Here is a 225,206-nt window from a genome sequence, read left to right as displayed (position 1 = left end):
GCGCAAGGTCCCGGGCCTGAAGAAAAAGCCCTCGACCTCGGAACTGGTGGACTGGCTGAAACTGCTGATGGCAGACAATATCGGCGAAGCGGTGCTGCGCGAGCGTGATCCGACCAAGGCCATTCCGCCCCTGGCCGGTGCCCTGGTGAAGAACGAACAGGACGTGCAACTGCTTGAACGCCTGGCGTTCATGAGCCGTCGCGGCAGCCGCTGAGTTCGCTTTTTTCAACAAAAGCGGGGGCGATTGCCATGCTGCTCAACCTGTTCAATGAAATGCGCGCCGCCAAGGTTCCGGTGTCGGTGCGCGAACTGCTCGATCTGATCAACGCACTGAAACAGCGCGTGACCTTCGCCGACATGGACGAGTTCTACTACCTCGCCCGGGCGATCCTGGTGAAGGACGAGCGGCATTTCGACAAATTCGACCGGGCTTTCGGCGCCTACTTCAATGGCCTGGAAAAACTCGACGATCACCTTCAGGCCTTGATTCCCGAAGAATGGTTGCGCAAGGAATTCGAACGCTCGCTGAGCGCCGAGGAACGCGCGCAGATCCAGTCCCTCGGCGGCCTGGACAAGCTGATCGAGGAATTCAAGAAGCGCCTGGAAGAACAGAAGGAACGCCACGCCGGCGGCAACAAATGGATCGGCACCGGCGGTACCAGCCCGTTCGGCTCGGGCGGTTTCAACCCCGAAGGCATTCGCGTCGGCGACGCCGGCCAGCGCCAGGGCAAGGCGGTCAAGGTCTGGGACCAGCGCGAGTACAAGAACCTCGACGACCAGGTCGAACTGGGCACGCGCAATATCAAGATCGCCTTGCGTCGCCTGCGCAAGTTCGCGCGCCAGGGCGCGGCGGAAGAACTGGATATCGATGGCACCATCGACCACACCGCTCGCGATGCCGGATTGCTGAATATCCAGATGCGCCCGGAGCGACGCAACACCATCAAGTTGCTGCTGTTGTTCGATATCGGCGGCTCGATGGACGCCCATGTGAAGATCTGCGAGGAGTTGTTCTCGGCCTGCAAGACCGAGTTCAAGCACCTGGAGTACTTCTACTTCCACAACTTCATCTATGAGTCAGTGTGGAAGAACAACCTGCGGCGGGGTTCGGAAAGCACGTCGACCCAGGACCTGCTGCACAAGTACGGGGCCGACTACAAAGTGATTTTCGTCGGCGATGCGGCCATGGCCCCCTATGAAATCACCCAGGCCGGTGGCAGCGTCGAGCACTGGAACGAAGAAGCCGGTTATGTGTGGATGCAACGCTTCATGGCCAAGTACAAGAAACTGGTCTGGATCAACCCGTATCCGAAGGACACCTGGAATTACACCGCGTCGACCGGGATCGTTCGGGATCTGGTGGAGGACCAGATGTATCCGCTGACCTTGCGCGGGTTGGAGGAAGGAATGCGGTTTCTGTCCAAGTAGAACCGCATCGACCGGTCCGACGCACGATCCCTGTAGGAGCGAGCTTGCTCGCGATGGTCGTTAACGATGACGCGGGGCACCTGATCCCCCACGGTGCCTGGGCTACCATCGCGAGCAAGCTCGCTCCTACAGGGGGGCGGTGTCAGGCGAACCGGCGCATGAATTCGACCTGCTGCCGATGCGCCGTCTCCTGCACCACCGGCGCCAGCCTGATCTGGGTCCCTGGCAGACATTGCGCCAATCGCGCCAGCGACAATGGCGTCAACGCCCCCAAACGTGGATAACCGCCAATGGTCTGCCGGTCGTTGAGCAATACGATCGGCTGCCCATCCGGCGGCACCTGGATCGCTCCCAGGGGAATGCCCTCGGAAATCATCGGCTCGCCCTGATACTTCAACTCCGGCCCCAACAGCCGAATCCCCATGCGATCGGCGCGACTGTCCAGGGTCCAGACACTGTTGAATGCATCGAACAGACTTTGTCCGCTGAACTCACCGATCTGCGCGCCGAGCACCACCTGCAACGGCGCGCTGGAGCTGAAATCCGGCACCTGCGCCCCTGACAATCCTCTCGGCGTCGACGCCTCCCCGCGATACTCCAAACGCCCGCCCTTGGCCAAGGGCCGCCCCATACCATCCAGCCCACCGAGTTCCTCACGAACCACACAAGCGGCACTGCCAAGGACCTGCGGCGCGATAAAACCACCCGGCGCCGCCAGATACGCCCGCGCCCCCGACAACGGCTGCGTCAATTGCAGACGCTGGCCTTTCCTCAAGACAAAACTGCACCAGGGTGCCAACGCCTGACCATCCACCCGCGCGCCGAGATCGGCACCGGCCAGGGCCAGGCAGCAATCCTCCTCAGCCACCAGCGTCAGCCCGCCCAAGGTCACTTCCACCACCGCGGCGTCCGGCGCATTGCCCAGCAGATGGTTGGCCCAGAACATCGAGACCCAATCCAGCGCACCGCCCTGGGTCACGCCCAGATGACGCACGCCAAACCGCCCCGCATCCTGCAACAGGCACAGAGGCGTACTCGCCTCGATCGACAGATGGCTCATGCCAAGCCCTCCAGCGGCGTGTCATCGCCGCCCAACGTAATGAATTCAGCGTGATCGATCGCGGCAAAACGCACCGTATCGCCCGGCTGCATCAGGCTGTAACCGTCACGTTCACGGTCGAACAGCTTGCTCGGGGTACGCCCGATCAGGTTCCAGCCCCCCGGGGAAACCACCGGATAAGCCGCGGTCTGGCGTTCGGCAATGCCCACGCTCCCCGCCGCCACCCGCTTGCGCGGCGTGCTGATACGCGGCGCGGCCAGTCGTTCGTCGACCAATCCCATAAAGGCGAACCCCGGGGCAAAACCCAAGGCGAACACCTGATACTCACGCTCGCTGTGACGGCGAATCACCTCGCTGACCGACCAGCCGCTACGTTCGGCCAACAAGCCCAGCTCCGGACCGACACTCGGGTCGTACCACACCGGCAACACATGGCATTGACCACCAGCCCCGGTGTTCGGGGTCAGGTCGGTCAAGGCCTCGGCAATCAGTTCCCGGGCCTGGGACGGGCTCAACGCCAGCAGGTCGTAATGCACCATCAAGGTGGTATAGGACGGCACCAGGTCGATCAGGTGCCCGGCAAATCCAGCCCGCAAATGCTCACCGGCGGCAAGCATCCACGGCATGTTTTCCTCGGCGATCACCTCGAACAGCCGCACCATCAGACAGTCGATCCCGACCACTTCGATCCGTGGCTTCATACGGCAGGCTGCCGATCCAGGGCCTCGCGGATACGCTGCACCGCAGCCACCGAACTGGCGTTGTCGCCGTGCACGCACAGGGTATTGGCCTGCAGGCGCAGCGCACTGCCATCGCTGGCGATAAGGTTGTCACCACGGGCAATGGTCAGAGCCTGCTCGACGATCCGTTCAGGCTCGTGATGCACGGCACCGGGCAACTGCCGTGAAACCAGGCGCCCGGCGCTGTCGTAGGCACGGTCGGCAAAAGCCTCGAACCACAGCTCGACACCGTATTCATCGCCCAGGGCCTGGGCCGCGCTGTTGTCGCGCATCGCCAGCAGCATCAACGGCAGGTCCCCGCCGTAGGCGGCAATCGCCTGGATCACCGCCCGCAGTTGCTCGGGATTGGCCATCATGTCGTTGTACATCGCGCCGTGGGGCTTGACGTAACTGACCCGGGCGCCCTGCGCCCGGCAGATACCGTCCAGCGCGCCGATCTGGTAATGCAGCAGATCCTGGATTTCCTGGGGCGTACAGGCCATGGAGCGGCGGCCGAACCCCACCAGATCGGGATAGGCCGGGTGGGCCCCGATACGCACATCGTTGGCCAGGGCCAGCGTCACCGTCTTGCGCATGATGCTCGGATCGCCCGCGTGATAACCGCAGGCCACATTGGCGCAATCGATAAACGGCATGACCTGCGCATCCAGACCCATGGTCCAGTTGCCATAGCTTTCGCCGATATCGCAATTTAATAACAAGCGGCTCACGGTGGTTGCTCCTGTGGGCTTTTAACTTTTCTTAATGTGGGACTTTTCGCAAATACCCACAGATTACTGCGCTTCGAGTTCCTTGCCACGGGTTTCCGGCAGGCTCAGGGCCGCGAGAATTACCACGCCGTAGGACACGGCGGCAAAAGCGCCGATCCCCAGGCTCAAGGACACTTTCTGGCTGAGCAGGCCGATCAGCAGCGGAAAAAACGCCGCCAATGCCCGCCCGATGTTGTAGCAAAAACCTTGGCCCGAACCGCGAATCCGCGTAGGGAAGAGTTCGGTGAGAAACGCGCCCATGCCGCTGAAAATCCCCGAGGCGAAAAAGCCCAGGGGCAAGCCCAGCCAGAGCATGACTTCGTTGCTGACCTGCAGCTGGGTGTACAACAGCACGATAATGAAGGAGCCGACGGCGAACAGGATGAAGTTCTTCTTGCGCCCCAGCAGATCGGTCAGGTACGCGCTGATCACATAACCGATGTAGGAACCGGCGATCACCATGGCCAGGTAACCGCCCGTGCCGAGTACGCTCAGGCCGCGCTCGGTCTTCAGATAGGTCGGCAACCAAGCAGTGATGGCGTAATAACCACCCAGCGCGCCGGTGGTCAACAGGGAAGCCCGCAGGGTCGTACTGAGCATGCCCGGGGCAAAGATCTCGTAGAAGTGCGTCGGGTTGCTCGGGGCTTCCTGGTTCTTGGCCTGGCGATAGACCTCCGGGTCCTTGACCAGGCGCCGAACGAAAATCACAAAGATCGCCGGCACGATGCCCAATACGAACAGGGCACGCCAGGCGTCCTCGGGCGGCAGCAGGGAAAACAACAATGCATAGAGGATCGCGGTCAAACCCCAGCCCAGGGCCCAGCCCGATTGCACCATGCCGACCGCCTTGCCGCGATCCTTGGCGCGGATCACCTCGCCCATCAGCACCGCACCGGCGGTCCATTCCCCGCCGAAACCGAAGCCCATCAAGGTCCGGGCCACCAGCAACTGGTGGTAGTTCTGGGCAAAGCCGCAGAGAAAGGTGAACACGGCGAACCAGAGCACCGTCAGTTGCAGGGTGCGTACCCGGCCGATGCGGTCGGAGAGAATCCCGGCGATCCAGCCACCAAGGGCCGAGGCAATCAGGGTACTGGTGGAAATCAGCCCGGCCTGGCCGGTGGTGAGGCCCCAGAGGGCGATCAGCGTCGGGATGACGAAACTGAGCATCTGGGTGTCCATGCCATCCAGGCCGTAACCGATCTTGCAACTCCAGAACGTACGACGCTCCTGCTGATCGAGGTTGCGATACCAGGTGAAAGGACCGGGTGGGCCCTCGGCTTGGGTGACATCCAGCGAGCCTGGCGTAGTCATGGGGGGAAGTTCTCCGCATAAAACTTATTGGTATTGTTCTGGCGACCAGCGGGGCATAGGCTTATCGTGCTTGACCGGTCGAAGGTCATTTTTCGTTGGCCGTGCCCTCTGCGTCCAACTAATTAAAGTCCTGCCCTGGCATAAGAAAAAGTTGATTGCATGAACCTCAAATTTCTCGAGACCTTCGTCTGGGTAGCACGACTGAAGAGCTTTCGCCTGACGGCGGACAAGCTCTTCACCACCCAGGCGTCCATTTCCAGCCGTATCGCGGTGCTCGAAGGTGAGCTCGGGGTGAAGCTGTTCCTGCGCGATTCACGCGGCGTCAGCCTGACTCCCGAAGGGCTCAAGGTGCTCGACTATGCCGAGCAGATGATGGACACCATGCAGGCCCTCAAGCATGCCATCGAGATCAGTTCGACCAAGGTCGGGCGCCTGCGCATCGGGGTGATGGACACGGTCATCCATACCTGGCTCAGCCCGTTGGTGGCGCAGATGTCGGATCGTTTTCCACTGGTGGAAATCGAGCTGGTGGCCGATACCGCGCTGAACCTCTGCGATCAGCTGCAAAAAGGCTTTCTCGACCTGGTGCTGCAAACCGACCTGTTGCGCCAGGAATCGATTCGCAGCCTGAAGCTGATCAGCCACCCGATGGGCTGGGTGGTGGCCAGCAACTCGATCTATAACCGCGAATACGCAAGCCTGGCCGAGATCGCCCGGGAGCGCATCGTGACCTTCTCGAAAAACTCGCGGCCGCATCAGGAAATCCTCGGCCTGATGCAGGTCCATGGCGTGCCGACGCCGCGGCTGAACTGCGTCAACTCGGTGTCGGCGATTACCCGGCTATTGCGTGATGGTTTCGGTATCGGCGCCCTGCCGTCGGTGCTGGTGCGCGAAGAGCTGATGCGCGGCGAGTTGACCTTGCTGGCCTTGGACGTCCGCCCGCCGAACCTGGAAGTGGTGGTGTCCTGGCGGGTCGGCGTGGAGTTGGTGGAGGAGATTGTCGCGCTGTGCCAGGAGGTCTTGCACAGCTATGCGGACAAGATGGGCGAGCAGTATGTGGTCCTGAGCAAGCCCGCCCTCCCCGGTCAATAACCTCGTTCGCGCCGCGCCAGGCGTTCACGCTGGCGCTTGCCGCCCAGCACCACCCAATCCACCAGGCGGAAGAAGCCTTCGATCACGAACGAGAACAACAGCGCCGCACCCATCGCCCAGCCGATCGCCTCGGGCGACAGCAGGACCTGGTAGGTGTAGCCCTGCAAGGTTTCCTGGCGGATATCCGGATCGGCCGCATACGCCACCTGCAACGCGCGTTTGTACCAGGGCCCCTGCATCGCCTGGAACTGGTCGTCCAGCAGGCGCTGACGAGTGAGCAAGTTGCCGAGGCTGTCGGCATCGCTGCGGAACACCGGATCGTCACTGGCACGATAATGCGCCACCAGGGCCTGCAGATCACCGTTGAAGAACTGCTCGGCGGTCTTCTGGAAACCCTGGAGGTTGGTCTGCGCTTCAATCAGGTGTGCTTCGACCCGCTTGGCGTAGTCATTGATAAAACCCGGTACCTGGACACCGATCAACAGCCCCAGGGTAAACAGAATCAGCCGCAGGTAACTCAACCACATAACGGACTTCCTTATTCGGTTTGGCCCTGGCTGACGCATTCACCGCGTCGCCACAGACTCCATTGGCCCGGTTCGTAGCGGGTCCAGGTTTCGTTTTCGGTCAAAGGTTCGGTGGCGATCACCGTCACCACGTCATTGGGCGTGGTTTCGGCCTGGAAGTCGACGATCACATCGACATCCTTCAACCGTGCCGGCCCGAACGGCGCGCGCCGGGTGATTTGCGCCAACTTGGTCGAGCAATAGCAGAACAGCCAGTCACCGTCGCTGAGCAGGCAGTTGAACACGCCCTTAGCGCGATATTCGGCACAAGCCTGGACCAGGGACGGCAGCAGTACTTCGATGTCCACCGGCTCCGGAAAGGCCTGGCGCACGCGGTTGAGCAGGTCGCAGAAGGCCGCTTCGCTGTCGGTATCGCCTACCGGACGATAAAAGCTGGTCGGCGGCTGGAAGTCCGCCAACTGGCCATTATGGGCGAAACACCAGTTGCGGCCCCACAGTTCACGGACAAAGGGATGGGTATTGGACAGGCAGACCTTGCCGACATTGGCCTGGCGGATATGCCCGATCACCACTTCGCTCTTGATCGGGTAACGCTGCACCAGGTTCGCGACCTCGGACTCGCAGCTCGCCGCCGGGTCCTGGAACAGCCGCAAGCCACGGCCTTCGTAGAAGGCGATGCCCCAGCCGTCACGATGGGGGCCGGTACGCCCCCCACGCTGCATCAGGCCGGTAAAGCTGAAAACGATATCGGTCGGTACATTGGCGCTCATGCCCAACAATTCACACATGCTCGGACTCTCGCTTCAATGCAGTGACGCGCTTACAGACGCGGTTCGACCCGCGGGCGACCATTGCCACCGGTCGGCGGCTGACGGCCAAAACGCTCGTTGCGCTCGGCCGCGGTGAACGGTTGATCGTCTTCCTCGGGCTCGGTCGTCGGGACAGTGCCAGCCGCAACGGGCTGCGGACGACGGGCCTTGATGGAGCGCTCGATGGGCCAGCGGATCAGCGCGAAGAGCAGATAGACGCCCACGGCGATCATCAGGTACATGAACAGATCGGAAACCGCGCGCCAGGCGTTGTTGCCGACCTTGAACATCAGGTCCAGGGCTGTAATGGCCACCGCCGGGGCGAACTTTTCCTTCACCGGGTCGATAATGGTCGGACTGAACAGCAGCACCGCCATCACCACGCGCAGCGGCTCGCGCAGCCAGCGCCAGATCCAGCGGGTCAGGCGAAACCACACCAACAAGCAGCCCAAGGCGGCGAAGGCGTAGCAGCCCCAGGCGATCAAATAGTCGTTCTCGGTCATGGTGTCCATGGCAAGGCTGGCAAGTAGACGCTTATGATAACGGCTTTTCGCCGGTCCGGCTGCCCCGCCGTCAGCGATCAGCCAACAGAGAGTTGCCCATGTCCTTCGATAGCAACGTCAACAGCGCCCCGATTGCCCGCCGCGACGCGGGCGCGGACCCTTACGCCTGGTTGCAGGAACGCGACAGCGATGCCGTGCTCGACTACCTCAAGGCCGAAAACAGCTACCAGGAAGCGCAACTGGCCGATCAAGGCAAACTGCGCGAAAGCCTGTTCGAGGAGATCAAGGCGCGGATTCTCGAAACCGACCTGTCCCTGCCCTCGCCCTGGGGACCGTTCCTGTACTACACCCGCACCACCGCCGGCGACGAATACCCGCGGCATTACCGCTGCCCGCGTCCGGCCGATGACAGCCTGACGGTGGATGAAAGCGCCGAAACCCTGCTGCTCGACCCCAACGTACTGGCCAAGGGCGGCTTCTTCTCCCTCGGTGCCTTCAGCGTCAGCCCGGATCACCAACGCCTGGCCTACAGCCTCGACACCAGCGGCGAAGAAGTCTATCGCCTGTACGTCAAGGAGCTCGACAGCGGCGCGGTCAGCGAACTGCCGTTCGAGGACTGCGATGGCAGCATGACTTGGGCCAACGACAGCCAGACGCTGTTTTTTGCCGAACTGGACGACACCCATCGGCCCCACAAGCTGTACCGCCACCGCCTCGGCGACAGCACGGCCGAGGAAGTCCTGCACGAAGCCGACGGGCGCTTCTTCCTGCACTGCTACCGCAGCAGTTCCGAACGCCAACTGGTAGTGCTGCTCAACAGCAAGACCACCAGCGAAGCCTGGGCCCTGGACGCCGATACCCCGACCCAGGCCTTTACCTGCCTGGCGCCACGGGTCGAAGGCCACGAATACTTCGTCGACCACGGCCAGCACCAGGAACAGTGGAGCTGGTTTATCCGCAGCAACCAGGACGGCATCAACTTCGCCCTGTTTCATGCCCCGGACCACGGTGTGCCGGGCCGCGACGACTGGCAATTACTGGTGCCCCACGACGACCAGGTGATGCTCGAAGGCCTGACCCTGAACGCCTCGGCCCTGTGCCTGAGCCTGCGTGAAGGTGGCTTGCCGATCATCGAGGTGCGCCCACAGGGCCTGCCGAGCTATCGCGTGCAACTGCCGGATGCCGCCTACAGCCTCTACGTACAGGACAGCCTGGAATTCACCAGCCAGACCATCCGCCTGCGTTACGAGGCCCTCAATCGGCCGGCCCAGATCCGCCAACTGACCCTGGCCAGCGGCGAACAGAGCGTCCTCAAGCAGACCCCGGTGCTGGGCGATTTCGACCCCGATGCCTACGTCAGCCAACGCCTCTGGGCCACGGCCGCGGACGGCACCCAGGTGCCCATCAGCCTGGTGGTCAAGCGCGAACTGCAAGGCCAGGCCACCCCGCTCTATCTCTACGGCTACGGCGCCTACGGCGAAAGCCTCGATCCGTGGTTTTCCCACGCCCGCCTGAGCCTGCTGGAGCGCGGCATGGCCTTCGCCATCGCCCATGTGCGCGGCGGCGGCGAACTGGGCGAAGCCTGGTACCGCGCCGGCAAGCAGGCGCACAAACAGAACACTTTCGACGACTTTATCGCCTGCGCCGAGCACCTGATCGCCGAAGGCCTGACCACCTCGAAACAACTGGCCATCAGCGGCGGCAGTGCCGGCGGCCTGTTGATCGGTGCCGTGCTCAACCAGCGCCCGGAGCTGTTCCAGGCCGCCATCGCCGAAGTGCCGTTCGTCGATGTGCTGAACACCATGCTCGACCCGGACCTGCCACTGACCGTCACCGAATATGACGAGTGGGGCAACCCCGAGGAGCCCGAGGTGTACGCGCGGATCAAGGCCTACGCACCGTATGAAAACGTCCGCGCCCAGGCCTACCCGGCCGCCCTGGTGATCGCCGGCTACAACGACAGTCGCGTGCAATACTGGGAAGCGGCCAAGTGGGTGGCGAAACTGCGCGCCACGAAAACCGACGAGCATCTACTCTTGCTCAAGACCGAACTGGACGCTGGCCATGGTGGCATGAGCGGTCGTTACCAGGGATTACGTGACGTAGCCCTCGAATACGCCTTCGTGTTCAAGGTTCTCGGCCTGGTCTGAGGAACTCTGCCCGGCACCCTTGTCTTAACCCTGGGCCGCCGGGCTTTAATGCCCGCACAGAACAACAGGCAACAAGAAAAGACCGTGAGCCATGTCAGAACCGACCTTACTGAATAACGAAATCCGCGACATGCTGATGGACAGCGGTTTGTTCGCCAGCCTGCTGCCGGCGGATTGCCTCGCCGCTGCCGGCTATTTCAGCATCAGCAGCGTCGCCAAGGGCGAAGCCATCTTCAATGAGGGGGATGCCGGGACCTTCATGTGCATCATTCACTACGGCAGCGTGAATGTGCAGAAGAGCAACACCGAGGGTCAACCGGTGGTGATCGCCACCCTGCGCGCCGGTAGAGCCTTTGGTGAGATGGCGGTGCTCGATGGCGAGCGGCGCTCGGCCAGTTGCGTGGCCGCCAGTGATTGCCAGTTGCTCAACCTGGGCAAGGATTCCCTGGAAAAGATGCTCAACGATGCGCCGAAGATCGCCGCCAAGATCATCCGTGCCATCGCCATTGCGCTGTCCAGGCGACTGCGCATGGCGGACGGCCAACTGCTCTCGCAACAGATCTAGCTGGAGGTCTCCTTCGCCTTATCCGTCTTGTCGCTTTTATCGTTCTTGTCCGTCTTGTCGTTCTGTTCCGGGCCCGGCTGGGTCTGGTCCTTGGGCGGCTGCGGCAACTCGATGCTGGGCAGCGGCTCGCCGGGTTTTGGCGGTGTGCGCGGGGTGATCTGCGGGGACGGCGTCGGGGTCGCCGTGCTCGGCGCTCCCGGTTTCGGCGTGACCGGTACCGGCGAGAGATCCTCGGCCCGTACCGTGGTAATGGTGAGCGCGGTCAATGCAATGACCGCTACAATAGCGCGTTTCATCAATGGCTCCGTTGCCAGACTTCTCTGTCTGCCATCAGGCTACTCGCAACGCGGCTATTTTGCCCCTCCCAATGAGATTTCCATGAAACGTTTCGTTCTGCTGGACACCGCTCCGATTCCTGAAAACGGCGGTGCCCTGTGCCTGTTCGAGTATGGCGAAGACTTCGTGATCAAGATCCAGGGCGGTGACGGCGGGCAATTGATGAACACCCGCATGCACGGCTCCGAAGATGCCCTGGCGGAAATTCCCTGCCGCAAGGTCGCCGGCCGGCCGCAATCGCGGGTGCTGATCGGCGGCCTCGGCATGGGCTTCACCCTGGCCGCGGCCCTCAAGCACCTGGGCAAGACCGCCGAAGTCGTGGTCGCGGAACTGGTGCCCGGCGTCGTCGAATGGAACCGCGGTCCGCTGGGGGAAAAAGCCGGCCGGCCGCTGGATGACCCGCGCACGGTGATCCGCCTGGAAGACGTGGCCAAGGTCCTGCAGGCCGAGCCCAACGGCTTTGATGCGATCATGCTCGATGTCGACAACGGCCCCGAAGGCCTGACCCAGAGGGCCAACAGCTGGCTCTACTCCACCGGTGGCCTGAGTGCCTGTGCCAAGGCCCTGCGGCCCAAGGGCGTGCTGGCGGTGTGGTCGGCCAGCGCCGACAGCCACTTCAGCGACAAGCTGCGCAAGGCCGGCTTCAAGGCCGAGGAGGTCCAGGTCTATGCCCACGGCAACAAGGGCACGCGCCACACCATCTGGATCGCCGAGAAGCTCAAGAACTGAGCTAAACTTTGCCGCATAACCGTCATTAACCTATTCGACAAGGTGAACCCATGAGTTCGGCCAACCCTCCCTCCCATACCGCCAAGCTGGACCGCATCCTGGCCGATGCGAAACGCGATAAAGAGATGGGCTATCGCGACAAGGCGCTGAAGATGTATCCGCACGTGTGTGGTCGCTGCGCCCGTGAATTTTCCGGCAAGCGCCTGAGCGAGCTTACCGTGCACCACCGCGACCACAACCATGACAACAACCCGCAGGACGGTTCCAACTGGGAACTGCTGTGCCTGTTCTGCCATGACAACGAGCACTCGCGCTACACCGACCAGCAATACTTCGGCGACGGCTCCCTGAGCAGCCCGAAGATCGCCAAGGCCACCCACAACCCGTTCGCGGCGCTGGCCGGGTTGATGAAGAAAGACGAGTAAAAGCTACACCGTGAATCGCTGAACCAGCACGTTCAGGTCACCCCCCAGGCGCGACAGTTCGAGGCTCGCCGTCGCCGTGCGGGCACTTGACTGCGCCGATTCGTCGGCGATATCGCGGACACGCGCCAGATTGCCGCTGATCTGTTCGCAGGCGCGGGTTTGCTGATCGGCAGCCGTGGCAATCTGTGAGTTCATCGACTGGATCAACGACGCCGACTGGCGAATTTCACTGAGCACGCCACCGGCCTCACGGGCCAGGACCACACTGGAAAGGCTCATGTCCTGGCTCTGGCGCATGATCGCAGTAGCCTGTTCGGTACCGCCATGCAGGGCCGCGATCAACCCCTCGATTTCCTCGGTGGAACGCTGGGTACGCTGGGCCAGCGCCCGCACCTCATCGGCCACCACTGCAAAGCCCCGCCCGGCGTCACCTGCGCGAGCCGCTTCGATGGCGGCGTTGAGGGCCAGTAGATTGGTCTGCTCCGCCACCTCGCGGATCACCCCGAACACCCCGCCGATACGTTCACCGTCTTCACGCAGACGCTCCATCGCCAGGGCGGAACGATCGACGTTGAGTACCAGGGCTTCAAAGTGCTCGATCGCCTGGGTCACCACGCGGTTGCCCTCGACGCTGCGCCGCTCTGCCGCCTGCGCCGCCTCCGAGGCCTGCTGGGCGTTACGGGCGATATGCTGGGCACTGTCGACCATTTCACCCATGGCGCCGGCAACCTCTTCGGTCTGCTGGCGCTGCTGCGAGACTCCCGCGCTGCTATGGGCGGTGATCGTCGACAAGCCTTCGGCGGCCTGGGTCAGTTGACGCGTGCCTGCGCCGATGCTGCCGATCAGTTGGCGCAGGTGCCCGGCCATTTCCCGCATGGCCGTCATCATCTGCCCCAGTTCGTCACGCCGATGGCTTTCCAGGTTACCGGTCAGGTCGCCCGAGGCGATCTGCCGGGCCAGGGTCAGGGTCCGCTTGAGCGGCGGAACGATCTGCCGGGTCATGGCCCAGGCCGACAGCAAGCCCAGCAACAGCGCCAACCCGCCCGCCAGCAACAGCTCGCTACGGGCCATCCGTACATCGTGAGCGCGTCCCTGTAGTTGCAGTTGATAGACCGCCGCGCTCAGTTGCTGCAAGTCCCCCGCCTGCGCCAGCATCGCCTGCTTGGCCTGCTGGCTCTTGAGCACGCTGGCGCTGAAGTCCACGACCCGATCCTGGTAGATCACCGCCGCCTGCAACGCGCCCAGCAAGGGTGTCTGTAAAGCATCACCGGGCAGTTGCCCGTACAAGTCGTTGCCCTGCACGCGAATGCGGTCGGCCATCTGCGAAACGCGCAACTGCGCCTCGGGTTGTGGATCGGCGATATACAAACGCACCTGATCGCGCAATTGCGCCATCAGCCATTGCAGCTCGGCCACCGCCTGCGCCTGATCGATGGTGACCGCCGGATCGCTGCGCATCTGCTGGAAGAGTTGGGTACGCAAACGCGTCAACTGCTCGGCGATAGTCTCCATCACCGGCACCATGGCCTTCTCCGCCTCCCGGGCCTGGCGCCGGGCCGCGACGAACTCGGCAAAACTCTGTTGATAGGCCCGGGCCACCTCGCGGATACGTGTGAGAGTCGTCTGTGCGTCGGTTTCCAGGCTCATCTGCAACTTGTCGACACCGGCATACAACGCCTGCATCTGCCCGGCATAGGCGTCGACCGCCGCGCTTTGCCCGGTGCGGTCGAATTCGTTTTCCTGCAGGCGCACGGCGGCGATCTGGGTGTCCAGCGAGACACTGTCCACCAACGCCTCGCTGCGCATTGTCAGTTGCCCGATGCTGTACCAGGCAATCGCACTCAGCAGCGCCGTGAGCAGCAACACGATGCCAAACCCCAGGGTCAACTTGCGACGTACCGAAGCGCCCATCAACCAGTCAGCGACCATAACGAACTCTCCTGTGAAGCCGTCAACCGGCGAGGCAATGCGCCAAATGCCTTGAGGCACGTCGAGATGCCAGGCATTCTAAATCGAACGATCTAAAACACAAGGCCAAGATTTTTTCAAACGTTTGTAATTTAAAGCCCTATACCTTCTCAACAGGGCAAAGTACCAGTGTATGCGACTTCCTCCTTTATTCCTGTACCGAGAGCGTCTTCGATGAAACTGAACCAACTGATTCAAAATCTGCTGGGCGCCCGCCAACCGGCGCAGGTTTCGCGTCCGGAACAGGAGTTGTTGTCGAGCCTGTTGGTGATGGCCTGGGTGGTGGAGGCGCGTGATCCCTATACCGGCGGACATCTGTGGCGAGTGGCGCAGTTTTGCGAGTTGCTGGCGAAAAAAGCCGGCTTCGCGGTGGAGGAAGTGGCGCGGATCGCCTTGGGCGGCTTTGTCCATGACCTGGGCAAGGTTGGTATTCCCGACGCTGTGCTGCGCAAGCCCGGCCCCTTGAGCGACGAGGAGTACGCCGTGATCAAGACCCACCCCGAAATCGGCTTCAGGCTGCTGCATGCCCACCCCCTGGCCACGCTGGTGGAAGACGCCGTGCGCCTGCACCACGAGATGCCGGATGGCCGGGGTTATCCCCTGGGGCTCAAGGCCGGCGAGATTCCGCACCTGGCGAGCATCGTCGGCATCTGCGACGCCTTTGATGCCATGACCAGCACCCGCCCCTATCGTGCGGGCATGCCGCAGGCACAGGCATTGCAGATCATCGGCAAGAACCTGGGGAGCCAGTTCGATGCGCACTTCGGCGCCTTGTTTATCGAGTTGGGGGAGTCGGGTGTCTTGAGCCCGATCATCGGCCATACCGACCAGGGCATTCCCCTGCGGCACTGCGGCATGTGCGGGCCGACGGTAGTACTCAAACGCGCGCACCGCGCAGGCGACCATGTGTTCTGCGGCAATTGCGGCGCCGACTATTTGCTGCTGCAGAAGACGCCGGACAGCGTGCTGGAGCTGGAGGCCACCGGCACCTCTGGCAGTGCGAAAGACCTCAGCCCCGAGGCCGATGTCGAATTGATCGAGCGCCTGGTGCAACACCAATTCGTCCCGGTGCTGCGCGAGCAAGCGAGCTCTCGCCCGCACTAACCGGGTTGAGCCTCAGGCGGCCGGGCCCTTGGCGGTCTGGCCGAAGAGGATTTTCTTGCCGTCTTCCGTCTCCGTGGCACGCCGCGAATACGGCTCCCCCCGGGCATAGGCGCGCAATGTCGCCGGACGTTGTTCGATAGCGTGGAGCCAGCGACTCAGATCCGGGAAATCCTCGATATTCTGTTGCTGACGCTGCCACGGCGCTACCCAGGGATAGCAGGCCATGTCGGCGATCGAATAATGCTCGCCAGCAATGAACTCACGCCCTTGCAACCGACGGTCGAGCACACCGTAGAGACGGTTGGTCTCATTGACATAACGGTTGATGGCGTAGGGTATTTTTTCCGGCGCATACAGCCCGAAATGGTGATTCTGCCCGGCCATCGGCCCCAGGCCGCCCATCTGCCAGAACAGCCACTCGGTCACGGTCTTGCGCCCACGCACATCGGCGGGCAGGAACTGCCCGGTCTTTTCCGCCAGGTACAGCAGGATCGCCCCCGACTCGAACACCGTGATCGGCTCGCCGTCATCGGCGGGCGCGGTGTCGATGATCGCCGGCATGCGGTTGTTCGGCGAAAACGCCAGGAACTCCGGCTTGAACTGGTCGCCGGCGCCGATATCCACGGGATGGATACGGTACTCAAGACCCGCCTCCTCCAGGAACATTGTGATCTTGTGGCCGTTTGGCGTAGCCCAGTAGTAGAGCTCAATCATGCGATTCCCCTCGTAGACGCACTATTTCAATAACCCAAAGACCGGTCGCACCAGCCCTTCCAGCAATTCCCGTTCCGGCCTTGAGCGGGCCAGCACCCGCAGTCCCATCAGCACCGCCAGGCACATACGCGCCAGATCCTCCGCCGGCTGTGACGCATTGATGCTGCCCTGGGCCTGGCCGGCACTGATACAGCGCCGGAAAAAGCTCTCCATCCCCTCCTGGACCTTGGCCAGTACCGCCTTGAACTCCGGATCGTGGGGCGCCACCTCAAGGGCCGCGTTGACAATAAAACAGCCCTTGTGCTCGGGATCGCTCAGGGACAGTTCGATGATCTCGTTGAAAAACGTCTGGATGGCTTCGCGGGGCGGCAGTTGCTGCTCCAGGCGTACGGAACGCTCGCAGAAGCCGCGCGTGATGTAATGATCGAGGGCCAGGCCGAAGAGCGCGCGCTTGTCACCGAAGGCGTTGTACAGGCTGGCCCCGGTAATCCCCATGGCCAGCGCCAGATCCCGTACGGAGGTGGCCTCGTAGCCACGGGCCCAGAAGCAGCGGATCGCCGCCTCCATTGCCCTGGCCTCGTCAAATTCTCTTGGTCGCGCCATAACTCACACATGGATTCAAATTGAAGTAGCGCAGATATTCGTTGAAACAAACGACGATTGCCACGCGCCAGCGTTTCGTCCTATTTTATAACACTCGATCCAAAACATCTGCCAGGACCTTTCGACATGATCCGTTTCTTTTTCCACCCGACGCCCAATCCGGCCAAAGTCGCCCTGTTTCTTGAAGAAACGGTGCTGCCCTACGAGCTGGTTCCGGTCGATACCAGCAAGGGCGAGCAGCACAGCCCGGAGTTCCTGGCAATCAATCCCAACGGCAAGGTTCCGGCAATCCTCGATACCGAAGGCCCGAACGGCCGCGAAGTCCGGGTGTTCGACTCGAACGCGATCCTGCTGTACCTGAGTGAAAAGACCGGACTGCTCGGCGGTGAACCCGGCGATCGGGGCGAACTGCTGTCGTGGATGATGTTTATCGGCACGGGCCTGGGACCATTTTCCGGCCAGGCGGTGCACTTCCAGCACTCGGCCCCGGAAAGCATCCCTTACGCCATCAATCGTTATCGCCGTGAAGCCGAGCGGCACTACCGGGTACTTGACCGGCATCTGGCCGGGCGCAGCTATATCGTCGGTGACAGCTATACGATTGCCGATATCTCGGCCTGGGGCTGGATCGATAGGGCTGCCCGCGTGCTCAAAGGCGAAGAATCGCCATTGGCGGCCTACCCCCATCTGTCGGCCTGGTTCCAGCGCATCGACGCGCGGCCAGCCGTGGCCCGCGCCCGCCAAGTGGGCAAGAGCCACGCCTTCAAGCAAGTCAACGACGAGCAAACCCGACGGGCGCTGTTCCCTTCGAACTATCCCGACACCACGAGCTGACGGAGATGCCGGTATAATCGCGTCTTTTTCCTGGAAGGCACCCGGCTCGTGGCAAACAAAAGGTACAGCTGCATTGGTTTGTATAACCCCAAGTCACCGGAGAACGTCGGCTCGGTGATGCGTGCGGCTGGCTGCTACGGCGTGGCTTCGGTGTTCTACACCGGCAAACGCTACGAGCGGGCGCGGGACTTTGTCACCGACACCAAGAAAGTCCATCAGGACATTCCGCTGATCGGCATCGACGACCTGAAGAAAATCCTGCCCCTGGGCTGCGTGCCGGTGGCCGTCGAACTGGTAGAAGGTGCGCGCTCGTTGCCCGAATACACCCATCCGGATCGGGCGCTGTATATCTTCGGCCCGGAAGACGGCTCGCTGGACAAGGACATCCGCGACTGGTGCGAAGACGTGGTGTATATCCCGACCACCGGTTGCATGAACCTGGCGGCGACGGTCAATGTGGTGCTGTACGACCGCCTGGCCAAGGGTAACAACACCCGTTCCGGTCCGAAGTTCTAGGTTTTACTTCAACAGCCCGCTCGCCAGCACCTTTGACGGCTCACCCATCACGCTTTCGCACAGCTGGATAAATTCCTCGGTGCTGACGGTATCCAGGCGCATCGCCGCCCGGCTGACATCATCGAGGGAACGCTTGCCATCGGTCTGCTGGCGAATCTCGCGGTCCAGCGCCTGCAACAGCAACACCGCCCGTGCCACCGTCGCCCTGTCCACCTGCTCACCCCGCAATGTGCCGACCTTGCGACTGAGCCGGGTCAAACGCACCTGCAACGCCTGGTAACGCTCCTCGCTCATCCCACCGGCACGGCGCAACAACTCGATCGCGTAATACTGAGCCAGGCCTTCGCCGACCCAGTCACTGTGTTGGCTGTCATTGATCCGCCCGAACACGTGAACCAGCTCGCGCACCAAGGCACTGTCCCCGGACTCGCTGATCAGCGGGGCGGTGCTGTGCAGGTAGATCGAATCGCGGCCCGCCTGGCTGCCATGGGCCATCGACTCCCCGGCCCCGACCACCAGCAACTTTCCGGGATTGCGCGGAAACACTTCCTGCAGCTTGGGCCAGACGAAGGTCAACAGCGTCAGCACATCCATGCGCCGCATGCCTTCGCCCCGAGGCGCCGCGACCGTGACATCGGTTTCACCCAGGCGGCTCCGCCGGCTGCCCAGGTCGCCGGCCAGTATCCAGCCGACCGGCCGGTCGAACAGGCGTGAAACGTTGTCGATACGAAAGCGCTGCTTGCCGATACGCGGCCAGGTGGTCTCGACGCTTTTCCAACCGCCGGGCAATTCGAATTCCAGGCGCGAGACCAGTTCGATGCCGTCGTGCTGATCCAGATGGGCCGGCGGTACCAGGTCCTCGCCTCGCAACAGTGCCCAGGTCGGCGTCATCCGCGTCTCGAACGTGCCGTTGCTACGTGGATGGTTGAGACTGACCCGATAGCTCAGGCTGGCCTTGCCCGATGCCGGATGCCAGACACCACGGCGGCTGTCCGGCGTAGACCCGGAGCTCAGTTGCCACTGCCCGTCGGCCATGAAGTCACTGTAGTAACCCTGGTTGCCGAGATCGAAATCCAGGCTGCGCACCGCCGAACCCTGCGCCAGGGTCAGGCGCACCTCAGCCTGGTCGCTCTGGGGCAACAGGCGCACCCGATAGTCCAGGTCGACTTTTTTCCCGGCCCAACCCAGCCCGCTGAACACCATCAGCAGCAGGAACGCCGGCAGCCTGCAAGGTAACGACATGGAGTTCCTCGGGGTTGGCGGACATCAGCCGGCGCGGAAAATCAGATGATCTTCCCAGTCCTCTTCCGGCACGCTGCCTTCGGCAAGCATGCGCCCGGACTGGGAAATCCGCTCGTGGTGCACCGCGTCGCGGTCACCGCAGACCAGATGGTGCCAGAGCGGCAGGTCCTTGCCTTCGCTGACCAGGCGATAACCACAGGTCGGCGGCAACCACTTGAACTGGTCGGCCTGGCCCGGGGTGAGCTGGATACAGTCCGGCACCGAGTCGCGACGCTTGGCGTAGTCGGTGCACTGGCAGGTTTTCAGGTCCAGGAGCTTGCAGGCAATGCGCGTGTAATAGACGCTGTTGTCGTCTTCGTCCTCGAGCTTTTGCAGACAGCACAGACCGCAACCGTCGCACAGCGACTCCCATTCCTCCTGATCGAGGTGCTCGAGGGTCTTGCGTTTCCAGAAGGGTTCGACTTTCGCGGCCATGGTTCAGACATCTGCATCGGGGAGTGAAAAGGCCGCCAGTCTAGTGCGCCAAGCCTTTGCGGCCAAGCGTCGGCGACTATCGGTTGAACAAGGCTTGTCAGGCCGCCTGCGGCGCAGTAGCTTTCTCGCTAATTTTCCCCAGTCAGGACTGTGCCATGAGCATCAACCCACGCATCGCCGATCACCCGATCGATCCCCAGTTCACCCAGCGCTGGTCGCCGCGCGCCTTTACCGGCGAGAGCATCCCGGAACAAACCCTGCTGAGCTTTTTCGAAGCGGCCCGCTGGGCGCCTTCGGCCTATAACTCGCAACCTTGGCGCTTTCTCTACGCCCGCCGCGACACGCCGAACTGGGAACGTTTCCTTGGCCTGCTGAACGAATTCAACCGTGGTTGGGCGCAACACGCCTCGGCCCTGGTGATCGTGATTTCGAAAACCACCTTCACCGCTCCCGGCGCCAGCGAAGAAACCCCGGCGCTGTGGCACACCTTCGACACCGGCTCGGCCTGGGGCCATCTGGCGTTGCAAGCCAGCAACAGCGGCTGGCACAGCCACGGCATGGCCGGCTTCGATCAGGAACTGACCCGCCGCGAGCTGAAGATTCCAGAAGGTTATGCACTGCATGCGGCAGTGGCCATCGGCAAGCTGGGCGACAAGGCGAGCCTGCCGGATTACCTGCAGGCCCGCGAAACCCCAAGCCCACGCCAGCCGCTGAGCACGCTGGTGGCTGAAGGCGATTTCAGCCTGTAACCCTCGCAGTTCCGCTCCACCGCGGACTGTAGGAGCAGGGCTTGCCCGCGAAGCTTTTAGCGATCTTGAAGGCCCCTTCGCTGGCCGGCCATGCTCCTACAAGGTGCCTGGCCAGCCCTGCAAACCGGGACCATCAATACCCGCGCTCGAAATCCACTTCCCCGCGCAACGCTTCCCCGGCCTGATAGGCCCGCAGGTTTTCGACAAACAACTGCACCATCATCCCCGGCGAAGTCGGTGCCGAACTGTGCCCGGTCAACAACAACCCCCAGGCCGTCCAGAACGGATGACGCTGCGGTAAAGGCTCCTGCCGGCAGACATCGATCACCGCCCCCGCCAGATGCCCTTCCTTCAAAGCCTCCACCAGGTCCGCATCGACCACCGCCACGCCGCGCCCGACGTTGATAAACAGGCCGGTAGGCTTGAAGCGCTTGAACAACGCCGCATCGTACAGATCATGGGTATTGGGCGTGTTCGGCAACAGGTTGATCACATAGTCCACCTTGCCAACCCACTCACCCAGGGCTTCGAGCGCCGCCACCTCGATAAACGGTGCCTGCTCCCGCGCGGTACTGGCAATACCATACAACTCGACCCCAAAGGGTTGCAGGAACTGCGCAACGCTCTGGCCGATATCTCCGGCGCCGACAATCAGCACCTTGCGCCCCGCCAGGCTCTGGCCCATGCGGTTGTCCCACTTGCGCTCGACCTGGCTGACCAGGCGGGCCAGGACCTCACGCTCATGCCCCAGCATATAGGTCAGCACATACTCGGCCATCACCTGGCCAAAAATCCCCACCGCACGAGTCAGTCGGTAGTTCCGTGGCAGGCCCTCGGCCAGCAACGGGGTGACACCGGCCCAGGTCGATTGCAACCACTGGGGGGAGTGCCCCTGACGCAGCAGGGTCGCCAACAGGTCCGGCTGCCCCAGCCAGACCGGGCAATCGGCCGCCATGCTCGACAGCGTGGCCGAATCGCTGCTGGTCATGACTTCAAGTTCCGGGGCCATCTGCTGCAGCAAGCTGGCATAGAGGGCGTGGTCGTGTTCGGCAATCAGAACGCGCATGGTTCAAACCTTTCAAAAACAGTGCAGGCAGCCGCCGACGGAGTTCGCTCCATCGTCATCGGCCACTGCCAGAAAATACAGTCCATTTGAGTCGAGCACTCCGGACAGAGCACTCAGAGATGTCCGTCAGATCGGATCATTGCGCCGCAACAGCTCTTCGGGCAAATGTTCGATGTATTCGTCTTCGGCCGGCGGCATCTGCAGGTGATAGCCCTGCTTCTCGAGGTTCTCCAGCACCTGGTGGATATCTTCGCGCGACAGCGTGCGCTCGGGTGTCAGGACCAGGTCGAAGGCATGATGCGGTTTACCGAAGGCCAGCAGCAGATTTTCCGGAACGCGCTCCAGAGCATCGCTCTTGAGCACGTAGAGGTACATCTCGTTGCGGCGCGGGCTTCTGTAGATGGAGCAAATACGTTTCAAGGCTGTTCTCCGGCAGTGGCCAGGCTGTCGAGCAGCGCCTGGCCCATCAACTCGCGGCGCCAGCCACGCAGCGAATCGGGCAATTGGTAAGGTCCATGGGGAAAGCCGCTCTTGATCAGCGCTTCCAGGGTTTTCTTGCGCAGCATCAATTCCGGCGCAACGCCCAGGCGTTCGGCTTCGGCCTGACCGAGGGCACGCAGACGCTTGACCAGCGCCGAGGCTTCGATCGGCAAGGGCTCGGGCACCGCCGGTGGCCATTGGTCCATCGGCGCGCTACCGGCCTGCTTGATCAGCTCCAGCAGGAACTCGCCATCCTGGCGCACGGTACGCGGGTGCATGTCCTCGATGCGGGCCAGGGCCACCAGGTTGTCCGGCTGGCTCTTGGCCAACGGCCACAAGGAGTGCTCGCGGATGATCCGGTTACGCGGCAGATCGCGGGCGCGGGCTTCGCGTTCGCGCCAGGCGCACAGCTCGCGCAGCACGACCAATTGCGCACGGGACAGCTTCCAGGCCAGCTTCGCCTCGCGATAGACCTCGTAGGGGTCGACCTCGCGACGCAGGTTGGCCACCAGTTCCGCGCCGTCTTCCAGGACCCAGGCGTACTTGTCGTCCGACAGCTTCGGGCGCAGGCGGGTGTAGACCTCGGCCAGGTGCACGGCGTCTTCGGCGGCGTAGCTGACCTGGGTTTCCGACAGCGGACGCTGCAACCAGTCCGAACGGGTCTCACCCTTGGGCAGCTCGATACCCAGGACTTCCTGCACCAGGCGCGAATAGCCCATGGAAAAACCGAGGTTCAGGTAGGCGGCGGCAAGCTGGGTGTCGAACAGCGGCACCGGCAGGCTACCGGTCAGGCGCAACAGCACTTCGAGGTCTTCACTGCAGGCGTGCACGACCTTGACCACGGCCGGGTCTTCGAGCAACGCCGCCAGGGGCTGCCACTGGTCGATGGTCAGGGGGTCGATCAGGTAGGCACGCTCGCCGTCACCGATCTGGATCAGTCCGGCAATCGGATAAAAGGTGTCGACCCGCATGAATTCGGTGTCGAGGGCTACAAAGGGTAACTGTTGCCATTGGGCGCAATGCCGACCGAGGCTATCGTTGTCGCGAATCCAGTGAATATCGATGGCCACACGGCTCTCCCTTGAAGAATGGCACGCAGTATATCTCGCCACCGGGGTTTGCGAGCACTCACTCTGCAAGTGCCGAGACGAAAGAGCTGACTGAACGAAAAGAATAGTCTTACTTAGCGATTTGAAGTGTTCACGCCAGGATCAACTGTTCTTGCGCAGCACATAGAGGCGACGCATGGCGTAACCCGGAAAGAAGTCGCGGTGACCAATGATGTCAAAGCCGGCTTCGCGGAATTCCCCTTCGACCAGCGCCTTGCCGAACAGCACGCGTTGCGAGTCCTGGCCATACGCCTGAGCCTGACGCCGCCGATGCCAGGCCATGACCTTGCCGTCCATCCATAACGAGAGGATCACAGTGTCGCGGCTGACCCGGTGGAACTCACGCAGGATCACCAGCCGGTGCTCTCTGTCGCCCAGATGCTGGAACAACGGCATACAGAAAATGCAGTCCACCGCATTCTCAGGCAAGCCGATGGCAAACACCGAGCTTTGGAAGGTCCTGACCCGTTGGAGCAGATCGACGGGATGATGGACCGCGCATTGATCCAGTATTTCCTGCGAAGGGTCGGCCGCAAGGATCACCCGGTTGCCGCGCTCGGCCAGCACCGGCCAGAAACGTCCGGTACCGCTGGGCAGATCGAGGACCAAGCCGGGCTCGCCGGCCAGCTTCAGCGCCTGGCGCACCCACTGTTTTTCCCGCGCCAACCCCAGGCGCCGGATCAGGCCGTCGGGAGACTTCTCCAGGCGAGCCCGGGCATGCTCGCGTGCATGCTGGCGGGCAAGTTCAAGCTCATCGGTTGAGGGTGGCTGCGCAGGCATGACTTGCAAACTCTCGGGGGTGGACCTGTGCCGGGCGGGTCGAACACACGGGATCGGTTTGAGGGGGTGCCGGGAGCCCAAAACACTCGCTCGACAACGCTTCGAACCTTAGTCAGGCACGCATCAATATTTCGTGAAAAATTCCCGCCCTTATTGTTCAACAGATTACCGGACCGTCATTAGCTGACGTGCATGTGCAGCCCGGTGCCGGCCAGGTCGTCGAACAGCTTGAGCATAAAGCAGGCAATCATCCCGTGCTTGTGCGCCACTGCCCCGCCAGCGTCGCGAACGCCTGGCAGGCCGCACTGCGCCAGGCCCCCCGGCGACTGAGCAGGGCCACCGTGCGTTGTGGCAGCGCTGGCGTCAGCTCAAGCGCCACCAGCCCCGGCTGTTCGAGGGCAATGGCCGCGGGCAGGATCGTCGCCAACTGACCACGGCGGACCAGTTCGACAATCGCACTGATGGAGTTGGCCTCGATGGCGATGCGCGGCACGATACCGTGCTGACGGCAATACAGGTCGATGTGCTGGCGCGTGGCGAAATCCTGGCTGAGCAGGACCAGCGACTGCCGCTCCAGCTCATCGACAGTGAGGGTCTTGCCCGTCGCCTGCGGATGAGCCGCACCCACCATCAGGCTCAAGGTTTCGCTGAACAGCGCTTCACCCTGGATATCCGCCAGGTGCATCCCGGTAAAGGCAATGCCGATATCCAGCCGGTCCTCGGCCAACGCGGCCTCCAGGCGATCCTGGGTCATTTCCTCGACACTCAGGGTGATGCCCGGGTAAAGACTGTGGAAGCGATGCAACAGCGGCGCAATGAGGTACGCCGTGAAGGTCGGCGTCATGGCCAGGCGCAGACTGCCGCGACTCAGATCCTGCACATCGTGCATCGCCCGCTTGCCCGCCTCCAGGTCCTGCAGGGCCAAACGGGCAAAACGCACATAGGCCTCGCCGGCATCGGTCAGGCGGATGCTGCGTCCCGAGCGGTCGAACAGCGCCGCCCCGAGGCTGTCCTCGAGTTGCCGGATCTGCTGGGACAAGGTCGGCTGGGAGACATGCAGGGCCTCGGCGGCCCGGGTGAAATTGCGGTGGTCGGCGACGGCCAGCAGGTAACGGATATGACGCAGCAGCATCGGGCACTCAACTATAGGCAAGACTTATAGCTTTCATAATAAGCCGGTCTTGGACGCTATGCCTGAAAACTTCCATCCTTGCCCCATCAGCCACACGCAAGGAGACACATCATGCAAGCCATCATCGACGGATTCCTGAAGTTCCAGCGCGAAGCCTTTCCAACCCGCAGCGCCCTGTTCAAGCAACTGGCAACCACCCAGAGCCCCGCTACCCTGTTCGTCACCTGCTCGGACAGCCGGGTGGTACCGGAACTGCTGACCCAGCAGGAACCCGGCGATCTGTTCGTGATCCGCAATGCCGGAAATATCGTGCCGTCCTACGGCCCGGAGCCGGGCGGCGTCTCGGCCACGGTGGAGTACGCGGTGGCGGTACTGGGAGTGCGCGATATCGTGATCTGCGGCCACTCCGATTGCGGTGCGATGACGGCGATCTCCACCTGCAAATGCCTCGATCACCTGCCGGCGGTGGCCAACTGGCTACGTCATGCCGAGTCGGCCAAGGTCATCAACGCCGCCCGCAACCATGTCTCGGCCGAGGCGCGACTGGATGCCCTGGTGCGGGAAAACGTGATCGCCCAGTTGGCTAACCTGAAGACTCACCCGTCGGTCGCCCTGGCGCTGGAACAAGGTCGGCTGAACCTGCATGGCTGGGTGTACGACATCGAGAGCGGCTCCATCGCGGCCCTCGACGGCAGTACCGGTCGTTTTGTCTCACTTGCCGAACAGCCGCAGGCCTGCGCGCTGTCGACACAACCGCCACAAGTTGCCTGATCTGAATCCTACTGACGAAAACGAGGAAATCACCATGTTGCAGTCCCAATTCGCACAAGCTCCACGCCTGGCCCTGGCCGACACCATCATCGACGCCAAGCAGCGCCTGAACCTGACCTGGCAGGACCTGACCGACGGCACCGGCCTGAGCCTGGCCTTCGTCACCGCCGCCCTGCTCGGCCAGCACCCGCTTCCTGCCAGCGCCGCCAACGTGGTCTGTGAAAAACTCGGCCTGGACCAGGACGCCAGTCGCCTGCTGCAAAGCGTGCCGTTGCGCGGCAGCATTGGCAATGGCGTCCCGACCGACCCGACGATCTATCGTTTCTACGAAATGATCCAGGTCTACGGCACCACCTTGAAGGCCCTGGTCCACGAACAGTTCGGCGACGGCATCATCAGTGCCATCAACTTCAAGCTGGATATCAAGAAGGTCGATGACCCGGACGGCGGCTCGCGCGCGGTCATCACTCTGGATGGCAAGTACCTGCCAACCAAACCGTTCTGATAAAACGACAAGGCCAGGGCTGAATGCAGCCCTGGCCTTTTCACAGGCTCACACCCGCAATGGGTTTTATCGCCTGATCAGATCGCAACCTTGGCGTAGGACTCGCGATCCAGATCCACCACTTCCACCGAAAGCTGTACTTCAATACCTTCCGGCCAATCACCAAGATCCTTCAATCCAGCCAGCAGGCTCTCGGAAAGTTGTTTCTTGATCTGTGCCGAGCGCCCGCTCAACAGCGCCAGCTTCACATGCACGAAGCCGCGCTCGCCCAGCGCTGTCCCCACGCGAAACGCCCCCAGTTCCATGGCCCGGCTCTTGATGTCGAACTCGGCGCCGAACTGCCCGGATGCCACCAACGCATGGTTGATACGCAGCAACGCCTTGTCGGCGTCGAATTCAGTCAGGTTGGGGGTGTATTCCAGGAAAACGTGAGGCATCTACAGGCTCCAAAACAGCGGAATAGGAAGGCACACAGATATAGCACGCGGCCTTCGGGAAAGATCGTGAAACGATAGCGCATTGGCGCGCCGGCTGCTCCTGGACCAAATACAGAAGGGTCAAGGTAAAAAAACGGCGTAAAGACTTTGAAAATCGTATCCGAACTACTACACTCGAAACCAACACACACCCTGGTCACTACCGAGGTGTTTGACGATTGGCTGCGGCGATTGAAAGACCCCATCGCCAAGGCACGCATCCTCTCCCGCCTGATCTCGGCGCAATTCGGCGCGCTGAGCGATACCAAGAGGGTCACCGACGGGGTCAGTGAAATGCGTATTCATACAGGTCCTGGCTATCGCGTTTATTTCGCTCGCCGGGGTGAAATTCTGATTCTGCTGTTGTGTGCGGGCGACAAGTCATCGCAAAAACGCGACATCAAACACGCCAGGCTGATCCTGAGCGAGATCGAACGAGGTGATCGAACATGACCACGCTGAAACCCTTTGAGGCCAGTGATTACCTGAGCGACGAGGCAACCATTGCCGAACTGCTCAACGTGGCCCTGAAAGACAAGAATCCCGACGTATTTCTCGCGGCACTGGCGGCTGTTGCCAAGGCTCGTGGCATGACACGGGTTGCCCGCGACTCCGGCATGGGTCGCGAGAGTCTCTACAAGGCCCTCGCTCCCGGAGCCAAACCCCGCTACGACACCCTGCTCAAGCTGGTTGACGCCCTGGGCGTGGAACTGGTGGTGCAACCCACCTGAGCCAACCCGCCAGGGCGACCGGCCCCCTCAAGGCACCAGGGGCTGGCGATCACTCATGAAATGCTCAAGCCGTGAACGCAGCCAACGCTCGGCCGGATCGGTATCGACGATCCCGAGCCAGACCATCGACAGGTCCAGGTTCGGCACTTTGAACGGTAGCGGTTCGTCAAACAGCAACCCTGACGCTGCCATGGCCTTGGCCGTGTAATCCGGGAGGCTGGCGACCAGATCGGTGCCCGCGAGCAGGGCCGGCAAGGCGCTGTATTGCGGCACCGAGAGCACCACATGACGCTTGCGGCCGATTTCCGCCAGCCACTCATCGGCCAGACTGCTGATATTGGCGGTGTGGGACACCAGGACATGCGGCCGCGCGCAGTACTCATCGAGGCTCAAGGGCGCCGTCGAGGCGTCGGCGCGCAGGATCATCGGCTGGATATGGCGCAACAGCTTGCGCTTGGCATTGGCCGGCAAACCGCGGGTCTGGCTGATGCCCACGGTAATGTCGCCGGAGGCCAACAGGTCGGGAATACGCCAGTAGTCGACGTGCTGGACCACGATCACCACATTCGGCGCTTCCTGGCGCAAGGCTCGCAGCAGCGTCGGCAACAAGCCGAACTCGACATCGTCCGACAGGCCGATGCGAAAGGTCATGGTGCTGCTGGCCGGGTCGAAGTCGTGGGTCAGGCTCAAGGCATTCGACAGCGAATCCAGCGCCGGTGACAGGTGCTGGATGATCTCCTCGGCCCGCGCGGTGGGCTCCATGCGATGGCCGACACGGATAAACAGCGGATCGTTGAACATCACCCGCAGGCGATTGAGCGCCGAACTGATGGTCGGCTGGCCGAGAAACAGCTTCTCCGCGACCCGCGTCACATTGCGTTCAAGCATCAGTGTTTCGAAGACCACCATCAGGTTGATGTCAGCCTTGCGCAATTCGTTGCGGTTCATCTGTGACCCCTGGTCCTCGATTGCGCCTCAGTGTAGGAACGCAACAAGGGACGTGTCTAGACGACGAAGGGACGGTTGCGCGGACAAATATTGAATCAACAGCACTATGACGCACACCCTATCGTTTCAAAAGTGCTTGGGTTTAGAACAGACTAAAACGGTATAGGGCACGCAGCTTCTGCCCTAAAATTGCCCTAAATTAATCGTCGGAAACGAAAAAGCCCCTGAAAACTTCAAATTTTTCAGGGGCTTAGTCGTATTTAATAATGGCGGAGAGATAGGGATTCGAACCCTAGGTACCGGTGAAGGTACAACGGATTTCGAATCCGTCCCATTCGGCCACTCTGGCATCTCTCCAACGGCGCGCATCATAACAACACTTTTGCCGGAAGCGAAGCCCCAACTGCAAAAAAATTACGTGCTATCAGATGCTTGCGTCGATTACAGCGGTACGCCCAGACGCTTGGCGACTTCTTCGTAGGCTTCAATGACATCACCGAGGCCCTGGCGGAAGCGGTCCTTGTCCATCTTCTTGCGTGTTTCCTTGTCCCACAGGCGGCAGCCGTCCGGACTGAACTCGTCGCCCAGGACGATCTGGCCGTGGAATACGCCGAATTCCAGCTTGAAGTCCACCAGCAGCAGGCCAGCGTCGTCGAACAGCTGGCTCAGTACTTCGTTGACCTTGAGCGACAGCTCTTTCATCTTCGCCAATTGCTCGGCAGTGCCCCAACCGAACGCCACGACGTGGGATTCGTTGATGAACGGGTCGCCCTTGGCGTCGTCCTTGAGGAACAGTTCGAAGGTGTAAGGGTTGAGCTTCAAACCCTCTTCCACACCCAGACGCTTGACCAGGCTGCCGGCCGCGTAGTTACGCACCACGCATTCCACCGGGATCATGTCGAGTTTCTTCACCAGGCATTCGTTGTCGCCCAGCAGTTTGTCGAACTGGGTCGGGATACCGGCCGCTTCGAGCTTCTGCATGATGAAGGCGTTGAACTTGTTGTTCACCATGCCCTTGCGGTCCAGCTGTTCGATGCGCTTGCCGTCGAACGCCGAGGTGTCGTTGCGAAACAACAGGATCAAACGGTCGGCGTCGTCGGTCTTGTAAACCGACTTGGCTTTGCCGCGGTAGAGTTCTTCACGTTTTTCCATGATGGGCTCCGCTTGTTAAGTTGTTGGGCCAGGCGATATGTCGCCAGTCGAGCCCTGAATCTTGATCGGCCAATTGCAGCCAGTCCGGGTCGCACCCAAGGGTGTCGACAAAACATTGCCGGGCCAGCTGCGGCAGGTTGTTCTTGCTGCTCAGGTGAGCCAGTACCAGGTGTTGCAGGTCTTGCCAGCCCAACTCGGCCACCAGGCTCGCGGCCTGGTGGTTGTTCAAATGTCCCAGTTCACCACCGACCCGCTGCTTGAGAAAGGCCGGGTAATGCCCACGACCCAGCAGGTCGCGGCAATGGTTGGACTCGATCATCAAGGCATCGAGACCACTGTAGCTGTCCATGACCCTGCCACAATAGGAACCCAGGTCGGTCAGCAGGCCGAAACGCCGCCGACCGTCACTGAACACATATTGCGTCGGCTCAAGGGCATCGTGGGCCACCGACACCACTTCGATGCTCAAGCCGCCAATCCGCAAGGTCTCGCCACCCACCACGAAACCCGCGGGTTCGATAGGCTTGCGCAGGCCGCGCAAGGTGCCACGGCTCAGGTACACCGGTAGATTGTAGCGCCGAGACAGCAAACCCACGCCATGCACGTGGTCGGCATGTTCGTGGGTCACCAGAATCGCGCTCAGTTGCGTCGGGCTCACCCCAAGGCGCGCCAGACGCCGCTCGGTTTCCCGTAGCGAGAAACCACAATCGACCAGGATCAGCGTGTCTTCACTGGCGATCAGCGTGCCGTTCCCTTGGCTACCACTGCCGAGAACGGCAAAGCGCACCGATCAGCCCAGGTTGTCTTGAATCACGCCCAACACCCGACGGGCCACATCGGCCGGTGCCACGGTGTTGATGTCTTTCTCGACGGTGACCTGGACGTTGTCGCCGACCTTGCTCAGGCGAACCTGATAACGCACGGCACGGGTTTCGATCTCTTCCTTGCTCGGCTTGCTGCCGAACAGACGGGCGAAGAAACCAGGCTCGTCGTTCTTCTTCTCGGCTTTTTCCGCCAGGTTGATGTAATAGAGACCCAGGCTGCGGTTGATGTCTTCGACACGCCACTCGCCCCGCTCCAGCGCACGGCCGACACTCGACCAGGCACGGTCGAGGTCTTCACCGACGTTGAGCACCGGGTTGCCGCTGCCGTCCTGGCTCAGGGCGACACGGCTCGGGGTATCGAAATCACGCGCGGCCAGCAAGGACACCGAACCGCCCTTCTCGGCGCTGCGGCTCATGCTCGAGAGCATTTCGTCGACCAGGGCCGAATCCAGGCCGAGGTTGACCGAATGCGGGGTGAAATCGACGTTGGCGGTGCTACCAGCCGGGCGCTGGGCGCTGACCACGTAGACTTCACTGGTATTGCGCTGCACGCCCGGCTCGATACGAACCCGCACGCGGGTTTCGTTGTCACCCGCCGCCAGGCGCTTGCCCATGGCCGCCGAGAGTTCGTCGGAACGCTGCCAGGCCGTGGTGAATTCACCGGTCTGTGGGCGTTGCGCGTCGATCCGGAAACCGTTGTCCTGGAAGAACTGCAAAGCCACTGGCCAGACTTCGGCCGGGGTGTGCTGGGCCATTACCCAACGCGTGTCGCCGCTTTTCTGCAGGCTGTAGTCGCTGGCGCTGGCCGCAGCCTGCAAAGGCAGCGGACGTGGCACTTCGAACGGCCCCTTGGCGGTGTCGTCGGCGACGTTGCGTGGAATCGGCAGCAGCGGGTCAAGACGCTTGCTGGTGCTGACATCCGCTGGCAATTGCATCGTCGGCGTCTGTTTCGAGTCCAGGTAGTCGCTGCCGCGGTCGCGGAAATATCCTTCCGGGCCCCACAGCCAGGCGCAGCCACTGGTGCTGGAGATAATCAAGGCAAGTGCAGAAAGTCCGGCCAATCGCTTCATGCGGGGTATTTCCTCAATTAAACCAGGACGCCGGACTGGCGCATGGCCTGCCGCAGCGGTTCGTGACAGGCAGCACTGAGCCAGGTGAGCGGCAGACGGATACCGTCCGGCATCAAGCCCATCTCATGCAGCGCCCATTTCACGGGGATAGGGTTGGATTCGATGAACAGGGTCTTGTTCAGCGGCATCAGTTTTTCGTGGATCGCCCGGGCCTCATCGGCCTTGCCAGCCATGGCGGCGGCGCACATCGCGCTCATTTCACGGGGTGCAACGTTGGCGGTCACCGAGATATTGCCCTTGCCGCCGAGCAGGATCAGCTCGACCGCGGTGGCGTCATCACCGGAATACACCAGGAAATCACTGCTCACGCCAGCCAGGATCGCCTTGGCTCGCGCCAGGTCACCGGTGGCTTCCTTGATGCCGATGATGTTCGGCACGCTCGACAGGCGAATCACGGTCTCGGCCTGCATGTCACACGCAGTACGGCCTGGAACGTTGTAGAGGATCTGCGGGATGTCGACAGCTTCGGCGATGGTGCGGAAATGCTGGTACAGGCCTTCCTGGGTCGGCTTGTTGTAATAAGGGGTCACCAGCAGGCACGCGTCGGCGCCGGCGGTTTTCGCATTGGTGGTCAGTTCGATCGCCTCACGCGTCGAGTTGGCGCCCGTACCGGCAATCACCGGGATACGACCTGCCACCTGGTCGACCACGCGACGAATCACTTCGATATGCTCGTTCACATCGAGAGTGGCCGACTCACCTGTGGTGCCGACCGCGACAATGGCGTTGGTGCCGTTTTGCAGGTGGAAGTCCACCAGTTTGCTCAGGCTGTCCCAGTCAAGACGACCCTGTGCATCCATGGGTGTGACCAGTGCCACCATACTGCCCGCAATCATGCAACCGCTCCTGCCGGAAAAAGAGAGCGGTAATGGTACTGGCGCCATCAGGCTTGTACAAGCGAAGTACTGTCTATGAGCATTCCCCTGAGCGCAGGTTTTCGCTACCCTTCAGACTTTGATCGGTACTGAGTCGCTCAAGTGCCGGGTTCCAGTCTCCATTTTCGCTGCCCGAAGCCCGCTCCGGCCTGGCCGCCGCCCGTCCCCTGCGAGACGGCAACCGGCACCAGCGCTCGATTCCAGGCCTCGCCACCCGCATCCGGATCCCCGAACCCAGCCCCTGACCGCCCCCAAGGTACTGACCGCTCATCGCTTTAGGAATGCTGCATGTCCACCCCCACAGTCCGCGAACAATTCCTTGTTATCAGTGCCCTCGGCGCCAACCCCATGGAGCTGACCAACGTCCTGTGCCGCGCCAGCCATGAAAATCGCTGCGCCGTCGTAACCTCACGCCTGACCCGCCATGGCGAGTACAGCGCGCTGGTCCTGCAGATTTCCGGCAGTTGGGACGCCCTGGCGCGCCTGGAAGCCGGCCTGCCGAACCTGGCGAAGAAGCACGCCTTCATTGTCAGCGTGGTGCGCAGCGGCGCCCTGGAAAGCCGTCCCCAGGCACTGCCGTACGTCGCTTATGTCAGCTCGGCCTACCGCTCGGACATCATCAACGAGCTGTGCCAGTTCTTCATGGACCACAACGTCGAGCTGGAAAACCTGACCTGCGACACCTACCTGGCGCCCCAGACCGGCGGCACCATGCTCAACGCCACCTTTACCGTGACCCTGCCTGCCGGCGTGCAGATCAGTTGGTTGCGCGATCAGTTCCTGGACTTCGCCGACGCGATGAACCTCGACGCCCTGATCGAACCGTGGCGCCCACAGAACCCAATGTAAGGAAACCCCCATGGCCGTCGTTCTCGATCAACCCGTCGCCGATTTCCAGGCCCAGGCCACCAGCGGGCAGACCGTCAGCCTCGCCGACCTCAAGGGCAAGCAGGTGGTGATCTATTTCTACCCCAAGGACAGCACCCCGGGTTGCACCACCGAGGGCCAGGGCTTTCGTGACCAGTACGGCGCCTTCCAGGCCGCCAACACCGAAGTCTTCGGCGTATCCCGCGACGGCCTGAAGTCCCACGAGAACTTCAAGGGCAAGCAGGAATTCCCCTTCGAACTGATCAGCGACAAGGACGAAGCCGTCTGCCAGCTGTTCGACGTGATCAAATTGAAGAAGCTCTACGGCAAGGAATACCTGGGCGTGGACCGCAGCACTTTCCTGATCGATGCAAACGGTGTGTTGCGTCAGGAATGGCGCGGCGTGAAGGTTCCGGGCCACGTCGACGCGGTACTGGCGGCAGCCCAGGCGCTGAACAAGGCCTGAGCCGACGCGCTGCGTCAGGCCTTGCGCAACCAGTAACGATAAACGCCGGACGCTTCCTCTTCATGAATCAGGATATGTCCGGCAAGCCTGGCGAAAGTCCGAAAATCGCGCTGCGATCCGGCGTCGGTGGCAATGACCTTGAGCACCGCGCCACTGGCCAGGCGATTGAGTTCCAGCTTGGCCTTGAGCAACGGCAGCGGGCAGTTCAGGCCACTGGCGTCCAGCTCGGCATCGTGCTCTACAACTTCGGTCATTGCTTCACTCCTGGCGCGCTGCCGGATGGTCGGTTCGAAGCGCCTAGGATACCCCAAGTGGAAGCAGCTCTGGTCGCAGGCCCGGTGTCCGGCTACAGTAAGGACTTTGCCGACTCAGAGCCCTGTGCATGACCTTTCTGCGCCCCACCCTGTTGACGCTCGCTTGCCTGCTCGCCTCTCCAGGCTTCGCCGACGACCTGCCGTCACTCGGCGACGCCAGTTCCGCCATTGTCTCCCCGCAACAGGAATTCCAGCTGGGCCGTGCCTGGCTGAGCCTGCTGCGCAGCGAGGTCAAGCTACTCAATGACCCGCAGCTCAAGGATTACGTCGAGACCACCGTCTATAAACTGGCGGAAAGCAGCCAGGTCCAGGACCATCGCCTGGTGTTCATCCTGATCGACAGCAACCAGCTCAACGCCTTCGCCGCGCCCGGCGGGATTGTCGGGATCAACGGCGGCCTGTTCCTCAACGCCCAGACCGAGGGCGAATACGCCGCGGTACTGGCCCACGAACTGGCGCACTTGTCACAACGCCACTTCGCCCGGGGCGTGGAAGCCCAGCAACGCATGCAATTGCCGATGATGGCGGCACTGCTGACCGGGATCGTCATCGCGGCGGCGGGCGGCGGTGATGCCGGTATTGCCACCATTGCCGGCACCCAGGCCGCGGCGTTCCAGGAAAAACAGCGTTTCTCCCGTCAGAACGAACAGGAAGCCGACCGCATCGGCATCCTCACCCTGGAAAAAGCCGGTTACGACCCACGCTCGATGCCGACCATGTTCGAGCGCCTGATGCGCATCTACCGCTTCGACGCCAAGCCACCGGAATTCCTGCTGACCCACCCGGTCACCGAGTCACGGATCGCCGACACCCGCAACCGCGCCGAGCAATCCAAGCCCGGCGGTATCGAGGACAGCCTGCGTTATCAGTTGATTCGGGCCAGGGTGATACTGTCCTACGAAGACTCGCCAGGGTTGGCGGCCAAGCGCTTCCGTGCGCAACTGGACGAGAATCCCAAGTCCGACGTGGCGCGTTATGGCCTGGCTATCGCACAGATCAAAGGTACGCAGTTGAACGAGGCCCGGGCGACCCTCAAGCCACTGCTGGACAAGTCACCCAACGACATCACCTACAACCTGGCCCAGATCGACCTGGACACGGCGGCCAGCCGGTTCCCCGAAGCCCTGCAACGGACCGACAAGATGCTGCTGCAATATCCCGCCAGCTACCCGCTGAAGCAGGAACGCATCGACCTGCTGATCAAGCAGAATCGTCCGACCGAGGCGGAAAAGGGCCTGGACGACCTGTTGAAGACTCGCCAGGACGATCCGGATGTCTGGTATCAGCTCGCCGAAACCCGTGGCCAGTCCGGCAATATCATCGGCCTGCACCAGGCGCGAGCCGAGTATTTTGCCTTGGTCGGCGACTTCAAGCAGGCGATCCAGCAGCTGGACTTCGCCAAGCGCCGCGCGCCGAACTTCCAACTGGCTTCACGCATCGATGCGCGCCAGAAGGAGTTGATTGATCAGGAGCGCATGGTCAAGGACTTGATGGGCGGCTGACAACATCCGCCCCCTGTAGGAGCGAGCTTGCTCGCGATGGTAACCCAGGCACTGCGGGGTATCAGGTGCCCTGCGTTATCGTTGACGTCCATCGCGAGCAAGCTCGCTCCTACAGGGGTGAGCCGTCGCCAAATGCCTCTCAGGCATTCCCCGCCAGTTTCATCCGCGCCGCCTGGGTGAAATCCAGCATGCGCTTGAGCGGGCGAACCGCGCGGGGAATCACCGCCGGGTCGACGAAGATCTCATTGCTGCCCTCGCGCAGGCACTGCAAGGTGCGCTCCAGGGTATTCATCGCCATCCACGGGCAATGCGCGCAACTGCGGCACGCCGCGCCATTACCGGCGGTCGGCGCCTCGATAAAGACCTTGTCCGGGCACAACTGCTGCATTTTGTAGAAAATGCCGCGGTCGGTGGCCACGATAAAGGTCTTGTTCGGCAGACGCTGCGCCGCCGCGATCAACTGGCTGGTGGAACCCACCGCATCGGCCAGTTCGATCACCGACTCCGGCGATTCGGGGTGCACCAGGATCGCCGCCTCGGGATACAGCGCCTTCATGTCCTCCAACTGCTTGGACTTGAACTCCTCGTGAACGATGCAGGCGCCGTCCCAGAGCAACATATCGGCGCCGGTTTCCTTCTGGATATAACGCCCCAGGTGCTTGTCCGGCGCCCAGATGATGGTTTCGCCGTTGTCCATCAGGCTTTCGACGATATCCAGCGCGCAACTGGAGGTCACCACCCAGTCGGCCCGTGCCTTCACCGCCGCCGAGGTGTTGGCATAGACCACCACCGTGCGCTCGGGATGCTGGTCGCAGAACGCGGAAAACTCGTCCACCGGGCATCCCAGGTCCAGCGAGCAGGTCGCTTCCAGGGTCGGCATCAGGATGCGTTTTTCCGGGGTGAGGATCTTGGCGGTTTCGCCCATGAAGCGCACACCCGCCACCAGCACGGTCTTGGCCGGATGGGCGGCGCCGAAACGGGCCATTTCCAGGGAGTCGGAGACACAGCCGCCGGTCTCCTCGGCCAGCGCCTGGATCACCGGATCGCAATAGAAGTGAGCCACCAGCACCGCATCCCGGGCCTTGAGCTCGGCGGCGATATCGGCCCGCAACTGCGCCTCTTCGGCGGCACTCAGGGGTTTGGGTTGCTTGGCATCAAGGTGGGCTTGAACCAGAAGGCGTTCGGAAATCTGCGTCATGTTCGCAAGACCTGCAAGCGCGAGAGCGCGAAAGTCGAGTATACCCCGGCCCCCGTCCCTTTCCGAGACGGGATATTAGGTGCAACGTATGGACCGGGAGAGTGAATCCATCAGGCATGGACTGCTTTGCAGCGCCGCAAGGCTACAGAATATCCAATGAATTCAAAAGATTATTCTGATCTTCGGACAAGTGGGGGCAAAGCGTTGGATAATCCGCCCATTGAAGAGGCCTGGATGGCAACCGATGAGATCCGATGAGTACCTCGTAATGACCCGCAACGAGTGGGCGGAACTGCGTGCCAGCACGCCGTTGACCCTCTCGGAAGAAGACCTGTCGGCATTACGCGGCGTGAACGAAGACGTCTCCCTGGAAGATGTCGCCGATGTCTATCTGCCCCTGTCGCGGCTGATCAACCTGCACATTGGCGCCGCCCGCCAACTGACAGGCATCCGCGATACCTTTCTCAGCCGCCCGACCCACCGTGGTCCTTACATCATTGCCATCGCCGGCAGCGTCGCGGTCGGCAAGAGCACCTTTGCCCGCGTGCTGCAGGCGGTGATGGCGCGCTGGCCGGATCACCCCAACGTCGCCCTGGTCACCACCGACGGCTTCCTCTACCCCAACAGCAAGCTGGTGGCCGATGGCATCATGCACCGCAAGGGTTTTCCAGAAAGCTACGATCGCAAGCACATGGTCAAGTTCCTGGCAGCGGTGAAAGCCGGCGAGCACAATATCGAGGCGCCGATCTACTCCCATGTCAGCTACGACATCGTGCCCGACCAGTTCCAGGTGATCGACCAGCCGGACATCCTGATCTTCGAAGGCCTCAACGTGCTGCAAACCGATGGCGTCGACGGGCTGAAACCCTCGACCATCGTCTCCGACTTCTTCGATTTCTCGGTGTACCTGGATGCCGATGAACAAGATATCGAGCACTGGTACGTGGCGCGGTTCCTGATGCTGCAGAAGACCTCGTTCCGCGCCCGCGGTGCCTATTTCCGCAAACTGGCCGACCTGACGCCCGAGGAAGCCCCCGAAGCCGCGCGCCAGATCTGGCGGGACATCAACCGCGTCAATCTGCTGGAAAATATCCTGCCGACCCGCGAACGCGCCGACCTGGTGTTGCGCAAGGCGTCTGACCACTCAGTCAGTGAGATCTGGTTACGCTGAGGGTGCTACGCTGACGCATTGACCCTTCGAAAACTGGCAGTAACCTGTCATATAATTCAGATCGCAGGGAGCAGGCCGATCCATCAGCGCTCAGACCACGAGCGCTGCGCGGCCACTACCCTGTTCATACTCCCCATCACTCATGCAGAGTTCCCATGAAGCTCCTCAGCGCATTGTTGAGCGTCACCTTGTTGAGCGTCCCGGTCTCGGCATTCGCCGAAGGCGGTAGTTCGCGGGTGACTGCACGCATGCAAGCCCAGCGCGACGAGTCGATGGCGCGCTTCCTCGAACGTGAAGATGCCAAGGCGATTGTCACCGCCCAACAAGCCGCCAAAGCTCGCCTGGCGGCTCGGATAGCAGGCTCCGCGCCTGCCGAAGAAAGGTCTGTGGACCAGCCCTGAACAGACGCCCGTGGGCACGTGACAATACGCCGTCGAAGATCCGCTCATGCTGAATCCAGCACCTGTCCGGCCGCCCATTGCCGCCGCACCTCAGCCTGCGCCAACCAGTCCAGGGTGTCGGCGAAAGCCACCGGACGGCTGAAAAGAAACCCCTGCACCTGCATGCACCCCAGGCTGCACAGGGCCTGGAGTTCCTCCTGGGTCTCGATCCCCTCGACCACGCATTCCAACTCCATGTCGAGGCTCAAGGCCAGCAGTGACTTGACGATTTTGTAGCTCGCGGGCTTGATGTGAATATCGGCAACGAAGCTGCGATCGATCTTGAGTTTCGTCAGCGCCAGGGCATGCAGCTGGCTCAGGCTTGAATACCCCGTGCCGAAATCATCCAGCGAGATACCGCAGCCCAATTGACGAAACCGTCCGATCGCCGATTGCACCTGAGGGATATCCTGCATGACGACGGTTTCGGTGATTTCCAGATCCAGATACGCCGGATTGAAGCCACTGACCGTGATCACGTCGATGATCGACTGCACATTGTCGTGGGAACCGCAGTCGTGGACCGACAGATTGAATGAAAGCCGTATGCCTTCAGGCCAGAACCGCGCCATACCCAGCGCCTGCCGCAACAACGGCAGCGTGAGGCGATTGATCAGGCCGATGCGCTCGGCAATGGGGATGAACTGCGCCGGGGATACCAGGCCCAACTCCGGGCTGTTCCAGCGGGCCAAAGCCTCGAAGGCAACCGTCTCACGGCTGCGGCAATCGAGAATCGGCTGGAACAGCACGAAAAACTCCTTGTCCAGCACCGCCCTGCGCAGCGCCTGCTCGGTGATGGCGTCACGGTGCAACTGCTCGCGATGGCTGGCCGAGAACAGGCACATCGAACCCGGGTTATGGCGCTTGCCCTGGTAGAGTGCATAGTCGGCATATTCGAAAAGCTGTATGGCACTCGCCGCGCCCTCGGGAAATGTGGCAATGCCCAGGGTAGCGCCGATCTGGATCGGCACATCGACCAGCAGAAACTCGACGTGCAACCGCTCGCACACCGTCTTGCCGAACACCTGCAAATCCTCGTCACTGAGATCGCCTTCGAGCACCAGGGCAAACTCATCCCCACCCAACCGTGCCACATGCACCGTTGCATCGGCCAATTGCCGCAAGCGCAGACCGACCATGACCAGAATCTTGTCACCGACGCTGTGGCCGTAGAGATCGTTCACCGGCTTGAATCCATCGAGATCGAGGATCCCTACCGCGAGGCGCCTTTTCTTGGTGATTGCCAGGTGCATGGCGCTCTCCAGGGTGCTGAAGAACTGCCTCCGATTGGGCAGCCCGGTCAGACTGTCCTGATTGGCCAGTCGCAGGTTCTCGTTGCTCAGCTGTTCGGTCTGCGCCTGCACATTCACCAACCGGGTGAAGTCATGGTAGTGATGCTGCAGGATGATCAGCATCGCCAGGGACACCAGCAGGACATTCACCGCCGTGGCAATAAAGGCCGGGTTGTGGGTAGAGGAGAAAAAGACCACGAAAGCGACGTTGACCACCAATGTGGCGGTCAGCGCCGCGGGTCGCAGGTGCATCATGCAGAAAATGCAGACGATCACCGTAATGCCCATGAAAAAGGCGATTTGTGACTGTGAATAGGCGTCGCCGTAGGGATACAGGGCCAGGGACCAGGATGTGAAGGCGCCCGCGATAAAGGGCACCAACTGGTTGGTTCGCCGCAGTGAGGCGAGGATCTGCACATCGGCCGGCAAGCGCCCGGCGCTACGCAACCACATGCAGGCGCGCGCCAAACAGACCACCGTCATGGCCAGCGGAATGACGAATGTCAGCCACAACGGGGCGGTGGTCAGGTGAGTGATGGCCAGCGCCCACATATTGAGCAGCAAGACCAGATACATCAGCGGCAGCTGGCGCGACAAGGCCACGTACTGAGCCCGCAGCAGCTTGGGGTTGTCATGGGGCACGGACATGAGGGTCCGCAGGGTAGCCAGGAGCTTTATTATCATAGGAATGCCTCTCTGTCTGCGCAGTGAAGGCGTGCAGCGCTCGTCCCTTTCAGGTAGCCGACCCAAAGCCAATATGGGTCAATATTATTGTCGGCGTCGCTATTACTTTCTTTAGAGCGAGCGTAGTCGCTCAGCCTCGATCTCATCCAGCAGACCGCAGAAAATATCCACCAGCTGCGGATCAAAGTGCCGGCCGGCCTGTTCACAAAGATATTCCTGCGAGCGCTCGGCGCTCCACGCCTCCCTGTAGGGACGTGGCATTCTGAGCGCTTCATAGACATCACAGATCGCCGTGATCCGGGCTGACAAAGGAATCGCCTCGCCTTGCAACCGGTTGGGATAACCGGTGCCATCCCACCGCTCGTGATGCGCCAGGGCAATCTCCGCCGCCAGGTCGGTGACCGGGGAACCGTTGTTGTCGCGCAGGACTTCATAACCGATGCGCGGATGGTCCTGCATGATTTCCCGTTCCCGCGCCGTCAGCACCCCGGGCTTGCGCAATATCGCGTCTTCTATGCCGATATTCCCGACATCATGCATCGGTGCCGCCAGACGGATCAGCTCGCACCATTGCCTGGACATACCGACCGCCTTGGCCAACAGGGCTGCGCAATCGCCGATGCGACGGACATGGTTGAGCGTATCGTTGCCCCGATAACTGGCAGCACGACCCAGACTGTTGGCGATCGCCTGGTAGCTGGCCTCCAATTGGGCCGTACGTCGTTCGACCTTGCGCTCCAGTTCGACATTGGCCTCGCGCAACAACCGGGTGGCCTGGGCCAGCTCCAGGCAACTGCGCACTCGCAACAGCACCTCGGGCAGATCGATGGGTTTGCAGACGAAGTCGTTGGCGCCCATCTCCAAGCCTTTGCGCCGGTTTTGCGGATCGTTCAGGGCCGTCACGATAATGATCGGCGATTCGGTCCGGCTGCGCTGTTTGAGGCGATCAAGAATCTCGAAACCATCGGGCGCCGGCATATACAGGTCCAGCAACAACAAGTCCCAGGGGTTGGACTGGAGCCAGGTCAGCCCTTCGGCGGAGTCGGAAAACGTTCTGATGTTGCGAAGCCCATAGGCCCGCAAACACGATTCCAACAACCGGTGGTTGAGCGAAACATCATCGATAATGACGATTTCACTTTCAGTATTGACTTTGGAAAACATAAATCCGTCACTCCCATGGCCAGTGTCCCGTCGGAACGGGTGCTGCCGATACCGACAAAAGCACACCAGGTCCACCTGCGCGGGCTGATCCTCCAAAACGGGGCGGCCTTCATCGAGATATTCGACGGCGTGGAGCCAACAACATAGCATCACATTGATATCACCCTGCTCATACCTTAGACGTTTGTCTAAGCGGCCAAACGTCCTTCCGTCGGCAAGGGGGCCATGACGCAATCGGCCTGCTTGCCGATACGGATCAACGACCTCACGCCCCAGACCGAACAGGTGTGCATACCGCTGGGCGCTTGCGCTATGCTCCAGGCAAAATAACCGGGAGAAAGGCGAATGGACTCAGCCGTTACTGCAGAGCTCGCTCCCACGCAAGGCCCTGACAAAACCGAAGGATTACCGCTGGGCCCCGCCGAGCAAGACTATCGCCTCGCCTTCGATTCCGCCGGCACCGGCCTGGCCTTGCTACGCCTGAGCGGCGAATGGATTGCCGCGAACCCGATGCTCTGCCGGATGCTCGGCTACACCGAAGAAGAGCTGCGCGGTACCTCGTTCCAGCAACTGACCCACCCGGACGACCTTCAGGCTGGCCGGGACGAAATACCCAGGCTGATCCAGGGCCAGTGTTCAAGCGTCACTTTTGAAAAACGTTACCTGCGCAAGGACGGCAGCGCGCTGTGGGCGCGCTTGACCATCGGCGTTGCCCGTAACCAGAAAGGCGAAGCCCTTTACTTCGTGTCACAACTCGAGGACATCAGCGAACACCTGGCCTTGCGCCAGGCCCTGTTGAGCAACGAACAGAAGTACCGCTCCCTGGCACAAAACTCGCCCAATATCATCCTGCGCTACAACCGGCTTGGACAACGCATCTACGTCAACCCCGAGTTCGAACGCACCCGGGGCTTTCCCGATGTTCCCGGCATCGAACGCACAGCGTCACAAGGCTCCCACACGCAACCGATCGACGAGGAGTTTCGCGCACATCTGCAACACACCCTGTCCACCGGCATCCCGGCCACACGGTTGCTGGAAAGCAAGGATCCCTACTCCGGGTACTCCGTGGCATTCCTGTGCAACCTGACGACGGAGCATGATGAAAACGCAGAGATCTCCGGGATCCTGGTCATGGCCCAGAATGTGAGCTCCTTGCGGCAACAGGAACGTGCGGAGAATGCCCGATCGGCGATTTTCCAGGTGATGATCACCGACGGTGCGTTGCGTACCGTGCTGCCACTGTTGAGTACCTACCTGGAAGTACTGGCGCCGGACTTTCGCAATGCAATCGCCTTCAAGACAGAGCCAGACGGCGACAACCTGGCCCCGCCAGCCGTGGTCCCGCAGTCGCTCCAGGCCTGCCTGGTCGCCGACCTGAACCGTTTCCCGGGATTCTTTGAGCAACGCCGGCTGATCGATGACCTGAGGGCCGACGCCACGCACCTGAGTTTCAGCGCGCCGGCCCTGCTGGCCGGATATCGGGGCTGCTGGCTGGAACCGGTAGTCAACAGCGCGGGCCAGACACTTGGGGTCATCCTGCTGTTTACCAACGGCGAACATCCCCTCCCTGAACAAGAGCGCAAGTACGCGCAGATGGCCAGCCACATAGGTTCCATTGCCTGGGAGCGTTGTTCGGCCCTGGACAACCTTGCGCAAAGCGAACGCCGTTATCGCGAAGTCTTCGATCACACCCAGGACATGCTCTGCCTGCTGTCCATCGATGCCAACCAGCGGCTCAGTTGCCTGGAGGCCAATCCGATACTCTGCCAGATGCTCGCCAGAAGCCATGGGGACCTCATAGGGCAACCCCTGGAACATTGGTTGCCGAGTGAGGCCGCGCAAGTGGTCGACGCCATTTGCCAACACTGCATCGCCGTCGGTGCCCCCATCGAGCTCGATGCCCACCTGCCCTGTGGCGAACGGTCGTTGATTATCCATTTCAACCTGGTGCCGATCGCCGATGCCAGCGGCCGTCCGCACCGCATGGTATGCATTGCGCGAAATATCACCGACCTGAAGGAAATCCAGCGCAATGAACGAGCCCGCCAACAGGAAATCGGCACCCTGGTGGAAAACTCCCCCGACGGTATCGCTCGCCTGAGTCCGTCGGGGAAAGTGCTGTTCATCAACCCGGCGCTGGAAAGATGGCTTGACCGACCAAAGGCCGGATTACTGCACAAACGCCTGCTGCAAATACTGCCACGCAACCTGCAAAGCCAACTGCTCCAGGACACGCTGATCGAAGCGGTGGAAAGCGGCCAGCCTATGGAGTATGAGTATCTGCTCAACGGTCGCCAACGCCTGCAACGGGTCTACCACATCAGTCTGGTTCCGGAACAGGACGTCCAGGGGCGCATCAGCACCGTACTGGCCGTGGTCCGTGATATCTCCAAACTACGAGTGGCCGAGCGACGCCTGGCCGCGCTGAACAATCAACTCCGGCAACTGATGTCCAGCCGCGAAAGTGCCCGGGAAGAGGAGCGCAAGCTGATTGCCCAGGAAATTCATGATGAATTGGGGCAGCACCTGACGGCAATCCGCATGGGCACTTCGCTGTTGCGCTTTCAGTACGGCGAACAAGTGCCGATGCTCAGTGAGCAAGTCACGCGCCTGCTGCAACTGATCGATCAGACGGTCCAGGTGGTGAGGAACATCTCCACCAGCCTGCGTCCGTCGATCCTCAACATGGGGCTGGTGGCCGCCCTGGAGTGGCTGACCGACACGTTCAGGCAACAATGGGGCATTGCCTGCGACCTGCAACTCCCCCGGCAACCGATGCAACTGGAGGATGCCGCTGCCACCGCGGCCTTTCGGATCGCCCAGGAATCGCTGACCAACATTGCCCGCCACGCCCAAGCGACCCGAGTCACGGTGAGCCTCGAAAAAACCACCAGTGGCTGGTCGCTGGAGATCACCGACAACGGCAAGGGTTTCGAGCAACGTGGGCTCTCCGGCAAAACCCTCGGACTGCTGGGCATGCGCGAACGCGGCCTGACCCTGGGTGGCACCACCCATATTTCCAGCAAAATCGGCGGCGGCACCACCGTACAGCTGAAGGTACCCGACTCAAGGACCCACGAATCATGATCCGATTGATGGTAGCCGACGACCACAGAATAATGCGCGAAGGCCTCAAGCAGCTGTTCGCCCTTGTCAAGGATTTTTGCGTGGTGGCCGAAGCGGAAAACGGTGCCCAGGTCCTCGACCTGCTGCGCCACACCGAGATCGACCTGTTGCTGCTCGACATGACCATGCCCGGAAGCAGCGGCGAGGATCTGATCGGACGTATCCACGCCCACTATCCCAAACTGCCGATACTGATCCTGAGCATGCACAACGAAGCCCACATCGCCCAGCGTGCACTGCGCGCCGGGGCCTCGGGCTACATGACCAAGGACCACGATCCGGAGACCCTGCTGGCCGCCATCCGCAAGGTCAGCGGCGGTGGCCGCTACCTTGACCCGGAACTGGCGGAACAGATCGCCCTGCAAAGCAGCGGCCTGTCGCCTGAAAGCCCGTCACAAACGCTTTCGACACGGGAATTCCAGATCCTGCGCATGCTGGCACAGGGCCTGAGCGTCAATCAGATTGCCGAACAGCTGGTGATCAGCAACAAGACCGTAAGCACCCACAAGACCCGGTTGATGGAGAAGATGTGTTTCACCACCAGCACCGACCTGGTGCGTTACGCCCTGAGCCAGGGGCTGGTCTGAACCGACCCCGCGGCCCTCAGCGGACGTGCCCGCAGATGCCGAGGATCGCCCCGGCGATCTGCTCCAGCGGCAACTCCCGCTCGACCGCCCCCAGCTTGAGCGCCTCCCGCGGCATCCCATAAACCACGCACGACGGTTCATCCTGCCCGAGGGTCCTGGCGCCGGCATCGCGCATTTCCTTCAAACCCCGGGCGCCATCATCGCCCATACCGGTCATGATGATTCCCAGGGCATTGCTGCCCGCGCCCCGAGCGACCGAACGGAACAGCACATCGACCGAGGGCCGGTGCCGACTGACGGGAGGACCGTCGACGATATCCACCTGATACTGCGCGCCGTTGCGCTTGACCAACATATGGCTGCCCCCTGGGGCGATCAATGCACGTCCCGGCATCACCCGGTCGCCGTGGCGGGCCTCGCGGACTTCGATCTCGCAGACCTGGTTGAGACGTTCGGCAAAGGCCGCGGTAAATTTTTCCGGCATGTGCTGGACAATGACAATGCCCGGGCAGACCCGGGGCAACACTCGGAGCACCTGCTCCAGGGCCTGGGTACCGCCAGTGGAAGTGCCCAGGGCGACAATGTTCTCGGTCGTGCGTGCCATGGCTGTGCTACCCGCCGGCAGGATCGCGTCGGCAGTGAGCCTGGGCAGAACCTCAGGAGCCAGGACCCGCTTCAGATTGGCCTTGGCCGCGGCCTTGACCGCATGTATCAGCTCATCGGTGCTGTCGTTCAGGAACTGACGCAGGTTGGACTGGGGCTTGGTGACAATACTCACTGCTCCCGCCGCCAGGGCCTGCAAGGTGGTCTTGGCGCCCTTCTCGGTCAGGGTCGAACAGATCACCACCGGTGTCGGATGTTCAGCCATCAGCTTTTTCAGGAACGTGATGCCGTCCATGCGCGGCATCTCCACATCCAGCACGATCACATCCGGCCACTGCCTGCTCATCTTCTCCATGGCGAACAGCGGATCAGCGGCAACACCGATGACTTCGATCCCGCTGGCCTGGCCCAGGGTCGCGCTCAATACCTGACGCACCACCGCCGAGTCGTCGACAATCAATACCTTGATATCCGTCATCTTGCACGACTCCTCGGGGGCCCGACCTGACCTGGGGCCGAGTCCGTATGGTTGAGTTGCAAGCGACCGTTGGCCACATCGAACACCAGGCTGCGATAGCCCTGGCCACCCACGTGATACACCTCGCAGCGCAGGCCATGAGCCTTGATCAACCGCCGGGCGGCATTCACATTCAGCTCGCCGATGCCTACACCGTCGTGGCGTCGGACACTGGGAAACATGTCGCCACCACCAAAGACGCTGATGACGAACTCTTCGGGCCGCGCCTCGGCTTGACGAATGAAGGTCAACAGCAGCGCCAGCGCATCGGTCGCGTAACGCCCGTTCAAGTCACCGGCATCCCGCCCGCGTCGCAAAGGCAACATGTAATGACACATCCCCCCCAGCAAGCGTTGCGGATGCCACAGCACCAGGGCCACGCAGGAGCCCAACAAGGTACGCAGCCGTAACTGCCGGCCACCGAACACCACTTCACCGGGCTGCAGGAAGTGCTCCACCACCTCGGGCGCATCAGGCCGCGGGCTTGCGGTAGATGGATGGTTTGACCAACTGCACATCATCGGTAATTCCATTCAGGCTCTCCGAATGGCTAATGACGAAGTAACCACCAGGCTTGAGGTGCTTGAGCAGACGCTGCACCACCTGGGACTTGGTCTGGTTGTCGAAATAGATCATCACGTTGCGCAGGAAAATCACATCGAACTGCCCCACCGCGGGCAGCGAGGTGTTCAGGTTGAGCGCGGTGAAATCGATACGCGACGCCAACGCCGGATCCACCATGAAAATGCCGGAATTACTGCCGACGCCCCTGAGGCAGTACTTGTTCAGCAGCGCTTCGGGGATGCCCTTGGTGGCATCCAGCGGATAACGCCCGGTGCGGGCCTTGTCGAGCACACGCGTGCTGATATCCGAGGCGAGAATCGCCCACGGCCGCGACCCCAGGCTGTCGGCCAGGACCATGGCCAGGGTGTAAGGCTCCTCGCCAGTGGAGCAGGCACCACTCCAGATCCGCACCGGAGCATGACCCCGCAATTCGGGGAGAATGACGTCCTTGAGGAATTCGAAGTGCCTGGGCTCACGGAAAAAATAGGTTTCGTTGGTGGTCAACAGATCCACGGCCATCTGCAGTTCGACCTTGTCTTTGGTCAGCAGGCGATAATAACTGCCATAGTTGGTCAGCTTGAAATACTGCAGGCGCTTGGCCAGGCGACCGCTGATCAACTGCTTCTTCGCGTCGGACATGCTGATGCCGGCGATCTCGCGGATCATCGTGCGAAATTGTTGGAACTCATTGTCTGAAAGAATCACATTCATGAGGCCAGTCCTTGTGTCAGGGCACTCTGGGACTGCAAAGCCGACCAGTCGTCCGCGCCAAGAATCTGCTCGATGTCCAGCAACAGGACGAAGCCGCCATTGAGCTTGCCAATACCCAGTATGAAGGCCGGGCTCAGGCGCCCATTAAGGGCTGGCGCGGGCTCGATCTGATCCCGGGCGATCTCCAGCACCTCGCTGACCGCGTCGACAATGATGCCCACCAGACCGGAACCGTCCGCCCCGCGGGTTTCCAACATGACGATGCAGGTGCGGGCACTCTGCTGCGTCAGGCTGCCGCCGAAACGCAGCCCCAGGTCCAGCACCGGAATCGCCGCGCCACGCAGGTTGGTGACTCCGCGAATGCTCGGCGGTGCCAGTGGCAGCGCAGTAATCGGGCCATATTCGACGATCTCCCGGACACTCAAGGTGCCGACGGCAAACATCTCCTGACCCAGGCTGAACGTCAGGTACTGGGTTGGCACGGCGTCCTGTGGTTGCCGCAAAGGCGAAATGGATTCAGACATGGCTCACTCCCGGGGACCGCCCTTGAACGGCCGGTCCCTTATCAAGATTGGACAGCGGCACCCGCTTGCCCGGCGCCGGATCGACAGCGTTCAGTGCAGTTGACCGGCGATCTCACTGACGCAGAGCACCTGGTCGACCTGCAGCAAGGTCAGGAACTCCCCCCGGACCCGGACCATGCCGCGGATGAAATCTCCACGGATCCGATTGCCGATCACCGGGGCCGGCTTGATGTCGGCCAGGTCGATCTCGATCACCTCGCTGACCGAGTCGACGACAATACCCAGCACCTGCGAGTCGCCGTCCTGCAACACCTCAAGGATCACGATGCAGGTACGGCTGCCCGGTCGCGTGATGCCTCTGCTGAAACGCGCCTGCAGATCAATCACCGGTACCACCGCACCCCGCAGGTTGATCACCCCGCGGATAAAGTCCGGCATCATCGGTACCTGGGTGACCTGGCCGTACTCGATGATCTCGCGCACGCACAAGGTATCGATGGCGTAGGCCTCCCTGGCCGAGGTGAACGTCAGGAACTGTGAGGGCTCGCTCTCTCCCGGGTTCTGCGCCTCAGGTTCGAGGACGCTGGCGGCTGTGTTCATGACTTAACTCCCGAAGCGAATGAAGCCGCCCTCATGGGCATGCTCGCGGTCCTGCATGCCCCGCTGGCTGGAAGGGGCCACACGCAGCGCGGGGGCGACCGCCGCCCCGCCCTGCAGGGTGAAAAAGCCCATCAGTTCCTGCAACTGCTCGGCCTGGCTGCTCATTTCCTCCGCTGTGGCGGCCAGTTCCTCGGAGGCCGAGGCATTCTGCTGGGTAATCTGGCTCATCTGCGACATCGCCCCGTTGATCTGTTCGGAGCCGATGGATTGCTCTTCGGACGCGGCGGCAATTTCCTGGACCAGGTCGGAGGTCTTGGTGATCGAAGGCACGATTTCATCCAGCAGGCTGCCTGCGCGCTCCGCCAGGGCGACGCTGTTTTTTGCCACCTGGCCGATCTCCTGGGCCGCGATCTGGCTTCGTTCCGCCAGCTTGCGGACTTCCGCTGCCACCACCGCAAAGCCCTTGCCATGCTCACCGGCACGGGCCGCTTCGATCGCCGCGTTGAGCGCCAGCAAGTTGGTCTGATAGGCAATCGAGTCGACGATACCGATCTTCTCGGCAATGGTTTTCATCGCCGAAACCGTGTCTTTCACCGCCTGCCCGCCTTCGCTGGCCTCCTTGGTGGCCTTGCCCGCCATGCCGTCGGTGACCTTGGCGTTCTCGGTGTTCTGGGCAATCGATGCCGACATCTGCTCCAGCGACGCCGAGGTTTCCTCGACCGAAGCGGCCTGCATCGACGCCGACTGGCTGATGCTTTGCGCGGTGGCGGAAATCTCTTCCGAAGCACTGGACAGCGAGTCGGCGGAACTGCGCACTTCACCGATGATCTGCGAGAGCTTGCCCACCGTTTCATTGACCGAGTTTTTCAAATCTTGCAGGCTGCCCTGGTAGTGTCCCTTGACGCTGCGGGTCAGGTCGCCGCTGGACAACGCCGCCATGACTTCCATCGCCTCGCTGAGGGGGGCGACAATAGAGTCCAGTGTGCTGTTGATCCCCTCGACGATGCGGCGGAAATCACCTTGATGACGCGTGCTGTCGGCGCGGGTGTCGAGCTTGCCGACCACGGCATCCTCGCTCAGCCGGCGGGTGTCTTCGACCAGCGCCTGGATATTGCTGCGCAGCTGTTCGATGTTGTCATTGATGAAGGATTTCTTGCCGGGGAAACGGGCCAGGGGAGCCGACAGGTCGCCTTCGCCGAACGCACGGATACAGGCCATGGCTTGTTTCTTCACGCTGATATGGCCGTTGACCATGTCGTTGATGCCCTGGGCGATCTGACGGTATGAACCCTGGAATTTCTGCGCATCGATCTGTACATCGATGTCACCTTTCTCGTGCTGGTCCGACATCCGGTTCATCTCTTCGATCAAGGTCATGATCGTGCTGCGCAGATGTTCGATGGTGACGTTGATAAAGGCTTTCTTCCCAGGGAAGGCCTGCAACGGCGCCCCCAGGTCGCCCTCGCTGATCGACTTGATGCAGGCCATGGCCTGTTTCTTCACGCTGATATGGCCATTGACCATCGCATTGATCCCTTGGGCCATCTGCCCGTAGCTTCCGGCGAAGCGGCCAGCCTCGATATGCACCTCGATATCGCCTTTATCGTGCTCGGCGGACATGTGGTTCATTTCTGTGATCAGTTGGTTCAGGGTACCGCCCAGTTGCTGCATGGAACCCAGCAGGCCGGACTTCACGGCGCCATTACCGCTGACCACGGCATCCAACTGGCCGGCCACCAGGCGCTCGCTCAGAATCCGGACTTCATCCGGCTCACCGCCCAGGGAGCGCAACAGGTTACGCGCCAGGAAAAAGCCCAACAGGATAGTGATCAACAAGGTCACGCCACCCACCAGGCAAACGATGTAGAACGCGGTCTGCTCGGTCCCGGTCGCGGCCAACGCCGCTTTGCTGCCCAGCTCCAGGTTGTACTGGCGCATATCGCTCAAGGCTGCCGTGACTTTGTCTTGTGCCGCCTGGCTGTCGAGCAGCAGACCGCGCGCGGCGGCTTGATCGCCATTTTTGAGCAAGCTATCAAAACGCTCCAGGCCACGGTTGTACTCATCAAGGCGGGCTCGAAGGCTATTGAGCAACGCTGCGTCGTGATCATCGGAGATCAACTCCTTCTGATAACGATCCAGCGCCTGGGTCACCGACACCTGGGTCTTGTCGACCCACGACAAGCGACTGTCGAGCGGCGTGGAAAGGTTCTGCCACTGATGAACATGGCTATCGGCCAGGGTCTCGGCCACCTGGTCCAACAGGACAATGCTCGGCACCGTATTGACCTGGGCATAGCTGGCCATGGTTCTGACCCCGCCCATCAGATAGAGACTGACCCCGCCCAGGATCAGGATACCCAGCAGGGCGGAGGCGACCAACAGCGAGATATTCTTTTTGACGGTCATGAGGCTGTACTCCAAGGGAAAGACTATTGAGTCAGTTCAGGGCTGAGGGTCGCGCCGTGTTTCTGCTGGCTGGCGACCTGCCCGAGCAGGTTGGGAATATCCAGGATCAGCGCCACCGCGCCGCTCCCCAGGATCGTGAAACCTCCCAATCCATGGGCCGTGCCGAACAATTTGCCCAGCGGCTTGATCACGGTCTGGAACTCTCCCAGCAACTGATCAACCACCAGCCCGACCCGAACGCCGGCGTAATGCACCACCACGATGTTTTCACGGCCCGGGTTCGGCTCGTCGATGGCAAACATGTCCCGCAGACGCAAGACCGGCAACACCGAGCCCCGGAGGTCCAGATAGTCTTGATTGTTGCAATCATCGGCGTTGAGCTCGATGCACTCCTCGACCATGTCCAGGGGCACCACATAAGAGGCCTTGCCAACCCCGATGAGAAAGCCATCGATGATCGCCAGGGTTAGCGGCAGGCGAATACGCACCGTGGTGCCGACACCCTCCTCGCTTTCCAGGTTGACGCTGCCCCGCAGCGCCGTGATATTGCGCTTCACCACGTCCATGCCCACGCCCCGCCCGGACAGGCTGCTGACCTGTTCGGCGGTGGAGAAGCCGGGCTCGAAAATCAGATTGAGAATGTCCTTGTCCGCCAGCACCTGCCCTTCGGCCAGCAGCCCCCGCTCCCGGGCCTTGTTCAGGATCCGTTGCTTGTTCAGGCCGCCGCCGTCGTCGCAGACTTCGATGACGATGCTGCTGGCCTCGTGATAGGCGTTGAGTCGAACGCTGCCCTGGGCAGGCTTGCCCCGGTCACGGCGCAGTTGCACGGCTTCGATGCCGTGATCCATGGCGTTGCGCACCAGGTGGGTCAAGGGGTCGCCAATGCGCTCGACCACGGTCTTGTCCAGTTCGGTTTCCGCACCATTGACCTCAAGGACGATGTCTTTGCCCAGCTCCTTGGAGACATCACGAACCACCCGCTGGAAGCGGTTGAAGGTGGCGCCGATCTGCACCATGCGCAGGGTCAGGGCGCTGTCGCGCACTTCCTCGACAAGGCGCGAGAGTGAACTGGCGGCCTCGATCATCTCGCCGATGCCCGTGCGCGCCGCCACCAGATTGGCACCGGCACCGGCGATGATCAGTTCGCCCACCAGGTTGATCAACTGGTCCAGCTTGCCGGCATCGACGCGAATCAGGTTGCCCTCGACCGAGCGTGCCTCCCTGGTCGGCTTGCTTCTGGACAGACCGTCGCCTTGAGGCAGAGGCTGGTCAGGCACGACCTCGGGGGCTGCCATGAACGTCGCGGACGGCACCTGAGTCGCCGCCTGCCAGTCTTCGCGGGTCAGCGAACCACAAGCGATGAACACCTCCAGCAAAGCCTGCGGATCGCTGCCCAGACGCTCGATCAGCGCCTGGAAATCCGCCGGTTGGCGCTCCGGCGGCAGCACGCAGATCTGGCTGTCTTCGCGAACGAACTCGAAAGCGCTTTCGATGGTCGCCTGATCGGCTTCACTGACAAACCCCAGCTCGAAACCCAGGTAGCAACTCTCAGGGTCCATCGCCGCCACCTCCGGCAGGCCCTCGGTCATGCAGACAACCTGGGTGATCTGCCCGAAGCTCTTGAGGTAGCGCAGAAAGGACAAGGGATCCATGCCATTGCGCAGCACATCGCTACCGAAACGCAGTGACAAGTGCCAATGACGCAAGCCTCCCGTCGAATCGCTCGCGGGTATGACCATGACCGCCCCTTGTTCCGACTCAAGAGACGGCTCCAGATAACCATTGAGCAGCGCCACCAGGGCACTGCCCTGCCGTTCGTGATCGGCGGTCATACCTTGCAGATCGCCATGGCGGGCCAGCAGCTCGATCAGTTCGCCCAGATGATCACGAACCTGCAGGAACAACGCACTGAGTGCCTCGTCCACCCGCAGTTCATTACCGCGCACCCGGTCCAGCACGCTTTCCGCCACATGGGTGAAGGCGACGATAGGGGTCAGGCCGAACAGACCGGCGGACCCCTTGATGGTGTGGGCCACGCGAAACAGCGCGTTAATCGTGTCGACGTCATCGGGGACCTGCTCGATCCGCAGCAGTGCGTCCTCCATCAGCAACAGCAGCTCCTGGCTTTCGGCAATAAAGGTCTGCAGCACATCGTCCAGGTTCATCGGCGTGCTCATGACGTCAGCCCCTCTGGGCGGCAGTTGCACCCGCCTCATCGAAATAGCGATGCAATCCGCTCAAATCGAAGGCCTGGAGTACCGCTGCGCTGTGATTGCTCAGGATCAGGGTGCGGCCCTGGCGGATCGACTCCTGCTTGGCCAGCACCAGCAATTGCAGCCCGGCGGTGTCCAGTTCGTCGACACTGCCCAGGTCCATTTCCACCTCTTCGGCAAGGGGAAACAACTCCAGCAGCAGGTCCCGGCGCTCGGTCGCGGTGTAGATGGTCAGCGGTCCCTCAAGGACCAGGATCCGACGCAGGCAAGGCACGGTGTGTGGCATGACAATCTCCTTTCCAGGGGGCCCTGGACGGCTACGACATGATCAATTTGGATACGGCACTGAGCATCTGGGCCGGCTGGAAGGGCTTGACCATCCAGGCCTTCGCGCCGATGGCCTGGCCCTGCTGTTTCATCGACTCGGCCGCTTCGGTGGTAAGCATGATCACCGGTGTGAACTTGTAGGCCGGCAGTTGCTTGGCGGCCTTGATGAAGCTGAGGCCGTCCATGTTCGGCATATTCAGGTCGCTGACGATCAGATGAATCTTGCGACCGTCGAGCTTGCTCAGGGCATCTCTGCCATCGCAGCCCTCGATCACTTCGTAACCAGCGCCTTTCAGGGTGATGCTGACCACCTGGCGAATGGAGGCAGAGTCATCGACGATCAAAATGGTTTTGCTCATGGGGGGTACTCCCTAGAAAAAGGTGATGTCGGATGAAGCACTGCCGGCCAAGGGTTTGCCGTGATGAATCGCGTGTTGCTCGGGCATGGTGTAGGTGCTGGCCAGTTGTTCGAGCCAGGCATGGGCGGCAATAGGTGGCGGTGTGGCACCGGCCTCGCTGAGTTGTTGACGTTCACTGACCTGGTCACGCAGCTTGCCGAGGTCGTTGTTGACCAGGCTCAGCATCTGGCTGACCCGATCCTGAAACTGCAGGGCGACCAGCACCCCGGCGATCTCGCTCGCGACATTTTCACTCTGCTGCTGCAGGCCGCTGCTGGTGTCGACGATGGCCTGGGCGTTGTGCCGAAAATGCTCGATCACCTGGGACACCAGTTGTTCCGAATGGGCCAGGGTCTGCGAATCCTGCTGCGCCTGATGCCGGGACAGTTCGACCGTACGAGCGATCGCCGCATTGACCGTGCTCACTGTCTCGCTGATTTTCAGACCGGTATCACCGGACAGGCTCGACAGCTTGCGCACTTCGTCCGCCACCACCGCAAAACCACGGCCGGCGTCACCGGCACGGGCCGCTTCGATCGCCGCGTTAAGCGCCAGCAGATTGGTCTGCCGGGCGATATCACCGACAAACTTGGCCATTTCCTGCAACTGTGAAGTGAACTCGGACAGCAGCAGGACCTCCTTGAGTTCCGACTCCTTGCGCAGGAGAGCGCCGCGCAACTCGACCATGATCGCGTCCAGGTCACGCTGACCGACCTCAAGGATCTCCACCAACCTGGTCCCGGAACTCTGCCCGGCGCCCTTGGAAACCGAAGCACTGATATCACCGGACAGCGTGGCGAAACGATTGCTGAGTTTGAGAATCGACTCTTCGCTGAGGCTGCGGGCCGCGTCGATCTGGCGGCACCAGATCGGCAGAACCTGGGTACAGACCTCGGCCAAGCCCTCATCCGGCGACACTGGCAAAGGCCTGTTCAAGGATTCAAACGCCTGTTCCTCGCGCCGTTGCACGGAGCTCAAGGTGCGCAGCGCCAGAGTGCCGATCAGCAAGGACCCCACCAGTACTGCGGCACTGCTGCCCAGGGCCAGACCGTTCAGACCGATGCTGAGCAGGATCGCCAGGCAACCCAGGGCGCCACTCAAGACCGCCGGCAGCAGTGTCATATTCACGGGGGAAACCAGTGTCTGTCCTTTCACCTTCGTCTCTCCAGATCAGGATCGCTCAGAAAAACCGGAAGGCCGCTCGGACACCTGCTGAAAGTGGTGTACCGAGGGTTCTGGCTGCCTGGAGAAATAATGGCCCGGTAACATCACCGCACCTATCGGAGCATCCCTATTTACAGCTAGGATTTGCAGGACGGCAGTTAGGGAAATTCCTACAAGCACCCTCAGTCCAAAGCGCCTCGATATTTTTGAAGCCCCAGTTTTTCTCCAGCTCCAGGCCGATGATCGCGTCCTGCCCGCTCGCCAGATCCACAACCTCGAGGGTCACGGGCATACCGCGCGATACCGAATAGAAAACCTTCACCTTGGGAATGAGCAACGAATCGACGTTCTGTTCCATGACCACCGCCAGACGCTCGCTACGCAGGCGCACCAACGCCCCTACCGGATAGATCCCGACACATTTGACAAAAGCATGGAGCACCATCTGGTCGAAGTGCCCGTCCCATCCGGCCATTCTGTGGATCGACTCGGCGGGGCCCCAATGGCGACGATAGGGACGGTCCGAGGTAATGGCATCGTAGACATCGCAGACCGCAGCCATGCGTGCGAACAGGCTGATCTGGGTACCCCGCAGCTTGTGGGGATAACCGCTACCGTCGACCTTCTCGTGGTGGTGCAGGCAGACATCCTGCACCCGCAAGCTGAAATGATTGCTGTCCAGCAACTGCAGCCCGGCCTCCGGGTGCGAACGGATCGTCTCGAACTCGCCGTCAGTCAACTCCGACGGTTTGTTGAGGATCGCCTCTGGTATGGTCATCTTGCCGATGTCGTGCAGCAGGCCGGCGAGCCCGGCATCCTGTACCAGCAGCGGCGGCAGACCCAGCTGGCGGGCCAGCCCGATCATCAATCCACAGACCGCCACAGAATGCATATAGGTGTATTCATCGGCGTTCTTGAGTCGGGCCAGATTGATCAGGGCATCCGGATGGCGCATCAATGAGTCGGAGATATCCCGCACCATGTCGGCCACATGATCCATCTGGATGACCCGGCCCATGCGCAGATCGCCAAACATCTCGATGACCGCGGCCTTGGACCTGGAACAGACGTTGGCGGCCCGCACCAGTTCGTCGCTCATCGCCACCCGCGCGCGCTCAGGCTTGGGCGTGCGCGGGAGGGCCGGCGCGATAGGCACAACAGTAGCGACGGCCACATCCGGGGAAAAAGGCTCATGCGGCCCCACCACTGGCGTATCGGCTCCCTTGGAAAGGTCAATCCAGACGCAGGTAATGGACGAATCCCGGACCTTCTCCAGGGTCTGCTCATCCTCAAGCAGAAAGCTTTTTTTCCAGAACGGGTGATCGAGCCAGGGACCGCAAAGCTCCTGGATATACATGCCGACGCCCAAATCGGCCACGACGATTTTTTTCAGCACGATCAAGCCCCTTTTCAGGTAGCGACAAGCCCTCCTCGAGTGCTCCGGTGCGCCCCTCGCCTAGCAAGCCGGCACGCTGTGGAACATGACGGAGAACCTGACTGGCATGAAAAAATATCGTCGATATGCGGGAGGCCCCGCCATCGGAGCATCCCTATTTCAGGGTAGGGATAACGGGGACGAGGTAGGAAAATCCCTAGTTGGCGGTGCCAAAGAGACGGCTTTGCCGACCGCATCAAAGAACGCCTGGCGTTCCGCGAAACGCTCCTTGTCCGAGGCGCTGGGCCATGCGCCGAGGACCACTACCAGCAATTCATGTCGCGGGTCGAAGTACATGGCCTGGCCAAAGATACCGAGGGCCTGATAAGTCTGGTCCACGCCGATCCACCACTGGAAGCCGTAGCCAAGATTCGCCGTGTCGCCGCGAACCGCCCAGTGGGTCGCCTCACTCACCCAGTTCGCCGGCAAAACCTGCTGCCCGCCTGCACGGCCGCCGTGCATGAAGAACAGGCCAAAGCGCCCAAAGTCCTCCAGTGTCATGCTCAGACAGCAGCCGGACAGCTCGCTGCCCCTGGCATCCAGAGCCCACACCGCATCACGGGCCATCCCGGTGCGAGACCAGATTTTCTCCGACAGGTAGTCGGCAAGCCCCTTGTGGGTGACACGGCTGACCAGTAGCCCGATCAGATCGGTCTCTCCGGTCTTGTAGACGAATCGCGTCCCCGGAGGCGCCTCACGTTGCAGCCCGGCCATGTAATCCAGGATCGAATGGCCTGGATGTTCCGACAAATGCGCGAACTGGTTTACATCGGAATGTGGGTCACGATAATCCTCGCTCCAGCGCACACCCGAGGTCATGGTCAACAGTTGCCGGATCGTCACGGTGTCGTAGGCACTGCCGGACAGTTCAGGCAAATAACGCGTGACCGGATCTTCGATACTGTGGATAAAACCATCCTGAATCGCGGCGCCCAGCAGGGTGGAGGTAATCGACTTGGCCACGGACCAGGAGGTCCAGCGCTCATTCGCCGTCAGATCCGGACCATAACGCTCGAGCAGCACGCGTCCGTGGTGAATCACCAAAAGTCCTTCGACGTTGGTGTCGCGCATAAAGGTGGCGGTATCCAGGGGGCGGCCATGGTGGACGAAGTTCACAGCCAACTCGCCCTTGGCACGCGGTAGCTCGAAGACTGCAGCGGTGCCACGGGATACAACGCGGGTCGGAAAAATACGCTCCATATTGCGGTAGCCGAACCTTTGCTCCGCGGGCGTCCAGAAGAGAAAGCGGCCAGGGGACGGCTTGGCTTCAACAGCGGCGGCGCCAGCCTGCGTAGCGGCGAGTGCGGCATGGCAGACTAGTGAAACCCCGAGCACCAGGCTGGCCAGCCCTGCAATCCGTTGAAGTCGGCGGCTCATAAGCAGACTCTTGATACGTGGAGGGTTAAAACTAGCTCAGTCCCGAATCGAAAAACACTCTGTGGGTGATTTTTCATGGCCAGCAAGACGATGGTGACGGCTCCAAGAAAGGCTCTAAACGCGACCTATCAGTACGCCCGGACCAGATCATGACTTCCATGGATTGATAAGGGCGACACCCGTCGACGCAAAATCCGCCACGTTGCGGGTAACGACCGTCATCCCGTGGACGAGGGCCGTGGCTGCAATCAACGCGTCCCGCTCGGCCCGTGGGTCTGGTACATGCAGTTGAGCGCAGCGTAGCGCCACGACAGTATCGACAGCCAGAATACGCCCGGAGAAACCGGGTATCACATGCTGATCAAGCCACGTCCGCAGAAGAACTCCCTGGGGGGCATCCCGTCGCTCTATCTGAAGCACCCCACTTTCCAGTTCCAGAAGGGTGACAGCCGACAGGAACAGCGCATTGGCTTGGACGCCTCGCGCCCACTCGATCACGCCAGCATCGGCCTTACCCGATTTTGCTTTGCGCAGCTCGGAAACCACGTTGGTGTCGAGAACAAACATCAGGAAAGATCAGCAGGTCGCTGATGGATGACGGCACGCGGCGGATCGAATGCAATATCTTCAACACCGGGCATTGCCAGAACATCGATGATGCAGGTGTTACCGCCAGCCAAGCGCTGGTATTCCTCAATGGAAAGCAGCACATGCGCAGGCCTGCCACGGTCAGTGATGAAGACCGGCCCACGGAGGGCGGCTTTCTTGGCCCCGCTTGTGTCGTGGTTGAACTCACGGCTGGATAACGTGGTATGCAAGGTAGCAACCTCCTGCCAACAATAATGTAGGCATGTTACTACATCGGTAGATTTGGTCAACGGCAGCATGAACGTGAACACCTATGCTTTGCGGATATCCCACACTACATCAAGTGGAAGCATTGTTTCCCATCTGGTAATAATCGGTTATGAAATCCACAAACGCCCTCACCTTGGGCGCCAAGTAGCGGGCTTGTGGATAAATCGCGTAGTAATGCCGCTCACCCAACGAATAGTTGGGGAGGATGGAGACCAACCGCCCCTGGGCAAGATCGCTACGCACGGTGGCCTGGGTGAAACAGGCAATGCCGGCACCGGCCAGCGTCGCGGCGTGCAAGGCACTGATGGTGTTGCTGCGGAACTGACCGTTTGGCGTGACCTTGACCGAAGTGCCGCGCGCGGAGCTCAGCTCCCAATCCGAAGAGGCCCCGATAAACGTCAACAGGCGATGCTTGTCGAGTTCCTGGGCTGTACGCGGTAACCCATGGGTACGGATGTAGGCGGGGGAAGCCACCAGCACCCGCTTGGAGACCGTCAGGGTTCGGGCGATCAAGGTGGTGTCCGCCAGCGCACCGGCGATCCGTATCGCGACATCAAAACCTTCGGCAACCAGGTCAACGAACTGATCATCGCAGCACAGCTCCAGTTCGATATCGGGATAACGCTTCTGGAAACCCGGCAGCCAGTGCGGCAGATCCAGGGTGCCAACCACCAGGGGCACACTGACCCGCAACAGTCCTTCCGGACGTTGATGCCCCTGGGCCATGGCTTGGGAAGCCGCGTCGACACGATCGAGAATATCGACGCACGCCGCGTAGTACTGCTCCCCTGCCCCGGTCAGGCTGAAGCGCCGGGTGTTGCGGTTGATCAACTGAACGCCCAGTTCAATCTCCAGTTGCTGCAACTGCCTTGAAATCGTCGAGTGGGTGGTGTCCAGGCGTTCCGCCGCGGCAGAGAAGCCCTTGGCCTCGACAATGCTGCGAAAGGCGCGCATGGCGGATAGCTGGTTCATGAAGCGGGCATCCCGAAGTCAGGGGTTGATCACTTGACCGGCAAGGCAACGATTTGCGAAGTGGTCAGCACCGAACCGAAGGTGTCTTCGATCTCGGCCAGCGCCGAGTTGTGCAACTCGTCCTTGGTCACGGAGTGGCCATTGGCACGGGTGATGGCGCGGGTTGCGGTGGCGTCGGATGCTACCACAACGCTGTAACCCAACGGCACGGCGTCACGGGCGGCACCAGCCACGCAGGCGTGAGTCATCAGGCCGCTGATGATCAAGGTCTTGACCCCAGCCTTCTTCAGTTGGGCATCCAGGTCAGTGCTGGCGAACACGCTGACGGTGGTCTTCTGAACAACCTTGTCCTGTGGACGCGGCTTCATCTGCGGATGGAAGTCGACAGTCTTGCCGTCAATGCCGAACACCGCCGCACCAGCAGGCGCAATGTGCTGCACATGGATCACCGGGATGTGTTCCTTGTCGGCGAAGGCGATCAGGCGCTTGGTGTTTTCCAGGGCCTTCATGCCATCCGGGATCGGCATACGGCCGCTGAAGTATTCGTTCTGGAAGTCGATCACCACCAGGGCGGTGGTTTTCGGGTCCAGGCGGTCGCTCGGCTCGGCACCGAACATGGCGCGGATGGTTGGGTGTTGATTGGTCGGCGCTTCAGCAGCGCTGGCGAACTGGACGGTCCCTAACATCAAGCCCAAACCGACGATTGCAGACTTGAACAAGGCGGAAAACGAACGTTTGGTCTCGGCGATTTGAAACAGGGAAGTGTTGCTCATGATGAAGTTCCTTTGCGGACATTGACTAACTGGAACTCAGCTTAAGGAGCCACCCCTGTAGCAACAACGCACCAATCAGAACAACACTTGTTTGCTATTTGCACAGAAAAAAATAAAGTAATCCGCGCATTCAACCCGCTCGACACGGCGGGGGTATTTCTCGCAGGCAAAAAAAACCGGAATCCCTCACTTTCGTGGAGTTTCCGGATCATCCTCGCTCCTTGCGTATTGATACCAGTTAACGACGTTCGACAATAGCTTTGAGAAAGGCCTCAGCAGTGGCTTCCGCCGATGCGGGATTCTGGCCCGTGACCAAATTACCATCGACGACAACGTGCGGCGCCCATGACGCGCCCTCTTCGAACTTCGCGCCACCCGCTACCAACCGATCTTCAAGCAACCAGGGTGCATTGGCCGCCAAGCCAACCTGTGTCTCCTCGCTGTTGCTGAAGGCTGTCAGCGTTCGCCCCTTGAATGGCCAGGCCTTGGCATCACCGGCCGACAGAAATGCCGCAGGACCGTGGCACAGTGCGCCGACGACCTTGTTCAGGTTCGCGAGTGCCAAGGTGAGAATCCTGCCGGCGGTTTGATTCACCGCGAGATCCTGCATGGGACCATGACCACCCGGAACGAAAACGCCGTCGTAATCGGCCAGGTCAACGTCCTCCAGACGTTTCGGTGTGCGGAGCAGGTTTGCGTGGTCGTCCAGGTAGGCGGTCAGCTCGGCAACCTTTGTTGCATTTCCCCCATTTGCATCCAGGGAGAGACTCACCTCATCGACGATAGCGGGTGCCCCGGCCGGAGTCGCAAGGGTGATGTTCACCCCTGCCGCTGTAAGAATCCTATGCGGCGTGCTGAATTCCTCTGCCCAGAAACCTGTAGGACGTTGGATGCCGTCCTTCTGGCTCCAGACAGTGGCAGCGGAGAGAATCATGAGTACGGATGACATGGGTGTTCCTTAATTTGACAGAGGGGAATGAACTCCAGGCAGTATGTAAGCGCTCCCCCGGGCCAACAATGAACGCCTCCCGAGTTCAGAATTCCGAAATATGGAACACCGTAGCGCTAAATCAAGTCTGGCTCAGCGCTCAAGACCTCAAGGAGCCGGTCATAGATCAACCTCACCCTGGCCGGCACCGGTGACTGTTGCGACCGATAGACATAAAGGCTGATAGGCGCCGGCGCGTCGTCAGCCAGGACTGCTACGAGTCGCCCCGCACGAATATGGGGTAACGCCAGATGACCCGCAATCTGTCCAAAGCCCAATCCCGAGAGTACCGCCTTGCACTCGCTCTCCGGATCGTTCGTCACAAACACGGGAGCTGCGGCCACAAACTGACGATTGCCACTGAACCGCCACGGCCAAGGTCGTCCAACGTTGGTATCAATCATTGCTGTGAGAGGGTTCTGGTGAAGATCGTCAACCGTCTTCGGCATGCCGACGCGAGACACCAGTTCAGGTGAGCCGACCACGAGCAAAGAACCCTTGGCGATCTCCCGTGCGACAAATCGACTGTCTCGCATCAGGCCTATGCGCACGCCGACATCAATCTGCTCTTCGACCACATCGGCGATCACATCGGACAACCGCAGATCCAGCACCAGGCGCGGGTGTTCGCGCAATACTGGCGCGAGTGCATTGACGATGAACTGGCGCCCCAGCGAGCCGGGAGCAGCCACTCGGACAACTCCAGCCGTATCAGCGGCGGCGTGAAGCGCCGAAGGACCATAGAGAAGGTCCACACCGTTCACTGCCATCCGTGCACGCTCGACCATCTGTTCCGCGAAGGTGCTGAGCTGAACGCCCCGGGTGCTGCGATGAAACAGCGACTCGCCCAACTCGTCTTCCAACTCGCGAATCGCTCGAGTCACCACCTGGGGAGAGACACCAAGCTTGGCCGCGGCGTCTCGAAAATTGGTCGAATCGGCGGCGACGACAAAAATCCGCAAGGCTTCCAATCTGTTTTTCAAAAAAAGCTCCACAGAAGTGCGGCATTATTTTGCAGACGAAAAAAATCCGGAACACCTCACTTTCGTGGGCATTCCGGATTTTCTTCTACAACAAATATGGTGGGTCGTGTGGGATTCGAACCTACGACCAATTGGTTAAAAGCCAACTGCTCTACCAACTGAGCTAACGACCCGCTGTGTGGTGGCGCGTATAATACTGATTTCTAACGGTAATTCAACACCTTAAATGAAAAAAATCAAAAATAACGTGTCGGATCACTGATTCCGGCCGCTGCGAAGCCTTCAGCACGCAGCCGGCAGCTGTCACATTTCCCACATGCAAAGCCGTTAGCATCCGCTTGATAGCAGGATACGGTCAGCGAATAGTCGACCCCGAGCTTGATTCCGGCCTGGACGATATCGCCCTTGCTGAGGTTCTGCAGCGGTGCCTGGATGCGGAAACCATTGCCCTCGACACCGGCTTTGGTCGCCAGGTTGGCCAGGGTTTCGAAAGCCTCGACGAACTCGGGACGGCAGTCCGGGTAACCGGAATAGTCCACCGCATTGACGCCGATAAAGATGTCACGGGCTCCGAGCACCTCGGCCCAGCCCAGGGCGAGCGACAGGAACACCGTGTTGCGCGCCGGCACGTAGGTCACCGGAATGCCTTCGCTCGGCGCCTCGGGCACGTCGATGCTGCTGTCGGTCAGGGCCGAACCGCCGATGCCGTTGAGGTTCAGGCCGATGACCTTGTGTTCGATCACGCCAAGGTCACGCGCCACCCGCTCGGCCGCCTGCAGCTCGGCACGGTGCCGCTGGCCGTAGTCGAAGCTCATGGTGTAGCAGCTATAGCCCTCGGCACGCGCCATGGCCACCACGGTGGCCGAGTCCAGACCGCCGGAGAGAAGGATTACCGCTTTCTTGTCAGTGCTTGCTTGGGTGGTCATATCAGCGCCCCGGCTCGTCATTCCATAGGTATTTGTGCAACTGCATCTGCAGGCGCACCGGCAGGTTGTCCGCGACGATCCAGTCGGCCAGCTCACGGGCCGGCAGATCGTGGTGGCTCGGAGAGAACAGCACTTCGCCGGCACGTTTTTCCAGACCGTACTGAATCAGCTTGGACACCGCCCAGTCATAGTCCTCCCGCGAGCAGATCACAAACTTGACCTGGTCGTTGGGGGTCAGCAGCTCGATGTTCTCGTAGCGATTGCGGTGCGATTCCTTCGAGCCCGGCGTCTTCAGATCGAGCACGCGACTGACCCGGGTGTCCACCGCAGAGATATCCAACGCACCACTGGTTTCCAGGGACACGCTGTAACCAGCGTCACAGAGCTGCTTGAGCAAGGGAATGGCATTGGGCTGGGCCAGCGGTTCGCCACCGGTCACGCAGACATAACGCGGACGGTAATCGGCCACCTGGGCCAGCAGGCTGTCCAGGGTCATGAGTGTGCCGCCGCTGAAGGCGTAGGCACTGTCGCAGTACTGGCAGCGCAACGGGCAACCAGTCAGGCGCACAAAAACGGTGGGCAGCCCAGCCGTCCGCGTTTCACCCTGCAACGAGTAAAAAACTTCGGTGATTCTCAATGTGTCTTGCATAGTCGCCACGGGCGTAACAGCTAAACAGGCCGTCCGCCTCAGTCAGGCACCGCCATGAACCTGCAATCGCACAGTCCAGGACAGCGTGTTTCATAAAAAAGGGCGTGAATTCTAACGAAAAAACCCGCGACAAGCGCGGGTTTCTTCAAGCAGGCCGTCGGCCGTCACATGCGCTGCAGATCGCGCTGTGCCAACTGCGCGGCGGAAGTCCCGGGATATTGGGAAACCACCTGCTGCAGAATGCCCTTGACCTTGTCGGTATGACCCAGGCGACGCTCGACATCCGCCAGCTTGTACAGCGAATCCGGCACCTTGGCGTGCTTGGGATACAGCTGGCTGACCTTGGCAAACGCCTGGCCGGCACCTTGCAGGTCGCCCTTGGCCAGATTGACTTCGCCCAACCAGTACTGCGCGTTACCGGCGTACTGGCTATTGGGGTACTTGCGCAGGAAGGCGCTGAACGCCTGGCTGGCCTTGTCGAAGTCCTTGGCCTTGATCAGGTCGAAGGCGGCATCGTAGTAGAGTTTTTCCTTGGCCGGATCACCCGGCTCGCTGCTGGCCGCGGGGGCCTGGGCAGCGGGTGCAGCACCGGCGGCGGCATTGACATTGCCACCGGTTGATGAATTATCAGGAGCCGCAGCCGCCGGAGCGCCGCCACTGCCTATGCGCCGATCAAGATCCTGGTATCGCTCCAGGTTTTCCTGCTTCATGCGCGCAATATCGTTTTGCAGAACCTCGATCACGCCTTGTTGCTGCGCGAGTTGCTCCTGCATGCGTTGCAATTGGTTGAACAGCTCGCCCTGTGCCGAGACAGGGGCCGAAACCCCTCCCCCGGCATAGGCGCCGTTCGTACCGTAACCCGCAGGCGGATAACTCCCACCGTTACCGGAGTTGTCATCGACCACAGGAACCGCAGCCCACGCCGCAAGCGGCATGAGGCTGAGAGCCAGAACAGTTACAGCACGACGGCACGTTCGCATGACGAATTACTTACGCAGTTCGACGCGACGGTTTTGAGCCCAGGACTGCTCGTCGTGGCCAGTAGCTACTGGACGCTCTTTACCGTAGGAAACCAGTTCCAGCTGACCTGGAGCAACACCTTGCAGTACCAGGTAGCGTTGAACGGCTTTCGCACGACGCTCGCCCAGTGCCATGTTGTACTCGCGAGTACCACGTTCGTCGGTGTTACCTTCCAGAACGACTTTAGCGCCGCTAGCTTTCAGGTCCTTGGCGTGAACGTCCAGGGAGCGCATGGCTTCTGGCTTCAGGTCCGAGCTGTCGTATTCGAAGTAGAAAGTGGTGATAGCGCGCAGAGCAGCTTCTTCGCTCAGGGAGCCGTCAACTGCACCAGTGTTAGCGCCGTAACCAGCGTTTGGGTCTACAGCGCCTTGACCGGCATTGTCGCCGCCTTTGGACGAGCAACCTACAGCTACAGCCATGGCCAGAGCCAGCGCAGCAAATTTACCAAACTTCAGCATTTCCATCGTAAAACTCCTAATGAACCCCAGTGTGTTAAGCAAAATCGTAAAGCGCCGCGTCAGTTCAGGTAAGGGGACCAGGAAGGTTCTCTGACTTCGCCTTGAGCGGTAGGAAGCGGGAGCCTTACGCGTCCATTAATGGACACGAGCATCAAGACTCCCCGGCCCTGCTGGGCGGTGGCGTAGATTACCATGGTGCCGTTGGGCGCGACAGTGGCTGACTCATCAAGGTTGGTGTCTGTCAGTATTTTTACTGTCCCACGTTGCAAATCCTGAGCCGCCACTCGGAAATTGGTGAAGCCGTCCTGGCGGTGAATCATCACCAGGGTCTTTTCATCCGCCGACAATTTCGGGTTGGCGTTGTAGTTGCCGATGAAGGTCACGCGCTCCGCACCACCGCCATTGACGTTGGTTTTGTAGATCTGTGGCTTGCCGCCACGATCGGAGGTGAAGTAGATGGTCGAGCCATCCTTGCCCCAGAACGGTTCGGTGTTGATGCCCGGGCCGCTGGTGACGCGACTCATCTGGCGCGTGGCCATGTTCATCACGTAGATGTCCGGGTTGCCGTCCTTGGACAGCACGAACGCCAGGCGGTTACCGTCCGGCGACCAGGCCGGCGCACCGTTGAGGCCTTCGAAGTTGGTGATCTGCTCACGGCGACCGGTATCGATGTGCTGGACGAAGATGCGCGGACGCTTCTGTTCGAACGACACATAGGCGATACGCTTGCCATCCGGTGCGAAACGCGGCGACAGGATCGGCTCGCGCGATTGCAGCAGGGTCACCGCGCGGGCACCGTCATAGTCCGAGCGTTGCAGGGTGTAACGGGTGTTGTTCACCGAGAAACGCTCAGCCGTGACATAAAGCATGCGCGTGGAGAACGCACCCTTGATACCGGTGAGCTTTTCGAACGACTGGTCGGAGATGTAGTGCGACATGTCGCGCAACTGATCGACCGTGCCCGACACGCTGCCGGTCAGCACTTGCTGCTCGGTGGCGACGTTGAACAGCGCGTATTGCACCTGCAGCCGACCGCCGGCCGGAACAATGCTGCCGACCATGATGTACTGGGCGCCCAGGGCCTTCCAGTCACGGTAGATGACTTCGCTGGCCTGGGTCGGCAGGCTGATCATGTTCTGTTTCGGAATCGGCGAGTAGTAACCGGAGTTACGCAGGTCGTCGCCGATGATCTGGGCCATGTCGTCCGGCAGGACGCTACCGCCCTGCCAGCCGAAGGGGACGACCGCGATGGGCGTGGCCCGATCGCTGCCGCTGGTGACCAGAATGTTCTTTTCATCCGCCATCGCCATCCCTGCCAGGCAGCAGATCACGACAAGCATTGTTCGAAGAAGGTTTCTCACAAGGCTAGATCCTCAGGTGTGAATGTCATCTTGAAGGAACGATAGGGCGCAAAGTCGCTCGGTTTCATTCCCTGCATTTCCGTCAAACGACCAATATTCTTGACCGCAGCTACCGCCGAGGCGTCAAACGGCCCGTCGCCGCTGGTCTTGGCCACCGTGACCGAGGTCACCGTACCATCCGGCAACATGCCGATTTGCAGCACCACCGTCATACCTTTGCGTGCCGAAGGAGGACGTGCCCAACCTTCCGCTGCCCGCGAACGAATCAGATCGTCAAAGCTGCCCGCCGTTTCATCACCCTGCTCATCAGCCAGGGCCTGTTGGCGTTGCGGCGTGTCGGAAAGCAGATCTGCCAGGGCCTGGGCCTTTTTATCTTCGGCGGATTTACGCGCCGCATCCTGCGACTTCTTCTTCGCAGCATCGGCAGCGGCTTTCTTCTTCGCGTCTTCGGCGACTTTCTTCTTCGCCTCGTCAGCTTCGGATTTCTTCTTCGCGTCTTCGGCGGCTTTCTTCTTGGCGTCTTCGACGATTTTCTTCTTCGCGTCTTCAGCGGCCTGCTTGGCCTCTTCTTCAGCGGCCTTCTTGGCTTCGTCGTCGGCTTTCTTCTTGGCTATATCGGCCAGTTCCTTTTTCGCTTCGGCAGCCTTTTTCGCGTCGTCGGCTTTCTTGGCCTCATCGGCCTTTTTCGCCTCATCCGCGGCTTTCTTGGCTTCGTCGGACTTTTTCGCGTCGTCGGCCTTTTGAGCCGCTTCCTCTTTCTTTTGTTCCGCAGCCTTTATCGCTTCCTGCTCGACCTTCTTCTGTTCCATCTGTTCGACTTCGGTCTGACGCGCGGCGGATTTCTTCGCCTCACCCGCAATCTTCTGATTGGTCTGGGTGGTCGCCTGACTTTTCGATTTCAGCTGATACAGGGTCGCCTGGACAATCGGCTTGGCTTCCGGCAGATCCGGCGTCATGGCAAAGCTGACGAACAGCATGCCAAAGATCAGGATATGCAGGCCGATCGCCCAGACCCAGGGCCAGAAGTAGCTTTCCGAAGCGGACGGCTCTCGCTGTTGGTGCATCAGGGGGCCTCGGTAATCAAGCCAACATTACCGACGCCGGCCTTCTGCAGACCGCCCATGGCACCCATGACGGAGCCATAGTCGACGGTCTTGTCACCGCGAATGAACACCTGGGTACGCTTGCCGCCTTCGGTGCCGGCACGGATGATCTTGGTCACCGCGTCGGTCATCTGCGGCAGGGTCATGGCCCTGTCCTGCTGTTTTTCGGTATCGACTTCGCTGCCAAGGTTCCAGTAGTAGGTCTTGTCAGCCTTGATCGAAATGGTCAGGACCTGGGTGTTGTTGTCCTGCGGCAAGGCTTCGCTGGAAACCTTGGGCAGATCAACCTTCACGCCCTGATTGAGCATCGGCGCGGTCACCATGAAGATAACCAGCAGCACCAACATCACGTCGATGTAGGGCACCACGTTCATCTCGGCGACCGGCTTGCGTTTGTGGCGAACTCGGGCCATGGGGATTTACCTGCTCACTCTTCGCTGGTGTGCACTTTACGGTGCAGGATCGCCTGGAACTCATCGGCGAAGGTGTAGTAACGGCTGATCAGGGTCTCGCCACGGGCCGCGAAGCGGTTGTAGGCGATAACCGCCGGAATCGCCGCGAACAGGCCGATGGCGGTAGCCACCAGGGCTTCGGAAATGCCCGGGGCCACGGTGGCCAGGGTTGCCTGCTGGGCGGTAGCCAGGCCACGGAAGGAGTTCATGATCCCCCAGACGGTACCGAACAGGCCGATGTACGGGCTGACGGAACCGACGGTGGCGAGGAACGGCAGGCTCTGCTCGAGTTTTTCTTCTTCACGGGAGATGGCCACGCGCATGGCACGGGACACCCCTTCCATGACCGCTTCCGGATCGACGCCCGGTTGCTGGCGCAAACGGGAGAACTCCTTGAAACCGGCACGGAAGATCTGCTCCACACCCGAGTCCGGATCCGGGTTGCTGCCGGCCTGACGGTAGAGCTTGGACAGGTCGATACCCGACCAGAAGCGCTCCTCGAAGCTCTCCAGGGCGCGGCGGCCGGCGCGCAGCAGGTTGCTGCGCTGAAAAATCATGACCCATGAGGTGACCGAGGCGGCCAACAGGATCAGCATGACCAATTGCACCACGATGCTGGCATTGCTGACCAAGCTCCACATGGAGGAATGGTCGACGACGTTAGCTTCCACGCTTTATCTCCTGCTCTAAGTGAGTACCCGCGCCGCTTGTGTCGGCAAAGGCCGAACGCAAGGCTTCTGGAATGGCCCGGGGTTTTAAACTATCGGCGCGCACACAGGCCACCAGGAACCGCCCTTCACAGAGCAGCGTTTCATCATCAGCCCGCCTGACCTGCTGCTTGAAGCGCAGGCTCGCACGGTTCAGCTCAATCACCTCGGCGCTGATCAGCAGTTCGTCGTCCAACCGCGCCGGCGCGTGGTAACGCGCTTCGCTGGAATGCACGACGAACAACAGGTTCTCCCCTGCCAGCGACGATTGGGCAAAGCCCAATGCCCGTAGCCGCTCGGTTCGAGCCCGCTCCATGAACTTAAGGTAATTGACGTAATACACGATGCCGCCGGCATCGGTGTCCTCGTAATAAACGCGACAGCGATGTGCGAACGACTGAACCCCGTTTTGCGCGCGCATACTCTAGTGCTTACTCCTCAGGTTGCCAATCCGGCCAGGCAACTGTTTTTCATCCTTCGACGACTTTTTGCATGAAGATTCGTGACACGTGCCCTTCGGACAACGCAAACCGCGAATAAATCAGCCCCGATTCCGCTTTTACTCGTCCAACGCATCCAGAAACTCGTCTACCACGGGCATTTCACCCAAGCGCGACGGAATATTCAATCCGAAGTGCAGATAGGCATGCCGGGTCACCACCCGTCCACGGGGGGTGCGCATGATGTAGCCCTGCTGGATCAGGTAGGGTTCGAGCACATCTTCAATGGTGTGCCGCTCCTCGCTGATCGCCGCCGCCAGGCTGTCCACGCCGACCGGACCGCCGTCGAACTTCTCGATCATGGTCAGCAGCAGGCGCCGGTCCTGGTGATCGAAACCGTGTTCATCGACATCCAGCAAGTTCAACGCCAGGTCCGCCACGGCCTTGGTGATATGGCCCTTGGCCCGCACCTCGGCGAAATCCCGCACCCGGCGCAACAGGCGGTTGGCAATCCGCGGCGTGCCCCGGGCCCGTCGAGCGATCTCGAACGCGCCTTCCGGGTCCAGCGGCAAGCCGAGAATCCCCGCCGAACGGGTGACAATGGTCGCCAGGTCCGCGGTGCTATAGAACTCAAGACGCTGGACGATACCGAAGCGGTCACGTAACGGATTGGTCAACATGCCCGCGCGGGTGGTGGCGCCGACCAGGGTGAAGGGTGGCAGATCAAGCTTGATCGAGCGCGCCGCCGGCCCTTCGCCAATCATGATATCGAGCTGGAAGTCTTCCATCGCCGGGTACAGGACTTCCTCGACCACGGGCGACAGGCGGTGAATTTCATCGATAAACAGCACATCGTGGGGTTCAAGGTTGGTCAGCAGCGCCGCCAGGTCGCCGGCGCGCTCCAGCACCGGCCCCGAGGTGCTCTTGATCGACACGCCCATTTCCTGGGCGATGATATTGGCCAGGGTGGTCTTGCCCAGGCCCGGCGGGCCGAAGATCAGGGTGTGGTCAAGGGACTCGCCACGCCCGCGTGCCGCCTGGATAAACAGCTCCATCTGCTCCTTGACCGTCGGCTGGCCGATGTACTCGGCCAGGCTCAACGGCCGAATGGCGCGATCCTGGACTTCCTCGCGGTCACGCCCGCCGGAGGCGGTAATCAAACGGTCGGCTTCAATCACTTAGATCATTCCCTTCAGGGCGCGACGAATCATGTCTTCGCTGCTCAGGCCTTTGTCTTTGATGGCCGACACCGCTTTGCTCGCTTCCTGGGGCTTGTAGCCCAGGGAAATCAGCGCACTGACCGCATCGCTTTCAGCACTGGCCACCGGCTGCGCAGGGGCATCGTCCGGCTGGTTGGGCACCAGGGCAAACATGCTCGGCACGGTTTCCCAGGCCTTGAAGCGGTCCTTGAGTTCCACCAGCAGGCGCTCGGCGGTCTTCTTGCCAACGCCGGGCACCCGCACCAGCGCCGAGGTGTCCTGGGCCTGCACGCAGCGCACCAGTTCATCGACCTCCAGGCTCGACATCAACGCCAGGGCCAGCTTCGGCCCGACACCGTTGAGGCGGATCAACTCGCGAAAAAAGTCGCGCTCGCGCCTGCCGATGAAGCCATAGAGTAACTGGGCATCCTCGCGCACGACCAAATGGGTGTGCAGGGTCAGCGGCTCGCCGACCGACGGCAGGCGGTAAAGCGTGGTCATCGGCACCTCCAGCTCGTAGCCGAGGCCATTCACATCAAGGATGAGGTGCGGCGGCTGTTTTTCAGCCAGGGTGCCGCGCAAACGTCCAATCACGTATCAGATCCTTATTTCTGGCCAGACCAGTGGCTGACGACTCGGAACGATAGCGCACTACCTTATCCGGCGTGGCGCTATCGGCAAGCAAAATTGTTTGAGGCGATGATGCTATCAGAGACGCAGGCGACCACCACGGGAACGTGCCGCACCCAGGCCATGGGGCAAGAGACTGGAGCGGGTATGTGCATGGCACAGGGCAATCGCCAGGGCATCGGAGGCGTCGACTTGCGGTTTGGTGGTGAGCTTGAGCAGGTGCATGACCATCATCATCACCTGTTCCTTGTTTGCGCCGCCGGTACCGGCCACGGCCTGCTTGACCTGGGTCGCGGTGTACTCGGCGATCTCGAGGTTTTCCTCGGCGCCGGCGACGATGGCCGCGCCCCGCGCCTGGCCAAGCTTGAGCGCCGAGTCGGCGTTTTTTGCCATGAACACCTTTTCGATGCCCATGGTAACCGGCCCGTAGGTCTGGATCACTTCGCGCACGCTGCGGTAGACGATCTGCAAACGCTCATGCAGTTCGCCACTGCCGGTGCGGATGCAGCCCGAGGCGACGTAAACGCAGCCGCGGCCGGTATCGCGCACCACACCATAACCGGTGATGCGCGAACCGGGGTCGATACCAAGAATTAAAGTCATAACGCCTGCGTTTGGGTCAGCCGAGCTGCTCGGCTACCGATTCGGGAATATCGGCATTGGAGTAGACGTTCTGCACGTCGTCCAGGTCCTCGAGCATATCGATCAGCTTGAGGACCTTTTCCGCGCCCTCCAGATCGAGTTCGGCGCTGGTGGTCGGCAACATGACGATTTCCGCATCCGCTGCCTTGAATCCTGCCGCATCCAGGGCGTTACGCACCGTATAGAAGCCGGCAAACGAGGTGAACACGTCCATCGAACCGTCTTCGTGGGTAACCACGTCATCGGCGTCGGCTTCCATCGCCGCTTCCATCAGCGCGTCTTCATCGATGCCCGGGGCGAAGGACAGTTGCCCCTTGCGCTCGAACAGATAGGCCACGGAGCCGTCGGTCCCCAGGTTGCCGCCACACTTGCTGAACGCGTGGCGCACGGCTGCCGCGGTACGGTTGCGGTTGTCGGTCATGCATTCAACCATCACCGCCACGCCACCGGGGCCGTAGCCTTCGTAGCTGAGTTCGACCATATCGTCGGTGTCGGCCGCACCGGCACCGCGGGCCACCGCGCGATCGATGATATCGCGGCTCATGTTTGCGCCGAGGGCCTTGTCCAGCGCCAGGCGCAGGCGTGGGTTGGAGCCTGGATCACCACCGCCCTGACGAGCGGCAACGGTCAGCTCACGAATCCACTTGGTGAAGATCTTGCCCTTCTTGGCATCCTGACGTTCTTTGCGGTGCTTGATGTTCGCCCACTTGGAATGACCTGCCATAACTCGCTCCGAATTCTCTTTGTGCTCTTTGAAACGTTGCCCGCCCTGCCCAGTGGCAGCGGCCGGCAAAAAAAAAGTCTCGACCTTGAAAAAAGGCGCATCCAGTGGATGCGCCCTCGGGTCAGTCTTACTCTGCCTTGGGGGCTTCGCGCAGGCGGATATGCAGCTCGCGCAGTGCCTTGGCGTCCACCAGCCCTGGCGCCTGGGTCATGACACAGGCCGCGCTCTGGGTTTTCGGGAACGCGATCACTTCGCGAATCGACTGGGCGCCGGTCATCAGCATCACCAGGCGGTCAAGGCCGAAGGCCAGGCCACCGTGGGGCGGAGCACCGTATTTCAGCGCGTCGAGCAGGAAGCCGAACTTCTCTTCCTGTTCCGCTTCGCTGATACCCAACAGACGGAACACCGCCTGTTGCATTTCCTTGCGGTGGATACGGATCGAACCGCCACCCAGCTCGGTGCCGTTCAGAACCATGTCGTAGGCGCGGGACAAAGCGGTGGCCGGGTTGGCCGCCAGTTCTTCCGGCGAGCACTTCGGCGCGGTGAACGGGTGGTGCAAGGCGGTGAAGCTGCCGTCTTCGTTTTCTTCGAACATCGGGAAGTCGACGACCCACATCGGTGCCCACTCGCAGGTGAGCAGTTCGAGGTCATGACCGACCTTGATCCGCAGCGCGCCCAGGGCTTCGCTGACGATCTTGGACTTGTCGGCACCGAAGAAGACGATGTCGCCGTCGACCGCACCGACGCGATCGAGGATCACGTTGAGGTTGGCCTCGGGAATGTTCTTGACGATCGGCGACTGCAGACCTTCAACACCCTTGGCGCGTTCGTTGACCTTGATGTACGCCAGGCCCTTGGCACCGTAGATGCCGACGAACTTGGTGTACTCGTCGATCTTGCTGCGCGGCATGCTCGCCGCGCCCGGGACGCGCAAGGCGGCCACACGGCATTTCGGGTCGTTGGCCGGGCCGCTGAACACCTTGAACTCAACGTCCTTGAGCTGGTCGGCAACGTCCACCAGTTCCAGCGGGATACGCAGGTCCGGCTTGTCGGAGCCGTAACGGCGCATGGCCTCGTCCCAGGTCATGTGCGGGAACTCACCGAATTCCAGACCCAGCACTTCCTTGAACAGGTTGCGGATCATGCCTTCGGTCAGGCCCATGATGTCTTTTTCATCGAGGAAGCTGGTCTCGATGTCGATCTGGGTGAATTCCGGCTGGCGATCGGCCCGCAGGTCTTCGTCGCGGAAGCACTTGGCGATCTGGTAGTAACGGTCGAAGCCGGCCACCATCAGCAGTTGCTTGAACAGCTGCGGCGATTGCGGCAGGGCGAAGAAGCTGCCGGCGTGGGTGCGGCTCGGCACCAGGTAGTCACGGGCGCCTTCGGGAGTCGCACGGGTCAGGATCGGCGTCTCGACGTCGAGGAAGCCGTTTTCGTCCAGGTAACGACGAATGCTGGTGGTCATGCGCGAACGCAGACGCAGCTTGTCGAGCATTTCCGGACGACGCAGGTCGATAAAACGATAACGCAGGCGGGTTTCTTCGCCGACGTCGGAGTATTCGTTGAGCGGGAACGGCGGGGTTTCCGCTTCGTTCAGCACTTCCAGCTCGTAACCCAGCACTTCGATGGCACCGGACGCCATGTTGGCATTGCCGGCACCGGCCGGACGCAGGCGGACCTTGCCGGTGATCTTGACCACGTACTCGCTGCGCACGCGATCGGCGGCGGCGAAAGTGTCGGCGCGATCAGGGTCGAAGACCACCTGGGCCAGACCTTCGCGGTCACGGATATCGAGGAAAATCACCCCGCCATGGTCGCGACGACGGTGGACCCATCCGCAAAGGGTGACTTCCTGGCCTTCCAGGCTCTCGTTCAGTTGGCCGCAATAATGGCTGCGCATCATGGTCGTGGTTCGCTTCTAGTCATTCGATTTCGGTGGAGGTCTTGTCTTGGCAACGCGACAAGCGCCCGCTCGTGTCGCTTATTTCAGTCGGCTTTATCGCCACCTGCCAGGTTTTTCTTGCTGCCGGTCTTGAAATCCGTCTCGTACCAGCCGCTACCGCTGAGGCGGAAACCCGGCATGGAGAGCATTTTCTTCAATTGCGGTGCCTGGCAGGCCGGGCAGTCGACCAGCGGTGCATCACTGATCTTTTGAATGGCTTCCAGCTGATGACCGCAGGAAGCGCATTGATAGTCGTACATGGGCATGGGGCGTCTCGGCAATCAGATAACGGCAACACTGCTGCCCGAGCCCGGGACGGGCCATGCAGCAAAGAGCGGGATTATATCCGTTAAATCGAGCCTTTGCAGCCGTGGACCGGTCAACGCCCCAGCCCATGCCGTCTCGCCAATCCACCGAGACGTCAGAACAAGCCTAGAGGGCCCGGGACAAACCGCCCAACGTCAGCAGATGGACGACACAGACCACGCGAATCAAACCACTGAAATTCTTCACCCCGCCGTAGCGCAGATGAACCTCCATGTCCACATTGGACAGCAAGGCATTGACTGTACATTCATGGGTATTGGCAATATCGGCCAGTACCTTCCAATAAACCTCCTCCAGACGCAAGCAGGTGGCAAAACCATTCAAACGCACCGAACGCGAAACGGGCTTCGCCAATCCAATATCGAAATCCAGCAACAGGGGATCCACCCGGGTCTTGCGCAAACAACCGGAACTCCCCACCTCATGCCCTACCCACTGAACCATTTTCATCGCACTCCGTCGCTGCACACCTTTGAATAAAGGCGCTCCTGGCAAACCTCCTGACATAAAACATTAAGTAAAAAACCCTATCCAGCAGACTGCACCACAGCCTCCGTAGGAAGAGTCCATTAATAAGGAAGAACAACGAAAAGCCTGGGGCCGCGACCAGGCGAAGGCCTGCGCCGTTGCGAATACGCGGGGGGGGGGGGCGCGGGCACGTCGGCGCGAATGAAGCGCGGCGGCTTCATTCGCACCGGCGCGGGCTCAGCCTTCGAGCAGGGCGCGCAACATCCAGGCGGTCTTCTCATGCACTTGCATGCGCTGGGTCAGCAGGTCGGCGGTCGGTTCGTCACTGACCTTGTCCAGCAACGGAAAGAGGCCCCGCGCCGTGCGGGTGACCGCTTCCTGGCCTTGCACCAGTTGCTTGATCATCTCCTCGGCACTCGGTACCCCTTCTTCTTCCTTGATGGAGGACAGACGGGCGTAGGTGGAATAGGTCCCCGGCGCGGGAAAACCCAGGGCGCGGATACGTTCGGCGATCAGGTCGACGGCCAGGGCCAGTTCGTTGTATTGCTCTTCGAACATCAAATGCAGCGTGCGGAACATCGGCCCGCTGACATTCCAGTGAAAGTTGTGGGTTTTCAGGTACAGCACGTAGGTGTCCGACAACAGACGGGAAAGACCTTCAACAATGGATTTACGGTCTGCTTCGCTGATACCGATATCAATAGCCATATGTATCCCCTTGGTCAGAATGGATCATCGTCTTCGCAGGTGCAGGACCACTCTAGCAAGCGCCTACGACTCGCGCAGCCGCGACGACTGCGACAAATCCGCCACGGCGACCACCGGCAGGCGTCTGGCCCGCGGGCCGCGTCGGCACCGGCCCTGCCCCACCGCAAACTCTCCGACAGCGGCCCGGCGCCGAAGTTTGAGAAGGCATGGGCTTTGCTGTTAAATAGAGGCTGTGTCGTGACTGTCGAATTTCTGGCAGTGACGCATAGGCGGATGCCCACACGTGCCCAACGCCTCACCTTTTTTCCAGAAGCGAACCGTGTGCCACCCGCTCTTCCTTGTGATCCGTCTTGAGTGAGTCAATCAAAATGTTGAAAATCGTCCACCTGCTAACGGGCGCCGTTGCCCTGCTGCTGTCCTTTATCCCCAGCCTGCGATCCGAAGCCCTGCCTTACCTGCAACAACCTGATGCGCTGTACCTGGCATTCTTCGGCTTGCTCAACCTGACCCTCGCGCCAGTCATTCCTTACTGGAACAAGGGCCCACGGCATCAACTGCAAATCCTGGTCAGCATCCTGCTGATCATCGCCGTGGCACTACAAATCCTCACCCTGCTCGCCCCATTGACCCTGATCGGCGGCCAACCCGCCGTGCTTCCGAGTCTGCTGGCCGCCGTGATTGCCGTATTGCTGCACCTGGCGGTGAGTTTCTACAAGAAATCTTCCCCGGCGGCGGCTTCCCACAACTACGACATGAGCAATCGCGATACCGGTACCGTGAAGTGGTTCAACACCTCCAAGGGTTTCGGCTTTATCTCGCGGGATTCCGGCGATGATATTTTCGTGCACTTCCGCGCCATCCGTGGCGAAGGCCATCGCGTCCTGGTCGAAGGCCAGCGCGTGGAGTTCTCGGTGATGAACCGGGACAAGGGCTTGCAAGCCGAGGACGTGATCGCGGCCCTGCCGCGCCGCTGATCGGCCACAAAAAAACGCGAGGCAGTCTGGCTGCCTCGCGTTTTTTTATGCCTACGGATTGCTGTCAATAATGCGGCGGCGGCGCTTCCTCCTCGAAGGAGTCGAACTGCCCCATCATTTCTTCATGACGCTTGAGCAAAGCGGCCATCTGCAGTTGCAGGCGCTCGACCACCCGCTGCTGCTCCACCAGCACATCATTGAGCGCCTGGATGGTGTCATCCTGAAACGCCTGGCGACTTTCCAGTTCGGTCACGCGATCTTCAAGGTTCATACGTCCGCCTGCACAAAACGCGGGTCACGCTGGAACGCCACGCGCAACTGCTCGCGAATCACCCCGACCTCCTCCTCGGTATAAGGCCGGGCCGGCTGCTTGCCCCAGACCGGTGCCGGCCAGGCCACATCGTCGCGGCGACGAACGATCACATGCATATGTAACTGACTGACCACATTGCCCAGGGCCGCGACATTCATCTTGTCCGCCTTGAAGGTGACCTGGAGCAGCTGCGCCAGCTCCGTGGTCTCGCGCCACAACTGCTGCTGATCGGCGGCCTCCAGCTGGAACACTTCACTGATATCCGCGCGCCGTGGCACCAGGATGAACCAGGGATAGTTCGCATCATTGGACAGCAGCACGCGGCACAACGGCAAGTCGCCCATCGGCAAGGTGTCTTGTTGAAGGCGCGAATCGAGAACGAACACCGTGAATACTCCTGCGTGACGGATAGGTTTGCGCCCGGCAAAGGCCCGGCGACAGGCCGTCAGGATACCCGTGATCGGCCGCCGATTCACGACCCTCGACCGCGATGACGGCAAATGGGCGAATACAGGGCAGCGCCTGCTCCAGAATGGAACAAGCCGCGCTTTTTCAGGACAACAAACACCACAAAATTACACACCAGCCAGAAAAAAACCCAACCAGCCATAAAAATGTCACTTTTTTCTGAAATCCTCTGCCTACGTCATGGAGGGCGAGAGCTGACTCCAGGGACAAAAAAGCCGCCTTGCCTGCAGCCAATGTCCGCATCGAAACTGCAAATCGGTTTTTTGCACCAAAACCGCACACTACGACTACTATCAGTGCACGCTTCAGTCACCGACTACCCAGTCGGAGTGTGGACCGGTAACGTTTTTGGCTTTCCATGGATTTTCAACGGATTAGCAGCACAAGGAAAAGCACTACGTCAAGCGCCGGCGTAAACGCCGACCACCCTAGGTTTCACAAGGGTTTCAGCCTGATGACGGTGCCAGGTAAATTTTTTCTCACGAATTTTTCACTTTGTGCATGCTTGTTGCATTGGTAAGTGAATAGTCGCGACAGAGGGTCGGCCCGGACGCTGAAGCCCCTGCGACACCGAGACAACGCAGTGCAGTGCGCCCATGGAGAATTCAGGGCTTGAACATAGACCATTTGCTTCTATGCTCATTCCGCTGAAAACAGCGCTGAAGTTGTGCAGCCGTTGTACAAAGGCTGTGAATTTGCGACATGGAGCTAGCTTTTTGCGACAGGCTCGTAAAGAAGCCGCAAGGATAGGTGTGCAAGTATCGCCAAGTTTGTCAGCGTGATATAAGTTTGCGCCGACACAAAAAAGAAAGAGCCGCCCAGACAAAAATACAGGTGGGACGGCAGTACTCTTCCTAAACCAAAGGAGCAAATCACGATGCGCGTGATGAAGTGGAGCATGATCGCCCTGGCTGTTTCTGCAGCAGGTTCCCAACTGGCTATGGCCGAACCGTTCGTAGCCGACCAGTCTACCGCCACCGGTTTCGTTGAAGGCGCTTCGGCTGGCGTGGTTCTGAAGAACTACTACTTCAACCGAAACAAAAAAGACAACCACGCCAATGACCAGAAAGACTGGACCCAAGGTGTTCTCGGCAAATTCAGCTCCGGCTACACCCAAGGCACCGTTGGTGTAAAGGTTGAAGGCTTCGGCGATGCCGGCTTCAAACTGGACGGCACGGACTCCCAGTCGGGTTCGGGCAACCTGAGCCGCCAAGCCAATGGGGACAACAACAACAGCTTCGGTAAAGCTGGTGCTGACGTTGCAGTTCGTATTTCCAAAACCGAGCTGAAATTCGGCGACTTCAGCCCAAGCACTGCACCTGTATTTGCGGTGGGTGGTAGCCGTCTGTTCCAACAGACCGCTCGTGGGTTCCAACTGCAGAGCAGCGAAATCAAAGATCTCGATCTTGAAGCCGGTCATTTTTATGCAGGCAGCAGCCAGGACAAAACCTCGCTTGATGGTAAGCTCTGGACACAATACGCAAATACCGAGGTCGAGACCGCTGATTACCTGGGCGGTAAGTACGGGATCAACGACAACCTGACCGTTTCCCTGTACGGCTCCAAATTCAAGGACACTTGGGACCAGTATTACACCAACGTGAACTACACCATTCCGCTGGCTACTGATCAGTCCTTGAACTTCGACTTCAACCTGTACCGCACCACCGACACCGGGGCAGCGAAAGCAGGTAAAATCGACAACACCACCTATTCGTTGGCAGCAGCCTACTCCTTCCTGAAGGCTCACACCTTTACCCTGGCATACCAGCGCGTACACGGTGACACGCCGTTCGACTACATCGGTGTGGGTGACAACAACAGAGGTGGCGACTCGATCTTCTTGGCCAACTCGATTCAGTACTCTGACTTCAACGGCCCAGAAGAGAAATCCATTCAAGCTCGTTATGACCTGAAAATGGCCGAGTATGGCGTACCCGGCCTGAGCTTCATGGCTCGTTATGCACATGGTTCGGGTATCGATGGCACCAAGATGGCTGCTGACAGTCCTTACCGTGCCTATGGCTACGGCGCAGATGGTCATCACCACGAGACCAACCTGGAAGCCAAGTACGTTGTTCAGAGCGGCCCTCTGAAAGACTTGTCTTTCCGTGCTCGCCAAGCTTGGCATCGTGGTAATGCTGCTCAGGCCGATGGTAACATCGACGAGTTCCGCCTGATCACCGAGTACCCACTTGATCTCATGGCGATCAAGATGTAATTCGTAACACTCGCTTGAAGTCTTGAATAAAAGGCCCATCCCGGTGATGGGCCTTTTTTATGTGTGCATGAGCGTAATCATATGGATGAAAGTCCCAACGCGAGCCGGTTCTTTGCACCTGAGTATGAACGCGTCGAGTTCATGCCGTCCGTGACCACCCTATTTTTTGACAACATCAAAGCATCACAACCTTACCTGCGCAACAAGGATAACCTTGCACTGTGTAGCCCTTATTAAATCATGCGATCTCTAGCTAAACCTTAAGTCAGATAGGATCTGAAATATCAGTTCAAGGGTTCAAAAATGAATCCGGCAACCTCTTTCTCTACCTCAAACAGCAATGAAGCCCTATCTGAAACACCTATGATATCGGCGTCCACGCGCCCACCTCCCCAACGCCGCCCCCATTTTGATTCACACTTTCCTAATTACGACCAATTTGTCGCGAAAAAGTCATAAATCACCACTACGATTGCGCAGGCACAGCGCCGACAGTAGTATGCAATTGAAGCTCTGAAAGTTACCTTTCTTCCCTGTACTGCCGCCCAGGCCAGGTGTCGGCTGATTGTTTACATAATAGATGTCATACCTTGCCATTGCGCCAAGTTGGTTCGCTGTGCCTGATCTTCCGCCGTCAAACTCCCCTCTACCGGATACCGAAAAGGAAGTGATATGCCACGTCAAACATTCAAAGTCCTTGCTCTAACAGCAGCCATCTCCACGGCTCTAGTCTGCGCACAAAATGCATCGGCCGCCTCGGCGGAACTTGTCGCAGCGGCCAAGGCAGAGGGCGAACTGACGGTGATCGCCCTGGCGAACTCCTGGTGCGGATATGGCGACCAGATCAAGAACTTCAAAGCCAAGTATGGCCTCAAGGTCAACGAACTGAACCCTGACGCCGGTTCGGGCGACGAACTCGAAGCCATCAAGGCCAACAAGGACAACAAGGGGCCGCAAGCGCCCGACACCATCGACGTCGGCCTGTCTTTCGGCCCCCAGGCCAAGGCTGCCGGCTTGCTGCAGCCCTACAAGGTCGCCAGCTGGGCGACCATCCCTGACTCGGTGAAAGATCCGGAAGGCTACTGGTATGGCGACTACTACGGCGTGCTGGCCTTTGAAGTCAACACCGACCTGATCAGCTCGATCCCGGCCGACTGGAGCGACCTGCTCAAGGCCGATTACAAGAACTCCGTGGCCTTGGCGGGCGACCCGCGCTCCGCCAACCAGGCCATCCAGGGCATCTATGCGGCCGGTATTGCCGCCGCGGGTGGGGATCCCACCAAGGCCGCCGCTGCCGGCCTGAAGTTCTTCGGCGATCTGAACAAAGCCGGCAATTTTGTGCCGGTGATCGGCAAGGCCGCCTCCCTGGCACAAGGTACCACCCCGATCATCATCCGCTGGGACTACAACGCCCTGGCCGACCGCGACGCACTCAAGGGCAACCCCAATGTGCAAGTGGTCGTGCCCAAGTCGGGCGTGGTCGCGGGCGTGTATGTACAGGCCATCAGCGCTTATGCCCCGCACCCGAATGCCGCCAAGCTGTGGCTGGAATACCTGTATTCGGACGAAGGCCAGGTGGGCTGGCTGAATGGCTACTGCCACCCGATCCGTTTCAACGACCTGGTGACCAACAACAAGCTGCCCAAGGCCATGCTCGACAAGCTGCCACCCGCGGAAGGCTATGCCAAGGCCGTGTTCCCGACTCTGGACCAGCAGAACTCGAGCAAAGAAGCCATCACCAAGCAGTGGGACACCCTGGTCGGCGCCAGTGTGAAGTAACCGGCCTTCGATGGCTTTTTGCACTGGCATGGCCTTCACCGGCCATGCCAGTCATTTCATGGGCTGGATGGCTGCTTGAAAGGCGGGCTTCACTTGACTGATACCTTGAGTTCTGCAAAACCCGCGACACCGTCCATACCGGGCAGGTCGCTCAATTGGCACTGGCTGGGTGTGCTGCCCTTTCTGGTGTTCGCCATCCTGTTTTTGATTTTGCCCACCGGCTATCTGATGGTAGGGGCCTTCCAGGACGCCTCCGGCCATTTCACCCTGGCCAATATCGCCGGCCTGGCCGACCCGAACGTGGTCAGCGCCTACTGGATCAGCTTTCGCATCAGTGCCGCGTCGGCCCTGGGCGGCGGAATCATCGGCTTCCTGCTGGCCTGGGCGGCCGTCCAGGGCAAACTGCCCGAGTGGATTCGCCCGACCCTCATGACGTTTTCGGGCGTGGCCTCCAACTTCGCCGGCGTGCCGCTGGCCTTCGCGTTCCTGGCCACGCTGGGGCGGGTGGGTCTGGTGACCGCGCTGATGAACAAGTACCTGGGCTTCAACCTCTATTCCACCGGTTTCAACATCCTCAGCTTCACCGGGCTGACACTGACCTATCTGTATTTCCAGATCCCCTTGATGGTGCTGATCGTGTCCCCGGCACTGGAAGGCCTCAGACGCGAGTGGCGCGAAGCCTGCGATTGCCTGGGCGGCACCGCCTACCACTACTGGCGCTATATTGCGTTGCCGGTGCTGTGGCCGAGCATCATGGGCGCCATGCTGCTGCTGTTTGCGAACGCCTTTGGCGCGGTGGCCACCGCCTATGCGCTGACCGGCAGCTCCTTGAACATCGTGCCCATCCTGCTCTATGCGCAGATCCGCGGTGACGTGCTGCACAACCCGAACCTGGGCTACGCTCTGGCGCTGGGCATGGTGGTGATTACCGGGGTATCCAACGCGGGCTATATCTGGCTGCGCAGCAAATCGGAAAAGGGCCGCAAATGAAATCCACCTCTCGCTTGGGTGCCTGGATCGCCATCGGCCTGGGCACCAGTTATTTCCTGATTCCACTGCTGGCCACCTTTGAATTCAGCCTGCGCATGTTGCGCGGCGAATACAGCTTCGAAGCCTACCGGGTGGTGTTTAGCGACCCTCAGTTCCAGGCCACGTTTGGCTATTCGATCCTGATGGCGCTCATCACCATTGTGGTCGGCGTGCTGCTGGTCGTACCTACCGCCTACTGGGTGCAATTGCGCCTGCCCAAACTGCGCCCGTTGGTGGAGTTCATCACCTTGCTGCCCCTGGTCATCCCGGCCATCGTCATCGTATTTGGCTATCTGCGCATCTTCGGCAGCAACTCGTGGATACCGCTGACCGGCAACGAGCGGTCCACCGACTTCCTGCTGGTGTGCAGCTATGTCACCTTGTCGCTGCCCTATATGTACCGCTCGATCGATACCGGCTTGCGCACCATCGATGTGCGCACCCTGACGGAGGCCGCCGAGGCGCTGGGCGCGGGCACTTTCACCATTCTGTTCAAGGTGATCTTCCCGAATCTGCGTTCGGCGATTCTGTCCGGTGCGTTCCTGACTTTTGCCGTGGTGATCGGCGAGTTCACCATGGCCAGCCTGTTGAACCGTCCCGCGTTCGGGCCTTACCTGCAACTGGTGGGCGCCAACAAGGCGTACGAGCCGTCCGCGCTGGCGGTAATGGCCTTCATGATTACCTGGGCCTCCATGGGCTTGATCCAGGTGTTCGGGCGCAATGCCAAGAACGCAAGACCTTAAGCACATCCCTGGGTGGCATGCGTTCTGGCTACTGAGCCGAGTAGTAACCCCTACATTGACGGAAAAAACATCCCATGGCTTTCCTTGAAATCTCCCACCTGAAAAAAGCCTTCGGCGCTCAGACCGCGGTGCATGACTTCACGATGGACATCGCCCGTGGCGAGTTCATCACCTTTCTGGGCCCATCGGGTTGCGGCAAGACCACGATTTTGCGCATGCTGGCCGGGTTCGAGGGCCCCTCGGGTGGCACCATCAAATTCGATGGCAAGGATGTGACCCACACGCCGACCAACCAGCGTAATATCGGCATGGTGTTCCAGTCGTACGCGCTGTTCCCCAACATGACGGTGGCCGAGAACATCGGCTTTGGCCTGAAGGTGGCCAAGATGCCAGCGGAGCAGATCCATGAGCGCGTCACCGAAATGCTCAAGCTTATCGGCCTTGCGGCCCTGGGCGCGCGCTATCCCTCGCAGCTGTCGGGCGGCCAGCAACAGCGCGTGGCCTTGGCCCGCGCGCTCGCCGGCAAGCCCCAGGTGCTGTTGCTGGACGAGCCCTTGTCCGCGCTGGACGCCAAGATCCGCGTGTCGCTGCGCGAAGAGATCCGTGCCGTACAACGCGAACTGGGCATCACCTCGGTCTTCGTGACCCATGACCAGGAAGAAGCCTTGTCGATCTCGGACCGCATTGTTGTACTGAGTGAAGGCCGGGTTGAACAAATCGGCACGCCGAGCGAGGTCTACAACTTTCCGCGCACCCGTTTTGTAGCCTCCTTTGTCGGGACGCTGAATCTGCTGTCCGGCGTGGTGGTGGATGCCGCGACGGGCCAGATCTCCGTGGGCGGTCAGTCTTTGGTGACATCGAACCCTATCGTTGATGCCTTCGTAGGCCAAACCCGCGCGCTGGCGATCCGACCCGAGGCCATTGTGCTGGAGCCGCCGACCCCGGGGCGCAACTCGCTGGCGGCGACGGTGGAAGACGTTGATTTTCTGGGCGCCGTAGTGCGTATCCGGGTACGCATGGATACGGTGGTCATCTCACTCGACGTGTTCAACGATCCACACCGTGCGCTGCCCCAGCGCGGCGAGAACATCACCCTGGGTTTCTCATTCGATAATCTTTTGGTACTGGAAGAAACGGCCTGAGCATGACGACCGACAACTTTGTATTGCCCGCGCAACCCGCGGGCTGGTCTGCGGCCAACCGCCGGGCCATCAACCAACTGCTGCAAACCTGGGGTTGCCGCAGTGCCGACTACAACCCGGCCAAAAAACCCTATGCGGTGTTCGACTGGGACAATACCTGCATCATGAACGACACCGAGGAATCGCTGTTGTTGTACCAGGCCGAAAACCTGCTGTTCAAACTGACACCGAGCGAGTTTGCCGAAGTCCTGTGCCAGGATGTGCCAGGTGGCTGGTTCCATGCCGATCACACCAATCTGGACGGCCAGCGTATCTCGATGGAAGACCTGGCGGCCGACATCAACGACGCCTACCAATGGTTGTACACCCACTGCGCGGTACTGGCTGGCAGCCAGCCCCTGGAGGAAATCCATGCCAGCGCGCAATTCCAGAACTTCCGCGCCAAGTTCTACTTTTTATACGGTGCGTTGTGCGATACCTACCCGATGGAAGTGGGTTACAAGTGGATCATTTATTTCTACAAGAACTTCACCACGGCCGAACTGCAGGCGATGGTGTCCGACTCCATTGAACACAACCTGGGCGAGGCATTGCGCCAGGCGCCTATCCACAGCAGCACAGAGATGCCTGGCCGCGCGGGCCGGGTTGCGCCGGTGCACTTCCACGGCATGCGCGTGCATGCCGAAATTGTGGTCTTGATGGCAACTTTGCGGACCAACGGTTTCGATGTCTACATCTCCACGGCATCAATCGACGACGTGGTGCGGGTTTTTGCCTGCGATCCGAAATACGGCTACGGGCTGCCGCCGGAAAATGTCCTCGGCCTGAAGCTGGAAATGATCGATGGCAAATACACCAATGTGTATAAAAAGGACTGGCACTTCAACTGGGGACCGGGCAAGACCGTCGGTATCCAGAATGTGTTTGTCGCGCAAAAAGGCTATGGTCCAGCCCTGGTGTTCGGCGACAGCGATGGCGACGCCTGGATGATGAAGGACTTTGCCGATACACGCCTGGGGGTGATCATCAACCGCCAGCAAAAAGGCCTGATTGGGGAGAACAGCCAGCAGGCGGCCGCCACCCTGGGCCGTTCGGACGCCCGCTTTGTGCTGCAAGGCCGAGACGAGCACACCGGCTGCTTCAACGCCGATGAAAAAACCTTGCGCTACGGCCACACGGAAGCCCGCTTGCTAGCCTGAGCCCAGGCAGATTTGATGCCCGGCCCAGCGGCCGGGCATCAAGACCTCGATTACTTCGCCTGCTCTTCCGAAAACATCCGCACCACGTGCTGCGGAAACGGAATCTCGATGCCCACCGCTTTCAGACGGTCGCGCACCTGCTCATTGAACAGGAAGGTGACATCGCCGTAATCGGCGGTATTGACCCACACCCGCAAGGACATGGTGATCGAATGAGCCCCCAGCGCGGACACCACCACCACCGGCGCCGGATCGGCCAACACCCGCGGATCCTTGGCCATCTCCAGCAGCACCTCGCGGGCCTCCTGCAGATTCGACTGGAAATCCACGCCGACATCGAACACAACCTTGCGGGTGGCTTGGCGGTTGGCGTTGGTGATGATGCCGTTCGACAGATTGCCGTTGGGCATGATCACCGTCTGGTTGTCGCCGGTACGCAGGATGGTGTGGAAAATCTGGATGCTGTCGACCGTCCCGGTCACCCCTTGCGCGGTGATCGTGTCACCCAGGCGAAACGGCCGGAACAACAGAATCAACACCCCACCGGCGAAATTCGCCAGGCTGCCCTGCAACGCCAGACCAATGGCCAGGCCTGCCGCACCGATGGCCGCGACAAAGGAGGTGGTCTCCACACCGATCATCGAGGCGACGCTGACAATCAGCAGCACCTTGAGGATGATATTCGCCAGGCTGCTGATAAACCCCTGCAGCGCCAGGTCGGCATTGCGCAACGCCAGCAGCTTGCCCACGCGGCGGGTCAGGTTGTTGATCAACCACCAACCGATACACAGGGTGACGATAGCCAGCAGCACACGGCTGCCGTATTGCATGATCATCGGGATCCAGGCCTCGGAGGCCTTCACCAACTGATCCACTTGTGCATTCAAATCCATTGTTCTCTCCGGTTACCATGCGATGACCCGACGAAACGATGCCTGCCGCGCAGGGCGACCCACCGTTTCACCGTGGCTGGGCCCTCCGACGCCGATAACTCCCAGAGGTTCCCTGACAGCCTAGATCAGTCGCGGAAATTGTTGAATTGCAGCGGCACATCGAATTCCTTGGCCCGCAGGTTGGCAATCGCCTCCTGCAGATCGTCACGCTTCTTGCCGGTAACCCGTACCTGCTCGCCCTGGATGGCGGCCTGGACCTTGAGCTTGGCGTCCTTGATGTGCGCGACGATTTTCTTCGCGGTGTCCTTGTCGATACCTTCCTTGAAGGTCGCTTCCTGCTTCATCAGCTTGCCGGACGCGTAGGCGTCCTTGATTTCCAGGCATTTGACGTCGATCTTGCGCTTGACCAGGGACATGCGCAGGATCTCCAGCATGGCTTCGAGCTGGAACTCGGCTTCGGCGGTCAAGGTGATGGTCTGCTCCTTGTCCTTGAACTCGAAGGAGCCTTTGCCCTTGAGGTCATAACGACGGTCCAGTTCCTTGACGGCGTTCTCGACGGCGTTGGTGACTTCGTGCTTGTCCAGTTCGGATACCACGTCGAACGACGGCATCGTATTTCTCCAAAATAAAATCGGCGCCGCTCAATACCGATGGAGCGCGCCTGGTTTGACGGTTAAAATCCGCGAGCATTATAGCGGTTCTTCCCACTCATTCACTTGTGAGTCACCCATGCCGAACCCGGATCTGAGCATTTTGCTGGTGAGTGATGAGAATCTGGCCAGCAGTACGCTGGGCAGCAGCCTCCAGCGCGCGGGTTATCAGGACATCCGTCAGGCCAATGACGGCGTCCTGGCACTGGAGCAACTCGACCAGCGGGCCGCCGGCCTGCTGATCTGCGCGGGAAGCGCAGGTCTGGCGCTTGCCGCCAAGGTCCGACAAAGGGACGAGATGAACGATCACAACACCTACGTGATCCTTATCAGCGACCAATCGCCCTCGATCCTGCTGGACGAGACCTCGGACAACGACATCGACGACCTGCTCGCCCCGGCCGATGTCGAGCGCCATCTGCTGACCCGGGTGCTCGCCGCCGACCGCCTGTGCAACACCTTGCAGCGCCTGCGCCAGGAAAACCGCCTGTTGCGCCAGAACATCGCCAGCCTCGAACAGCGCAATCTGGTGGACTCCCTGACCGGCCTGGGCAATGCCCGCTACCTGCGCCAGAAGCTCAGCGACAGCCTGCGCCAGGTCCAGGCCCGCGGCGGAGCCATCTGCTACCTGCTGATCGGGATCGAACAGGCCGAGTCGCTGCAACGCCAATATGGCAACGACCTCTACGACGAGCTGCTGCAAGCCATCGCCCGCCGCCTGCAACAACTGGTGCGGCCACTGGATGTACTGGCGCGCCTGGACGAGCGGCATTTCGTCCTGATGACCTTGCCGGCCGACCTGCAGGAATGCGCCCCGAGCAGCTTCAAGCGCCTGCATGAAGGCCTGAACCTCAAGACCTTCATGACCAACGCAGGTCCCATCGAGCTCAAGGCCGGCATCAGCCTGATCGGCCTGGACAGCAAGTGCTTCCCGCTGGACCCGCAAACCCTGTTCGATGAGTCCGAGCACCTGTTGCTCGAGTCCTATGCCGGCGGCGTGGTCAGCGCCAAACGCCTGCCGGCGCGTAGCTGATGAGCACCCACTGGCATGTACTGGGCGCCGGTAGCCTGGGTAGCCTGTGGGCCACCCGGTTGGCCAGGGCCGGCCTGCCGGTGACATTGATTCTGCGCGATGCGGCGCGGCTGGCGGCGTACGAAGCGGCAGGCGGCCTGACCCTGGTCGAACAGGGTCGGGAACAACGTTTTGCGATTCCGGCCGAACCCCTCGACAGCCCTGCGCCCATCCAGCGCCTGCTGGTCGCGTGCAAGGCCTACGATGCCGAGGCCGCAGTCACCCGCCTCGCGCCGCGAATCGCCCCCGGCGCAGAGCTGGTGTTGTTGCAAAACGGCCTCGGCAGCCAGGACGCGGTCGCGGCCCGCGCACCCCACGCCCGCTGTCTGTTCGCCTCCAGCACCGAGGGCGCCTTTCGCGACGGCGACTGGCGCGTGGTGTTCGCCGGTCACGGTTTCACCTGGCTGGGGGACGTTGCCCATCCGCAACCACCGTACTGGCTCGATGACCTGACACTGGCCGGCATTCCCCACGAATGGAACACCCAGATCCTCACCCGACTCTGGCGCAAGCTGGCGCTCAACTGCGCCATCAATCCGCTGACGGTGCTCTACGATTGCCGCAACGGCGGCTTGCTGGAACACCATTGTGAAGTCGCCACCCTCTGCGCCGAACTGACCGAACTGCTCGAATGCTGCGGCCAGCCGGCCGCCGCCCTGGACCTGCAGAGCGAAGTGGAACGGGTGATCCAGGCCACCGCGGCGAACTACTCCTCCATGCATCAGGACGTCACCCAGGGGCGGCGCACCGAGATCGGCTACCTGCTGGGTTATGCCTGCGCGGCGGCGGCCCGCCATCACCGCAGCCTGCCGCACCTGAGCCGCCTGTATAACCGGCTGGTGGCCCATCTGATGGCAAAGGGCGTGCCCAGCACCTGAGCTCGTCAACATAAGCCGTCCCGCGCAAAAGACCGGGCTCAAGCGACGGTTTGATACACTTATGGACGGCACGGCAGTCGAACCCCGCCCGCCGCCATTCGCCTCTCGAAACAGGACAACCGATGCCTCTGCGCCAGCGCCTCGAAAACCTGCCGGTCGGCCAAAAACTTCTCGCCGCCCTACTGGTCCTGCTGACCACCGTATTACTGGTCGCCAACCTGACGTTCATCAGCGCCGCCTACTGGATCTCCCAGGAGAGCATGGCACCCCAGGCCTTGCAGACCATCGGCCGACTGATATCGAGCCCGAACCTGATCAGCCAGGCCCTCGACTCGCCGGAAGCCGCCGAGGCCCTGCTCAAGGAACTCGACAGTTACTCGCCGCTGCGCGCCGCCGCGATCTATGACGGTCCGGGCAATCGCATGGCGCAGCTGCAACACGGCGATCACCTGAAACTGCCGGAGCGCTTTCGCCATATCGAAGCCTGGCGCCTGACCGAGTTTCGCAGCAACCAGGTCATCGAGATGCCGCGCCCGGGCTCGGCGCCCGGACACCTGTTGCTGGTGGCCAGCAGCGAACTGCCGGTGGCGTTCTACACCGGCACCCTGACCGCCAGCCTCGGCATCCTGACCTTCAGTATCCTGCTGTGGCTGATCATCGCCCGCCAGATCAAGCGCCTGATTACCCGACCGATCCACGAACTCGAAGAGCTATCGCGCCAGGTCACCCGGGAAGAGAACTACTCATTGCGGGCCTCGCGCGGCAACCACGACGAAATCGGCAGCCTGGCCGAAGCCTTCAATACCATGCTGTCGCGCATCGAGGCCCGGGAGCAGCAGCTCAAGCGCGCCCGCGATGACGCCCAGGGCGCCTACGACCAGGCCCAGGGCCTGGCCGAGGAAACCCGCCACACCAACCGCAAGCTGGAACTCGAAGTCCAGGTGCGCAGCAAGATCGAGAAAAAGCTCACGGGCTTCCAGAACTACCTCAACAGCATCATCGACTCCATGCCCTCGGCCCTGATCGCCCTGGACGAGCAACTCTATGTCACCCAGTGGAACCAGGAAGCCAGCGCCCTCTCCGGCACGCCGCTGGACGAAGCGCTGAACCAGCCGATCTTCCTCGCCTTCGAACCGCTCAAGCCGTTCCTGCCGCAGCTCAAGGAAACCGTCGAGCAACACAGCGTGGCGAAGATCGAGCGGGTGACCTGGATCAAGGACGACGAAGCCCGCCACTATGCCCTGACCTTCTACCCGCTGATGGGCGGTGCCGGACGTGGCGTGGTGATTCGCATCGACGATATCTCCCAGCGCCTGTCGCTGGAGGAAATGATGGTGCAATCGGAAAAAATGCTCTCGGTCGGCGGTTTGGCCGCGGGCATGGCCCACGAAATCAACAACCCCCTGGGGGCCATCCTGCACAACGTGCAGAACATCCGCCGACGCCTGTCCAAGGAGCTGCCGAAGAACCTCGAATACGCGCAACAGGCCGGCATCGATCTGGACACCGTCAACCGCTACCTGCAAAGCCGCGAAGTGCCGCAACTGCTCGATGGCATCCAGCAGGCCGGCGCGCGGGCGGCGAAGATCGTCACCCATATGCTCAGCTTCAGCCGGCGCAGCAACCGTGAAATGGCCCCTTGCGACCTGCCGGCGCTGATCGACCAGGCGGTGGAAATCGCCGGCAACGACTTCGACCTGACCATCGGCTTCGACTTCAAGGGCCAGGCGATCATCCGCCAGTTCGACCCGCAACTGGGCCCGGTCCCGGGCACCGCCAACGAGTTGGAGCAGGTGCTGTTGAACCTGCTGAAAAACGCTGCCCAGGCCATCCACCAACGCGAGGACGAACGCGAACCCGGGCGCATTACCCTGCGCACCCGCCTGAATCCGCCCTGGGCAGAGATCCAGGTCGAGGACAACGGTGTCGGCATGCCGGAGCATATCCGCAAGCGCACCTTCGAACCCTTCTTCACCACCAAGGAAATCGGCCAGGGCACCGGGTTGGGTCTGTCGGTGTCCTACTTCATCATCACCAATAACCATAAAGGCCAGATGGAAGTGCAATCGGCGCCGGGCGCGGGCACCTGCGTGACCCTGCGCCTGCCGTTGGCCGGTAGCCAGGCGGCGCTTCCCGAACTGAGCAAAGCGGAGTCTTGAGCATGGGTTTTCGTCTGTCGAAAATTTACACACGTACCGGCGATGCCGGGGAAACGGGACTGGGCGATGGACGTCGGGTGCCGAAGGACCATCCGCGGATCGAAGCCATCGGCGAGGTCGATATGCTCAACAGCCAGCTGGGACTGCTATTGGCCGGGTTGGCGGAGCTGGTGGTGATTCATCCGGAGTTGAATGAGCTGATCGAAGTGCTGGCACCGGTTCAACATCGGTTGTTCGATCTGGGCGGTGAACTGGCGATGCCGACCTACCAGGCCCTCGATGCGGCCGAGATCCAGCGCCTGGAAACCGCCATTGATCGCTGGAACGAAGAGTTGGGCCCACTGGAAAACTTCATCCTGCCGGGTGGCTCGATGCTGATTGCCCAGGCCCATATCTGCCGCAGCCAGGCCCGTAGCGCCGAGCGGCGTTGCCAGCAGTTGAATGCCGTTGAACCTTTGGGAGGGGTTGGCCTGGCTTACATCAATCGGCTGTCGGACTTGCTGTTTGTGGCGGCAAGGGTAATTGCACGGCGCGAGAAGATTGCCGAGATATTGTGGGAGGCGGCGAAGAAGCCGGTCTCCCACTGATCTAGAGCCGTGCTTATTGCGGCCAGAATGCCCGAATACCGGCCACGCCCTGTGCGCCGGTTTCCCAGGCACGCTGCAATTCGTTCGGCCCAACCCCGCCCAGCAGATACACCGGCTTGTTGAAGCCCGAGATCAACTGCCCGGCCTGCTCCCAACCCAGCGGCTGCGCCTCCGGATGGGTCTGCGTCGGTTGCACCGGCGACAGCGTGACAAAGTCCACGCCCATCTGTTCGGCCAAGGCCAGCTCTTCAGCGTTATGGCACGAAGCGGCCAACCAGCGCTCCGCCGGCAACGGCCGCCCGGCACTGGCGTACTTGCGCAACTGCGCGGACGTCATGTGCCAGCCCGCCGACGGGAAATCCCCCAGCCATTCGAAAGGCCCCTTGAGCATCAGCTGTGCCTTGCCCGCACACAACCCCACCGCGTCCACCGCCAGGTCGCGGTACTTCGGGTCATAACCGTTGGGCGCCCGCAGTTGAACCAGCTTGATCCCACCGGCAATCGCCTTCTGGATCCCCTTGAGCAACTGCGGAGTCTCCAGGCCATCGGGAGTAATCAGATACTCCGCCGACAAACGGGCGGCGGCGACAATCGGCTGGTTGGCCGCCGGAAACTCGTAGTCCGCCAGCTCCCGCGCACTGACCCAGGCCAGCGGCTGGCCCTCGGCACCGTGGGGGTCGCCGGTAAAAGCCGAAACCTCCCAGACATCCAGCAAGACCTGCTTGTCCGGATAATCGTGCCGCACCTTGATCAACGGTCGGGCAGCACTGACCACGATGCCCAGCTCTTCCTGAAGCTCGCGGGCCAGGGCCACCTGGACGGCTTCGCCGTCCTCGACCTTGCCGCCGGGAAACTCCCAGAGACCGCCCTGGTGCTGGGTATCCGCCCGACGGGCAATCAGGATGCGACCGTCAACACCCCGGATGACCGCCGCCGCCACATGAACGCGTTTCACGTTGAAACCTCCTGCTCGAACCTGTGGATCAGGTGCGGTATTCCGCGTTGATCTTCACGTACTCGTGGGACAGGTCGGTGGTCCAGATGGTTTCACTGCACTGGCCGCGACCCAATTCGATACGAATGGTGATTTCTTCCCGAGCCATTACCGCCGAGCCCTGCTCTTCGGTGTAGCTCGCCGCACGAGCGCCACGGCTGGCGATGCAGACTTCGCCGAGGAACACGTCGATCTTGCTCACATCCAGGTCCGGCACACCGGCGCGGCCGACGGCGGCGAGGATACGGCCCCAGTTCGGATCGGAGGCAAACAGCGCGGTCTTGATCAGTGGCGAATGCGCCACGGTGTAACCGACATCCAGGCATTCCTGGTGATTGCCGCCGCCATTGACTTCGACGGTGACGAACTTGGTCGCGCCTTCGCCGTCACGAACAATGGCCTGGGCCACATCCATGCACACTTCGAACACAGCCTTTTTCAGCGCGTCGAACAACGGCCCGCGAGCCTCGGTGATTTCCGGCAGCCCGGCCTGGCCGGTGGCAATCAGCATGCAGCAGTCGTTGGTCGAAGTGTCGCCGTCGATGGTGATGCGGTTGAACGACTTGTTCGCACCGTCCAGCATCAGGCTGTGCAGGACCTCACGGGAGACCTTGGCGTCGGTGGCGATGTAGCCGAGCATGGTCGCCATGTTCGGACGGATCATCCCCGCGCCCTTGCTGATCCCGGTGACGGTAATGGTCACGCCGTCATGCTGGAACTGGCGGCTGGCGCCCTTGGGCAGGGTGTCAGTGGTCATGATGCCGGTGGCGGCAGCGGCCCAGTTATCCACGGACAGGTCATCCAGGGCCGCCTGCAAGGCGCCTTCGATTTTCTCTACCGGCAACGGCTCGCCGATCACCCCGGTGGAGTACGGCAGCACGGCGCTTTCATCAACACCGGTCAGCTCGGCCAGCTTGGCGCAGGTCCGCGCGGCGGCGGCCAGGCCCGGCTCACCGGTTCCGGCGTTGGCATTGCCGGTGTTGGTCAACAGATAACGCACGTTGCCCTGGACGCGCTGCTTGGCCAGGATCACGGGTGCCGCGCAAAACGCGTTGAGGGTAAACACCCCCGCCACCGTGGAACCTTCAGCGCAGCGCATCACCACCACATCCTTGCGCCCAGGGCGCTTGATACCGGCCGAGGCGATACCGAGTTCAAAACCGGCAACCGGGTGCAACGTAGGCAAAGGACCAAGACCAACAGCCATGAAAGCGCTCCTTTTAATGTGATATCTGCACTGCCGTCACAAGGGCAGTGTTTCAAATGGAAAAACGCCGCGACGGCTAATGCCGGTCGCGGCGCAGGTATTTCAGTATCCGGTAAAGACCTTAGCTGATCTGACCATGGCAGTGCTTGTACTTCTTGCCCGAACCGCAGTAGCACAGTTCGTTACGGCCCAGCTTCTGCTCGTTGCGCACTGGCGCGGTGGCCAGGGCGACATCGACTTCTTCACCGAGGATTTCCGGCGCGTCCAGGCCTGGGGCTTCAGCGTGCTCGAACTGCATGCGCTGGGCCAGGGCTTCGGCTTCCTGACGCAGGCGCGCTTCTTCTTCGATCGGATCTTCGCGACGCACCTGGACGTGGGAGAGGACACGAATCGAATCGCGCTTGATCGAGTCCAGCAGCTCGGAGAACAGGGTGAACGACTCGCGCTTGTATTCCTGCTTCGGGTTCTTCTGCGCATAACCACGCAGGTGGATGCCGTGGCGCAGATGATCCATGGTCGACAGGTGGTCTTTCCACAGGTCGTCGAGCACACGCAGCACGATCTGCTTCTCGAAGGTGCGCAGCGCTTCGGCACTGGCCTGCTCTTCTTTTTCGTTGTACGCCAGCAGCAGCTCGCTGAGCAGCTTCTCGCGCAGGGTCTCTTCGTACAGGTGATCGTCTTCGTCGAGCCACTGCTGGATCGGCAGTTGCACGCCGAAATCGTTCTGCAGGGCCGCTTCCAGACCCGCCACGTCCCACTGTTCTGGCAGCGACTGTGGAGGAATATGGGCGCTGACGGTGGCGTTGAGCACGTCCTGACGGAAGTCGGCGATGGTTTCACCGATATTGTCGGCGGCCAGCAACGTGTTGCGCATGTGATAGATCACTTTACGCTGTTCGTTGTTGACGTCGTCGAACTCGAGCAGTTGCTTGCGAATGTCGAAGTTGCGGCCTTCGACCTTGCGCTGGGCCTTTTCGATGGCGTTGGTCACCATGCGGTGCTCGATCGCCTCGCCTGGCTGCATGCCCAGGGCCTTCATGAAGTTCTTCACCCGGTCCGAGGCGAAGATACGCATCAGGCTGTCTTCCAGGGACAGGTAGAAACGGCTGGAACCGGCGTCACCCTGACGACCGGCGCGACCGCGCAGCTGGTTGTCGATACGACGGGATTCGTGACGCTCGGAAGCGATCACCTGCAAGCCGCCCGACTCGAGCACCTGCTGGTGGCGTTTCTGCCAGTCGGCCTTGATCTGGGCGATCTGCTCAGGCGTCGGGTTTTCCAGGGCCGCCACTTCGACTTCCCAGTTACCGCCCAACAGGATGTCGGTACCGCGACCGGCCATGTTGGTGGCGATGGTCAGGGCGCCAGGGCGACCGGCCTGGGCGATGATTTCCGCTTCTTTCTCGTGGAACTTGGCGTTCAGGACCTTGTGCTCGATGTTCTCCTTATTGAGCAGGCTGGACATGTGCTCGGAGGTCTCGATGGTCGCCGTACCCACCAGCACCGGACGGCCCTGGGCCAGGGACTCCTTGATGTCGGTGATGATCGCCGCGTACTTCTCTTCGGCGGTGAGGAACACCAGGTCGTTGTAGTCCTTGCGCGCCAATGGCTTGTTCGGCGGGATGACCGTCACTTGCAGGCCGTAGATCTGGTGGAACTCGAATGCTTCGGTGTCCGCGGTACCGGTCATGCCGGACAGCTTGGTGTACAGGCGGAAGTAGTTCTGGAAGGTGGTCGAGGCCAAGGTCTGGCTTTCGGCCTGGATATTCAGGTTTTCCTTGGCCTCGATGGCCTGGTGCAGGCCCTCGGACAGGCGACGGCCGGGCATGGTCCGGCCGGTGTGTTCGTCCACCAGGACAACCTGGCCTTCCTGGACGATGTATTCGACGTTGCGGTTGAACAGCTTGTGGGCACGCAGGCCGGCATACACGTGGGTCAACAGGCCCAGGTTGTGCGCCGAATAGAGGCTCTCGCCCTCGGCCAGCAGGCCGACCTGGGTCAGCATCTCTTCGATGAACTGGTGACCGGCTTCGTTGAGCTCGACCTGACGGGTCTTCTCGTCGACGGTGAAGTGGCCTTCCTTGGTCACCACGCCTTCCACTTCCTCGACGTGCAGCTGGAGGCGCGGGATCAGCTTGTTGATCTCGGTGTACAGCCGCGAGCTGTCTTCGGCCTGGCCGGAGATGATCAGCGGGGTGCGGGCTTCGTCGATCAGGATGGAGTCGACTTCATCGATCACGGCGAAGTTCAGCTCGCGCTGGAACTTCTCTTCCATGCTGAACGCCATGTTGTCGCGCAGGTAGTCGAAACCGAATTCGTTGTTGGTGCCATAGGTGATGTCGGCGGCATAGGCGGCACGCTTCTCTTCCGGCGGCTGGAACGGCGTGACCACGCCGACCGTCAGGCCGAGGAATTCATAAAGCGGGCGCATCCAGTTGGCGTCGCGGCGGGCCAGGTAGTCGTTCACCGTGACCACGTGCACACCCTTGCCGGACAGCGCATTGAGGTAAACCCCCAGGGTCGCCACCAGGGTTTTACCCTCGCCGGTGCGCATTTCCGCGATCATGCCTTCGTGCAAGGTCATGCCGCCGATCAACTGCACGTCGAAGTGGCGCATGCCCATGACCCGCTTGCCGGCTTCGCGGGCGACCGCAAAGGCTTCGGGCAGGAGTGTGTCGAGGGTCTCACCTTGGGCTATGCGGGCCTTGAACTCTCCGGTCTTGGCACGCAACTGCTCGTCCGAAAGGGCCACCATTTGCTCTTCGAAGGCATTGACGATCTGTACCGTCTTGAGCATGCGTTTGACTTCACGCTCGTTCTTGCTTCCAAAAAGTTTCTTTAACAAAGGCGCAAACATATCGGCAGGTTCTTCCACACATAGGGATGGAGGGCGGCCCCGTGAGTCGCCCGAGCAGCCCTCATGGCCGCATGCGAACGAGTATTCTACCCGGAAACGATGGTGAGGAAAGTGGCGTTAATCCACGATGCTGGCACAGCGCTGTGACGGGGCCACTCTAAAATAAGGTCTTTTTCCCGAACTTCAAGCCATCGAGTGCAGACGTTAACCGCGGACTTTAGGGCCAAAGACGATTCACATCAATGGCCGCGGGCAGAGCGGGCGCTTCTGCTACCATGGCGACTCTGTTTCTTCAGGTGTCTGAACCATGGCATTTCGCCCCCTCACGGCCCGGGCTCCCGCCGCCCTGCTTCGCGAAGCCAAGCCGCTGAAAGCCATTTTCGGCCATGCCCAACGCCTTGCGCATTTGCAGCGCCTGGTGGAAAGCCAACTGCAACCCGCCGCCCGCGAGCACTGCCACGTGGCGTCGTGGCGCGAAGGCAGCCTGTTGCTGATCGTCACCGACGGGCACTGGGCGACCCGCCTGCGCTACCAGCAGAAACGCCTGCAACGGCAATTACAGGCGTTCGAGGTGTTCGAGAGCCTGACCCGCATCCTGTTCAAGGTGCAGCCGCCGACCGTGCCCCAGGGCGCGGTGGGCCACACCATGGATTTGTCGGTGAGCGCAGCGCAAACCATCCAGGACACCGCCGACGGCATCAGCGACCCGAACCTGCGCGCCGCCCTGGAGCGCCTGGCCAGCCACGCCAAGCCCAAGGCCTGAGCCCTTCACGACCGCTCAACCCGAGCTTGAACCCGTCCTTGTGGGAGCGGAGCCTGGTCCGGGCGGCATTCCGACGAAGCTTTGGGCGAACTCAAGGGCCTCTTCGCGGGCAAGCTCCGCTCCCACGGATTATCCGGCGCACTTTCGGATTGAATACCTTCAAGTGAACGACATTGCCCACGGTTAATCTTTGCGCCGACTCAGTCGATAGCAAGAAGCCAACCCAGAAAACAATCAAAAACAATCCGGCTTTCCCCCAAGAAGAGCCCCCAAGGAGCAGAGGAACAGCTTAGGTTCAACGCTGCCCAGCGCGCACCACCGGCCATCGCCTACCTGGACACCCAAAACTTCAGCGGACCTTGAACGCCATGAACAAAAACCTCAAATTCAGTCACAAGATCCTGCTGGCCGCGTCGCTGATCGTACTCGCGGCCTTTGCGCTCTTCACGCTGTACAACGATTACCTGCAACGCAATGCAATCCGCGATGACCTCAACAGCTATCTGCATGAAATGGGTGGTGTCACCGCCAACAACATCCAGACCTGGCTGACCGGCCGCAGCCTGCTGATCGAAAACCTGTCCCAGTCGGTCGCCCTCAATGCCGACCCGGCCAACGTCTCCAACCTGCTGGAACAGAAGGCCATCATCTCGACCTTCATGGGCGCCTACCTGGGCAACAAGGACGGCAGCTTCATGATCCGTCCGGACAGCAAGATGCCCGACGGCTACGACCCCCGCGCCCGCCCCTGGTACAAGAGTGCCGAGAACAGCAGCGGCTCGGCCCTGACCGAACCCTATATCGACCTGGCGTCCGGGCAGTTGGTGATTTCCATCGTCAACACCGTGCGCAAGGCCGGCCAGAGCATCGGCGTGGTGGGCGGCGACCTGAGCCTGCAAGCCATTGCCGACAGCCTCAACGCCTTGAGTTTCGACGGTAACGGCTACGCCTTCCTGGTCAGCGCCGATGGCAAGATCCTGGTGCACCCGGACAAGGCCCTGGTAATGAAAAGCCTCAGCGACGCCTATCCCCAGGACACCCCGCGCATCGGCAACGAGATTAGCGAAACCGTGGCCAACGGCAAGACGCGCATCGTCGCCTTCGCCCCGATCAAGGGCCTGTCTTCGGTAAGCTGGTATGTCGGCGTGTCCGTGGACAAGGACAAGGCCTTTGCGATGCTGAGCAATTTCCGCAGCTCGGCCGTGATCGCCACCACCATCGCCGTACTGATCATCATCGCCCTGCTCGGCCTGTTGATCCGTGCGCTGATGCAACCGCTGCACGTGATGACCCGTGCCATGCAGGATATCGCCGACGGCGAAGGCGACCTGACCCGGCGCCTGACGATCGAGTCCCAGGACGAGTTCGGGATCCTCGGTAGCGCCTTCAACCGTTTCGTCGAACGCATCCACACCTCGATCAGCGAAGTCTCCTCGGCAACCCAACAGGTCAACGAAGTGGCCCTGCGGGTGGTCAGCGCCTCGAACTCGTCGATGCTCAACTCCGATGAACAGGCCAGTCGCACCAACAGCGTCGCCGCAGCCATCAACCAGCTGGGTGCCGCCGCCCAGGAGATCGCCCGCAATGCCGCCCAGGCCTCGACCCAGGCCAGCGACGCCCGCGGCCTGGCCGCGGACGGTCAGCAGGTGGTGGAACGCAGCATCAAGGCCATGCACCAGTTGTCGGAAATGCTTGCCACGTCAAGCACCAACATCGAGTCGCTGAACAGCAAGACGGTGAATATCGGGCAGATTCTCGAAGTGATCACCAGTATTTCCCAGCAAACCAACCTGCTGGCCCTCAACGCCGCCATCGAGGCGGCCCGGGCCGGTGAGGCCGGACGCGGCTTTGCGGTGGTCGCGGACGAGGTGCGCAACCTGGCTCATCGCACCCAGGAATCGGCGCAGCAGATCCAGACCATGATCGAAGAATTGCAGGTTGGCGCCCGAGAATCGGTCGGCACCATGGGCCATAGCCAGCGCCACAGCCTGGAAAGTGTGGAAATCGCCAACCTGGCCGGCGAACGCCTGAGCAGCGTGACCCAGCGGATCAGCGAGATAGACGGCATGAACCAATCCGTCGCCACGGCCACCGAAGAGCAAACCTCGGTGGTCGAGTCGATCAACGTGGACATCACCGAGATCAACACCCTCAATCAGCAAGGTGTGGAGAACCTGCAGTCAACCCTGCGGGCCTGTACCGACCTGGAACAGCAGGCTGCGCGATTGAAGCAGCTGGTGGGCAGTTTCAGGATTTAAGCGACGCAGAAGAGTCTGCGGGCTTGTCTGCTTCGGACTCTTCCTGCAACTGCTGCCAGAGTTCGGCGGCACCGGGAAACTCGGTGCCGTCTTCAGGAGTCATTGCGTCGGTGTCGTAACGGCTCAGACAGCCCTCACCCACGGTCGGCGGCGCCTTGGAGGTTGCCTTGTCGAGTGTATCGCTCATCGCCACACCTCCAGGCTCGTCAACGGGCTGTCAGAACACCACGGTCTTGTTGCCATGCACCAGCACACGATCTTCCAGGTGATAACGCAGGCCACGGGCCAGCACCATCTTCTCGACATCGCGACCGAAACGCACCATGTCTTCGATGCTATCACTGTGGCTGACACGGACCACATCCTGTTCGATGATCGGCCCCGCATCCAGCTCTTCGGTTACATAGTGGCAAGTTGCCCCAATCAACTTCACGCCACGCAGGGACGCCTGATGATAAGGCTTGGCACCGACGAACGATGGCAGGAAGCTGTGATGGATATTGATAACCTTATGCGCATACTCGCGGCACAGTGCCGGCGGCAGGATCTGCATGTAGCGCGCCAGTACCACCACATCGGCTTCGTGATGTTTGACCAGACGTGATACTTCGGCAAACGCCGGCTCTTTGTCCTGCGGGTTCACCGGCACGTGGTAGTAGGGAATACCGTGCCACTCAACCATGCTGCGCAGGTCATCGTGGTTGGAAATCACGCAGGCGATCTGGCAATCCAGTTCGTCACTGTGCCAACGGTGCAACAGGTCCGCCAGGCAATGGGACTCACGGCTGGCCATCAACACCACGCGCTTCTTCTGCTCGGTGTCGGTGATGCGCCAGGTCATGGAAAATTCTTCGGCGATCGGGGCAAATGCCTCACGAAAGGCCTCCAGACCAAACGGCAGGCTGTCAGCACGAATCTCGTGGCGCATGAAGAACCAGCCACTGAGGTTGTCGGAGTGGTGACTCGCTTCGGTGATCCAACCGTTGTAAGACGCTAAAAAGTTACTGACTTTGGCAACGATGCCAACGCGGTCGGGGCAGGCAATCACCAGCCGGAAAGTGCGCATGGGGGGAGAACTCCAGAACTTCGCAAAGGTCGCCATTCTAGCCAGTACGGAAAAAAACTGCAGTATTCGTTGCACCGCCGGCCCACTCCTGTCCCGGCACCCGTTTCTCCCCTCGCTTGTAGTGGGCTTTCTCCGAGTGACGCGACGCAGCGCGCCGATAATTCAAACATCGTCACAACAAGACGGCTCTTGGCTCGCGCAGCAAAAACATCTAAGTCGGCGACAAGGACACACCTAAGTTTCAAATTAAATGCAATAAACCACCTATTAAATGTTTACTTGCTCAAATACTCTGACTACTATTGCGTCACTGTACCCCTGTCGTCCTGACTCAACATAAGGTAGTGTCCATGTCCCTGATCCAGAAATACCACGCCACCCAGGAAGCCATCAAAGAACTGCAAGCCCAAATGGCCGCCATGGAAAAAGACGGTGCCCTGAAAAAAGAAATGGAATTCGAAAGCAAACTGCGCACTCTGCTGGGCGAGTACAACAAGGCGCTGCCAGATGTCATCAACATCCTGGACCCACAGGCCAAAGCTGGCAAAGCCGTACGTGGCGCCGTGAAAACCACCGGCACCAAGCGCGCGCGCAAGGTCAAGCAATACAAAAACCCGCACAACGGTGAAGTGATCGAAACCAAAGGCGGCAACCACAAGACTCTGAAAGAGTGGAAAGCCAAGTGGGGCGGCGACGTGGTTGAAAGCTGGGCTACCCTGCTGGGCTAAGCCAAGCCGGTCACGGACGCTATTCGCGACCTACAAAAAACGCCAGTTCACTGGCGTTTTTTTATTGTCCGCAATTTAATCGTGGGCGTGTTTAACCGACCGTCACGTTAAAGCGTGCGCACAAAGAGTGTGCATAGTCCTGCCACTGCTCCAGTACCTGACGCTGCACCGGTGTTGCATTCGGCAAACACTTCATGAGGTGCTCGGTAAAATCCGCCAGGGTATTCGGCGCGCCCCACGCCGCCTCGGTCAGACGCTGTCGGCAGAATGTCCGCCAACGTTGTTGCTCTTCTTCACTCAGGCTGGTGGGAAAGTTGCGTGCCCGGTAACGAAATAATAATTCCGGCAACCGCTCATCATCGAAAGGCCATTGCCCGCGCGCCAACTGCTCGGGCTCCGCACTGCGAACTTGCTCACACAAACGCCGGTCGCGGTCGCCGATAAAGCCATCGTATAACTGCTGCTCCGGATCCTCGCTGGGGGCAAAATCTTCGCCGGCATAAAGGGCCTGGACTTTATCCCGCCAAACTTCCTGGGCCTCACTCAGTTGCTGGCGGCGCGCCTCATAAAGCGCCATGTCCAACTGCAAACGTTTCTGGTCTTCGCCACGCAATACCTTTAGCGGCGCCACCACCGGGCAACGATTGACATGAATCAACTTGAGCGGCACCGGCAGTTGTCCTTCGGCACGCGCCTCATGACGGATGTACAGCTGCTGGCGCAAGGTTTCGGCATCCAGATCGAATAACGGCTGCGGATCCTGGGATAGATCACAGACAATCAAGGCATTGCGGTTACGCGGGTGCCAGGCCAACGGCAGGACCACCCCCAGGTAATGACGCGCGGCCGAGAAGCGTCCGGAAATATGCACCATCGGCTGTAACAGACGAATCTGATCCATGACCCGCTGTTTGCTGCGCAACTGAAACAGCCAGTCATATAACTTCGGCTGTTTCTCGCGGATCAACCGCGCCAGAGCAATGGTGGCACGCACATCGGACAAGGCTTCATGGGCGTGACCATGATCGATGCCATTGGCCGCGGTCAGGCGCTCGAGCTTGAGGGTCACCCGTCCGTCCTCCTCGGGCCAGACGATGCCTTGCGGACGCAGTGCATAGGCCGCCCGCACCACATCGATCAGGTCCCAACGGCTGTTGCCACCCTGCCACTCCCTGGCATAGGGATCGAAAAAGTTTCGATACAGGCTGTAACGGGTGACTTCGTCGTCAAAACGCAAGGTGTTGTAGCCAGCACCACAGGTCCCCGGAAGGGACAACTGGGCGTGCACGCGGGTCATGAAGTCGGCCTCGACCAAGCCCTGCGTGGCAAGTTGCTGCGGAGTGATGCCGGTAATCATGCAAGCCGCCGGGTGCGGCAGGATATCCTCGCTGGGCCGGCAATACAGGTTGACCGGTTCATCGATCTCGTTGAGCTCGGCATCGGTACGGATGCCCGCCACCTGCAAGGCGCGATCAGAGCGCGGGTTGATCCCGGTGGTTTCGTAGTCGTACCAGAAGATGGAGGTCACGGCGGGTTCCTGAACAGAAGACCGACGCAGTCTAGGCGCTCAGCGCCCCCTCGGACCAGCATCCCGTAACAACTGGGCGCAGCAACTTCGATACCGTTCATTACAGAGTTAAGTTGCTTAGCCAGGCGCCGCTGGCTAGGATCGGGCCTCTGTCCGCAAGGACCGGCCATCTTGCCGTCGATTTCAGCACCGAAAAGGAAGACTGCGCTGCAAACACCCCTGGATACCCACTATCGCGTCGAAACCCCGGAAGGTATCGACCTGCCCCTGCGTCCGGCCGGCCTGCCCGTGCGGGCAGTGGCGTTCGCCATCGACCTGGGCGTGCGCGGCGTGCTGCTCGGCGTGCTGCTGAGCAGCCTGATGCTGCTGGGCAAGCTGGGCCTGGGTCTCGGCTCGATCGTGCTGTTCCTGGTCAGTTGGTGGTACATGGTGCTGTTCGAAGTGCTGAACCAGGGCCGCTCGCCGGGCAAGCAGATGATGGGCCTGCGGGTCGTGCATGATGACGGCACGCCGATCGGCTGGGCCGCTTCCTTGACCCGTAACCTGCTGCGTTTTGTCGACATGCTGCCGTTCGGTTATTTCCTCGGCGCCGTCAGTTGCCTGCAGCACCCGACTTTCAAGCGCCTCGGCGACCTGGCCGGCGGCACGCTGGTGGTCTATCGCGAACAGCCGTTGCCGCGTCCCAGCCTGCCCCAGGCGACACCCCGTAGCGCGCCTTTCATCCTGCATCTGGCGGAACAACGCGCCGTGCTGAGTTTCGCCGAACGCCAGGGCGACCTCAGCGCCGAACGCACCCGCGAACTCGCGGCGCTGCTGGCCACGCCCCTGGGCGTGCCGGCCTCCCGGGCCGCGGCTGAATTGAACGGCATTGCCCACGGACTGCTGGGCCCGCTATGAAACAGAGCCTCTTTGAAAGCCGCCATCAGCCCGAGTGGCAACGTTTTGCCCAATGGCTCGAGCAGATGGAGCGCGGCAAGGCGAAAGCCATCGACTTGCGCGAATTCCCAGCCCATTACCGCCGCCTGTGCCAACAACTGGCCCTGACCCAGGAACGCGGCTACAGCAGCCATCTGGTCGATGCCCTGCAACAGTTGGCCTTGCGTGGGCACCAGCAGCTCTATCGGCATCGCAGCCACCTCGGCGCCTCGGTGCTGGGGTTCGTCTTCGCCGGTTTCCCCCGCCTGGTGCGCGAACAATGGCCGTTCGTCCTGGTCGCCGGCGTGCTGTTCTTCGCCAGCCTGGGGCTGACCGGCCTGCTGATCTATCTGTTTCCGGACCTGGTCTACAGCATCGTCAGCCCGCAGCAGGTCGCCGATATGCAAGCCATGTACGACCCCGCCGCCAGTCGCCTGGGGCGCACCGTCGCGCGAGCCTCCAGTGAAAACTGGGTGATGTTCGGCTACTACATCATGAACAACATCGGCATTGCCTTTCAGACCTTCGCCGGTGGCCTGCTGTTTGGCCTCGGCAGCCTGTTCTTCCTGCTGTTCAACGGCCTGACCATCGGCGCGGTGGCCGGTCACCTGACCCAGATCGGCTACGGGCAGACCTTCTGGTCCTTTGTCATCGGCCACGGCGCCTTCGAACTCACCGCTATCGTCCTGTCCGGGGCCGCCGGCCTGCAACTGGGCTGGGCTCTGGTGGCGCCGGGACGCCTGTCCCGTGGCGAGGCCCTGCGCCTGAACGCGCAGAAAAGTATCCAGATGGTCGGCGGGGTGATCCTGTTCTTGCTGATCGCCGCCTTTATCGAAGCCTACTGGTCGTCGATGAGCCATCTCGCGCCACGGCTCAAATACACGGTGGGCGCGGGGCTCTGGCTGCTGGTGGGCGCCTATCTGCTGTTGGCCGGACGGAGCCAGCATGCGCCTGACTGACGCCAGCGTTGCCATTCGCCCCCGCAGCACCTGGGAAGCCATGGACCTCGGCGTGCTGCTGGCCCAGCAACATCGCGGCTTGTTGATGGGTTCCTGGGCACTGGTCACCTTGCCAGTCTTCGCCCTCCTGAGCCTGCTGCTCTGGGAACATCCCTCCATCGCCCTGTTGCTGTTCTGGTGGCTGAAACCGGCATTCGAGCGCTTGCCGCTGTACATCCTGTCCACGGCCCTGTTCGGCGATACACCCACCCTGAAACAGGCAATCAAGGCCTGGCCGCGCCTGCTCAAGCCACAACTGCTGGCGAGCCTGACCTGGCGGCGCCTGAGCCTGAGCCGCAGCTTCACCTTGCCGGTGCAACAACTCGAAGGCCTCGACGGCCAGGCCCGCCAGCAGCGCCTGCGAGTACTCCTGCCCCAGAGCCTGAGCGCGGCGCGCTGGCTGACGCTGATCGGCGCGCATCTGGAATATGTCCTGTGGATCGGCCTGATGGCGGTGTTCTATCTATTGTTGCCCCGGCAGATCGATATCGACTGGCACTGGCAGAAACTGCTGTTCGCCGCCCAGCACGAGTGGCTCTGGCTGGAACACCTGAGCAACGCCTTCTACGCGCTGATCCTGATCCTCTGGGAGCCGATTTATATCGCCTGCGGCTTCAGCCTCTACCTCAACCGCAGGACCGTGCTGGAAGCCTGGGATATCGAACTGATTTTCCGCCAGTTGCGCCAGCGCCTGCTGCCGGTGGTCGCCGCACTGCTGCTCGGCGTCGGCCTGTTGTCGATGCCCTTCGCGTCACCGGTCATGGCCGCCGAACCACCGGCACCAGACACACCAAGGCTGCTCAAGCAACCGCTGACCAGCCAGGCCTCCCAGGACGCGATCAAGGCACAGTTGCAGGCACCGCCGTTCAAGAACCCGGAAACCGTCACCCGCTGGCGACTGGGCGAAGCGTCCGCCAAGACTGGCGACAAAGCCTCTTCCGGCTGGCTGAAGGCCCTGCTGGAGCGTTTTGACAGCCGTATCGTCGGCACACTCGCCCAAAGCCTGGAGATTCTGCTCTGGGCGGCGCTGTTCGGCTTGCTGGCCTGGTTGGCCTGGCGCTATCGGAATGGCTTGCAAACCTTTGTCGGCCGGCGCCCGAAGCCACGGGCCAAAGCCGTCCCGAGCGCCACGCCGCAACTGTTCGGCCTGGCGCTGGACATCGACAGCTTGCCCGGTGATATCGCCGCCAGCGCCGAGGCCCTCTGGCCCCAGCAGCCGCGCGAAGCCATGAGCCTGCTCTACCGTGGTCTGCTCAGCCGCCTGCTGCATGACTACCAACTGCCCTTGAAAAGCGCCGATACCGAAGGCCAGGTCCTCGAACGGCTCGGTCAGTTACCGGAACCCGCTCTGCAGGCCTTCAGCCAGGAACTGACCCGCCACTGGCAGAACCTCGCCTACGGGCATCGCCTGCCAACAGCCCACCAGCAACAGGCGCTGTGCGAAAACTGGCGACAGTTGTTCGGTCCGGGAGCCGTCCGATGAACCGGCGCCTGTCCTGGCTGATCGGCCTGGCACTGCTGGTGGTACTCGCAGGCGTCGGCCTCTACCTCTATCACAAGGCCACACCCTACACAGAGGTCATCGATCACGGCCCTTCGCCCGAAGCCCGCGCCAACCCTTACCTGGCCGCCGAGCAGTTTCTGCGCCAGCGTGGCCTGAAAGTCACCCATGCCAACAGCCTGGATATCCTGCCCGGCCTCGACCCGCGCGGGCGGAACCTGATGCTGCTGGGCGAGCGCTCGAACATGACCCCGCGCCAGGCCGACCAGTTGCTCAACTGGGCCCGGGCCGGCGGACGGCTGCTGTTCGTCGCCGAGGCCCTGTGGAATCCCAAGACCGGCAGCAGTGGCGACCTGCTGCTCGACCGCGTGCAGTTGCACCAGTTGCTGAGCAAGGACCTCAAGGGCGACGGCCCGGAACCGGAAGACGAGCGTTACCCGCTGTTGACCCGCATGTACCTGGAAGACGAAGACGCTCCGGCCTACTTCAGTTTCGACACCGCGTTCCACTTGTCCGACCCGAAGAACCTGGCGCAATCCTGGGCCAACAGCGCCACCTCCACCCACTTGATGCAACTGGAGTACGGCGCCGGTACGGTCACCGTGCTGACCGACGCCGACCTCTGGACCAACCACGCCATCGGCCGTTACGACAACGCCTGGCTGCTCTGGTACCTGGCCCAGGACAGCGACGTGACCCTGCTGTTCAATACCGACCACGACAACCTGCTCACCCTGTTGTGGCGCTACTTCCCCCAGGCCCTGGTCGCCCTCGCCACCCTCCTCGGCCTGTGGTTGTGGCATGTCGGCCTGCGCCAGGGACCGCTGCAGGCCCCGGCGTCCCGGGCGCGCCGACAATTGCAGGAACACCTGCGGGCCAGCGCCGACTTCCTGCTCCGTCGCAGCGGCCATGAAGCCCTGCTCCAGGCCTTGCAACAGGACATCCTGCGCCGGGCCCGCAAGCGTCACCCCGGTTTCGAACGGCTCGGCGTTGCCGAACAATGGCAGGTGCTCGCGCGCCTGACCCGCCAACCCACCAGCGCCATCAGCCAGGCCTTGCGCCCGCGACCCAGGCAACGCCTTTCCAGCGTCGACTTCAGTCGCCAGGTCGCCCACCTGCAAACCCTCAGGAATGCCCTATGAGCGAACAACAAGCCGAACCGACCAGCCCGGTTGACGCCGAGGCCCATGCCCAGCAGCAACGCCATCGCGCCAGCCAGTTGGCCCAGGCGGTGCGCCACGAACTGCAAAAGGTCCTGATCGGCCAGGACAGGGTGATCGACGACGTGCTCACCGCACTGATCGCCGGTGGCCATGTGCTGCTCGAAGGCGTCCCCGGGCTGGGCAAGACCCTGCTGGTGCGGGCCCTGGCGCGCTGCTTCGGCGGCGACTTCGCCCGTATCCAGTTCACCCCCGACCTGATGCCCAGCGATGTCACCGGCCATGCGGTCTACGACCTGCAGACCGAACAGTTCAAGCTGCGCAAGGGCCCGCTGTTTACCAACCTGCTGCTGGCGGACGAAATCAACCGTGCCCCGGCGAAAACCCAGGCGGCGCTGCTCGAAGCCATGCAGGAACGCCAGGTCACTCTCGAAGGTCGCGCCCTGCCCATCGCCCAGCCGTTCATGGTGCTCGCCACCCAGAACCCGATCGAACAGGAAGGCACCTATCCGCTGCCCGAGGCCGAACTGGACCGTTTCATGCTCAAGCTGCGCATGGACTACCCCGATGCCCAGCAGGAGCTGGACATGGTCCGCCAAGTGACCCGCTCGACCAAGGCCGACATGCTCGAAGTACAACCCCTGCGCACCCTGTTGCAGGCCAAGGATGTATTGGCCTTGCAGCGGATCGCCAGCGAGTTGCCGCTGGACGAGCAGGTCCTCGACTACGCCGTGCGCCTGGCCCGGGCCACCCGCAGCTGGCCGGGCCTGACCCTCGGTGCCGGACCGCGGGCCTCCATTGCCCTGGTTCGCGGCGCCCGGGCCCGAGCCTTGCTGCGCGGCGGTGAATTCGTGATCCCGGACGATATCAAGGGCTGCGCCCTGGCCGTACTGCGGCATCGGGTACGAATCGCCCCCGAGCTGGATATCGAAGGGCTGTCGGTCGACCAGGTGCTCAAGCAACTGCTTGACCAGGTCCCGGCACCGCGCCAGTGAGGCCCGCGCGTCCATGAGACCTTCACGGCTGCTGTTGATCTGGCTGGGCGTCCTGCTGGTGCTGGGCATTGGCCTGGGCACCCTCGGGGCCCTGGGCGTCGAGCTGCCCGAGCGCCTTGGCTCGATTGGCTGGGGCTTGCTGCTGGCCTTGCTGCTGTTGAGCCTGCTGGATGGGGCTCGACTCAGGCGCTTGCCCTCGCCGCACGTGAAACGCAAGCTGCCCGGCAGCCTGGCATTGGGACGCTGGGGCGAGGTGCACCTCGAACTCAGTCACGACCACCCCACGCCCCTGCGAGTGCAGCTCTTCGATCACGTTCCCGATGGCCTGGCGTTCGCCAACCTGCCCCAAGCCATCACCTTGCAACCGGGCGAAGGCAGCGAGCTGACCTATCGCGTGCGGCCCTTGAGCCGTGGCCATTTTCGCTACGCGCGTTGCGAAGTCAGCCTGCCCAGCCCGTTGGGCCTGTGGTCCGAGCGACGCTACCTGGCGCTGGCCGATGCGACCCGTGTCTACCCGGATTTCGCCCGCCTTTATGGCGCCCAGTTATTGGCCGTCGACAACTGGCTCAGCCAACTCGGCGTACGCCAACGCCAGCGTCGCGGCCTGGGCCTGGAATTCAACCAGTTGCGCGAATTTCGCGAAGGCGACAGCCTGCGTCAGATCGACTGGAAAGCCACCGCCCGGCAACGCACGCCGATTGCCCGGGAATACCAGGATGAGCGCGACCAGCAGATCGTCTTCCTGCTCGATTGCGGGCGGCGGATGCGCAGCCAGGACGGTGAGCTGGCGCACTTCGACCATGCCCTCAACGCCTGCCTGTTGCTCAGCTATGTGGCCTTGCGCCAGGGCGACGCGGTGGGCCTGTGCACCTTTGCCGGCGAGCAGCCGCGCTTTCTCGCCCCGGTCAAGGGCCAGGGTCAGCTCAATGTGTTGCTCAACAGTGTCTACGACCTGAACAGCACCCAGCGCCCGGCGGACTACCAGGCCGCAGCCAGCCAACTGCTGGCCCGACAGAAACGCCGGGCCCTGGTGGTACTGGTGACCAATCTGCGCGATGACGACGATGAGGCACTGCTGACCGCCGTCAAACGTCTTGGCCGCCAACATCGGGTGCTGGTGGCCAGCCTGAGGGAAGAAGTGCTCGACCAATTGCGCCAGGCGCCGGTACAGACCCTGCCTGAAGCCCTGGCCTACTGCGGCACCGTGGATTACCTGAATGCCCGGGCCACTCTTCATGAACGACTGGCCGCCCACGGCGTACCGGTACTCGACGCCCGCCCGAGCGAACTCGGGGCCGATCTGGTCAGCCGCTACCTGAGTTGGAAAAGAGCCGGAACCCTTTAGGACCCCAGCCCTGAAGTCCCGCGCTAAGCGGAAGCCTCCAACGGATGGAAGCTGAAGTAGTGCTGCAACGCCGCCACCAGTTGCAGATACTCCGGGGATGACTCACCCAGCGTAAACCCCGAGTCGTAATAACCGGGAGTGGTCTCCTCATGGCACCACAGACAGCGGCCGGTCAGATCAATCATTTGCTGGGTGCCATCGCTGAGTGGCAGCTTCAGTTGCAGCTCGAACTCGGCGTCGACCAGCAAGGGTAACTGACTGATCAACATCAGCCCCTCTTCGCAGACATTGCCCAGGTAGCCAATGGGCTTGCCGGTATAACGATTGAACACTTGCAGAAAATAAGGCAGTTGATGCCGCTCGATTCGACGGTCAGTAGGCATGGCAATGATCGCTGTATAGGCCATTCAGCATGGCTGCGCTAATGCTTCGGAGCAGACGAACGGTCCTGCTCTCCCTTGGCCTCGGCGCGATAACGGCAAATCGCCTTGTCGCAAACATCTACCGAGCCATGGTTTTCAATTCAAAAGAATTGATAAAACTGAAACCATACACTCAAAGACTAGCGCAAAGCTGGCAGAGAGCCAGCTGATATTTCAACCATCATGACAAAGCGGCGAACTACAAAGCGGCGGGACTCGGCTGAGCCGGCATTGCCCCCTCAGCGTGTCCCAGCTGGCGCAAGGTTTCCAGGCGCGCCCGAGCGCGGTATGCATACTCGCTGTAAGGGTATTGGGTGAGGATGAACTGATAGGTCTGTATCGCGTCGACGAACAGTTTCTGGCGCTCCAGGCACTGGCCGCGCAGCATCGACACTTCCGGCTGGATGTACTGCCGGGTACGGCTCTCACGGTCAACCTTGGACAACTGCAGCATGACGTCTTCACAGTTGCCGCGATCATAGGACCGATAGGCATTGTTCAGATGGCTGTCCATCGACCAGCGGGTGCAACCGACCACACTGGCCGCCAGGGCTAAAACGAGCAAAATTCGCATGGGGGGTCTCCTGTTCTTGCTAGTGTATCGACCCGCTGGCGAAAATCTCCAGAGTGTTCGCCAAACAACCTATTCGAAAAAAATCATTCGCTGAAAAGTAGTGCAAATGAACAATGACTACAGCAGAGGAGCATAGTAGCCTTTCGCTGCGCTTGAACTCAGGAGTCTCTGCATGTCCGTTCGTCGTACTAAAATCGTCGCCACACTGGGCCCGGCCAGCAACTCGCCGGAAGTTCTCGAACAGCTGATCCTCGCTGGCCTGGACGTTGCCCGTCTGAACTTCTCCCACGGTACTCCCGACGAGCACAAGGCTCGTGCCAAGCTGGTGCGCGACCTCGCGGCCAAGCACGGGCGCTTCGTCGCGCTGCTGGGTGACCTGCAGGGCCCGAAGATCCGTATCGCCAAGTTCGCCAACAAACGTATCGAACTCAAGGTCGGTGATCACTTCACCTTCTCCACCGGCCATCCGCTGACCGAGGGCAACCAGCAGGTCGTCGGTATCGACTACCCGGACCTGGTCAAGGATTGCGGCGTCGGCGACGAACTGCTGCTCGACGACGGCCGCGTGGTCATGCGCGTTGAAACCGCGACCGACACCGAGCTGCACTGCGTGGTGTTGATCGGTGGCCCGCTGTCGGACCACAAAGGTATCAACCGTCGCGGTGGCGGCCTGACCGCCCCGGCCCTGACCGAAAAAGACAAGGCCGACATCAAGCTCGCCGCAGAAATGGAAGTGGACTACCTCGCGGTATCCTTCCCACGCGACGCCGCCGACATGGAATACGCCCGTAAGCTGCGCGACGAGGCCGGCGGTACCGCCTGGCTGGTGGCGAAGATCGAACGTGCCGAAGCCGTGGCCGACGACGAAACCCTCGACGGCCTGATCATGGCCAGCGACGCGGTGATGGTTGCCCGTGGTGACCTCGGTGTGGAAATCGGCGACGCCGAACTGGTGGGCATCCAGAAGAAAATCATTCTGCATGCGCGTCGCCACAACAAGGCGGTGATCGTTGCGACCCAGATGATGGAGTCGATGATCCTCAACCCGATGCCAACCCGCGCCGAAGTGTCCGACGTAGCCAACGCCGTACTGGACTACACCGACGCCGTGATGCTCTCGGCCGAAAGTGCCGCCGGTGCCTACCCGCTGGAAGCGGTGCAGGCCATGGCGCGTATCTGCGTCGGCGCTGAAAAGCACCCGACCAGCAAGACCTCCAGCCACCGTATCGGCAAGGTCTTCGAAAGCTGCGACCAGAGCATCGCGCTGGCGGCCATGTACACCGCCAACCACTTCCCGGGCGTCAAGGCCATCATTGCCCTGACCGAAAGCGGCTACACGCCGTTGATCATGTCGCGGATCCGTTCCTCGGTACCGATCTACGCGTTTTCCCCGCACCGTGAAACCCAGGCCCGCGCAGCGATGTTCCGTGGCGTCTACACCGTACCGTTCGACCCGGCCTCGCTGCCGCCTGAGCAAGTCAGCCAGGCTGCCGTGGACGAGTTGCTCAAGCTCGGTGTGGTCGAGCAAGGCGACTGGGTCATCCTGACCAAGGGCGACAGCTACCACACCATCGGCGGCACCAACGGCATGAAGATCCTGCACGTGGGCGACCCACTGGTTTGATTCTCGCAACCCGGCCGTAAAAAAGCCCCGCCTCTCGCAAGAGAGCGGGGCTTTTTCATGCCTGGGAGAAAAACCGCCGCGGAGGCTGTGTAGGCTTTTTCTGTTTTCACTGTAGTGTCGGCACATAGATCAGCTGACAGGCTAGCCTTGTCACTTGACCGCCGGATGCACGCCAAAGCCTCGGCAAGGAGAAGCGCTATGAAAGACCGAAACTGTCCTCCCATCACCCGCCACCCCCTCAGCCGGATGATGGACATCCAGATGATCGCCACGACGCTGGGGGGCGCCAGCCTGGCTGGCATGCTCTTCCCCAACATGGGGGGTGCACTGCTGGCGGGCTTGCTGCTGGGCGCCCTGGCCGGATTATGGGTCACAACACCCACCTGACACTACCAACCCAAGGAAGGGTGCCATGACACTGGAACAGACCTCTTATTCGATTATCGCCGGCCTGATTCTTATCGCCCTCTATCTGGGACGATCCCTGTATGACCGACAACCCGCGGAACTGATCCACGCGGTGATTATCATCACCGCCTGCCAGGGAGTCGTGGCGGCCATCGCGCTGGGTTCACTGACCTATTTTTCCAGCGCCCACGAACTGGGGATTTTGCGAGAACAGAAGGACAGTATCCTGGTCGGCGCACTGGCGCTGACGTGGGTTTCGGTGATCTCCGCCTATTCGAGTCTCATGCAACCCGGGCATCGAGCAAAGTCGTCCGGGAAACCTTGACGCTCAACGCCGGGTCATGAAACCCGAAAGCGCCGTAATCGCCTCGGGCGAGCGCAGCCGCTGGATAAACAACACAGCTTCAGCCTCGACCACCTGGCGCAGTTGCTCGCGATCCGGGTCCTTCATCAATTGCTTGCTGACCTGCACCGCCGCCGAGGCCAGTTGATCGAAGCGCAGCGCCACTTCCCGCGCCTTGGCCAGCGCCAACTCGCCACTGGGCAAGGCCTCGGTGGCCAGGCCCCAGGTCGCCGCCTGCTCGCCGCTGAAGCCCTCGCCCAGCAGCAGCAACTGCGCCGCCCGGGCATGACCGAGCAGACGCGGCAGCAACAGGCTGGAGCCGAATTCAGGGCATAACCCCAGATTGACGAACGGCATGCGCAGACGGGCATCCGCGCTGACGTACACCAGGTCGCAATGCAGCAGCAACGTCGTGCCGATCCCCACGGCCGGGCCCGCAACAGCGGCAATCACCGGCTTGCGGCAATCGAGCAGGCTACGCATGAAGGCAAAAACCGGGCTGTCGAGAGCACTCGGCGGCTCTTCGAGAAAGTCGGCGATATCGTTGCCGCTGGTGAAACACTCACTGCTGCCGCAGATCAACACTGCATTGATCTCGGGATCAGAATCCGCCTCCCGCAACGCCTCGCCCAACTGGCTGTACATGGCGCGGGTCAGGGCGTTTTTCTTGTCGGCACGGTTCAGGCGCAAGGTCAGCAGGCTGCCTTGGCGCTCCAGCACAATCGCGTCAGTCATTGGAACTCTCTTGTTGTGGGGACCCGGCGCTCAGGCGTGCGGCACGAACACATCGGCCAACAGTTGATTGCGCGGCAGCCCGGACAGGTACAGACGTTTGGCAAACGCCTCGACACTCGCCGGGGCACCACAGAGTAGAGCCAGGGTTTGCCGGGAGACAAGACGCAGTTTGGCCAGAAAGTCCGGCAGTTCGGCCCCCGTCACATAGTCGACGCTCAGGTTGGGAACCTGCGCGACCAGTTCATTCAGCGCCGAAGCCAGATAATGCTCGGCACCTTCGTGGGCCAGGTGAACCAGACGGATCGGCCCTTCATGGCCTTGGCGCAGCGCCTCGCGCAACACTCCCCATAACGGCGCCAGCCCCGTACCAGCCGCCAGCAACCAGAGCGGCCGGGCATGCCAGTCCGGGTCGTAATGCAAGGCTCCGCCACGCAATTCGCCCAGGCGAATCGGCGCGCCGAGTTGAAGCTGTCGCGCCGCATCGCTGAAGGCGCCGGGCTGCCGGCAATCAAGATGAAACTCCAGGTAGCGGTCCTCTTCAGGCAAGCTGGCCAGGGAATAAGGCCGGGCGACGCCCTGTTCCGTCCACAGCACCAGATGCTGGCCTGCGCTGTAGCGCAAGGGCCGCTCGGGCAGCAGGCGCAGACGCAGGACCGTCGGGCTCAGCCATTCCAGCTCAGCCACCGTTGCCGACAAACCGTCACGACGCGGGTCGAAGACCTCGACCTGGAGGTCTTCGCGCACCTGGCACTGACAGGCCAGCCGCCAGCCGCGCTCGCGCTGGGCGAAAGCCAGGGCCTCCGGCCGGTTGTCCTGCGGCTCGCCGTGTACGCAACGTACCAGGCAAGCATGGCAACTGCCCGCCCGGCAGCTGTAGGGCACCGCCACGCCTGCCTGGTTCAAGGCATCGAGCAGGTTGCTGCCGACCGCCACCGACCAGCCCCGTTCGCCCACCCGCAGCTCAGGCATCGGTGTATTCCCAGGCCGCGCAGCAGCGATTACGGCCGTCACGTTTGGCGCGGTAGAGCGCCTGGTCGGCGCGCTGCAAGGCATCGTCGAGGTCGTCTTCCACTCCCACCAGCGTCATGCCGACCGACAGGCTCAGGTTATTCACCGCCATCCCCATCAGTTCCACCTGGGTAAAGGCCAGACGCAAGCGCTCGCAACAGGAGGTCAGGCGCTCGGGATCGGCATTGGGCAACAGCAACACGAATTCTTCTCCACCGTAGCGCGCCAGCACATCTCCGTCGCGCACACAGGCCATGGCCACCGCGGCGAACGCCTGCAAGACCTGGTCGCCGGCGGCATGCCCGTGCATATCGTTGATCCGCTTGAAATGATCGAGGTCGATCAAGGCCAGGCCATGGACCACATCCGCGTCCATCAGCTCCAGTTCACGGGAAGCCAGGCGCAGGAAATGCCGTCTATTGTACAGCCCGGTCAGTTCATCGGTCGCCACCAGGTCTTCCAACTGGCGCATCATCCCGCGCAGGGTGTCCTGGTGGGCCTGCAAGGCAAAGCGGCGCTGGCGCATACGCTGACGGGAGGCTTGCACATAGCTGGCGTAGAGACACAACCACAGCAACACGACGAACAGCACGCACACCTGCAGCAACGCCAGACCCGGGTCCGGCAACTGGAAGTGGTAACCCTCCCAGAGATTAAGCGCGGCAAACGAAAAGAACACCAGCACCGCACAGCGCACGAATTTGCGTTGCGGCAGATGAAACATGCCAAACAGCAGCACCAACGGATAAAACACCAGGAAGGCGCCGCGGGCCTGTTCGAGGTTGGCCATCAGGTAGGTCTGCCAACCCAGGCCTACGAGCACCTGCAGCTCGGTCAGGCTGGGATCGCGAAAATGCCGGTTGCGGCCACTGATAAACAGCCAGCCGAGTACGCCCTGGCTGAGAATCACCAGGCCGCTGCCTATCAGGCCCGTGGTTACGCTGGCCTCATAGTTATCGGTGAAAATCGCTACCCACAACAGCGACAACAGCAGTAGATAGGTGCCGGCAGCCAGGGCAAAGCGTTTGCGTAACAGAGTCTGTATGGCTTTATGGGTCAATCTTTGACTCACTTTGCGCTGAGGGCTCAAGGGGTTTCCTTCCCGTACAGGCCACTTGCCACTCTAGTGATCTGGATCAAAAATAACTATTCAATTTTTTGCCACTCGTACACTTTAATCTGGACGAGAGGACAAGATAAGGACGCAAGAAAAGTGCCGACGCTCCTGCGACCTTGGTTTGACCACTGACGGATGTGCCGGGCTCAAGGGCGGGTTATACTGCCGCGCCTTATTTTGTGCCGGTCATGCGTGCCCGGCCCGTCTCAAAAGATGTTTTCGACAGACCAGATGCAAACCGGTCGCAAACACCTTATTTCCATGTTCCCGTCTTTATAGAGGAGCGCGACCCATGACCGTGATCAAGCAAGACGACCTGATACAGAGCGTTGCCGACGCCCTGCAGTTCATTTCCTACTACCACCCCGTGGATTTCATCCAGGCCATGCACGAGGCCTACCTGCGGGAAGAGTCGCCGGCGGCCCGCGACTCCATGGCCCAGATCCTGATCAACTCGCGCATGTGCGCCACCGGCCACCGGCCGATCTGCCAGGACACCGGGATTGTCACCGTGTTCGTGCGCGTGGGCATGGATGTGCGCTGGGACGGTGCCACCATGGGCCTGGACGACATGATCAACGAAGGCGTGCGTCGCGCCTACAACCTGCCGGAAAACGTCCTGCGTGCTTCGATCCTGGCCGACCCGGCCGGTGCGCGCAAGAACACCAAGGACAACACCCCGGCGGTCATCCATTACTCCATCGTTCCGGGTAACACCGTGGAAGTGGACGTCGCGGCCAAGGGCGGCGGCTCCGAGAACAAATCGAAAATGGCCATGCTCAACCCGTCCGACTCGATCGTTGACTGGGTGCTGAAGACGGTGCCGACCATGGGTGCCGGCTGGTGCCCACCGGGCATGCTCGGCATCGGCATCGGCGGCACCGCCGAGAAAGCCGCGGTCATGGCCAAGGAAGTGTTGATGGAGTCCATCGACATCCACGAGCTGAAGAAGCGTGGCCCGTCCAACCGCATCGAAGAAATGCGCCTGGAGCTGTTCGAGAAGGTCAACCAACTGGGCATCGGTGCCCAGGGCCTGGGTGGTTTGACCACCGTGCTCGACGTGAAAATCATGGATTACCCGACGCACGCGGCGTCCCTGCCGGTGTGCATGATCCCCAACTGCGCCGCCACCCGCCACGCGCACTTCGTGCTCGACGGCTCCGGCCCGGCCTCGCTGGAAGCGCCACCGTTGGACGCCTACCCGGAAATCGTCTGGGAAGCCGGTCCGTCGGCCCGTCGCGTCAACCTCGACACCCTGACCCCGGAAGACGTGCAGAGCTGGAAGCCGGGCGAAACCGTCCTGCTCAACGGCAAGATGCTCACCGGCCGCGACGCCGCGCACAAGCGCATGGTGGAAATGCTCAACAAGGGTGAAACCTTGCCGGTGGACCTCAAGGGTCGCTTTATCTACTACGTCGGCCCGGTTGATCCGGTGCGTGAAGAAGTGGTCGGGCCGGCCGGTCCGACCACGGCAACGCGCATGGACAAATTCACCCGGCAGATCCTCGACCAGACCGGCTTGCTGGGCATGATCGGCAAATCCGAGCGCGGCCCGACCGCCATCGAAGCGATCAAGGACTACAAGGCCGTGTACTTGATGGCCGTGGGTGGCGCTGCCTACCTGGTCGCCCAGGCGATCAAGAAATCCAAGGTCGTGGCCTTTGCCGAACTCGGCATGGAAGCGATCTACGAGTTCGAGGTCAAGGACATGCCGGTGACGGTCGCGGTCGATTCCAAGGGCGAGTCGGTGCATATCACCGGTCCGGCCATCTGGCAGAAGAAGATCCACGACAGCCTGGCGGTGGAAGTGCAGTAAGCGCTTTTGTTGCCGGAATAGAAGCGGCCCGGTTGATCCGGGCCGCTTTTTTATTGCCTGGAAAACAGCGTTGGAGCGGCGCACAGGCCTGTAAGACTCAAGGATGGTGGTGAAATTAGAACGCTATCGCCGGCAAGCCAGCTCCTACACTCAGACGTGGCTGGAGGTGGGCCAGACCTGCAAGGTGTCATCCACACGCTTGCGCGCCAGTTCGATCAGGCGCACGACTCCCAGCGCCAGTTTGCGTTTCGAACCGTCAAGTTGGTTGGCGGATTCATAAGCCGTCGCGGCAGCCGACTCAAGGATGTCACACACATCAATCAGCGCTTCTTCGACGCCGTTCGGATGATTCGGTTTACAAGCATTTCGGGTGGGTGGCGACTGTACGCGGGTTAGCAGACCGGGACTCCAGGAACCCAGCGCGCCCGAAGGCGCCCCACGCACAGCTGCCATAACGCATGAAGCGGGCATGAAAAAAGCGCCAGCCAAATGGATATGGGCGCTTTCTGTGCGCCTGGAAGTCAATCGGGCTGCTAAACCCGATCACTGAAATAGCAGTGACGGACCAGAGCCTAGTCCCGTGATTTTCCTGGCGCAAGCGATCTGGATTTTCTAGGAAACTTCAGTCAAGGGAAAGAGAAACGTCCTCCAATAGCCGAAAAACAGCCCCCCATTGCACCTCAATCCAGCGTGCCCACAGTCACCACCGCGCGCATGCACTCGCGCAACCACCCCAATGCCTGATCCCCATCCCGGCGCTGGTGCCAGACAAAAATAAAGTCGAACGAGGGGATTTCGAAAGGCGGCGGTACCACCACCAGCCGCTCATGATCGATATTACGCAAGTTGCGCGAAGCCACGGTCAAAATCAGGTCCGTACCGGCAATCAACTGCGGCGCCACACCCCAATGCGGCAAGCTGATCGCCACTCGCCGACGCTGATGAATCGCACTCAGCGCCCGTTCGATTTCCGCCGTCCCGCTGCCACGCATTTCCAGCAACACATGCGGCCGCGACAGGTAGCCCAGCAGATCAAGCACGCCCTCTGCAGGCAAACTGTCCCGGTCCACCAGGCAGGCGTAGTGTTCGCTGAACAGATGGGTACTGCGCAACGCCGGCGAAAAATCCGGGAACACCCCGGTGGCCGCATCGATATCGCCATTGAGCAACAGCTCCAGCATGCCCTCGCGACTGGCCTGGGTGATCTGCAGGTCGATCCCCGGCGCATCCCGCCGCAACCCCCGAACCAGACCCGGCAACAACATCGCCGCGCCATAGTCGGACATCGCCAAGCGAAACGTGCGCTTGGCCGACGCAGGATCAAAACCTTGCGGAGCCAGCAGGTCCTGCACTCGCCCCAACGCATCGCTCAACGGTAACGCCAGTTCCAGTGCCCGCGCCGTCGGCACCAACCCGCCGCCGACTCGCACCAGCAGCGGATCACCCAGCAAGTCGCGCAGGCGCGCCAAGGCATGACTGACCGCCGGTTGGCTCAGGTGCAGGCGCTCGGCGGCACGGGTCACGTGCTGCTCGGCGAGCAAGGCGTCGAGGATCACCAGCAGGTTGAGGTCGATGCGACGAAGATCATTCATCCGATGCATGTTCTGGATATTTTCTTGGAATTTAAATTTGCCCCGCGAATACCTTAGAGTCCAGCAAAACCTGTTGGAGAATGATTATGAGTACCTTGAGCTGGGCTGGCCTGCTGGCCCTGGCCGCCATCGCCGGCGCAGTCGTGCCGTTTCAGAGCGCAATCAACGCGAACCTCGGCCGCGGCCTCGGTCACCCGTTATGGGCGACACTGGTCTCGCTGCTGGTGAGCATGGCGGTGTTGTTGCCGGTGATGCTCGCACTACGCTTGCCGTTCCCGAACCTGGAATTTGCCACCAGGGCGCCGACCTGGATCTGGCTCGGCGGCGTATTCGGTGTGTGTTTCGTGGCCTTGGCAGTGTTGCTGGTGCCCAAGCTAGGGGCAGGAGGATTTGTCGCCCTGGCGCTGGCCGGGCAAGTGGTCGCCTCTTTGGTGCTCGACCACTTCGGCCTGTTCGGGCTGGTGGAACGCCATATGAGCGTACCGAGAATGGTCGGTGCCGTGCTGCTGATCGCCGGCGTGACGATGATCCAGTTCACCGCCACCCCAAAAAACACTTCGCCAGCCGCCGCCACCCAGCCAAGCCTCAACCTCGCGAAGACAGTTGATTGATCGCCTTGGGATCGAGAATCGGCTGCGGCCCACCATTTCGGGCCACCGCCAACATCGCCCGGCCAATGGTTTCGGTGGTCTGGATGGTGTCCGGCCACAACCGCCGCAACACACTCATCAACGGCCCGGCCAGCGTGTAGACCGCCTGGTAGAGCGCAGTCTTGGAGCGCACGCCATGCAACGGCTGGATCGCACCGGGACGCATCAGGTAAACCGCCTTGAACGGCAAGCGTTGCAAGGCGTTTTCGGTACGGCCCTTGACCCGCGCCCACATGCTGCGGCCCTTTTCACTGCTGTCGGTGCCCGCCCCCGTGACATAGACAAAGGTCATGTTCGGATTGAGCCGCGACAAGGTCTCGGCCGCGGCCAGCGTCAGGTCGTAGGTCACCCGGGTGTATTGCGCCTCGTCCAGGCCCACCACCGAGATACCCAGGCAGAAGAAGCAGGCATCGAAGCCCTGCAACTCGGCCTCGATGCCCTGGTAGTTGAACAGGTCGGCGTGCACCACCTGGCTGAGCTTCGGATCGGTCTGGGTCACCGGCGTACGGCCAATGACCCGGACCTGCTGCACATCGCCCGCCAGCAGGCATTCACGTAATACACCCTGGCCGACCATGCCGGTGGCACCGAACAACAAGACGTTCATGGACGACCTCTCAATGGGTTGGAAATGCTGGCAGCTCGACAGGAGCACTGTAGTCGGCGGCGCGACTGACCTCCAGCCAACGCTCGCCCGCCTCGGCACGGGCGGTCTCGGCCTGCTCGCAGTACTGCAAGGCATCGTTGCCGATCAACAGGTGCAGCGGCAGTTGCTCGTGATAGGCCAGCTTCAGCAGGATCTGCGCAATCCGATCCGGATCGCTCGGCTCATTGCCGGCGTAGGTACCGAGCAATTCCTGGATCGCACCGACGCTAGGCAGGTAGTCGTCGATGATCGTGGGTGTGCCCTGGCCTGCACGCACCGCCCAGTTGGTGCGCATGCCACCCGGCTCCACGGCACAGATCCTGATCCCCAACGGCGCCACTTCCTGCGCGACCACTTCGGTAAAACCACCCACCGCCCACTTCGCCGCCTGATAGGCGCTGAGCCCGGGCATGCCCAGACGCCCACCCACGGAGGAGATCTGCAGGATGTGCCCGCTGCGTTGCGCGCGCATCACCGGCAATGCGGCGCGGGTCATGTTGACCACGCCGAAGAAATTGGTCTCGACCTCGGCGCGGAACGCCTCTGCCTCCGTCTGCTCGAAAGGTGCGAGATGACCGTAACCGGCATTGTTGACCAGTACGTCGAGCCGACCAAAGGTATCGACCGCCACCTTCACCGCCGCTTCAGCCGCCGCTGCATCCGTGACATCCAGAGCCACCACCCGCACCTGATCGCCATAACGCGCCACCAGATCATCCAGCCGCCGTGGCTCCCGCGCCGTCGCCACCAGGCGTTCCCCCGCCGCCAGTACCGCCTCGGCGACATTGCGACCCAAACCGCTGGCACTGCCGGTAATCAACCAGACCTTAGACATGCTTGTACTCCTTACGACTATTGAGATTAATATTGAGTGAGCACTCACTCATTTTCAACGCAAAGCTTCAATACAAGAAACAGCCTCGCCTACTCCTTGGCGGTAGCACTCCAGAACGCCTGGAAACCGGCTTCGGCATAACGCTCGGCCTGGTCGGGTTCGCGGCGGATAAAGTCGATTGTGGTATCGGCCAGGGCGCCCATGATCGCCGAGACAAACGCCGCCGGCTGGTCGCGGAACAGGCCGCTGGCAATGCTTTCCTGCATCATCTCGTTGACCTCGCAGAAGTCCTGCATCCCCAGCAACTTGCTCTGTTCGGTAACCTGCGCGGACATCCCGAGCAAAGCCACCACCTTGCGTTTCTGCGGTTCGGCGACGCCCCAGTCGACATAACTCTGCCAGGCGTGCCGGGCGCGCTTCTTCACCGTTTCCGTGCGCGGGTAACCGGGCATCATCACATCTCGCAACTCGGCCTTGATATGCAGGTAGAGTTCGTTGAGCAACACGTCCTTGGAACTGAAGTAGTTGAACAAGGTGCCCTCGGCGACCCCGGCGAGCCGAGCGATCTTCAGCGTCGGACAACCCAGGCCCTGCTCGGCGAACACCTCGATGGCGGCACTGAGGATGGCGTTGCGTTTGTCTTCACTTTTGGGACGGGCCATGGGGAGCAGCGTTCAACTTATAAATGAGTAATCACTCAATTAAACCTGTCTGAACGCGGGTTTGCAAGCCCGCTGGTCGTGACAGCGCCCTCCCCGACCGGGGAAGGCGCTGGGTGATGGGGTTTTGCCTCAGAACGCGCTGCGGAAAATCTCTTCGATCTGCCGCTGATCCGCCGCCCGTGGATTGGTCAGGCCGCAAGCGTCCTTCAGGGCATTGGTGGCGAGGATCGGGATGTCCTGCAACTTGGCGCCCAACTCCCGCAGACCGGCCGGAATCTCGACATCCTTGGCCAGACTGCGAATCGCCGCAATGGCCGCCTGGGCACCCTCCTCTGCACTCATGCCACGAATGTCGGCACCCAGCGCCTTGGCCACATCACTCAGGCGTTGCGGGCAGACCAGCGCATTGAAACTCTGCACATGGGGCAGCAGCACCGCATTGCACACGCCATGGGGCAAGTCGTAGAAGCCGCCCAACTGGTGCGCCATGGCATGCACGAAACCCAGCGAGGCATTGTTGAACGCCATGCCCGCGAGGAACTGCGCGTAGGCCATGCTTTCCCGGGCCTGCAGGTCGGCGCCATCAAACACGGCCTGGCGCAGGTTGGCGCTGATCAGTTCAATGGCTTTGATCGCGCAGGCGTCGGTGATCGGCGTCGCCGCCGTCGACACATAAGCTTCGATGGCATGGGTCAGGGCATCCATGCCGGTAGCGGCGGTCAGTCCCTTGGGCATGGCAACCATCAGCGCCGGGTCGTTGACCGACAGCAACGGCGTGACGTTACGGTCGACAATCGCCATTTTCACGTGGCGCGATTCATCGGTGATGATGCAGAAACGGGTCATCTCACTGGCGGTACCGGCGGTGGTATTGATGGCCACCAGCGGCAGTTGCGGCTTGGCTGAGCGGTCGACGCCTTCATAGTCGCGGATATGCCCGCCATTGGTGGCGCACAGGGCGATGCCCTTGGCACAGTCATGGGGCGAGCCGCCGCCCAGGGACACAATGAAATCGCATTGGCCAGCCTTGAGTGCCACCAAGCCCTTCTCGACGTTGTCGATGCTCGGATTCGGTTTGGCGCCATCGAACACGACCGAATCGATATCCTGCATCGCCAACAACCCGGCAATCCGTGCGGCGACGCCGGCCTTGGCCAGCCCGGCGTCGGTAACGATCAGCGCTTTGCGAAAGCCATGCTTGCGGATCGCGCCCATGGCTTCGTCCAGGCAATCAATGCCCATGATATTCACGGCGGGAATAAAAAATGTGCTGCTCACAGTAGGTCTTCCTTTAGCTGACGGACTCCCGTCAGCTTCAGTCGAAGACCCACCCCTGACCTTGACCTGACGCAAGGAAAACCTGGATCCACAACACCGTTTGTCAGGCGCCGTTTATCTGGATCAGCCCACGTCGGCGATAAGCCTCGATATCAACGCCAAAGGCCCCGGACGAACAAACCTGGCGAATCGCATAGGGCCGGCCCATGGCATCGAAGGTGCTGTCGGCCAGATCGATAAGCTTCTCCGGGCAGCGCCGCTTGTCGGCTCCGAGAACGCGCAACAGACGCGGCTTGAGTCGATTGCAGGGCGGCGCGCCGAGGATGATCGCGACTTCGTCATTGGTCATCTCGACGATTTCGCCGCTGGGATACAGGCCGATCAGGCGAATGAACGCGCTGACAATCTGCTCGTCGAAATGGCTGTTGGCCGCTTTGAACAGGATGCGCAGGGACTCGAGGGTCGAACGCCCCTTGCTGTAGACCCGGTCACTGCTGATGGCATCATAGGCGTCAGTCACCGCGACGATCCGCGCATAAAAGGGAATCCCCTCGGCACTCAAGCCATGGGGATAGCCCGCCCCGTCCACCCGCTCATGGTGCGACAGCACCACATCGAGTGCCGCCAACGGCACGCCGGTCTGGCTGGTGAGCAAGGTATAGCCTTCCATGGGGTGGTTTTTCATGATGGCGTATTCCTGCTCCGACAACGCCGACGGCTTGTTCAGGATCTCTCCGGGAACCTTGAGCTTGCCGACATCGTGGAGCATGGCTCCGACCCCGACTTCTTCCAGTTCCGAGGCCGGCAAGCCCAATTCGCGGCCCAGAGCAATGGACAGCATTGCCACCCGCAGCGAATGCTCGGCGGTGTAATCGTCCTGGAACTTGATGCGGGTCAGCCAGAGCAAGGCCGAAGGGTTGCGCAGGATACTGTCGACACAGTCCTTGACCACCGCTTTCACGGCGCCAACCTGAATCGGCTCGCCCATCTCTACGGCCTCAAGGATGCGCCAGGACTGTGCCCGGGCCGAGCCCCAGGCGAGCTGAGCCTCGGCCATTTCCACATTGAAGTCGACCGGCTCGGCGAGCACCGGGCATTCAACCGGGCTGTCGGCCGACGGCGTATGAGCACTGGCAACCGCTACCCAGGCATACTTGCAGTTCTCGCGCAGCAACCGCAGTTCCTCCTCACGGCGTATACGGAACTCACGAAAGGAAAAGGTGGTTTCCTCCCACGGCCGATCCAGTGCTTCGATCTGCATGCCGATGGCCAGCCGGGCCACCTCGATCTTGATACAGCCTTTACAGATATCCGGGTCCATTTCACGTCTCCGAACGGATGCGTCAAATAAAGAGTCGGGGGCGACCGCCTGGGACTCAAATCGAGAACTGCGTGACCACCTTGTTCAATTCCACCGCGAGCTTGGACAGCTCATGACTGGCCGCCAGGGTCTGGCTCGCCGCCGATGAGCTCTGGATCGACAGGTCGCGGATACTGATCAGGTTCTGGTCCACCGACCGGGCGACCTGGGCCTGCTCCTCGGAAGCGGTCGCGATCATCAGGTTGCGGTCGTTGATCTCGCTGATGGCCTGGGCAATTTCGGACAAGGCCGAACCGGCTTCATGGGCAATCAACAGCGTCTTGTCCGCCTCTTCATTGCTACGTTGCATCGAGACCACCGCCTGCCCGGTCCCGTTCTGGATGGCACCGATCATCTGTTCGATTTCCTGGGTTGAAACCTGGGTACGGTGCGCCAGGGCCCGCACCTCATCAGCAACCACGGCAAAGCCACGGCCCTGTTCACCGGCCCGGGCGGCTTCGATGGCGGCGTTGAGCGCCAGCAGGTTGGTCTGTTCGGCGATGGCCCGGATCACATCCAGCACCTTGCTGATGTTCTGGGCCTGCTGCGCCAGGGATTCGACTTCCTGCCCGGTGGCCTTGACGGTCGAACTCAGGGTTTCGATGGAGGCAATCGTGCGGTGCACACGGTCCGCCCCGGTACGGGTCGAGACTTCGGAACGCTGGGTGGACTGCGAGGCCGCCACGGCATTGCGGGCCACTTCCTCGACCGCCGCGGTCATTTCATTGACCGCCGTGGCGGCCTGGTCGGTCTCCAGGCTCTGGCGTTGAATACCGCGATTGGACTCGCCGGTCACCGCGCTCATTTCTTCCGCGGCCGACGCCAACTGCGTGGAGGAGTTGCTGATATGCCGCAGGGTATTTTTCAGGCTGGCCTGCATGGCCGCGGTCGAGGCCTGCAGCTCGGCCAATTCGTCCTTGCCGTCCACCTGTACTTCGGTGCGCAGGTCGCCCTCGGCGATCTTCCGGGTCGAGCCGAGCAACAAGCGCAACGGGCCGGTCAGGCTGCGGGTAAAGATAATCGCCAGCAATACCGTCAAGACGCAAGAAACGACAATGATGGCGATAGTCAGATAAAAACCGCCGTCGAACTGCTGCTGGGCCGTGATACCGGACTGCACGGCACCATCGTCATTGATTTTTTCCAGCGCCTCGATGTTGGTTTGCAGCTCATTGACCAAAGGCGGGATCACGTTATTGAGCAGAACAAGCGCCGCTTCGGCCCCCTTCTCGCTGGCGATCTGCAACGTCTCGGCGAGTTTCTGCTCATAGAGGTTGGCATTACGCTGTACCGTCTCGTAGACCGCTTGCTCCTCGGGGCTCGAGACCAGCGGTGCATAGGCCTTGATCTGCTGATCGAGTGTGGCCTTAAGTTCCTGGATACGGGCGGCTTCGGTCTGTTTCATCTGGGCATCGGTGGCCGAGACCAGACGAAAGCTCTCCAGGCGTATCCGATAGAGGGTCAACTCGACCCGCCCGGCCTGTCGCAGGCTGGCCATCCAGTTATCCTGCAAGTCGACCGCTGCCTCGCGAATCAGATGCATTTTCCATAACGCCAGCACGCCCAGGGCAATCAACAGCAGTGTGACAAAGGCAAAACTCAGAAAAGCGCGTGTGGCTATTTTCAGGTTTCTGACTGACATATCGATCACCCTTTATTCGGCATTCCATTGCACTGGAAAAAACACCCAAAAGAGATATCACTACGATATCACTGGAAAAGACACCTCGTGGAAAAAATCTCCCGGCACGGAATGAGGAAATGACTCTAGAGGGCCCGTGTTAAAGTCCACCGTTGATTCTCCTCAGATTTGGCAACCGACGAATGGCAACGATGGAACTCCAGGCATTTGATACAACATTAGAAGACTGGAACGCCCTGCGTGCAGAAATCGCCTGCAGCGGCCTGTTGATCGGCAACGGCGCAAGCCGGGCGATGTGGCAGGCATTTGCCTACGACTCGCTGTTCGAGCTGGCCCAGACCACCCGCAACCGTCCGCTGGGGCTGAGCGAGCTGGCGGTGTTCAAGGCCCTGGAAACCAGCAACTTCGAACAGGTGCTCAGCGCCCTGAAAAGCACCATCCGGGTCAATGCGGCGCTGACCATCAGTTCGTCGTCGCCGCGCAATCGCTACTTCGCGGTCAAGGAAGCGCTGATCCATGCGATCCGCTCGGTGCATATCCCCTGGATGCGGGTGCAGCCCGAGAGCCTGGCGCTGATCAATGCCGAACTGAGTCGCTACCGCACCCTTTACTCGACCAACTACGACCTGCTCACCTACTGGGCGATCATGCAGGCACCCGAGCCGTTCGACGATCTGTTCCGCACGGACGACTCGACCTTCGACCTGGGCGACCTTGATGCCCGTGGCACCCGCGTCCTGTACCTGCACGGCGGCCTGCACCTGGTGAAGAACCTCGACGGCAGCACACGCAAGCTGACCTCTTCGGAAAGCACCCTGCTGGGCAGTTTCGCGATCAATACCCTGGGCGATGTGCCGTTGTTCGTCAGCGAGGGGAATGCGCAGGACAAGCTCAAGGCGATCCGTCATTCGGATTACCTGTCGTACTGCTACGGGCAACTGGCCGGGCATCAGGACGCCCTGTGCATCTTCGGCCACAACCTCGGCGCGCAGGACCGGCATATCGTCCAGGCCCTGCTGGATGCGCGAATCCAGACCCTGGCGATTTCGATCTACCCACGCAGCCAGGCCTTTATCCAGCATCAGAAGCGCCACTTCACCCAGCTGTTCGAGGGCCGGGAAGTGACGCTGCGGTTTTTCGATGCCAAGAGCCATCCGCTGGGTAACCCGCAACTGCAGGTCCCTCCCGAGGCCTGAGATACCCGCCCGATGAACAGCAGGAAGTCGTCAGAATGAGCCGCGTCATCGACATCACACTCGATGGAAACAGCATCGATGCCCAGGCCGCGAGCTGGTTCGCCCGTCACCGCGACACGCCCGAACAGTCACCGGACAGGGCGTTCGAAGAATGGCGGGCAAAGCCGGAGCATGCCCGGGCCTATGCCGAGTTCGAAGCACTCTGGGCGGACCTGGCGCAACTGCGCCAACTGAACCAGCCGGCGTTGCCGGCCCCCCGGCGCAAGAACCTCTGGCGACCGGCCCTGGCCACGGCGGCCGCGCTGTTGTGTGCGTTGCTGAGCGCCAATCTCGGCGCACCAAATACCCCGTACCGGCATCAGGTCGCCGCCCATGCCCAGGGCACCCGCACCCTGAAACTGCCGGACGGCAGCACCCTGTACATCAACGCCAATACCCGACTGCGCATCAACTTCCGCTCCCGGCAACGGGATATCTACCTGGATCAGGGCCAGCTCTACCTGGAAGTGGCCGCCGACAAGGAACGCCCATTGTGGGTGCATGCCGGCAACGCCCGGGTACGAGTGGTGGGCACCGCTTTCGATGTGCGCCGCGGCCAGCGCCAGTTGGTGGTCAGCGTCGCCCACGGCCAGGTGGCTTTCGAGCCGGAAGGCGATCCGAGCAGCGCCACCCTGCTCGAAGCCAGGCAACGGGCGATCTTCGACTACGCCAAAGGTACGCTGCAACAGCAAACCCTGAGCAGCGAGGAAGTCGCCGATTGGCGCAGCGGCCACCTGGCCTTTCGCAACCGCGAACTGGCCAGTCTGCTCGATGAACTGAGCCTCTACCGCAGCAAACCGGTGCAACTGGCGGACGGCCCGCTGGCGCACTTCAAGGTCTCCGGCAACCTCGACGTGACAGACCCGGACGCTCTGCTCAATGCCCTGCCCGCCTTGATCCCGGTGAAAACCGTGGCCCTGGACGACGGTCAGGTCAGGATCGAAAGCCGCAAATAGCCGCCGGCCGGGATCGCGTTATTTTTCACCCCGCGTTCGAACGGACCACACTGAGTTCCGTTACCTGGGCCCGACGCTGGCTCAGGTAGCGGGTGCAACTGACCCGCAGGAAGGAGGCGAAATTCAGCACCTCCCCGCGAAAGTCCATCACTTCCTCGTAGAGCCGGGTGATCAACTGGTTGGTGGTCATGCCGTCGGCCTCGGCGATCTCGCCGAGGATGTCCCAGAACTGGTTTTCCAGGCGCAAGGTGGTCACCACGCCACGGATGCGCAGCGAGCGGGAACGCGATTCGTAGAGAATCGGATCGGCCTTGACGTAGAGCTCACACATGACCCAACCCTCCCTTACAAGGTGATCCTGGTACCCAGCAATCCGAGGAACGCCGCCAGCCAACTCGGATGCGCCGGCCAGGCCGGAGCGGTGGCGAGGTTGCCCTGGACGTGGGCCTGGGTCACTTCGATATCGATATAACGACCACCGGCCAGCCGCACTTCCGGAGCACAGGCAGGATAGGCGCTGCACTCACGACCGTCGAGAATCCCCGCCGCCGCCAGCAACTGCGCGCCATGACAAACCGCGGCAATCGGCTTGCCGGCGTGGTCGAAGGCCTGCACCAGTTGCAGGACTTTGTCGTTCAGCCGCAGGTATTCCGGCGCACGGCCACCGGGAATCAGCAACGCATCGTAGTCGGCGGCATCGACCTTGGCGAAATCAAAGTTCAGGGCGAACAGATGCCCCGGCTTTTCACTGTAGGTCTGGTCGCCCTCGAAGTCATGGATCGCGGTGCGCACGGTCTGGCCGGCGCTTTTGTCCGGGCACACCGCATGCACCTGGTGACCGACCATCAGCAGGGCCTGGAACGGCACCATCACTTCGTAGTCTTCGACGTAATCGCCAACCAGCATCAGAATCTTTTTCGCGGCCATGGGGTGAACTCCTCTGGTTAAACACTTGGGCAGACAAGAGTAGTCAAGGTAGACCCTATACACGCAGGCAGGTAATCACCGGCTACTACGCAGGCGGTCCCACGAAAAACTGTATGGACAACTCTCTACCCAGCTGTAGCGGCGAGCCGTCGGGGCTTTATGGCTAGATGACAGTCCCTGTTTCCCTGATGACTGGCCAACGTTTATGTCCTCCCGTGAAAACACCGGCATGCTGCTCGGCCTGCTGGGTGTAGTGATCTTCAGCCTGACCCTGCCCTTCACCCGCGTCGTGGTGCAGGAAATCCATCCGCTGCTCAACGGCCTCGGTCGCGCCCTGATCGCCGCCCTTCCGGCGGCGGCGCTGCTGCTGTGGCGTCGGGAAAAGTGGCCGACCTGGCGCCAGGTCAAAGGCCTGTCACTGGTGATCATCGGGGTCATCCTGGGTTTTCCGGTACTCTCGGCCTGGGCCATGCAGACCCTGCCGGCCTCCCACGGCGCCCTGGTCAATGGCCTGCAACCCTTGTGCGTGGCGTTGTACGCGGCCTGGTTGTCCCACGAGCGGCCATCAAAGGCCTTCTGGGCTTGCGCGGCCCTAGGCAGTGCGCTGGTGCTGGGTTATGCGCTGATCAGCGGGGCCGGGAGTATCCAGCCCGGAGACCTGTTGATGATCGGCGCCATCGCCCTCGGCGGCCTGGGCTATGCCGAGGGTGGTCGCCTGGCCCGGGAGATGGGCGGTTGGCAAGTGATCTGCTGGGCGCTGGTGCTGTCGGTGCCGATCCTGATCGGCCCGGTGCTGTACCTGGCCTGGCAGCACCAGGGCGCGATTTCCGGCAAGACCTGGTGGGCCTTCGGTTATGTGGCGTTGTTCTCGCAGTTTCTCGGCTTTTTTGCCTGGTACGCCGGGCTCGCCCTGGGCGGTATCGCCCGGGTCAGCCAGATCCAGCTGTTGCAGATTTTCTTCACCATTGCCTTTTCGGCGCTGTTCTTCGGCGAACACGTCGAGCCGATTACCTGGCTGTTTGCCGGTGGCGTGATCATCACCGTGATGCTCGGGCGCAAGACCAGCGTCCGCCCGGCGCAACCGGGCGGTTTGCCGGCGGGGGTTCAGCTCAAGTAGCCGTCGGCCCGCAGCAGGGTTTCCAGGCAGTGCTCCTGGATGTGATAGAACGCCTTCAACTCCTCGATCTTCACCAACAATTGCGCCGGGTCCACAGGCTCGGCGCGCTTGACCGCGAGGATCATCTTGTTCTTGTTGGTGTGTTCCAGGGAAATGAACTCGAAGACCTTGGTCTCGTAGCCGCAGGCTTCCAGGAACAGTGCGCGCAAGCTGTCGGTGACCATCTCCGCCTGCTGCCCCAGGTGCAGGCCATATTGCAGCATCGGCTTGAGCAACACCGGACTCTGGATCTGCAAGCGGATCTGCTTGTGGCAGCACGGCGAGCACATGATGATCGCCGCGCCGGAGCGGATACCGGTGTGGATCGCATAGTCGGTGGCGATATCGCAGGCATGCAAGGCGATCATCACTTCCAGTTCGCTCGGCGCCACGCTGCGCACATCGCCACATTTGAACACCAGCCCCGGATGCTCCAGGCGCGCCGCCGCCGTATTGCACAGGTTGACCATGTCTTCGCGCAACTCGACCCCGGTCACCTGGCCTTCGACCTGCAAGGTATTGCGCAGGTAATCGTGGATGGCAAAGGTCAGGTAGCCCTTGCCCGAACCGAAGTCCGCGACCCGCACCGGCTGGTCGAGCTTGATCGGCGAGTGGCTCAGGGCATGGGAAAACACTTCGATAAATTTGTTGATCTGCTTCCACTTGCGCGACATCGCCGGAATCAGCTCGTGCTGCGGGTTGGTCACCCCCAGGTCGGTGAGAAACGGCCGGCTGAGTTCCAGATAGCGGTTCTTCTCGCGATTGTGCTCGGCGGACGGCACTTCCCGCGTCTGCTGGGCCTTGCCCTTGAACAGGGTGCTCTTGCCCTTTTTGCTGTACTCCAGTTGCACTTCGTCGGTGAGTGACAGCAGGTGCGCGTTCTTGAAGGACGCCGGCAGCAGCCCGGCGATGATCGCCTGGCCTTCGGCGAGGGCGAAGTTCTTGGTGATATCACGGGTCTTGTAGCGATAGACAAAGGACAGGCACGCCTGCTCCTTGACCGTCACCTGCTTGATGATCAGCCGTTGCAGGTCCGCTTCGTCGCCCACGTACTTGGCCAGCACCAGCTTGATAAAAGCGTTCTGCGCCAGACCGGTCTCGAGCAACTCGAGAAACTGTGCGTGATGGTCCGGCACGGACTGGGCGGGGGTTGCAGTAGCTGACATGTAAAGGGCGCCTCGGGCGTGCGGGAGTCGGATCAGGGAATAGCGGCTATTGTATCAGCCCAACAGGACCAACCGGTTAGGCAACTCGTTGCGCGCCTGGGTCACCGGCACATGAGACTTGAGCAGTTCGCCGCAGGACTCGATGCAGCTGATAAAGCCCTGCAAGGTCTGCCCCTGCCTGACCCGCTCGGTGAAGGCCTTGACTATGGGCTCCCAGGCGCTGTTGTCGAGCCGCTGGGAAATCCCCTTGTCCACCAGGATTTCGACATGGCGCTCGGCCTCACAGACAAAGATCAGGATACCGGTACCGCCGACGGTATGGTGCAGGTTCTGTTCGAGAAACTGCCGCCGCGCCAGGTTCGATGCCCGCCAGTGCCGCACCGATCGCGGAATCAGCCGGCTGGTGATCGACGGGATGCGGAACACCAGGCACAACACGATAAAGCTGCTCCACTGCACTGCCAGCAGGCTGTGGCTGTTCAGCCAGCCGAAGACGAAGTTGAGCAGCCCGGGGACCAGCAGCGCCGCCAGGCTGGCCCACAGCAACGGGATATAGGCATAGTCGTCGGCACGCCGCGCCAGCACCGTCACCAGTTCCGCATCGGTCTGCTGCTCGACCCGGGTAATCGCTTCGGCAACCTGCCGTTGTTCGTATTCAGTCAGTAAGGCCATGGTTGTGCACACTCTCTAATAATGATGGATTACCAACTGCCCGATGATCCGCCGCCACCGAAACCGCCACCGCCACCGCTGAAGCCACCGCCGGAACGTCCGCCACCGCCGCCGCCAAAACCTCCCGAGCCGCCCCTCGGGCCATAGCCCATCAGTTGCATCATCGCGCAGATCAGCACGAAGAGAACCATGAGGAAGCCGATCAGTACCGGGTGCCGCGATCCGAAATCCCCTTCGGGCTCGGTTTTCTCCACCATCGGACTGCCCAGGACCTTGAGCATCGCGTCGACCCCGGAACTGATGCCGCTGGAAACATGGTCGCGTTTGAACTGCGGCACGATCAACTGGTTGATGATCAAGGATGACTGGGCGTCGGTCAGGCGGTCTTCCAGGCCATAACCCACTTCAATGCGCACCTTGCGCTCGTCCCGGGCGACGATCAGCAGCGCGCCGTTATTCTTGTCCTTCTGACCGATGCCCCAGTGACGCCCCAACTGGTAACCGTAATCCTCGATGGTCGCGCCTTGCAGGTTCGCCACGGTGACCACCACGATCTGCTCGCCGGTGGCCTTCTCATGGGCCTGCAACTGCTGATTCAAGGCCTCGCGCACCGGCGCGTCGATCATCTGGGCGCTGTCCACCACCCGCCCGCTCAATTCGGGAAACTGCAAATCGGCCCTGGCCGTCAGCGCCAGCGTGCAGAGCAACAGCCACAGGGCACCTTGGAAAATACGCATGCCTACCTCGTTCGTGATGAAGCAGGATCCAGCGCTGCCACAATTCAGCACGGCAACGCCCATCGGGTTACTGGAACTTCACCTGCGGTGCTTTATCGGCGTCCTGGACGGTCGCCTCGAACGTCGGGCGCAACGGCAGGTTGCTGTACATCAGGCTATGCCAGAGGCGGCCGGGAAAGGTGCGGATCTCGGTGTTGTACTTTTCCACACTGAGGATGAAGTCACGTCGCGCCACACTGATACGGTTTTCCGTGCCTTCGAGTTGGGACTGCAGGGCCAGGAAGTTCTGGTTTGACTTCAGATCCGGGTATCGCTCCGAGACCACCATCAGACGACTGAGGGCGCCGGTCAACTGGCCCTGGGCGTCCTGGTACTGCTTGAGCTTCTCGGGATTATCCAGGGTGCTGGCATCGACCTGGATCGAGGTGGCCTTGGCCCGCGCCTCGACCACCGCGGTCAGGGTTTCCTGCTCCTGTTTGGCGTAACCCTTGACCGTTTCCACCAGATTCGGGATCAGGTCCGCGCGCCGCTGATACTGGTTCTGTACCTGGGCCCAGTTGGCCTTCACCTGTTCATCATAAGTGGGAATATTGTTGATGCCGCAGCCGGCCAGCAACGTCGCCAGCAATGCCAGTGCGGCGAATCTGCAACTCGAACGTAAGCCCTGTTGTGCCTGCATGCTCGAAACCCTCCTTGAAACGTTAAAAAGAGAAAAACCCCAGGATTTTTCGTACGCGGGACTCAGGCATAATCCGCCACCGCCACTGGAATGTGTGAAGCCAATCAGCTAAAAGATGCCCAGCGCGAAAAACAGTTCACAACTGTGCTGGATTATTAGCACAACAAGAGTCGCTCCCTATAACTAAACAGCCCGGCCAGTGCGCAACGATTGATCGCCGGACCGGGCCCCCGAGATAATCATTCATGAAGAAGCTGTGTTTGCTGGGCCTCGCTATTGGCCTGGCCAGTCTCCCGGTAGTGGCTGACACAAAGCCCGCCTCCCTGGAAAACAAGGACGCTTTCATCGCCCAGTTGATGAAGCAGATGACCCTCGAGGAAAAGATCGGCCAATTGCGTCTGATCAGTATTGGCCCGGAAATGCCCCGGGAACTGATCCGCAAGGAAATCGCCGCGGGTAACATCGGCGGCACCTTCAACTCCATCTCCCGCCCGGAAAACCGTCCGATGCAGGACGCCGCCATGCGCAGCCGGTTGAAGATCCCGATGTTCTTCGCCTATGACGTGATCCACGGCCACCGGACCATTTTCCCCATCAGCCTGGGCCTGGCGTCGAGCTGGGACATGGACGCCATCGGCCATTCCGGACGCATCGCCGCCCAGGAAGCCAGCGCCGACAGCCTGGACATCACCTTCGCGCCGATGGTCGATATTTCCCGCGACCCGCGCTGGGGCCGGACCTCCGAGGGCTTCGGCGAGGACACCTATCTGGTCTCGCGCATCGCCCAGGTGATGGTCCACGCCTACCAGGGCAAGAGCCCGAGCGAACCGGACAGCATCATGGCCAGCGTCAAGCACTTCGCCCTCTATGGCGCGGTGGAAGGCGGTCGCGACTACAACGTGGTCGACATGAGCCCGGTGAAAATGTACCAGACCTACCTGCCGCCTTATCGCGCCGCGATCGACGCCGGCGCCGGCGGGGTGATGGTTGCCCTGAACTCGATCAACGGCGTGCCCGCCACTTCCAACACCTGGCTGATGCAGGACCTGCTGCGCAAGGACTGGGGTTTCAAGGGCCTGGCGGTGAGCGACCACGGGGCGATTTTCGAACTGCTCAAGCACGGCGTTGCCAAGGACGGGCGCGAAGCGGCCAAGCTGGCGATCAAGGCCGGCATCGACATGAGCATGAACGACTCGCTGTATGGCAAGGAGCTGCCGGGGCTGATCAAGTCTGGCGAAGTGCCGCAGAGCGACCTGGACAACGCCGTGCGTGAAGTGCTCGGCGCCAAGTACGACATGGGCCTGTTCAAGGACCCGTACCTGCGTATCGGCAAGGCCGAGGATGATCCGGCCGACACCAATGCCGAAAGCCGCCTGCACCGCAGCGATGCCCGCGACATGGCACGGCGCAGCCTGGTCCTGCTGAAGAACCAGGACCAGACCCTGCCACTGAAGAAGTCGGCGAAGATCGCCCTGGTCGGCCCGCTGGCCAAGGCCCCGATCGACATGATGGGCAGCTGGGCCGCCGCCGGCCTGCCGGCGCAATCGGTCACCCTGTATGACGGCATGAGCCGTGCCCTGGGCGACAAGGGCCAACTGGTCTATGCCCGCGGTTCGAACGTCACCGCCGACAAGAAGGTCGTGGATTACCTGAACTTCCTCAACTTCGCGGCTCCGGAAATCGTCGATGACCCGCGCCCGGCGCAGCAGATGATCGACGAAGCGGTCAAGGCCGCGGAGCAGGCCGACGTGGTGATCGCCGCGGTGGGCGAGTCGCGGGGCATGTCCCACGAGTCGTCGAGCCGTACCGACCTGAACATCCCGGCCAGCCAGCGTGAACTGATCAAGGCCCTCAAGGCCACCGGCAAGCCGTTGGTACTGGTGCTGATGAACGGCCGTCCGCTGACCATCGGCCACGAGCAGGACCAGGCCGCTGCCGTGCTGGAAACCTGGTTCAGCGGCACCGAAGGCGGCAACGCCATTGCCGACGTACTGTTCGGCGACTACAACCCGTCGGGCAAGCTGCCGATCACCTTCCCGCGCTCGGTCGGCCAGGTGCCGATGTACTACAACCACCTGACCATCGGTCGTCCGTACACCCCGGGCAAGCCAGGCAACTACACCTCGCAGTATTTCGACGAGGAAAACACCCCGCTGTACCCCTTCGGCTACGGCCTGAGCTACACCGACTTCAGCCTGAGCGGCATGGCGCTGTCTTCGAGCACGCTGAACAAGAGCGGCAAGCTCGATGCCAGCATCACGGTGAAGAACACCGGCAAGCGTGACGGCGAGACGGTGGTGCAGCTGTATATCCAGCAGGTCGCCGGTTCCATGATCCGTCCGGTCAAGGAACTGAAAAACTTCCAGAAGGTGATGCTCAAGGCGGGCGAGCAGAAGGTCCTTCACTTCAGCATCGACGAGGAAGACCTGAAGTTCTACAACACCCAGTTGAAGTACGCCTCGGAGCCGGGCAAGTTCAACGTGCAGATCGGCCTGGACTCCCAGGATGTGACGCAGCAGAGTTTCGAGTTGTTGTAAGCCCTGCCACTGACCGCTCTTGTGGGAGCGGTGCTTGCCCGCGAAGCTTTTGGCGACCTCAAGGTCCCTTTCGCGGGCAAGCTCCGCTCCCACAAGTCAGCGCCTAGCTGATTCGACATGCTATCTTTCCCGCCCCTCCCCAGCCTGTCGTTGCCCGTATGTCGCCGCTTCCTCGTCCCCTGCGTCTGGCGTTCTACACTCTGCTGATTGTCGCCGGTACCGTCCTGGCCGCCGGCTGGGCCGTGCATCGCGCCGAACAACAGGCCCTGGTCGACGACGCCTCGCGGGGCAAGATGCAACTGACGCTTTACGCCAACGCCCTGCACACCCTGATCGAACGCTACCGCGCCCTGCCTGCCGTGCTCGCCCTCGACCCGCAATTGCGCGCGGCCCTGGCCGGCCCCATCGATGCGGCAGAACAGGACGCCCTGAACCGCAAACTGGAACGGATCAATGGCGCCGCGCGCTCTTCCACCCTGCAACTGCTGGATCGCAATGGCCTGTCGGTGGCTGCCAGCAACTGGAGCCTGCCGAGCAGCTACGTCGGTCACAACTACGGCTTTCGCCCTTACTTCAACCAGACCCGCGTCGAAGGCAGCGGGCACTTCTATGCCGTGGGCGTGACCAGTGGCATTCCCGGTTATTTTCTCGCCAGCGCGGTAACCGGCGACAACGGCGAATTCCTCGGCGCCATGGTGGTGAAACTGGAGTTCCCGGAACTCGAGCGTGAGTGGAGCAAGGGCAACGACACCCTGCTGGTCAGCGATGCCCGCGACATCGTGTTTATCGCCAACCAGCCCGGCTGGCGCTATCGCCTGCTGCGCCCGCTGCGTGACAATGACCGCAGTGAAATCGGCAGCACCCGGCAATATGACAAGCAATCCCTCAGCCCCCTTGAATACCGCCCCTTGCGAATGTTCGGCGACAACAGTTACCTGACCCGGGTCGACGGCCCGGACGGCAGTGCCGACTACCTCTGGGAGTCGCAGCCACTGCCTCCGGAAGACTGGACCCTGCACCTGCTGCGCAAACCGCAGATGGCCGCCGAGGAACGACGCAATGCCGCACTCGCCGGTGCCGGCCTGTGGCTGGCCCTGGTGTTTCTGCTGCTGTTCCTCAGCCAACGCTGGCGCCTGGCGCGCCTGCGCCAACGCAGTCGCGAAGAGCTGGAGCGTCTGGTGGAGGAACGCACCCGCGACCTGCGCACCGCCCAGGACGGTCTGGTGCAATCGGCCAAACTGGCGGCGCTGGGGCAGATGTCCGCCGCCCTGGCCCATGAAATCAACCAGCCGCTGACCGCCCAGCGCATGCAATTGGCGACCTTGCGCCTGCTGCTCGACCACGGCCGGATCGAGGACGCCTACCAGGCCCTCGCCCCCCTGGATCAGATGCTGACCCGCATGGCAGCCCTCACCGGTCACTTGAAGACCTACGCCCGACAAAGCCCCAGCGGCCTGCGTGAGCCCCTCGACCTGGCCGGCGTGGTCGATCAGGCGTTGCAACTGCTCGACCCGCGTCTGCGTGAAGACGCGGTCAGCACGGTGCTGCACCTGACCCGCCCGGCCTGGGTCCGGGGCGACGCGATTCGTCTGGAGCAGGTGCTGATCAACCTGTTGCGCAATGCCCTGGATGCCATGCACGACAAACCGCTCAAGCGCCTTGAAATCCGTATCGAAGCCCGCCCACCGGTATGGCTGCTGACCGTGGGCGACAGCGGCGGTGGGATTGCCGAGGAACACCTGGGCAAGGTCTTCGACCCGTTCTTCACCACCAAACCGGTAGGCGATGGCCTCGGCCTGGGCCTGGCGGTGTCCTACGCCATCGTCCATGAACTGGACGGTCGCCTGAGCGTCGACAATCGCCACGGCGGCGCCCACTTCAGCCTGACCCTGCCCATTGCCCCGGAGATGGACACTCGATGAACGCCGTGATCGTGGTCGATGACGAAGCCAGCATCCGCACGGCTGTCGAGCAATGGCTGAGCCTGTCGGGTTTCCAGGTGCAGACCTTCAGCCGCGCCGAAGAGTGCCTGGCGCAACTGCCCCGGGATTTCCCCGGGGTGATCCTCAGCGACGTGCGCATGCCCGGCATGGGCGGCCTGGAATTGCTGGCGCGTTTGCAGGCACACGACAGCGATCTGCCGGTGATCCTGCTGACCGGTCACGGCGACGTGCCCATGGCGGTGGAAGCCATGCGCGACGGTGCCTACGACTTCCTGGAAAAACCCTTCAGCCCGCAGACCCTGCTCGCCAGCCTCGCCCGGGCCATGGAGAAACGCCGCCTGGTGCTGGAGAACCGCCAGTTGCATCAACAGGCCGATCACCGCTCCCGACTCGAGCGCAGCCTGCTGGGGGTTTCCCGCAGCCTGCAAACCCTGCGCCGGCAGGTGCTGGAGCTGGCGGCGCTACCGGTCAACGTGCTGATCCGTGGTGAAACCGGCAGCGGCAAGGAACTGGTTGCCCGTTGCCTGCATGATTTCGGGCCGAGGGCCGCCAAGCCGTTTGTCGCCCTCAACTGCGCGGCGATTCCCGAGGCCTTGTTTGAAGCCGAGTTGTTCGGTCATGAAAGCGGGGCTTTCACCGGGGCCCAGGGCAAGCGTATCGGCAAGCTGGAATACGCCGATGGCGGCACCTTGTTTCTCGACGAGATCGAAAGCATGCCGCTGGCCCAGCAGGTGAAGCTGCTGCGGGTGTTGCAGGAGCAGAAGCTGGAGCGGCTGGGTTCGAACCAGAGCATCGCGGTGGACCTGCGTATCGTCGCCGCGACCAAACCCGACTTGCTCGACGAGGCCCGGGCCGGGCGCTTTCGCGAGGACCTGGCCTATCGGCTGACAGTGGCGCAGTTGCGTCTGCCGCCGTTGCGCGAGCGTCGCGAAGATATCCCGTTGTTGTTCGAACACTTCGCCTACGGTGCGGCCGAGCGCATGGGGCGCCCCTCGACGCCATTGAGCGGGCCGCAGTTGAGCCGCCTGTTGAGCCATGACTGGCCGGGTAATGTGCGGGAACTGGCCAATGCCGCCGAACGCTCGGTCCTCGGCCTGGGTGAGTCGGAGCCTGACGCAATCGATCCAGGCCAATCCCTCGCGGCGCAGCAGGAGGCCTTTGAAGCGCAATGCCTGCGTTCGGCCCTGACCCGGCACAAGGGCGACGTCAAGGCAGTACTCGAAGAGCTGCAACTGCCACGCCGCACCTTCAATGAAAAGATGCAACGTCATGGCCTGGCGCGCGAGATGTTCCTCAAGGACGACTGAACCCCTGCCTGGAAAACACCGCCTATCAACCTGTGGGAGCGGAGCTTGCCCGCGAAGCTTTTAGCGTTCTCAAGGGCCTATTCGCGGGCAAGCTCCGCTCCCACAGGTTGTGCCGTGTTTGTCTGGTTCATGTTTCATCCAGCACATCCCGCATCGGCGATTTTCCGCTTATTGATTTATCGCCCATGAGCGGATTTCCGCTCACCCAATCCCGCCACCCCTTCTAAACCGGGCCTTCCACCGTTGGCACAGCTCCTGCTATAGCCCTGGCAGGCTGCGCTCGCGCGCGCTCCACAAAAACAATGACTTGAAGGTTCCCTGATGGAAAACTCCTCTACCCTGCCCCTGGGGTCGGCGGCCGCGCCGGCCAAAGAAAGAACCACCTCCAGCCGTCTGAAATCGATCTTCAGCGGTTCGGTCGGCAATATGGTCGAATGGTACGACTGGTACGTCTACGCCGCGTTCTCGCTGTACTTCGCCAAGGTCTTCTTCCCCAAGGGCGACACCACCGCCCAGCTCCTCAACACCGCCGCGATCTTCGCCGTGGGCTTCCTGATGCGCCCGATCGGCGGCTGGCTCATGGGCCTGTATGCCGACCGCAAGGGACGCAAGGCCGCGCTGATGGCCTCGGTCCTGCTGATGTGCTTCGGATCGCTGATCATCGCCCTCACCCCGGGCTATGAAACCATCGGCGTCGGCGCCCCGATCCTGCTGGTGGTCGCCCGCCTGATGCAGGGCCTGTCGGTCGGCGGCGAATACGGCACCTCGGCCACCTACCTCAGCGAGATGGCGACCAAGGAACGTCGCGGCTTCTTCTCCAGCTTCCAGTACGTGACCCTGATTTCCGGCCAGCTTATCGCCCTGGCGGTGCTGATCGTGCTGCAACAGACCCTGACCACCGAACAGCTGCAAGCCTGGGGCTGGCGGATTCCGTTCGCCATCGGCGCCCTGTGTGCCGTGGTCGCGCTCTATCTGCGTCGCGGCATGGAAGAAACCGAGTCCTTCACCAAGAAGAAAGAAGAACCTAAAGAAAGCCTGATGCGCACCCTGATGCGTCATCCCAAGGAACTGATGACCGTGGTCGGCCTGACCATGGGCGGCACCCTGGCGTTCTACACCTACACCACCTACATGCAGAAATATCTGGTGAACACGGTCGGCATGAGCATCTCCGACTCCACCACCATTTCGGCGGCGACGCTGTTCCTGTTCATGTGCCTGCAACCGCTGGTCGGTGCGCTGTCGGACAAGATCGGCCGGCGGCCGATCCTGATTGCCTTCGGTATTCTCGGCACACTGTTCACCGTGCCGATCCTCAGTACCCTGCACACCATCCAGACCTGGTGGGGCGCGTTCTTCCTGATCATGGCGGCGCTGATCATCGTCAGCGGCTACACCTCGATCAACGCGGTGGTGAAGGCCGAGCTGTTCCCCACTGAAATCCGTGCGCTGGGCGTCGGCCTGCCGTATGCCCTGACCGTCTCGATCTTCGGCGGTACGGCGGAATACATTGCGCTGTGGTTCAAGAGCGTCGGCATGGAAACCGGCTACTACTGGTACGTGACGGCCTGCATCGCCTGTTCATTGCTGGTATATGTGACCATGAAGGACACCCGCAAGCATTCGCGGATCGAGACCGACTGAGTAACCTGGAAACCGGCGATATACCCCGCTCTATTGCCGTACTCAAAACCTTGTAGGAGCAGGGCTTGCCCGCGAAGCCTTTGGCGGTCTTGAGGCCCCTTTCGCTGGCAAGCCAGGCTCCTACAAGGTTCGGCGTTGTTTGCAAGACCGCGTTCCCCCGTTCACTCACGTCCTTACAGGGCGATCCCGGCGCATTTCTGTGCAATCGCAAAAGAATTATCGGCATTAATAGCCAGTTAATTTCCAAGCGACATTCTGAACCTACGTTAAATCGAGCTGGCCCCGGCCCTTGGCATCACGTTGAATGCCGACCTTTTCCGGCGCCACACATATCGATTTATACGATTGCTTTAAGCGTTTATTTGCGCTTTTTAATCAAATTTACAAGCGTAAAATCACTTCCACACCCAATGAACAAAACGAACACCTTCAGGAGCAACCACCATGAAAACCAAACTGATCCTCGCCCTGGCCCTCTCGGTACTGGCTGCCAACACCTTCGCCGCCGATGGTTATGACAAAACCCCAGGCGGTGCCTACACCGTAGCGGCCGATGGTTACGACAAGACTCCGGGCGCCAACGCTGTTGCCGCTGACGGCTACGACAAGACCCCAGGTGCCAACGCTGTTGCTGCCGACGGCTACGACAAGACCCCAGGTGCCAACGCTGTTGCTGCCGACGGTTACGACAAGACTCCAGGTGCCAACGCTGTTGCTGCCGACGGTTACGACAAGACTCCAGGTGCCAACGCTGTTGCTGCCGACGGTTACGACAAGACCCCAGGTGCCAACGCTGTTGCCGCTGACGGTTACGACAAGACTCCAGGTGCTGCTGCCATCAGCTAACTGACTTACACGGCTTTGCAGCCCGGCTTCGGCCGGGCTTAATAGTTTCTGGGATCACTGAATTCCATCACGACTCGCTCACCACCTGACCTATCGCATTTCCCCGCCACGCGTCGCACACTATCGTCCTCCCTTGTTCCCTCGGCCCTTGGAAACCCTCGAACCATGTCCGACGCCATCCACTACTACGAACCCGCCAACGGCCACGGCCTGCCCCACGACCCGTTCAATGCCATCGTCGGCCCACGGCCCATCGGCTGGATTTCCTCGCAGGATGCACAGGGCCACCTGAACCTGGCGCCCTACAGCTTTTTCAACGCGTTCAACTACATTCCGCCGATCGTCGGCTTCGCCAGCGTCGGCCGCAAAGACAGCCTGAACAACATCGAACAAACCGGTGAGTTCGCCTGGAACCTCGCCACCCGGCCCCTGGCCGAAGCCATGAACCAGAGTTCCGCGGCCGCGCCCGCCGAAGTCGATGAATTCGAACTGTCCGGCCTCACGCCCGCCGCCTCGCGGATCATCAAGGTGCCACGGGTAGAGGAAAGCCCGGTGTCGTTCGAATGCAAGGTCACCCAGATCATTCAACTGCAACGGGCCGATCAGGCGTTGGTGCCCACCTGGCTGGTGCTCGGCGAAGTGGTCGCCGTGCATATCGCCAAGTGGCTGCTCAAGGATGGGGTCTACGACACCGCCGCCGCCGAACCGATTCTGCGCGGCGGTGGCCCGGCGGACTACTTCCAGTTGGGCCCGGAAGCCTTGTTCAAGATGTACCGCCCACGCACCTAGTGACCAGCGCACGTCCGTGCAGGAGCCGGCTTGCTGGCGATGGCGGCCGAATGAGCGTTGCAAGGCTCAAGGGCCTCATCGCTGGCAAGCCAGCTCCTACAAGGGACCGTGCCCAGAAGAAGATCAGTTGCAAACCTAAGCGGCAGCCCAGGCCAACTCACCCTCTTCGTCGACATCAGCCAGTCGCGCAAGCTCTTGCGCGGCAGCCTCGTCGGCCTCGAAGGCGGTCTTGAACTTCTGTTCATCGAGTATTTTGTGAAACCGTGGTGCACCGGAACCGTCCAGGGCTTTCACGGCAATCGCCGCGCTATAACCGCCCTCACCGGGAACCACCGCCGAAACGGCTTCGAAGTGTGTGAATGCTTTACGTGCCATGCCTGTTATCCCGGCCAATTGATTGGCCGGCATTCTAAACCTTCAGCTGGCCAACTGCTGCAAGGCACCTGCGCTGGACAGATGAAAATCGCACTGGGCCCGGGCCGCGCTGACATCGCTGAAGGTATGGAAGTCGAAGCTGTCGACCACCAGGTCCTGGACCAGCTCGGCAAAGACCTGCATGGCCGGGGTATTGAAGTAGGCCGTCATGGCCGGTTGGTTGACCCAGAATCCGGACACCAACCACAGGTCGGCATCGGCCAGGGAGTGCTGCAGGGAAAATTGCAGGCAACCGGGGGCCTGGCGGGAGGGTTCGATCAGGCTGCTCAGCCGTGCGCCCAGCTCGGCGGAACGCCCAGGGCGTGCACGAACAAAGGCCATATGACTGACGGGGATAGGCTTGGACATGCGCGACGCTCCCGAAGAGAAGTTGTACTCGCTCAATCAGCCCGGGGACTGACTGCGACAGGAACAGAGATTAGAGTGTTTGCCGAGGGGTCGTTAGTCGATTCCTGCCGGCTTATTGCACAATCCTGCCGCGACGCCGATTCCCGCCAGCGCCGAGGCCCCCGGACTGCCCTCCCCCTCCCCACCGCGTTTTGAGCAACTTCCCGGCGCCTGGCCGCCTGTAATATGACCGTCATATGAAAAGACTGCAGAATCAGGCAAGAATTGCGCAGTATTGTCCTGGCGCTACGGCTTGCCCAAACTTAAGCTTGCCCCATTCGCAATCACCTCCAGGGCCCACCATGTCCTTGCTCGATCAACCCCAAGTCCCCCTGCCGGTAGAAATGGAAAAGTTGCGCGCGGAGCTGGCCGAGATCATCTACCGCAACACCGGTGAAGACGGCAGCTACGCCACCGCGGTGGGCTCGCTGCACCTGTCGCGCCATGGCCAGCCCCACGAATTCTCCCCGGTACTGGCCCAGCCGGCCCTGTGTGTCATGGCCCAGGGTCGCAAGGAAGTACGCCTGGGGGATGAGAACTTTGTCTACGACCCGCTGAACTACATGGTGGTTTCGGTTTCCATGCCGATTTGCGGGCGGATCACCAGTGTCTCGCCGGAACACCCGATCCTCGCCTTGCGCGTGGATATCGATCCGGCCGAAATCAGTGCCTTGATTGCCGAGGCCGGTCCCATGGGCGTGCCCAGCCGGCCCACCGGGCGCGGCTTGTATGTCGAGCGCCTGGACACACAGATGTTCGATGCCCTGCTGCGCCTGACCCGCCTGCTCGACAGCCCGAAAGACATCAACATGCTCGCGCCGCTGATCCGTCGGGAAATTCTCTATCGACTGCTGCGCAGCCCGCAGGGCTACCGGCTGTATGAGATCGCCATCGCCAATAGCCAGAGCCACCGGGTCAGCCAGGCGATCAAGTGGTTGAACGGCAATTTCGAACAACCGCTGCGCATCGACAGCCTGGCCCGCGAGGCCAACCTGAGCGTGTCGACCCTGCACCACCGGTTCAAGGCGATGACGTCCATGAGCCCGTTGCAGTACCAGAAGCAGCTGCGCCTGCAGGAAGCGCGGCGGCTGATGCTGATCGAAGGCCTGGACGCCTCGGCGGCGGGCTACCGCGTGGGCTATGAAAGCCCCTCGCAGTTCAGCCGCGAATACAGCCGGCTGTTCGGCGCGCCACCGCTGCGCGACCTGGCGCGGTTGCGCCTGAGTGTCTAGGCGCTAAGCCGCCAGTACACGACAGGCCTCTGCCGGAATGGTCACCGAGACCGCATGCCCAACACCCAGGCCGATGCCCTGGCACGGCGTGCTCAGCGCCGTGAACGAGACGCCGGAACACTCGACGATGGTTTCAATGGTCGAGCCGATATCGCGGACAAAGATCACCCTGCCGAGCAGGCGATTATGCCCTGCCGTCGACTCGGGCGCGGAGAGTTGCAGGTCTTCCGGGCGCACCAGCATCCGTACCTGCTTGCCGGCCTCGACAGCGGCACTGCTCGGCACCTCGATGCTCTCGCCCCCTGGTAGCCCGATCCTTCCGCCGCCCAGCACGGTGGCCGGAAAGATATTGCCCGAACCGATAAAGTCGGCGACAAACTCGTTGGCCGGGTGCCGATAGATCTCGATCGGCGTGCCCACCTGCTGCACCCGATGCTCACCCAGCACCACCACGATATCGGCCATGGTCATCGCCTCACGCTGGTCGTGGGTGACCATGATGGTGGTGATGTTCAGGCGCTGTTGCAGCTGGCGGATTTCCACCTGCATCGATTCGCGCAACTTGGCATCCAGCGCCGACAGCGGCTCATCCAGCAGCAGGAGCTTGGGCCGCGCGGCAATCGCCCGGGCAATCGCCACCCGCTGGCGCTGGCCACCGGAGAGCTTGGACACCGGCCGGTCGATCATCTCGCTCAGTTGAATCAGTTGCAGCAGTTCGACCACCCGCGCCTGCTGCTCGGCCTTGCCGACCCCGCGCAGCTTCAGCGGATAGGCGATGTTCTCGCCCACGGTCATATGGGGAAACAGCGCCAGGGACTGGAACACCATGCCGAAGTTGCGCAGGTGCGCCGGGGTCTGGCCGATGTCCTCGCCGTCCAGGCGGATCTCGCCACCGCTGAGGGTTTCCAGGCCGGCAATCATCCGCAGCAAGGTGGTCTTGCCGCACCCCGAAGGGCCGAGGAAGCACACCAGCTTGCCCTCGGGCAGGTGCAGATTGACGTCCTTCACCGCACAGGCCAGGCCGTAGTGTTTTTCGACGTTTTCCAGAATCAGTCCAGTCATGTTGCTTACCTCAAGAAATCAGAAGGAAACGCCGCCCTCGCCCACCAGCTTCTCCAACGCCCAGATCAGGACGAAGTCGATCAGCACGATCAGCACGGCAAAGGAGAAAACAGTAGGGTCCAGGGACGAGACGGTGCGGCTGTACATCCAGATCGGCACGGTCATCACGTCAATGGTGTAGAGGAAATAGGTCACGGTGAACTCGTTGAACGAGACGATGAACGCCAGCAGCATCCCGGCGAGAATCCCCGACTTCATCAACGGCACCACCACATCGAGGATCGCCCGCTGCGGCGAAGCACCGAGCATCTGCGCCGCCTCCTCGACCTCGCTGCCGATGGAGAGCATGGCCGCCGTGCAGTTCTTCACCACGAATGGCAAGGCCAGGATCACGTGGGCAATCACCAACCGCGAGAAGCTCATCTGGAACGGCAGGCTGTCGAACACCAACAGCAACGCCAGGCCCAGCACCACCATCGGAAACACCAGGGGTAGGGACATCAGTTGCAACGCCACGGCCTTGCCACGAAATTCGCAACGCACCAGCGCATAAGCAGCGGGCACCGCCACCAGGGTCGCAAACACCATGGTCAGGCAGGCCACCAGCAAACTGGTAGTCATCGCCTTGCCCAGGCTCAGTACATCGCTGCTATCGGGTGAGACGAAGGTCTGCCAGGCCGCGCGATACCATTGCAGGCTGTAGCTGCTGGGCGGGAAGTCGAGGTTCGAGGCACCGCTGAAGGACATGACGATCATGGTCAGGATCGGCAGCACCGCCAGCAGCAGGATGATCCCCGAAAGAACCCCGGCGAAGCGCCCGGTCTCCCCCGGCAGGATCGACAGGCGTTTGGACGACGACAGGCTCATTGGCAGGACTCCAGCATCCGGCGCCGACGGCCGGTGACGTATTCGGACAAGGTCATGATCGCCAGGGTGGTGATGATCAGGACCACGCCGGCCGCCGAAGCCGCCGGCCAGTTCATCAGCGGGGCAATCTGGTCATGGACCATCACCGCCAGCATCGGTACACGCCGACCGCCCAGCAGCAGGGGCACGACAAAGCTGCTGGCGTTGTAGGCGAACACCAGGGTCGCGCCGGTGATGATGCCCGGCAGGCTCATCGGCAGGACCACTTGGCGAAACACCTGGAAGCGGCTGGCGCCGAGGGTCGCGGCGGCCTCTTCGTAGGTGCGGGCGACACCGCGCATGGCGCTGGCGATCGGCAGGACCGCGAGGGGAAAAGCGGTCTGCACCAGGCCCATCAACACACCGTTCTGGTTGTACAGCAGCATGATCGGGCGCTTGATCAGGCCCAGGCCCATCAGCGCCTGGTTGAGCATGCCGCCGGGACCGAGAATCACCAGCCAGCCATAGCTTTGCAGCAAAAGGTTGACCAGCAGCGGCAGGAGCACCGCGGCGAGGAAGATCCGCCGTAGAAACGGCGAGGTCAGGCGCGACATGGTGTAGGCCACGGGGATCGCCAGCAGCACCGCGATCACGGCGCTGAACAGCGCCAGGCGCAGGGTCAGCAGCAACGACTTGAGGTAGTAGGGTTCAAGCAGTTGCGCATAGCTGGCGAGGCTGAAGCCGGTCCATTCGGCGCCCTTGGTGCCGACGCTCATCCGTAGCACCAGCAGGCTGGCGAGGATCAGCACGGCGAGAAACAGCATCGACGGCGAAAGGAAAAGCCAGGCCCGGGCGGTGGGCGAAATCCCCGTAGAGGGACGCGGCAAAACCACGCCGACCGGCCGGGTCAGAGGTTGGTGTTCCATAAAAAGAGTCTCGACTGAGAGAAATCATCAACAAGGCAGAAGCTGGCGGACACACCTGATCGCCAGGATTGAACGCGGTCCCTTGTAGGAGCCTGGCTTGCCAGCGAAGGCGTCCTCAAGAACGCCAAAAGCTTCGCGGGCAAGCCGGGACGCCGGACCGCCTGCTCCTACAGGTTGCGCGGTGTCTTCGAATCCTGGCGCGACCTGAACCTCAGGACGAAAAGATTTCCGTATAGCGGCGAATCCATTGGTCATGCACCGTCGCCAGGAAAGCGTTGTCGTGCATGATGGCCTTATCGGCAATCTGTTCCGGCGTCAGGATGTAAGGGCTCTTGCGCGCCTCGGCGGAGATGATCGCCTTGGCATTGACCGGACCGTTGAAGATGTCTTCGGCCATCTTGCCCTGCACCAGCGGGTCGAGCGAATGGTCGATAAAGGCGTAGGCCAGGTCGGTATCGCCAGGGCGATTCTTCGGCATCACCGAGAGCATCAGGTCGGTGTAGAAGCCTTCCTTCATACCGAATGTGGCACCCAGGCCGTAGGCCGGATCACGGATCTGTTTCGGAAAGAACGCCGGGGCATACAGGCCGCCCAGGTCCAGGGAGCCGGTACGGAACAGCTCGGCGATCTGGTTGGGGTTTTCCCCAAGGGTGACCACGCGGTCCTTGAGCTCGGCGAGTTTCTTGAAGCCCGGCTCGATATTGTGCTCGTCGCCACCGGCCAGCTTGGCGGCGATGATGATCAGGTCCATGGCCTCGGTCCAGTTCGGCGGCGGCAGGAACAGATTGCTGGCGAAGTCCTTGTCCCACAGCGCCGCATAGCTGTCCGGCGCTTCTTTCACGGTGCGGGTGCTGTAGACCAGGCTGTTGCACCAGAGCAGGTAGCCGATGCCATGGCCGTTGGCGCCGGTGCGGTATTTTTCCGGCACGTCGACCAGGTTGGGAATGCGGTTCAGATCGGGTTTTTCCAGGAGCCCGGCAGCGGCCAGGCCTTCGGCGCCGACACCGGCCAGGGTGATGATGTCGTACTGCGGACGATCACCGCCGGCCTTGAGCTTGGCGACCATTTCCGAGGTGCTGCCGGTGCGGTCGGCGATGACCTTGGCGCCGGTCTTGGCCTCGAAGGTCGCGGCGATATTGCGCAGGGCGGCAAGGCCGGTGTCATCGGACCAGGTCAGCAGCTTCAGGGTCTTGCCCTGGAAGCGGGTGTCGCTGGCATTGGCCCGGATAAACGGCATGCTCATGGCGGCGGCGGCCACCGAAGCGACGCCCACGGTCTTGATGAACTGCCTTCTGTTCAGGTCGTACTGGCCCATTTCGGACTCCCTTTATTCTTTTAGGTATGAGGTCGGTCGCAACGTCTGCGGCCGGTCTTCGATCTCGCTGGAGCCCCCGTGGACCGTGGGTCGTAGCTGAGTCGGCGGGTTCATCCTGAGGTCGCCTGGGACCGGCAACAATCGAAAGTTTGTCATTGAAGCCATGCACTCGGCGCATGCCTCATTTCGAGGCATGCACTGCCCTGTTTTACAGGGCGCGAATCACATGTTTGATTTCCTGGAAGGCCTGCAAGCCCCAAGGCCCCAGCTCACGGCCCAGGCTGCTCTGCTTGTAGCCGCCCCAGGCGGTTTGCGGGAAGATCACCTGCGGCGCGTTGATCCATACCAGCCCGGCCTGCAAGGCATTGGCGATACGTTGCGCGGTCTGGGCATTGCTGCTGACCACGCTGGCCACCAGGCCGAACTCGCTGTCGTTGGCCAGCGCCAACGCCTCGGCCTCGCTGGTAAAACTGCGCACACAGAGCACCGGGCCGAAAATCTCTTCACGCCATAACGCACTGTCCAGGGGCACTTCGGTGAAGATGGTCGGTCGCAAAAAATAACCGCGCGCGAGCTCCGGCGGACGTCCGCCGCCACAGACCAGTCGGGCACCGACACTCAGGCCACGGTCGATATGAGCGAGCACACGCTGGTATTGCGCCTGGTTGACCAGCGCGCCCATTTCCACCTCGGGGTCGAACGGGTCCGCCACACAAATGGCCTCGGCCCGCGCAGTGAGGCGCAGCAGGAATTCATCGGCGATCTCCTCCGCCACCAGCACCCGGCTGGTGGCCGAGCACATCTGCCCGGCATTGAAGAAACCGCCGCCACTGGCGAGCTCAACCGCCAGATCGAGGTCGGCATCGGCCATCACCAGCAGCGCCGATTTGCCCCCCAGTTCCAGGCTGACGCCCTTCACGGTTTCCGCTGCCCGCTGCATCACCTGGACTCCCACCGCATTGCTGCCGGTGAAGGAAATCTTCGCCACCCGAGGGTCGGCCGCCAATGGTGCGCCGACGGCCAGGCCGGTGCCGCAGACCAGGTTGAAGACCCCGGCCGGCAAGCCGCTCTCAGCGATGATCGACGCCAGTTCCAGCTCCGGCAGCGGCGTGACTTCCGACGGTTTGAGCACCACGCAGCAACCGGCGGCCAGGGCCGGAGCCAGCTTCCAGGCAGTGGTGACCATCGGGAAATTCCACGGCACGATCAGCCCCACCACCCCGCACGGCTCGCGGCGGACATGGGCGGCGAAGGCGTCGCTGGGCAGCTCGACCGTTTTGTCCTGCTGCCCGTCGAGGGCCTCGGCCAGGCCCGCGTAATATTCGAAGGTGGCAATCACATCATCGACATCGATGCCCGCCTCGAACAGCGGTTTGCCGTTGTTGCTCGACTGCAGGTGCATCAGGGTTTCGCGGCGCTCGCGCACGCCCTCGGCAATCCTGCGCAGTACAGCGCCACGCTGTGCCCCGGTGGTCGCCGACCAACCGGCAAAAGCCCGGTTCGCCGCGCTCACCGCCTGATCCACCGCCTGCCCATTGCCACCGGAAACGCTGCCGAGCAGAGCCTCAGTCGCCGGATTGATCACCCGTAGCTGTTCGCTGCCGGAACGCCATTGGCCGTCGATATAGAGGCCGTCCTGATTCATTTGCGCTTTCATCACCAGGCCTCCCCTTCCATCCACAGGTGCTGGTCGATTTCGATCAGGGTCGGTCCCTGGCGATCCGCGGCGGCCTCCAGGGCGCTACGCAAGGTCTCAACACCGGAAACGGCCTCGGCCACGCAACCCAGGGCCCGGGCCACACCGATAAAGTCCGGGGTATAGATATCCACGCCAACCGGGGTGATAGCGCGATTGACCATGTATTTCTTGATCTCTTCGTAGCCCTGGTTGTTCCACAGCAGCACGATGATCGGGGTCCGCGCTTCCACCGCACTGGCCAGTTCCGACAGGGTGAACTGCAAGCCGCCATCGCCGATCAGGCAGACCACAGGAGGCCGCTGGCTGCGTTCGCTGGCGCCGCCCAACCAGGCACCGATGGCCGCCGGCAAGGCATAACCGAGGGTGCCGTAGCCGGTGGACGAGTTGAACCAGCGCCGTGGGTGCTCCGGGTTCAGGGTCAGGTTGCCGGTGTAGACCGGTTGGGTCGAGTCACCCACCAGCACCGCCTCCGGCAACACCTCGAGAACGGTGTTGAGGAATTGCGTCTGGGCACGGGTCGGAGCGTCCCAAAGCGCATCCAGTTCGGCGCGCAAGGCGGCAGCGCGTTGCGGTCCCCAATCGCCTTGGCGTGCAGCCAGCGCCTGGCCTTCGACGGCGGCGAGCAACGCCTCGGCGGCGGTCCGCGAATCGGACACCAGCGCAACCTTGGGCGGATAGTTGCGCACGGTCTGATCCGGGTCGATATCGACCCGCAGCAAGGTGCCGGGAATCTCGAAACCACCGACAAAGGTGATGTCGTAGTCGGTTTCCGCCAGCTCCGTGCCGATGGCCAGGACCACGTCGGCATCCGCCACCAGGGCACGGGTCGCGACCATGGATTGGGTCGATCCGATCAGCAGCGGATGGCGCGACGGCAACATGCCCTTGGCGTTGATGGTCAGGGCCACCGGAGCCTCCAGCCGCTCTGCCAACCGGGTCAGCGCGGCGGCCGCATCGATGGCACCGCCACCGGCGAGGATCAGCGGATGGCGGGCCTTGGCCAGCAGTTCGGCCATTTGCGCGATCGCCGCGGGGGCGGCGCCGGCACGGGTAATCTGCACCGGCTGACTGTCGAGCAAGGCATCGGCGTTTTCCACCAGTACATCGAGAGGAATCTCGATATGCACCGGACGCGGCCGCCCGGCCTGGAACAGCGCGAAGGCCCGGGCCAGCACCGCCGGCAATTCGGACGCCGACATCAGCGTATGGGAGAACGCCGCGACACCCGCGACCAGCGTGCCCTGGTTCGGCAACTCGTGCAGCTTGCCGCGCCCACCGCCCAGTTGACTGCGGGACTGGACGCTGGAGATCACCAGCATCGGGATCGAGTCGGCATAGGCCTGGCCCATCGCCGTGGTGATATTGGTCATGCCGGGGCCGGTGATGATAAAGCACACACCCGGCTTGCCGCTGGTGCGGGCATAGCCGTCGGCCATAAAGCCGGCGCCCTGTTCATGGCGCGGCGTGACATGCTCGATGCTCGATGATGCCAGCCCGCGATAGAGCTCCACGGTATGCACGCCGGGAATGCCGAACACCTGCTCGACCCCGTAGCCTTCCAGTAACTTGACCAATACTTCGCCGCACGTCGCCATCTGTCCCGCCCTTCTTGTTCGTATAAGCCATGCTGCCGATGAGCACAGCGATAGGGTTATTGGAGCGTTTGGCCGATGGCGGGCACAAGGCAAAAATAGTCATACTAGGCATGTCCTGTCGTCATGCCTGAGCTGCCCCGCCATGAAACGTCCGCCACCGCTGCCCGCTCTGCATACCTTCCTGGTCACCGCCCAGTGCTGCAACTTCACCCGCGCGGCCGAGCTGCTGCACATCACCCAGGGGGCGGTGAGCCGGCAGATCGCCGGGTTGGAGAGCCACCTGGGTTATGCGCTGTTCCAGCGCCAGGCCCGTGGCCTGAGCCTGACGGCCCAGGGCCGCGAGTTGTTTCCGCGGATCCAGCAGGTGTTCAACCTGATCGACGAAGCGGTGGATCAGGTCGGCGCCCGGCGCGAGGCCCTGCAACTCAAGGCCCCGACCTGCATGATGCGCTGGCTGCTGCCACGCCTGTTGCAATGGCAGAAGGAGCGCCCGGACGTGCCCGTGGAGCTGACCACCACGGTGCAGCACGCGGTGGATTTCCGCCGGGAAGAATTCGATGCCGCCGTGGTCTATGGCCCGGCGCCGGGGCCCTCGGTGGCGTCTCACCATCTGTTCGACGAGCAACTGACGCCGGTTTGCTCACCGCAACTGCTGGAAGGTCCGGTGCCGCTGAACAGCTTCGCCGACCTCGAGCAGCATATGCTCCTGCATCCCACGCGCGACCAACGGGACTGGGAAGCCTGGCTCAAGGTCGCGGGCGCGCGGGTCAGCAATATCAGCAAGGGACAGCATTTCGACACCCTGGACCTGGCGATGAGCGTGGCATCCCAGGGCACGGGCGTGGCAATTGGCGATTGGGCGTTGATCGGCGAGGACCTGAGTGCCGGAAGGCTGGTCATGCCGTTCGATCTGCGGGTGCGCACCGGGCAGGCGTATTACCTGGTCTACCCGGAACGGGCCGGGACGGCGCCAGAGTTGCGGGAGTTGATGGAGTGGCTGGTGGCGCAGGCGGCGGAGCGGGGTTGATAAGACCTGCAGGAGCCGGCTTGCTGGCGATGCAGACGCCGCGGTGTCTCAGACAGACCGCGTTATCGTTCATCGCCAGCAAGCCGGCTCCCACGGGAGGCACGGTGTATCGCTAAAACTCAGTAGCCGACGGCGAAGCGCTGACGCGAGTGTGCCGGTTTCTCGACTTCATCCAGCAGGGCGATGGCGTAATCGGCAAAGGTGATCCAGCTGCGACCTTCGGCACTCACCAGCAGGTCATCCTTGCCCAGGCGGAAGTGCCCGGTACGCTCGCCTTCGACAAACTCCGCCGACGGCGACAGGAAGCTCCAATCAAGTTCCTTTTCCTGACGCAAGGTCTCAAGGAACTCCGCCCCCGCACTGGCCTCAGCCTTGTACTCCGCCGGAAAGCCCGGGCTGTCGATCACCCGACCGCCACCTGGCAACAACAGCGAACCGGCCCCACCGACCACCAGCAGGCGCTTGACCCCGGCCTTCTTCACCGGACCGATCACCGCTGCGGCCGGCAGGGTGGCGAAATGCGCGGCGCTGATCACCACATCGTGACCGGCAACCGCCGCTTCCAGCGCCGCGGCATCCAGCGCATCGACCGCCTTTTTCACCACACCGGCACGCTCGGCGATCTTCGCCGGGTTACGGGCAATGGCGGTCACGCTGTGGCCGCGACGCAGGGCTTCTTCCAGCAACTGGCTACCGGCACGGCCGGTGGCACCAATGATTGCAATCTTGCTCATGACACTCTCCAGTTCCAATCGAATGACGCTGTGCGTCGAGGGGGCCTTCCCGCCCAGGGAGCAGGAAGGCTGATCTACAGATACGTCCAATCAACAGGTGAGCGAACTCACCACTTCATCTCGCCCTTGGCGACCTTGGCGCTGAGCTCCAGGGAGGACTCCTCGCCGAGGCCCGGATAACGCTTCTTCATCGCCGCAATCAGTTCAGCGGAATCCTTGGCCTTGGCGGTCTCTTCGTCGAAGGCCTTGATGTAGTCCGCGGTAAATTGCACCGCCGCAAGGGAACGCGAGCTGTCGCCAAGGAAATGACCGGGCACCAGGGTCTTGGGTTTCAGCGCCTGGATGTGTTGCAGCGTTGCCAACCAGGCCCGATGGGACTGCGCGGTCTGGGTGTCGGCCATCCACACATGGATGTTTTCCGCCACCACCACACCGCCCACGACCGCCTTGATCGACGGAATCCAGACAAAGGTGCGATCCGGTTGCTGGCTGTTCAAACCGATAACTTTCAGCTCACGCCCTTCCAGCGTCAGGCGATCGCCCTTGAGCACCTGGGGCAGCACCGTGTGCGCCGGCACATCGGCGCCCATTTTCGGCCCCCAGAAAGCCAGCTTACCGTCGACGGTGGCCTTGATATGCGCCACGGTCGGCGCCGATGCCAGCACCTTGGCCTGGGGGAACGCCTGGGTAAGGGTATCCAGGCCGAAGTAGTAGTCCGGGTCGCCATGGCTGATGTAGATGGTGGTCAGTTGCTTGCCGCTGGCGCGGATTTTTTCCACCAGTTGTTCGGCCTGGGATTTGCCGAACTGGGCATCCACCAGGATTGCCTCCTTCTCACCGCTGACCAGCACCGAACTCACCGGGAAAATCGCCGAGGTCCCAGGATTGTAGACATCCAGGGTCAAGGCCGGCTGGGCTGCCGCCGCGTGGGCGACAAAACCCAGGGTGGCGCTGGCGAGCAAGAGGCGACGAAACAAAGACAATCCGATCATGTGCAACTCCGAGATCTGTTGGCCGTGATGGCGATGAACAGAGCTTAGTTGCCCGAACCGATACAAAAAATGCGATGCTGGAACATAGTTTGTTTCTGAAAGTGGTCAAATCATGGATCGTCTTACGGCAATGCGGGTCTTCGTCACGGTGGTCGACCTGGGCAGCCAGTCGGCGGCGGCCGACCATCTGGACCTGTCGCGCCCGGTGGTATCGCGCTACCTCGCGGAGCTGGAGGACTGGGTCGGCGCCCGGCTGATGCACCGTACCACCCGCAAGCTGAGCCTGACCGCCGCCGGCAACGAAACCCTGCCACGCTGCCGCCAGATGCTGGAATTGTCGGCAGACCTGCAAGCCGCCGTCAGCGTACCGGACGAGGCGCCGCGCGGGCTGTTGCGGATCAGCGTCAGTACCTCATTCGGCCTGGCGCAACTGGCCGATGCCATGGCCGAGTACGTCAAGCACCATCCGGGCGTCAGCGTCGACCTGCAGATGCTCGACCGCACGGTGAACCTGGTGGATGAACGCATCGACCTGGCGATCCGCACCAGCACCGAGCTGGACCCGAACCTGATCGCCCGCCGACTGACCGTCTGTCGCTCGGTGATCTGCGCTTCCCCGGCCTATCTGCGCGAACATCCGGCGCCGCAGCGAGTGGAAGACCTGAGCCGACACAACTGCCTGACCCACTCCTACTTCGGCAAAAGCCTCTGGCATTTCAAGCAGGACGGAGAACAGGTTTCAGTGCCGGTGCAGGGCAATATCAGCGCCAACGAGGCCAGCACCCTGATGCAGGCGGTGATCGCCGGGGCCGGTATCTCGATGCTGCCCACCTACCAGGCAGGGGCCTATATCAAACGAGGCGAATTGGTGCGCCTGCTGCCCCAGGCCGAACCGATACTGATGAACATCTATGCGGTGTACGCCTCACGCAAACACATGCCGGCGACGCTGCGCAGCATGCTCGACTTCCTGGTGCGGCGCTTTCCCGAAGTGCCACTCTGGGACGAGGGATTATAAGGACTGGCCGATCCACCGGCTGAATAGCGCACCGACGATATGCCAGGTATGACTGGCAACTCCCGACAACTGACCTAGGCTTGAATCAGTACCTTCTAGCGAACTGAGTTCGGCAGAGTCAGAGGTCAAGAGCATGAATATTCTAAAAACAAGAAAGTGTGCCGCCGTATTAGCTGTCACCGCCGTTGTAGCGCTCTACGCCACCGCGGCCTGGCGGGTAGAACAGATACGACAGACGCCACGGGGGTTATCCACCTGCCACCTGGATTTCTGCGTGCCCCATACGGCCAGCCTGAGTGCATTGAGATAATCTCGGCGGTTGTACTTACGAGGCTATCGAATAGCAGGCTATCGAGTACACTGGCAAGCATCCCCGCGCACTTGCCTGGTGAGCGGGTCAACCACTGCTTGCAGGTTCTACCGTGACCAATCTCAATCAGCCCGGCCAAACGAAGCCGGCGATTCGCAGTATCCTGATCGCCTTGATGCTGGCGATTTTCCTCGGTGCGCTGGACCAGACCATTGTCGCTGTCTCGATGCCCGCCATCTCCGCCCAATTCAAGGATGTCGGCCTGCTCGCCTGGGTGATTTCCGGCTATATGGTGGCCATGACCGTGGCCGTGCCGATCTACGGCAAGCTCGGCGATCTCTACGGTCGACGCCGGCTGATGCTGTTCGGCATGGGCCTGTTCACCCTTGCCTCGCTGTTCTGCGGCATGGCCCAGAGCATGGAGCAACTGGTGCTGGCGCGGATCATCCAGGGCATCGGCGCTGGCGGCATGATTTCGGTCAGCCAGGCGATTATCGGCGACATCATCCCGCCCCGCGAACGCGGCCGTTACCAGGGTTATTTCAGCAGCATGTACGCGGTGGCCAGCGTGGCCGGGCCGGTCCTCGGCGGCTATATGACCGAGTACCTGTCGTGGCGCTGGGTGTTTCTGATCAACCTGCCGCTGGGCCTGGGTGCCTGGCTGGTGGCCCACCGCACCCTGGTCGGCCTGCCGATACCGCAGCGCAAGCCGATCATCGATTATCTCGGCACCGTGCTGATGATCATCGGCCTGACCGCCCTGCTGCTGGGCATCACCTTCATCGGCCAGGGCCACCACTGGAATGACGGGCAGGTCCTGGGCCTGCTGGTCACGGCGCTGATCGCCCTGCTGCTGTTTGTCCTGCACGAACGGCGCACCGTGGAGCCCTTGCTGCCGATGCACCTGTTCCTCAACCGCAACGCCCTGCTGTGCTGGTGCACGATATTCTTCACCAGCTTCCAGGCGATCTCCCTCACCGTACTGATGCCCCTGCGCTTCCAGAGCGTGACCGGGGCCGGCGCCGACAGCGCGGCCCTGCACTTGCTGCCGCTGGCGGTGGGGCTGCCCATGGGCGCCTACTTTGCCGGACGGCGGACCTCGGTGACCGGCTACTACAAACCGCTGATCCTGATCGGTGCGCTATTGATGCCGCTGAGCATCCTCGGCATGGCGTTTACCCCACCCCAGGCGGTGCTGCTCAGCAGCCTGTTCATGCTGCTCAGCGGGATCGCCGGCGGCCTGCAGTTCCCGACCTCGCTGGTGGGTACGCAGAACTCCGTGGCACAGCACGATATCGGCGTCGCCACCAGCACCACCAACCTGTTCCGCTCCCTCGGCGGCGCGATGGGCGTGGCACTGATGTCGGCGTTGTTGCTGGCGCTGTTGCAGGACTCCAGCCTGAGCCATTTGGCCGGCGCTTCGCTGGTCACCGAAGGCAGTTCGGGCAATGCCTTGCTCGAAGGCCTGAACAGCGCTGAAGGTCCGGCGCGCGACGCCTTGCGCGCCGAGCTGCTGTTGACCTTCCGGCACCTGCTGCTGATCAGCGCCGCCGTCGCCCTGCTGGGTCTGGCGGCGGCGCTGGCGATGCCGAACAAGGTCCTGCGCGGGCGCGAAGACAAGGCCCGCTAGTCGAAGGAATTCCCTGGTGAGGTCGGTCAAGGGCTGTAGTAGCCGACCGCCACCAGGTACTGCCCGACCCGCCTCAGGTAGGCATGCTTGTCTTCGATCTTTCCGGTCACCGGGTTCTTCCAGCGATACTCATACTCTGCGCGCTCCTGCTTGGCCATCAGCGCCAGGATCGGCTCCCCCACCGGTTTGCCGTCGGGGTCCCTGATCTTGCTGAAGTCGGTGTTCACCAGTCGCAGGTTGGTCCCGTGGGCCAGGTAACGATGGGTTTTCAGGTCCACCACGAAGACATACAGGTCGTCCTCCAGGAAACCCAGTGCATTGATCGACTCGAGCGTGGCCTGCTTGTCCTTGCCCAGATCGGTCGCCGCCCTGGCCAGCAAGGCTTCGGCCTGCTGCGGCGAGGCTCGGGGCAGGTAATAACCGACCGCGAGGATGCGCTCACCGACCCGCTGGAAAAACACCCGCTTGCGCTCGACCTTGCCATCATTCCAGTTCTGCCAGCGATACTCGGCCTCGTGGATGCCGCTGCCTTCCGGGGTCTTGAGCGTGTCCTTGAATGCCTTGCGCAAATCCAGGCCCAGGGCCTCGGATACGTCGCGCCCGATCAACGCTGAAGACGGCCCACCGCTGGCCAGCATCACCCCTCGGGTGTCGACCACAAACACATAGCGGTCCTGATCGACGAACTCGCCCTGGCGACTGAACGCCGCGAATGCCTTGTCGCCCTGGTCGCGGTAATAAGCCACGGCCTTTTCCAACAGCGCCTTGGCCGCCGGCGCCTCATCCGCCGGTGCGGTCGCTGCAAGCGCCGACCCCAGGCACAGCAACATCAAACAGCCTGACAAGGCCCGTGTTAAAGCAAACCCCATGATGCAGCCCTCATTCGTGTTGGTCGCACAGGAGCGTAGACCGCCACCGCCTATACGGAAGCATTCAGCAAGCCGTGGTCGGGACGCCCGAACTCCCTGCAAAATGTGCAGGCATTTTTTATCCGTGCCACTAGAATGCGTCCATCGGGAACCCGCCTACGGAATCGTCATGCCGCTTCGCTCAGTACTCTACTCGCAACGCTCGCTGATCCTGACGCTGATCGCCCTGCTCGCCAGCGGTTTCCTCGCCACCTCCCTGCTCAGCTACTATGCCTCGCGCGCCTCGATCCGCGACGGTATCGTCAACACCGAACTGCCCCTGACCTCCGACACGGTCTACTCGGAAATCCAGAAGGACCTGGTCCGCCCGGTGCTGATTTCCTCGATGATGGCCCGCGACACCTTCATGCGTGACTGGGTGGTGGCCGGCGAACGCGACCCGCAGCAGATGACCCGCTACCTCAACGAGGTCATGACCCACTACGGCACCTACACCGCCTTCTTCATATCCGCCAGCAACCTGACCTACTACCAGGCCAAGGGCGTGTTGAAGAAAATCCGCATCGACGACCCCAACGACCTCTGGTATTTCCGCGTGCGGGACATGCAGGCGCCCTACGAGATCAATGTCGATCCGGACACCGCCAACAATAACCGCCTGACCTTCTTCATCAATTACAAGGTCTTCGACTACGACGAGCACTTCATCGGCGCGGCGGGTGTCGGCCTGACCGTGGACGCGGTGGTCAAGCTGATGGACAAGTACCAGCAGCGCTACCAGCGCAGCGTGTACTTCGTCGACACCTTCGGCCGCCTCGTACTGACCGGCGCCGACGGCGGCCCCGAAGGTGCCCGGGCCGGGCAGTCGCTGAACGACCTGGCGAGCATGAAGAACCTGCAGGCCAAGCTGCCCAAGCCCCACGATGGCAGCTACGAGTACACGGAGCCGGACGGCAAGGAGCACTTCCTCAATGTGCGCTTTATTCCGGAGCTGAATTGGTACCTGTTCGTCGACAAGCGCGAAGACGGCGCCCTCAGCGGGATTCGCCAGTCGCTGTACCTGAACCTGCTGATCTGCCTGGTGGTGACCCTGATCGTGCTGGCCCTGCTCAACCGCGTGATCCATCGCTACCAGCGCAAGATCCAGGCCCTGGCAACCCTCGACAGCCTCACCGGCCTGCCCAACCGCCGGGGCTTCGACCTGCTGGCGGTCCAGGCTCTGCATGAAGCCCAACGCGAACCCAAGCCACTGACCGCGCTGCTGCTGGATATGGATCACTTCAAGCAACTCAACGATACCCACGGCCACCTTGCCGGCGATGCCGTACTGAGCGGATTTGCCCGAGACCTGGAGAGTTGCCTGCGCCAGTCGGAAATCATTTGCCGCTGGGGTGGCGAGGAATTCATTGTCCTGCTCAAGGACACCGACAGCACCAATGCCCTACTGATCGCCGAGAAAATTCGCCGGCATATCGAACAACAGCGCTACAGCTACAACGGCCAGGGCCTGCAAGTGACCGTCAGTATCGGCCTGACCTCGCTGCAACCTGACGACACCCTGCACAGCCTGCTGGCCCGGGCCGATCATGCGCTGTACCGGGCCAAACAGAGCGGACGCAACCGCGTCTGCAGCGACCTGTCGAAATCCGCCCATGAATGACCCAGGCCTCTGCCCGGCCTGCGGCGCGCGCAACGACTGTGCCCTGGCCGACCCGCGCACTGCCGACCGGCCCTGCTGGTGCTACAACGTCAGCATCGACCCGGCGATACTCGAAGCCTTGCCCGACGAACTGCGCAACGCCGCCTGCCTGTGTCCGCGTTGCGCGCAAGTAGACGAGCAACTGAAGGCGCCCCCAGCACCTGCGCCATAACCTAATATGCTCGCCCACCCCGAAGTTTTCAGCCATGCGCCTTGACCGTTTCCTCAGCAACCTGCCCCGCTTCAACCGCCAGCAGGTGCGCCTGTTGCTGGTGCAAAAACGAATCAAGGTCGACGGCCTGATCGTCGCCGATCCCCATCATGAAGTTCGCGAGTTCAGCCAGGTCGAGGTCGACGACGACGTGCTGCAGGCAGGCCGCCCGCCACGCTACTTCATGCTGCACAAACCCCAGGGCTGCGTCAGTGCCACCCGCGACCCGGAGCACCGCACCGTCCTCGACCTGATCGACGAACCCGAAGCCGCCGAGTTGCACATCGCCGGCCGCCTGGACTTCAACACCACCGGGCTGATGATCCTGACCAACGATGGCCAGTGGTCGCGCCGGCTGACCCAGCCGCAGACCAAACTGCCCAAGGTCTACTACGTGGAGACGGAGCAAATCATCGGCCCCGAGTACGCCGAAAGTTTCGCCCGTGGCCTGTATTTCGCCTTCGAAGACCTCACCACCCAGCCCGCCACGCTGGAGTTGCTCGGCCCGCGCAGCGCCCGGTTGAGCATCGTCGAAGGCCGTTATCACCAGGTCAAGCGCATGTTCGGCCACTTCGACAACAAGGTCCTGCGCCTGCACCGTGAAGCCATGGGGCCGCTGGTGCTGGATGAACAACTGGCCCCGGGACAATACCGCCCGCTACGCAGCGAAGAAATCGACCGGATCTGAGCGCGACGACGACCGCTGAGCAGAAGTCACCGAGTTATGACAAATCGTTCCTTGCACAATCGGCACATGCCTGCTTGAATCAGACCGTCAGCCAAAATATGACTGACGAGTCACATGATTATTCCAAGAAACTCTTTGTCGGCTGCGAGGCCCACCGGCTCTCGCTCTCCGGCAGATTGCCCGCCTATAACAATACCCGTCGGCCAGGCTTCAACGGACCGACATGGGCCTGCAACATTCCAGGCGAATGCCTACCTGTCATATAGCTCGTGCACAGTTCGTTGCGCGCATACCCGCTTGCCAGGAGTCTTTTGACATGAGGCCAGAAATTGCTGTGTTGGATATACAGGGGCAGTATCGGGTTTACACGGAGTTCTATCGCGCAGATGCCGCAGAAAAGACCATCATCCTGGTCAACGGCTCGATGGCCACCACTGCGTCGTTTGCACAGACAGTGAAGAACCTGCACCCGCAATATAACGTCGTGTGCTACGACCAGCCCTACGCGGGCAAGTCCAAGGCCCACAACCGTCACGAGAAAATGCTGACCAAGGAAGTCGAAGGGCAGATCCTCCTGGAGTTGATCGACCACTTCGCCGCCGAGCACGTGATGTCCTTTTCCTGGGGCAGTGCGGCGACCCTGGTGGCCCTGGCGCATCAGCCACGGCGGATCGAAAAGGCGGTGATCAGTTCCTTCTCGCCGGTGCTCAGCGAACCGATGCGCGACTATCTGGAACGGGGCGTCGGCTACCTCAGCGCCTGCGACCGCGACCGCATGGGCCACCTGGTCAACAGCACCATCGGCAAGCATTTGCCGTCGCTGTTCAAGCGCTACAACTACCGGCATGTCAGCAGCCTGGCCGAGCATGAATACGAGCAGATGCACTTCCATATCGGCCATGTGCTCAACAGTGACCGGCTGTGCTACCTGACGGCAGCGAAACGAATCGAAGTACCGGTGCTGTTCATGAATGGCGAATGGGACGAATACACCTCGCCCAAGGATGCGCTGCAGTTTGGCCAGCATGTGCGCCACAGCCACTTCAGCACGATTCGCAGCACCGGGCACTTTCTCGACATGGAACACAAGTCCGCCTGCCGCGACAGCCGTCACGCGTTGCTGGAGTTCCTCAAGCCGACGCACCAGGAAAGTCGATCGCGGTACTACCGACATGTTCAGGAGCACCATGCACAGGCCATGTGAACGTGGGCTATCGCGGGGTTGCCCAGTTCTGGCGAACGAACGCAAATCCCTCGATGAACGCAAATCCCTTGTAGGAGCCTGGCTTGCCAGCGAAGAGGCCCGAGTGGCCAGCAGAAGTCTCGCAGGCAAGTCCAGCACCGACAGGAGCCACGCTCGATCCTGCTGAAGGGTATTGGCCTTCCCGGCACTACCGCCGACCCGACGCCCGCGTTAAAACACAGATTTCCAAAGAAAAACTTCAAATCCCCGGCCACATCTGGTACAAAGTCAGCCGTTCTATCTGCGGGTATAGTTTAGTGGCAAAACGAAAGCTTCCCAAGCTTTAGTTGAGGGTTCGATTCCCTCTACCCGCTCCAATCAAATCCAGTCCGACGTTGCTGAACAGCGCGACGAAGACAAAAGAAAACCGGCCCTGGAGGCCGGTTTTTTTATGGTCGGGATCGCGGTTGAGCGTCCAAAATAACGCCTCCCCCAGAAACGACAAAGGTGCCTGTCGGCGTCTCGTTCACAGACAGGTCGGCCTGTCATCACCCCTCTACCTGTCCGGCTCTACGATTGCTGGTTGCCCAGGATCCTCAGAGTCTCACAAGCCCCTTGCGGGAACGGAATGACTTTAAAACCTCCTCATACCCGCGCAACTGCCTGCTAATCCTTTTGGACGCATGACACGGCACGAACATCGAGAGGCAGGATCGCTTCAGCTTAATTCATACCCTCCTATTCCAGGACCGCCCCCCAACCCACCGCGTTCATTCAACATAGAAGCCATCGACCCCAAAGCCGCCGACCGCGCCTTGTCCCACTATCTGCCGCAAGACAATCCACCGAAACGATCTAGCATCATCGCAAGGTGGCGATGGGCGTAGTGCATCTGATTGAGCTGGCTCAACGGCAGGTGGATTCGCTGTTGGAAGAAGAACCGCCAGCTGCAGCGAACTGACGGGAACAGGCAGGCCACGAAAGGGGAGCTCAGCTCCCCTTTCCTTCATTTTCTCCATCCAAAGCTGAAACATGGTTGATAGCCATAGGCCATCTAACGATAATCCGGCCTCCCTACACTCACGCAAGGATATGCCGTGAAAAAATCCCTTCTGTTGGTCCCCCTGCTCGCCCTGCTGCTGCAAGGTTGTGGTGTAACCATGATGCCTTATGAGCCGAACTTCGCGAATGTCCAACAGCTCAAGCAGACCCCACCGCTGCAATCGATCAGCAATGCCGAGGTGAAAGCAGCCTCTGGCCAGGGCTCGCTGACGGTTCGGGCTAACCCGATTCGTTCGCCGAGTGGCAGCATCCCCCTGCACATTCAGCAAGCTATCAACGAAGAGCTGCGCAAAGCCGGCCTGCTGGATCCGCAAGCAGAGCGGCACTTGAATGTATTACTGGTCAAGAATGAGCTGACGGCAGGAGCCAGTACCGGTACAGGGCAGCTCTCTGCTCGCTTTACCTTGCTCAAGGGCACTGAGGTGGTCTATGACGCAACCAAGGACGTAAACCACGAGTGGAACAGCAACTTTATCGGAGCCATTGCGATTCCGAATGCCGCCAATGCCTACAATCCGATGGTGCGTGATTTGCTGAAAGCCTTGTACAGCGATCCGCAGTTCATTCAGGCCTTGAAGTAAGGCAAAAAAAAGGGCCGCTATTGCGGCCCTTGGTTTATCAGGCGCGTGGTACGCCGAAATTGAGTGCCGAGTATTTCAGGCTATTGCTCTCGACCATTTGCTTGAGCAGCGCATTGACCTGACGGCTGAAGGTGTCACTGATTGCCGCTTTTGGGGTATTGCCCATCAAAGGCACAAACCAGATCCCCATCCAGGTATTGATCGAGTCATGATTGCTCCCATTGCTGATTGCCACCCCTTGTTGGTCAATCGCTTCGAGACTCATGCTGTATTGGTCAGTGGCCATTGCCGGGATGATCATAAGGCTGAGGCCACTGATAAAACCCATGACCAGTTGGCCACCACCCGCCGGATGGTTGTACACCTTGAGGTGCAGGTTGTAATCACCAGGCTGCTTCTGGAACTCATCCAGCGTGACCCGCCCAAAGAGCCCGGAATCGTTCAGCACTTTCTGCAGTTCAGGCTTGAGCATATCGCGTGCTTGCGGAACTTCAACGGCTGAAGTGCTTTTTGGCACACCTTGGTAGAATTTGAAATCCACATAGACATTCGGCTTGTTCGAATAGCTGGACATCGACGGCATCTTCACAGGAGCCACTTCGTCCTTGGTAAAGCTGGCGCACCCACTCAATCCCAGTACCAGAGCCAACCCCAGAATTTTTCCAATTTGCATGACGACTTCCCTAATTGATGGCATAGCGCCTCCATGGCAGGAGCGCGAAGCGGATTCTAGAGAGTCGCCAATAATAACAAAAGGCCATACTCGAAAAAGCCGGCTAAAAATTGAAAACACGCCTCCGGCCTGGCCTTTACAAGGCCCGCTCCGCGTGGCCCTATAACGTATTTTGGCGCATAAGCATGGATATCGAGCTGGCTAAAACCTTCCTGGAAATCGTCAGATGCGGCAGTCTGATTGCCGCCGCGCAGCGATTGCATGTCACCCAGACGGCGATCACCGCACGCGTGCAAAAGCTGGAAAGCAGCCTCAACAGCAAGTTATTTGTGCGCAATAAAGCGGGGGCCAAACTGACCGCGGACGGGGAAGCCTTCGTTGTCTATGCCAACCAGTTGGTGCAAACCTGGGAGGCCGCAGTCAGGGATTTACCCCTGCCCGAAGGTTTCCATAAAATATTGCATATCGGTGGCGAAGTCAGTTTATGTAATCCGCTTATTCTGGATTGGGTGCGCGAGATCCAGAAATCAATACCGACCCATGCCATCAAAACCGAGATCAGGGACGGCTCAATGCTATTGCGGCAATTGGAGCTCGGCCTTTTAGATGCGGCCCTGGTTTATCAACCGGCCTACTGGCCCGACCTGCAGGTCGAGCAGATTCTCGAAGAGAAATTGATACTGGTCCGCCTGATCGCCAAGCCTGAACCTTATGTCTACATTGATTGGGGCGATGGTTTTCGGCAATCCCATGATGCGGCCCTGCCGGAGAAGGCAAAGGCGGCGCTTTCCTTCAACCTGGGGCCCGTAGCCCTGCAATATATTCTCGACAATGGTGGGGCCGGCTACTTCAGGACCCGCGTCGTGCAATCCTATATTGAAAGCGGCATTCTTGAGCGCGTCAGCTCAGCGCCAGAATTCAGCTACCCGACCTTCCTGGTCTACTCCCGTAGCCGATTATCAACCGAACTGCAGCTTGCCATAAAACTATTGAAAGACATTGTCACTCGGGATAGCGATTGGTCTCAACGCTGGGACCCACTGATCTGACTAATGCAGGTGCACGATCAGATCGCGGTGCAAGGCCGCGATCAAGTCCGTCTGTGTGATCACCCCAACAAACACGTCATCTTGCAGGACCGGAATACAGTGCAAACCCTGCTTTGATAATAACGGTATCAGCTCAACCATGTGGGCCGTTGTCGTGACACAGGTCACGGGGGCATGCATGATGTCTTTCAACAAGGTTTTTTTCTTGCCCCCAAATACGCCTGACAACCCGCGACTCCGACGGGTTACCGGGTGCTTGATAATATCCGTCAGGCTGATAATGCCGACAATATGTTTTTCTTCATTCAACACCGGCAAGGTTTTGATGTGGTGGTGCATCAGGATCCGCACCGCCTCTTTAATAGTGGTTTCCGGCGTCCCTGACAGCACGTCCCTCGACATGATATGGGAAGCTTGAATATCCCCCATGCTCCGTCCTAAAGCGTGCTTTTCAGTGGATCGAATAATACTTTCCAGATCCTCTCTCGTAACGTCAACAAATCCGTCAATATCCGCCAGGGCTGCGTCCAGGTCATCACTATTAAAACCTAGCCTCTCGAACGGCGGGATGTCCCTGGTGTGATTGATCTCCGCCGATGGATTGATATGGGCTTTAGGGTAACGGACCCCTGTCAGATTATTGAATACCAGCGCACACCCCAAGAGAACCCCGGCATTCAGCATCACGGGATAAAAAACCTCAATCCCCAAGGGTGCCAAATCGGTTTGAGACAAGACCACACAGAGCGCCACAGCCCCACCGGGAGGATGCAGACAACGCAGCATGCACATGCCGCCAATGGCCAATCCCACGGCGACACTGGCACTCAGGAACGAATGGCCGAGTAGCGGCACTGCTATCAGCGCAGCCAGCGTAGCGACAAAATAACTGCCGACGATAGACCAGGGCTGAGCCAGAGCGCCCGTAGAAACAGCGAACAATAAAACAGCCGATGCGCCGACGGGCCCTACAAGATGAAGCGTCAGTTCCAGCCCATAGAAGTATTGGCACACCAGGGCTGTCACAAGAACACTTGCACACGCCCCCACTGATGCGCGCAACCATTCTCTGGGCTTGGTATTCGAGGGTGCCGGATAAAAACCCGACAAAGCAGACTTGATCATTTTTCACACTGAATAAAAAAGGCTCATTAATATTAATGAGCCGGTGTACCGGGGGAGGCACGAAAAAGAGCATTCGTTGGAGTCAGGCCGATATTTTGGCAACGCTGGACGTGGCTGACAAACGCAAAATATTGCTATTTGAATTCATTTTTTCTGATATGAAACTCCATCCCTCATCTTTCCCACCACTTTTCGAGCGTACAGGCCCAGTCCCAGCGCTCGGCTACGAACAGGCGATTACGTTCTTACGATCTAAAGAGAAAGTTTTTTCTGAGGAGGGAGACTAGTGGGTCGAATGAGCCTTGACCCAATCACTCACCTTTTGCACTACTACGCTTTCGGCTCCGTTGTAACTGAGCATATCGGTAACTGTCTCGCTCAACCCCGTCGGAGGGTATATCGACGACTGACCATTCCCTCCAGAAAACAAGATCAGACTGGTTAGCGGGCGGTCAGGTGTAATCAGAACAAATCGTTCCGTTACCCCTGGCCGTGTAGGTAGGGTGTTTACGGTTTTAGTCGTCGCCGCCAATGCCGGAACGGAAACGCAGCTAATCAGCAGTATTCTGACAATCAATGAAACGGGTTGTACATGCCACAGGCCTGACATTTGCCTCCATCGCGGCAGCCTGAAAGAGCCTGGTCAACCCCGATCACGCCTTGCCACCTGAATCAGCCTTTACTTCCCGTCAGCCTGCTTCTTCAAGGCCGAGATCAACGAATTGTTCAGAGTGGCCAACGACCCGAACAGGGCCGACAACTCAGTATTCAGGGCGTTGACCTGCGCTGCCTTCTGATCCGGACTCATGCTCTTGTTCGCCTGAAGTCGCTGCAGTTCGGCCTGTTTCTGGGCGATCATCTTCTGAATCTGCTCGATCTGCTTGCGCAGTTGCTTGATCCCCGGCGGTTCCGAGGCCGCCGCCTGGGCCTGGGCGGCTTTGGACGCATCGACCCCGGCACCGGACAAATTGACCTTGACCCCTGTCGAGCTTTCAGCTTCGGTCTTGCCGTCTTTACCGGCATTGGCGGAATTCGCAGTACCGAGCGCAGACGATGCGGGAACGACAGTGGGGGTATTGATGGTAACGCTACTGATGGAAACCATGGCAGAAGCTCATTCAGGTTTAGGTTTCCTTGACATCGACCTGAAACCACCGAACTTTAGCGATTTTGTACAAACACAGATACAAATCACTACAATAGCCCTCGTCAGTGCGTCACCGCCCCCCGCTTGACCCCATACATCGCCTCATCCGCGTGCTTGAACAGTTGCTGTGCTTCTTCGCCATTTTCCGGATACAGCGCAATCCCGATACTCGCCACGATGATCAGGCCGCAATCCTCCCATAACACGGGCTCGCGCAGCAGGCTGCGGACCTTGTCGGCCACCCGGTTCGCGTGCTCCGGCAGTTGCAGATGCTCCAGCAGAATAACGAATTCGTCACCACCGATACGCGCCACGGTATCGGTATCCCGGACACATCGTTGCAGGCGCCGGGCCACTTCCTGCAGGAGCAGATCGCCCACCGCATGCCCAAAGCTGTCGTTGACCTGCTTGAATTTGTCCAGATCGACATAAAGCAACGCCAGTAGCGCCCCCTCGCTCCGCGCCCGGACCAATGCGCTCTTCAGGCGCTCGTGGAGGAAAGCCCGGTTGGGCAGATGAGTCAGTTGATCGTAGCGCGCCATGTACTCCAGGCGTGCATGCAATTGCTTGCGCTCGATAGCCGCCGCGACCTGGGCCGAAACGAATTGCAGCAGCTCCAGGTCGTGTTCGGTGTAGCGCTCGCCACCGCTGCTTTTTACCAACAACGCACCAATGGTGCCGTTCTGTGAATTCAACGGCACGCCCAGGCAAGAGGGTGCGCCTTCAATGTTCAGCAACAGGGGCTGGCCGCTGCGCACGATCTCGGCACAGTTACGGTCGACCGTGTGCGGTTGGCGGCGGTCGTCAATATGGTAGGGAAAACTCAGCTGATCGCGCTGCTGATCGTAAAGCGCCACGCAAAAGTTCTCCGCCGGCAGCCATTCGCCGATGATCTGGTGCACCCGCTGGAACAGCGCCAGCAGATCCTCGGTGGCGTGGGCGGCCTCGGAAATCGCGTAGAGCGCCGCCTGCCGGGACTCCGCCAGTTTGCGCTCGGTGATATCCCGGGCCACGGCGATACGCAACTGGTCGACCTCGGACCAGCGCGCCGACCACATGATATGCACCACCTGGCCATCTTTGCGCACATAGCGGTTTTCAAAATACGGTTTGGGCTGGCCGCCCATAATTTCGCTGGCGGCCATCAACGTGCGCTCGCGGTCTGCCGGCAGCACCAGGTTGATCATCGGCATACCGATCAGTTCACCCTGGGTGTAGCCGAAGATCCGCTCGCAGGCGGCGCTGACAAAAACGAATCGCCCTTCGATATCCACCGCGCACACGGCGTCCATCAACAGGTCGATAAAGCTGGCCAGCGGTGTGACAGTCTTGGATTCCATCAGAAAGAGATCGCCCAAAAAAGTAAGCGTCAGCATCTATCCATGGAAACACCGGCTTCCTGCCCTCCCCTTGCAGCAGATTCAAGCCTTGTTCGGCATCAATCCCGGCAACGCATGGACCAGCGCATTGATGGCGAAGCCGATAAACATCACGCCACATAAGCGGGTGATTATCAACTCGTGCCGCTGGTAAAACGTCCTGACCCGCCGGGCACCGACAACACCAATGAGGATAGCGTATGCCGCGACACCGCCAAGGAAACTGAGAAAAATCAGCCAAGGCAACATCGACCACTGCAACAGTTCGGCACGACTGGAAAGCAAGGCAGTAAAAGTTGCGACCGCCACCGGGTAGGCCTTGGGGTTGGTCAGGCCGAACAGGATGCCGTGTACGAAGGGTTGCCGCGCCGCGCCCTGGGGCGTCTCGGCACTGGCGCGCCGGGTGCGGATCGCCCGCAGGCCCAGCCAGAACAGGTAGAGACCGCTGAGTACACCAAGGATGTCGAACGCACTGCTGCCGATTTCCCGGGCGCCGACGATGGCCACCAGCGCCGTGCTGCACCAGATCACATCGCCCAACAAGTGCCCACAGAGAAACCCCGCCCCCGCCACCCGCCCGCGGGCCGCACCTATGCCGAAGACCGCCAGCACACCGGGCCCCGGGGTAATGCCGTAGATAAAGCCGGAGGCGAGCACAGCCATGAGCAACGAAGCAGTCATCGGCAATTCCTGGGCGCGGGGCGTATTGGACTGGAGTCTATCAACCCCGCCGATTCAGCGCATTGACTACCAACCGATCAACCCAACCCCATAGCCGCTGCTTGACCCGCCGCCATAGCGGCCGTGCCTTCCAGTCCTGCAGGCTGACCGGCTCGCTGAGGGCGAAATCGTAGAGGAAACTGGCCTCCACCGCCCGGGTCAACGACGGATCGAGGGCTTCGAGATTGGCCTCCAGGTTGAAGCGCAGGTTCCAGTGATCGAAATTGCACGAGCCAATGCTGACCCAGTCATCGATCAGCACCATTTTCAGATGCAGGAAGCACGGCTGGTACTCGAAAATCTGCACCCCGGCCCTGAGCAGGCGCGGATAATAACGATGGCCGGCATAGCGCACCGAGGGATGATCGGTACGCGGCCCGGTCAGCAGCAGCCGCACATCGATGCCTCGATTGGCGGCCCGGCGCAGGGAGCGGCGGACTTTCCAGGTCGGCAGGAAATACGGGGTCGCCAACCAGACGCGCTCCTGGCCGCTGTTCAGCGCCCGCACCAGAGAGCGCAGAATGTCCCGGTGCTGCCGGGCATCGGCGTAGGCTACCCGGCCCAGGCCCTGCCCGGCCGGTGGAACCCGCGGCAGGCGTGGCAGACCGAAAGGCGTTACGGGTTTCCAGGCCGCACGCTGGGCGTTGGCCAGCCACTGGCGGTCGAACAGCAGTTGCCAGTCAAGTACCAGGGGACCGCTGATCCGCACCATGACTTCGTGCCATTCGAAGCGCTCTTCGCCCGGGGTCCAGAATTCATCGGTAACACCGGTACCGCCAACCACCGCCAGGGACTGATCCACCAACAAGAGTTTGCGATGATCGCGGTAGAGGTTACGTACCCAACGGCGCCAGCTCAGACGATTGTAGAAACGCAACTCGACCCCGGCCTCGGTCAAGCGTCGACGCAGGCCAAGGGTAAACGCAAGGCTGCCGTAATCATCGAACAGGCAACGCACCCGCACGCCCCGTTCGGCCGCTTCGGCCAGCACCCGGACCATGGCCTCGGCACATGCACCGGCCTCCACCAGATAGAGCTCCAGCTCCACCTGCCGCTCGGCCCGGGCAATCGCCTCAAACATCCGTGGGAAAAAATTCGGGCCGTCGATCAACAGTTCGAAAGCGTTGTCGGCCCGCCAAGGGAAGATCGCCCCGGCCATATCAGCGCGCCGCGAAAATCAGTACCGCGCCCACCGGTACCGACAAACTGATGGCCGACAGACCGGCGGCCTTGCGTAATGTCGCCAGCCCCGGCAGCAGGTCGAAGTCTTCGGCATGCAGCACCAACGGCTCCAGGGTCACCACCTGGAAACGCCGGTCATCGAGTCGGGTCGCCAGCAGTTCGGCGTTGTAGCTGTGCTCCTTGCCGCGCAGCTTCACCACCAGCGGCAGGCGCAACTCCAGCTGCGCGCCAGGCGCCAGGTCGCTGATCGGCTGGACATTGATCTGCGCGACGATCCGCGCCTCGGGCCAGGTCTTGATCTCGAACAGGTCGCGACGCAAGCGCTCGTCACGCAGGGGAATGCCGGTGCTGACCGACTCCAGTTCCACTTCCAGGGTTGCCAGGCCCTGACCGTCGATCTTGCCGTGCAAGGTCAGGAAACGATGGACTTCGGAAATATCGGCGTTGTGGGTGCTGATGAACGACAGGCGTGAGGACTCATTGTCCAGGTACCAGTTGGCCTGTGCCGGCAGGGCGAGCACCCCGAGCAGGGCCAGAAATAGGCGGGACCGGTGCATGCAAGCTCCTGATTGAACGTAGGCACCACCTTACCCGCCACGGATAGAGGTGGCAAACCACGGATCAGGGCTCCAGCCGGCAGCCCTCACGCGGGCCAACCCAGACAGCACTGCTGCTGCGCCCTAGCCCCCGGGCGGTGACCCGGTGTTGCTGGGGATCATCATGGAAATCACTGACCGGAATCGACTGTTTGACGTACCCCAGGCAATAGTCCGCCGAATTGTTCATCACATAACGGCAGGAACAGTATTCCTTGGCGGTATAGGCGCTGATGATCCCCGGAAAGGCGTGCAAGGCCTGCCACTCATGCCAGGTCCAGGTGCCCAGGGCCACCAGCAACACCAACAACAGACTGACCAGCGGACGCCGGCGCACAAATCCCTTGGTACTCATGGCGCCACCGTCGGCGCGAACGCCGCCAGTGCTCGTTTGAGCAGTTCGTTGTGCCGGTAGCTGCCGTCGCGGTCATCGCCGTAGCGCACGATGACCAGGTCCGCGCTGGGGATCACGTACAACACCTGGCCCCAATGCCCGAGGGCGGCGAAGGTGTCCGGCGGCGCATCCGGCCAAGGCTTGGCGGCGCCCTTGATCGAACGATTGAGCCACCACTGGCCGCCGCCCACGGCTTCGTCCTGCCCTGGTTTGTAGCCGGCGAAGGGCCGCAGGTTGAAATTCACCCAGGCCCTGGGCAGCAGTTGCCGTTCCCCCCAGCGTCCCTCGCGCTCCATCAACAGGCCGATCCGCGCCAGATCCCTCGCCGTCATATAGACATAGGACGAGGCCACGAAAGTGCCGCTGGCATCGCGCTCCCAGACCGCGCTGCGAATACCCAGCGGGTCAAACAGAGCTGTCCAGGGATAGTTCGGGTAACGCTTGGCACCGACAATCCGGCGCAAGGCGGCGGACAGTACGTTGCTGTCGCCACTGGAATAACGGAAGGCCTGCCCCGGCCGGGCGAACTCACCATGGCCGGCGGTGTAGCCAGCCATATCGGTGTGCCCAAGGGTATAGAGCATCGCCACCACCGATGACTTCAGCGGCGCGTATTCGTAGTCCTCCTGCCAGTCGATACCGGAGGACCAGTTCATCAGGTGTTCCAGGGTCACATTGGGATGGGCGCGCATGGGTCGATAGAAGCGCGCCGCCGAATCATGCAGCTGGAACAGGCCTTGGCCATAGGCCACGCCAAGCACGGCGGCCATCACGCTTTTGCTGACGGACCAGGTGAGGTGCGGGGTGTTGACGCTGGTGGGACCGGCATAACGCTCATAGACGATCTGGCCATGGCGAATCACCAACAGCGCATCGCTGCGAATGCCTTTTCGCGTGTCATCGTCACGGGCGGGAAACGCGTAGGACTCCAGGGCTGCAACCGCCGGCCCGGACACCTGCGGCCCCAGGGACCAGTCTTCAGCCGGCCAGACCTCGGCACGCGCGGTGACGCAGAACGCCAACAACAAGGCAGGAAAAAAGGTCGAACCCTTGGACATGGAGCCCGCTCGCAGAAATAGCCTCGCGCCAGCTTAAGCGCGTTTGATGACAATCCGGGGCACGGATTCTCCGAGACCGAATATAAAACCTGTGGGAGCAGGGCTTGCCAGCGAAGCCTTTTGCGTTCTCAAGGACGCCTTCGCGGGCAAGCCCTGCTCCTACGGGTTTTGGGGAGTATTCAAGGTCTCGGCGCCTTGAGTGGCCCATCCCGGGACCCTGTCATATAAGCATCACCAAAGCTTCATGGCGATGACACCGGGGCTAAATAGCCTGACTTTGCACAACAAAGTCGACTGGCCGCACCCCTGGCCGGCAACCGGAGACTCGTAATGACCCAGATCGCCCGCATCAGCGACACCGGCAGTGAACGCCGCCTGCAAGCCGAACGCCTGTTGGGCGCCGCGGCATTGCAAGAAGCCCAGGCCTTGCGCTTCAACGTCTTCAGCGGCGAATTCAATGCCAAGCTCAAGGGCGCTGAACTGGGCCTGGACATGGATGATTATGATGTGCACTGCGCCCATATCGGCGTGCGCGACCTGAACAGCGGTCGCCTGGTGGCCACCACCCGCCTGCTCGACCACAAGGCCGCCAACACCCTGGGCCGTTACTACAGCGAAGAAGAATTCAGCCTCCACGGTCTGGGCCATCTGCAAGGGCCGATCCTGGAAATCGGCCGTACCTGCGTCGATCCGGCCTACCGCAATGGCGGTACCATCGCCGTGCTCTGGAGCGAACTGGCCGAAATCCTCAACGAAGGCGGCTACAGCTACCTGATGGGGTGCGCCAGCATCTCGATGCAGGACGGCGGAATCCAGGCCCAGGCGATCATGCAGCGCCTGCGCGAACGCTACCTGTGCAACGAGCACCTGCGCGCCGAACCGAAAAAGCCGCTGCCGTCACTGGATATTCCCGGCAACGTCATCGCCGAAATGCCTCCTTTGCTCAAGGCCTACATGCGCCTGGGCGCGAAGATCTGCGGCGAGCCGTGCTGGGACGAAGACTTCCAGGTAGCCGACGTATTTATCCTGCTCAAGCGCGACGACTTGTGCCCACGCTATGCGCGGCACTTCAAGGCGGCAGTCTGATGAGCCGCCTACGGGTATACGGCCGCATCGCACGGGTGCTGGTGGTGGTGGGGCTCGGCCTGAGCATGGCCAGCGTATTCGGGGTTTTCGAACGCCTGGGGGTCGCCAACTCCATGGTCCGGCGGCAACGCTGGTCACGCTTTTTCATGGCGCGCCTGAGCAATGCCCTGCCCTTTCGCGTAACCGTGCGCGGCGAACTGCCGAGCCGGCCGATGCTGTGGGTCAGCAACCACGTGTCCTGGACCGATATCGCCCTGCTCGGCGGCTTGGCCCCGATGTCCTTCCTGTCCAAGGCCGAAGTACGGACCTGGCCAGTGGCCGGGTGGTTGGCGGCGAAAGCCGGCAGCCTGTTCATCCGCCGTGGCTCGGGCGACAGCCAACTGATCCGCAAGCAGATGACCCGTCACCTGGAGCAGCAACACCCCTTGCTGATGTTTCCGGAGGGCACCACCACCGACGGTCGTTCGCTGCGCACCTTCCATGGTCGCCTGCTGTCGGCGGCGATTGATGCGGACGTGGCCTTGCAACCGGTGGCCATTCGTTATCTGCGCGACGGCAAGCCGGACCTGCTGGCCCCGTTCATTGGCGACGACGATCTGCTCTCGCACCTGATGCGCCTGTTTTCCAACGACCAGGGCGATGTGGAGATCCAGATTCTCGAACCGATCGCCTGCAACGGCCAGGAACGCGCGGCGCTGGCCTTCCAGGCGCAACAGGCGGTTCAGATGGCGTTGTTCGGTGAGGTGGCTGAAGTGAAACGTTCGGCACCGCGTCAGGCCGAAACCGAAACGGCTCGATCGGAAGCGGCATAAAACCGGCAAGCCAAGCTACAGGGGGTCGCGCTCACTCAGCGAGTGAGCGCGGGAAAACGCCAGCAGCTCGGGATAGAACAGTCGGAAGTCCTCGCTCAACGGCTCATACAACCCCTCCAATTCGCCCATCGCATGCAGCAGCGCCTCCGGCCGCGACAAACGCCGCGAAATCCCTCGCAACACCTGTCCCAGCACCTCGAAATCGCGGTAGGAACCCAGCCAGTCGTTCGCCACCATATAAGGCACGATCTCGGCCAGACGCCCCGGCAGATTCCTCTCACTTTCCAGCACGCGATAGACCTGGGCGGTAAAGCTGTCCAATTCGCCTTCGGCATAGAGCGCCCAATCCCGCGCCAGGCAGTGATCGAAGAACACATCCAGGGCGATCCCGGCATAGCGCCGCCGTGTCAGGGAAAACCGCGACAAGGACTGACCCACCAACGGGTGCCGATCGGTAAACACATCGATATGGCGATGCAGCTGAATCGCCGCTTCGATCGAGGGGGTGAACTGCCCTTGCACGCGACCCTTGACGAAATCGCCATAGAGGCTGCCGAGCAGTTGTTCCGGGCGCTGGCCGCCCAGATGCAGGTGTGCGAGATAATTCATGGTCGACAGCTTAGCACCTCGTCAGCCTATATCGTTATAACCCGATATAGCGAACCACACTGGGTTCAGATCAAAATCATATTGGTGTATCGCGAAATACCGATATATATTTCGCCCCATCGCGATATAACGTTTTACCCACCCCGAGCAACGACCATGCCCCTTGACCTCGACGAAATAATAAAAGCGCTGGCACACCCAGTACGCCGAGACATTCTCAGCTGGCTGAAAGACCCGAAAAACCAGTTCCCTGAACAGCACCACAACCATGAGTACGGCATCTGCGCCGGACAGATCGACCAGCGCTGCGGCCTGTCGCAGTCCACCGTGTCCGCGCACCTGGCGACCCTGCAACGCGCCGGGTTGATCAGCAGCCAGAAAGCCGGTCAATGGCACTTCTTCAAACGCAATGAGGAAACCATCCAGGAATTCCTCCGCATCATGAGCCAAGAGCTCTAAACAAGGACCGCACAAGATGCCCCTCTCGTTACTCATCCTGGCCCTCAGCGCTTTCGCCATCGGCACCACGGAGTTCGTCATCATGGGCCTGCTGCCCAATGTGGCGGCGGACCTCGGCGTGTCGATTCCCGGCGCCGGCTGGCTGGTGACCGGCTATGCCCTGGGCGTGGCGATCGGCGCACCGTTCATGGCCATGGCCACCGCACGGCTGCCGCGCAAGACAGCCCTGGTCGCGCTGATGGGGATCTTTATCGTCGGCAACCTGCTCTGTGCCATCGCCAGTGACTACAACGTGCTGATGTTCGCCCGGATCATCACCGCCCTGTGCCACGGTGCCTTCTTTGGTATCGGTTCGGTGGTGGCGGCCAACCTGGTGACCCCGGACAAGCGTGCCTCGGCGGTAGCCCTGATGTTCACCGGCCTGACCCTGGCCAACGTGCTCGGTGTACCGCTGGGCACCGCACTGGGCCAGGAGGCCGGCTGGCGCTCGACCTTCTGGGCGGTGACCGTGATCGGCGTGATCGCGCTGATCGGCCTGATCCGCTACCTGCCGGCCAAGCACGACGAGGAAAAACTCGACATGCGCGCCGAACTGGCCGCACTCAAGGGCGCCGGGCTCTGGCTCTCTCTGAGCATGACCGCACTGTTCTCCGCCGCCGTGTTCGCCCTGTTCACCTATATCGCGCCGCTGCTCGGCGAAGTCACCGGCGTCTCGCCACGGGGCGTGACCTGGACCCTGGTGCTGATGGGCCTGGGCCTGACCCTCGGCAACATCATCGGCGGCAAGCTGGCGGACAAGAACCTCGCCGCGACGCTGATCGGCGTGTTCATCGCCATGGCCGTACTGGCCATCGCGCTGACCTGGAGCAGCCTGGTGCTGATCCCCGCCGAGATCACCCTGTTCCTCTGGGCCACGGCCTGCTTCGCCGCCGTGCCGGCCCTGCAGATCAACGTGGTGACCTACGGCCAGGCCGCCCCCAACCTGGTCTCGACCCTGAACATCGGCGCCTTCAACGTCGGCAATGCCCTCGGGGCCTGGATCGGCGGCAGCGTCATCGCCAACGGCTTCGGCCTCACCAGCGTGCCCCTGGCCGCCGCGGCATTGGCGGTCCTGGCCCTGCTGGTGACCCTGATTACCTTTCGCCAGAGCGACAACGACGAACTGGCGCCTGCTACCCACTGAATTCCGCGACTAACTGATAACGAGGGTTGTACACATGGCAACTATTTTCGATCCGATCAAACTGGGCGACCTCGAACTGCCCAACCGCATCATCATGGCCCCGCTGACCCGCTGCCGCGCCGATGAAGGTCGCGTACCCAACGCCCTGATGGCCGAGTACTACGTACAGCGCGCCTCCGCCGGCCTGATCCTCAGCGAAGCCACCTCCGTGACCCCAATGGGCGTCGGCTACCCGGACACCCCGGGTATCTGGTCCAACGACCAGGTGCGTGGCTGGTCCAACGTGACCAAGGCTATCCACGCTGCCGGCGGGCGGATTTTCCTGCAACTGTGGCACGTGGGCCGGGTTTCCCATCCCTCGTACCTGAACGGCGAACTGCCGGTCGCACCGAGCGCCATCCAGCCCAAGGGCCATGTCAGCCTGGTGCGCCCACTGTCGGACTACCCGACCCCACGCGCCCTGGAAACCGCTGAAATCGCCGACATCGTCGACGCTTACCGGGTCGGCGCGGAAAACGCCAAGGCCGCCGGTTTCGACGGTGTGGAAATCCACGGCGCCAACGGCTACCTGCTCGACCAGTTCCTGCAAAGCAGCACCAACCGGCGCACCGACAACTACGGCGGTTCCGTGGAAAACCGTGCGCGCCTGATGCTCGAAGTGACTGACGCCGTGATCGAAGTCTGGGGCGCAGGTCGTGTCGGCATGCACCTGGCGCCACGCGCCGATTCCCATGACATGGGCGATGAGAACCTTTCGCAGACCTTCACCTACGTCGCTCGTGAACTGGGCAAGCGCGGTATCGCGTTTATCTGCTCCCGCGAGAAAGAAGCCGGCGACAGCCTCGGCCCACAACTGAAGGCGGCGTTCGGCGGCCCTTACATCGCCAACGAACGTTTCACCAAGGACAGCGCCAACGCCTGGCTGGCCAGCGGCAAGGCCGATGCGGTGGCCTTCGGCGTGCCGTTCATTGCCAACCCGGACCTGCCAGCCCGTCTGAAGGCCGATGCGCCATTGAACCCGGCGCACCCGGAAACCTTCTACGGCAAAGGCCCGGTCGGCTATATCGACTACCCGACGCTGTAAGCGCGCGCGCCCACAAAGCTCGCCAGCAGCAAGCCCCGGCCCGAAAGTGCCGGGGCTTTTTTGTGGGCGGCGGGTAGGACAGTCGCCTGCAACTCGCCATATTCATTGAAGCAACTCACCCCAATACAGGAATAAGCCTACATACGACACTGCCCTTTACTCCGGGTATTTTCGGTAGCAAACCCCATACTTACCCAGCAGCCCGCCGGAATCGGCCAGGCGCGCAGTGTCATGGGATGACGCTGTCTCAAAAGACCTCATTAAAAGGAATTAATAAGATGACACCCCTCTTGCAGTCCATCAGCCTCGCCCTGTTCTGTGCCGTACTCTCGGGCCTGATTTCATTGGCCGCCTTCGCCACCGGCGCGGCTGACGGCGACACGTTCGGACCTGGCGCCGCAGAACCAGACCCGTCAACACCGGGCTTTTCCAAAATAGTCACGTCCATCGAGATCAGCAACGACTCCCCCGAGCCCCTCGAACTCCTGGGCACCGGCCTAGACCTGCACGGCGCGGCGCCGTCAAGTTTCAACATCGCCAGTGGCGAGCGCCGTGAACTGGTACTGGACGGGCCGCGGGCCTGGTTTATCTATGGCGCCGGGCCGCGCAAGTGCCGATTCGTTGCCCAACATACCCTGGAAGAACGCTTCGCCCACACCCAGCGCCCCAACTACCTGCCCATCTGGATCAGGAAAGCCGAGTCCATCGGTGAGCGCCAGGCTTCCTGCAAGGCGCGCCTGAGCAAAACCCTCAAGGCGCCCCCCTACAGCTACAACGTCAAGTTCAGCATGAGTTGAGTTGTATCGAGTATTGAACAATCGCGGTGGTCAACACCGGGTCAAGACGGAGCCTGCGGGGAAAAACACCGGGCCTTGTCGCCGCCGGCCCCTCCCCCAGGCCACCGCCAGCCCGCAGAGAGCCAGCATCACCATGCCGTTGAGCGCCAGCTCAGCAATTTGTGCAACAAATCGGCACATTCATTCACAGAGTCGCAACACTTTCGCTACAAAATACGTAGCTTACTAACTACCAAGATAAAGCTGTCGGGTAGATAATGGTCAGCTGATATCTGTCGATATGACGCATCAACTTTGCTCGCGTCCGACTCTGATACAACTAGAATCAATTACGCATTTTGACTTAATTGCGCAGGCCCGGGCTCAAGCGCAGCATGTCCAGCCCGGTGTCGACCAGACGCTCCGCTTCCGTCTGCAGTTCAAAGCTGTCGGAGACCAACAGCCATTGAGCAATGATCCCATGGATGTAAGCGTGTATGGCAATGGCCGCACGGGCCGGGTCGAGTTGCTCGGGCAATTGTCCGCGGGCAATGGCGTTACGCAAGGTCAGGCCGATCTTCAGATTGCAGTCCACACTGGCGGCCTGGCGCTGACGGCGCAGGTCACACATTTCATCGGTGAACTCGCACTTATGAAACAGAATTTCGTTGATTCGCCGGGTCTGGGGGTCCAGCGCAACCTGACGAAGCACATGGATCAACAACGTGCGCATGCAGCCCAGCGGATCGACTTCCTCTTCACTCTCGCTCGCCCGGGCCAACGCATCCAGCGGCTCGTGGAGGCTGTCGAGCATCGCCTGCACCAACTCGGCCTTGTTGCTGAAATGCCAATAGATCGCACCCCGGGTCACGCCCGCCAGGGTCGCGATGTCGGCCAGGGTCGTGCGCGCCACACCACGCTCATAGAAGGCCTTTTCGGCAGCTTCGAGTATCTGTCTCCGGGTCTCCTGAGCTTCCTCTTTGGTGCGACGGACCATGGCAGTAAAACCTCAATCAGGGTGCCACGGAGCAACGCCGGGCGTAATCGGAACTTAATGGCGGGAGGCGATTCTTGTGCCTTTTCCCGGGCTAAATTACATGCTTTGTAACTATTTCTGCGCAAAGCGCAAGTATTTACAAACAACCATGAATGTAAGTATATTCATTAGCAACCTATTTATCCACCCGGATCACCTTTCTTACCCTTCCACTTTTCTTGTGCGCATCGTGCGCGCCTGACCCGAGGATCTTCATGCAACTCAAGCCAGCTGTTACCGCTCTGGTCACTGCCGTCGCCCTGGCATCGCTGCTCAGCGGATGTAAAGAGGAAAAGGCGGCTGCGCCAGCTCCCGCCGCGCCTCAGGTCGGCGTCGTCACCCTGCAAGCCCAACCGTTTACCCTGACTTCCGACCTGCCCGGCCGGACCACGGCGTACCGCATCGCGGAAGTTCGCCCACAGGTCAATGGCATCATTCTCAAGCGTCTGTTCAAGGAAGGCGGCGATGTCAAAGCCGGCCAGCAGTTGTACCAGATCGACCCATCGGTCTATGAAGCGACCTTGAAAAGCGCCGAAGCGAACCTGCAATCGACCAAGTCGATTTCCGATCGCTACAAGCAACTGGTGAATGAGCAAGCCGTCAGCCGTCAGGAGTACGACACCGCCGTCGCCAACCGCCTGCAATCGGAAGCGGCCCTGCAAAGCGCCCAGATCAACGTGCGTTACACCAAGGTCTACGCGCCGCTGTCCGGCCGTATCGGTCGTTCCTCGGTGACCGAAGGCGCGCTGGTCAGCAGTGGCCAGACCAACGCCATGGCAACGATCTCGCAGCTCGACCCGATCTACGTCGACGTGACGCAGTCCACCGCCGAACTGCTGCAACTGCGTCGCGAGCTGGAAAGCGGTCGCCTGCAGAAAGCCGGCGACAATGCCGCCTCGGTCAAGCTGACCCTGGAAGACGGCAGCCAGTACAAGCAGGACGGCAAGCTGGAGTTCTCGGAAGTCACCGTGGATGAAACCACCGGCTCCGTGACCCTGCGGGCGGTGTTCCCGAACCCGGATCACACCCTGCTGCCCGGCATGTTCGTGCATGCCCAATTGCAGGCCGGTGTGAACAGCGCCGCGATTCTCGCCCCGCAACAAGGCGTGACCCGCGACCTGAAAGGCACCCCGACCGCCCTGGTCGTCGGCCCGGACAACAAGGTCGAACTGCGTCAGCTCAAGGCCAGCCGTACCGTCGGCAACCAATGGCTGATCGAAGACGGCCTGAAAGCCGGCGATCGGGTGATCACCGAAGGTCTCCAATTCGTACGTCCTGGCGTTGAAGTCAAGGCCTCCGAAGCCACCAATGTGAAGGCAGCCAACCCGGCACCTGCCCCGGCCACAGATAAAGCCGCAGGCAGCAAAGGGGAGTAAACCATGTCGAAATTTTTTATCGACCGCCCGATTTTCGCCTGGGTGATCGCCCTGGTGATCATGTTGGTCGGGGCTCTATCGATCCTCAAGTTGCCGATCAACCAGTACCCGGCCATTGCACCGCCGGCCATCGCGATTGCCGTGACCTACCCGGGCGCTTCGGCGCAGACCGTGCAGGACACCGTGGTCCAGGTGATCGAGCAGCAACTCAACGGTATCGACAACCTGCGTTATATCGAGTCGTCGAGTAACTCCGACGGCAGCATGACCATCACTGCGACCTTCAATCAGGGCACCAGCCCCGATACCGCCCAGGTCCAGGTGCAGAACAAACTGAACCTGGCCACCCCGCTGCTGCCGCAAGAAGTGCAGCAGCAGGGTATCCGCGTGACCAAGTCGGTGAAGAACTTCCTGATGGTGATTGGTGTTGTCTCGACAGACGGCAGCATGAACCGCGACGACCTGGCCAACTACATCGTTTCCAACATGCAGGACCCGATCTCGCGGACCGCCGGTGTCGGTGACTTCCAGGTGTTCGGTGCCCAGTATGCGATGCGCATCTGGCTCGACCCGGCCAAGTTGAACAACTTCAAGCTGACCCCGGTGGACGTGAAAACCGCCATCGCCGCGCAGAACGTCCAGGTCGCCTCCGGGCAACTCGGTGGGCTGCCGGCCATGCCCGGCCAACAGCTGAACGCCACCATCATCGGCAAGACCCGCCTGCAGACCGCCGAACAGTTCAAGGCGATCCTGCTCAAGGTCAACCAGGACGGCTCGCAAGTACGCCTGGGGGATGTCGCCGATGTCGCCCTCGGCGGTGAAAACTACAGCATCAACGCCCAGTACAACGGCAAGCCGGCCTCCGGCCTGGCAGTGAAACTCGCTGCCGGCGCCAACGCCCTGGACACCGCCAAGGCCTTGCGCCAGACCATCGCCACCCTGGAGCCGTTCTTCCCGCCGGGCATGCAAGTGGTCTACCCGTACGACACCACCCCGGTGGTGACCGAATCGATCAAGGGCGTGGTTGAAACCCTGGTCGAGGCGATCGTGCTGGTGTTCCTGGTGATGTTCCTGTTCCTGCAGAACTTCCGCGCCACCATCATCACCACCATGACCGTACCGGTGGTATTGCTCGGGACCTTCGGGATCCTCGCTGCGGCCGGTTTCAGCATCAACACCCTGACCATGTTCGGCATGGTGCTGGCCATCGGCTTGCTGGTGGACGATGCCATCGTCGTGGTGGAAAACGTCGAACGGGTGATGAGCGAGGAAGGCCTGTCACCCAAGGAAGCGACCAAGAAATCCATGGGGCAGATCCAGGGCGCATTGGTGGGTATCGCCCTTGTGCTCTCGGCGGTACTGCTGCCCATGGCGTTCTTCGCCGGCTCCACCGGGGTGATCTACAAACAGTTCTCGATCACCATCGTCTCGGCCATGGCCCTGTCGGTGATGGTTGCCCTGATCTTCACCCCGGCGCTGTGCGCCACCATGCTCAAGCCGATCGCCAAGGGCGACCACGGCACGGCCAAACGCGGCTTCTTCGGCTGGTTCAACCGCAATTTCGATCGCAGTGTGCGTGGCTATGAGCGCACCGTCGGCAGCATCCTGCGCCACAAGGCGCCGTACCTGCTGGTCTACGTGATCATCTTTGCCGGCATGATCTGGTTGTTCATGCGCATTCCGACCTCGTTCCTGCCGGAAGAAGACCAGGGCGTACTGTTCGCCCAGGTACAGACACCATCCGGTTCCAGTGCCGAGCGGACCCAGGCGGTCCTCGACGAGATGCGTGAGTATCTGTTGACCAAGGAATCCGACACCGTGGCCTCGGTGTTTACCGTGAACGGTTTCAACTTCGCCGGTAATGGCCAGAGCTCGGGCCTGGGCTTCATCATGCTCAAGCCATGGCATGAGCGCACCAGCCAGAACAGCGTGTTCGGCCTCGCCGCCCGCGCGCAGCAGCACTTCTTCTCCTTCCGCGATGCGATGGTGTTTGCCTTCGCCCCTCCGGCCGTACTGGAGCTGGGTAACGCCATCGGTTTCGACGTCTATCTGCAAGACAAGGCCGGTATCGGTCACGAGAAGTTGATGGCCGCCCGCAACCAGTTCCTCGGCATGGCCGCGCAGAGCAAGGTGCTCAGTCAGGTGCGTCCGAACGGACTGAACGATGAGCCGCAGTACCAACTGAGCATCGACGACGAACGCGCCAGCGCCTTGGGCCTGTCCCTATCGGACATCAACAACAGCTTGTCGATTGCGCTGGGTGCCAGTTATGTCAACGACTTCATCGACCGTGGTCGGGTGAAGAAGGTGTTCGTGCAGGGTAAGCCGAGTTCACGGATGAGCCCTGAAGACCTGCAGAAGTGGTACGTGCGCAACACCGCCGGGGTCATGGTGCCGTTCTCCGCCTTCGCCAAGGGCGAGTGGGTCTACGGTTCGCCGAAGCTCTCGCGTTTCAACGGCGTCGCCGCCGTGGAGATCCTCGGTGCTCCGGCCCCCGGCTACAGTACCGGCCAGGCCCTGGCGGAAGTCGAAGCCATCGCCGCGAAACTGCCGGCCGGCGTCGGTATTTCCTGGACCGGCCTGTCGTACGAGGAGAAGCTGTCCGGCTCCCAGGCGCCGGCGTTGTTCGCCCTGTCGCTGCTGATGGTCTTCCTGTGTCTCGCCGCGCTGTACGAGAGCTGGTCGATCCCCATCGCCGTGGTGCTGGTGGTACCGCTGGGGATCATCGGCGCGCTGTTGGCGACGACCTTCCGCGGGCTGTCCAACGATGTGTATTTCCAGGTGGGCCTGTTGACGACCATCGGCCTGGCGGCGAAAAACGCCATCCTGATCGTCGAATTCGCCAAGGAACTGCATGAACAGGGCCGCAGCCTGATCGATGCCGCCGTCGAGGCTTGTCGGATGCGTCTGCGTCCGATCATCATGACTTCCCTGGCGTTCATCCTCGGCGTGGTGCCGTTGGCGATTTCCACCGGTGCCGGTTCGGGTAGCCAGCACGCCATCGGTACGGGCGTGATTGGCGGTATGATCACCGCGACGATTCTGGCGATCTTCTGGGTTCCGCTGTTCTTCGTGTCGGTGTCGTCCATCGGTGGCGAGAAGAAGCACAAGAAGTCAGACACTACTGAAACTCCAAGCAACGAGGCTGGCCAATGAGCAAGTCCCTTCTCAGTGTAGCGGTCGCGGCCTTCGTGCTCAGCGGTTGCTCGTTGATCCCCGACTATCAGCGTCCCGCAGCGCCGGTAGCGGCGCAGTACCCGCAAGGGCCGGCCTACTCGCCGGCCCAGGCGGCAAACACCGCCGCCGCCGAACAGGGCTGGCGCCAGTTCTTCAACGACCCGGCGCTGCAACAGCTGATCCAGGTGGCCCTGGAAAACAACCGTGACCTGCGGGTTGCGGCACTGAATATCGACGCCTACCGCGCCCAGTACCAGATCCAGCGCGCCGACCTGTTCCCGGCGGTCACCGCCAATGGCAACGGCAGTCGGCAACGGGTACCGGCGGCCGCCTCTAGTACCGGCAGGGAAACGATCAACAGCCAGTACTCGGCGACCCTCGGGATCAGCTCCTATGAGCTGGACCTGTTCGGCCGTGTCCGCAGCCTGAGCGAAAAGGCGCTGCAGACCTACTTCGCCAGCGAAGAAGCGCGCCGCACCACCCAGATCAGCCTGGTGGCCAGCGTGGCCAATGCCTACCTGACCTGGCAGGCCGACAAGGAACTGCTCAAGCTGACCCAGGACACCCTGGCGGCTTACGAGGAGAGCTACAAGCTGACCGCCCGCAGCAACGAAGTCGGCGTGGCTTCCGCCCTGGACCTGAGCCAGTCGCGGACATCGGTGGAAGGTGCGCGGGTCAAACTGGCGCAGTTCACCCGCCAGGTGGCCGAAGACCAGAACAGCCTGGCCCTGCTGCTCGGTAGCGGCATCCCGGCCAACCTGCCGGCGGCTCAACCGCTGTCGGCCAAGCTGCTCAGCGACATGCCGGCCGGCCTGCCGTCTGAACTGCTGCAACGGCGTCCGGATATTCTCGGCGCCGAGCATCAGTTGCAGGCGGCCAATGCCAATATCGGCGCCGCCCGCGCGGCGTTCTTCCCGAGCATCAGCCTGACGGCCAATGCCGGGACCTTGAGCCCGGATATGGGTGGTCTGTTCAAGGGTGGCTCGGGGACCTGGTCGTTCGCACCGAGCATCAACATTCCGATCTTCAACGCCGGTAGCCTGAAAGCCAGCCTGGATTACTCGAAAATCCAGAAAGACATCAGCGTCGCCAATTACGAGAAAGCCATTCAGACCGGCTTCCAGGAAGTCTCCGATGGCCTGGCCGCACGCCAGACCTTCAACCAGCAGTTGCAGGCCCAGCGTGACCTGGTCGCCGCCAACCAGGATTACTACCGCCTGGCCGAGCGTCGCTATCGCATTGGTGTCGACAGCAACCTGACCTTCCTCGATGCCCAGCGCTCGTTGTTCAGTGCCCAGCAATCGCTGATCAGCGATCGCCTGTCGCAGCTCACCAGCGAGGTCAACCTGTACAAGGCCCTCGGCGGTGGCTGGTACGAAAACAGCGGCCAGGCCAAGCCGATCTCCGAGGAACCGCCGAAAGGCTGACCCCTCACCAGCCCACCGCTTCCAGGTGGGCTTTTTTTTGCCTGGACAAAAGGGCTAGTGGGAATCGCCGTCCCACCACCAATTCCAGAACCCCGGCAGGTGCACGGGCACAGCGCTGTCATGCACCGTGCGCGCCATGATCGCTCGCAACAAGGCCGAACTGTCCGTATAGAAAGGCTGCTCGGCGGTCCGCACACCGGTGTCCCGCGCGCAGTCCATCAGGATTTGCAGATATTCCTGCATATGCCGGGCGGTGTAGCGATTGAGGTCGTGAAAGGTCACCACCACCGGAATCACCCCATCGACCACCGGCATTTCACCACGGGCAATCTGTTCGCGGACTTCGGCTAGGTGCTTGAGCAGGTTGGCTCGCCGCTGCGGGCTGGCGGTGATGCCCCAGACCTTGCCGTCATTGGCACTCAGGTCGGTCAACAACACGTGCAGGCCATGCTGCTGGTAAGCGGCGAAGGTGCGCTTGTCGTAGTTCCAGAACGGCGGACGCAGGATCGTCGGCGGCGCGCCGGTGATCGCCGTAATGTCCGCAATGCCATTGTTGAGCGACTGCTCCAGTTCTTCCGGGCTCAAGGAGCGGTGATTGGTGTGCGAGGGGGTCGCGGTATGAAAGCCGAGGATATGCCCTTCGGCATGCTCGCGACGCATCAGCGCACGACCGATGTCGCTGTTACCCGCTCGGGTGGCACGGGTCTGGACGAAAAATATCGCCTTGATTCCCGGTTGGATCGGGTTATGCGCCAAGTCATCGAGCACCGACGCCGTCGGGTTCCAGAAACTCGAGGCGTTGGGACCGTCATCGAAGCTCAGCAGAAAACGGATCGGCGGCTGCGAACGCAGGGCCTGTTCGGTTTGGGGTGTCAGGGGCATCGGCGGACCGATGCAAGCGGCAAGGCTCGTGGCGATCACGAGCCCTGACAGCAATGCAGCAAACGACTTCATGGATGGGATGGGTCCGGATCAAGGCAATGGCAGAAGGGCCATCGCCCTTATCAGAGCACAACATCCGCGAAGGCGTTCAGGCCGCGGTGAAAGTTTCATCTAAAAGAGAAGGATTTCACTCGGAACGTTTCACACCCTGGCGGACAGGAAATCCAGCACCCGCTGGCTGAAGCCGTCGCCGGCCTGCACATTGGACAGGTGCGCGGCATGGAACTCGGCGTATTCGGCGCCCTCGACGTGCTGCTGGATAAAGATCCCGCCCGAAGGCGGCGTCACCGCGTCCTCGCTGCCGGAAATCACCAGCAACGGCAGCTGGATCTGCGTCAACTGATCGCGAAAATCGGCGTCGCGCACGGCGCAGCAGTTGGCCGCATAGCCCTCGGGCGAGGTGGCCGCGAGCATCTCGGTAATCGGTTTGACCCGATCCGGGTGCGCCTCGGCGAATGCCGGGGTGAACCAGCGTGAAACCGCCCCGTCGCGCAGGGCCAGCATCGCCGCCTGGCCGCCCGTCGAAACGGCTTCGATCCGTGGATTCCAGCCGGCCGCATCGCCGATCTTGGCGGCCGTATTGCAGACAATCAGCCGGTGCAGGCGATGGCCGGCATTGATGCCCAACCATTGGCCGATCAGACCGCCCATGGACAGGCCGCAGAAGTACGCTCGCTCGATCTCCAGCGCGTCGAGCAACGCCAGGACGTCACGCCCCAATTGCTCGATGCTGTAAGGCCCCGGTGTCACCAGCGAGCGACCATGACCGCGGGTGTCGTAACGCAGTACCCGAAAGTGCTCGGCAAACAGCGGAATCTGGGTGTCCCACATCCCCAGGTCAGTCCCCAGCGAGTTGGACAGCACCAGTACCGGAGCCTCGGGCGGTCCATCAAGCTGGTAATGCAGTTCACCTTCGGCAAGTCGTACGAAACCCACGGTTATCCCCTTCAAATAAAAACCCAACGTATTGACGCGCGTCCGTAAAGGACGCGCGCGAACCGATCAATGATCGTGGTGCAGGTAGGCCGCTTCTTTCGGCAGGCGCAGGCTGAACAGGAAGGCCACCGCCATCATCACCGTCACATACCAGTAGAAGGCGTTTTCCATTCCCACCGACTTCAGGTTCAGGGCCACGTATTCCGCCGAGCCACCGAAGATCGCATTCGCCACCGCGTAGGCCAGGCCCACGCCCAGTGCGCGCACCTGGACCGGGAACATCTCGGCTTTGACCAGGCCGCTGATGGAGGTGTAGAAACTGACGATCGCCAGTGCCAGGGTGATCAGCACAAAGGCCAGGAACGGGCTGGTCACGGTCTTCAGGGTCAGCAGGATCGGCACGGTGCACAGGGTCCCCAGGGCGCCGAACCAGAGCATGCTGTTACGCCGGCCGATGCGGTCCGAGAGCAGGCCGAACAACGGCTGCATGCACATATAGAGGAAGAGTACGGCGGTCATGATGAAACTGGCGGTCTTGGCCGTCATGCCGGCGGTGTTCACCAGGTACTTCTGCATGTACGTGGTGAAGGTGTAGAAAATCAGCGAGCCGCCGGCGGTGTAGCCGAGCACGGTGATAAAGGCGGCCTTGTGATCGCGGAACAACGCCCGGATGCTGCCGGCGTCCTTGTCCTGGCGGGTTTCCTTGCTGGTGGTTTCCTTCAGGGCGCGACGCAGCAACAGCGAGATCACCGCCGCGATGGCGCCGATCACAAACGGAATCCTCCAGCCCCAGGCCTTGAGCTCAGGTTCGGTGAGGAACTGCTGCAGGATCACCACCACCAGCACCGCCAGCAACTGGCCGCCGATCAGGGTCACGTACTGGAACGAGGCGAAAAAGCCGCGCTGGCCGCGCAGGGCCACCTCACTCATATAGGTCGCGGTGGTGCCATATTCACCGCCCACCGACAGGCCCTGGAACAGTCGCGCCACCAGCAGCAACACCGGTGCCCAGGCACCAATGGAGGCATAGGTGGGCAGGAAGGCGATGACCAGGGAGCCGCCGCACATCATCAGCACCGAGATCATCATCGAGTTCTTGCGGCCGTGCTTGTCGGCCACGCGACCGAACAACCAACCACCGATGGGCCGCATCAGGAAGCCGGCGGCGAACACCCCGGCAGTGTTGACCAGTTGCACCGTGGGGTTGTCGGAAGGAAAAAACGCCGGGGCGAAATAGATCGCGCAGAAGGCATAGACGTAGAAGTCGAACCACTCGACCAGGTTGCCGGAAGAAGCACCGACAATCGCAAAAATTCTCTTGTTACGTTCTTCGGAGGTGTACGGCATCGTTGTTGCTGTCATGTCTCATCACTCGAAGGAGGTAAGTTGCAGTCTAGACATACTTTGCAACAGACCTGTTTTGCAAGAACATTCGCCCGAATGACAGTGCGTGGCAGTCATCCGGGCGCCTGTTTTGTTGCCTGTGGATCTCAGATCCGCTCAATCGCCAGCGCCAGCCCCTGCCCGACGCCGACACACAGGGTTGCCAGGCCCTTGCTGCCGCCGGTCTTTTCCAACTGGTGGAGTGCTGTCAGCACCAGGCGGGCCCCGCTCATGCCCAGCGGATGACCGAGGGCGATGGCACCACCGTTCGGATTGACCTGCGGCGCATCGTCAGCGATGCCCAGTTCGCGCAGCACCGCCAGGCCCTGGCTGGCGAAGGCTTCATTCAGTTCGATAACGTCGAAGTCGCTGACGGCCAGCCCCAGGCGCTCGGTCAACTTGCGCACGGCCGGTACCGGGCCGATCCCCATGACCCGGGGCGCGACACCGGCACTGGCCATGCCGAGCACCCGGGCACGGGCCGTCAGGCCATGTTTCTTCACGGCCTCGGCGGAGGCCAGGATCAGCGCGGCGGCGCCATCGTTGACACCCGAGGCATTGCCCGCGGTGACGGTCTTGTCCGGACCGTTGACGGGCTTGAGCCGGGCCAGGGCCTCCAGCGTCGTGTCCGCCCGTGGATGCTCATCGTGCTCGACCAGGGTTTCGCCTTTTTTGTGGGCGATTCGCACCGGCACGATTTCCTCACTGAAGAAACCGGCGGCCTGGGCGACAGCCGTGCGTTGCTGGCTGCGCAGGGCAAAAGCGTCCTGGTCGGCGCGGGACACCCGATAGTCGTCCGCCACGTTGTCGGCGGTCTGCGGCATCGTATCGACACCATATTGAGCCTGCATCAGCGGGTTGATAAAACGCCAGCCGATGGTGGTGTCTTCCAGTTTCATGTTGCGGGAGAACGCCGCGTCGGCCTTGCCCATCACGAAGGGGGCACGGGACATGGACTCCACGCCGCCTGCAATCGCCAGCTCCATTTCGCCGCTGGCAATGGCGCGGAACGCGGTGCCGATCGCGTCCATTCCCGAGGCGCAGAGACGATTGAGGGTCACGCCGGGCACCGTCTCCGGCAACCCCGCCAGCAACAGCGCCATACGGGCGACGTTGCGATTATCTTCGCCAGCCTGGTTGGCACAGCCGAGAAACACTTCATCGAGCTCGTTCCAGTTCACCGACGGGTTGCGTTCCATCAGCGCCTTGATCGGCACAGCCGCCAGGTCATCGGCGCGCACACCGGCCAGGCCGCCACCGAAACGACCGATGGGGGTACGAATGGCGTCACAGATAAAGACATCGCGCATCAGGCTTCTCCAGGGGTTTGGCCGTGGGCCGCGGCGGTGCGGGCTTCGAGGTCGCGCAAGGCGTTCAGTTCGATCTCGCTGGGGGCATCGCTGACCGCAACCTGATCGGCAAAGCGCACGGCCCAGCCGGTGGCGGCGATCACTTGCTCGCGGGTCACCCCCGGGTGCAGCGCGGTCACCACGAACTCGTGGCTGGGGGCTTGCGGCTCCATGATGCACAGGTCGGTGATGATCCCCACCGGGCCGGCCCCCGGCAGCCCCAGGCGTTTGCGCGAATCACCGCCTTCGCCGTGACCGACCGAGGTGATGAAGTCCAGCTTGTCGACGAAGGAACGTGCCGACTGCTTGAGGATGATCAGTACGCTTTTCGCCGAGCCGGCGATTTCCGGGGCGCCACCGGCACCGGGCAGGCGGACCTTGGGCGAGAAATAGTCGCCAACCACGGTGGTGTTGATATTGCCGAAACGATCGACCTGGGCCGCGCCGAGAAAGCCGACATCAATGCGCCCGCCTTGCAGCCAGTAGCGGAAGATCTCGCCGGTCGGCACCACGGTGTCGGCGGTTTCCGCCAGTTCGCCGTCACCGATGGACAGCGGCAATACACTGGGCTTGGCGCCAATCGGCCCCGACTCGTAGATCAGCACCACATCCGGCGAAGAGGTCAGGCGCGCCAGGTTGGCGGCCTTGGAGGGCAGGCCGATGCCGACGAAGCAGACCGAACCGTTCTTCAGGCGGCGGGCGGCGGCCACCGTCATCATTTCATTGGTGGTGTAGGTCATCACTTAACCTCCGAAGCGTGGGCCAGTTTGCTCTGGAACTCGGCAAAGTTCGCGGTGCCATGGATGTACTCGTCGATCCAGGCAGTGAAGGTGGCGCGGTCGCGGGCGATCGGGTCCCAGGCCTGGTAGAAACGGTTATCACGTTCGGTATAGCCATGGGCGTAGGACGGATGGGCACCGCCGGGGACATGGCAGACGGCGCTCAGGGCCCAGGTCGGCAAGACGCAGGCGTTCATCGGGGCCTGCAGATCGTCGACGATTTCCTCGACGGTGACGATGCAGCGCTTGGCCGCCAGGGCCGCTTCCTTCTGCACCCCGAGAATGCCCCAGAGCAATACATTGCCCTTGCGGTCGGCTTTCTGCGCATGGATCACGGTAACGTCCGGGCGTACCGATGGTACGGCGGCCAGCACTTCACCGGTGAACGGACAGGTGACCGTCTTGATCAGCGGATTGACCTTCGGCAGATCAGAGCCGGCATAGGCCCGCAGAACCGCGAACGGCAAACCGGAGGCGCCGGCCACATAGGCGTTGGCCAGGTCGGCATGGCTGTGCTCTTCGATTTCCAGCGGGTGCGGCCAGTGTTTCTCGACGGCATCGCGCAGGCGGTGCAGCGAGCCCACGCCCGGATTGCCGCCCCAGGAGAAAATCAGCTTGCGGGCGCAACCGGCACCGATCAACTGGTCATAGACCAGATCGGGCGTCATGCGTACCAGTGTCAGGTCTTTCTTGCCCTGACGAATGATTTCATGACCCGCCGCCGTCGGAATCAGATGGGTGAAGCCTTCGAGCGCGACGGTATCGCCGTCGTTGACGAACTGCTTCACCGCGTCATGCAGCGAAAGGATTTCAGCCATGGATGCAGACTCCCGGTTTCAAAACACCTGAGGGGCGGCGCGAAATTCAGCGCCGTGATGAGCTCAGGGTAAGCCGGAGGTCGGCGGCCAAACAATCCGATAATCGATTAACCGTTCGATAATCGAACGCATTGTTTGCAAGCTACCGTTTAATCCTTCAAGCGATTCGCCCAGGAAAGCGCAGCCGCGTCGGCTCAGGAAAACAGCTGCGCACTCAGTTCACGACTGGCCTTGAGCATGCTCGGCAGGAAACGTTGCTCCAGTTCGCTACAGCTGACACGCCCGGCATGAGCACTGACGTTCAGCGCCGCCAGCACTTGTCCGGAGGCGTCGTAGACCGGCACGGCAATCGAACGCAAACCTTGCTCCAGTTCCTGGTCGACAATACACCAGCCTTGCTGGCGAACCTGTTGCAGGCATTCGAGCAAGGCGTCGGGGGTATGCAGGGTCCGGCTGGTCTTGGCCTGCAGATCGGCGTGTTCGAGATACTCGTGCAAGGAAGCATCGTCCAGCGCCGCCAGGAGGATTCGGCCCATGGACGTGCAATAGGCCGGCAAGCGGCCGCCCACCGAAAGATCGACCGAGATCAGCCGCCGGGTGGTGGCCGAGCGGGCGATATAGAGGATGTCGTCGCCTTCCAGGGTCGCCATGTTGCAGGCTTCGTGCAGTTGCTCGCTTATGCGATCGAGATAGGGCTGCGCCGACACCGCCAGGGGCGTGGACGACAGGTACGCGTGTCCCAGGGTCAAGACCTTGGGCAACAGCGAATAGGTCCGTCCGTCGGTGGTGGCATAACCGAGCTTGATCAAGGTATGCAGACAGCGTCGCACCGCCGCCCGCGGAATTTCCGTACGGTGGCTGATCTGCGCGATGGTCAGGTGCCGCTTGCGTTCCTGGAACGCCTGCACCACCGCCAGGCCACGGGCCAGCGAAGTCATGAAGTCGGGGTCGCCGGTAAACGCCTGGATACGCTTCGCCGGCGAGGCGACGATGGGCGGTGCCACGGAGGCGAAGGCATCACGCAGTTGGTCGTTCATTACAAATTCCTTGTCTGCCGTGGAGGCCCATTACAGGCCGGGCCCGGGCGGATAGGCAAGCCGGGGCCACTCAACTTTGTGCGATTATCGAACCACTGGCCGATAATCGCAATTGACCCTGATCGCCGCAGCTTATACCTTGGACGCGCCGCTGCGGGTTTCCCGGGATACTGGTCAGGTACCCACCGGGAGGGCTGCGTCGGTCCGGCCTCACCCACGAAGTGAGGCCGTTTTTTTTAATCCTCTGGCGGTCACGCCCAGGGCGTCGATCAAGAAGTTGAACAACGGCGCCTCAACAGAACCGGGATTGTATTTCCAAGTATCGGGTTTATTGCACTGCAACTTGAATTGATAACTGTCGTCAAAAAACAGGCAGCGGTTACCTCGCCCTCAAGTTACAGTTAAAAACTCCTACACCACAAAACTCACCAACAAAGTTGACGAATTCCCTTATCTTCGCGATAGTATCAGTCAAACCGACCGCTATAATACCCTGTACGACCTCAAGGCCGTCTGGCCCGACAGGGGTTCCGACTCTCAGCGCTCAAGCCCGAGATTGAACGTCTCGTCAGGGCGGTTGTGTTTAATCGAACACAATAACTCAACTCAAATTAGGTAGTACTGTGACGAAAGACGAACTGCGCGCGGAACTTGAGCGCCAGGAACAACGTTACAAGGATGTTTACGGCGGGGCTGTCACCACCTACGCCGCGCAACCCGATCCGGAGCGCAAACCCTGGCGCAAACGAGCCAGTCTTCTGGACCAGGCATTTACCCAGGAACTGCAAAAAATGGAAAAGGAACTCAAGGCCGAAGAGCCTTAGGCTTATCGGTATTGATACCTTGCCGGGCCTCGCCCCTCGCCGCCAGGCCTTTCCTACCCGGACAATGCCTGGTCCGCTGGACACCAAGACCTACGCCATCCGCGTGTCAACCGTCGGGCCTGACCGCCCACCCAGGTCAAATGGCGTCAGGCAGGCCCTCACCTGAAAGTTTTCTGGCATAATCGCGCCCCCTTATGACCGGGTCAGAAAACCTTCATGATCGATTTATTCAGCGGACTGGATGCCTGGGTGATTGTAAGCCTGGTGCTCGCCCTGGCCTTTGTCCTCAGCTTCGAGTTCATCAACGGCTTTCATGACACCGCTAACGCGGTGGCCACTGTTATCTACACCAAAGCCATGCCACCTCATCTGGCAGTGTTCTTTTCCGGTGTATTCAACTTTCTCGGCGTGCTGCTGGGCGGGGTCGGCGTCGCCTATGCGATCGTCCACCTGTTGCCGGTGGAACTGCTGATCAACGTCAACACCGGACATGGCCTGGCCATGGTGTTTTCGCTGCTGGCGGCGGCCATCGCCTGGAACCTGGGCACCTGGTACTTCGGTATCCCGGCCTCCAGCTCCCACACCCTGATCGGCTCGATCCTCGGTGTCGGCCTGGCCAATGCCCTGCTCAACGGCATTCCCGTGAGCGAAGGGGTGAATTGGCAGAAAGCCGTCGACATCGGCGCCTCGCTGGTCTTCTCGCCGATTGCCGGCTTGCTGGTGGCGGGTCTGATACTGGTCGGCCTGAAATGGTGGCGTCCACAGTCCAAGATGCACAAGACCCCGGAACAGCGGCGCAAGATCGACGACAAAAAGCATCCGCCGTTCTGGAACCGCATGGTGCTGGTGATCTCCGCCATGGGCGTGAGCTTCGTGCACGGCTCCAACGATGGCCAGAAAGGCATCGGCCTGATCATGCTGGTGCTGATCGGTATCGTCCCGGCGCAGTTCGTCCTCGACCTGAGCACCACCACTTACCAGATCGAACGCACCCGCGACGCGACCCTGCACCTGAGCCAGTTCTATCAGCGCAACAACGCCACCCTGAGCGAATTTCTCGCCCTGGGCAAGAATGTTGCCGACGATATGCCGGGCAAGTTCCGCTGCAACCCGCAACGCACCGAAGCGAACATCAACGCCCTGATGAGCAACCTCACGGGCGTGACCGACTACCATTCGCTGTCGCCGGACAAGCGCATTGAAGTGCGTCGCGACCTGCTCTGCCTGGATGACACCGCCAAGCAAGTCGGCAAGTTGCCGGGCCTGGATTCCCGGGAAAAGGCCGACCTGGAAAAACTGCGCAAGGACCTGACCGCCACCACCGAATACGCCCCGTTCTGGGTGATCATGGCGGTAGCCCTGGCCCTGGGCCTGGGCACCATGATCGGTTGGAAGCGCGTGGTCCTGACCATCGGCGAGAAAATCGGCAAACAGGGCATGACCTATGCCCAGGGCATGTCGGCGCAAATCACCACCGCCGGTTTGATCGCCCTGGCGAATATCGTCGCCCTGCCCGTCTCGACCACCCACGTATTGTCGTCAGGCGTGGCCGGGACCATGATTGCCAGCAAGAGCGGCCTGCAAGGCAGCACCATCAAGACCATCCTGCTGGCCTGGCTGCTGACCCTGCCAATGACCATCGGTTTGTCCGCCGGCCTGTTCTGGCTGGCGACGAAGGTGCTCGGCAGCTGATTCCGGGCGGATAACAAAAAAGGTGCGCTCCCATCGGGACCGCACCTTTTTTATTGTCGATAAAAAGAGCAAAAAAAAAAAGGCGACCGAAGTCGCCCAAAATGCCTTGCGTGCTCGTTCCCTGGAAGCTCTACGGTTTTTTCCGCTTATGTGAGTCTTTCCAGATAAAAAATCCAAAACCGGCGAAGAACATCACCATGAGGCCGACGGTCAGCACTCCGGCGATCACCACGTTATCGAAGAACATGACTGGCCTCCTGCACTTGCCCTGTTGCGATGGGGCTAAGTTAGCCCAGGGGGCACAGTGAAAAATTGACCAGGATCAATGCCGCCCAAGGCCGGGCGCGGGAGAAGGGGAATAACTGATCCATATCAAGAATCAGCGGGGGTATCAGCGCTTTTTCGGTTTGTTCTTCGGTTTTTTCTTGCCCTTGCCCAGCGGCATGGCCTGTTCGAACGCCTGGCGAACTTCATTCAGGCGTTTTTCATTGAGATCATGGACACGCTTGGCCCGTTCGGCATTAAGGTCGATCAACTTGTCATCTTGGTTCATGGTCAGATTACATCGCTATCCGTCGAGTTACATCAAAGGGCCACTATCGGTAACCTTCAACACGCGCTATGGGTTAATAATGCGGGCAAGTCAGTCGGTTATCCAGACCTCACGCACAACAAGGTCTGGGCAGTCCCGCGATTTCCCAGCACAATCCCCCGACCACGATCAAATGCAAAGGAGCGCCGAAGTGGCGTTACACCGGGATCTGCCGCCCTTGATGGCCCTGCGCGCCTTCGAGGCCGTGGCCCGCCACCTGAGCTTCATCAAGGCCGCCGATGAGCTGTGCGTCAGTCAGAGCGCTATCAGCCACCAGGTGCAGAAACTCGAACAGCATCTGGGTCGACAACTATTTATCCGACGTACCCGCGCCATTGATCTCACAGAAGATGGCGACCAGTACTACCAGCAAATACGCCCGGCCCTGGAGCAGATCGCCCAGGCCACTCGCCAGCTCAGCCTGCCCCGGCAAAACCAGGTGCTGCGCATTGGCCTGCTGGCCTCCTTCGCCACCCTCTGGTTGGCGCCGCGCCTGACCGACTTCACCCTTCGCCACCCACAGATCAGGGTCGAGCTGGAACCCACGATCCAACTGGCCGATGTGGCCGGCGCCCAAGTGGACCTGGCGATCCGCTATGGCAAAGGTGGCTGGCCCCATGTCGACGCCGTACGCTTGATGGGCGAGCGCCTCTTTCCGGTCTGCAGCCCGGCCTTCAAGGCCAACGGCATCGAACACGGTCCGCTGCTCATGTCACAGGCACCGCAACCGTTCGAATGGATCGACTGGTCCCGCCACTATCACCTGGACGTTCAGCACTACCCCAGCGTCATGCTCCACGACTACAACATAGTGGTCGAAGCGGCCATCGCCGGGCAGGGTATTGCCATGGGGCGCCAGCGCCTGATCGAGCGCCGCCTCAAGGAAGGTGTGCTGGTGAATGCCTTCGACCAACCGGCCTTTGAAAGCGAGATCGGCTACTGGCTGGTCAAACCCAACAGCGCATTGAGCCCCGCCGCCGAATGCTTCTGTGAGTGGTTGCTGGAGCAGTGCAGCGCCGCCGACCCATGAGTTATCTGGATACGTCGGATTGAATCTATCCGTTTGTCGGTCCACGGCCGGCCCAGCATGCTCAGGCCTCTTTCCCTGAGGTTTGCCCAATGAATCATTCCCTGTCCGACCGAGTGGCCCAGCTGGGCCTGAACCTGCCGCAACCGGGGCAGCCGATCGCCAACTATGTGAACTACGTCATCAGCCAGAACCAGCTGTTCATTTCCGGACAGATTCCCCTGCAAGACGGCAAGCCGGCCTTTATCGGACGCCTGGGCGACAGCCTGGACGAGGCCCAGGGTGCACAGGCCGCCGAACTCGCCGCGCTCGGCCTGCTGGCACAACTGGGCCACGCCCTTGACGATGATCTGTCGCGCCTGGTGCGGATCGTCCGTCTGGGTGTCTTTGTTGCCAGCAGTCCCGATTTCCAGCGCCAGGGAGCCGTGGCCAACGGCGCCTCCAACCTGCTGGTCAATGCCCTTGGCGACAAGGGCCTTCATGCGCGCACCGCCGTCGGCGTCGCCAGTCTACCCAGCGGTGTGGCCGTGGAGATCGACGCGATTTTCGAGCTGCGGCCATGAACGATCTGCTTGCGGACGAAATCGTCCGCCTGCGTGCCGCCACCCCTGGCTGCGCCCGGGTGATCCATTTCAATCACGCCGGCGCCTCCCTGCCCAGCCAGGCCACGCTGGACGCCATCAACGCGCAACTGCTGCGCGAAGCGACCATCGGGCCCATGGAAGCCGGCGTTGAAGGGGCCAGGCTGCAAGAGCAGGCTCGCCACTGGGCGGCCCGACTGCTGGGCACCGACAGCACCGCCATCGCCTTTACCGGCAGCGGCTCGGCGGCCTGGGGCATGGCCTTCAGTGCCCTGGGGGAGTGGCGCCCGGGCGACCGGATTCTGGTGGGGCGGCATGAATGGGGTGGCAATCTGGCCTGCATGACCCAGGCCGTCCAATCCGGAGCCCGGATCGAGGTGATCCCCTGTGACGAGAGCGGCGCGGTGTCGGTGCCCGCCCTGGAACAGATGATCGATTCGCGCGTGAAGCTGATCGCCCTGACCTGGCTACCGGCCAACGGTGGCCTGATCAACCCGGCCCGGACCATCGGCGAAGTGGCACGCCGACATGGCATTGCCTACTTCATCGACGCCGGACAAGCACTGGGCCAGTTGCCCTGTGATGTCCAGGCCCTGGGCTGCGATGTGCTCAAGGGCGCCGCCCGCAAGTTCCTCCGCGGACCGAGGGGAACAGCGCTGATGTATATACGCCCGGAATTCATGGCACGACTCAAGCCGGTCCAGCTCGATGTGCTCTCGGCCCCCTGGGACGGCCATGCCTTCACCCCGAGGAACGATGCGCGCCGCTTTGAAACCAGCGAAGTCTCCCTGGCGCTGCTGGCCGGACTGGCAAATGCGCTGAAAGAAGCCGTGGAGGTGGGGATCGAGCGCATTTATCAGCGAATCCAGGCGTTAAGCCAGCCACTGCGCCAGGCACTGGGCCAGATCAATGGCCTTGAACTGCGCGACCTGGGCCTGCCCGGGCAGCAATCAGGACTGATTGCGTTCACGCTGGAAGGTTGGGATGTTTTTGAATTGAAACAGCGGCTGGCCGCAAGCGGCATCAACCTGGGAGCCAATGGCACGGCTTATACGCCACTGGATATGCAAGCCCGGGACCTGCCGGCCATTGTGCGGATCGCCGTCAGTCATCTCAATACCGGAGAAGAAATCGACACCTTGCTCCGGGCCCTGCGGCTACTGGTCAACGAGCGCCGTCAGACCTCAACGTCCACCAGCAGGCCCTGACGCGGCTGATCGTCCATCAGCGCCACCACCGGTACGGTGTTGTCGGCATTCAACTCATCGCCAGGGACGGCCAGATGCAACTCGGGGTCGTCGTCGGCTTCGCGGCGGCGTTGTTGCTGTTCCTGCTGGCGCCGCTGTTCCTCGCGCAGCAGCCAACCGGCCTCGTCCGGGTCACGCTTTTGCAGGTCGATGGTGCTCTCATTGGAGCTTTGCTGGACCGGCACCACGGGGGGGATATTCGGTTGCGGTCGAATCGGATCCGTCTGGGACGTAATCGGTACGACACTCAAGGGCAATATGGGTGGCAGCATTATGGCATTCTCCTGTCGTCAGGCTGTCGGCGGCGCGCTCGGCGACTTGAGCCCAGGATGGTCAAACTGTGACCGGATTAACAGACAAAGGTGCCCGAGATCCCGATGAGCTACCCTTTCCTTCAGGTCTCGCACCGACTAAAGGCGGGATGCTCGCTAAAAGCGCGGTATTTGTGAGCTTCTTTTGGCCTGAAAGCGTCGATTCCGTTAACATAGTCGGCTTTTTCAAGGCGGGAGTCAGGCAGCATGGCGCAGCAGTATCAACCGGGGCAACGCTGGATCAGTGACAGCGAAGCGGAGTTGGGTTTAGGCACCGTTCTGGCACAGGACGGCCGCTTGTTGACCGTGCTCTACCCGGCCACTGGCGACACCCGCCAGTATGCGCTACGGAATGCGCCCCTGACCCGCGTGAGGTTCTCGCCGGGCGACACCATCACCCACTTCGAAGGTTGGAAGATGACCGTGCGGGAAGTCGACGATGTCGACGGCTTGCTGGTCTATCACGGCCTCAACGCGCAGAACGAAGCCGTCACGCTGCCGGAAACCCAGCTGTCGAACTTCATCCAGTTCCGCCTGGCCAGCGACCGCCTGTTCGCCGGGCAGATCGACCCGTTGGCCTGGTTCTCGCTGCGCTACCACACCCTGGAACACACCAGCCGCCAGTTGCAATCCTCGCTCTGGGGCCTGGGCGGCGTGCGCGCGCAACCGATCGCCCACCAGTTGCATATCGCCCGGGAAGTCGCCGACCGCATCGCGCCACGGGTCTTGCTGGCCGACGAAGTGGGCCTGGGCAAGACCATCGAAGCCGGCCTGGTGATCCATCGCCAGCTGCTCTCGGGCCGCGCCAACCGCGTACTGATCCTGGTGCCGGAGAACCTGCAGCACCAATGGCTGGTGGAAATGCGCCGGCGCTTCAACCTGCAGGTCGCGCTGTTCGACGCCGAACGTTTTATCGAAAGCGATGCCAGCAACCCGTTCGAAGACACCCAGTTGGCCCTGGTGGCCCTGGAGTGGCTGGTGGAAGACGAGAAGGCCCAGGATGCGCTGTTCGCCGCCGGCTGGGACCTGCTGGTGGTCGACGAAGCCCACCACCTGGTCTGGCACGAAGACCAGGTCAGCCCGCAATACGCCCTGGTCGAACAACTGGCCGAAACCATTCCCGGCGTCCTGCTGCTGACCGCGACCCCGGAACAACTGGGCCAGGACAGCCACTTCGCCCGTCTGCGCCTGCTTGACCCGAACCGTTTCCACGACCTCAAGGCCTTCCGCGCCGAGAGCGAGAACTATCGCCCGGTGGCCGAAGCCGTCCAGGAACTGCTGGATAAAGGTCGCCTGTCGCCTGCCGCGCACAAGACCATCCAGGGTTTCCTCGGTGATGAAGGTGAAGCCTTGCTGACCGCGGTCAACGACGGCGACGCCGAAGCCAGCGCGCGCCTGGTGCGTGAGCTGCTCGACCGCCACGGCACCGGCCGCGTGCTGTTCCGCAACACCCGCGCCGCCGTGCAGGGTTTCCCGGAGCGCAAGCTGCACGCCTACCCGCTGCCATGCCCGGACGAATACCTCGAACTGCCCCTGGGCGAACACGCCGAGCTGTACCCGGAAGTCAGCTTCCAGGCCCAGCCGGACACCGACGACGAAGCTCGCTGGTGGCGCTTCGACCCGCGTGTCGAGTGGCTGATCGACCAGCTGAAAATGCTCAAGCGCACCAAGGTCCTGGTGATCTGCGCCCATGCCGAAACCGCCATGGACCTGGAAGACGCCCTGCGCGTTCGCTCCGGGATTCCGGCCACGGTGTTCCACGAAGGCATGAATATCCTCGAACGTGACCGCGCCGCCGCCTACTTCGCCGACGAAGAATTCGGTGCCCAGGTGCTGATCTGCTCGGAAATCGGCAGCGAAGGCCGCAACTTCCAGTTCTCCCACCACCTGGTGCTGTTCGACCTGCCGTCCCACCCGGACCTGCTGGAGCAGCGCATCGGCCGTCTCGACCGGATCGGCCAGAAGCATGTGATCGAACTGCATGTGCCGTACCTGCAGACCAGCCCGCAAGAGCGCCTGTTCCAGTGGTACCACGAAGCGCTGAACGCCTTCCTCAACACCTGCCCGACCGGCAACGCCTTGCAGCACCAGTTCGGCCCGCGCCTGCTGCCGCTGCTGGAAAACGCCGACGACGGCCAGTGGCAGGCGCTGATCGACGAAGCCCGTGGCGAGCGTGAGCGCCTGGAAGCCGAGTTGCACACCGGTCGCGACCGCCTGCTGGAACTCAACTCCGGTGGCGCCGGCGAAGGTGACGCGCTGGTCGAGGCGATCCATGAGCAGGACGACCAGTTCGCCCTGCCTATCTATATGGAAACCCTGTTCGACGCCTTCGGCATCGACAGCGAAGACCATTCGGAAAACGCCCTGATCCTCAAGCCGAGCGAGAAGATGCTCGACGCCAGCTTCCCCCTGGGCGACGACGAAGGCGTGACCATCACCTACGACCGCAACCAGGCGCTGTCGCGCGAAGACATGCAGTTCATCACCTGGGAACACCCGATGGTGCAGGGCGGCATGGACCTGGTGCTGTCCGGTTCGATGGGCAACACCGCCGTGGCGCTGATCAAGAACAAGGCGCTCAAGCCCGGTACCGTGTTGCTGGAACTGCTCTATGTCAGTGAAGTGGTCGCGCCGCGCTCGCTGCAACTGGGCCGCTACCTGCCGCCGGCGGCATTGCGCTGCCTGCTGGATGCCAATGGCAACGACCTGTCGACACGGGTGGCCTTCGAAACCCTGAACGACCAGCTGGAAAGCGTGCCACGGGCCAGCGCCAACAAGTTCATCCAGGCCCAGCGCGACAGCCTGACGCCGAAGATCAACGCCGGTGAAGCCAAGATCGCACCACGTCACGCCGAGCGTGTGGCCGAGGCCCAGCGACGCCTGGCGGCGGATACCGATGAAGAGCTGGCACGCCTGACCGCGTTGCAGGCGGTCAACCCGAGCGTGCGAGACAGTGAGCTGGTGGCCTTGCGTCAGCAACGTGAGCAAGGTCTGGCCATGCTGGAAAAAGCCGCGCTGCGCCTGGAAGCGATTCGGGTGTTGGTGGCGGGCTGATAACTACCTGACGGTCCTGCATCGTTAGAACTGACGTCTTCGCGGGCAAGCCCTGCTCCTACAGTGCTGTGTCGTACACACCATCAGTGAACGACACAGCACTGTAGGAGCAGGGCTTGCCCGCGAAGAGGCCCTTGAACCTTGCGAGGATCTGGCGTCAGGCGGTAACCGGCGCCACAGCCGGCGCATCCGCCACCATCCCCTCGCGCATACGCTGCGCATCCTTGCTGAAACACCGCGCCGCCTGGAACAGGAACGCCAGCGTCAGCAACAAGGCGCCCGGGATCAAATACATTGCATCATGCAGCCCGACCGCCTTGAACGCCTCGCTCATCTGCTCGGCCCCCGCCGCCAGCATCGCCGCATGGGCGAAATGATCGGACAGCAAACCCACCACCACCGGCCCCAAACCACCGCCCAACAGATACAAACCGGCAAAGTAGACGGCCATCGCCGTCGCCCGCAGCCGTGGCTCGACCACGTCCTGAATCGCCGTATAAACACAGGTGTAGAAGTTGTAGGCAAACAGCCAACCGACGCTGAACACCGCCACGAACACGCCGATCTCGATCCGCCCGGCATGCAGCGCCCAGCCGGTGGTCAACGTCGAGATCACCAGGCTTACCGCTGCGAACAACAGCCGACCATTGGCAACACGCTGGTGCAGCTTGTCCGCGACCCAACCGCCCAGCGTCAAGCCAACCAATCCGGTGACCCCGACAATAAAACCGGTCGCCACCGCGGCTTCCTGCAAGGGCATGAGGAAATAGCGCTGCAGCATCGGCACCAGAAACGAGTTGCAGGCGTAGGTGGCAAAGTTGAAGGTCAGCCCCGCCAGCACCAGCCAGAGAAACGTCGGGATCGCCATCAGGCGACGCACAGGACGGTCGACCTTCTCCTGGGAGACCTTCACCGTTTCCGCCGCACCGCGCTTCGGTTCCTTGATCAAAAACATGAACCCCGCCAGCAGCAACCCCGGCACCGCCGCGATAAAGAACGGTGCGCGCCAGCTGTCGAAGGCCTTGACCATGGCCCCGGTGGTGAAGAACGCCAGCACCAGCCCCAGCGGCAAGCCGAGCATGAAGATGCCCATGGCCCGCGCCCGGCGGTGCGCCGGGAACAGATCGCCGATCAGCGAATTGGCGGCGGGCGCATAAGCGGCCTCGCCGATGCCGACACCCATGCGCACCAGCAGGAAGGTCGCGAAGCTGCCCACCAGGCCGTTCGCCGCCGTCAGCCCACTCCAGACCGCCAGGCCCCAGCCCATCAGCTTGCTGCGCGAACCGTTGTCGGCCATCCGCCCCAGGGGCAGGCCGGCAATGGCATAGACAATGGTAAATGCGGTGCCGATGATGCCGATCTGGAAGTCGCTCAGATGCCACTCCATGCGGATCGGCTCGATGATGATCGCCGGCAGGGTACGGTCGTAGAAGTTGAAGAGGTTGGCGAGGAACAGCAGGAACAGAATGCGCCAGGCATTCGCCGCTTGGGTCGAGTTCTGCATGGGGTCCGTCTCTTTTATTGTTATAGGGGCCAGCCCGCCAGACGCGTTGAGCCCGGAGCCCTCAATCTAGTGAGCGGCGCCGGGACTGTCTGCCACCATTCGTGGCGCTGATACCCGGCAATGCCCCGCGCGCCCTGCCCTATCGCCTGATTGCCGCAGCCCCGGAGGTCGGCAAAGGTTATGCAAAAAAATACCTTTCAAAGCCCGGGCCGAAGCCTAGAATAGCCCTCGATTGACTCCCCCCACCTTCTCCGTGACCTTCCATGCCCGACGCCAATCCGTGTCTGAATTGTGGTGCCTGCTGTGCGTATTTCCGCGTGTCCTTCTATTGGGGTGAATGCGCCTCGGCCGGCGGCCTGGTGCCCGACGAACTGGTCACCCAGGTCGGCGTCAACCACGTGGCCATGCTCGGTACCGAACGCAGTGCCCCACGCTGCACCGCCCTTGAAGGCAAGGTCGGCGAGCAGGTCAGTTGCTCGATCTATCATCAACGTTCAAGCACCTGCCGGGAATTCGAGGCCTCATGGGTCGACGGCGTGCACAACGAGTACTGCGACAAAGCCCGCGCGGCGGCCGGACTGCCACCGCTGGAGCCGGAACAGGCCGGTTTTTTAGTACCCATCGCTATTTAGGTCATTTCCAAATCATTGGTGTCGCTCTGCCATGCCCCCTTGCAGCCTGAGGTGAGCCTCTATACTCCACCGCACTGGTCGGTGCTGAGTCACCGGTAGTCCAAGGCGTCAAGTAGGGCATGCTATGGAATGGCTGGGCTTGCATTTTGTTAACGAGCTTCCCGAAACCGGGCAGCTGCTGCTCAATTGCAGCCACAATCCGTTGTTGGTGCTGCTGGCTTATCTGGTCGCTTGTGCCGCCTCTTTTGCCATGCTGGATATGGCCGAGCGCGTCGGTCATGTGGAAAAACCGTCACAACAGCGGATCTGGCGCTGGGTCGGTGCCTGTTGCCTGGCCGGTGGCATCTGGGCCATGCACTTCATCAGCATGCTGGCATTCCAAGCGCCCATCGACATTCAATACGACCTGTCGATCACCCTCTCCTCCCTGCTGATCGCCCTGCTGGCCTCCTTCCTGGCCATGCACACCCTGGGGCATCCCGAGCTGCGCACCTCACAGTACGTGCGCGCCGCGCTGTTCATGGGATTGGGCATCGCAGCCATGCACTACGTCGGCATGTCGGCGTTGCAATCGAGTGCGGTGCAGTACTACAACCCCGGCCTGGTCGGTCTTTCTGTCCTGGTGGCCATCGGCACCAGTCTCGCGGCCCTGGTCTTGTCACGGCGCTTTCGCACCGGCAGCGGGATCTTTCACCAACTGCTCAAATACACCGCCAGCCTGGTGATGGGCGCCGGCATCTTCAGCACCCACTTCATCGGGATGTGGTCGTTGCACCTGATGCTGCCGGCAGGCAGCGCCTTGCCCGCACTGGCGGACAACCATCACCAGCAATTGGGCATGACCATCGCCCTGATCACCCTGCTGATCATCGGCAGCAGCATCAGCGCGGCCCTGGCGGACAAGAAGCTGCAGAGCAAGGAACATGACCTGCGACGGGTCAACGCCCTGCTCAGCCAGCTCGACCAGGCGCGCCTGTCACTGGCGCAAGTGGCCCACTACGACGCCCTGACCAACCTGATCAACCGCCGCGGTTTCAACCAGATCTTCGCCGAACGGCTGATGGAGCGCAGCACCAACGGCGGCATGCTGGCGGTGATGTTCCTCGATATCGACCACTTCAAGCGGATCAACGACAGCCTCGGCCACGATGCCGGCGACGAACTGCTCAAGGTCATCGCCGGACATATCAAGAGCGCGACCCGCAGTCACGACGATGTGGTGGCACGCTTTGGCGGCGACGAGTTCTGCATCCTCATCGGCCTGCACAACCGCGAAGAAGCCCGGCACATGGCCCAGCGCATCATGCTGAAAATGAAGGAGCCCATCGAGCTGGCCGGGCGACGCATGGTCATGACCACCAGCATCGGCATCAGCGTGTTTCCCGATGACGGCAAATCCTGCGAGGAACTGCTGAAAAACGCCGACCTGGCGCTGTACCAATCCAAGGGCGCGGGGCGCAACAGCCTGCACTTCTTCAGCTCCAACCTGAAAACCCGCGCCACCCTGGAGCTACAACTCGAGGAGGAACTGCGCCAAGCCCTGCGCGACGGCAGCGGCCTGGCGCTGCACTACCAACCGATCTACGACCTCAAGAGCGGCCAGGTCGCCAAACTCGAAGCCCTGGTGCGCTGGCAACACCCCCAGCACGGACTGCTCTCGCCCGACCGGTTCATCGGCATCGCCGAAGCCAACGGGATGATCGCCGAACTCGACGGTTGGGTCATGCGCAAAGCCTGCGAGGACCTGGCCTGGCTCTCCGAGCGCGGCTGCGACGAACTGAAGATCGCGGTGAACTGCTCGGCCCTGAACCTGGCACGGGAAGAACTGGCCGATGAAATCGAAAATATCCTGTGTGCCGCCGGTATGCCACCCCAGCGCCTGGAACTGGAAGTCACCGAGAACGCCCTGATGGGCAATATTTCCAGCACCCTGCAACTGTTACGGCAGATCCGCAGCCTCGGCGTGTCACTGTCCATCGATGATTTTGGCACCGGCTACTCATCCCTGGCCTACCTCAAGCGCCTGCCCCTCAACACCCTGAAAATTGATCGCTCGTTCATCCTCGATGTGCCCAAATCGACCCAGGACATGGAAATCGTCCAGGCGATCATCGTCATGGCCCACACCCTGCACTTGCAAGTGGTCACCGAAGGCGTCGAAACCCAACAGCAGTACGAGTTCCTCGCGCAGTACGACTGCGACTTTATCCAGGGCTACCTGCTCAGCCGACCGGTTCCGCTCGAGGAGTTGTTGCCGGTGCTGCGCCAACTCAACCTGCGCCGGCAACTCCCCAGCACCGCGTTCAATCCGCTGATAGTACAAAATTCATAAAAAGTTCCCCGCCAATTAAAGAACGCCAATTTTTGGCCGATCCATCGGTACTACAAGCAAGGATCCCCCCTAGGGGAGCCTAGGGACAAACCCTATCGCTCAGGCCAATATCGCGAGGTACAGTCGCGATCTCTCACTCCGTGATGGCGCGTTGATACCCCTTCGACCGCCGAACCAGACCAGGCAAATGGCGCACAATGACCTCTAAAAATACTCCAGCCAACGCAGTATCCGATCTGATAGCGCCCACGGTCGCGGAAAAACCCTACAAGGCCTATTCAACTCCCCGTCCGCTGTCGACTCAGCAATACCTGTATTTCACCGAAACCAACACCGACCGCATCCTCGACAACCTCGACGGCCTGCGCGACATGGTGTTCCCCCGCTCGCCCCATACCGAAGGCGAAAGCGAGGCGCGCCGCGAGCAGGAATTCCCATCGGTATGCCTGATCGGCCTGGGTCGCTGCGGTTCGAACATTGCCCTGGACGTCGCGGAACTGGTGTACAACGCCCGCAAGTTCTACCTCAACGAGTTCAACAACGAAGACAAGGTCAGCGACAAGGGCTACCGTCCGGCGCAATGGATCCGCAACAACCTGCGCCTGGTACAGAACAAATCCGCCAAACCGGTGTTCCTGGTGGAGCCGCTGGTGATGCTCGGCGACCTGGACAAGGACATCGCCGGGCGCATCCGTTTCTCGCGCAAGGGTGAGAAAAGCGGTTTTATCCGCGACTACAGCAAGATGAAGATCATGGACCTGTCGGAAGTCCATGCCGGTGGTGCGGGCAACGCGCCGATCCTCGGCCAATACCTGGCCAAGATCATCCTGAACAAGGACACCCAGCGTTTCTCCAGCCCCGACTGGAAGATGATCCATTCGTACCTGATCGACTCCTGCGGCATCAAGGCCAACCAGTCACGCCTGTACTTTTCGATCTTCAGCGCCGGCGGCGGTACCGGTTCAGGCATGGCCTCGGAATTCGGCCTGGCCCAGCAATACTCCTACATGAACAAGACCTTCGACACCAAGCCGGCCGACGAGCACGACAGCAAGAGCGGCCACTCCTTCGTGTTCGAACCGATCTTCACCAGCGGCATCTGCGTACTGCCGAATATTTCCGACCACCGCAGTGAAATGTCCGAAGCACTGCACATCAACGCCGGTCGCCTGCTCTGCAAGTACCTGTCCGAAGAGTGGGACTTCTCGTACAACTTCGACAATGACGACAGCAGCGAAGCCAGCGTCATGGGCCGTATTCGCCCATGGAACGCGATGATGCTGATCTCCAACGACATCATGCGTTATGCCGAAGAAAGCGATGACGGCAACATCCAGAACATTGATGTCAATGCCATGGAGAAACACGCCAACCAATACATCTCCCAGCAGATCTTCAACATCCTGACCGCCCAGGCGGTAACCACTGACTACGACCAGAACTATTTCCGGCGTGCCGGCATCGACATCGGCGAGACCATTCGCCTGGATGCCAACGACCTGTTTATGAGCCTGGCCGGCCCGGTGGCGATTGCCTACGCCGAATCCGTGGTACCGGAACAGCCGGCGCCCACCGGCGACAAGTTCAAAGTGTTCGAGAAAGAACCCCAGCGGCTGAATATCGACGACCTGTTCTTCCGCTCCATCGACCTACCGCACTTCAACAAAGTGACCCAGGCGATCGAAGGCATCAGCCTGCTGCCGATCGAGTCCAAGCGCTATCGCGCGGCCCTCGACCAGTACAAGACCTCGGGCTACGACGCCGCGGCGCTGCACGACCTGCACTTCTTCAAGAACTGCTCGTCGGTGGTCTCGATCGTCTCCCTGCCCAAGGACTACAAACTGTCCTATATGGACCTGAACCGGCTCAAGACCCACCTCAACAGCCTGTTCCCCAACACCACGCTCAAGCGCTACGCCCTGGTGATCGGAGCCTCGGCGAACCTGTCGCTGACCACCCTGATCGCCAAGAGCCCGTGCCTGTCGGACGACTTCCTGACCCTGATCGTGGCTTTTATCAAACGTTGCTTTGCACGTAACCCGTACCGTTTCGACGATACGCTGGACAACTCGATGCTGGACTTCATCACCCGCGATGAGTTCGACGAAGACAGCCTCGACGAGTTGCTCAACGAGTTCGAAAACCCGGCGAAAATCCTCGATACCAACTGGTACGCGATCAAGCCGATGTACGAGAAGAAGTACCGCGAACTGATCAACGACAAGGAAAAGTTCGTCTCGATCAACGATATCCGCCTGTCCCGCGACTGCGTGAAGAAGGCGATCAAGTACCTGCGCGAGATCTACCGTCACCGCATCGGCAAGACCAAGGTCATTTCGCTGAACAACCACACCGGCAAGACCGAGTACTAGAAAAGCTCCCACGAGCCGCAAGCCATTGGCTGGCGACTCGTGGGGTGCATCTGTCTCTGTGCATTTTCTCCACGGGCAAACTGCCATTACTGCGCAACGCAGTTACTGACCTACACACCGGCAAGCTATAAACGCACAAGGGTTATGCACTATTAGTGGGCGCTGAATTATTTTGTTGCTCTTTCCTGGATCATCACCCAGGGCGAAACCACCACCGCCCACAACTCCGGATCGCGTTCGAAAAGATCCAGCGCCCGCGACTCAGACACCTTGGCGAGCTCCCCGCTCGCCAGCCATGCGGCGACTTTCCCAGCCTGGTTCTCGGCCACGGCCTCGGCGGCGGCGATCAGATCCAGTGCCGGCTCGACCCACAATAGGGCACCCCGGGCAAAGAACGGTTGCAGCTCTTCCCAGCGAATAGATGCAGTTTCACCAAGCAGCTTGGCATAGAGGGTGCTAGGTTCTTGAATCATGGGGTTCCACCTGAGAAAAAATCGGCGCAATCATAACGTCGAGGCTCGCTTGGAAACACCCAGATGAAACTGAAGGGGTGATCGAGGGGATGGAAGGCGCCAGGGATTGCAGCTGAAAGCTAGCAACATCCAGACAAAAATCTGCATGATAATCTGCCGCTATTCTGTCTCTTTCTTTCACTTAAGCGACATATCTCGATTTTGCCTCCGGCTGCCCGCTATCCAATCGATGAGGGCGCACACTAAACTGTATCGGTACAGTTGCCGGGGCAAGAACCGGGATATCGGCGTTAAATCTGACCCGGTCCCACAGCTCCGGCCGTAGGACTCTAAAAACTACAACAGCAAGAGTGGAGCACTAATGACTAAGCAGATTTCCAAACTGTTCGCCGCTATGGTTCTGGCCGGGGTTGCCAGCCATTCTTTCGCTGCAGACACCATCAAGATCGGCATTGCCGGCCCGAAAACCGGCCCTGTGACCCAATATGGCGACATGCAGTTCATGGGCGCGAAAATGGCCATCGAACAGATCAACGCCAAGGGCGGCGTCGACGGCAAGATGCTCGAAGCCAAGGAATACGACGATGCGTGCGACCCTAAACAGGCCGTAGCCGTGGCCAACAAAGTGGTCAACGACGGCGTCAAATTCGTAGTCGGTCACCTCTGCTCCAGCTCTACCCAACCGGCTTCGGATATCTACGAAGACGAAGGCGTGATCATGATCACTCCGGCTGCCACCAGCCCGGAAATCACCGCTCGCGGCTACAAGATGGTGTTCCGTACCATCGGCCTGGACAGCGCCCAGGGCCCTGCCGCCGGTAACTACATCGCCGATCACGTCAAACCGAAAATCGTTGCTGTCCTGCACGACAAACAGCAATACGGTGAAGGCATCGCCACCGCGGTCAAGCAGACCCTCGAGAAGAAAGGCGTGAAGGTTGCCGTCTTCGAAGGCCTGAACGCCGGCGACAAGGACTTCTCCTCGATCATCCAGAAACTCAAGCAAGCCAACGTCGACTTCGTCTACTACGGCGGCTACCACCCGGAACTGGGCCTGATCCTGCGTCAGTCCAAGGAAAAAGGCCTGAACGCCAAGTTCATGGGTCCAGAAGGCGTCGGCAACGACTCCATCTCGCAAATTGCCCAGGACGCTTCCGAAGGCCTGCTGGTGACCCTGCCGAAGTCCTTCGACCAGGATCCGGCCAACAAGGCCCTGGTAGATGCGTTTGCGGCCAAGAAAGAAGACCCGACCGGCCCATTCGTATTCCCGGCCTACTCGGCTGTGGAAGTCATCGCCGAAGGCATCAAGGCCGCTAAGAGCGAAGACACCGCCAAGGTGGCAGCCGCCATCCACGCCGGTACCTTCAAGACTCCGACTGGCGACCTCAGCTTCGACGCGAAGGGCGACCTGAAGGACTTCAAGTTCGTGGTCTACCAATGGCACTTCGGCAAACCGAAAACCGAAGCATCCCCTCAGTAAGCCAGGCCTGACCGGTCAAGAAGCCCACTGTGCAAGCAGTGGGCTTTGTTTTACGAGGTTTATGGGCCCGACACCCGCGATCCGGGAGCTGGCTCACCTGAAAATCTTAAAACCGTCACCAGCGGTTCGCTGGCAAACGCTCGTGCCGACGTGGCCACAGACCACGGCACCGGGCCGGAACATGACTCCACCAGTGAAATGCGTATCGGGTTTTTAGGAGCGCTGTAATGCCTGAGATCTATCACTTCTTCCAACAGCTGGTTAATGGCCTGACCATTGGCAGCACCTATGCCTTGATTGCCATTGGCTACACAATGGTTTACGGCATTATTGGAATGATCAACTTCGCCCATGGCGAGGTGTACATGATTGGTTCCTACGTGGCCTTCATTGCCCTTGCCGGGCTGGCCATGCTGGGTATCCACTCACTGCCGCTGTTGATGACCGCCGCGTTTATCGCGTCGATCGTCGTGACCAGTGCCTATGGCTACAGTATCGAGCGCGTTGCCTATCGCCCCTTGCGTGGCAGCAACCGCCTGATACCGCTGATTTCCGCCATCGGCATGTCGATTTTCCTGCAGAACACCGTACTGCTGTCCCAGGACTCCAAGGACAAGTCCATCCCCAACCTGATCCCGGGGAGCTTCTCCTTCGGTCCAGGCGGCGCAGAGGAAGTGCTGATTTCCTACATGCAGATCCTGGTATTCGTCGTCACCCTGGTGGCCATGACCGGACTGACGCTGTTCATCTCCCGTTCACGCCTGGGCCGCGCCTGCCGCGCTTGCGCCGAAGACATCAAGATGGCCAACCTGCTGGGTATCAACACCAACAACATCATCGCCCTGACCTTCGTCATCGGCGCCGCCCTCGCGGCGGTAGCGGCCGTGCTGCTGAGCATGCAATACGGCGTGATCAACCCCAACGCGGGCTTCCTCGTGGGCCTGAAAGCCTTTACCGCGGCAGTCCTGGGCGGCATCGGCAGTATTCCGGGCGCCATGCTCGGCGGGCTGGTGCTGGGGGTGGCCGAAGCCTTTGGCGCCGACATCTTCGGCGACCAGTACAAAGACGTAGTGGCATTCGGTCTTTTGGTTCTGGTGCTGTTGTTCCGGCCGACCGGCATCCTGGGCCGTCCGGAGGTTGAGAAAGTATGACTAAATATCTCAAATCAGCGCTGTTCAGCGCCTTGCTGGTGTGGGCAGTAGCGTTCCCAGTACTCGGGCTCAAGCTGAGTATCGTCGGGATCAACCTCGAAGTGGAGGGCACGGGTCCCGTCACCCTGGGCATCATCGCCCTGTGCTCGATCCTGATGTTCCTGCGGGTGCTCTTCAGCCAGCAGTTCAGTGCAATGTTCAAGTCGAACCGTGGTCCGCTGGTTTCGCCCAAGGTCGGCCAGTTCCTGACCCTGCCGCGCACCCAGCGCTGGATCATCATCGGCCTGATCGTGACCGCGTTGATCTGGCCGTTCTTCGGCTCGCGCGGCGCGGTCGACATCGCCACCCTGATCCTGATCTACGTGCTACTGGGCCTGGGCCTGAACATCGTGGTCGGCCTGGCCGGCCTGCTCGACCTGGGTTATGTCGGCTTCTACGCGGTAGGCGCCTACACCTACGCACTGCTGTCGCACTACTTCGGCTGGAGCTTCTGGATCTGCCTGCCGCTCGCCGGCCTGATGTCGGCCACTTTCGGCTTCCTGCTGGGCTTCCCGGTCTTGCGCTTGCGCGGTGACTACCTGGCCATCGTAACCCTGGGCTTCGGGGAAATCATCCGGCTGTTCCTGCGTAACCTCACCGACCTCACCGGCGGCCCCAACGGCATCAGCAACATTCCCAAGCCGACCTTCTTCGGGCTGTCGTTCGAACGTAGCGCCGCAGAGGGCGCGCGGACCTTCCACGAATTCTTCGGGTTGGCCTACAACCCGGTGAACAAGGTGGTGTTCCTGTACCTGGTGGCCCTGTTGCTGGCCTTGCTGGCGTTGTTCGTGATCAATCGCCTGCTGCGCATGCCCATCGGCCGCGCCTGGGAAGCATTGCGTGAAGACGAAATCGCCTGCCGTGCATTGGGCCTGAATCCGACCGTGATCAAGCTCTCGGCCTTCACCCTGGGCGCCTGCTTCGCCGGTTTCGCTGGCAGCTTCTTCGCCGCGCGCCAAGGCCTGGTGACGCCGGAGTCGTTCACCTTCATCGAGTCGGCGATCATTCTCGCCATCGTCGTGCTGGGTGGCATGGGCTCGCAACTGGGGGTGATCCTTGCCGCCGTGGTGATGATCCTGCTGCCGGAGCTAATGCGTGACTTCAGCGAATACCGCATGTTGATGTTCGGCGCCCTGATGGTGTTGATGATGATCTGGCGTCCACAAGGTCTGCTGCCCATGCAACGTCCTCACATGGAGCTGCGTAAATGAGCCGTGAGATCCTGAAAGTAACCGACCTGAGCATGCGCTTCGGTGGTCTCCTGGCAGTCAATGGCGTGGCCCTGACCGTCCAGGAAAAACAAGTGGTGGCCTTGATCGGCCCGAACGGCGCCGGCAAGACCACGGTGTTCAACTGCCTGACCGGGTTCTACAAGCCGAGTGCCGGCAGCATCCTGCTCGACGGCCAGCCGATCCAGGGCCTGGCCGGCCATGAGATTGCCCGCAAGGGCGTGGTACGGACCTTCCAGAACGTGCGTCTGTTCAAGGACATGACCGCAGTGGAAAACCTGCTGATCGCCCAGCACCGGCACCTGAACACCAACTTCCTCGCCGGCCTGTTCAAGACCCCATCGTTCCGCAAGAGCGAACGCGAAGCCATGGAATACGCCGAGTACTGGCTGGACAAGGTCAACCTGACCGAGTTCGCCAACCGCCCGGCGGGCACCCTGGCCTATGGTCAGCAACGTCGCCTGGAAATCGCCCGCTGCATGATGACCCGCCCGCGGATCCTCATGCTCGACGAACCCGCGGCCGGCCTGAACCCGCGGGAAACCGACGACCTCAAGGCGCTGATCAGTGTGCTGCGTGAGGAACACAACGTCACGGTGCTGCTGATCGAGCACGACATGAAGCTGGTCATGAGCATTTCCGACCATATCGTCGTGATCAACCAGGGCACACCGTTGGCCGACGGCACGCCACAACAGATCCGCGACAATCCCGACGTGATCAAAGCCTACCTGGGGGAAGCGTAAATGCTGCAATTCGAAAACGTTTCCACCTTCTACGGCAAGATCCAGGCCCTGCACAGTGTCAACGTGGAGGTTCGCCAGGGTGAAATCGTCACCCTGATCGGTGCCAACGGCGCGGGCAAATCGACGCTGCTGATGACCCTGTGCGGTTCACCGCAGGCCCATAGCGGCAGTATCCGCTACCTGGGCGAAGAGCTGGTGGGGCAGGAATCTTCGCAGATCATGCGCAAAAGCATCGCGGTGGTGCCGGAAGGCCGTCGTGTGTTCTCCCGCCTGACCGTGGAAGAAAACCTCTCCATGGGCGGCTTTTTCACCGACAAGGGCGATTATCAGGAGCAGATGGACAAAGTCCTGGGACTGTTCCCACGTCTCAAGGAACGTTTCAACCAGCGCGGCGGCACCATGTCCGGCGGTGAACAGCAGATGCTCGCCATTGGCCGGGCGCTGATGAGCAAGCCGAAACTGTTGCTGCTGGACGAACCGTCCCTGGGTCTGGCGCCGATCATCATCCAGCAGATCTTCGATATCATCGAACAGCTGCGCAAGGACGGTGTGACGGTGTTCCTGGTGGAACAGAACGCCAACCAGGCACTGAAAATCGCCGACCGTGCCTATGTGCTGGAAAACGGCCGGGTGGTGATGGAAGGCAGCGGCAACGACCTGCTGACCGATCCTAAGGTGCGTGAAGCGTATCTGGGCGGTTGATGCCCCGGCGAAACCCGCAAAGCCCCGATTTATCGGGGCTTTTCTTTGACCGACGAAACATCGGGAAAGCCTTGCCGGGTACCGCCGCGAAAAATAGTCGATTATTTTTGCCGCAGGCTGTAACAACCACTAGCCTCGAGGCTCAAGTAAAGCAAGAAAGCAATGAAACCCAACCAACCCCTGCTTTCATCATTGAAGACACATCGGAGATCGACCATGAGCACTTCCACTACCCGTACCCTGTCCGCCGCCACCCTCGCCCTGGCCCTCGGTTCTGCCCTGAGCATGGCGGCATTGCCGATGAGTGCCCACGCCGCCGACGGCGTGGAAAAATGCTTCGGTGTGGCCATGGCAGGCAAGAACGATTGCGCCGCAGGTCCCGGTACCACCTGCGCCGGAACTTCGACCAAAGACTTCCAGGCCAACTCCTGGAAGTCCGTGCCAAAAGGTACCTGCTTGAGCACTAAAAGCGAGACCTCGCCCACTGGCAAGGGTCAGCTGGAAGCCTTCACCCCCAAGGCCTGATCAACCAGAGCCCTGCCACCCGTCAGCCTGAGCGCCGAAGATGCCCATGTCACTGCAACCCATCCCTCTTCACCGCGCTCAGGCCCTCGGGCCCGGGCTCCCGCCCCGTGCCGGGCTGGGGCTCAAGACCGAGCATTTTCAGACGGTACTCGAAACGCGCCCCGACCTCGGTTTCTTCGAGGTCCACGCCGAAAACTACATGGTCGCCGGCGGGCCGTTTCATCATTACCTGGGTTTGATCCGCGAACAGTATCCGCTGTCGTTGCATGGCGTCGGTTTGTCCATTGGTGCCGAAGGCCCATTGGACAGCGAGCACCTGAAGCGCCTGGCGACACTGATCGAGCGCTATCAACCCCAATCCTTTTCCGAACACCTGGCCTGGTCGACCCACGGCCCGGTGTTTCTCAACGACTTGCTGCCGCTGGCCTACGACCACGCCACCTTGCAGCGGGTCTGCGAGCATGTCGACCAGGTGCAAAGCACCTTGAAACGTCCGATGTTGCTGGAGAACCCGGCGACTTACCTGCAATTCCAGCGCTCGACCCTGGACGAAGCGGACTTCATCAGCGAAATCATCCGCCGCACCGGTTGTGGGCTGCTGCTGGACGTGAACAACGTCTACGTCTCCAGTATCAACCACCAGCGCGATCCGCTTGCCTACATTGAGGCCCTGCCGCTGCACGCCGTGGGAGAAATCCATCTGGCCGGCTTTGCCGAAGATGCCGATAGCCTCGGTGACCGTCTGCTGATCGACGATCACGGCGCCCCCATCGACCAGGCGGTCTGGGCCCTTTATCAACAGGTGCTGGCGAAGATCGGGCCGATGGCGACCCTGATCGAACGCGACAACCGGCTCCCCGCCTTCGCCGTGCTCCTGGCCGAAGCCGGGCAGGCCGAGGAATTGCTGAAACAGGCCGAGGTGAGAACATGAGCGACCAGGCCAGCTTCAGCGCCGCGCTGCTCGACCCGCAGTTGCCTTGCCCACCCGGCCTGTGCAGCCGCAACGGGGCCGACCCGGCCAGTCGTTTCGCGGTGTATCGCAACAATGTCCAGAGTTCGCTGATCAACGCCCTGGCGGACAGCTACCCGGTGGTCATGGCCCTGGTCGGCGAGGAGTTCTTCCGTGCCATGGCCGGCCTTTATATCCAGCACTTCCCGCCCACCAGCCCGATCCTCAACGACTACGGCCAGGACTTCGACAGTTTCATCCAGGGCTTCGCCCCGGCGGCGAGCGTGCCTTACCTGGCCGACGTGGCCCGCCTTGAGCGCTTGCGGATCAACGCCTATCACGCCGCCGATGCAACGCCCCTGAGTCCGGAACAGATTGGCGTTTACCTCGCCGATCCCGAGGCCCTCAATCGCCTGCAGGTTCACCTGCACCCCAGCGTCGCCGTGCTGAATTCGTCCCATGCGGTCGTGTCGTTATGGGAGGCCCATCAAGGCGAAGGCCATCTGGAACAGCTCGACCCGTCGCAAGCCGAAGCCGCACTGGTCCTGCGCCTGAACTGGCGGGTCGAGGTGTTCAAGATCGATATCGGCACCCTGGTATTTATCCAGAGCCTGCAAAACGACTGTCCGCTGGAGTTGGCCCTTGCCTACGCTTATGACGCCAGCACTGCGTTCGATCCGAGCCATGCCCTTGCCCTGTTGATTCGCTACAGCGCCATCATCCACCTGCACCCAGAACAAAAGGCCCGCCCATGAACACTCACACTCAATCGCAGAACCCCATCGCGCGCCTGATCGGGCGGATCATCCAGCTCTTCGAGATGATCCCCTACAGCCTGATTGCCTTTGTCGCACGCTTCTCCATCGCAGCCGTGTTCTGGAAGTCCGGACAGACCAAGGTCGAGGGCTTTGCCGTGGACCTGATCTCCGGCACATTCGATATCGGCCTGCCGCGCCTGGCCGACTCCACCATCCCGCTGTTCGCCAGCGAGTACAAGGTGCCGTTGCTGTCGCCGGAAGTGGCCGCCCATCTGTCCGCGTTTGGCGAACATTTTTTCCCGGTACTGATCCTGCTGGGGTTCGCCACGCGCTTTTCGGCATTGGCGCTGTTCGGCATGACCCTGACCATCCAGCTGTTCGTCTACCCGAATGCCTACCCGACCCACGGCACCTGGATGGCTATCCTGCTGCTGTTGATGGCCAAGGGACCGGGTGTGTTCTCCATCGATCACTTGATCGCCAAGCGTTATCGCTGAAGCCGCTCCAAGGCCTCGCCGCTACGCTTGAACCAGCCGATCAGATAGTCGGCCAACACCTGCGTACGGCGCGGCAGGCCGCCCTGGTAAGGGTGCACCAGATATAGCGGCATATCGCGGGTACGGTAGTCGCGCAACAGCCAGCGCAGACGGCCATCAGCCAGTTCCGCGGGCAGGACGTAGGACGGCAGGCGGGCGATACCGGCGCCCACCAGTGCCGCTTTCTTCAGCAAGTTGTAGTGATTGCTGGCAAAGGGGCCACCCACCCGCACCCGTAGCAGCTCATGCTGCCGGTGGTATTGCCACTCCTCGCGGCCACTGTAGTGGCTATTGAGCAGACAACGGTGATTGGCCAGCTCCTGGGGCGTCTGCGGCTCGCCGTAACGTTCCAGATAGGCCGGGCTGGCACAGGTCAGTTCGTTCATCACCAGCAATGGCCGAGCCACCAGGCGTTCGTCGTTGCCGACTTCGGTGCGAATCGCCAGATCGAAGCCCTCGCGGGCCAGATCGCGGAAACCGTTGTTCAGGTCCAGCTCGATCTGGACATCGGGATAATCCCGGGAAAACTCCAGCAACAAGCCATCAAAAAAGGTTTCCCCCAGGGACACCGGCACGGTCATGCGCACGGGACCGGCGATATCGTCCTTGAGCCGGGCCAGGGCCTGATGCGCCCGCTCCACTTGCACCACCAGCGCCTGGGCCTGGGGCAACAAGGCCGCACCGGCGGCGGTGAGGCTCAGGCGCCGCGTCGTGCGGTGCAACAACACCACCGAGAACTGCGCCTCCAGTTGGCTGATGCGCTTGGATAACTGCCCCTTGCTGCAGCCCAGTTGCTGGGCGGCCAAGGTAAAGCTGCCCGCCTCGACCAATACTGCGAACGCCGCCAGATCATCCATCTCGCTCACTGGATTGTTTCCAAAAGAAAACCAAAGGTTGCCTATTAGCGCGCTTATCAATGGAAAAATCCACTCTAGACTGAAAGCTCAATCACCCACTGGAGGAACCGCACCATGAAAATCCTATTGATTGGCGCCCACGGCACCATCGGCTCGGCCGTGGCAGAGGAACTGGGCCAGCGTCACGAGATCATCAAGATCGGCCGCAACAGCGGTGACCTGCACGTGGACATCAGCGACAGCGCGTCGATTCGCAAGCTGTTCGAGCAAACCGGCAAGTTCGATGGATTGGTCTGCGCCGCCGGTAACGTGAACTTCGTGCCGTTGGCCGAGATGAGCGAGAAGGACTTTGCGCTGGGTCTGCAGGACAAATTGATGGGCCAGGTCAACCTGGTGCTGATCGGTCGCGAGTACGCCAACGACGGCGCCTCGTTCACCCTGACCAGTGGCATTCTGAACCGCGATCCGATCCGTACCGGTGCCTCGGCCAGCCTGGTCAACGGGGCCATCGACGGCTTCGTCAAGGCCGCCGCCATCGAGTTGCCGCGCGGTCTGCGGGTGAACTCCATCAGCCCGAACGTGCTGGTGGAAGCCATGGGCAGCTATGCGCCGTACTTCCGTGGATTCAAGCCGGTGCCGGCGGCAGATGTGGCCTTGGCCTACGCCAAGAGCGTGGAAGGACTGCAGACGGGTCAGACCTACTACGTCGGTTGAATGTCGGCGAGGTTTTTGTCGACCTTCAGGACCTCTTCGCGGGCAAGCCCTGCTCCTACAGGTTTGTGTCGTACGCAAAACTTGTGATCGGCACCAAACTGTAGGAGCAGGGCTTGCCCGCGAAAGGGCCCCTGAGAACGCCGCAAAACCCATGGGAGCGGGTCTCAAGGCTTGTGCAGCTCTCCTGGCCTGAGTAACGTGGCGGCACTTGCCAGGAGACCCCACGATGCGCGTTGCCCGTTCCTTGATGATTTTCGCCCTGCCGCTGTTCGCCGCCGGCTGCCAGATGCTTGCACCGGCCACCTCGCATCCCACGGCGGGCCTGAGCCGGATGCAAGGCGAACTCACCAGCGTCGATGGCAAGCTGATGTTCCAGCCCTGCCAGGAACAGCGTCGCTTTGTCGTCAGCGACAGCGGCAACACCAGCGTCCTGCAGCAGGCCGCCAGCCTGTCCGGTCCGTCTGGCAAGCTGTTCGCCGACCTGCGCGGCAAGTTTTCCTCCAGCACGACCGACGGCAGCGACGGCCAGTTGAACCTGCAACAGTACTACCGCCTGGAACGCGGCACCGCCAGTTGCGACGAGCCCAACTTCAAATTCCAGACCGTGATTGCCAGCGGCCACAGCCCGGAATGGAGCCTGAAGGTCGGCGGCAACGGCATGATACTCGAACGCGAAAACCAGCCGCCCCTGGCCCTGCCCTATCTGGAAGAACAACTGGGTGACGGGCGCTTCAGCCTGAGCAGCGAAGCCAATGCCCAGCACATCGAGCTGTGGGTCGCGCCGCAGTCCTGCGTCGACAGCAGCACCGGCAGCGTGCGCCACCTGAGCGCCGAACTGCGGGTCAACGGCCAGGTCCAGCGTGGCTGCGGCTATTTCGGCGGCGCCCGTAACGACTGATTCGACGAGCTGCTGTTTTAGCCTCACGGAATCTGGCCGTTGGGGCTTATAATCACCGGTTTGATGTAAAGCCGGCGCGCCCGCGTGGCCCGCACACTGGACCCTGTCATGTTACGAATCACCGAACTCAAGCTGCCGATCGACCATCCCGACGAAGACCTGCGCCCGGCCATCGTCCAGCGCCTGGGCATCGCCAGCGATGACCTGCTCGATTTCACCTTGTTCAAGCGCAGCTACGACGCCCGCAAGAAGTCCTCCGAGCTCTGCTTCATCTACACCATCGACCTGTCGGCCCATGGCGAAGACGCGCTGCTGAAAAAGTTCGCCGAGGACCGCAATGTCAACCCGGCCCCGGACGTCAGCTACAAGGTGGTCGGCCAGGCGCCGGCCGATCTGCAGGAGCGTCCCGTGGTCGTCGGCTTCGGCCCCTGCGGGATCTTCGCCGGTCTGCTGCTGGCGCAGATGGGCTTCAAGCCGATCATCCTCGAACGCGGCAAGGAAGTGCGCGAGCGGACCAAGGACACCTGGGGCCTGTGGCGTAAAAGCGTGCTCAACCCCGAGTCCAACGTGCAGTTCGGCGAAGGCGGCGCCGGGACCTTCTCCGACGGCAAGCTCTACAGCCAGATCAAGGACCCGAACCACCACGGCCGCAAGGTCCTGCACGAGTTCGTCAAGGCCGGCGCGCCGGAAGAAATCCTCTACGTCAGCAAACCGCATATCGGCACCTTCCGCCTCACCGGCGTGGTGGAGAACATGCGCCAGCAGATCAAAGCCCTGGGCGGCGAAGTGCGCTTCCAGCAGCGGGTCACCGATGTGCTGATCGACGACGGCCAACTGACCGGCGTGCAGCTCGACAGCGGCGAACAGATCCACTCCCGGCACGTGATCATGGCCCTGGGTCATAGCGCCCGCGACACCTTCCGCATGCTCCACGGCCGTGGCGTGTACATGGAAGCCAAGCCGTTCTCGGTGGGTTTCCGTATCGAACACCCGCAATCGCTGATCGACCGCGCGCGCCTGGGCAAATACGCCGGGCACCCGAAACTCGGTGCGGCCGACTACAAGCTGGTGCACCACGCCAAGAACGGCCGTTCGGTCTACAGCTTCTGCATGTGCCCGGGCGGCACCGTGGTGGCGGCAACCTCCGAGCCGAACCGGGTGGTCACCAACGGCATGAGCCAATACTCGCGCAACGAGCGCAATGCCAACTCCGGGATCGTCGTCGGCATCACCCCGGAAGTCGACTATCCGGGTGGCCCGCTGGCCGGTATCGAGCTGCAGGAGCGCCTGGAGTCCCACGCCTTTATCCTCGGTGGCAGCAACTACGAAGCCCCGGCGCAACTGGTCGGTGACTTTATCGCCGGCAAGCCTTCCACCGCCCTGGGCAGTGTGGAACCGTCCTACAAGCCAGGCGTGGCCCTCGGCGATCTGGCCCTGGCGCTGCCGGACTTCGCCATCGAAGCCATTCGCGAAGCCTTGCCGGCGTTCGAACGGCAGATCAAGGGCTATTCCCTGCATGACGCGGTGCTGACCGGGATTGAAACCCGTACCTCCTCGCCGCTGCGCATGACCCGTAACGAGTCGATGCAGAGCCTGAACGTCAAGGGCCTGTTCCCGGCGGGTGAAGGCGCCGGTTATGCCGGCGGGATCCTCTCGGCGGGTGTCGACGGTATCCGTATCGCCGAAGCCGTGGCCCGGGACATGCTGGGGATCGGCGCCTGAGGGGCCGGACCATGACCTATAGCGTCTCCCCCATCGGTTTCGTGCGCTCCTGCTTCAAGGAGAAGTTCGCCATTCCGCGCCAGCCACAGCTGGCGCCGGCTGCCCGCGGAGTTCTGGAGCTGGTCGCGCCGTTCGACCAGGGCGAGGCCGTACAGGGGCTGGAGCAGGTCAGTCATGTCTGGCTGCTGTTCCTGTTCCATCAGGCCCTGGAAGACAAACCACGCTTGAAGGTGCGCCCGCCGCGCCTGGGGGGCAACCAGTCCATGGGGGTCTTCGCCACCCGGGCGACCCACCGGCCGAACGGTATCGGCCAGTCGGTGGTCAAACTGGACCGGGTCGAGGCCCAGCGCCTGTGGATCTCCGGCATAGATCTGCTGGATGGCACGCCGATTCTCGATATCAAGCCGTATGTCCCCTACGCCGACATCATCCCTGGCGCCGTCAATGCCATCGCCAGTGCCGCGCCTGCGCTGATTCCCGTGCTGTGGACGGAGGGTGCACTGCAACAGGCCCATGACCATGCTCAGCGCCTTGAAGAGCCCCTGGTCGAACTGATCGAGCAATGCCTGGCCCAGGACCCGCGTCCGGCTTATCAGAAGCCAACCCCGGAACGGGAATATGGCGCCCAGTTCTGGGATCTGGATGTACGCTGGCATTACCCGGAAACCGGGACGATACGCGTACTGGAAGTGATCCCCGCCCGCTAGAAACGCCAGAAACACAGAAGCCCGCGCTGCCTTTCCAGGCAACGCGGGCTTTTTGTTTCAACGCCGACGCTTTTTTCTGTAGGAGCAAGCTTGCTCGCGATGAACGATGACGCGGTGTACCTGAAAAACCGCGCTGCCTGC

At 61.4% G+C, this 225,206-nt stretch carries 224 protein-coding genes, 3 tRNA genes and 2 pseudogenes (1 of these 229 running past the window's edge); 99 read left to right on the top strand and 130 right to left on the bottom strand.

The window, feature by feature from the left end:
* From M5C56_RS23350 to M5C56_RS32495, 3 genes and pseudogenes are all read left to right on the top strand, one after another.
* Positions 1-214, top strand: partial view of a MoxR family ATPase gene (locus M5C56_RS23350; protein ID WP_100938900.1) — the 3' portion only. Its footprint begins 632 nt before the window's first position; the window shows 214 of its 846 coding nt (coding positions 633-846); the start codon falls outside the window, past its left edge; its stop codon occupies positions 212-214.
* 35 nt (positions 215-249) lie between these two features.
* Positions 250-1,428 carry a VWA domain-containing protein gene (locus M5C56_RS23345; RefSeq protein ID WP_103498695.1) on the top strand — a complete coding sequence of 393 codons (1,179 nt, stop codon included), beginning with the start codon at positions 250-252 and terminating at the stop codon, positions 1,426-1,428.
* 53 nt (positions 1,429-1,481) lie between these two features.
* Positions 1,482-1,559: pseudogene (locus M5C56_RS32495) on the top strand (outer membrane lipoprotein carrier protein LolA); the annotation flags it as partial.
* 11 nt (positions 1,560-1,570) lie between these two features.
* Here the strand turns inward: M5C56_RS32495 and M5C56_RS23340 are convergent.
* The 4 genes from M5C56_RS23340 to M5C56_RS23325 form a co-directional block, all read right to left on the bottom strand.
* Complete coding sequence (locus M5C56_RS23340; protein WP_103498694.1) at positions 1,571-2,488, bottom strand: biotin-dependent carboxyltransferase family protein; 918 nt, start codon at positions 2,486-2,488, stop codon at positions 1,571-1,573.
* Positions 2,485-3,189, bottom strand: coding sequence for an allophanate hydrolase subunit 1 (locus M5C56_RS23335; protein WP_103498693.1), 705 nt, complete (start codon positions 3,187-3,189; stop codon positions 2,485-2,487). The genes M5C56_RS23340 and M5C56_RS23335 overlap by 4 nt, the downstream gene beginning before the upstream one ends.
* Positions 3,186-3,938 (bottom strand): 5-oxoprolinase subunit PxpA, encoded by a 753-nt coding sequence (locus M5C56_RS23330; protein ID WP_103498692.1) that lies wholly within the window; start codon positions 3,936-3,938, stop codon positions 3,186-3,188. The genes M5C56_RS23335 and M5C56_RS23330 overlap by 4 nt, the downstream gene beginning before the upstream one ends.
* Positions 3,939-4,001: 63 nt before the next feature.
* Positions 4,002-5,288 carry an MFS transporter gene (locus M5C56_RS23325; protein WP_103498691.1) on the bottom strand — a complete coding sequence of 429 codons (1,287 nt, stop codon included), beginning with the start codon at positions 5,286-5,288 and terminating at the stop codon, positions 4,002-4,004.
* Between the two features lie 159 nt (positions 5,289-5,447).
* On the opposite strand from M5C56_RS23325, the gene M5C56_RS23320 reads away from it, so the two are divergent.
* Positions 5,448-6,380 carry a LysR family transcriptional regulator gene (locus tag M5C56_RS23320; RefSeq protein WP_103498690.1) on the top strand — a complete coding sequence of 311 codons (933 nt, stop codon included), beginning with the start codon at positions 5,448-5,450 and terminating at the stop codon, positions 6,378-6,380.
* On the opposite strand, the gene M5C56_RS23315 is transcribed toward M5C56_RS23320, so the two are convergent.
* Genes M5C56_RS23315 through M5C56_RS23305 form a run of 3 tightly spaced genes read right to left on the bottom strand, consistent with a single transcriptional unit; the run spans position 6,374 to position 8,228 of the window.
* The gene (locus tag M5C56_RS23315) at positions 6,374-6,907 is read right to left on the bottom strand and encodes a DUF2937 family protein (RefSeq protein WP_103498689.1); all 534 of its coding nucleotides are present in this window, start codon (positions 6,905-6,907) and stop codon (positions 6,374-6,376) included. The genes M5C56_RS23320 and M5C56_RS23315 overlap by 7 nt on opposite strands.
* Before the next feature lie 11 nt (positions 6,908-6,918).
* Entirely contained in the window at positions 6,919-7,695 is a 777-nt protein-coding gene (locus M5C56_RS23310; RefSeq protein WP_103498688.1) for a class II glutamine amidotransferase, read from the bottom strand.
* Between the two features lie 32 nt (positions 7,696-7,727).
* The gene (locus M5C56_RS23305; protein ID WP_103498687.1) at positions 7,728-8,228 is read right to left on the bottom strand and encodes an MFS transporter; all 501 of its coding nucleotides are present in this window, start codon (positions 8,226-8,228) and stop codon (positions 7,728-7,730) included.
* A gap of 89 nt (positions 8,229-8,317) precedes the next feature.
* Between M5C56_RS23305 and M5C56_RS23300 the strand changes: the two genes are divergently transcribed.
* Together M5C56_RS23300 and M5C56_RS23295 are read left to right on the top strand one after the other, a co-directional pair.
* Positions 8,318-10,369, top strand: a complete 2,052-nt coding sequence (locus M5C56_RS23300; RefSeq protein WP_103498686.1) for a S9 family peptidase — start codon at positions 8,318-8,320, stop codon at positions 10,367-10,369.
* A gap of 91 nt (positions 10,370-10,460) precedes the next feature.
* Positions 10,461-10,934, top strand: a complete 474-nt coding sequence (locus tag M5C56_RS23295; RefSeq protein ID WP_103498685.1) for a cyclic nucleotide-binding domain-containing protein — start codon at positions 10,461-10,463, stop codon at positions 10,932-10,934.
* Here M5C56_RS23295 and M5C56_RS23290 read toward each other — a convergent pair.
* On the bottom strand, positions 10,931-11,230 hold the full coding sequence (locus tag M5C56_RS23290) for a hypothetical protein (protein ID WP_103498684.1): 300 nt from the start codon (positions 11,228-11,230) through the stop codon (positions 10,931-10,933). The two genes, M5C56_RS23295 and M5C56_RS23290, sit on opposite strands and share 4 nt — an antisense overlap.
* A gap of 82 nt (positions 11,231-11,312) precedes the next feature.
* On the opposite strand from M5C56_RS23290, the gene M5C56_RS23285 reads away from it, so the two are divergent.
* Positions 11,313-11,999: a hypothetical protein gene (locus M5C56_RS23285; RefSeq protein ID WP_103498683.1), complete on the top strand. Its 687-nt coding sequence runs from the start codon at positions 11,313-11,315 to the stop codon at positions 11,997-11,999.
* Between the two features lie 50 nt (positions 12,000-12,049).
* Positions 12,050-12,424: a YajD family HNH nuclease gene (locus tag M5C56_RS23280; protein ID WP_103498682.1), complete on the top strand. Its 375-nt coding sequence runs from the start codon at positions 12,050-12,052 to the stop codon at positions 12,422-12,424.
* Between the two features lie 3 nt (positions 12,425-12,427).
* Here the strand turns inward: M5C56_RS23280 and M5C56_RS23275 are convergent, their stop codons facing one another.
* Complete coding sequence (locus M5C56_RS23275; protein WP_103498681.1) at positions 12,428-14,353, bottom strand: methyl-accepting chemotaxis protein; 1,926 nt, start codon at positions 14,351-14,353, stop codon at positions 12,428-12,430.
* 213 nt (positions 14,354-14,566) lie between these two features.
* Here M5C56_RS23275 and M5C56_RS23270 point away from each other — a divergent pair, with 213 nt between their 5' ends.
* The gene (locus M5C56_RS23270) at positions 14,567-15,496 is read left to right on the top strand and encodes an HD-GYP domain-containing protein (protein ID WP_103498680.1); all 930 of its coding nucleotides are present in this window, start codon (positions 14,567-14,569) and stop codon (positions 15,494-15,496) included.
* A 12-nt stretch (positions 15,497-15,508) separates the two neighbouring features.
* Here M5C56_RS23270 and M5C56_RS23265 read toward each other — a convergent pair whose 3' ends face one another.
* Complete coding sequence (locus tag M5C56_RS23265) at positions 15,509-16,210, bottom strand: glutathione binding-like protein (protein WP_103498679.1); 702 nt, start codon at positions 16,208-16,210, stop codon at positions 15,509-15,511.
* 21 nt (positions 16,211-16,231) lie between these two features.
* Positions 16,232-16,813 (bottom strand): TetR/AcrR family transcriptional regulator, encoded by a 582-nt coding sequence (locus M5C56_RS23260; RefSeq protein ID WP_103498678.1) that lies wholly within the window; start codon positions 16,811-16,813, stop codon positions 16,232-16,234.
* 126 nt (positions 16,814-16,939) lie between these two features.
* Here M5C56_RS23260 and M5C56_RS23255 point away from each other — a divergent pair, with 126 nt between their 5' ends.
* The gene (locus M5C56_RS23255; protein ID WP_103498677.1) at positions 16,940-17,647 is read left to right on the top strand and encodes a glutathione S-transferase C-terminal domain-containing protein; all 708 of its coding nucleotides are present in this window, start codon (positions 16,940-16,942) and stop codon (positions 17,645-17,647) included.
* A gap of 48 nt (positions 17,648-17,695) precedes the next feature.
* Positions 17,696-18,163 (top strand): RNA methyltransferase, encoded by a 468-nt coding sequence (locus M5C56_RS23250; RefSeq protein ID WP_007926908.1) that lies wholly within the window; start codon positions 17,696-17,698, stop codon positions 18,161-18,163.
* Between the two features lie 3 nt (positions 18,164-18,166).
* Here M5C56_RS23250 and M5C56_RS23245 read toward each other — a convergent pair whose 3' ends face one another.
* Both M5C56_RS23245 and M5C56_RS23240 read right to left on the bottom strand, forming a co-directional pair.
* Entirely contained in the window at positions 18,167-19,405 is a 1,239-nt protein-coding gene (locus tag M5C56_RS23245; RefSeq protein ID WP_103498676.1) for a hypothetical protein, read from the bottom strand.
* Positions 19,406-19,429: 24 nt separating this feature from the next.
* Positions 19,430-19,879, bottom strand: a complete 450-nt coding sequence (locus M5C56_RS23240; RefSeq protein WP_103498675.1) for a YcgN family cysteine cluster protein — start codon at positions 19,877-19,879, stop codon at positions 19,430-19,432.
* A 155-nt stretch (positions 19,880-20,034) separates the two neighbouring features.
* Between M5C56_RS23240 and M5C56_RS23235 the strand changes: the two genes are divergently transcribed.
* Positions 20,035-20,628, top strand: coding sequence for a nitroreductase family protein (locus tag M5C56_RS23235; RefSeq protein ID WP_103498674.1), 594 nt, complete (start codon positions 20,035-20,037; stop codon positions 20,626-20,628).
* A 133-nt stretch (positions 20,629-20,761) separates the two neighbouring features.
* Here M5C56_RS23235 and M5C56_RS23230 read toward each other — a convergent pair whose 3' ends face one another.
* From M5C56_RS23230 to cynR, 6 genes and pseudogenes are all read right to left on the bottom strand, one after another.
* Entirely contained in the window at positions 20,762-21,694 is a 933-nt protein-coding gene (locus M5C56_RS23230; RefSeq protein ID WP_103498673.1) for a D-2-hydroxyacid dehydrogenase, read from the bottom strand.
* Between the two features lie 126 nt (positions 21,695-21,820).
* The gene (locus M5C56_RS23225) at positions 21,821-22,114 is read right to left on the bottom strand and encodes a YcgL domain-containing protein (protein ID WP_103498672.1); all 294 of its coding nucleotides are present in this window, start codon (positions 22,112-22,114) and stop codon (positions 21,821-21,823) included.
* Positions 22,111-23,244 (bottom strand): ribonuclease D, encoded by a 1,134-nt coding sequence (rnd, locus tag M5C56_RS23220; RefSeq protein WP_103498671.1) that lies wholly within the window; start codon positions 23,242-23,244, stop codon positions 22,111-22,113. The genes M5C56_RS23225 and rnd overlap by 4 nt, the downstream gene beginning before the upstream one ends.
* 141 nt (positions 23,245-23,385) lie before the next feature.
* Positions 23,386-24,063, bottom strand: coding sequence for a class I SAM-dependent methyltransferase (locus M5C56_RS23215; RefSeq protein ID WP_103498670.1), 678 nt, complete (start codon positions 24,061-24,063; stop codon positions 23,386-23,388).
* A gap of 182 nt (positions 24,064-24,245) precedes the next feature.
* A pseudogene (locus tag M5C56_RS23210) lies at positions 24,246-24,332 on the bottom strand (hypothetical protein); the annotation flags it as partial.
* Positions 24,311-25,195 (bottom strand): transcriptional regulator CynR, encoded by an 885-nt coding sequence (gene cynR / locus M5C56_RS23205; RefSeq protein WP_103498669.1) that lies wholly within the window; start codon positions 25,193-25,195, stop codon positions 24,311-24,313. The pseudogene M5C56_RS23210 and the gene cynR, both read right to left, overlap by 22 nt.
* A gap of 111 nt (positions 25,196-25,306) precedes the next feature.
* Here cynR and M5C56_RS23200 point away from each other — a divergent pair, with 111 nt between their 5' ends.
* Both M5C56_RS23200 and cynS read left to right on the top strand, forming a co-directional pair.
* Complete coding sequence (locus M5C56_RS23200) at positions 25,307-25,966, top strand: carbonic anhydrase (protein ID WP_103498668.1); 660 nt, start codon at positions 25,307-25,309, stop codon at positions 25,964-25,966.
* A gap of 34 nt (positions 25,967-26,000) precedes the next feature.
* Positions 26,001-26,471, top strand: coding sequence for a cyanase (gene cynS, locus M5C56_RS23195; protein WP_103498667.1), 471 nt, complete (start codon positions 26,001-26,003; stop codon positions 26,469-26,471).
* Positions 26,472-26,548: 77 nt separating this feature from the next.
* Here cynS and M5C56_RS23190 read toward each other — a convergent pair whose 3' ends face one another.
* A complete protein-coding gene (locus M5C56_RS23190) occupies positions 26,549-26,908 on the bottom strand; it encodes a 5-carboxymethyl-2-hydroxymuconate Delta-isomerase (RefSeq protein ID WP_103498666.1) in 360 nt (119 codons plus the stop codon).
* A gap of 153 nt (positions 26,909-27,061) precedes the next feature.
* Between M5C56_RS23190 and M5C56_RS23185 the strand changes: the two genes are divergently transcribed.
* Positions 27,062-27,400, top strand: a complete 339-nt coding sequence (locus tag M5C56_RS23185) for a type II toxin-antitoxin system RelE/ParE family toxin (protein ID WP_103498709.1) — start codon at positions 27,062-27,064, stop codon at positions 27,398-27,400.
* Positions 27,397-27,678, top strand: a complete 282-nt coding sequence (locus M5C56_RS23180) for an addiction module antidote protein (RefSeq protein ID WP_100938869.1) — start codon at positions 27,397-27,399, stop codon at positions 27,676-27,678. Before M5C56_RS23185 ends, M5C56_RS23180 begins: the two co-directional genes overlap by 4 nt.
* Positions 27,679-27,705: 27 nt before the next feature.
* Here M5C56_RS23180 and M5C56_RS23175 read toward each other — a convergent pair whose 3' ends face one another.
* The 6 genes from M5C56_RS23175 to dapA all read right to left on the bottom strand — a co-directional run bounded on the left by M5C56_RS23175 (position 27,706) and on the right by dapA (position 32,568).
* Positions 27,706-28,626 (bottom strand): LysR family transcriptional regulator, encoded by a 921-nt coding sequence (locus tag M5C56_RS23175; protein WP_103498665.1) that lies wholly within the window; start codon positions 28,624-28,626, stop codon positions 27,706-27,708.
* A 267-nt stretch (positions 28,627-28,893) separates the two neighbouring features.
* Positions 28,894-28,983 (bottom strand) — tRNA-Ser (locus M5C56_RS23170).
* A gap of 84 nt (positions 28,984-29,067) precedes the next feature.
* Positions 29,068-29,778 carry a phosphoribosylaminoimidazolesuccinocarboxamide synthase gene (purC, locus tag M5C56_RS23165; protein ID WP_103498664.1) on the bottom strand — a complete coding sequence of 237 codons (711 nt, stop codon included), beginning with the start codon at positions 29,776-29,778 and terminating at the stop codon, positions 29,068-29,070.
* Positions 29,765-30,565, bottom strand: a complete 801-nt coding sequence (locus M5C56_RS23160) for an MBL fold metallo-hydrolase (RefSeq protein WP_103498663.1) — start codon at positions 30,563-30,565, stop codon at positions 29,765-29,767. The genes purC and M5C56_RS23160 overlap by 14 nt, the downstream gene beginning before the upstream one ends.
* A 3-nt stretch (positions 30,566-30,568) precedes the next feature.
* Positions 30,569-31,672 carry an outer membrane protein assembly factor BamC gene (bamC, locus tag M5C56_RS23155; protein ID WP_103498662.1) on the bottom strand — a complete coding sequence of 368 codons (1,104 nt, stop codon included), beginning with the start codon at positions 31,670-31,672 and terminating at the stop codon, positions 30,569-30,571.
* 17 nt (positions 31,673-31,689) lie between these two features.
* Entirely contained in the window at positions 31,690-32,568 is an 879-nt protein-coding gene (gene dapA, locus M5C56_RS23150) for a 4-hydroxy-tetrahydrodipicolinate synthase (protein WP_103498661.1), read from the bottom strand.
* Positions 32,569-32,895: 327 nt separating this feature from the next.
* Here dapA and M5C56_RS23145 point away from each other — a divergent pair, with 327 nt between their 5' ends.
* A complete protein-coding gene (locus tag M5C56_RS23145; protein WP_100938862.1) occupies positions 32,896-33,456 on the top strand; it encodes a glycine cleavage system protein R in 561 nt (186 codons plus the stop codon).
* Positions 33,457-33,466: 10 nt separating this feature from the next.
* Positions 33,467-33,940 carry a peroxiredoxin gene (locus tag M5C56_RS23140; protein ID WP_103498660.1) on the top strand — a complete coding sequence of 158 codons (474 nt, stop codon included), beginning with the start codon at positions 33,467-33,469 and terminating at the stop codon, positions 33,938-33,940.
* A gap of 14 nt (positions 33,941-33,954) precedes the next feature.
* On the opposite strand, the gene M5C56_RS23135 is transcribed toward M5C56_RS23140, so the two are convergent.
* Positions 33,955-34,194: a sulfurtransferase TusA family protein gene (locus M5C56_RS23135; RefSeq protein WP_103498659.1), complete on the bottom strand. Its 240-nt coding sequence runs from the start codon at positions 34,192-34,194 to the stop codon at positions 33,955-33,957.
* 128 nt (positions 34,195-34,322) lie between these two features.
* On the opposite strand from M5C56_RS23135, the gene M5C56_RS23130 reads away from it, so the two are divergent.
* Positions 34,323-35,756, top strand: coding sequence for a M48 family metalloprotease (locus M5C56_RS23130; protein WP_103498658.1), 1,434 nt, complete (start codon positions 34,323-34,325; stop codon positions 35,754-35,756).
* A gap of 139 nt (positions 35,757-35,895) precedes the next feature.
* Here M5C56_RS23130 and nadA read toward each other — a convergent pair whose 3' ends face one another.
* The gene (gene nadA / locus M5C56_RS23125; protein WP_103498657.1) at positions 35,896-36,954 is read right to left on the bottom strand and encodes a quinolinate synthase NadA; all 1,059 of its coding nucleotides are present in this window, start codon (positions 36,952-36,954) and stop codon (positions 35,896-35,898) included.
* Positions 36,955-37,198: 244 nt separating this feature from the next.
* Here nadA and coaA point away from each other — a divergent pair, with 244 nt between their 5' ends.
* Together coaA and M5C56_RS23115 are read left to right on the top strand one after the other, a co-directional pair.
* Positions 37,199-38,125, top strand: coding sequence for a type I pantothenate kinase (gene coaA / locus M5C56_RS23120; protein WP_103498656.1), 927 nt, complete (start codon positions 37,199-37,201; stop codon positions 38,123-38,125).
* 155 nt (positions 38,126-38,280) lie between these two features.
* Positions 38,281-38,526: a co-regulatory protein PtrA N-terminal domain-containing protein gene (locus M5C56_RS23115; protein WP_103498655.1), complete on the top strand. Its 246-nt coding sequence runs from the start codon at positions 38,281-38,283 to the stop codon at positions 38,524-38,526.
* Positions 38,527-38,570: 44 nt separating this feature from the next.
* Here M5C56_RS23115 and M5C56_RS23110 read toward each other — a convergent pair whose 3' ends face one another.
* Both M5C56_RS23110 and M5C56_RS23105 read right to left on the bottom strand, forming a co-directional pair.
* On the bottom strand, positions 38,571-40,541 hold the full coding sequence (locus M5C56_RS23110) for an EAL domain-containing protein (RefSeq protein WP_103498654.1): 1,971 nt from the start codon (positions 40,539-40,541) through the stop codon (positions 38,571-38,573).
* Positions 40,542-40,652: 111 nt separating this feature from the next.
* Positions 40,653-41,705 (bottom strand): HD domain-containing phosphohydrolase, encoded by a 1,053-nt coding sequence (locus M5C56_RS23105; RefSeq protein WP_103498653.1) that lies wholly within the window; start codon positions 41,703-41,705, stop codon positions 40,653-40,655.
* Positions 41,706-42,050: 345 nt separating this feature from the next.
* Here M5C56_RS23105 and M5C56_RS23100 point away from each other — a divergent pair, with 345 nt between their 5' ends.
* On the top strand, positions 42,051-44,795 hold the full coding sequence (locus M5C56_RS23100; RefSeq protein WP_103498652.1) for a PAS domain S-box protein: 2,745 nt from the start codon (positions 42,051-42,053) through the stop codon (positions 44,793-44,795).
* Entirely contained in the window at positions 44,792-45,421 is a 630-nt protein-coding gene (locus tag M5C56_RS23095) for a response regulator transcription factor (protein ID WP_103498651.1), read from the top strand. Before M5C56_RS23100 ends, M5C56_RS23095 begins: the two co-directional genes overlap by 4 nt.
* Positions 45,422-45,437: 16 nt before the next feature.
* Here the strand turns inward: M5C56_RS23095 and M5C56_RS23090 are convergent, their stop codons facing one another.
* From M5C56_RS23090 to M5C56_RS22915, 36 genes are all read right to left on the bottom strand, one after another.
* On the bottom strand, positions 45,438-46,502 hold the full coding sequence (locus tag M5C56_RS23090; RefSeq protein WP_103498650.1) for a chemotaxis response regulator protein-glutamate methylesterase: 1,065 nt from the start codon (positions 46,500-46,502) through the stop codon (positions 45,438-45,440).
* Positions 46,499-46,999, bottom strand: a complete 501-nt coding sequence (locus M5C56_RS23085; protein ID WP_247263329.1) for a chemotaxis protein CheD — start codon at positions 46,997-46,999, stop codon at positions 46,499-46,501. The genes M5C56_RS23090 and M5C56_RS23085 overlap by 4 nt, the downstream gene beginning before the upstream one ends.
* Positions 47,000-47,012: 13 nt before the next feature.
* Positions 47,013-47,816 carry a protein-glutamate O-methyltransferase gene (locus tag M5C56_RS23080; protein ID WP_103498648.1) on the bottom strand — a complete coding sequence of 268 codons (804 nt, stop codon included), beginning with the start codon at positions 47,814-47,816 and terminating at the stop codon, positions 47,013-47,015.
* Positions 47,813-48,340, bottom strand: a complete 528-nt coding sequence (locus M5C56_RS23075; protein WP_103498647.1) for a chemotaxis protein CheW — start codon at positions 48,338-48,340, stop codon at positions 47,813-47,815. Before M5C56_RS23075 ends, M5C56_RS23080 begins: the two co-directional genes overlap by 4 nt.
* Before the next feature lie 90 nt (positions 48,341-48,430).
* On the bottom strand, positions 48,431-48,940 hold the full coding sequence (locus M5C56_RS23070; RefSeq protein ID WP_103498646.1) for a chemotaxis protein CheW: 510 nt from the start codon (positions 48,938-48,940) through the stop codon (positions 48,431-48,433).
* Positions 48,941-48,943: 3 nt separating this feature from the next.
* Positions 48,944-51,346 carry a methyl-accepting chemotaxis protein gene (locus M5C56_RS23065; protein ID WP_103498645.1) on the bottom strand — a complete coding sequence of 801 codons (2,403 nt, stop codon included), beginning with the start codon at positions 51,344-51,346 and terminating at the stop codon, positions 48,944-48,946.
* 23 nt (positions 51,347-51,369) lie between these two features.
* A complete protein-coding gene (locus M5C56_RS23060; protein ID WP_103498644.1) occupies positions 51,370-53,511 on the bottom strand; it encodes a chemotaxis protein CheA in 2,142 nt (713 codons plus the stop codon).
* Between the two features lie 16 nt (positions 53,512-53,527).
* The gene (locus tag M5C56_RS23055) at positions 53,528-53,845 is read right to left on the bottom strand and encodes an STAS domain-containing protein (RefSeq protein ID WP_103498643.1); all 318 of its coding nucleotides are present in this window, start codon (positions 53,843-53,845) and stop codon (positions 53,528-53,530) included.
* A 31-nt stretch (positions 53,846-53,876) separates the two neighbouring features.
* Positions 53,877-54,245, bottom strand: coding sequence for a response regulator (locus tag M5C56_RS23050; protein WP_103498642.1), 369 nt, complete (start codon positions 54,243-54,245; stop codon positions 53,877-53,879).
* A 12-nt stretch (positions 54,246-54,257) separates the two neighbouring features.
* Positions 54,258-55,406, bottom strand: a complete 1,149-nt coding sequence (locus M5C56_RS23045) for a methyl-accepting chemotaxis protein (protein WP_103498641.1) — start codon at positions 55,404-55,406, stop codon at positions 54,258-54,260.
* A gap of 169 nt (positions 55,407-55,575) precedes the next feature.
* The gene (locus M5C56_RS23040; protein ID WP_103498708.1) at positions 55,576-56,844 is read right to left on the bottom strand and encodes an HD-GYP domain-containing protein; all 1,269 of its coding nucleotides are present in this window, start codon (positions 56,842-56,844) and stop codon (positions 55,576-55,578) included.
* Positions 56,845-57,003: 159 nt separating this feature from the next.
* Positions 57,004-58,260, bottom strand: a complete 1,257-nt coding sequence (locus M5C56_RS23035) for a serine hydrolase domain-containing protein (RefSeq protein WP_247263328.1) — start codon at positions 58,258-58,260, stop codon at positions 57,004-57,006.
* 147 nt (positions 58,261-58,407) lie between these two features.
* The gene (locus M5C56_RS23030; RefSeq protein ID WP_103498640.1) at positions 58,408-58,827 is read right to left on the bottom strand and encodes a type II toxin-antitoxin system VapC family toxin; all 420 of its coding nucleotides are present in this window, start codon (positions 58,825-58,827) and stop codon (positions 58,408-58,410) included.
* A complete protein-coding gene (locus M5C56_RS23025) occupies positions 58,827-59,078 on the bottom strand; it encodes a type II toxin-antitoxin system prevent-host-death family antitoxin (protein ID WP_247263327.1) in 252 nt (83 codons plus the stop codon). The genes M5C56_RS23030 and M5C56_RS23025 overlap by 1 nt, the downstream gene beginning before the upstream one ends.
* Positions 59,079-59,187: 109 nt before the next feature.
* A complete protein-coding gene (locus M5C56_RS23020) occupies positions 59,188-60,090 on the bottom strand; it encodes a LysR family transcriptional regulator (protein ID WP_247263326.1) in 903 nt (300 codons plus the stop codon).
* A 29-nt stretch (positions 60,091-60,119) separates the two neighbouring features.
* Positions 60,120-60,776, bottom strand: a complete 657-nt coding sequence (locus M5C56_RS23015) for a cysteine hydrolase family protein (protein WP_247263336.1) — start codon at positions 60,774-60,776, stop codon at positions 60,120-60,122.
* 325 nt (positions 60,777-61,101) lie between these two features.
* A complete protein-coding gene (locus M5C56_RS23010; protein WP_103498637.1) occupies positions 61,102-61,812 on the bottom strand; it encodes a type 1 glutamine amidotransferase domain-containing protein in 711 nt (236 codons plus the stop codon).
* 116 nt (positions 61,813-61,928) lie between these two features.
* Positions 61,929-62,834, bottom strand: coding sequence for a LysR family transcriptional regulator (locus tag M5C56_RS23005; protein ID WP_103498636.1), 906 nt, complete (start codon positions 62,832-62,834; stop codon positions 61,929-61,931).
* 97 nt (positions 62,835-62,931) lie between these two features.
* Positions 62,932-63,007, bottom strand: a tRNA-Lys gene (locus M5C56_RS23000).
* A 63-nt stretch (positions 63,008-63,070) separates the two neighbouring features.
* Entirely contained in the window at positions 63,071-63,760 is a 690-nt protein-coding gene (gene queC, locus M5C56_RS22995) for a 7-cyano-7-deazaguanine synthase QueC (RefSeq protein ID WP_100938838.1), read from the bottom strand.
* Position 63,761: 1 nt separating this feature from the next.
* On the bottom strand, positions 63,762-64,409 hold the full coding sequence (gene queE / locus M5C56_RS22990) for a 7-carboxy-7-deazaguanine synthase QueE (protein ID WP_103499430.1): 648 nt from the start codon (positions 64,407-64,409) through the stop codon (positions 63,762-63,764).
* A gap of 164 nt (positions 64,410-64,573) precedes the next feature.
* Positions 64,574-65,389, bottom strand: a complete 816-nt coding sequence (ybgF, locus tag M5C56_RS22985; RefSeq protein ID WP_103499431.1) for a tol-pal system protein YbgF — start codon at positions 65,387-65,389, stop codon at positions 64,574-64,576.
* Between the two features lie 6 nt (positions 65,390-65,395).
* Complete coding sequence (gene pal, locus M5C56_RS22980) at positions 65,396-65,893, bottom strand: peptidoglycan-associated lipoprotein Pal (protein WP_100938835.1); 498 nt, start codon at positions 65,891-65,893, stop codon at positions 65,396-65,398.
* A gap of 53 nt (positions 65,894-65,946) precedes the next feature.
* Entirely contained in the window at positions 65,947-67,227 is a 1,281-nt protein-coding gene (gene tolB, locus M5C56_RS22975; protein WP_152738568.1) for a Tol-Pal system beta propeller repeat protein TolB, read from the bottom strand.
* 17 nt (positions 67,228-67,244) lie between these two features.
* Positions 67,245-68,312, bottom strand: a complete 1,068-nt coding sequence (tolA, locus tag M5C56_RS22970) for a cell envelope integrity protein TolA (RefSeq protein ID WP_103499433.1) — start codon at positions 68,310-68,312, stop codon at positions 67,245-67,247.
* Positions 68,312-68,764 carry a protein TolR gene (gene tolR, locus M5C56_RS22965; protein ID WP_103499434.1) on the bottom strand — a complete coding sequence of 151 codons (453 nt, stop codon included), beginning with the start codon at positions 68,762-68,764 and terminating at the stop codon, positions 68,312-68,314. Before tolR ends, tolA begins: the two co-directional genes overlap by 1 nt.
* Positions 68,765-68,778: 14 nt before the next feature.
* Positions 68,779-69,474, bottom strand: a complete 696-nt coding sequence (tolQ, locus tag M5C56_RS22960) for a protein TolQ (protein ID WP_100938831.1) — start codon at positions 69,472-69,474, stop codon at positions 68,779-68,781.
* Positions 69,464-69,931, bottom strand: coding sequence for a tol-pal system-associated acyl-CoA thioesterase (gene ybgC / locus M5C56_RS22955; protein WP_103499435.1), 468 nt, complete (start codon positions 69,929-69,931; stop codon positions 69,464-69,466). The genes tolQ and ybgC overlap by 11 nt, the downstream gene beginning before the upstream one ends.
* Before the next feature lie 138 nt (positions 69,932-70,069).
* On the bottom strand, positions 70,070-71,128 hold the full coding sequence (ruvB, locus tag M5C56_RS22950) for a Holliday junction branch migration DNA helicase RuvB (protein ID WP_100938829.1): 1,059 nt from the start codon (positions 71,126-71,128) through the stop codon (positions 70,070-70,072).
* Positions 71,129-71,743, bottom strand: coding sequence for a Holliday junction branch migration protein RuvA (ruvA, locus tag M5C56_RS22945; RefSeq protein WP_103499436.1), 615 nt, complete (start codon positions 71,741-71,743; stop codon positions 71,129-71,131). It lies immediately after the preceding gene.
* 114 nt (positions 71,744-71,857) lie between these two features.
* Positions 71,858-72,382 (bottom strand): crossover junction endodeoxyribonuclease RuvC, encoded by a 525-nt coding sequence (gene ruvC / locus M5C56_RS22940; protein WP_152738165.1) that lies wholly within the window; start codon positions 72,380-72,382, stop codon positions 71,858-71,860.
* A gap of 16 nt (positions 72,383-72,398) precedes the next feature.
* On the bottom strand, positions 72,399-73,145 hold the full coding sequence (locus M5C56_RS22935; RefSeq protein ID WP_100938826.1) for a YebC/PmpR family DNA-binding transcriptional regulator: 747 nt from the start codon (positions 73,143-73,145) through the stop codon (positions 72,399-72,401).
* A 127-nt stretch (positions 73,146-73,272) separates the two neighbouring features.
* Positions 73,273-75,048: an aspartate--tRNA ligase gene (gene aspS, locus M5C56_RS22930; RefSeq protein WP_103499438.1), complete on the bottom strand. Its 1,776-nt coding sequence runs from the start codon at positions 75,046-75,048 to the stop codon at positions 73,273-73,275.
* Positions 75,049-75,131: 83 nt separating this feature from the next.
* Positions 75,132-75,353, bottom strand: a complete 222-nt coding sequence (locus M5C56_RS22925; RefSeq protein WP_100938824.1) for a zinc ribbon domain-containing protein — start codon at positions 75,351-75,353, stop codon at positions 75,132-75,134.
* Positions 75,354-75,519: 166 nt separating this feature from the next.
* Entirely contained in the window at positions 75,520-75,858 is a 339-nt protein-coding gene (locus M5C56_RS22920; RefSeq protein WP_100939203.1) for a ribbon-helix-helix domain-containing protein, read from the bottom strand.
* 261 nt (positions 75,859-76,119) lie between these two features.
* On the bottom strand, positions 76,120-76,590 hold the full coding sequence (locus M5C56_RS22915; protein ID WP_100938823.1) for a Dps family protein: 471 nt from the start codon (positions 76,588-76,590) through the stop codon (positions 76,120-76,122).
* A 368-nt stretch (positions 76,591-76,958) separates the two neighbouring features.
* On the opposite strand from M5C56_RS22915, the gene M5C56_RS32415 reads away from it, so the two are divergent.
* Positions 76,959-77,564: a cold-shock protein gene (locus M5C56_RS32415; RefSeq protein ID WP_103496683.1), complete on the top strand. Its 606-nt coding sequence runs from the start codon at positions 76,959-76,961 to the stop codon at positions 77,562-77,564.
* Between the two features lie 64 nt (positions 77,565-77,628).
* Here M5C56_RS32415 and M5C56_RS22905 read toward each other — a convergent pair whose 3' ends face one another.
* Positions 77,629-77,835 (bottom strand): SlyX family protein, encoded by a 207-nt coding sequence (locus M5C56_RS22905; RefSeq protein WP_103496682.1) that lies wholly within the window; start codon positions 77,833-77,835, stop codon positions 77,629-77,631.
* The gene (locus M5C56_RS22900) at positions 77,832-78,263 is read right to left on the bottom strand and encodes an HIT domain-containing protein (protein WP_103496681.1); all 432 of its coding nucleotides are present in this window, start codon (positions 78,261-78,263) and stop codon (positions 77,832-77,834) included. The genes M5C56_RS22905 and M5C56_RS22900 overlap by 4 nt, the downstream gene beginning before the upstream one ends.
* A gap of 959 nt (positions 78,264-79,222) precedes the next feature.
* Here M5C56_RS22900 and M5C56_RS22895 point away from each other — a divergent pair.
* The 6 genes from M5C56_RS22895 to M5C56_RS22870 all read left to right on the top strand — a co-directional run bounded on the left by M5C56_RS22895 (position 79,223) and on the right by M5C56_RS22870 (position 86,458).
* Positions 79,223-80,566 carry an OprD family porin gene (locus M5C56_RS22895; RefSeq protein ID WP_103496680.1) on the top strand — a complete coding sequence of 448 codons (1,344 nt, stop codon included), beginning with the start codon at positions 79,223-79,225 and terminating at the stop codon, positions 80,564-80,566.
* A 672-nt stretch (positions 80,567-81,238) separates the two neighbouring features.
* The gene (locus tag M5C56_RS22890; protein WP_103496679.1) at positions 81,239-82,345 is read left to right on the top strand and encodes an ABC transporter substrate-binding protein; all 1,107 of its coding nucleotides are present in this window, start codon (positions 81,239-81,241) and stop codon (positions 82,343-82,345) included.
* Positions 82,346-82,438: 93 nt separating this feature from the next.
* Entirely contained in the window at positions 82,439-83,335 is an 897-nt protein-coding gene (locus M5C56_RS22885; protein WP_218171239.1) for an ABC transporter permease subunit, read from the top strand.
* Positions 83,332-84,117: an ABC transporter permease gene (locus M5C56_RS22880; RefSeq protein WP_103496678.1), complete on the top strand. Its 786-nt coding sequence runs from the start codon at positions 83,332-83,334 to the stop codon at positions 84,115-84,117. Before M5C56_RS22885 ends, M5C56_RS22880 begins: the two co-directional genes overlap by 4 nt.
* 74 nt (positions 84,118-84,191) lie before the next feature.
* Positions 84,192-85,259 carry an ABC transporter ATP-binding protein gene (locus M5C56_RS22875; protein ID WP_103496677.1) on the top strand — a complete coding sequence of 356 codons (1,068 nt, stop codon included), beginning with the start codon at positions 84,192-84,194 and terminating at the stop codon, positions 85,257-85,259.
* 2 nt (positions 85,260-85,261) lie between these two features.
* Positions 85,262-86,458 carry a haloacid dehalogenase-like hydrolase gene (locus M5C56_RS22870; protein WP_103496676.1) on the top strand — a complete coding sequence of 399 codons (1,197 nt, stop codon included), beginning with the start codon at positions 85,262-85,264 and terminating at the stop codon, positions 86,456-86,458.
* Between the two features lie 50 nt (positions 86,459-86,508).
* On the opposite strand, the gene M5C56_RS22865 is transcribed toward M5C56_RS22870, so the two are convergent.
* On the bottom strand, positions 86,509-87,351 hold the full coding sequence (locus M5C56_RS22865; protein ID WP_103496675.1) for a mechanosensitive ion channel family protein: 843 nt from the start codon (positions 87,349-87,351) through the stop codon (positions 86,509-86,511).
* A gap of 125 nt (positions 87,352-87,476) precedes the next feature.
* The gene (locus M5C56_RS22860; protein WP_103496674.1) at positions 87,477-87,962 is read right to left on the bottom strand and encodes a YajQ family cyclic di-GMP-binding protein; all 486 of its coding nucleotides are present in this window, start codon (positions 87,960-87,962) and stop codon (positions 87,477-87,479) included.
* A 118-nt stretch (positions 87,963-88,080) separates the two neighbouring features.
* Here M5C56_RS22860 and M5C56_RS22855 point away from each other — a divergent pair, with 118 nt between their 5' ends.
* The 4 genes from M5C56_RS22855 to M5C56_RS22840 all read left to right on the top strand — a co-directional run bounded on the left by M5C56_RS22855 (position 88,081) and on the right by M5C56_RS22840 (position 92,697).
* On the top strand, positions 88,081-89,034 hold the full coding sequence (locus M5C56_RS22855) for a diguanylate cyclase (protein WP_103496673.1): 954 nt from the start codon (positions 88,081-88,083) through the stop codon (positions 89,032-89,034).
* The gene (locus tag M5C56_RS22850; RefSeq protein ID WP_103496672.1) at positions 89,034-89,951 is read left to right on the top strand and encodes a putative 2-dehydropantoate 2-reductase; all 918 of its coding nucleotides are present in this window, start codon (positions 89,034-89,036) and stop codon (positions 89,949-89,951) included. Before M5C56_RS22855 ends, M5C56_RS22850 begins: the two co-directional genes overlap by 1 nt.
* Before the next feature lie 122 nt (positions 89,952-90,073).
* Positions 90,074-92,110 (top strand): ATP-binding protein, encoded by a 2,037-nt coding sequence (locus tag M5C56_RS22845; protein WP_103496671.1) that lies wholly within the window; start codon positions 90,074-90,076, stop codon positions 92,108-92,110.
* A 2-nt stretch (positions 92,111-92,112) separates the two neighbouring features.
* A complete protein-coding gene (locus M5C56_RS22840; protein WP_103496670.1) occupies positions 92,113-92,697 on the top strand; it encodes a cob(I)yrinic acid a,c-diamide adenosyltransferase in 585 nt (194 codons plus the stop codon).
* Positions 92,698-92,710: 13 nt separating this feature from the next.
* Here M5C56_RS22840 and M5C56_RS22835 read toward each other — a convergent pair whose 3' ends face one another.
* The 3 genes from M5C56_RS22835 to secA form a co-directional block, all read right to left on the bottom strand.
* On the bottom strand, positions 92,711-93,652 hold the full coding sequence (locus M5C56_RS22835; RefSeq protein ID WP_103496669.1) for a Nudix family hydrolase: 942 nt from the start codon (positions 93,650-93,652) through the stop codon (positions 92,711-92,713).
* 28 nt (positions 93,653-93,680) lie between these two features.
* Complete coding sequence (argJ, locus tag M5C56_RS22830; RefSeq protein ID WP_103496668.1) at positions 93,681-94,898, bottom strand: bifunctional glutamate N-acetyltransferase/amino-acid acetyltransferase ArgJ; 1,218 nt, start codon at positions 94,896-94,898, stop codon at positions 93,681-93,683.
* Between the two features lie 121 nt (positions 94,899-95,019).
* Positions 95,020-97,755 carry a preprotein translocase subunit SecA gene (gene secA / locus M5C56_RS22825; protein ID WP_103496667.1) on the bottom strand — a complete coding sequence of 912 codons (2,736 nt, stop codon included), beginning with the start codon at positions 97,753-97,755 and terminating at the stop codon, positions 95,020-95,022.
* 307 nt (positions 97,756-98,062) lie between these two features.
* Between secA and M5C56_RS22820 the strand changes: the two genes are divergently transcribed.
* Entirely contained in the window at positions 98,063-98,518 is a 456-nt protein-coding gene (locus tag M5C56_RS22820; RefSeq protein WP_103496666.1) for a DciA family protein, read from the top strand.
* Positions 98,519-98,886: 368 nt separating this feature from the next.
* A complete protein-coding gene (locus tag M5C56_RS22815) occupies positions 98,887-100,776 on the top strand; it encodes a methyl-accepting chemotaxis protein (RefSeq protein WP_103496665.1) in 1,890 nt (629 codons plus the stop codon).
* Here M5C56_RS22815 and M5C56_RS22810 read toward each other — a convergent pair.
* Together M5C56_RS22810 and purU are read right to left on the bottom strand one after the other, a co-directional pair.
* Complete coding sequence (locus tag M5C56_RS22810) at positions 100,766-100,963, bottom strand: hypothetical protein (protein ID WP_103496664.1); 198 nt, start codon at positions 100,961-100,963, stop codon at positions 100,766-100,768. The two genes, M5C56_RS22815 and M5C56_RS22810, sit on opposite strands and share 11 nt — an antisense overlap.
* 30 nt (positions 100,964-100,993) lie before the next feature.
* Positions 100,994-101,842, bottom strand: coding sequence for a formyltetrahydrofolate deformylase (purU, locus tag M5C56_RS22805; protein ID WP_103496663.1), 849 nt, complete (start codon positions 101,840-101,842; stop codon positions 100,994-100,996).
* Positions 101,843-102,192: 350 nt separating this feature from the next.
* Between purU and mvaT the strand changes: the two genes are divergently transcribed.
* Positions 102,193-102,570 (top strand): histone-like nucleoid-structuring protein MvaT, encoded by a 378-nt coding sequence (gene mvaT, locus M5C56_RS22800; protein ID WP_103496662.1) that lies wholly within the window; start codon positions 102,193-102,195, stop codon positions 102,568-102,570.
* 91 nt (positions 102,571-102,661) lie between these two features.
* Here the strand turns inward: mvaT and sbcB are convergent, their stop codons facing one another.
* Positions 102,662-104,098 (bottom strand): exodeoxyribonuclease I, encoded by a 1,437-nt coding sequence (gene sbcB, locus M5C56_RS22795; RefSeq protein WP_103496661.1) that lies wholly within the window; start codon positions 104,096-104,098, stop codon positions 102,662-102,664.
* A 171-nt stretch (positions 104,099-104,269) separates the two neighbouring features.
* Here sbcB and M5C56_RS22790 point away from each other — a divergent pair, with 171 nt between their 5' ends.
* The 6 genes from M5C56_RS22790 to M5C56_RS22765 are packed head-to-tail and all read left to right on the top strand — an operon-like array spanning position 104,270 to position 111,012.
* The gene (locus M5C56_RS22790) at positions 104,270-104,995 is read left to right on the top strand and encodes an RDD family protein (RefSeq protein ID WP_103496660.1); all 726 of its coding nucleotides are present in this window, start codon (positions 104,270-104,272) and stop codon (positions 104,993-104,995) included.
* Complete coding sequence (locus M5C56_RS22785) at positions 104,992-105,972, top strand: stage II sporulation protein M (RefSeq protein WP_103496659.1); 981 nt, start codon at positions 104,992-104,994, stop codon at positions 105,970-105,972. The genes M5C56_RS22790 and M5C56_RS22785 overlap by 4 nt, the downstream gene beginning before the upstream one ends.
* On the top strand, positions 105,959-107,494 hold the full coding sequence (locus tag M5C56_RS22780) for a DUF4129 domain-containing protein (RefSeq protein ID WP_103496658.1): 1,536 nt from the start codon (positions 105,959-105,961) through the stop codon (positions 107,492-107,494). The genes M5C56_RS22785 and M5C56_RS22780 overlap by 14 nt, the downstream gene beginning before the upstream one ends.
* On the top strand, positions 107,491-108,654 hold the full coding sequence (locus M5C56_RS22775; protein WP_103496657.1) for a DUF4350 domain-containing protein: 1,164 nt from the start codon (positions 107,491-107,493) through the stop codon (positions 108,652-108,654). Before M5C56_RS22780 ends, M5C56_RS22775 begins: the two co-directional genes overlap by 4 nt.
* Positions 108,651-109,667: a MoxR family ATPase gene (locus M5C56_RS22770; protein WP_100938794.1), complete on the top strand. Its 1,017-nt coding sequence runs from the start codon at positions 108,651-108,653 to the stop codon at positions 109,665-109,667. The genes M5C56_RS22775 and M5C56_RS22770 overlap by 4 nt, the downstream gene beginning before the upstream one ends.
* A 13-nt stretch (positions 109,668-109,680) precedes the next feature.
* On the top strand, positions 109,681-111,012 hold the full coding sequence (locus tag M5C56_RS22765) for a DUF58 domain-containing protein (RefSeq protein ID WP_103496656.1): 1,332 nt from the start codon (positions 109,681-109,683) through the stop codon (positions 111,010-111,012).
* A 23-nt stretch (positions 111,013-111,035) separates the two neighbouring features.
* Here M5C56_RS22765 and M5C56_RS22760 read toward each other — a convergent pair whose 3' ends face one another.
* The gene (locus M5C56_RS22760; protein ID WP_103496684.1) at positions 111,036-111,395 is read right to left on the bottom strand and encodes a PilZ domain-containing protein; all 360 of its coding nucleotides are present in this window, start codon (positions 111,393-111,395) and stop codon (positions 111,036-111,038) included.
* A 238-nt stretch (positions 111,396-111,633) separates the two neighbouring features.
* Positions 111,634-112,008, bottom strand: a complete 375-nt coding sequence (locus M5C56_RS22755; protein WP_103496655.1) for a hypothetical protein — start codon at positions 112,006-112,008, stop codon at positions 111,634-111,636.
* A gap of 172 nt (positions 112,009-112,180) precedes the next feature.
* Here M5C56_RS22755 and pyk point away from each other — a divergent pair, with 172 nt between their 5' ends.
* The 3 genes from pyk to M5C56_RS22740 all read left to right on the top strand — a co-directional run bounded on the left by pyk (position 112,181) and on the right by M5C56_RS22740 (position 114,365).
* Complete coding sequence (gene pyk / locus M5C56_RS22750; RefSeq protein WP_103496654.1) at positions 112,181-113,632, top strand: pyruvate kinase; 1,452 nt, start codon at positions 112,181-112,183, stop codon at positions 113,630-113,632.
* Between the two features lie 198 nt (positions 113,633-113,830).
* Positions 113,831-114,019, top strand: coding sequence for a hypothetical protein (locus M5C56_RS22745; protein ID WP_103496653.1), 189 nt, complete (start codon positions 113,831-113,833; stop codon positions 114,017-114,019).
* A gap of 25 nt (positions 114,020-114,044) precedes the next feature.
* Positions 114,045-114,365 (top strand): hypothetical protein, encoded by a 321-nt coding sequence (locus tag M5C56_RS22740; RefSeq protein ID WP_103496652.1) that lies wholly within the window; start codon positions 114,045-114,047, stop codon positions 114,363-114,365.
* Between the two features lie 3 nt (positions 114,366-114,368).
* On the opposite strand, the gene M5C56_RS22735 is transcribed toward M5C56_RS22740, so the two are convergent.
* The 3 genes from M5C56_RS22735 to M5C56_RS22725 are packed head-to-tail and all read right to left on the bottom strand — an operon-like array spanning position 114,369 to position 117,186.
* Positions 114,369-115,118, bottom strand: a complete 750-nt coding sequence (locus M5C56_RS22735; protein WP_103496651.1) for an enoyl-CoA hydratase — start codon at positions 115,116-115,118, stop codon at positions 114,369-114,371.
* Between the two features lie 30 nt (positions 115,119-115,148).
* Positions 115,149-116,087, bottom strand: a complete 939-nt coding sequence (locus tag M5C56_RS22730) for an iron-sulfur-binding ferredoxin reductase (protein ID WP_103496650.1) — start codon at positions 116,085-116,087, stop codon at positions 115,149-115,151.
* A complete protein-coding gene (locus M5C56_RS22725; protein WP_103496649.1) occupies positions 116,080-117,186 on the bottom strand; it encodes a GGDEF domain-containing protein in 1,107 nt (368 codons plus the stop codon). The genes M5C56_RS22730 and M5C56_RS22725 overlap by 8 nt, the downstream gene beginning before the upstream one ends.
* 349 nt (positions 117,187-117,535) lie before the next feature.
* On the opposite strand from M5C56_RS22725, the gene M5C56_RS22720 reads away from it, so the two are divergent.
* On the top strand, positions 117,536-119,059 hold the full coding sequence (locus tag M5C56_RS22720; RefSeq protein WP_100938784.1) for a fumarate hydratase: 1,524 nt from the start codon (positions 117,536-117,538) through the stop codon (positions 119,057-119,059).
* Positions 119,060-119,209: 150 nt separating this feature from the next.
* On the opposite strand, the gene M5C56_RS22715 is transcribed toward M5C56_RS22720, so the two are convergent.
* Positions 119,210-119,374 carry a hypothetical protein gene (locus M5C56_RS22715; RefSeq protein ID WP_247263325.1) on the bottom strand — a complete coding sequence of 55 codons (165 nt, stop codon included), beginning with the start codon at positions 119,372-119,374 and terminating at the stop codon, positions 119,210-119,212.
* A 365-nt stretch (positions 119,375-119,739) separates the two neighbouring features.
* The gene (locus M5C56_RS22710) at positions 119,740-120,660 is read right to left on the bottom strand and encodes a LysR substrate-binding domain-containing protein (RefSeq protein ID WP_103496647.1); all 921 of its coding nucleotides are present in this window, start codon (positions 120,658-120,660) and stop codon (positions 119,740-119,742) included.
* 77 nt (positions 120,661-120,737) lie between these two features.
* Here M5C56_RS22710 and M5C56_RS22705 point away from each other — a divergent pair, with 77 nt between their 5' ends.
* Positions 120,738-121,262: a DMT family transporter gene (locus tag M5C56_RS22705; RefSeq protein ID WP_103496646.1), complete on the top strand. Its 525-nt coding sequence runs from the start codon at positions 120,738-120,740 to the stop codon at positions 121,260-121,262.
* On the opposite strand, the gene M5C56_RS22700 is transcribed toward M5C56_RS22705, so the two are convergent.
* The 6 genes from M5C56_RS22700 to M5C56_RS22675 all read right to left on the bottom strand — a co-directional run bounded on the left by M5C56_RS22700 (position 121,237) and on the right by M5C56_RS22675 (position 127,724).
* Positions 121,237-121,908: an NAD(P)H-binding protein gene (locus M5C56_RS22700; protein ID WP_103496645.1), complete on the bottom strand. Its 672-nt coding sequence runs from the start codon at positions 121,906-121,908 to the stop codon at positions 121,237-121,239. The genes M5C56_RS22705 and M5C56_RS22700 overlap by 26 nt on opposite strands.
* A gap of 10 nt (positions 121,909-121,918) precedes the next feature.
* Complete coding sequence (locus M5C56_RS22695) at positions 121,919-122,782, bottom strand: oxidoreductase (protein WP_103496644.1); 864 nt, start codon at positions 122,780-122,782, stop codon at positions 121,919-121,921.
* Between the two features lie 89 nt (positions 122,783-122,871).
* On the bottom strand, positions 122,872-123,444 hold the full coding sequence (locus M5C56_RS22690; protein ID WP_103496643.1) for a TetR/AcrR family transcriptional regulator: 573 nt from the start codon (positions 123,442-123,444) through the stop codon (positions 122,872-122,874).
* Positions 123,445-123,573: 129 nt separating this feature from the next.
* Complete coding sequence (gene yiaY / locus M5C56_RS22685; protein WP_103496642.1) at positions 123,574-124,722, bottom strand: L-threonine dehydrogenase; 1,149 nt, start codon at positions 124,720-124,722, stop codon at positions 123,574-123,576.
* Positions 124,723-124,825: 103 nt separating this feature from the next.
* Positions 124,826-126,043, bottom strand: coding sequence for an HD-GYP domain-containing protein (locus tag M5C56_RS22680; RefSeq protein WP_103496641.1), 1,218 nt, complete (start codon positions 126,041-126,043; stop codon positions 124,826-124,828).
* 55 nt (positions 126,044-126,098) lie between these two features.
* On the bottom strand, positions 126,099-127,724 hold the full coding sequence (locus tag M5C56_RS22675) for a methyl-accepting chemotaxis protein (protein ID WP_247263324.1): 1,626 nt from the start codon (positions 127,722-127,724) through the stop codon (positions 126,099-126,101).
* Between the two features lie 191 nt (positions 127,725-127,915).
* Between M5C56_RS22675 and M5C56_RS22670 the strand changes: the two genes are divergently transcribed.
* Together M5C56_RS22670 and M5C56_RS22665 are read left to right on the top strand one after the other, a co-directional pair.
* Complete coding sequence (locus M5C56_RS22670; RefSeq protein WP_103498161.1) at positions 127,916-128,920, top strand: DUF4917 family protein; 1,005 nt, start codon at positions 127,916-127,918, stop codon at positions 128,918-128,920.
* A gap of 35 nt (positions 128,921-128,955) precedes the next feature.
* On the top strand, positions 128,956-129,915 hold the full coding sequence (locus tag M5C56_RS22665; protein WP_103498160.1) for a FecR domain-containing protein: 960 nt from the start codon (positions 128,956-128,958) through the stop codon (positions 129,913-129,915).
* A 25-nt stretch (positions 129,916-129,940) separates the two neighbouring features.
* Here M5C56_RS22665 and M5C56_RS22660 read toward each other — a convergent pair whose 3' ends face one another.
* Together M5C56_RS22660 and M5C56_RS22655 are read right to left on the bottom strand one after the other, a co-directional pair.
* Positions 129,941-130,246 carry a ribbon-helix-helix domain-containing protein gene (locus tag M5C56_RS22660; RefSeq protein ID WP_103498159.1) on the bottom strand — a complete coding sequence of 102 codons (306 nt, stop codon included), beginning with the start codon at positions 130,244-130,246 and terminating at the stop codon, positions 129,941-129,943.
* 14 nt (positions 130,247-130,260) lie between these two features.
* Positions 130,261-130,842, bottom strand: a complete 582-nt coding sequence (locus M5C56_RS22655; RefSeq protein ID WP_103498158.1) for a DJ-1/PfpI family protein — start codon at positions 130,840-130,842, stop codon at positions 130,261-130,263.
* 205 nt (positions 130,843-131,047) lie between these two features.
* On the opposite strand from M5C56_RS22655, the gene M5C56_RS22650 reads away from it, so the two are divergent.
* A complete protein-coding gene (locus tag M5C56_RS22650; RefSeq protein ID WP_103498157.1) occupies positions 131,048-131,959 on the top strand; it encodes a DMT family transporter in 912 nt (303 codons plus the stop codon).
* On the opposite strand, the gene M5C56_RS22645 is transcribed toward M5C56_RS22650, so the two are convergent.
* From M5C56_RS22645 to M5C56_RS22630, 4 genes are all read right to left on the bottom strand, one after another.
* Positions 131,947-133,164, bottom strand: coding sequence for an SAM-dependent methyltransferase (locus M5C56_RS22645; protein WP_103498156.1), 1,218 nt, complete (start codon positions 133,162-133,164; stop codon positions 131,947-131,949). The two genes, M5C56_RS22650 and M5C56_RS22645, sit on opposite strands and share 13 nt — an antisense overlap.
* Before the next feature lie 54 nt (positions 133,165-133,218).
* The gene (locus M5C56_RS22640) at positions 133,219-133,836 is read right to left on the bottom strand and encodes a hypothetical protein (protein WP_103498155.1); all 618 of its coding nucleotides are present in this window, start codon (positions 133,834-133,836) and stop codon (positions 133,219-133,221) included.
* Positions 133,837-133,865: 29 nt separating this feature from the next.
* The gene (locus M5C56_RS22635; protein WP_103498154.1) at positions 133,866-134,573 is read right to left on the bottom strand and encodes a TPM domain-containing protein; all 708 of its coding nucleotides are present in this window, start codon (positions 134,571-134,573) and stop codon (positions 133,866-133,868) included.
* A 67-nt stretch (positions 134,574-134,640) separates the two neighbouring features.
* Complete coding sequence (locus M5C56_RS22630) at positions 134,641-135,252, bottom strand: LemA family protein (RefSeq protein ID WP_103498153.1); 612 nt, start codon at positions 135,250-135,252, stop codon at positions 134,641-134,643.
* A gap of 245 nt (positions 135,253-135,497) precedes the next feature.
* Between M5C56_RS22630 and bglX the strand changes: the two genes are divergently transcribed.
* The 6 genes from bglX (at position 135,498) to M5C56_RS22600 (ending at position 144,318) form a co-directional block, all read left to right on the top strand.
* Entirely contained in the window at positions 135,498-137,789 is a 2,292-nt protein-coding gene (bglX, locus tag M5C56_RS22625) for a beta-glucosidase BglX (RefSeq protein ID WP_103498152.1), read from the top strand.
* A 158-nt stretch (positions 137,790-137,947) separates the two neighbouring features.
* Positions 137,948-139,711, top strand: a complete 1,764-nt coding sequence (locus M5C56_RS22620) for an ATP-binding protein (RefSeq protein WP_103498151.1) — start codon at positions 137,948-137,950, stop codon at positions 139,709-139,711.
* The gene (locus tag M5C56_RS22615) at positions 139,708-141,039 is read left to right on the top strand and encodes a sigma-54 dependent transcriptional regulator (protein ID WP_103498150.1); all 1,332 of its coding nucleotides are present in this window, start codon (positions 139,708-139,710) and stop codon (positions 141,037-141,039) included. Before M5C56_RS22620 ends, M5C56_RS22615 begins: the two co-directional genes overlap by 4 nt.
* Positions 141,040-141,360: 321 nt before the next feature.
* A complete protein-coding gene (locus M5C56_RS22610; RefSeq protein WP_103498149.1) occupies positions 141,361-142,683 on the top strand; it encodes an MFS transporter in 1,323 nt (440 codons plus the stop codon).
* A gap of 444 nt (positions 142,684-143,127) precedes the next feature.
* Complete coding sequence (locus M5C56_RS22605; RefSeq protein ID WP_247263323.1) at positions 143,128-143,529, top strand: hypothetical protein; 402 nt, start codon at positions 143,128-143,130, stop codon at positions 143,527-143,529.
* 165 nt (positions 143,530-143,694) lie between these two features.
* A complete protein-coding gene (locus M5C56_RS22600; protein WP_103499865.1) occupies positions 143,695-144,318 on the top strand; it encodes a flavin reductase family protein in 624 nt (207 codons plus the stop codon).
* Positions 144,319-144,453: 135 nt separating this feature from the next.
* Here M5C56_RS22600 and M5C56_RS22595 read toward each other — a convergent pair whose 3' ends face one another.
* Complete coding sequence (locus M5C56_RS22595; RefSeq protein ID WP_247263322.1) at positions 144,454-144,693, bottom strand: hypothetical protein; 240 nt, start codon at positions 144,691-144,693, stop codon at positions 144,454-144,456.
* A gap of 42 nt (positions 144,694-144,735) precedes the next feature.
* The gene (locus M5C56_RS22590) at positions 144,736-145,101 is read right to left on the bottom strand and encodes an antibiotic biosynthesis monooxygenase family protein (protein WP_100938753.1); all 366 of its coding nucleotides are present in this window, start codon (positions 145,099-145,101) and stop codon (positions 144,736-144,738) included.
* A 341-nt stretch (positions 145,102-145,442) separates the two neighbouring features.
* Between M5C56_RS22590 and M5C56_RS22585 the strand changes: the two genes are divergently transcribed.
* Positions 145,443-146,372 (top strand): AraC family transcriptional regulator, encoded by a 930-nt coding sequence (locus M5C56_RS22585; protein ID WP_103497877.1) that lies wholly within the window; start codon positions 145,443-145,445, stop codon positions 146,370-146,372.
* Between the two features lie 3 nt (positions 146,373-146,375).
* On the opposite strand, the gene M5C56_RS22580 is transcribed toward M5C56_RS22585, so the two are convergent.
* From M5C56_RS22580 to M5C56_RS22555, 6 genes are all read right to left on the bottom strand, one after another.
* Positions 146,376-147,434 carry an ABC transporter ATP-binding protein gene (locus M5C56_RS22580; RefSeq protein ID WP_103497879.1) on the bottom strand — a complete coding sequence of 353 codons (1,059 nt, stop codon included), beginning with the start codon at positions 147,432-147,434 and terminating at the stop codon, positions 146,376-146,378.
* An 18-nt stretch (positions 147,435-147,452) separates the two neighbouring features.
* The gene (locus tag M5C56_RS22575) at positions 147,453-148,301 is read right to left on the bottom strand and encodes an ABC transporter permease (protein WP_103497881.1); all 849 of its coding nucleotides are present in this window, start codon (positions 148,299-148,301) and stop codon (positions 147,453-147,455) included.
* Positions 148,298-149,206: an ABC transporter permease gene (locus M5C56_RS22570; protein ID WP_103497883.1), complete on the bottom strand. Its 909-nt coding sequence runs from the start codon at positions 149,204-149,206 to the stop codon at positions 148,298-148,300. The genes M5C56_RS22575 and M5C56_RS22570 overlap by 4 nt, the downstream gene beginning before the upstream one ends.
* Positions 149,207-149,417: 211 nt before the next feature.
* The gene (locus M5C56_RS22565; protein WP_103496369.1) at positions 149,418-150,521 is read right to left on the bottom strand and encodes an extracellular solute-binding protein; all 1,104 of its coding nucleotides are present in this window, start codon (positions 150,519-150,521) and stop codon (positions 149,418-149,420) included.
* 208 nt (positions 150,522-150,729) lie between these two features.
* The gene (locus M5C56_RS22560) at positions 150,730-152,178 is read right to left on the bottom strand and encodes an aldehyde dehydrogenase family protein (RefSeq protein ID WP_103496368.1); all 1,449 of its coding nucleotides are present in this window, start codon (positions 152,176-152,178) and stop codon (positions 150,730-150,732) included.
* Positions 152,178-153,815, bottom strand: coding sequence for a 5-guanidino-2-oxopentanoate decarboxylase (locus tag M5C56_RS22555; RefSeq protein WP_103496367.1), 1,638 nt, complete (start codon positions 153,813-153,815; stop codon positions 152,178-152,180). The genes M5C56_RS22560 and M5C56_RS22555 overlap by 1 nt, the downstream gene beginning before the upstream one ends.
* Before the next feature lie 142 nt (positions 153,816-153,957).
* On the opposite strand from M5C56_RS22555, the gene M5C56_RS22550 reads away from it, so the two are divergent.
* Entirely contained in the window at positions 153,958-154,842 is an 885-nt protein-coding gene (locus M5C56_RS22550; RefSeq protein ID WP_103496366.1) for a LysR substrate-binding domain-containing protein, read from the top strand.
* A 119-nt stretch (positions 154,843-154,961) separates the two neighbouring features.
* Here the strand turns inward: M5C56_RS22550 and M5C56_RS22545 are convergent, their stop codons facing one another.
* Entirely contained in the window at positions 154,962-155,576 is a 615-nt protein-coding gene (locus M5C56_RS22545; RefSeq protein WP_103496365.1) for an NAD(P)-dependent oxidoreductase, read from the bottom strand.
* Positions 155,577-155,683: 107 nt separating this feature from the next.
* A complete protein-coding gene (locus M5C56_RS22540) occupies positions 155,684-156,568 on the bottom strand; it encodes an MBL fold metallo-hydrolase (RefSeq protein WP_103496364.1) in 885 nt (294 codons plus the stop codon).
* Between the two features lie 112 nt (positions 156,569-156,680).
* Here M5C56_RS22540 and M5C56_RS22535 point away from each other — a divergent pair, with 112 nt between their 5' ends.
* Both M5C56_RS22535 and M5C56_RS22530 read left to right on the top strand, forming a co-directional pair.
* Complete coding sequence (locus M5C56_RS22535) at positions 156,681-157,586, top strand: LysR family transcriptional regulator (RefSeq protein WP_103496363.1); 906 nt, start codon at positions 156,681-156,683, stop codon at positions 157,584-157,586.
* Between the two features lie 422 nt (positions 157,587-158,008).
* On the top strand, positions 158,009-159,526 hold the full coding sequence (locus M5C56_RS22530) for an MDR family MFS transporter (RefSeq protein ID WP_103496362.1): 1,518 nt from the start codon (positions 158,009-158,011) through the stop codon (positions 159,524-159,526).
* A 26-nt stretch (positions 159,527-159,552) separates the two neighbouring features.
* Here the strand turns inward: M5C56_RS22530 and M5C56_RS22525 are convergent, their stop codons facing one another.
* On the bottom strand, positions 159,553-160,395 hold the full coding sequence (locus M5C56_RS22525) for a cache domain-containing protein (protein ID WP_103496361.1): 843 nt from the start codon (positions 160,393-160,395) through the stop codon (positions 159,553-159,555).
* Positions 160,396-160,564: 169 nt separating this feature from the next.
* On the opposite strand from M5C56_RS22525, the gene M5C56_RS22520 reads away from it, so the two are divergent.
* The 6 genes from M5C56_RS22520 (at position 160,565) to M5C56_RS22495 (ending at position 165,819) form a co-directional block, all read left to right on the top strand.
* On the top strand, positions 160,565-162,055 hold the full coding sequence (locus tag M5C56_RS22520) for a sensor domain-containing diguanylate cyclase (RefSeq protein WP_103496360.1): 1,491 nt from the start codon (positions 160,565-160,567) through the stop codon (positions 162,053-162,055).
* Positions 162,048-162,266, top strand: coding sequence for a cysteine-rich CWC family protein (locus tag M5C56_RS22515; RefSeq protein WP_103496359.1), 219 nt, complete (start codon positions 162,048-162,050; stop codon positions 162,264-162,266). The genes M5C56_RS22520 and M5C56_RS22515 overlap by 8 nt, the downstream gene beginning before the upstream one ends.
* 34 nt (positions 162,267-162,300) lie before the next feature.
* Complete coding sequence (locus M5C56_RS22510) at positions 162,301-162,993, top strand: pseudouridine synthase (RefSeq protein ID WP_103496358.1); 693 nt, start codon at positions 162,301-162,303, stop codon at positions 162,991-162,993.
* A 316-nt stretch (positions 162,994-163,309) separates the two neighbouring features.
* Positions 163,310-164,197 (top strand): alpha/beta hydrolase, encoded by an 888-nt coding sequence (locus M5C56_RS22505; protein ID WP_103496357.1) that lies wholly within the window; start codon positions 163,310-163,312, stop codon positions 164,195-164,197.
* A gap of 282 nt (positions 164,198-164,479) precedes the next feature.
* A tRNA-Gly gene (locus M5C56_RS22500) sits at positions 164,480-164,553 on the top strand.
* A gap of 720 nt (positions 164,554-165,273) precedes the next feature.
* Positions 165,274-165,819, top strand: coding sequence for a hypothetical protein (locus M5C56_RS22495; protein ID WP_103496356.1), 546 nt, complete (start codon positions 165,274-165,276; stop codon positions 165,817-165,819).
* Between the two features lie 37 nt (positions 165,820-165,856).
* On the opposite strand, the gene M5C56_RS22490 is transcribed toward M5C56_RS22495, so the two are convergent.
* Positions 165,857-166,492, bottom strand: a complete 636-nt coding sequence (locus M5C56_RS22490; protein ID WP_103496355.1) for a hypothetical protein — start codon at positions 166,490-166,492, stop codon at positions 165,857-165,859.
* A gap of 185 nt (positions 166,493-166,677) precedes the next feature.
* On the opposite strand from M5C56_RS22490, the gene M5C56_RS22485 reads away from it, so the two are divergent.
* Positions 166,678-167,541, top strand: coding sequence for a LysR family transcriptional regulator (locus tag M5C56_RS22485; protein ID WP_103496354.1), 864 nt, complete (start codon positions 166,678-166,680; stop codon positions 167,539-167,541).
* Here M5C56_RS22485 and M5C56_RS22480 read toward each other — a convergent pair whose 3' ends face one another.
* The 8 genes from M5C56_RS22480 to M5C56_RS22445 all read right to left on the bottom strand — a co-directional run bounded on the left by M5C56_RS22480 (position 167,542) and on the right by M5C56_RS22445 (position 175,142).
* Positions 167,542-168,666 (bottom strand): HPP family protein, encoded by a 1,125-nt coding sequence (locus tag M5C56_RS22480; protein ID WP_103496353.1) that lies wholly within the window; start codon positions 168,664-168,666, stop codon positions 167,542-167,544.
* A gap of 679 nt (positions 168,667-169,345) precedes the next feature.
* Entirely contained in the window at positions 169,346-169,771 is a 426-nt protein-coding gene (locus M5C56_RS22475; protein WP_103496352.1) for a hypothetical protein, read from the bottom strand.
* Positions 169,772-169,875: 104 nt separating this feature from the next.
* Entirely contained in the window at positions 169,876-171,153 is a 1,278-nt protein-coding gene (locus M5C56_RS22470; protein WP_103496371.1) for a GGDEF domain-containing protein, read from the bottom strand.
* 81 nt (positions 171,154-171,234) lie between these two features.
* Entirely contained in the window at positions 171,235-171,873 is a 639-nt protein-coding gene (locus tag M5C56_RS22465; protein WP_103496351.1) for a LysE family translocator, read from the bottom strand.
* A 40-nt stretch (positions 171,874-171,913) separates the two neighbouring features.
* Positions 171,914-173,071: a phosphatidylserine/phosphatidylglycerophosphate/cardiolipin synthase family protein gene (locus M5C56_RS22460; protein ID WP_103496350.1), complete on the bottom strand. Its 1,158-nt coding sequence runs from the start codon at positions 173,069-173,071 to the stop codon at positions 171,914-171,916.
* Position 173,072: 1 nt separating this feature from the next.
* Positions 173,073-173,651 (bottom strand): YceI family protein, encoded by a 579-nt coding sequence (locus M5C56_RS22455; protein WP_103496349.1) that lies wholly within the window; start codon positions 173,649-173,651, stop codon positions 173,073-173,075.
* Between the two features lie 64 nt (positions 173,652-173,715).
* Positions 173,716-174,045, bottom strand: coding sequence for an amidase (locus tag M5C56_RS22450; protein WP_103496348.1), 330 nt, complete (start codon positions 174,043-174,045; stop codon positions 173,716-173,718).
* Positions 174,042-175,142, bottom strand: a complete 1,101-nt coding sequence (locus M5C56_RS22445) for a serine hydrolase (RefSeq protein WP_103496347.1) — start codon at positions 175,140-175,142, stop codon at positions 174,042-174,044. Before M5C56_RS22445 ends, M5C56_RS22450 begins: the two co-directional genes overlap by 4 nt.
* Positions 175,143-175,472: 330 nt before the next feature.
* Between M5C56_RS22445 and olsB the strand changes: the two genes are divergently transcribed.
* On the top strand, positions 175,473-176,228 hold the full coding sequence (gene olsB / locus M5C56_RS22440) for an L-ornithine N(alpha)-acyltransferase (RefSeq protein ID WP_103496346.1): 756 nt from the start codon (positions 175,473-175,475) through the stop codon (positions 176,226-176,228).
* Positions 176,228-177,040: a lysophospholipid acyltransferase family protein gene (locus M5C56_RS22435; protein WP_103496345.1), complete on the top strand. Its 813-nt coding sequence runs from the start codon at positions 176,228-176,230 to the stop codon at positions 177,038-177,040. The genes olsB and M5C56_RS22435 overlap by 1 nt, the downstream gene beginning before the upstream one ends.
* A 15-nt stretch (positions 177,041-177,055) precedes the next feature.
* Here the strand turns inward: M5C56_RS22435 and M5C56_RS22430 are convergent, their stop codons facing one another.
* Entirely contained in the window at positions 177,056-177,649 is a 594-nt protein-coding gene (locus tag M5C56_RS22430) for an ACP phosphodiesterase (protein WP_103496344.1), read from the bottom strand.
* 156 nt (positions 177,650-177,805) lie between these two features.
* Here M5C56_RS22430 and M5C56_RS22425 point away from each other — a divergent pair, with 156 nt between their 5' ends.
* The 4 genes from M5C56_RS22425 to M5C56_RS22410 all read left to right on the top strand — a co-directional run bounded on the left by M5C56_RS22425 (position 177,806) and on the right by M5C56_RS22410 (position 181,172).
* Complete coding sequence (locus M5C56_RS22425) at positions 177,806-178,108, top strand: helix-turn-helix transcriptional regulator (RefSeq protein WP_100938725.1); 303 nt, start codon at positions 177,806-177,808, stop codon at positions 178,106-178,108.
* 16 nt (positions 178,109-178,124) lie between these two features.
* Entirely contained in the window at positions 178,125-179,291 is a 1,167-nt protein-coding gene (locus tag M5C56_RS22420) for an MFS transporter (protein ID WP_103496343.1), read from the top strand.
* Between the two features lie 34 nt (positions 179,292-179,325).
* Positions 179,326-180,375 carry an alkene reductase gene (locus tag M5C56_RS22415; protein WP_103496342.1) on the top strand — a complete coding sequence of 350 codons (1,050 nt, stop codon included), beginning with the start codon at positions 179,326-179,328 and terminating at the stop codon, positions 180,373-180,375.
* Positions 180,376-180,653: 278 nt separating this feature from the next.
* Positions 180,654-181,172 carry a hypothetical protein gene (locus M5C56_RS22410; protein WP_103496341.1) on the top strand — a complete coding sequence of 173 codons (519 nt, stop codon included), beginning with the start codon at positions 180,654-180,656 and terminating at the stop codon, positions 181,170-181,172.
* 343 nt (positions 181,173-181,515) lie between these two features.
* Here the strand turns inward: M5C56_RS22410 and M5C56_RS22405 are convergent, their stop codons facing one another.
* Entirely contained in the window at positions 181,516-182,148 is a 633-nt protein-coding gene (locus tag M5C56_RS22405; protein WP_103496340.1) for a TetR family transcriptional regulator, read from the bottom strand.
* Between the two features lie 254 nt (positions 182,149-182,402).
* On the opposite strand from M5C56_RS22405, the gene emhA reads away from it, so the two are divergent.
* Genes emhA through M5C56_RS22390 form a run of 3 tightly spaced genes read left to right on the top strand, consistent with a single transcriptional unit; the run spans position 182,403 to position 188,167 of the window.
* Positions 182,403-183,563: an efflux RND transporter periplasmic adaptor subunit EmhA gene (gene emhA / locus M5C56_RS22400; protein ID WP_103496339.1), complete on the top strand. Its 1,161-nt coding sequence runs from the start codon at positions 182,403-182,405 to the stop codon at positions 183,561-183,563.
* A 3-nt stretch (positions 183,564-183,566) separates the two neighbouring features.
* Positions 183,567-186,719: an efflux RND transporter permease subunit gene (locus tag M5C56_RS22395; RefSeq protein ID WP_103496338.1), complete on the top strand. Its 3,153-nt coding sequence runs from the start codon at positions 183,567-183,569 to the stop codon at positions 186,717-186,719.
* Positions 186,716-188,167 carry an AdeC/AdeK/OprM family multidrug efflux complex outer membrane factor gene (locus tag M5C56_RS22390; protein WP_103496337.1) on the top strand — a complete coding sequence of 484 codons (1,452 nt, stop codon included), beginning with the start codon at positions 186,716-186,718 and terminating at the stop codon, positions 188,165-188,167. The genes M5C56_RS22395 and M5C56_RS22390 overlap by 4 nt, the downstream gene beginning before the upstream one ends.
* A 54-nt stretch (positions 188,168-188,221) precedes the next feature.
* On the opposite strand, the gene M5C56_RS22385 is transcribed toward M5C56_RS22390, so the two are convergent.
* The 7 genes from M5C56_RS22385 to pcaR all read right to left on the bottom strand — a co-directional run bounded on the left by M5C56_RS22385 (position 188,222) and on the right by pcaR (position 195,411).
* Positions 188,222-189,121, bottom strand: a complete 900-nt coding sequence (locus tag M5C56_RS22385; RefSeq protein WP_103496336.1) for a polysaccharide deacetylase family protein — start codon at positions 189,119-189,121, stop codon at positions 188,222-188,224.
* Between the two features lie 129 nt (positions 189,122-189,250).
* Positions 189,251-190,045 carry a 3-oxoadipate enol-lactonase gene (gene pcaD / locus M5C56_RS22380; RefSeq protein ID WP_103496335.1) on the bottom strand — a complete coding sequence of 265 codons (795 nt, stop codon included), beginning with the start codon at positions 190,043-190,045 and terminating at the stop codon, positions 189,251-189,253.
* A gap of 66 nt (positions 190,046-190,111) precedes the next feature.
* Positions 190,112-191,407 carry an MFS family transporter gene (locus M5C56_RS22375; RefSeq protein ID WP_103496334.1) on the bottom strand — a complete coding sequence of 432 codons (1,296 nt, stop codon included), beginning with the start codon at positions 191,405-191,407 and terminating at the stop codon, positions 190,112-190,114.
* Positions 191,408-191,535: 128 nt separating this feature from the next.
* Positions 191,536-192,741, bottom strand: coding sequence for a 3-oxoadipyl-CoA thiolase (pcaF, locus tag M5C56_RS22370; RefSeq protein WP_247263335.1), 1,206 nt, complete (start codon positions 192,739-192,741; stop codon positions 191,536-191,538).
* The gene (locus M5C56_RS22365) at positions 192,738-193,520 is read right to left on the bottom strand and encodes a CoA-transferase subunit beta (RefSeq protein WP_177099864.1); all 783 of its coding nucleotides are present in this window, start codon (positions 193,518-193,520) and stop codon (positions 192,738-192,740) included. The genes pcaF and M5C56_RS22365 overlap by 4 nt, the downstream gene beginning before the upstream one ends.
* Positions 193,517-194,374, bottom strand: a complete 858-nt coding sequence (locus M5C56_RS22360) for a CoA transferase subunit A (protein WP_103496331.1) — start codon at positions 194,372-194,374, stop codon at positions 193,517-193,519. The genes M5C56_RS22365 and M5C56_RS22360 overlap by 4 nt, the downstream gene beginning before the upstream one ends.
* 194 nt (positions 194,375-194,568) lie before the next feature.
* The gene (gene pcaR / locus M5C56_RS22355; RefSeq protein WP_103496330.1) at positions 194,569-195,411 is read right to left on the bottom strand and encodes a pca regulon transcriptional regulator PcaR; all 843 of its coding nucleotides are present in this window, start codon (positions 195,409-195,411) and stop codon (positions 194,569-194,571) included.
* Between the two features lie 623 nt (positions 195,412-196,034).
* On the opposite strand from pcaR, the gene M5C56_RS22350 reads away from it, so the two are divergent.
* Together M5C56_RS22350 and M5C56_RS22345 are read left to right on the top strand one after the other, a co-directional pair.
* Positions 196,035-196,235, top strand: a complete 201-nt coding sequence (locus M5C56_RS22350) for a hypothetical protein (protein WP_040064907.1) — start codon at positions 196,035-196,037, stop codon at positions 196,233-196,235.
* A 216-nt stretch (positions 196,236-196,451) separates the two neighbouring features.
* The gene (locus tag M5C56_RS22345) at positions 196,452-197,927 is read left to right on the top strand and encodes an inorganic phosphate transporter (protein ID WP_103496329.1); all 1,476 of its coding nucleotides are present in this window, start codon (positions 196,452-196,454) and stop codon (positions 197,925-197,927) included.
* A gap of 130 nt (positions 197,928-198,057) precedes the next feature.
* On the opposite strand, the gene ccoM is transcribed toward M5C56_RS22345, so the two are convergent.
* The gene (ccoM, locus tag M5C56_RS32410; protein ID WP_017127681.1) at positions 198,058-198,174 is read right to left on the bottom strand and encodes a cytochrome c oxidase subunit CcoM; all 117 of its coding nucleotides are present in this window, start codon (positions 198,172-198,174) and stop codon (positions 198,058-198,060) included.
* A 144-nt stretch (positions 198,175-198,318) separates the two neighbouring features.
* The gene (locus tag M5C56_RS22340; RefSeq protein ID WP_177099862.1) at positions 198,319-198,480 is read right to left on the bottom strand and encodes a hypothetical protein; all 162 of its coding nucleotides are present in this window, start codon (positions 198,478-198,480) and stop codon (positions 198,319-198,321) included.
* 190 nt (positions 198,481-198,670) lie between these two features.
* Here M5C56_RS22340 and M5C56_RS22335 point away from each other — a divergent pair, with 190 nt between their 5' ends.
* The 3 genes from M5C56_RS22335 to M5C56_RS22325 all read left to right on the top strand — a co-directional run bounded on the left by M5C56_RS22335 (position 198,671) and on the right by M5C56_RS22325 (position 201,335).
* Positions 198,671-199,549 (top strand): LysR substrate-binding domain-containing protein, encoded by an 879-nt coding sequence (locus tag M5C56_RS22335; protein ID WP_103496328.1) that lies wholly within the window; start codon positions 198,671-198,673, stop codon positions 199,547-199,549.
* Between the two features lie 89 nt (positions 199,550-199,638).
* Positions 199,639-200,109, top strand: a complete 471-nt coding sequence (locus M5C56_RS22330; protein ID WP_103496327.1) for a RidA family protein — start codon at positions 199,639-199,641, stop codon at positions 200,107-200,109.
* Positions 200,106-201,335 carry an aminotransferase class V-fold PLP-dependent enzyme gene (locus tag M5C56_RS22325; RefSeq protein WP_103496326.1) on the top strand — a complete coding sequence of 410 codons (1,230 nt, stop codon included), beginning with the start codon at positions 200,106-200,108 and terminating at the stop codon, positions 201,333-201,335. The genes M5C56_RS22330 and M5C56_RS22325 overlap by 4 nt, the downstream gene beginning before the upstream one ends.
* On the opposite strand, the gene M5C56_RS22320 is transcribed toward M5C56_RS22325, so the two are convergent.
* Positions 201,305-201,646, bottom strand: coding sequence for an aspartate-semialdehyde dehydrogenase (locus M5C56_RS22320; protein WP_100938707.1), 342 nt, complete (start codon positions 201,644-201,646; stop codon positions 201,305-201,307). The genes M5C56_RS22325 and M5C56_RS22320 overlap by 31 nt on opposite strands.
* A gap of 246 nt (positions 201,647-201,892) precedes the next feature.
* On the opposite strand from M5C56_RS22320, the gene rapA reads away from it, so the two are divergent.
* Complete coding sequence (rapA, locus tag M5C56_RS22315; RefSeq protein WP_103496325.1) at positions 201,893-204,739, top strand: RNA polymerase-associated protein RapA; 2,847 nt, start codon at positions 201,893-201,895, stop codon at positions 204,737-204,739.
* Positions 204,740-204,896: 157 nt separating this feature from the next.
* Here rapA and M5C56_RS22310 read toward each other — a convergent pair whose 3' ends face one another.
* The gene (locus M5C56_RS22310) at positions 204,897-206,243 is read right to left on the bottom strand and encodes an MFS transporter (protein WP_103496324.1); all 1,347 of its coding nucleotides are present in this window, start codon (positions 206,241-206,243) and stop codon (positions 204,897-204,899) included.
* Between the two features lie 263 nt (positions 206,244-206,506).
* Between M5C56_RS22310 and M5C56_RS22305 the strand changes: the two genes are divergently transcribed.
* The 3 genes from M5C56_RS22305 to M5C56_RS22295 all read left to right on the top strand — a co-directional run bounded on the left by M5C56_RS22305 (position 206,507) and on the right by M5C56_RS22295 (position 211,579).
* Positions 206,507-206,875: a YkgJ family cysteine cluster protein gene (locus M5C56_RS22305; protein WP_103496323.1), complete on the top strand. Its 369-nt coding sequence runs from the start codon at positions 206,507-206,509 to the stop codon at positions 206,873-206,875.
* A gap of 124 nt (positions 206,876-206,999) precedes the next feature.
* Positions 207,000-209,207 (top strand): EAL domain-containing protein, encoded by a 2,208-nt coding sequence (locus M5C56_RS22300; RefSeq protein WP_103496322.1) that lies wholly within the window; start codon positions 207,000-207,002, stop codon positions 209,205-209,207.
* A gap of 197 nt (positions 209,208-209,404) precedes the next feature.
* Positions 209,405-211,579: a hypothetical protein gene (locus tag M5C56_RS22295; RefSeq protein WP_103496321.1), complete on the top strand. Its 2,175-nt coding sequence runs from the start codon at positions 209,405-209,407 to the stop codon at positions 211,577-211,579.
* A gap of 167 nt (positions 211,580-211,746) precedes the next feature.
* Here M5C56_RS22295 and M5C56_RS22290 read toward each other — a convergent pair whose 3' ends face one another.
* Entirely contained in the window at positions 211,747-212,052 is a 306-nt protein-coding gene (locus M5C56_RS22290) for a DUF2288 domain-containing protein (RefSeq protein WP_103496320.1), read from the bottom strand.
* A gap of 361 nt (positions 212,053-212,413) precedes the next feature.
* Here M5C56_RS22290 and M5C56_RS22285 point away from each other — a divergent pair, with 361 nt between their 5' ends.
* The 9 genes from M5C56_RS22285 to M5C56_RS22245 all read left to right on the top strand — a co-directional run bounded on the left by M5C56_RS22285 (position 212,414) and on the right by M5C56_RS22245 (position 220,128).
* A complete protein-coding gene (locus tag M5C56_RS22285) occupies positions 212,414-213,532 on the top strand; it encodes a branched-chain amino acid ABC transporter substrate-binding protein (protein ID WP_103496319.1) in 1,119 nt (372 codons plus the stop codon).
* A 227-nt stretch (positions 213,533-213,759) separates the two neighbouring features.
* The gene (livH, locus tag M5C56_RS22280) at positions 213,760-214,683 is read left to right on the top strand and encodes a high-affinity branched-chain amino acid ABC transporter permease LivH (RefSeq protein WP_103496317.1); all 924 of its coding nucleotides are present in this window, start codon (positions 213,760-213,762) and stop codon (positions 214,681-214,683) included.
* Positions 214,680-215,933: a high-affinity branched-chain amino acid ABC transporter permease LivM gene (locus M5C56_RS22275; RefSeq protein WP_103496316.1), complete on the top strand. Its 1,254-nt coding sequence runs from the start codon at positions 214,680-214,682 to the stop codon at positions 215,931-215,933. Before livH ends, M5C56_RS22275 begins: the two co-directional genes overlap by 4 nt.
* Positions 215,930-216,697, top strand: coding sequence for a high-affinity branched-chain amino acid ABC transporter ATP-binding protein LivG (livG, locus tag M5C56_RS22270; protein ID WP_103496315.1), 768 nt, complete (start codon positions 215,930-215,932; stop codon positions 216,695-216,697). The genes M5C56_RS22275 and livG overlap by 4 nt, the downstream gene beginning before the upstream one ends.
* On the top strand, positions 216,698-217,399 hold the full coding sequence (locus M5C56_RS22265; RefSeq protein ID WP_103496314.1) for an ABC transporter ATP-binding protein: 702 nt from the start codon (positions 216,698-216,700) through the stop codon (positions 217,397-217,399). It abuts the gene before it with no gap.
* A gap of 216 nt (positions 217,400-217,615) precedes the next feature.
* Positions 217,616-217,924 (top strand): DUF2282 domain-containing protein, encoded by a 309-nt coding sequence (locus M5C56_RS22260; RefSeq protein WP_103496313.1) that lies wholly within the window; start codon positions 217,616-217,618, stop codon positions 217,922-217,924.
* 46 nt (positions 217,925-217,970) lie between these two features.
* A complete protein-coding gene (locus tag M5C56_RS22255; protein ID WP_103496370.1) occupies positions 217,971-218,855 on the top strand; it encodes a DUF692 domain-containing protein in 885 nt (294 codons plus the stop codon).
* Positions 218,852-219,628, top strand: coding sequence for a DNA-binding domain-containing protein (locus M5C56_RS22250; RefSeq protein ID WP_103496312.1), 777 nt, complete (start codon positions 218,852-218,854; stop codon positions 219,626-219,628). Before M5C56_RS22255 ends, M5C56_RS22250 begins: the two co-directional genes overlap by 4 nt.
* On the top strand, positions 219,625-220,128 hold the full coding sequence (locus M5C56_RS22245) for a DoxX family protein (RefSeq protein WP_103496311.1): 504 nt from the start codon (positions 219,625-219,627) through the stop codon (positions 220,126-220,128). Before M5C56_RS22250 ends, M5C56_RS22245 begins: the two co-directional genes overlap by 4 nt.
* On the opposite strand, the gene M5C56_RS22240 is transcribed toward M5C56_RS22245, so the two are convergent.
* Positions 220,119-221,033, bottom strand: coding sequence for a LysR family transcriptional regulator (locus tag M5C56_RS22240; protein ID WP_103496310.1), 915 nt, complete (start codon positions 221,031-221,033; stop codon positions 220,119-220,121). The genes M5C56_RS22245 and M5C56_RS22240 overlap by 10 nt on opposite strands.
* 105 nt (positions 221,034-221,138) lie before the next feature.
* On the opposite strand from M5C56_RS22240, the gene M5C56_RS22235 reads away from it, so the two are divergent.
* From M5C56_RS22235 to tsaA, 4 genes are all read left to right on the top strand, one after another.
* Complete coding sequence (locus tag M5C56_RS22235) at positions 221,139-221,738, top strand: short chain dehydrogenase (RefSeq protein ID WP_247263321.1); 600 nt, start codon at positions 221,139-221,141, stop codon at positions 221,736-221,738.
* A gap of 226 nt (positions 221,739-221,964) precedes the next feature.
* A complete protein-coding gene (locus M5C56_RS22230) occupies positions 221,965-222,636 on the top strand; it encodes a hypothetical protein (protein ID WP_103499715.1) in 672 nt (223 codons plus the stop codon).
* A 108-nt stretch (positions 222,637-222,744) separates the two neighbouring features.
* Positions 222,745-224,358 carry an NAD(P)/FAD-dependent oxidoreductase gene (locus M5C56_RS22225; protein WP_103499714.1) on the top strand — a complete coding sequence of 538 codons (1,614 nt, stop codon included), beginning with the start codon at positions 222,745-222,747 and terminating at the stop codon, positions 224,356-224,358.
* An 11-nt stretch (positions 224,359-224,369) separates the two neighbouring features.
* Positions 224,370-225,065, top strand: a complete 696-nt coding sequence (gene tsaA, locus M5C56_RS22220; RefSeq protein ID WP_103499713.1) for a tRNA (N6-threonylcarbamoyladenosine(37)-N6)-methyltransferase TrmO — start codon at positions 224,370-224,372, stop codon at positions 225,063-225,065.
* Positions 225,066-225,206 lie beyond the last annotated feature (141 nt).

Origin of the sequence: Pseudomonas sp. MWU13-2862 (assembly GCF_023242495.1) — a bacterium.
GTDB lineage: Bacteria > Pseudomonadota > Gammaproteobacteria > Pseudomonadales > Pseudomonadaceae > Aquipseudomonas > Aquipseudomonas gingeri_D.
Note: the sequence above shows the minus strand (reverse complement) of the source record. Positions and strands in the feature narration are given on the sequence as shown.

Excerpts from the sequence above, each read along its gene's own strand:
- M5C56_RS23275 (WP_103498681.1), bottom strand. The coding sequence starts at position 14,353 with ATGGTCGCTGACTGGTTGATGGGCGCTTCGGTACGTCGCAAGTTGACC.
- M5C56_RS22770 (WP_100938794.1), top strand. The coding sequence starts at position 108,651 with ATGAGCGAACAACAAGCCGAACCGACCAGCCCGGTTGACGCCGAGGCC.
- M5C56_RS22260 (WP_103496313.1), top strand. The coding sequence starts at position 217,616 with ATGAGCACTTCCACTACCCGTACCCTGTCCGCCGCCACCCTCGCCCTG.
- M5C56_RS22295 (WP_103496321.1), top strand. The coding sequence starts at position 209,405 with ATGACCTCTAAAAATACTCCAGCCAACGCAGTATCCGATCTGATAGCG.
- M5C56_RS22705 (WP_103496646.1), top strand. The coding sequence starts at position 120,738 with ATGAGTACCTTGAGCTGGGCTGGCCTGCTGGCCCTGGCCGCCATCGCC.
- M5C56_RS22520 (WP_103496360.1), top strand. The coding sequence starts at position 160,565 with ATGCCGCTTCGCTCAGTACTCTACTCGCAACGCTCGCTGATCCTGACG.
- M5C56_RS22640 (WP_103498155.1), bottom strand. The coding sequence starts at position 133,836 with ATGGCCTTACTGACTGAATACGAACAACGGCAGGTTGCCGAAGCGATT.
- M5C56_RS22390 (WP_103496337.1), top strand. The coding sequence starts at position 186,716 with ATGAGCAAGTCCCTTCTCAGTGTAGCGGTCGCGGCCTTCGTGCTCAGC.
- M5C56_RS22845 (WP_103496671.1), top strand. The coding sequence starts at position 90,074 with ATGCCTCTGCGCCAGCGCCTCGAAAACCTGCCGGTCGGCCAAAAACTT.
- queC (WP_100938838.1), bottom strand. The coding sequence starts at position 63,760 with ATGACCACCCAAGCAAGCACTGACAAGAAAGCGGTAATCCTTCTCTCC.
- emhA (WP_103496339.1), top strand. The coding sequence starts at position 182,403 with ATGCAACTCAAGCCAGCTGTTACCGCTCTGGTCACTGCCGTCGCCCTG.
- M5C56_RS23045 (WP_103498641.1), bottom strand. The coding sequence starts at position 55,406 with ATGACACTGCTGCCGGCGGTCTTGAGTGGCGCCCTGGGTTGCCTGGCG.
- M5C56_RS22590 (WP_100938753.1), bottom strand. The coding sequence starts at position 145,101 with ATGTCCAAGCCTATCCCCGTCAGTCATATGGCCTTTGTTCGTGCACGC.
- M5C56_RS23320 (WP_103498690.1), top strand. The coding sequence starts at position 5,448 with ATGAACCTCAAATTTCTCGAGACCTTCGTCTGGGTAGCACGACTGAAG.
- M5C56_RS22680 (WP_103496641.1), bottom strand. The coding sequence starts at position 126,043 with ATGGACCCGGATATCTGTAAAGGCTGTATCAAGATCGAGGTGGCCCGG.
- ccoM (WP_017127681.1), bottom strand. The coding sequence starts at position 198,174 with ATGTTCTTCGATAACGTGGTGATCGCCGGAGTGCTGACCGTCGGCCTC.
- M5C56_RS22655 (WP_103498158.1), bottom strand. The coding sequence starts at position 130,842 with ATGGCCGCGAAAAAGATTCTGATGCTGGTTGGCGATTACGTCGAAGAC.
- M5C56_RS22540 (WP_103496364.1), bottom strand. The coding sequence starts at position 156,568 with ATGATCGGATTGTCTTTGTTTCGTCGCCTCTTGCTCGCCAGCGCCACC.
- M5C56_RS22620 (WP_103498151.1), top strand. The coding sequence starts at position 137,948 with ATGTCGCCGCTTCCTCGTCCCCTGCGTCTGGCGTTCTACACTCTGCTG.
- M5C56_RS22610 (WP_103498149.1), top strand. The coding sequence starts at position 141,361 with ATGGAAAACTCCTCTACCCTGCCCCTGGGGTCGGCGGCCGCGCCGGCC.
- M5C56_RS22875 (WP_103496677.1), top strand. The coding sequence starts at position 84,192 with ATGGCTTTCCTTGAAATCTCCCACCTGAAAAAAGCCTTCGGCGCTCAG.
- M5C56_RS23260 (WP_103498678.1), bottom strand. The coding sequence starts at position 16,813 with ATGGCGCGACCAAGAGAATTTGACGAGGCCAGGGCAATGGAGGCGGCG.
- M5C56_RS22550 (WP_103496366.1), top strand. The coding sequence starts at position 153,958 with ATGAAACGTCCGCCACCGCTGCCCGCTCTGCATACCTTCCTGGTCACC.
- M5C56_RS22710 (WP_103496647.1), bottom strand. The coding sequence starts at position 120,660 with ATGCATCGGATGAATGATCTTCGTCGCATCGACCTCAACCTGCTGGTG.
- cynR (WP_103498669.1), bottom strand. The coding sequence starts at position 25,195 with ATGCTGCTGCGTCATATCCGTTACCTGCTGGCCGTCGCCGACCACCGC.
- cynS (WP_103498667.1), top strand. The coding sequence starts at position 26,001 with ATGTTGCAGTCCCAATTCGCACAAGCTCCACGCCTGGCCCTGGCCGAC.
- M5C56_RS23180 (WP_100938869.1), top strand. The coding sequence starts at position 27,397 with ATGACCACGCTGAAACCCTTTGAGGCCAGTGATTACCTGAGCGACGAG.
- queE (WP_103499430.1), bottom strand. The coding sequence starts at position 64,409 with ATGCAAGACACATTGAGAATCACCGAAGTTTTTTACTCGTTGCAGGGT.
- M5C56_RS22480 (WP_103496353.1), bottom strand. The coding sequence starts at position 168,666 with ATGATCAAGTCTGCTTTGTCGGGTTTTTATCCGGCACCCTCGAATACC.
- M5C56_RS22880 (WP_103496678.1), top strand. The coding sequence starts at position 83,332 with ATGAAATCCACCTCTCGCTTGGGTGCCTGGATCGCCATCGGCCTGGGC.
- M5C56_RS22320 (WP_100938707.1), bottom strand. The coding sequence starts at position 201,646 with ATGCTGCCACCCATATTGCCCTTGAGTGTCGTACCGATTACGTCCCAG.
- M5C56_RS22600 (WP_103499865.1), top strand. The coding sequence starts at position 143,695 with ATGTCCGACGCCATCCACTACTACGAACCCGCCAACGGCCACGGCCTG.
- ybgF (WP_103499431.1), bottom strand. The coding sequence starts at position 65,389 with ATGCGAACGTGCCGTCGTGCTGTAACTGTTCTGGCTCTCAGCCTCATG.
- bglX (WP_103498152.1), top strand. The coding sequence starts at position 135,498 with ATGAAGAAGCTGTGTTTGCTGGGCCTCGCTATTGGCCTGGCCAGTCTC.
- M5C56_RS22305 (WP_103496323.1), top strand. The coding sequence starts at position 206,507 with ATGCCCGACGCCAATCCGTGTCTGAATTGTGGTGCCTGCTGTGCGTAT.
- M5C56_RS23090 (WP_103498650.1), bottom strand. The coding sequence starts at position 46,502 with ATGACGGATATCAAGGTATTGATTGTCGACGACTCGGCGGTGGTGCGT.
- M5C56_RS22475 (WP_103496352.1), bottom strand. The coding sequence starts at position 169,771 with ATGGTTTCCATCAGTAGCGTTACCATCAATACCCCCACTGTCGTTCCC.
- M5C56_RS22245 (WP_103496311.1), top strand. The coding sequence starts at position 219,625 with ATGAACACTCACACTCAATCGCAGAACCCCATCGCGCGCCTGATCGGG.
- M5C56_RS22645 (WP_103498156.1), bottom strand. The coding sequence starts at position 133,164 with ATGTCAGCTACTGCAACCCCCGCCCAGTCCGTGCCGGACCATCACGCA.
- M5C56_RS22755 (WP_103496655.1), bottom strand. The coding sequence starts at position 112,008 with ATGCGAATTTTGCTCGTTTTAGCCCTGGCGGCCAGTGTGGTCGGTTGC.
- M5C56_RS23010 (WP_103498637.1), bottom strand. The coding sequence starts at position 61,812 with ATGTCATCCGTACTCATGATTCTCTCCGCTGCCACTGTCTGGAGCCAG.
- M5C56_RS22420 (WP_103496343.1), top strand. The coding sequence starts at position 178,125 with ATGCCCCTCTCGTTACTCATCCTGGCCCTCAGCGCTTTCGCCATCGGC.
- M5C56_RS23190 (WP_103498666.1), bottom strand. The coding sequence starts at position 26,908 with ATGCCTCACGTTTTCCTGGAATACACCCCCAACCTGACTGAATTCGAC.
- M5C56_RS22410 (WP_103496341.1), top strand. The coding sequence starts at position 180,654 with ATGACACCCCTCTTGCAGTCCATCAGCCTCGCCCTGTTCTGTGCCGTA.
- M5C56_RS22630 (WP_103498153.1), bottom strand. The coding sequence starts at position 135,252 with ATGCAGGCACAACAGGGCTTACGTTCGAGTTGCAGATTCGCCGCACTG.
- M5C56_RS22815 (WP_103496665.1), top strand. The coding sequence starts at position 98,887 with ATGAACAAAAACCTCAAATTCAGTCACAAGATCCTGCTGGCCGCGTCG.
- M5C56_RS23295 (WP_103498685.1), top strand. The coding sequence starts at position 10,461 with ATGTCAGAACCGACCTTACTGAATAACGAAATCCGCGACATGCTGATG.
- M5C56_RS22775 (WP_103496657.1), top strand. The coding sequence starts at position 107,491 with ATGAACCGGCGCCTGTCCTGGCTGATCGGCCTGGCACTGCTGGTGGTA.
- M5C56_RS22935 (WP_100938826.1), bottom strand. The coding sequence starts at position 73,145 with ATGGCAGGTCATTCCAAGTGGGCGAACATCAAGCACCGCAAAGAACGT.
- M5C56_RS23020 (WP_247263326.1), bottom strand. The coding sequence starts at position 60,090 with ATGAACCAGCTATCCGCCATGCGCGCCTTTCGCAGCATTGTCGAGGCC.
- M5C56_RS22700 (WP_103496645.1), bottom strand. The coding sequence starts at position 121,908 with ATGAACGTCTTGTTGTTCGGTGCCACCGGCATGGTCGGCCAGGGTGTA.
- M5C56_RS23245 (WP_103498676.1), bottom strand. The coding sequence starts at position 19,405 with ATGTCGTTACCTTGCAGGCTGCCGGCGTTCCTGCTGCTGATGGTGTTC.
- tsaA (WP_103499713.1), top strand. The coding sequence starts at position 224,370 with ATGACCTATAGCGTCTCCCCCATCGGTTTCGTGCGCTCCTGCTTCAAG.
- M5C56_RS22605 (WP_247263323.1), top strand. The coding sequence starts at position 143,128 with ATGAAAACCAAACTGATCCTCGCCCTGGCCCTCTCGGTACTGGCTGCC.
- M5C56_RS23035 (WP_247263328.1), bottom strand. The coding sequence starts at position 58,260 with ATGAGCCGCCGACTTCAACGGATTGCAGGGCTGGCCAGCCTGGTGCTC.
- M5C56_RS22285 (WP_103496319.1), top strand. The coding sequence starts at position 212,414 with ATGACTAAGCAGATTTCCAAACTGTTCGCCGCTATGGTTCTGGCCGGG.
- M5C56_RS23310 (WP_103498688.1), bottom strand. The coding sequence starts at position 7,695 with ATGTGTGAATTGTTGGGCATGAGCGCCAATGTACCGACCGATATCGTT.
- M5C56_RS22565 (WP_103496369.1), bottom strand. The coding sequence starts at position 150,521 with ATGGGCCAGTACGACCTGAACAGAAGGCAGTTCATCAAGACCGTGGGC.
- M5C56_RS23080 (WP_103498648.1), bottom strand. The coding sequence starts at position 47,816 with ATGAATGTGATTCTTTCAGACAATGAGTTCCAACAATTTCGCACGATG.
- pal (WP_100938835.1), bottom strand. The coding sequence starts at position 65,893 with ATGGAAATGCTGAAGTTTGGTAAATTTGCTGCGCTGGCTCTGGCCATG.
- M5C56_RS22925 (WP_100938824.1), bottom strand. The coding sequence starts at position 75,353 with ATGCCCATGTACGACTATCAATGCGCTTCCTGCGGTCATCAGCTGGAA.
- M5C56_RS23070 (WP_103498646.1), bottom strand. The coding sequence starts at position 48,940 with ATGAACACAGCCGCCAGCGTCCTCGAACCTGAGGCGCAGAACCCGGGA.
- M5C56_RS23315 (WP_103498689.1), bottom strand. The coding sequence starts at position 6,907 with ATGTGGTTGAGTTACCTGCGGCTGATTCTGTTTACCCTGGGGCTGTTG.
- M5C56_RS22905 (WP_103496682.1), bottom strand. The coding sequence starts at position 77,835 with ATGAACCTTGAAGATCGCGTGACCGAACTGGAAAGTCGCCAGGCGTTT.
- pyk (WP_103496654.1), top strand. The coding sequence starts at position 112,181 with ATGTCCGTTCGTCGTACTAAAATCGTCGCCACACTGGGCCCGGCCAGC.
- M5C56_RS22570 (WP_103497883.1), bottom strand. The coding sequence starts at position 149,206 with ATGGAACACCAACCTCTGACCCGGCCGGTCGGCGTGGTTTTGCCGCGT.
- M5C56_RS23340 (WP_103498694.1), bottom strand. The coding sequence starts at position 2,488 with ATGAGCCATCTGTCGATCGAGGCGAGTACGCCTCTGTGCCTGTTGCAG.
- M5C56_RS22890 (WP_103496679.1), top strand. The coding sequence starts at position 81,239 with ATGCCACGTCAAACATTCAAAGTCCTTGCTCTAACAGCAGCCATCTCC.
- M5C56_RS23305 (WP_103498687.1), bottom strand. The coding sequence starts at position 8,228 with ATGGACACCATGACCGAGAACGACTATTTGATCGCCTGGGGCTGCTAC.
- M5C56_RS22395 (WP_103496338.1), top strand. The coding sequence starts at position 183,567 with ATGTCGAAATTTTTTATCGACCGCCCGATTTTCGCCTGGGTGATCGCC.
- nadA (WP_103498657.1), bottom strand. The coding sequence starts at position 36,954 with ATGACGCAGATTTCCGAACGCCTTCTGGTTCAAGCCCACCTTGATGCC.
- rapA (WP_103496325.1), top strand. The coding sequence starts at position 201,893 with ATGGCGCAGCAGTATCAACCGGGGCAACGCTGGATCAGTGACAGCGAA.
- M5C56_RS22860 (WP_103496674.1), bottom strand. The coding sequence starts at position 87,962 with ATGCCGTCGTTCGACGTGGTATCCGAACTGGACAAGCACGAAGTCACC.
- M5C56_RS22745 (WP_103496653.1), top strand. The coding sequence starts at position 113,831 with ATGAAAGACCGAAACTGTCCTCCCATCACCCGCCACCCCCTCAGCCGG.
- M5C56_RS23110 (WP_103498654.1), bottom strand. The coding sequence starts at position 40,541 with ATGATAATAAAGCTCCTGGCTACCCTGCGGACCCTCATGTCCGTGCCC.
- M5C56_RS22650 (WP_103498157.1), top strand. The coding sequence starts at position 131,048 with ATGTCCTCCCGTGAAAACACCGGCATGCTGCTCGGCCTGCTGGGTGTA.
- purU (WP_103496663.1), bottom strand. The coding sequence starts at position 101,842 with ATGCGCACTTTCCGGCTGGTGATTGCCTGCCCCGACCGCGTTGGCATC.
- M5C56_RS22760 (WP_103496684.1), bottom strand. The coding sequence starts at position 111,395 with ATGCCTACTGACCGTCGAATCGAGCGGCATCAACTGCCTTATTTTCTG.
- M5C56_RS22810 (WP_103496664.1), bottom strand. The coding sequence starts at position 100,963 with ATGAGCGATACACTCGACAAGGCAACCTCCAAGGCGCCGCCGACCGTG.
- M5C56_RS23050 (WP_103498642.1), bottom strand. The coding sequence starts at position 54,245 with ATGAGCAAAACCATTTTGATCGTCGATGACTCTGCCTCCATTCGCCAG.
- M5C56_RS22430 (WP_103496344.1), bottom strand. The coding sequence starts at position 177,649 with ATGAATTATCTCGCACACCTGCATCTGGGCGGCCAGCGCCCGGAACAA.
- M5C56_RS23345 (WP_103498695.1), top strand. The coding sequence starts at position 250 with ATGCTGCTCAACCTGTTCAATGAAATGCGCGCCGCCAAGGTTCCGGTG.
- M5C56_RS32415 (WP_103496683.1), top strand. The coding sequence starts at position 76,959 with ATGTTGAAAATCGTCCACCTGCTAACGGGCGCCGTTGCCCTGCTGCTG.
- M5C56_RS23290 (WP_103498684.1), bottom strand. The coding sequence starts at position 11,230 with ATGAAACGCGCTATTGTAGCGGTCATTGCATTGACCGCGCTCACCATT.
- M5C56_RS22415 (WP_103496342.1), top strand. The coding sequence starts at position 179,326 with ATGGCAACTATTTTCGATCCGATCAAACTGGGCGACCTCGAACTGCCC.
- M5C56_RS22560 (WP_103496368.1), bottom strand. The coding sequence starts at position 152,178 with ATGAAAGCGCAAATGAATCAGGACGGCCTCTATATCGACGGCCAATGG.
- olsB (WP_103496346.1), top strand. The coding sequence starts at position 175,473 with ATGACCCAGATCGCCCGCATCAGCGACACCGGCAGTGAACGCCGCCTG.
- M5C56_RS22785 (WP_103496659.1), top strand. The coding sequence starts at position 104,992 with ATGAAACAGAGCCTCTTTGAAAGCCGCCATCAGCCCGAGTGGCAACGT.
- M5C56_RS22445 (WP_103496347.1), bottom strand. The coding sequence starts at position 175,142 with ATGTCCAAGGGTTCGACCTTTTTTCCTGCCTTGTTGTTGGCGTTCTGC.
- M5C56_RS22360 (WP_103496331.1), bottom strand. The coding sequence starts at position 194,374 with ATGGCTGAAATCCTTTCGCTGCATGACGCGGTGAAGCAGTTCGTCAAC.
- M5C56_RS22525 (WP_103496361.1), bottom strand. The coding sequence starts at position 160,395 with ATGGGGTTTGCTTTAACACGGGCCTTGTCAGGCTGTTTGATGTTGCTG.
- M5C56_RS22470 (WP_103496371.1), bottom strand. The coding sequence starts at position 171,153 with ATGGAATCCAAGACTGTCACACCGCTGGCCAGCTTTATCGACCTGTTG.
- M5C56_RS22580 (WP_103497879.1), bottom strand. The coding sequence starts at position 147,434 with ATGACTGGACTGATTCTGGAAAACGTCGAAAAACACTACGGCCTGGCC.
- M5C56_RS22250 (WP_103496312.1), top strand. The coding sequence starts at position 218,852 with ATGAGCGACCAGGCCAGCTTCAGCGCCGCGCTGCTCGACCCGCAGTTG.
- livG (WP_103496315.1), top strand. The coding sequence starts at position 215,930 with ATGAGCCGTGAGATCCTGAAAGTAACCGACCTGAGCATGCGCTTCGGT.
- M5C56_RS22235 (WP_247263321.1), top strand. The coding sequence starts at position 221,139 with ATGAAAATCCTATTGATTGGCGCCCACGGCACCATCGGCTCGGCCGTG.
- M5C56_RS22490 (WP_103496355.1), bottom strand. The coding sequence starts at position 166,492 with ATGCAAATTGGAAAAATTCTGGGGTTGGCTCTGGTACTGGGATTGAGT.
- M5C56_RS22740 (WP_103496652.1), top strand. The coding sequence starts at position 114,045 with ATGACACTGGAACAGACCTCTTATTCGATTATCGCCGGCCTGATTCTT.
- M5C56_RS23270 (WP_103498680.1), top strand. The coding sequence starts at position 14,567 with ATGAAACTGAACCAACTGATTCAAAATCTGCTGGGCGCCCGCCAACCG.
- M5C56_RS23335 (WP_103498693.1), bottom strand. The coding sequence starts at position 3,189 with ATGAAGCCACGGATCGAAGTGGTCGGGATCGACTGTCTGATGGTGCGG.
- M5C56_RS22660 (WP_103498159.1), bottom strand. The coding sequence starts at position 130,246 with ATGTGTGAGCTCTACGTCAAGGCCGATCCGATTCTCTACGAATCGCGT.
- M5C56_RS22330 (WP_103496327.1), top strand. The coding sequence starts at position 199,639 with ATGAATCATTCCCTGTCCGACCGAGTGGCCCAGCTGGGCCTGAACCTG.
- M5C56_RS23285 (WP_103498683.1), top strand. The coding sequence starts at position 11,313 with ATGAAACGTTTCGTTCTGCTGGACACCGCTCCGATTCCTGAAAACGGC.
- M5C56_RS22850 (WP_103496672.1), top strand. The coding sequence starts at position 89,034 with ATGAGCACCCACTGGCATGTACTGGGCGCCGGTAGCCTGGGTAGCCTG.
- M5C56_RS22720 (WP_100938784.1), top strand. The coding sequence starts at position 117,536 with ATGACCGTGATCAAGCAAGACGACCTGATACAGAGCGTTGCCGACGCC.
- M5C56_RS23265 (WP_103498679.1), bottom strand. The coding sequence starts at position 16,210 with ATGATTGAGCTCTACTACTGGGCTACGCCAAACGGCCACAAGATCACA.
- secA (WP_103496667.1), bottom strand. The coding sequence starts at position 97,755 with ATGTTTGCGCCTTTGTTAAAGAAACTTTTTGGAAGCAAGAACGAGCGT.
- M5C56_RS22385 (WP_103496336.1), bottom strand. The coding sequence starts at position 189,121 with ATGAAGTCGTTTGCTGCATTGCTGTCAGGGCTCGTGATCGCCACGAGC.
- M5C56_RS23130 (WP_103498658.1), top strand. The coding sequence starts at position 34,323 with ATGACCTTTCTGCGCCCCACCCTGTTGACGCTCGCTTGCCTGCTCGCC.
- M5C56_RS22920 (WP_100939203.1), bottom strand. The coding sequence starts at position 75,858 with ATGGTTCAGTGGGTAGGGCATGAGGTGGGGAGTTCCGGTTGTTTGCGC.
- M5C56_RS22225 (WP_103499714.1), top strand. The coding sequence starts at position 222,745 with ATGTTACGAATCACCGAACTCAAGCTGCCGATCGACCATCCCGACGAA.
- M5C56_RS23065 (WP_103498645.1), bottom strand. The coding sequence starts at position 51,346 with ATGACCGTCAAAAAGAATATCTCGCTGTTGGTCGCCTCCGCCCTGCTG.
- M5C56_RS23230 (WP_103498673.1), bottom strand. The coding sequence starts at position 21,694 with ATGCGCGTTCTGATTGCCGAACACGACCACGCCCTCTATGCCAGCTTG.
- M5C56_RS23015 (WP_247263336.1), bottom strand. The coding sequence starts at position 60,776 with ATGTTAGGGACCGTCCAGTTCGCCAGCGCTGCTGAAGCGCCGACCAAT.
- M5C56_RS22425 (WP_100938725.1), top strand. The coding sequence starts at position 177,806 with ATGCCCCTTGACCTCGACGAAATAATAAAAGCGCTGGCACACCCAGTA.
- M5C56_RS22535 (WP_103496363.1), top strand. The coding sequence starts at position 156,681 with ATGGATCGTCTTACGGCAATGCGGGTCTTCGTCACGGTGGTCGACCTG.
- M5C56_RS22870 (WP_103496676.1), top strand. The coding sequence starts at position 85,262 with ATGACGACCGACAACTTTGTATTGCCCGCGCAACCCGCGGGCTGGTCT.
- M5C56_RS22505 (WP_103496357.1), top strand. The coding sequence starts at position 163,310 with ATGAGGCCAGAAATTGCTGTGTTGGATATACAGGGGCAGTATCGGGTT.
- M5C56_RS23060 (WP_103498644.1), bottom strand. The coding sequence starts at position 53,511 with ATGAACCTGGACGATGTGCTGCAGACCTTTATTGCCGAAAGCCAGGAG.
- M5C56_RS22865 (WP_103496675.1), bottom strand. The coding sequence starts at position 87,351 with ATGGATTTGAATGCACAAGTGGATCAGTTGGTGAAGGCCTCCGAGGCC.
- M5C56_RS22855 (WP_103496673.1), top strand. The coding sequence starts at position 88,081 with ATGCCGAACCCGGATCTGAGCATTTTGCTGGTGAGTGATGAGAATCTG.
- M5C56_RS23100 (WP_103498652.1), top strand. The coding sequence starts at position 42,051 with ATGGACTCAGCCGTTACTGCAGAGCTCGCTCCCACGCAAGGCCCTGAC.
- tolA (WP_103499433.1), bottom strand. The coding sequence starts at position 68,312 with ATGCACCAACAGCGAGAGCCGTCCGCTTCGGAAAGCTACTTCTGGCCC.
- M5C56_RS23280 (WP_103498682.1), top strand. The coding sequence starts at position 12,050 with ATGAGTTCGGCCAACCCTCCCTCCCATACCGCCAAGCTGGACCGCATC.
- coaA (WP_103498656.1), top strand. The coding sequence starts at position 37,199 with ATGAGATCCGATGAGTACCTCGTAATGACCCGCAACGAGTGGGCGGAA.
- dapA (WP_103498661.1), bottom strand. The coding sequence starts at position 32,568 with ATGATTGCGGGCAGTATGGTGGCACTGGTCACACCCATGGATGCACAG.
- M5C56_RS23030 (WP_103498640.1), bottom strand. The coding sequence starts at position 58,827 with ATGTTTGTTCTCGACACCAACGTGGTTTCCGAGCTGCGCAAAGCAAAA.
- M5C56_RS22585 (WP_103497877.1), top strand. The coding sequence starts at position 145,443 with ATGTCCTTGCTCGATCAACCCCAAGTCCCCCTGCCGGTAGAAATGGAA.
- aspS (WP_103499438.1), bottom strand. The coding sequence starts at position 75,048 with ATGATGCGCAGCCATTATTGCGGCCAACTGAACGAGAGCCTGGAAGGC.
- pcaR (WP_103496330.1), bottom strand. The coding sequence starts at position 195,411 with ATGAACGACCAACTGCGTGATGCCTTCGCCTCCGTGGCACCGCCCATC.
- mvaT (WP_103496662.1), top strand. The coding sequence starts at position 102,193 with ATGTCCCTGATCCAGAAATACCACGCCACCCAGGAAGCCATCAAAGAA.
- M5C56_RS22450 (WP_103496348.1), bottom strand. The coding sequence starts at position 174,045 with ATGAGTACCAAGGGATTTGTGCGCCGGCGTCCGCTGGTCAGTCTGTTG.
- M5C56_RS22290 (WP_103496320.1), bottom strand. The coding sequence starts at position 212,052 with ATGATTCAAGAACCTAGCACCCTCTATGCCAAGCTGCTTGGTGAAACT.
- M5C56_RS23075 (WP_103498647.1), bottom strand. The coding sequence starts at position 48,340 with ATGTCTGAATCCATTTCGCCTTTGCGGCAACCACAGGACGCCGTGCCA.
- tolB (WP_152738568.1), bottom strand. The coding sequence starts at position 67,227 with ATGCTTGTCGTGATCTGCTGCCTGGCAGGGATGGCGATGGCGGATGAA.
- M5C56_RS22545 (WP_103496365.1), bottom strand. The coding sequence starts at position 155,576 with ATGAGCAAGATTGCAATCATTGGTGCCACCGGCCGTGCCGGTAGCCAG.
- ybgC (WP_103499435.1), bottom strand. The coding sequence starts at position 69,931 with ATGCGCGCGCAAAACGGGGTTCAGTCGTTCGCACATCGCTGTCGCGTT.
- M5C56_RS22730 (WP_103496650.1), bottom strand. The coding sequence starts at position 116,087 with ATGCCTGAGCTGCGGGTGGGCGAACGGGGCTGGTCGGTGGCGGTCGGC.
- ruvC (WP_152738165.1), bottom strand. The coding sequence starts at position 72,382 with ATGACTTTAATTCTTGGTATCGACCCCGGTTCGCGCATCACCGGTTAT.
- M5C56_RS22460 (WP_103496350.1), bottom strand. The coding sequence starts at position 173,071 with ATGGCCGGGGCGATCTTCCCTTGGCGGGCCGACAACGCTTTCGAACTG.
- M5C56_RS22515 (WP_103496359.1), top strand. The coding sequence starts at position 162,048 with ATGAATGACCCAGGCCTCTGCCCGGCCTGCGGCGCGCGCAACGACTGT.
- M5C56_RS22340 (WP_177099862.1), bottom strand. The coding sequence starts at position 198,480 with ATGAACCAAGATGACAAGTTGATCGACCTTAATGCCGAACGGGCCAAG.
- livH (WP_103496317.1), top strand. The coding sequence starts at position 213,760 with ATGCCTGAGATCTATCACTTCTTCCAACAGCTGGTTAATGGCCTGACC.
- bamC (WP_103498662.1), bottom strand. The coding sequence starts at position 31,672 with ATGAAGCGATTGGCCGGACTTTCTGCACTTGCCTTGATTATCTCCAGC.
- M5C56_RS22675 (WP_247263324.1), bottom strand. The coding sequence starts at position 127,724 with ATGTCAGTCAGAAACCTGAAAATAGCCACACGCGCTTTTCTGAGTTTT.
- M5C56_RS22615 (WP_103498150.1), top strand. The coding sequence starts at position 139,708 with ATGAACGCCGTGATCGTGGTCGATGACGAAGCCAGCATCCGCACGGCT.
- M5C56_RS23145 (WP_100938862.1), top strand. The coding sequence starts at position 32,896 with ATGTCCACCCCCACAGTCCGCGAACAATTCCTTGTTATCAGTGCCCTC.
- M5C56_RS22820 (WP_103496666.1), top strand. The coding sequence starts at position 98,063 with ATGGCATTTCGCCCCCTCACGGCCCGGGCTCCCGCCGCCCTGCTTCGC.
- M5C56_RS22405 (WP_103496340.1), bottom strand. The coding sequence starts at position 182,148 with ATGGTCCGTCGCACCAAAGAGGAAGCTCAGGAGACCCGGAGACAGATA.
- M5C56_RS22690 (WP_103496643.1), bottom strand. The coding sequence starts at position 123,444 with ATGGCCCGTCCCAAAAGTGAAGACAAACGCAACGCCATCCTCAGTGCC.
- M5C56_RS22595 (WP_247263322.1), bottom strand. The coding sequence starts at position 144,693 with ATGGCACGTAAAGCATTCACACACTTCGAAGCCGTTTCGGCGGTGGTT.
- M5C56_RS22375 (WP_103496334.1), bottom strand. The coding sequence starts at position 191,407 with ATGACAGCAACAACGATGCCGTACACCTCCGAAGAACGTAACAAGAGA.
- M5C56_RS22555 (WP_103496367.1), bottom strand. The coding sequence starts at position 153,815 with ATGGCGACGTGCGGCGAAGTATTGGTCAAGTTACTGGAAGGCTACGGG.
- M5C56_RS23235 (WP_103498674.1), top strand. The coding sequence starts at position 20,035 with ATGAGCATCAACCCACGCATCGCCGATCACCCGATCGATCCCCAGTTC.
- M5C56_RS22840 (WP_103496670.1), top strand. The coding sequence starts at position 92,113 with ATGGGTTTTCGTCTGTCGAAAATTTACACACGTACCGGCGATGCCGGG.
- M5C56_RS23175 (WP_103498665.1), bottom strand. The coding sequence starts at position 28,626 with ATGAACCGCAACGAATTGCGCAAGGCTGACATCAACCTGATGGTGGTC.
- M5C56_RS23055 (WP_103498643.1), bottom strand. The coding sequence starts at position 53,845 with ATGCCACACACCGTGCCTTGCCTGCGTCGGATCCTGGTCCTTGAGGGA.
- M5C56_RS22635 (WP_103498154.1), bottom strand. The coding sequence starts at position 134,573 with ATGCGTATTTTCCAAGGTGCCCTGTGGCTGTTGCTCTGCACGCTGGCG.
- M5C56_RS22300 (WP_103496322.1), top strand. The coding sequence starts at position 207,000 with ATGGAATGGCTGGGCTTGCATTTTGTTAACGAGCTTCCCGAAACCGGG.
- M5C56_RS22765 (WP_103496656.1), top strand. The coding sequence starts at position 109,681 with ATGAGACCTTCACGGCTGCTGTTGATCTGGCTGGGCGTCCTGCTGGTG.
- M5C56_RS22255 (WP_103496370.1), top strand. The coding sequence starts at position 217,971 with ATGTCACTGCAACCCATCCCTCTTCACCGCGCTCAGGCCCTCGGGCCC.
- M5C56_RS22895 (WP_103496680.1), top strand. The coding sequence starts at position 79,223 with ATGCGCGTGATGAAGTGGAGCATGATCGCCCTGGCTGTTTCTGCAGCA.
- M5C56_RS22325 (WP_103496326.1), top strand. The coding sequence starts at position 200,106 with ATGAACGATCTGCTTGCGGACGAAATCGTCCGCCTGCGTGCCGCCACC.
- M5C56_RS22435 (WP_103496345.1), top strand. The coding sequence starts at position 176,228 with ATGAGCCGCCTACGGGTATACGGCCGCATCGCACGGGTGCTGGTGGTG.
- tolR (WP_103499434.1), bottom strand. The coding sequence starts at position 68,764 with ATGGCCCGAGTTCGCCACAAACGCAAGCCGGTCGCCGAGATGAACGTG.
- M5C56_RS22275 (WP_103496316.1), top strand. The coding sequence starts at position 214,680 with ATGACTAAATATCTCAAATCAGCGCTGTTCAGCGCCTTGCTGGTGTGG.
- M5C56_RS22735 (WP_103496651.1), bottom strand. The coding sequence starts at position 115,118 with ATGACTGACGCGATTGTGCTGGAGCGCCAAGGCAGCCTGCTGACCTTG.
- M5C56_RS22665 (WP_103498160.1), top strand. The coding sequence starts at position 128,956 with ATGAGCCGCGTCATCGACATCACACTCGATGGAAACAGCATCGATGCC.
- M5C56_RS23105 (WP_103498653.1), bottom strand. The coding sequence starts at position 41,705 with ATGTTTTCCAAAGTCAATACTGAAAGTGAAATCGTCATTATCGATGAT.
- M5C56_RS22510 (WP_103496358.1), top strand. The coding sequence starts at position 162,301 with ATGCGCCTTGACCGTTTCCTCAGCAACCTGCCCCGCTTCAACCGCCAG.
- M5C56_RS22780 (WP_103496658.1), top strand. The coding sequence starts at position 105,959 with ATGCGCCTGACTGACGCCAGCGTTGCCATTCGCCCCCGCAGCACCTGG.
- M5C56_RS22310 (WP_103496324.1), bottom strand. The coding sequence starts at position 206,243 with ATGCAGAACTCGACCCAAGCGGCGAATGCCTGGCGCATTCTGTTCCTG.
- M5C56_RS23255 (WP_103498677.1), top strand. The coding sequence starts at position 16,940 with ATGATCCGTTTCTTTTTCCACCCGACGCCCAATCCGGCCAAAGTCGCC.
- M5C56_RS22265 (WP_103496314.1), top strand. The coding sequence starts at position 216,698 with ATGCTGCAATTCGAAAACGTTTCCACCTTCTACGGCAAGATCCAGGCC.
- M5C56_RS22670 (WP_103498161.1), top strand. The coding sequence starts at position 127,916 with ATGGAACTCCAGGCATTTGATACAACATTAGAAGACTGGAACGCCCTG.
- M5C56_RS22695 (WP_103496644.1), bottom strand. The coding sequence starts at position 122,782 with ATGTCTAAGGTCTGGTTGATTACCGGCAGTGCCAGCGGTTTGGGTCGC.
- M5C56_RS22345 (WP_103496329.1), top strand. The coding sequence starts at position 196,452 with ATGATCGATTTATTCAGCGGACTGGATGCCTGGGTGATTGTAAGCCTG.
- M5C56_RS23200 (WP_103498668.1), top strand. The coding sequence starts at position 25,307 with ATGCAAGCCATCATCGACGGATTCCTGAAGTTCCAGCGCGAAGCCTTT.
- M5C56_RS22575 (WP_103497881.1), bottom strand. The coding sequence starts at position 148,301 with ATGAGCCTGTCGTCGTCCAAACGCCTGTCGATCCTGCCGGGGGAGACC.
- M5C56_RS23215 (WP_103498670.1), bottom strand. The coding sequence starts at position 24,063 with ATGCCTGCGCAGCCACCCTCAACCGATGAGCTTGAACTTGCCCGCCAG.
- M5C56_RS22485 (WP_103496354.1), top strand. The coding sequence starts at position 166,678 with ATGGATATCGAGCTGGCTAAAACCTTCCTGGAAATCGTCAGATGCGGC.
- M5C56_RS23095 (WP_103498651.1), top strand. The coding sequence starts at position 44,792 with ATGATCCGATTGATGGTAGCCGACGACCACAGAATAATGCGCGAAGGC.
- M5C56_RS23240 (WP_103498675.1), bottom strand. The coding sequence starts at position 19,879 with ATGGCCGCGAAAGTCGAACCCTTCTGGAAACGCAAGACCCTCGAGCAC.
- argJ (WP_103496668.1), bottom strand. The coding sequence starts at position 94,898 with ATGGCTGTTGGTCTTGGTCCTTTGCCTACGTTGCACCCGGTTGCCGGT.
- M5C56_RS22465 (WP_103496351.1), bottom strand. The coding sequence starts at position 171,873 with ATGACTGCTTCGTTGCTCATGGCTGTGCTCGCCTCCGGCTTTATCTAC.
- M5C56_RS23325 (WP_103498691.1), bottom strand. The coding sequence starts at position 5,288 with ATGACTACGCCAGGCTCGCTGGATGTCACCCAAGCCGAGGGCCCACCC.
- M5C56_RS23140 (WP_103498660.1), top strand. The coding sequence starts at position 33,467 with ATGGCCGTCGTTCTCGATCAACCCGTCGCCGATTTCCAGGCCCAGGCC.
- M5C56_RS23135 (WP_103498659.1), bottom strand. The coding sequence starts at position 34,194 with ATGACCGAAGTTGTAGAGCACGATGCCGAGCTGGACGCCAGTGGCCTG.
- M5C56_RS23300 (WP_103498686.1), top strand. The coding sequence starts at position 8,318 with ATGTCCTTCGATAGCAACGTCAACAGCGCCCCGATTGCCCGCCGCGAC.
- M5C56_RS22915 (WP_100938823.1), bottom strand. The coding sequence starts at position 76,590 with ATGGCTATTGATATCGGTATCAGCGAAGCAGACCGTAAATCCATTGTT.
- purC (WP_103498664.1), bottom strand. The coding sequence starts at position 29,778 with ATGGAAAAACGTGAAGAACTCTACCGCGGCAAAGCCAAGTCGGTTTAC.
- M5C56_RS22230 (WP_103499715.1), top strand. The coding sequence starts at position 221,965 with ATGCGCGTTGCCCGTTCCTTGATGATTTTCGCCCTGCCGCTGTTCGCC.
- M5C56_RS22455 (WP_103496349.1), bottom strand. The coding sequence starts at position 173,651 with ATGCACCGGTCCCGCCTATTTCTGGCCCTGCTCGGGGTGCTCGCCCTG.
- M5C56_RS23115 (WP_103498655.1), top strand. The coding sequence starts at position 38,281 with ATGAAGCTCCTCAGCGCATTGTTGAGCGTCACCTTGTTGAGCGTCCCG.